Below are 230,686 nucleotides of genomic sequence, written 5' to 3'. Positions count from 1 at the left end.
GCAACCGGCTTGCAGATCGAGGCAGCCGTGACGCTCTTGTTGTAGTGGCGCCCGGCAGTGGGCATGAGGTGGGCGATGCTATGGGGTGGCTGGTCGCTGGGACGAGCGAAATGATAGCCCTGCAGGTAGGCCACCTGCATGCCCCACAGCGTATGATATTCCTCGCGGGTTTCGATGCCCTCGGCGATTAGCGTGCAGTTCAGGTTGCGAGCGACGTCGATGATCGAACGCAGGAACTGCTGCTTGGGGCTGTCCTGATCGATGCCTTCGATGAAGTGGCGATCAATCTTGACGAAATCCGGACGCAGCTCGGCCCAGTGGCGTAGCCCTGAATAACCGGCGCCAAGATCGTCAAGCGCCACTTTGAAGCCCATGTCCCGATAGTGGCCGACGGCCCGGCGCATCAAATCGTAGTCGTGGATCGGCGCGTGCTCGGTCAGTTCGATGACCACCCGTTGTGGTGAAAGGCCTAATCGTCTCAGGTACTCGATGGTGGCGCCTTCGCGGAAACCCCGTTCAAGGAGGGTCGCCGGCATCACATTGAGAAACAGGTGCGCTGGCAGGTCCAGTTCGACAAAGCGCTGGATGGCCAACCGTCGACAAAGGAGGTCGAGTTCAACCAGTCGTCCTTCTTTTTCGGCAACGCCGAATAGCATCAGAGGGGAATGTAGTGGGCAATCCGAAGGCCCACGCACCAGCGCCTCGTAGCCAAAAATCAACTGACTTTCGCCATCGACAATGGGTTGAAAGAGCACCGTCAGCGCCTCGGCCTCGATGATGTCATCAAGCCAGTGGGCGTCGCTTTGCTGCATCATGGGCTGCGTGGGTGGCGACATGCGAGGAAGTTGGGCCTCTCGTGAGTTTGGCGTCACAGCCTTTAGGTTGTATTAGTCTCATTGCAATGATGTGACATCATACCGTGGCATTGCCGCTCGGAATTGCCGGCCGCGTTGCTGCCGCAGAGCCGCTGTGATGATATGCGCCTCCTGTTTTTCATTTTTACTCTTGAGCCTCGAACAAGGATTTGACTATGCGCTCGTTGATGCGGCGGTTGGCACAGTGGCTGATGATCTCAAGCCTTGTCATGGCGCCATTCGCCATGGCCAATGAGGTGCCCCGCATCGCCGTGGCGTCGAGCCTGCAGTTTGCCCTGACCGAAATCGCCGATGACTTTCAAGGCGCCAGCGGCCGTCAGGTGATCCTCAATGTGGGATCGTCGGGCAACTTCCGCCGTCAGATCGCTCAGGGCGCGCCCTTCGAGCTTTTCCTGTCGGCCAACGAAGGCTATGTTCAGGCCCTTCATGAGGCCGGCAAGACCCGTGATGCCGGGGTGCGTTACGCCCGCGGTCGCCTGGTCTGGCTGCAACGCTCGGGTCGACAGGAGCAAGGGCAAGAAAGCGAGGGCCAGAAGAGCGAGCTGCCCCCCGAAGAGGCGCCGCTTGCTGCGGTGCAGGCAGCCGTTAAGACCTGGCAGGCTGACGGCACGCGCTCGCGTATCGCGCTGGCCAATCCCGAGCATGCCCCCTATGGCGTGGCGGCGCGTCAAGTCCTTGAACACGAGGGACTATGGGATGCCAGTCGGCCCTTGCAAGTGATGGGCGAGAACGTCGCTCAGGCGGCACGCTTCGCGCTGTCTGCGGACACCCGCGGCGGTCTGGTGGCCTATTCGCTGGCGCGCTCGCCGGCCCTGGCCAAACAAGGCGACTATGTGCTGATCCCCGAGGCCTGGCATTCTCCCCTGTATCAGCGTATGGCGCTTGTGCAGGGAGCCGGGGAAACCGCCGAGGCCTTTTATGCCTATCTCCAGAGTGACGCCGCCAGGCGTGTGTTGCGCGACTATGGCTTTGGCGTGCCGGACATGGGCGCGCCCTGATGGACTGGAGCGCTCTATCTGTTTCGTTGCGCTTGGCGTTGGGCACTTGCCTGATTTTGCTGCCGGTTGGGTTGTGGCTCGGGCGCCGCCTGGCTCGGATACAGCGTCGGCGAGCGTTGTTCGAAGCGCTAGTGGCGCTGCCGCTGGTGATGCCACCCACGGTACTCGGGTTCTATCTGATGCTGGCCTTTGCCGGCGATGGTCCCTTGGGCGGGCTCTGGCAGTCACTTGCCGGTACTAGCCTGAATTTCACCTTCACCGGCATCCTGCTGGCCTCGCTACTGGTCAACCTGCCCTTCGCCGTGCAGCCCATTCAGCGCGCCTTTGAGGCGGTGCCGGATACCTTGCGTGAGGCTGCCTGGTGTAGTGGCCTATCGCCACGCCAGACCTTCTGGCGCATCGAGTTGCCGCTGGTGCGCTCAGGGGTGGTATCGGCGCTGGCCCTGATGTTCGCCCACACGCTGGGTGAGTTCGGGGTGATCCTGATGGTGGGCGGCGCCATTGATGGCGAGACGCGCACCCTGTCGATTGCTATCTACGACCGCGTCCAGGCCTTCGATGAGGCCGGTGCCGCTCGTATGTCATTGCTGTTGCTGGGTATCTCGTTTCTGACCATCGGCATTGTCTATGGGCTTTCCCGGCGAGGAGGACGTCGCCATGGCTGAGCGCGGACACGGTGATCAGAAGACCGCTGGAGCCGGTCTCAATGAGGGCCATGGCGAGGGGCTCAATGTCTCGCTGCATCAGGCCGGCCCCATTCCGCTGGCGGCTGACTTTAGCTGCGCGCCGGGCGAACTTCTGGGGCTTGTCGGGCCATCCGGCAGCGGCAAGACCACGCTGCTTCGCGCGATCGCCGGCCTGACCCGGGTGAGTGGTGGCCATATTCACTGCGGTGGCGAGGCCTGGTTCGATGCCGAGCGTGGGCATTCGCTCAGCGTCCAGGCGCGACGCATCGGCTTCGTCTTTCAGGACTATGCCCTCTTTCCTCACCTGAGTGCCCGTGACAATGTCCTGCTGGCGGTGGAAGAGAGCGCTGAGGACGCGCGGTTAGCCACGGCTCATGCCTGGCTGTCCCGGGTGCGCCTCGAAGGACTCGAAGACCGCTTTCCTCACCAGCTCTCTGGTGGCCAGCGCCAGCGGGTGGCCGTGGCCCGCGCCCTTGCTCGCAAGCCGCGCGTGTTGCTGCTCGACGAACCCTTCTCGGCCGTGGACCAGGTGACTCGGCGACGCCTGCAGCGCGAACTGGCCCTGTTGCGTGAAACCCTGACCATTCCCATGGTGCTGGTCACCCATGACCTCGAGGAGGCCAGCTCCCTGGCCGACCGACTGTGCGTGCTGCACGGGGGCAAGACGCTGCAGAGTGGGCCGCCGGAAACCCTGTTTCGCGCTCCTGCATCACCGCAGATCGCCCGGCTGCTGGACCGCCATAACGTCTTCAGTGGCGAGGTGGTCGAGGTCGACGGTGCCCGTCGGCTGGCCTGGGGCTCCTATTGGCTGGAAGTCGATCAAGGCCTCGAGGAGGCAATGCTCGGGCAGACCCTGCGCTGGTACCTGCCTCCCTCGGATGTGGTGTTGCATCGGCGTGGCCGACCATCACGGGGCGAGCGAGAAAACCCGGTAGAAGGCCGTGTGCAGGAAATGGTGGTGCTTGGGGGGGTGACGCACATCACCCTGGCCTTCGGGCATGACGTAGAGACACTGCGTTTTGAAATCACCACTCATGCCGCCCGTCGCAATGGGCTGGCGAGAGGCGAAATCGTGCAGGTTTCGCTGCTAGCTAGCGGTATCCACCTGATGCAAGGAGCATCATCATGATGCGAGAGAGCCACGCATGAACGATTCCATCAGCACTGCCATCGGTATGAGCCGTCGTCGTTTTTTGACAGGGGCGGCCGCCGCCGGCGGCGTCCTTGGCGTAAGCGCGTTGCTGCCGCTGAGCGGCTGGTCAGACGGCCTGGCGCTTGCCGAGGAGATTCACTATGAGACGACGACCCTGGCCATTCACGGCGCTCATGGCCCGTCGCGCCTCAAGGTGGAGCTGGCCGAAAGCCCGCAGCAGCGGGCCAATGGCTTGATGGGACGCGAACACTTGGCGCCAGGGGCCGGCATGCTGTTTCTCTATTCGCGCCCCCAGTCGCCGGACAGCGGCTTCTGGATGTATCGCACCCTGATTCCCCTGGATATCGCCTTCATCGATAGCCAAGGGCGTATCGCCGCCATCCGCCAGATGACCCCCTGCGACGCTGATGCCTCCGGAGAGTGCCGTGCCTATCGCGCCGGTGTGAGATATCTGGCGGCACTGGAGGTCAATGCCGGCTACTTCGCCGAGCGTGGCATCAAGGTCGGCGACTGTGTCAGCCTGCCCGCTCAGGCAAAGCACCTGGCGGACGAGCATTTGCATGAGCAGTGCCGCCCCTGACGCTCAAGAGGTGGCTTTTTGGCGTGCCGGCTGGAGGATGATCAACGCCAGCCCGGCAAGCACCAGACCGCCGCCGGCTAGCTTGTTGATGCCCAGGCTATCGCCGAGCAGCCAGGCACCCAGCAGTACCGCCCCCACCGGCATCAACAGCGTCAGCGGCGTGACACGACTCACCGGGTGGCGTCGCAGCAGCCCGTACCAGATACCGTAGGCGACGATGGATGACATCACCGCGGTATAGCCCACCGCTCCCCAGCCGGCCCAGCCGGCGTTGCGCAGGGCGTCGAGGTGGCCGGTCTCGAACCACCAGGAACCAAGTGCCACCTGGGGAACCGCGAACAGGGCTATCCAGCCCGCCAGGGCCAGTGGTGGAATCTTGGGCCCGCGCTTGATCAACAGCTGCGAGATCGCCCAGCCCAGGGCGCTGAGCAGCAAGAGGGCCAGCGGCAGCGGCGAGGGCAGGGTAGGTCCGCCGGCCAGTACCACGACGCCAGCGAAGGACAGCAACAGGCCACCCAGCCGACGCGCGTCCAGATGCTCGCGCAGGAAGATCACCGCCAGCAGCGTGGCGAAGGGCGTACCCATTTGCACCAGCAGGGCACCGGTGCCGGCCTCGGCCTGACCCAGGCCGATGAACAGCAGGGCGAAGTGCAGGCTGCCAAAGGTCAGTGACAGTAGCATCAAGAAAGGGAGCTGGTGGCGCGGCACAGGATGAAAGGGCACCAGCAGCACTGCCACCAGCGCGAAGCGCAGAGTCGTCAGCAGCAGGGGCGGCAGGTCGGCCACCCCAAGCTTGATGACGATGATGTTCAGCGCCCAGATGGCGATGACGAAGAGGCCCAGTAGCAGGTCGCGGAGTGGCACGGCTCATCCTTAAGGTTGGTCGGCGGAAAAAGTTAGCAGCATAGCAGTTTACGGCCTGCGTTTGCCCAAGGTGGTATGTGCGGGAAAGACGCGTCATGGACGAGAGGTGTTCAGGCCATAGCGTCCGCCCAACAGGCGACAAGCAGGTGAGACATCTCGACGGGTTGCCTCATACCTTGGTTTGGCATCATTTCGTTCGGCTTCTATTTACACTGCACGTGGACTCGCTAATTGATTCATACCAATAACGAAGGCCCGCACCTCAGGCTTGGCCATCAGGTGTCATGGTGCCTCAATAAGGACACGACATGATGACGTTTCGCTTTTCTCGCCTGACCACGGCCCTGGCCGGTACTGCGCTACTGTGTACGGCACTGTCTGCTCAGGCTCGGGAACTGTCGGTTTCGACCGTGCTATCGGATGCTTTTCCCTGGGGCCAGGCGGCGGAGAAATGGGCAGAGCTGGTCGAGGAGCGCTCTGACGGTCGCCTGACACTGCGCGTCTACCCCAATGCCCAACTGGTGTCCGGCGATCAGACGCGGGAGTTCTCGGCCATGCGCTCGGGGCTGATCGATCTGGCAGTGGGCTCGACCATCAATTGGTCGCCGCAGGTGCCGGAGCTCAACCTGTTTTCGCTGCCGTTCTTCATGCCGGATAACGCCGCGGTCGATGCAGTGACCGGCGGTGAGGCCGGCGAGCAGGTCTTCGCGGCGATCGAAGAGGCTGGTGTGATACCGCTTGCCTGGGGCGAAAACGGCTTTCGCCAGCTTTCCAACTCACAGGGCCCCATCGATGAGCCGAGTGATCTCGAGGGCCTGAAGATTCGTGTGGTGGGCTCGCCGCTGTTTCAGGATACCTTCGAGGCACTGGGCGCCAACCCGACGCAGATGAGCTGGGCGGATGCCAAGCCGGCACTGACCACCGGTGCCGTCGACGGTCAGGAGAATCCGCTCTCGGTCTTCGACGTGGCACGCATCGATCAGGTCGGCCAGACGAACTTGACGCTGTGGAATTACATGAACGATCCGCTGGTGTTCGCGGCCAATCAGCGGGTCTGGGGCTCGCTTTCCGCCGAGGATCAGGCCCTGCTGCGCCAGGCCGCCGTTGACGCCGGCGAGTGGGAGATCGCCATGACGCGCGACGAAGAGAGCGAGCGGCGGGCGGCGATCGAGGAGCGTGGTGTCGAGATCGTGGAGCTCACCGACGCACAGCACGAGGCCTTCGTCGAGGCGACCCAGAGCGTTTATGCGACCTGGAAAGAGCAGATCGGCGAGGAACTGGTACAGGCTGCCCGCGACGACATGGCGGCCAACTGAAGATCAGTTCCCCTGTCGTTGTGAAGAGATGAAGGCGTGTCTCCGATTGACCGGCCCCCTTTGAGGGGGCCGTTGCTTTGATGTTCGAGGTCTCCATGAAACATTCTCCCGATGCCCGGCCCGAACGGGTGCTGGCCACGCTGTCGCTGGTGATCATCGCCCTGATCAGCCTGGCCAATGTCGTGGTGCGCTACGTGACGGATGCATCCTTCGCCTTTACCGAGGAGTTCTCGGTGTTCCTGCTGGTGGTGCTGACCTTTGCCGGTGCCTCGGTGGCGCTGCGGCGCAACGGTCATATCCGTATCAGCCTGCTCGAGCGTGCCTTGCCGGCGGGGCCGCGCAAGGCACTGATCGTCTTTCAGTGGCTATGTGGCGCCACGGTGCTTGGGCTGATCGTGTGGTTCGGTGGCAAGCTTGCCTGGGAGGAATACCACTGGCAGTCGCTGTCCCCGGGGCTTGGCTTGCCGCAATGGTGGTACATCATCTGGTTGCCGGTACTTGCTGCGTTGATGCTGTTACGCCTCAGTCAGCAGTGCCTGGATCGCTTGCGCGGAGGCATCCAAGATGAGTCCTGATGTCTGGATGATCCTGGCCTTCGTCGGTCTCCTGATCGCCGGCGTGCCGGTGGCCTTTTCGCTGGGTCTCTCCGGGGCGCTGGGTATCGTGATGGGGCTGCCGGCGACGATGCTGGCGACGCTTGGCACCAACACTTACAACAGCGTCGCCAAGTACCCGTTGATCGCCATACCGCTGTTTATCCTCACGGGCCTGATCTTCGAGCGTGCGGGAGTGGCCGCCCGTTTGGTGCGTTTCGCCCAGGCCTTGATAGGCCCGCGCCATGGCGGACTCGCTCTGGTGGCGGTGCTGGTGTGCATGATCATGGGCGGCATGAGTGGCTCGGGGCCTGCCGATGCGGCGGCCGTGGCCATGGTGATGCTGCCGAGCATGACCCGGGCGGGCTACCCCAAGCCGTTCTCGGCGACGCTGATTGCGGCATCCGCCTCAACGGCGATCCTGATTCCGCCCTCGGTGGCGCTGATCCTGTATTCGATCGTGGTGCCGGGTGTCGATCTGCGCGCGCTGTTCGCGGCCGGGCTTTTCCCGGGCATGCTGGCTGGCGCGGCGCTGTTGGTCCCGGCCTGGTGGTTGTCGCGGCGCTACCGCTGGGAAGCGCCTGAGAACGTGGCGCGCCCGGCGTTGGGTGAGAGCTTTCGCCAGGCCCTGCCGGCGCTGTTCGCGCCGGTGCTGATCCTTGGAGGGCTGCGCTCGGGCCTTTTTACACCCACCGAGGCGGCGGTGGCGGCGGTTACCTATGGTGTGATCGTGGGCGTCTTCCTGACCCGTGAACTTAACTGGCGGGAACTGTGGCGACTGTTCGGCGAGGCTGCGGTCATCACCGGGGTGGTGATGTTGATTATTGCGCTTGCAGGTATTTTCGCCTGGGCCGGTACCATGCTCGGTACCTTCCGGCATCTGGCCGAGTGGATCATTGGCCTTTCCGACAACGGCGTCTGGCTGCTGGTGCTGATCATGCTGGCGGTGTTGCTCGCCGGCATGGTGCTGGATGCGATCTCGATCTATCTGATCATGATGCCGATCCTGATCCCGGTAATGGAGCATTTCGGCTGGCACCCGGTGTGGTTCGGTATTCTGTTGGCGATGAATATCGCCATCGGTCAGTTCACACCCCCCGTCGCGGTGAATCTGATGGTGACCACGGAGGTAGCGAAGATTCGTCTCGAGCAGACCGTGGGCTGGGCGCTGGTATTCGTCGTGGCCATGGGCGCGGCGCTTGCGCTGGTCGCGATATTTCCGGCCATCGCCCTATGGCTGCCGGGAATTCTGGGCTATAACGTCTAGCCAGATGCCGAGAAGCCTCCCCACGGAATAGGGGAGCCCGCGTATCGGTGAAAAGCAGATCAGGAACCACAGGGAGGTGGAACCTATGAAAGTCGTGATGCGAGTGGCGCGAGCGCGCCATAGGCCAGTGGCATACCCGTGCCTGAGTCGGCTAGGGCTTTGCCTTGTGTTGACAGGCTGGGCGTTGGTTGCCCAGGCGCAGGTCTATTCCTGGCAGGATGACCAGGGCCAATGGCACTTCGCCGACCATGCCCCCGCCGCTGGGGCCGAGCGCCGCGCGCTTGATGATCTACCGGATCTCAACACCATGCGTCCCCCCGAAGACTCTCCCTATCGGCCGCTATCATCACCCAGGCCATCCGCTCAACGATCGCAACCCTCGGCAGGTGGGCAGGACGCTCACTGCGATAGCCTCGAGCGCCGTCTCGAGGCCGTTCAGCGCGAGCTGCGCGCCGGCTACCAGGAACCTCGCGGCAATCGGCTGCGGGCGCGTCGACGCGAGCTGACCGCCGCGTATCGACGTGAGTGTCGCGAGTCCCTGGTGGGGCCCTGATACACGATTCCTGTCTTTCCCGGTGACGCCTGAGCTGACCGTTTGGGCACAAGGCCTGGTTGCTTCACAGCAGGGTGCTGGCGGCGCGATGTAGCTGAGCGTGGCGATTGGCCAGCGCCTCCAGGTCGCGATCATAGCCCCCGCCGATAACCGCTGCTACCGGGATGTGGGCGTCTCGACAGGTCCCCAGCACGTAATGGTCTCGAGCGAACAGCCCGTCATCGCACAATGCCAGGTGCCCGAGGCGATCATCGGCATGCACGTCGACGCCAGCATCATATAGCACCAGGTCCGGGGCGAACTGAACGAGTAGTGGGGGCAGACTCGCCCTCAAGCGTGCCAGGTAGTCTAGATTACCTGTGCCACGAGGCAGGGCGATGTCCAGGTCGCTATGCTGCTTGCGGGCCGGAAAGTTCTCTGCCCCATGCATCGAGAAGGTGAAAACACGCTGATCGTTGCGGAAAAGCCGTGCGGTCCCGTCACCCTGGTGAACGTCCAGATCAACAATCAGGATGCGCTTCACCCATCTCCGGTCCAAGGCATGAGCCGCGGCGACCGCAAGGTCATTGATCAGGCAGTAGCCGCTGGCGGCATCGGCATGAGCATGGTGGGTACCGCCAGCGGTGTTGCAGGCAAGGCCGGTATCGAGAGCCGCTTCGACGCTTGCCTGGGTGCCGCCGACTTCAAGCAGCGTGCGGGCGACAAGTGACTCGGACCAGCGAAAACCGCTGCGACGTTGGGCCGACTCATTCAGGGTGCCGCCGAGGAAGGCATGCAGATAGTCGGCCGTATGCACGCGGGCCAGGCTGGCTTCACTTGCTGGCTGTGGGGTGATCCACTCGGCAAGATGCTCGAGCTTCTCGGCGGCTAATGTCTCGCGCAGCACCCGGAATTTAGCCATCGGGAAGGGGTGCCGCGGTGGCATCTCGATGGTGTAACCCGAGTGGTGAATCAGTGGCAGCAGCATGGCGGGTGTCAGGATGATTTGGCGAGTTCGAGGTCGCTACCACTCTACCCGCCACCCCGGGGCGAGGCCACTCAGGACGATCCGGCATCTTGAAGCATCGACAGTGTTTGCTGATAGAGCGACAAGCTTTCGCCGTCGTGCAGGATGAAACGCACGTGTCGAAGGTGATGGCAGTGCTGGGTCTCCTTCAAGACGGTAGTCAGCGCCACCCGGGTCGCTTCTTTCATGGGATAGCCGAACGCGCCAGTGGATAGGGCAGGGAAGGCGATCGAGATAAGTTCGTGTTCTTCGGCCAGTATGATGGCCTCCCGGTAGCAGGACGCTAATAGCGCATCCGAGGGCTCATCGCGCCCATAGACGGGCCCCAGGCAATGAATGACATGGCGGTTGGGCAAGTCATGGGCGCCGGTGATTACCGCCTGGCCGGGCCGGATCGGCGCCTTGGGTTGACACTCATGGGCGAGGCCCGGGCCAGCGGCTCGATGCAGAGCGCCGGCGACGCCGCCACCCGACATGAGCTGTGCATTGGCGGCATTAACCACTGCGTCCATGTCGGGTTGGTTGGCGATGTCACCCTGACGGCATTCAATCTCGACGGTGGGTGTCATGCTGACCTCCTTGATCCTCTTGGGTGCTATCAAGCCTAACCGCAATATTAAGGTCTATCCGACTATCGCGAATAAAGTTGACATAGTTTTACATGATTCAACGCGAGGGGTGACTAGGCTAATTGATGTAAACTTCTGAATCGCATGGTCGATTTGACCTAAAGTAGTGCATACTCATTTTCTTGTAAGCATTAACGGTACGAAACGCTGAAAAGCGCAACGTCGCCAGACCCGCGCAGGCAAGCTATAACTGATACAACGAATGCGATGATCGCCAAAAAGCAGAAAGATATCGCCATTCGGGTATGCCCGCTGACGAAAGGGCTGAGCGAAGATGTCGCAGAGATGGCATAGCCATCCAACGTCAACACTATCAAGAGGTGTCTGAATGAAACGCCATGCAATCACTGCTGCAGCCGTAACTGGCCTGCTGACGGGTGCTGCCATGTTCTCCTCGCCTGTTGTGGCCCAGGAGCGCTTCATCACCATCGGTACCGGCGGTCAGACCGGCGTCTACTATGTGGTCGGTCAGTCGATCTGTCGTCTCGTGAATCGTCTCGAAGACTCTGATATCAAGTGCAACGCACCGTCTACCGGCGGTTCCGTCGCTAACATCAACGGCATCAAGTCCGGCGAGCTCGACATGGGTGTTGCCCAGTCCGACGTGCAATATCAAGCCTATAACGGTACCGGCAACTTCGATGGCGATGCTTACCCCGAGCTGCGCGCGGTCTTCCGCGTACACGGTGAGCCGCTAACCCTGTTGGCTCGCGCCGACTCCGGCATCGAAACGCTTGATGACCTCGAGGGCAAGCGTGTCAACATCGGCAACCCGGGCTCAGGCCAGCGCAATACCATGGAAGAGGTCATGAATGCCAAGGGGTGGACCGAGGACACCTTCTCGTTGGCCTCTCAACTGGATGCCGCCGAGCAGGCTGCGGCGCTTGCCGATAACAACATCGATGCCATGGTCTATGTGGTCGGTCACCCGAACGGCTCCATTCAGGAAGCGACCACGACCGTCGATTCTAAGCTGATTCCGTTGGATGGCTCTGCCATCGAGGGTCTGGTCGAGGAGTATCCCTACTACTCCCAGGTGGTGATCCCGGGCGGCCTCTACAAGGGTAACGATGAAGATGTCACTACCTTCGGTGTGGCGGCTACCTTTGTCACCAAGGCCTCCGTGGACGAGGACATCATCTATCAAAGCGTCAAAGCGGTGTTCGATAACTTCGATCGCTTCAAGCGCCTACACCCCGCCTTCGCTAACCTGAAGGAAGAAGAGATGGTCACCCAAGGGTTGTCAGCTCCGCTGCACCCGGGTGCAGCGCGTTACTATCGTGAGCGTGGCTGGATCGAGTGATTCAGGCCTGACAGGAGCTTAAGCTGTTGACTCGATGCGCGGCCGTTCCATAAGGGAGGTCGCGCATCTTGGTATTAGACCCGTGGCATGGCCCGGGCGACTAGGCTTTTTCCGGTGATGATGGCAATCAGGATGATTTCATGAGCGAAGACAATACAAGAGCCTCGGCTTCGAGTGCCGATCTCGAGGATATGGTTGCGTCCTCGGACTCCGGTTCACGTAAGCCTCCCGGGATGCCCGGCAAAATTTTGGTGATAACAGCGGCGGTCTGGTCGCTCTTCCAGCTTTGGATCGCTTCACCACTACCCTTCATACTCGAATTTGGGGTGTTCAACGCCACAGAATCGCGCTCGATTCACCTGGCTTTCGCCCTCTTTCTGGCTTATATGGCCTATCCCGCCTCGAAGAATTCTCCGCGGGATCGTATTCCTATCCAAGACTGGGTACTCGGCCTGCTGGCGGCGCTCGCCGGGGCCTATATGTTTATTTTCTACGAGCAGCTGGCCCAGCGACCCGGTGCGCCAATCATGCAGGACGTGATTGTCGGCGTCATTGGTATCCTGCTGCTGCTTGAGGCCACACGCCGGGCGCTCGGCCCGCCGCTGATGATTGTGGCCATGGTATTTATCGGCTACTCGCTGGCAGGTCCCTACATGCCGGGAATCCTCTCGCATCGAGGCGTCAGCGTCTTCGGGCTGATCAACCACCAGTGGCTGACGACCCAAGGGGTATTCGGTATTGCGCTGGGGGTGTCGACCAGCTTTGTGTTCCTGTTCGTGTTGTTTGGTGCCTTGCTCGACAAGGCTGGCGCCGGTAACTATTTCATCAAGGTCGCTTTTTCGTTACTCGGCCACTATAAGGGTGGTCCAGCCAAGGCTGCGGTTGTCGCTTCGGGCATGACCGGCCTGATTTCGGGTTCTTCCATTGCCAACGTCGTCACCACCGGTACTTTCACGATTCCGATGATGAAGCGTGTCGGCTTTTCCTCCGAGAAAGCTGGGGCCGTCGAGGTCGCTTCTTCGGTGAATGGTCAGATCATGCCGCCAGTCATGGGGGCTGCGGCCTTCCTGATGGTCGAGTATGTGGGCATCTCGTATGTAGACGTCATCAAGCATGCCTTCCTGCCGGCGCTCATTTCCTATATCGCGCTGGTCTACATCGTTCACCTCGAGGCCCTCAAGGCCAACATGAAAGGACTTCAAAGCAGCAATCCGCCAAAGCCGCTGGTCCGCAAGGCTGTCGGTTTTCTGGCGGGACTGCTCTTGATGATGATTACCGCCCTGGTGGTTTATTACGGCTTAGGATGGCTAAAGCCAGTACTCGGCGGTGCGACACCCTGGGTGGTAGCGGCTGGCCTGACGGTAATATATATCGGTCTGCTCAAGGTGGGGGCCAACTATCCTGAGCTCGAGAATGACGATCCCAACGCGCCAGTGATCACGTTGCCCCAGACGCGGCCGACCGTGATGGTGGGGCTACAGTATATTCTGCCTGTCGTGGTGCTGGTCTGGTGCCTGATGGTCGAGCGTCTTTCGCCAGGGCTTTCGGCCTTCTGGGCCACGGTGTTCATGACCTTCATCATTGTGACCCAGCGCCCTATTTCGGGAATATTCCGGGGGCAGAGTGAGCTGGTCGAGGACATCAAGTCAGGCTTTCTGGACCTGTGGGATGGGTTAGTGACCGGTGCGCGCAACATGATCGGTATCGGTATCGCCACGGCTACCGCAGGCATTATCGTGGGTGCCGTGTCGCAGACCGGTGTGGGCCTTGTGCTCGCCGACGTGGTCGAGATCCTGTCGATGGGCAACCTGATGCTGATCTTGATGCTCACGGCAGTGCTCAGCTTGATCCTCGGCATGGGGTTGCCGACCACCGCCAACTATATTGTGGTGTCGGCGCTTCTGGCGCCGGTGATCGTGACGCTGGGTGAGCAGAATGGTTTGCTGGTGCCGCTGATCGCCGTGCACCTCTTCGTGTTCTATTTCGGCATCATGGCCGACGTTACCCCGCCGGTGGGGCTGGCATCCTTTGCCGCTGCTGCTGTATCGGGCGGTGATCCGCTGAGAACCGGCTTCCAGGCGTTCTACTACAGCCTGCGGACCGCAGCGCTGCCATTCCTCTTTATCTTCAATACTGACCTGCTGCTGATCGATGTGACCTTCCTGCAGGGCATTGTGGTGTTCGTTGTATCGACGCTTGCCATGTTGATCTTTGCGGCGGCGACACAGGGTTTCATGCTGACCCGTAACCGCTGGTATGAAAGCGTACTGCTGTTGCTGGTGGCCTTTTCCCTGTTCCGCCCGGGCTTCTGGATGGACATGATCCACGACCCTTACCAGTCGGTGCCGCCGAACCAGTTCGTGCAGCAGCTTGGCGAAATGGATGACGACAGCACACTGCGCCTACAGGTGTCAGGTGAAGATCCCTACGGTGATCCTTTGACCACCTATATGACATTGCCGGTACCCGAAGGCGAAACGGGCGAGGAGCGCTTGGCCAACTTCGGCCTGGAGCTGCTGATCGAGGATGAAACCGTCATCGTCGATATGGTCGCCTTCGGTAGCCAAGCCGAGAAGCTTGGCTTCGACTTCGATCAAAAAATTATCGAGGTGCTGGCGCCGGTGGATCGGTGGTCGAAAGAATGGATGTGGATTCCGGCGTTCGGACTTTTTGTTCTGATTGTGCTGCTTCAGCGGCGCCGTCGAGACGCCTCAGCCAAGCCGGCTACCGCGTAACGGAGGGCTAGACCATGTATCAGAAAATCCTGCTGCCGGTGGATATGAATGAAGAGGCGTCCTGGGAAAGGGCGCTGCCCACCGCCTTGGCACTGTGCCGTACTTTCGAGGCGTCGCTGCATATCGTGACGGTGCTGCCTGACTATCGCATGCCACTGGTGGGGTCCTATTTTCCCGCCGACTTCAGTGAGAAGGCGTATCAGGCCATCAGCGACGCTCAGCATAAGTTCATCAAGCAGCACGTACCTAGCGACGTCAGCGCAAAATGTGTTGTTGCCGAGGGCTCACCCTGGGAAGCCATCATCGATGTCGCCAAGCAACTGGAGATCGATCTGATAGTTATGGCATCGCACAACAAGCGCAAATTCGCCGACTACCTGCTGGGACCCAATGCGGAACATGTGGTGCACCACAGCAAGATGTCGGTGATGGTCGTGCGCTGATTCATCGACGCCACTGTGTTCCTGCATGCCGCCACCCCCCGACTGGTTTTGCTAGTCAGGGGGTGGTTGCGTTTCTGGTCTACTCACAAGAGAAGCGTGGTTTGAGCGTAGAAGCGGATAAGTCTTTGCAGGGGCAAGCTTTCTCCCTCTCGTCTACATTGAGAGACGAGTAACGGGAACAAGCATTAAGGCATCTTGCCGTACTGGCCAACGCGTTTAATTGATCTCGCAGGATGCGGAACAAGGCCAAGGCTCGATGGAGACCATTACCGCGAACGGTTAAGGGGAATGCCATGAATGCAGCGACAACGAAGGGCCCGAAGCCTTCAGACTACAACGTTAAAATCAGCATCAACCCGGTAGGTATGGACAAGCCCAGAACCTGGCTGATCGCTGGCTTTCAGGACTTTCGTGATGCCACGGCCGTCAGCCTGGCCTATGGCATGTTCTGGGTGGGGCTTAGCCTGGCGACAACGTTAGCGGCCTTCACGCTCGATCTCTGGCACTGGTTGCTGCCGCTGGTTGCCGGGTTCATGTTTTTAGGTCCCCTGGTGGCAGTTGGCTCCTACGGCATCAGCCGCGCCCTTGAGGAAAACCGGTCACCGACCATGGGGGATGCCTTCGGTGCCTGGAGCTCTCATACAGGCCAGTTGGCGATGATGGGCCTCATGATGATGATTTTCTTCCTCGCCTGGATTCGTCTGGCCACGTTATTGTTCGCCCTCTTCTTCGGCTTTGAAGTGCCAAACCCCGATATGCTTTATGCCTCTCTGCTGACGACCTCTGAAGGCCTGAGTATGCTGCTGGTGGGCACAGCGGTTGGTGCCGTGCTTGCCTTTGGTGCCTTTTCTATCAGCGTCGTGGCCATTCCCACGTTGATGGACCAAGACCTCACCTTCATGGAGGGGATCGAGGCGAGCGTGAAAGCCGTGGCGCAAAATTTCCGTCCCATGTTGCTGTGGGCGGCAATTCTAACGGGCAGCGTGCTGCTTGGCGTGGTGACCTTCTACATTGGCCTGGCAGTGATCCTGCCGGTACTGGGTCATGCCAGCTGGCATGCCTACGAAGATTTGGTCAATGTTGAGATCATTGAACAATCCAAGAACTGATTGCCCCGACCGCTGGTCCGCTATTGGCGATCTTCGGTAAGCTATGCAGGTGAATTACGCAAAACAAGTGGTGTAGCGAGAGGTTTTTAGCGCCTCTCGCTATGCCGACCATTGCCTGCACGGAACGCTGCCATGATCGCTACCCCCCCGCATGTATCTGCTCTTTATCGTTATCCCCTAAAGTCTTGTGCGGGAGAGTTTCTCGAACATGCTGATGTGCAACGGGAGGGCGTTGTCGGGGATCGGCGTATGATGATGTCCCGTCCAGATGGCCGCTTTATCACGGCCCGCACCCACCCAAGGCTGGAACTGATACAGGTGCAATTGGGTGTAGACACCGTGACACTGAGTTTTCCCGGCCAGCCGGATCTAGAACTCTCCAGGGGTGCTTATGACCTGGCGCCCTTTAGTACCGAGGTCTGGGGAGATCGCTTCGATGCCTTGACCACGACGCGAGAAGCCGATGCCTGGTGTACCGAGGTGCTGGGTGAATCGGCGCATTTGCTATGTATCGGCGATCATTCCCCGCGTTACCGGCAATCGATCGAGCAGTCGGTCGGGTTCGCCGACGGCTACCCGCTGCTGCTGATAGGTGAAGGGTCGCTTAATGATCTCAACGAGCGCATGGCCAAGTCCCAGGCCAGGCCCCATAGTATGGCGCAATTTCGGCCTAATCTGGTTGTAGCAGGCAGCGACGCTTTCGCCGAGGACAACTGGCAGCGCCTACGTATCGGTGAAGTAGAGCTTGCCGTAATGGAACCCTGCTCACGTTGCGCCATGATTACTGTTGATCCGCTTACCGGAACATTCCTGCCTGGTAAGGAACCGCTCAAGACACTGGCAACCTATCGGCGCGGTAATAACGGAAAGGTGCTGTTTGGACAGAACCTGATGGTAGTGAAAGAAGGCCGTTTATCTCTTGGTGATAAGGTCGAGATTCTGGCGTGATCTGGTTACTCAAAAGCACACAATAATCGCGCACGTCAGGATCATTCTTTTCGGAATAACTTAAGGCCTTTCATGAATTCGATTACCTATTCACTGGCGTGGTGCCTTTTTATCAGCCTCAGCGTCCTGCCTGCCCATGCCGGCTCGTTATCTTTACCGCAACCGAAAGGTGAGGTCCTGCTCGAGATCAGCGGTGACATTCGTTATACCAATACTGGCAACAAGGCTCGATTCGATCGGGAGATGCTGCGTAGCTTGCCGACCCATGTCCTGACGACTCACACTCCCTGGACGGATGGGAAACGACAATTCCGTGGCCCGCTGATTCGAGACGTACTGTCCCGGGTCGGTGCTGATGGCGACGAGCTGCGAGTTGAGGCGTTAAACCATTATTCTGGGCAGATCCCCATCAGTGATGTTGTGGATCACGATGTCGTTCTTGCCATGTCGATGGACGGTAAGCCCTTGGTGATCCGCAATTTCGGTCCGTTATTCGTGTTGTATCCATTCGACGAGAACCCTGAACTCAATACCGAGAATATCCGCTATCGCAGTGTCTGGCAGGTTGCCAAGATCCATGTCCATTGATACTGATTGCCACCGACTTCCCCAACGGCACTCGACGTGATGATGCATTATCTTCGCTACCCGTTGCGTCTGAAGCTCGGTGCCGCGGCTGTGTTTGGTTTCTTTATCGCCGCGCTGGTGGTAGCCAGTATGATCGTATGGCGTCAGGAGAGCCTGGCAGACAGTGTGGGGGGAGATGTCACCTGGGCGGCCTATAAACTGGATCGCGAAGCCATTCAGTTGCGTGATCAGCTCGACGAGGTTAATGACCTTGACGCATTACGCGTCAAGTTCGAGCTGCTTTACAGTCGACTCAATCTGTTGCAACGCGGGGAAATAGGAGAGCTTTTCCAGCGTATTGACGACCAGACACGGTTGATACCCGCCATTGACAGCCAGATGGATATTCTCGACCTGCAGTTCGGCGGACTCGAACGCCTGGATGAGGCCTCCCGGCGTTCTCTACAGGCAGCACTAGACCCCTTGATCGAGCTTAGCCAGCGGTTGGTGATCGCCACCAATACGCATTTGGGCAACGCCAAACAGCAGGAACGAGAGGCTCTTCAATGGCTGCACTCAATGCTGCTGACCCTGCTTGGGCTGATGAGTCTTTCGATTCTAATGGTAACTCGGTTCTTGTTCCGCGAGGCCCGGGAAAATGCCGAATCACGGCGTGCTCAGGAGGTGCTGAGGCGTCGCCTCGAAGAGTCTGCTCAAAAGGCACAGGATGCCAATGAGGCCAAATCCGAGTTTCTGGCGACCGTCAGTCACGAGATTCGTACTCCGCTGAACGGCGTCATTGGCATGAGTGAGATGCTGCGAGGTCGTCCGCTTGACCCCTCTTCTCGCCGCTATGCCGAGATCATCCATGACAGTGCCGACAAGCTTCTGGGGTTGATCAACGACATTCTCGATTTCTCGCGTATCGAGTCAGGTCATCTTGAGCTGGAGCATGTCGATTTTTCGTTACAGGAACTGATTGAAGCAGCTGTGCGACTTTTCGAGCCACGAGCCGCCTACAAGGGCATTACGCTGAGTACAGAACTGGCCGCTGACGTCCCCGACCGCTTGCAGGGGGATCCGGGCCGGCTTCGTCAGGTGCTTCTCAACCTGCTCTCCAACGCCATCAAGTTCACTGAACGCGGTGAGGTCTCGGTGCAAGTGAGCTACTCCGCCGATGAGCGGCTTCTGGTCTCGGTCAGAGACAGTGGTTCAGGTATTTCCGACGAGCAGCGTCATCGTCTATTCGAGCCTTTTCGGCAGGGTGATGCATCCACGGCACGCCGCTTTGGTGGTAGCGGTTTGGGGCTTGTGATCTGCAGGCGCCTGGTGAGTGCCATGGGCGGGGAAATCGATTTTATCAGTCGCCTGGGCGAGGGCAGCCGCTTTTGGTTCGAGGTGCCGTTGCGCTGTGCCACTCCGCCGGAGCAGACGAAGAATGCTGCTGAGCCGCACTTCTGGCCCGCCTTACCATCCGGTCAGCGGCTACTGGTCGTCGAGGATAATGCGATCAACCAGCAGGTGGCGCGCATCATGCTCACTCGCCTGGGCTGTCGAGTCGAGATTGCCTCGTCAGGCGAGGAGGCACTGAGGATCACTCAGGGCGATCCCTTTGCATTGATCTTCATGGATCTGCAGATGCCGCTGTTGGATGGATTTGAAGTGACTCGCCAGTTGCGAAGAAGGGCCGATTGGTGTGCCCGAGTACCGATCGTTGCCATGACGGCTGGCACCTTTGGCGATGAACACGCCCGTTGCCTGGCCGCTGGCATGAACGATTATCTGATCAAGCCACTCTCCAGTGCTCAGCTACAAGCAACGCTGCATCATCATATCGGCTGTATGGACGAGCCGATGAGCATACCCTCGGAGGATGGACGAGCCTGGGAGGGCGGTGCGTCAGAAGAAAGAGCATCCGAGCCTATCGAGGCCAGCACTGTTGACTCAGGGAGTGAGCCAAGACTTGCGCTGGATGTGCTGGATGAGTTGCATGAGCATCTGGCGCTTGAGGATGTTAGAAAACTAGTGAATGTTTATCGCCGCCAGATGCCGGGGCGTCTCGAAGCACTGTCACTCGCTATCAATAATGCACAAGTCGATCAGGTGATGCAGCTTGCTCATTTGATAAAAGGCGAATCGCTGAGTCTGGGGCTCTGTCAGGTGGGTGAGCGGGCCAGGGCGCTTGAGAGTGCGGCTCAGAGTGCACCTAACGATCACCTAACGATGCTGCTGGATGCGCTCGAAAACTGCCTGTCACCATCGCTCGATGCTCTCGAAGCTTGGCTTGATGCCACCAGCCTCCGCCCTATCGATATGCAAGACTCGCAGGAACGTAACGCTGAATGATCGATGTTTCGAGCATCGACGTTCCACTTTGGGTGCTTCTTGTCGCTTATCCACCGGGGGGGAGTCGCCGGTGCAGGGCACGTTCCACGACCACTTGGCCGGGTCGGTAGTCACCCTGGGCAGCAGCAATGGCGCGATCCAGCGTCAGTTCAGCAATCCGTTCGTGTTGCTGAGGCAGTGAGTTGACCGGCAGTGGCAGGAAATCCAACAGTCGGTCATCGCCGAACGTTGCCAGTCGCAGTGAGGGCGGCAGGCCGCCGCTCTCCAGTAGCTCGTCGAGCACCCCGTCGAGCAGCGTGTAGGATGCGGTGACTAGCGCATCGGGCATGCCTTGTGCTGCAAGCAGTTCCCGCATCAGACGAGCCCCTTCCCGTCTGTCATAGCGGACACCACTGAGTGTCACCGCATGGCAGTCATGACCCTTTATTGCCCTGTGAAAACCGGACAGTCGCTCGGTGCTAATCGATAGCTGAGGCACGGCATCCAGCCAGGCAATACACTTGAGGCTGGAGGTGAGCACCGATTCGGTCAGCGCCTGGGCAGCCGACTGATTATTGCTGACGATGCTGACGAAATGGTCCGGGTTCAGGGCTCGGTCCACGGCGATGACCGGAAGGCCTTTTGCCATCAGATCGACATAGAAGGCATCGTTCATCGGCAGACAGCTAGCCACGATCAGCACCTCGCAACGCTGGGCATGTAGTGCACGGGCCAGCTCGCGCTCGCTGTCCGGGTTATCCTCAGAGCCTGCGATCAGTAGCTGGTAACCGCGACGTCGCGCGCCTTGTTCTAGACGCTTGGCGAGCAGGGCGTAACTGGCATTCTCCAGATCGGGAATAATAAGCCCGATGGTGCGACTGGCGCCCCGTCTAAGCGCCGCTGCCTGGGCATCGATTCGGTAATGGTGTTGCTCGACAACCGCCATGACTCGGTCGACAGTTTCCTGACTGATGCGCCGTTCCTTGGCCTTGCCGTTGATGACATAGCTCGCCGTCGTCCTTGAGACGCCGGCTAGGCGGGCGATTTCTGCGAGTGTCATGATGACCCCTTGTGTGCGATGCGGTTCATTCTACCCGAGCCATTGGGGTTACCGGCTACACCCAAGGTCGTAGGTGATTGCGCTTGATAAATCAGCTGACTCGATCCAGCATTACACTAAACCCTAGGTGACACGATTCAGCCACGGGAAGACAAGGTTGGCAAGGCCAGGCTAAATGGCCCACCAGCCAGCGGTCGGCATCCCCGCTGCCCCGCTCCCAGGCACAGGAGGTTAGTATGTTGACACTCGGACAGGACGATATCCTGCTCGACCGCAAGGCCGATGACTGGCGTGCAGCTCTTGATCTGGCGGCCTCGGCCCTGGTTGATGCCGGCCTTGTCGCCGCGGCCTATCGCGATGGCTTGCATGCCCGAGAGGCGCAGTCCTCTACCTTCCTTGGTAATGCCATCGCCATTCCTCACGGCACGCCGGATAGCCGTACCCACGTCAAACGCACCGGTGTGCGGGTACTGCAGTTCCCCGAAGGCATCGACTGGCACGATGGCAACCGCGTTTACGTGCTGGTCACCATTGCGGCCCAGAACGATGAGCACCTGGATATCTTGCGCCAGCTGACCCATGTGCTGGACCGCGACGGTGTGGCCGAGCGCTTGGCGGCGGCAGAGTCGCGCGCCGAGGTGGCCGGGTTGCTGTCGAAAGCCGTCGTCGAGGCACGCCTGGATGCAGACACCCTGTGTCTCAACTTCCCCGCTCGGGACCGGCTCGAGCTTGCCCTGGCGGCGGCTGCTCGGCTGCGCCAGGCAGGCTGTGTCGGCCATGATTTCGTGTCCGACATCGCCTCGCAGTCGCCGCTAGCGCTGGGGCAGGGCCTGTGGCTCGCGACCAGCGCAAAGGGGGTGAATAACCCGGCGCTATCGCTTGCCACTCCCGAGGCGGTGATTGGCCAGGGGGCCAGCGCGGTCAGCGGTGTCTTCTGCCTGGCCGCTCAGGGCGATGCCCATCGGAGTCTGCTGGAGCGGCTGTCGACGCTGCTGGAGCGCGGAGAAGGCCATGATTTGCATCAGCTCTCCGCCGAGAACGTGCTGGCGCGACTGTCAGGGGAATCGGCCAGCGCTCAGACGGCTCGCGCTCGGGTGCTCAACGCTCATGGCCTGCATGCGCGCCCCGCCAAACAACTGATTCAGGTAGCGCGTCGTCAGAGCGTCCCGATCAAGGTTCGTCTGGTGGATGGCAGCGGCGAAGCCGTGTCCGCTGCCAGCTTGACCAAAGTGATCGGTCTCGGCGCTCGGCGTGGTCAGCAGCTGGTGTTTTCCGCAGAAGGCGAGGGCGCCAGCCAGGCGCTGGATGCCATGTGCGAGGCCATGCAGGGCGGCCTGGGTGAAGTCGTTCAGCCCTTCGAAGAAGGCCGTGAACACGTGGCCAGCACACCGCCCGAGGGCGCCAAAGCGCCGGAGCCGCTGCCGGCTGATACCCCCTATCCGGCGGTCGCCGCGTCTCCGGGCATGGCCATTGCCCCGGTGTTTGTGATGCGCACGCCGCGCTTCGAGTACCCCGAGCGGGCTGATGACGTCAGCGAACAGACGCGGCGTCTGGATGCCGCCATCCGCGAGGGCACTGAGCAACTCGAGGCCCTGGTACACAGCGCCCAGGGCGGCGAAGTTGCCGAAATATTGTCGATGCATGAGGAAATGCTCGACGACCCCGAGCTGCATGAAGCCGCCCGCGAGGGGATCCAGGAAGGCTATTCCGCCGAGGCTGCCTGGTGGAACGCCATCGAAACCGCCGCTCGGGCTCAGGAAATGCTCGCCGACCGCCTGCTCGCCGAGCGCGCGGCTGATCTACGCGACGTGGGGCGCCGGGTACTGGGTATCCTCTGCGACATCAGCCTGCCTACGCCGCCGGATCATCCCTATATCCTGGTGATGGATGATGTCGGCCCTTCCGATGTGGCCAAGCTCGATACCAGCCGCGTGCGTGGCCTATTGACCGCCCGCGGCGGGGCGACGGCTCACAGCGCCATCCTTGCGCGTGCCTTGGGTATTCCTGCCGTGGTGGGTGCCGGCGAGCGGGTGCTGACGCTTGAGAACGGCAGCGAGATGATTCTCGACGGTGAGCGGGGACGGGTCACGCCTGCCCCCTCTGCCGAGCGTCGCCAGCGCGCCGAGTTGAGCCTCAAGGAACATGAACGTCTGGAGCGCGAGGCCTGGGCCGCCCGCTTCGAGGAAGGGCGCACCCGGGACGGTCATCGCGTCGAGGTCGCTGCCAACCTGGGCAATACCGCGCATACGGCAGATGCCGTCGAGCGCGGCGCGGAAGGTGTGGGCCTGTTGCGTACCGAGTTCATCTTCATGGCGCATGCCGAAGCGCCGGACCTGGATGCCCAGGTTGTCGAATACAAGGAAGCCATGGACGCCCTCGGCGGTCGTCCGCTGGTTGCCCGCACCCTGGATGTCGGGGGCGACAAGCCGCTGCCTTACTGGCCGGTCCCCCAGGAAGACAACCCCTTCCTGGGCCTGCGCGGCATCCGCCTGGCCCTGACTCAGCCTGAGGTGCTGGAGACACAGCTGCGCGCCCTGTTGATGGCCGGCGCGGGGGGAGACCACAACTCGGGTCGCCCGCTGCGCATCATGCTGCCGATGGTCAAGGACATTGCCGAGTTCCGGGCGGCCAAGACCATCTTCGATCGTTTGCTCGAGGAGATCCCGGCCGAGGAGCGCGCCAGTGACGTACAGCTCGGTGTGATGATCGAGGTACCGTCCTGTGCGCTGCTGGCGCCGACGCTTGCGGCCGAGGTCGACTTCTTCTCGATCGGCACCAACGACCTGACCCAGTACACCCTGGCGATCGACCGCGGCCATCCGGCGCTGTCGGCCCAGTCCGATGGCATGCATCCGGCAGTGCTGCGCTTGATCCAGATGACTGTCGATGCCGCCCACGCCCACGGCAAGTGGGTCGGGGTGTGCGGTGAGCTGGCCTCGGACGCCCAGGCGGTACCGGTGCTGGTGGGACTTGGCGTCGATGAGCTCTCGGTGAGTGCCCGTCAGGTGCCGATGGTCAAGGCGCGGCTGCGCGATTTTGATCTCGCCGACGCCCAGGCCCAGGCCACGTTGGCGCTGGCCCAGGCGACCAGCGATGACGTGCGCAATGCCCTGGAGGTGCGCTGATGGCTCGCGTCCTGACGATCAGCCTCAATCCGGCGCTGGATCTGGCGATTGGCCTGCCGGCGCTGACGCTTGGCGAAGTGAACCGTACTGATACAACGCAGCTGAGTGCCGCCGGCAAGGGCGTCAACGTCGCTCGGGTGCTGGCATCATTGGGCCATGAGGTCATGGTCTCGGGGTTTCTGGGGGCCGATAACGATAGTCCCTTCCGACGCGCCTTCGCCGATATGGGCGTCGAGGATGCCTTCCTGCGCGTGCCGGGGGAGACGCGCATCAATGCCAAGGTTGCCGAGCACAGTGGCCGTGTGACCGACATCAATGGCCCCGGCGTGACCATCGATGCTGCGACCTTCGCCGCCTTCCTGGATGAGCTTGAGGCGTTGGCCGCCGACGCCAGCCGGCGACCCGAGGCGGTGGTCATCGCCGGTAGTTTGCCGCCGGGCATCGGTGTCGATGATCAGGCCGCGTTGGTTGCGCGTCTCAAGGCCCATGGCCTGGCGGTGTGGGTCGATACCAGCGGGCCTGCGTTGGCCGGCGCCATCGCATCCGCCCCCACGGCCGTCAAACCCAACGAGCTTGAGCTGGCCGAGTGGGCCGGTGAAGCCCTGGATAGCGATGCGCGTCGCTTGGCGGCTGGGCTGCGCCTTCATCAGGCCGGCATAGAAGAGGCACTTATCTCCGCCGGCGCCGAAGGCGTGCTATGGGTCAGCCAGCGCGGTGCCTGGCATGCCATACCGCCGAAGATGACGGTCGCCAGCACCGTGGGAGCCGGTGACACCCTGCTCGCCGCTATGCTGCACGGCGTCCTCGAGGGCCATGCCCCCGACGCGGCGCTTCGCTTCGCGACAGCCCTGTCCGCCGAAGCCGTTCGCCATGTCGGTGTGGGAGATGCCCACGCCGATGACTTCCCTAACCTTCAACAACAGACCCGCGTGCGTCGCCTGAACGACGTGGACGCAGGGGGAGCGCTCGCATGAATGTCATCCTGATTACGGCTTGCCCAAGCGGCATGGCCACTACCTTCCTTGCCGCGCGGCGGCTTGAGCAGGCGGCCAATCGCCTGGGCTGGACCACGACGGTGGAAATGCATGGCGAACTGGCGCCCGTCGAGCCGGCCTCCGCTGAGGCCATCGCCGCTGCCGATCTGGTGGTGGTGGCCGCCGATACGGTACCGGATCCGCAACGGTTCAAAGGCAAGGCGCTCTATCAGGCGCCGATCGCCCAGGCGCTGCCCGATCCCGCCCACTTCCTCGAGCGCGCTCAGGCCGAGGCGTCGACCTATACGCCGCCGGCCGAGAGTGCCCAGCCTGTGTCGGCGACTACGGCCGATGCCAAGCGTATCGTTGCCGTGACGGCCTGCCCGACCGGGGTGGCACACACCTTCATGGCCGCCGAGGCATTGAGTGAGGCAGGGCGTGCCCTGGGGCACGAAATCCGGGTCGAGACCCAGGGGTCGGTGGGTGCGCAAGATAAGCTCACCGATGAAGAAATCGCGGCGGCCGACGTCGTGCTGTTGGCCTGCGACATTGAGGTCGACCCGACCCGCTTCGCCGGCAAGCGGGTCTATCGCACGTCCACCGGCAATGCGCTGAAGAAGCCTCGTCCGGCTATCGAGGCCGCGCTGGCCGAGGCCCAGGTGGAATCTGCAGGCAGTGTGGCGAGTGGTGACGAGGCCAAGAAGAGCGTCAAGGACAAGGGTGTCTACAAGCACTTGCTGACCGGTGTGTCCTTCATGCTGCCCATGGTGGTGGCAGGGGGCCTTCTGATCGCATTGTCCTTCGTGTTCGGTATCGAAGCCTTCAAGGAGGAGGGTACCCTGGCCGCGGCCTTGATGCAGATCGGTGGCGGCACCGCCTTTGCGCTGATGGTGCCGGTGCTTGCTGGTTATATCGCCTATTCGATCGCCGACCGTCCGGGCATCGCACCAGGTATGATCGGCGGCATGCTGGCCTCCGAGATCGGCGCCGGTTTCATCGGCGGCATCCTTGCTGGCTTTTTGGCCGGTTATGTCGCCAAGGCGGTCGCCGAGCACGTCAAGCTGCCCGCGAGCATCGAATCGCTCAAGCCGATCCTGATCATTCCGCTCCTGGCAAGTTTGGTCACGGGGCTGACCATGATTTATGTGGTTGGTGAGCCAGTCGCCGCGGTGCTCTCGGCGATGACTAACTTCCTCGAGAACATGGGCTCGGCCAATGCCGTGCTGCTGGGCATCCTGCTCGGTTCCATGATGTGCTTCGATATGGGCGGGCCGGTCAACAAGGCCGCTTATACCTTTGGTGTGGGTCTGCTCGCGTCCGAGACCTATGCGCCGATGGCGGCCGTGATGGCGGCGGGCATGGTGCCGGCGATCGGCATGGGGATCGCGAGCTTCGTTGCCAAGGCGAAGTTCTCCGAGCCCGAACGGGAAGCCGGCAAGGCCTCCTTCGTGCTGGGCCTGTGCTTTATCAGTGAAGGCGCGATTCCCTTTGCGGCCAAAGACCCGCTGCGGGTGATTCCGGCTTGCATGGTCGGCGGGGCACTTACCGGTGCCATCTCGATGCTGGTAGGCGCCAAGCTGATGGCACCGCACGGTGGTGTCTTCGTGCTGCTGATCCCCAATGCGATCTCGCCGGTGTTCCTGTATCTCGGGGCCATCATCGTCGGCTCGCTGGTCACGGGCCTGGGTTACGCGTTGATCAAGCGCGGCAGCCAGGAAGTCGCGGTGTCCGCCAACGCCTGATCGGTCATCTATCGAGCCCTGCAAAAAGCCCCTGGCGTCCGCAAGGACACCAGGGGCTTTTGCATGAGGTGGTATAAACCCTAAGCATCCCGCTTTAGCGTTGGTTCATGCAGCAAGACTAGGGCGAAAGACACGCTGAAAGAAGCGGCCTGGGTTGCCTGGTCACGCCTATGACACGGGGCGTTCGGGTGCTTCCTCGCGTTGGTGCTGTGGGTCACTGATGGTGAAGACAGGGGCCTCGGAGGGCTTCAGCGGCTCTCGCCCGAGAATCCGGTCAGCCGCCTTCTCGGCGATCATGATGGTCGGGGCATTGATGTTGCCGTTGGTGACGGTGGGCATGATCGAGGAATCTACCACCCGCAGCTGCTCAATGCCGTGGACACGGCATTCGGCGTCGACGACGGCCATGTCATCGCTGCCCATGCGGCAGCTGCCACAGGGGTGGTAGGCGGTTTCGGCACTATTGGCGATCCATTCATCGACCTGCTCATCGCTGACTACATCCTTGCCGGGCGATAGCTCGTCACCACGATAGGCATCGAGGGCTGGCTGGGCGAAGATTTCTCGGGTCAGCCGCAGACCGTCACGGTAAGCCTGCTTGTCCTCTTCCTCGTGCAGATAGTTGAAGAAGATTCTGGGCGCTGCGGCAGGGTCCGCCGAAGAAAGTTTTACCCAGCCACGGCTCTTGGGCTTGTTGGCGCCCAGGTGGACCTGAAAGCCATGCCCCTCGGCGGCGCTTGAGCCATCATAGGCAATGGCGCCTGCCAGGAAATGGTATTGCAGGTCGGGCCACTTAAGGCCTGGGCGGCTGCGGATATAGCCGTTTGATTCGAAGTGGTTGGTGGCACCCAGTCCGGATTTGAAAGCAAGCCAACGCATGCCGATCAGCGCCTGGCCGATGGGGTTGAGCCATCCGTTGAGGGTGATCTTCTGTTTGCAGCTCTGCTGGACCCAGACCTCAAGATGATCCTGCAGGTTCTGGCCGACGCCGGGAAGGTCGTGGACGACCTCGATGCCGTGTTCCTTGAGGTGGTCAGCCGGGCCGATCCCCGAGAGCATCAGGAGCTTGGGGGAATTGAACGCGCTGGCAGAGAGGATGACCTCACGACGGGCCTGGACGCGATAGGTCTTGCCGCGCTGGGTGTATTCGACACCTACCGCTTTCTTCCCCTCCAGCAGGATTCGCTGGGTCAGGGCATGCATTTCCAGCTGTAGGTTATCGCGCCCGAGCGCGGGTTTCAGGTAGGCATTGGCGGTGGAGCAGCGCACTCCACCGCGTACCGTCATGTCCATGCGGCAGAACCCCTCCTGGCGATAGCCGTTGTAGTCCTGCGTTTCACCGTAGCCTGCCTGGCGACCCGCCTCGATAAAGGCCTTGTAGAGCGGGTTCTGCATGTTGTTGCCGTTGCATACCCCCAGTGGGCCGTCGCTGGAACGGTAGTCGTCGTCGCCATACAGGCAGCCCTCCGCTCGCTTGAAGTAGGGCAGCACGTCGGCATAGTCCCAGCCTTTGGCGCCAAGCTGTGACCATTCCTCGTAATCACCGGCACAGCCGCGCACATAGGCCATGCCATTGATCGAGGAGGAGCCACCGATCACCTTGCCCCGTGCCTGGTGGAGGCTGCGCCCATTGAGGCCTGGCTCGGGCTCGGTGTGAAGCCCCCAGTCGAAGCGCGGTTTGTTCAACGGGATCGAAAAGGCGGTCGGCATCTGGATGAAAATCGAGTTGTCCTTGCCACCGAATTCCAGCACCAGTACCTCTTGATCGCCTTCTTCACTCAGCCGGTTGGCGAGTACCGAGCCCGCGGAGCCTGCACCGATGATCACGTAGTCCACGCATCGGTCGAAAGAATGTTCGCTCATGTCATCGCTCCTTGACGCCTTGATCTCTAGAGACCCGACACCTACGTCGGGCCGTCAGAGAGGTGGCCATTAGCGGCCGGCGGTGGCCGGGTCATCGGGCATCTCGGTATTAGTGCCGGGTTGTTCCCGTTGAATGTGCAGGAACAGCAGATGGCGCTCGTACTGATCCAAGATATCGGCGATCAATTGCTCCTGTGTGTAGCCATAGACATCGTAGCCTTGACCCCCTTCGATGATGTGTACCTCCAGACGGTAGTAGTGGGTGCCGGCATGGGTGTCTCGAATCGAGAAGGATGGCATGGCGCACTGGCGCGGCCAGATCTGATAGGTAAAGTCCTGTTCGCCGCCAAGGCCCACATTCAGTGCCAGATGCTCATCCGGCTTTTCTCCTTCGACGATGTCCACGGGGTAGCCCTGTTCGCTCAAGACGCTGCGTATTTCCTCCATGGCAGGCTTGACCGTTTCGCCGAGGAACTGGTTCACCTGATCATGGCCTGGGAAGCTCACAGAACGCTTGAGACGCTGGCGCCAGTTGCGGCTTGCTCCCTCACCGGGCAGGGTACGACCCGACAGATGGCCCGCCATGCTGCGCTGCAGGCTGTCTTCCTTGAGTCCTTCCACCTTGAGCGCCTTGTAGAGCCCCGCCATCATCAGGAACAGCACGAAAGCGAAGGGCAGTCCCGTGATGACCACGGCGCTTTGCAGTGCCCCCAGGCCACCGGCCATCAGCAGTGCCAGAGTCAGTACACCGATGATCGCGGCCCACAGTACGCGCATCCAGGCCGGGGCATCATGGTTGGGGTCGCTCAGAACCGAGGTCAGGTTGGATAACACCAGCGAGCCCGAGTCCCCCGATGTCACGAAGAAGACGATCGCCAGCAGTGTTACGACCAGTGTGGTCAGGCCGACCCAGGGCACGTTCTGCAGGAACAGATAGATGGCTGAGCCTGGGTTGTTCATGGCCTGCTCGCCGAAGTTAGCCACGCCAGTGTCGTTCATCACCATGTCGATAGCGCTGTTACCCATGATCGACATCCACGCCATCATGAAAGCCAGTGGCAGGATCAGGGTGCCGGTGACGAACTGACGAATGGTGCGACCACGTGAAATGCGCGCAAGGAAAAGTCCCACGAAGGGTCCCCAGGCGATCCACCAGGCCCAGAAGAACACTGTCCAGCCGTTGAGCCAGTCGGTGGGCGGGTCGAAGGCATAGGTGTTCATCGACAGCGAGACGAAGTGGGTCAGGTAATCCCCCACGTTCATTACCAGCGCGTTGAGCAGGAACAGGGTCTTGCCGGTAAAGAGCACAAACAGCAGCAACATCAGCGCCAGCAGCATATTGAACTCTGAGAGCCGGCGGATGCCCTTGTCGACACCGGTCACGGCGGAGATGGCGGAGAAGACCACGATCAGCACGGCCAGTATCGCCTGTGTCATCGTGTTCTCCGGCAGATCGAACATATAATTCAAGCCGAAGTTGAGCTGGATAATGCCGATGCCCAGGCTCGTGGCGATGCCGAACAGGGTGCCAAGCACGGCCGCGATGTCCACGCTATGGCCAATGGGACCGTGGATACGCTTGCCAAATATCGGATAGAGCGCGCTGCGAATGGTCAGCGGCAGGCCATGGCGGTAACTGAAGAAGGCCAAGGACATGCCTACCAGCGTGTAGACGCCCCAACCGGAAAGCCCCCAGTGCAGAAACGTCAGTTCCATGGCGCGACGCGCCGCCGCCACTGTCTCGGGGTCGCCGTCGGGTGGCGCGAGAAACTGAGTGACCGGTTCGGCAATACAGAAAAATATCAGATCGATGCCGATCCCCGCCGAGAACAGCATGGCGGCCCAGGTCACGACGTTGAATTCCGGCCTCGAGTGCGCAGGACCGAGTCTGAGCTTGCCAAGCTTTGAGGTGGCGATGACGATCACAAACACGAGATAGGCCACGACGGCGACGAAATAGAACCAGCCGAAGGTGTCCGAGATCCAGCCCAGCAGGGCATTGATCGTCGCGCTGGCAGAGTCGGTGAAGATCATTGTCCACAGCGCGAAGGCCACGATACCGATGGCTGAGCCGTAGAAGACAGTAGGGTTGATGCGGTCTTTTTGTAGATTGCGCTGTGAGTCATCCGAGGCTGTCGCCATGTTCAACTCCTGGTCGATGAAGAAACATCTGTTGGCAACGTCGCCGGTTAAGCGTCGTTCCAGCTCAAGCGGCCTGCCGCGGAGAGGGGTGTCGATAAATGCTTGTTGGGCGGCATGGTGTCGATGCTGATCTGCGAAGTCCCAGTAGCAGCGTTTCAATACACCTAGGCAATATGAGGTATAGATGCCTTGCTGACTTCCTGTACAGATGCCGGCATACGTCATTTCAACGTTGCGGGAGAGGATCGGCAGTTAGTGCCTGTAGGTCAGTGCTGAGCGGTGAGTGTAGGAGAGCGCGAAAAGTCATGGCTTTTGCCATGACAGCATGACGCGGGCGTGTCTTATCATGAGTGCCTAGATCATCTGACCGACAAGGAAGGGGTATGTACGATCTGTTGCTCTTGGTAGGGATTACGCTGGTAGCGGGACTGGCCATACCGATGGGAGCCTTCTTGGCTCGCATCGAGCATATACACCCTCAGTGGTTGGAGCTGGAGTTTCGTCATGGCGTGATGGCGTTTGGTGGCGGCGCGCTGCTTTCTGCGGTTGCGTTAGTGCTGGTGCCGGATGGCATCGACATCACCTCGAAATCCCTGGCCGCGATGTATCTGATGATCGGCGGGGGGGTATTTATGCTCATTGACATGGCGATGGCGCGCTGGGCATTACCGGCTAGTCAACTGCTCGCCATGCTGCTGGACTTCATCCCCGAGTCCATCGTGGTAGGCGCCATTTTTGCCACCCGCCCCGAGGAGGCGATGCTGATCGCCGCCCTGATCGCCCTGCAAAATGTGCCCGAGGCCTTCAATGCCTATCGAGAGTTTCTCCAGTCGCAGCGTTTCGGTGCCCGACGCATCATCACGGTCTTCTCGGTGATGGCATTGCTGGGCCCGGTGGCCGGTATTTCCAGCCATGCCTGGCTGCGGGAGCAGGAAAGCATCGTCGCTGCCATCATGCTGGTGGCCTCGGGGGGCATCCTTTATTCCATCTTTCAGGATATAGCGCCCGAGGCAAGGCTGGAAAAGCACTGGGCACCGCCGATGGGGGCCGTACTGGGCTTCGTGTTCGGAGTGTTGGGGCTGATGGTGGTGGATTGACGTGGCGTCGTCAGCAGGAGTGAACCGATCAGACAAGGTAGGGGCGGCATTGTGAGCGTTGCCAATCGAGGCATACACTTGAGGCAACCTTGCCCGATGAGCGCCTTTTATGCCTGAACTGCCAAGCGTGACTGCTGCGGCAGGGCCCCGGTCCGCCGACGATGAGCCTTTGCGGGTCGCCTACAGTGAGGCCGATGACCCGCGTGCCGCCGCCAGGGAGCTGTCGGCGGCCCTCTGTCACCCGCAACTGGGCTGCGTGCTGTTCTTCTGCAGCGCCGAGTATGATCTCGGCGCGCTGGAGCAGGCGCTGGGCGAGGCCTTTGGCGCGGTGGCCCTGGCTGGCTGTACCACGGCCGGTGAGATCACGCCGCAAGGCTACGGCCGCGGCTGCATCGTGGCGATCGGCTTCGACCGGCGCCATTTTTCGGTGTCGCAGGCGCTGGTCAGCGACCTCGAAGGCTTCGACCTGATCGGCGCCCAGCGGTTGACCACTCAGCTCTTGGACGACTGCCGACGCCAGGCCTTGGCGCCGGTCGGCGGCCACAGCTTTGCCCTGACGCTGCTCGACGGGCTGTCCAGCAGCGAGGAGCAGGTGCTGGCGAGTCTGGACGCCGCGCTGGGCAGTATTCCGAGCTTTGGCGGCTCGGCCGGGGACGACAATCGCCTGGCGCATACCCACGTCTTTCATCAGGGGCGCTTCCATAGCCAGGCGGCGGTGGTGGTGATGATCAACACCCGGCTGCCGTTTGAAGTCTTCACCACCCACCATCTCCGGCCACGCCACGAGAAGCTCGTGGTAACCCGTGCCGATCACGAGCGTCGCCAGGTCATGGAGCTCAATGCCGCCCCCGCCGCCGAGGAATACGCGCGGCTGGTCGGGTGTGATGTCGAGGCCCTCGACGAGCAGGTCTTCGCCCGCGTGCCGTTGGCGGTGCGTATCGGCGATGCCCACTACGTGCGCTCGATCCAGCGGGTCAACGCCGACGGCAGCCTGACCTTCTACTGCGCGGTGGAACACGGCATCGTGCTCACCGCCATGCAGCCGGCGCCGATTCTCGAGGACCTGGATGCGGTGTTTGCCGCCTTGCAGGAGCGCCTGGGTGAGCCGCAGCTGATCATCGGCTGCGACTGCTTTCTGCGTCGCCTCGAGATCGAGATGCTCGAGCAGACCGCGGCGGCCTCGCAACGACTGCGAGAATTGCGGGTGATCGGCTTCAATACCTACGGGGAGCAGCACCATGGCATGCACATCAACCAGACCTTCACGGGGGTTGTCATTGGGCGACCCGGCGGGGGCAGAGGCGCCTGAAGCGGCCACGGAACGCGAGCGTGCGCTGGTCGAGGAGAATGCGCGCCTGCGCAAGGTCTGTGGCGCGCTGATCGAGCGGGTGGAGTCCAGCGGGGCGGCCGGCGGGGCGCCCTATGCCGCTTTCGAGCATGCGGTGCTGCTGGCCGAGCAGGTGCGTGAGCGCACCGAAACCCTGCACCGCACCCTCGACGAGCTGGGAGAGGTCAACCGCCAGCTGCGTGACGAGATCGCGGTGCGGGTCGAGGCCGAGCAACGCCTGCGCGAGTCCAAGCGCGAGGCCGAAGCGGCCAATCTTTCCAAGACCAAGTTCCTGGCAGCGGTCAGTCATGATCTGATGCAGCCGCTGAATGCCGCGCGTTTGTTCACCAGTGCCCTCGGTGAGGAGGCGGTACCCGCGAGCTCGCGCCGTCTGGTCGATAATATCGGCCGCTCCTTACAGGACGTCGAGGCCCTGCTGGGCACCCTGGTCGACATCTCACGGTTGGATGCCGGGGTGCTGAAGCCGGATGTCGCCGCCTTTCGTGCCGCCGATCTGCTCGATGTGATGGCCGAGGAGTACCGTCAGATCGCCGCGTCACGGGGGCTGACACTGCATTATGTCGGCTCAAGCGCGGTGATCGAGTCGGACCTGGCGCTGCTGGCACGGGTGGTGCGCAACTTCCTGACCAATGCGATTCGCTACACCCGCCACGGGCATCTGCTGCTGGGCTGCCGGCGGCGCGCGCAGGGGCTGGAGATCCTGGTGGGGGATACCGGGGCCGGTATCGCCGAGTCCCAGCGCGAGGCGATCTTCGTCGAATTCCAGCGTGCCGAGAACGGCCATGATGCTCAGGATCGCGGGCTGGGCCTAGGCTTGGCGATCGTCGACCGGATTGCCACCATGCTCGATCATCCGCTGCGACTGGCCTCTCAGCCGGGGTGTGGTTCGCTCTTCTCGGTGCAGGTGCCCTATGGGCGGCTGCCGGCATCACAGCCCCGCTCTGCGAGCCCGGCCTCGTCCTCGCAGGGGGAGGACGCGTTGGCGGGCATGCGGGTCTGGGTCATCGACAATGATCCGGGGATCTGCGAGGGGATGACGGCGCTGCTGGAAGGGTGGGGTTGCCGGGTACGGACCGCGACGTCCCTGGCCGGCCTGGAGGCCGAACTGGACACTCACGCGGCCGGGGAGACCCCAGATGTGCTGTTGGTCGACTATCACCTGGACGCCTCGAGCCCCGATGGACTAGCCGTGGCCGCCCACCTGCGCCGTCGCCATCCCGCGCTTCCCGTCGTGGTGATCACCGCCAATCATGACGCGGGGATCAAGAGCCTGGCCCGTCAGCTGGGCTACGGTTGCCTGCTCAAACCCCTCAAGCCGTTGCGGCTGCGCATGAAGCTGGTCGCTTTGCTGGACGGCAGCTCAGCGTGATGGAGCGTGTCGCTCGGCCAGCAGGGCCTCGAGGTCGGCCGAGCCGGCGGCGAGGATCGCCTGGACGCGTCCCGTCACACAGAGCTTGCGCAGAATCGCCGAGACATGCGTCTTCACCGTGGTCTCGGCGATATCCAGTTCGCGGGCGATCACCTTGTTGGAGGCGCCGTGGGTCAGGCGGATCAGCACTTCGAGCTGCTTGACGGTGAGCTCGGACAGGCGCCGCCTGACGGCGTCGTCGACAGGCGGTTGTCGCTGGGGCTCGGCCGGGGGACGCCGCATGATATCTGGGGGCAGGTAGAGCTGGCCCTCCAGGATGCGCGTCAGGGCGGCAAGCAGGTCTGGCCGCGGCGTCGACTTGGTGATGTAGCCCACCGCGCCCAGGTCCAGGGCATCGAGGATGGTGCGTCGGTCCTGATCGGCGGAGAGAATCGCCACCGGCAAGTCGGGGCGCCGCTCGCGTATTTGCCTCAGGCCCGAGAGCCCCTCGGCGTCAGGTAAGCCGAGATCCAGCAGCACCAGATCGACCTCCTCGTGTTCCTCTGCCTTTTTCAGGGCACTCTCCAGGCTATCGGCCTCCAGCAGCAGGCTGTCGGGTAGCCCGGCGGCGATCACTGCAGCGATGGCCTCGCGAAAGAGCGGATGGTCATCAGCGACCATCAGGGTATACATGGTCTTCGTCTCCTCGAATGGTCTCGCCTCCTACCGAAGGAGGAAGCTGTCTCCTGCCATCAGAGTATGTCGTAGAAGGCTCCACTGACCAAGACTGAGGAGTGAGCCGCTACCAAGACGTCATTCTCGCGGCCGGTAAAAAGGAGAGTCGAGATGGAAGCAACGATGAGAGCCGCTGTGGTGCGCCAGTTCGGCGAACCACTGACCATCGAAGAAGTCCAGACGCCCCGACCCAAGCGGGGAGAAATTCTGGTCAAGGTGGCGGCATCGGGTGTCTGCCATACCGATCTGCACGCCGCTCATGGTGATTGGCCGATCAAGCCCGAGCCCCCCTTCATTCCCGGCCACGAGGGCGTGGGCCATATCGCGGCGGTGGGTGAAGGGGTCACACACCTCAAGGAAGGGGATCGTGTCGGGGTGCCCTGGCTGTATTCCGCCTGCGGTTGTTGCGAGCACTGCCTGGGCGGCTGGGAGACGCTATGCGAGTCGCAGCAGAACACCGGTTACTCCGTCAACGGCGGGTTCGCCGACTACACCCTGGCGGATGCCGGCTATGTCGGGCGCCTGCCCGATAACGTTGGCTTCGTCGAGATCGCCCCGGTGCTGTGCGCTGGTGTCACGGTCTACAAGGGGCTGAAGATGACGGACACGCGCCCCGGGCAGTGGGTGGTGATCTCCGGAATCGGTGGCCTCGGTCACATGGCCGTTCAGTATGCCAAGGCCATGGGGCTCAACGTGGCGGCCGTCGAAGTCGATGACGGCAAGCTGGCGTTGGCCAAGCGGCTGGGCGCCACGGTGACGGTCAATGCCCTGCAGACCGATCCTGCTGCCTATCTCAAACGCGAGATTGGCGGTGCCCATGGGGCGCTGGTAACGGCGGTCTCACCCAAGGCCTTCGATCAGGCGCAGGGCATGCTACGGCGGGGTGGCACCCTGGTGCTCAATGGCCTGCCGCCTGGGGATTTCCCGCTGCCGATCTTCGACACCGTGCTCAACGGTATCACCGTGCGCGGCTCCATTGTCGGCAGCCGTCTGGACCTTCAGGAGTCGCTCGACTTCGCCGGTGACGGCAAGGTCAAGGCGACGGTGAGCACCGAGAAGCTGGAGAACATCAATGATGTCTTCCAGCGCATGATCGAGGGCCAGATTGAAGGGCGCGTGGTGCTCGACATGACGACGTGAGCTAACCGCTAACCGGCAGAAAGGCGCGATGTGAATCGCGCCTTTTTTAATGGGTAGCTGGTGTTATAGGCACTCGCTTTATTGGCACTAGTGTCTCGCCTCCTACCGAAGGAGGAGGGCGTCTCCTGCCATTGCAGTATGTCGCGCTCGGCACAACTGGCCAAGACTGAAGGGACGGGTATTAAGATCCGTCCATAACGACAATAGTCAGTTCAGGAGTCACGCCATGATCTATGCCAACCCCGGTAGCGCCGATGCACTGGTATCCTTTGCCGAGCGCTACGGCAACTTCATCGACGGCGAATTCGTTGCCCCTATCAAGGGGCAGTACTTCGATAATGTCAGCCCGGTGAACGGCAAGGTGTTCTGCCAGATTCCACGCTCCACCGCCGAAGATATCGACTTGGCGCTGGATGCCGCGCACCGCGCCGCGCCGGCCTGGGGGCGTAGCTCGGCGGCCGAGCGCAGCAATATCCTGCTCAAGATCGCCGATCGCATCGAGCAGAATATAGAAGCACTGGCCGTAGCCGAGACCTGGGACAACGGCAAGGCGGTGCGCGAGACCCTCAACGCCGACCTGCCGCTGGCGGTGGATCATTTTCGCTACTTCGCCGGCTGCATCCGCGCCCAGGAAGGCACCGCGGCGGATATCGACGCCAATACCGTTTCCTATCATTTCCATGAGCCGCTGGGGGTAGTGGGGCAGATCATCCCCTGGAACTTCCCGATCCTGATGGCTACCTGGAAACTGGCGCCGGCGTTGGCCGCGGGCAACTGCGTGGTCCTGAAGCCGGCCGAGCAGACGCCGGCCTCGATTCTCAAGGTGATGGAGCTGGTCGGCGATCTGCTGCCGCCAGGCGTGATCAACATCGTCAACGGCTACGGCGCCGAGGCCGGCCAGGCACTGGCCGAAAGCAAGCGCATCGCCAAGATCGCCTTCACCGGTTCCACCCCGGTCGGCTCGCACATCCTCAAGTGCGCCGCTGAAAACATCATTCCTTCGACCGTGGAGCTGGGTGGCAAGTCGCCAAATATCTATTTCGCCGACATCATGAACGCCGAGCCCGCCTTCATCGATAAGGCGGTGGAAGGCCTGGTGCTTGCCTTCTTCAATCAGGGCGAGGTCTGCACCTGCCCATCTCGGGCGCTGATTCAGGAGAGCATGTACGACGACTTCATGGCGCGGGTGATGGAGCGCACCCAGTCGATCAAGCGCGGCAATCCACTGGATACCGAGGTACAGGTGGGCGCCCAGGCCTCACAGGAGCAGTTCGACAAGATTCTTTCCTACATGGAGGTCGCCCGTGAGGAGGGAGCCGAGTTCCTGACCGGTGGCGGCAAGGAGCATCTCGAGGCCGAGTATGATGATGGCTTCTATATCCAGCCCACCCTGCTCAAGGGCAACAACAGTATGCGAGTCTTCCAGGAGGAAATCTTCGGCCCGGTGGTCGCGGTGACCACCTTCAAGGACGAGGAAGAGGCCCTGGCGATCGCCAATGACACCGAGTTCGGCCTTGGAGCCGGGGTCTGGAGCCGTGACATGAACGTGGCCTTCCGCATGGGCCGCGGCATTCAGGCCGGCCGGGTGTGGACCAACTGCTATCACCAGTATCCGGCGCATGCCGCCTTCGGTGGCTACAAGAAGTCGGGCGTCGGTCGCGAGACCCACAAGATGGCGCTCGAGCACTATCAGCAGACCAAGAACCTGCTGGTCAGCTACGATATCAACCCGCTCGGGTTCTTCTGAGGCCTATCTGAAAAAGGGCGCTCGTCGACCTCTCAGGCAAGGCTTGATCTGTCTTTGAGGGCGTTCTGCGGCGCCGGCCACCTGGCCGGCGCCGCATGCATTTCAGGCTGGCGCGCTTTGCGCCGGGCTCGATCCATCCTCGCTTTCATTGGGGCCCCAATGAGGCGCATCGCTTTCTTGCAGGGTCTCGCCGGCGAGGTCGAGTTCCATCTGCTCGGCCTCATTGGCGGCCTCTTCGGCCCAGGTCGTGCCGAGTGCCGCGCTGCCGGCCGGCATGGCGACATAGTGGCCGTGAGTGTCCGTGGCGTGACTCGGGAAGTACACCAGGCAGTAGATCCCGACGATGACGATCATGACGTGAATCGCCGCCATGTCCCACATGAAGCCGCTGGGGCCTAGCCACTCCATCAACAGACCGGTGCTGATCGGCCCCAGGGTGGCACCGATACCCAGGGCCAGCACCAGGCTGCTGCTGGCCGCGACCACCTGTCCCGGGGTCAGGTCGTCGTTGGCGCTTGCCAGGCACAGCGAGTAGAGGGTCAAGCTGGTGCCGCCTAGCGCCGCTCCCAGCGCGATCCTGACCAGTGGCGAGGCGATGTCGAGGGTCACGCCGACCAGCGCCAGCAGGGTGGCCACGGCGGCCACCACCACGATCACCTTCTGGCGGTCGGTGTTGTCCGAGAGCTTGCCCAGCGGCCACTGCAGCAGCGCCCCGCCGAGAATGAAGGCTCCCATGAAGGCGGCGACCTGATCCACTGCCATGCCTGAGCGAGTCGCATAGACCGCGCCCATGCCGAATACGGTGCCGTTGGCGATGCCGGTGATCAGGCAGCCGATGGTGCCCAGCGGTGAGAGGCGGCACAGGCGCAGCAGGCTCATGGTTTCGGGCTCGCTGGTGTCCGGTTGCGGGGTATGGCTCAAGAGAATCGGCACCAACGCCAGCGACACCAGGATCGACACCAGCAGGAAGAGGATTACGCCGCTGGGGTCGGCCAGGTTAAGCATCAGTTGGCCGCCGCCCATGCCCAGATAGCTGATCACCATATAGAAAGCCAGCAGGCGACCGCGCAACTGATTGGATGCATAGCCGTTGAGCCAGCTCTCGGTCACCACATAGAGGCCCGCATAGGCGAAGCCGGTGATCAGGCGCATGCCTGCCCAGACCCAGGGGTCGATGATCATCACATGCACCAGGATGGCGATCGAGGTGATTGAGGCCAGTGCTGCGAAGACCCGAATGTGCCCCACCTCGCGTAGCTTGCGGGGTGTCAGGGTCGAGCCCGTCAGGAAGCCCACAAAATAAGACGACATGATGAAGCCGGTGACGGTGTTGCCAAAGGCTTCTTCGGCGGCACGCATGCCCAGCAGACTGCCCATCAGGCCATTGCCGAGCATCAGCAAGCCGACACCCAGCAACAGAGCCCAGAGGCTCCAGGCGGCAGAGAAGGTGTTATTCCCGGAATAGGGGGCGGTGATCGTCATGAGCACTCCTGACGAAAGAAAAAGTGGGTCTTGTGCACTTGGCCCAGAAGCCGGTACAAGACGCGTAATGTAGGGTTATGCTGCTATGCTGACAAACGCGATTTGCTACTCAGATGAATAAGAAAAACTAAGGGTCATGGATGCGTCGATTACCTCCCCTCAATGGCTTGCGCGCCTTCGAGGCCGCTGCACGGCATGAGAGCTTCGCGGCCGCCGGCAGCGAACTCCATGTCACTGCCTCGGCGGTCAGCCAGCAGGTGCGCGCCCTGGAGGCCTGGTTGGAGGTCACGCTGTTCGCCCGGCATGCCCGCGGCCTTGAACTGACCGAGGCGGGTCTGCGCTACTTGCCCGAATTGAGCGAGACTTTCGATCGCGTGGAGCAGGCGACTCGTGCCTTGCAGAGCCGGGACGCCGGCCAGGTGCTGACGCTCAATGTCACGCCGTCGTTGGGGACGCAATGGCTGGTGCCCAGGCTCTGGGAGTTCAACGCCCGTCACCCGGATATCGATGTGCGCATCGGCGCCACCGAGCGCCAGGTCGATCTGCGTCGAGAAGATGTCGACCTGGCAGTGCGTCTTGGGCCGGCCCGCGAGACGGGAGTGGTCTCGGAGCTTTTGCTGCGCGAGACCCTGGCGCCGGTTTGCGCGCCAGCTCTGCTCGAGGGCGAAGCCCCGCTCGAGACGCCTTCCGACCTTGCTCGACAGCGGCTATTGCATATCTTCGATCCGCACCCGGGGCCTCGAGTGACCGGCTGGCGCGACTGGCTGGCGGTGGCCGGGGCGCCTCAGGTGGATGCCCGCCAGGGACCTCGCTTCAGCGTCTGGTACTTGGCGATCATGGAGGCAGTTGCCGGGCGCGGCGTGGCCCTGGGCCCCTTCAGCCTGGTCCGCGAAGAGCTCAAGGCTGGCCGGTTGGTCGCTCCCTTCGATCCCTGGCTGCCGGCGGGCGTCGACTACTATCTGGCCTACCGGGCGGACGCCCTGGGCAACCCCGCACTGGTCGCCTGTCGCGATTGGCTGCACGAGCTCTGCGTGCGGGAGTGACGTCAGCGCTCAGGTCGACCGAGCGTTATCCGCTCAACGTCGATATGTCCCTCATTTCGCCGGTCAGAATGGGCCTTATAAAAAAACGGCGACTCCATGGAGTCGCCGTTTGATGTTTCGGGGCCTCGCGTCATCACGCGAGGCCCCGGAGGATCATGCCGTTATTGCGTTAGCGCGTTATTGCGTTATTGCGTTAGTGCCTAGGTCGCGTTGGGCATGGTATCCATGTCACCGACCGAGCCCGGCATGGCGGGGACGGCACCGGCTTCCCTGGCTGTGCTCAGGAACTGCAGATGACGTTCGTACTCGGCAAGGACGTCATGCACCACCTGATTACGGGTACACCCGTTGAGGTCCTGCCCCAGCGCACCTTCGGCCAGGTAGACATCCAGGCGCAGGTAGTAGTCATCATCCGCCTGGAGGAAGCTTGGCGTGCGCATACGGTGCGAGCGTACCTCGTAGACGAAGCTTGGGGCTTCCTCAAGGTCGACCTGCAGCGTTATCCGCGGCAGCGGTTCATCCTCACTTTGTGTCTCACTGACGTAGGCGGCCTGGCCGCGGCTCTTGAGCTCTTCGGCGAGCTGGGTCAGTGCTGGGCGGATAGCGTGCTCGATGGTCGCCGCGGTGCCGGCTCGGCTAGAGGTGTCCAATGCCCGGTCGAGGCGCTCGCGCCAGTCACCCTGAACGGCGCCGCTGCTGACTTGCTGGCGGGCATCGGCCTTGCGGGTTTCCAGGCGCAGGGCACGGGTCAGGCCGGCCATGATGGCAAATATCACCAGCGAGAAGGGCAGGGCGGTGATCACAACGGCGCTCTGCAGGGCGTTGAGGCCGCCGGCCATCAGCAGGGCGATGGTGATCAGACCGATCACCGCGGACCAGAAAATGCGAAGCCGGATCGGCGCGTCATGGTTTACGTCCGACAGGATGGTGGTGAAGTTCGCCAGCACCAGGGCGCCGGAGTCGGCGGAGGTAACGAAGAACACCACACCCAGCACGGTGACCACCGAGGCGGTGATGCCGATGTAGGGATACTGCTCAAGGAAGGTGTAGATGGTGGTCTGCGGGCTGTTCAGCGCCTGCTGACCGAGCTCGACGAGCCCTTGGTTCGCCACCATATCGATGCCGCTATTACCGAAGATCGACATCCAGGCCATCATGAAGCCCAGCGGAATCAGCAGGGCGCCGGTGACGAATTCACGGATGGTGCGGCCTCTAGAGATGCGGGCCAGGAACAAGCCAACGAACGGCGTCCAGGCGATCCACCAGCCCCAGAAGAAAATCGTCCACCAGCCCATCCACTGCTGAGCATCGTCACCGGCGAAGGCGTAGGTATCAAAGCTCTTGGCGAGGAAGCCACTCAGGTAGTCGCCGGCATTCAGCACCAGAGCGTCGAGCAGGTGCAGGGTCTGACCCTGGAAGAGCACGAACAGCAGAAGCCCGGCGGCGAGCAGCATGTTGAATTCGGAGAGGCGGCGGATACCTTTCTCGACACCGGTCACCACCGAAATGGTCGCCAGGATCACCACCATCACGATCAGCACGACCTGGGTGGTCAGGCTCTCGGGCACATCAAACATGAAGTTGAGCCCGTAGTTAAGCTGGATAACCCCGATGCCCAGGCTGGTGGCAATACCGAAAACCGTGGAGATCACGGCGGTGATGTCGACCGCGTTACCGATCGGGCCATTGATACGGTTGCCGAGCAGCGGATAGAGGGCACTGCGGATGGCCAGCGGCAGACGATGACGGTAGCTGAAGTAGGCCAGCGCCATGCCCATGAGCACATACATGCCCCAGCCGGTCAGCCCCCAGTGGAAGAAGGTCTGAGGTACGGCATTGCGCAGGGCCGCTGCGCTTTCCGGTGGCATATCGGGCGGCGTCAGGAAGTGCGACAGCGGCTCCGCCACGCAGAAGAACAGCAGGTCGATGCCGATGCCCGCCGCGAACAGCATGGATGCCCAGGAGAGCAGCGAGAATTCCGGGCGTGAGTGGTCCGGTCCCAGGCGGATCGAGCCGGCTCGGGAGAAACCGATCACGACCACGAAGATCAGGTAGGCGACGGCGGCCAGCATGTAGTACCAGCCGAAGGTGTCGTTGATCCAGGCGAGGCCCGAGTCGAAGATGGCACCAGCCTTCTCGGTGAAGGACATGGTGAAGATGAGGAACAGCAGAATACCGGCTGCTGACCCGATGAAGACGACGGGATTAATGCGATCTCGTCGTTCGGTGGCTTTCATGTCTTGCGCCATGATGGGCAGACTCCCTTATGTCGTGGAAGAAGGTCGTTCTTTTTTATTAATTGAACGCCCAATTAATAAAATAGCGATAAACGCAATGCATCGCACACCGCTTATAAGGGCAGGTGCTACAAAACGTCTTGTCATGGCAATGGCGTCATCCCATGACAGCTTTTTATTGATTGACCGTCCAATTAAAGTACAGGCTTCTGGGAGAACCTTCAACCGTTGTGGCTGACGGGCCGCCTGAATGACATCGCGTTCACTGCCTTTCCTGCACAGAGGCAAGAGGCGGTTCGGGTAGGCAGGTGGGTGAACCCATGGGCGCCTTGGCCCGGGTCATGGGCGTCTCGAAGGGGAGGCGGGCTTTTTATGCACAACGCCTGGCACAAGGCCAGGCGCTGTTGCTCGAGGATTGGCAGGCCGCCATCAGGAGGATGACAAGGCCTGAAAGCACTCAGTTGTCGCGGTGGGCCTGGTCGTGCTGGTGCGAGTCGCCACGGTGATTGCCAGTCTTGTCACCATGATGACCGTGCGGGTGCTGGCCACGGTGCGGCATCATGACAAGCGAAAGGGCATGGCGCTGTTCCTCGGTGAGCACCTCGGCAAGCGCCGCGTCATGTTCTTGGCGAAGTGCCTCGATGGCGGCACGCTTATCGTCGCGACTGTCGAATGTCTCATCATGCAGGGCACGCCGCTTGTTGATCAGGGCCTGATGCGCCTCGTGCAGGGAGGTGCGTTCTTCATCGCTCAGTGACCAGCTGTCGAACAGTGCCTCAAGCTTTTCTTGCTGATGCTCCTGGCGCTGAGGATGGCGCATTTTATGCTGCCCGCCGTTGTGATGCGCTTCCCGGGCCGTTTCCAGACGAGTGCGCTGTTCCTCGGTGAGGATCTCATCGATGGCAGCACCTTGTTCTGCGCGAAGCGCCTGGCGCTCTTCCTGGAAGCGCTCATGCGCTTCCTTGAGGGCTTGACGCTGTTCTTCCGTAAGGTCGAGCTCTGCCATCATCTCCAGGCGCGGTCCCTGATGAGGGCCGCCTGACTGGCGAGCATCCGACTGCATGCCAGCCGCGGCGGTCATCGGAAGGATGAGGCTCGAGATCAGGCCGATGGCGGTCAGGTGACGTGTGAATCGGTTCATGCGAACACTCCTGTCTGGCTGCTTGGCAACCCGAGCCGCTGATCGACTCGGTATAGTCGGAGTATCCGCTGGCATTGTGGCGCCAATGTGCAGCGATTAGGGCAACAATCAGCACCTGCCGAGTTCTTGGCGGCTGCTCCCGCCTGGATGCCCCGATTTAGTCCACCGGTTCACTCCATCGGCTCTGGCTCGTACTTGTAGCCGACGCCATAGATGGAGCGGATCACCTCTCGTTCGGGCCAGACGCCGGCAATCTTCTTCCTGAGCTTCTTAACATGCGAGTCCACGGTACGCTCGGAAACGATACGATGGTCGCGATACATGTGATCCATCAGCTGGTCCCTCGAGAAGATGCGTCCCTGGGCATTCATCATCACCTTGAGCAATTTGTATTCGACTGCCGTCAGCGCCAGGTCATGACCATCGGCGAGTGCCTGCCAGCCATCCTCGTTGAGGACCAGTTCGCCGGGAGAGCCAGCCGCGCCCGGTCGCTCCTGAGGCAAGGCCTGGCTGCGCCGCAATACCGCCTTGATGCGAGCGACGACCTCACGCGGGCTGAAGGGCTTGCAGATATAGTCGTCGGCGCCGAGCTCAAGGCCCAGCAGGCGATCCACTTCCTCGACCCGTGCGGTCAGCATGATCACGGGTAACTGCGGCCAGCGATCACGGATCTGACGGCACAGCACTAGGCCGTCGGTGCCGGGTAGCATCAGGTCGAGCAGTACCAGCTCAGGCTGCTGATCGCTGAGCCAGGGCATCACGTCATCGCCATGGTCGAGATGAAAGGGCGTGTAGCCGCTGCCGTTGAGGTAGTCGCCGATCAGACGGGCGATCTTGGGTTCGTCCTCGACGATCAGGATGCGATCGGGGGAAGCCTGTGTCATGCCGATGTCTCCGCGTGTTCCATAGGTGTCAGTGAGGCCTGGTCAACAAGGGGAATTCGATCGTCCAGCGTAACCCGCCAAGCGAGGAAAGTGAGGCATGAAGGGTGCCGCCGTGGGCGCTGATCAGTGCCGCGGCAATCGAGAGCCCGAGACCCGAGCCGCCGCTCTTGCGGTTCCGGGAGCCCTCGACACGATACAGCCGCTGGGTGAGGCGATCGAGTTCGGCCTCGGGAACACCAGGGGCGCTGTCTTCCCAGATGAGTTGGGCCCTGTCAGCGTTTACCTGAAGATAAACGCGCAGTTCTCCCGGCGCCGTGGTGTAGGCCAGGGTGTTGTCGATCAGGTTACTCCACAGCTGACGCAGTCGTTGGGCATCGCCGCGAATCATCATCGACTTCGGAATATCGCTTGCAAGGCTGATGTCGTGTTCTTCGATCCAGCCCCTGGCATCGTCGAGGCGGCTCTCTAGGCTCTCGGCCAGATCCAGCGGGGCCAACGACACTTCCAGGGCCCCGGCATCGCTCTGGGCGAGTAAGCGCAGATCACCGACCAGGCGTTCGAGCTGACCGACCTCCTGGGACAGCGAGTCCAGGTTGTCCTGATCGAGGGGACGAATGCCATCTTGCATAGCCTCGATCTCGCCGCGCAGCACAGCAAGCGGGGTACGCAGTTCATGGGCAATATCCGTCACCCAGCGTTGGCGGGATTCACGGTTGGCCTCAAGGGTCGCGGCCAGCACATTGAAGTCCTGGGATAGCCGCGACAGCTCATCGCGTCCGCGCTCGGCGAGACGCGCGCCATAGTCTCCCTGGGTGAGTCGGCGGGTGGCCAGGGCCATGTTCTGGGTACGTCGCCCGAGCCACCAGGACAAGCCGCCAGCCAAAAGCAGCGATGCCAACACCAATGACGCGACGATGATGGCGAGGTTGCGCTGCTGTTGTTCGAGAAAGATCTTTTCCATGTGCTCCATCAGTTGATCTGGTGGCACATAGCCCAGGGTGCCGACCTTGCGGCCTTCGTGGCGAATCGGTATCCACTCGAGGTGAGCCGGCTGGCGGTCACGGCGCGGTGGCAGGCTGATGACCGGCAGGCCGTTGGCGTCATGCAGCACAAAATCACGGGCTTGGGTCATATCGCGCTGGATACCGACCGGCGGCGGATGCCCCTCCGGCCACAGTTGGCGCCGCACCAGTTCACGCCAGGCGCGCGGGTCGGTACGCAGCCACTGCCAGCTTTCCTGGCGGCTCCATTCCTCACTTAGGGTATCGGCCAGATTATTAACAAGTGCGGCCTGGGTGGTCTCCAGGTAGTCGATGAAACCGTCATTGATGCTGCGCGACACCCCAACGAAGACCAACCCGGAAATCGCCACGTTGACGATGAGGATGACCGCGAAGAGCTTAAGGCCCAGTACCGACAAGGCCGGGCGCGCCAGGCGGCGTTTGGCAGGCGGGGCATGGTCGGTCATGGGGTCTCCAGGCTTTGAATCTCAAGGGTGTTGGTGGTTCGCTCTGTATCATGCTCGCCGGGCTCATCGTCTCGGGTCAGCCCCAGCGCACGGCGGGCATCCTCGATCAGTAGGTACAGCGAAGGCACCAGCAGCAGCAGGATCAGGGTCGCAAAGAGGATCCCGAAGCCGATGGAAACCGCCATAGGGATCATGAAACGTGCCTGCCGCGAGGTCTCGAAGATCATCGGCGCCAGGCCGAAGAAGGTGGTAAGCGTCGTCAGCAGGATGGGACGCAGGCGTCGCAGGGCGGCGCCGATCACGGCACTGCGAGGATCGTCCCCGGCGCGGCGCCGCCGGTTCGCATTATCTATCAACACCAGGGCGTCATTGATGACGATGCCCGACAGCGCCAGCATGCCCAGTAGGCTGATCACCGACAGGCCGAAGCCCATCAGCTGATGACCGATGATCGCGCCGATCAGGCCGAAGGGAATCGCGGCCATGACCAGCAGCGGTTGAAGGTAGCTGCGAAAGGGAATGGCCATCAGCAGATAGAGGGCGGCCAGGGTAAAGAGCAACGAGGTCTGAAGGCTCTTCAGGTTGTCGCTGGCTTCCTGTTGGCGTCCTCCGTAGCCAATCGCAAGCCCTGGCAAGTCGCCGCGTAATGGGGGAAAGACTTCCTCTTCGAGGCTTGTGATGACGCGATTGACCGCCGATGGCGGGGTGACGTTGGCGGTGACGTCGATGATCCTACGCCCGTCAATTCGGGTAATGCTAGACGCGGCGGTGTCGGCAATGACGTTGGCGACCCGCGAGAGGGGCACCTCAATGCCATCCGGCGTCAGCACGCTAAGGCGCTCGAGCTGGGCGAGGCTGGTGCGGTCGCTCTCGGGTAGCAGTACCTTGACCTCGACCTCATTACGGCCCTGCTGTTGCTTGAGGGCAGTCGCGCCCTGCAGTGGGCCGCGTAGCTGGCTTGCGAGCTCGCTGCCGTCGAGCCCCAAGGCACGGCCAGTCGCGGTTAATGACAGACGCAGCTCGCGCTTGCCGTCTTCCAGACCGTTGTCGATATCGGAGAGTGACTGATAGTCGGCGAGGCGCTCGGCAAGACGCTTGGCGGCCTTTTCCAGCGAGGCGCTGTCATTGGCCGATAGGCGAACGGTTAGTCCGGCACCGCTGCCGGGGCCGCCCACATCGGACGCGAACCGCAATGACTCGGCGCCTGCCGGATGGCCGACTTCCTCCCGCCAGGCACGGCTTAGCCGGCCGGTGGACCAGTTATCGTCGACCTCGCTATCCAGAAAGGCCACGACGCTCAAACTGTCGGCATCGATGGTTGCGCTGCTGGCAGCCAGGACCGGGCCGTCATCCCGTGCTTCGAGCCGCTTAAGGGCGGCGAGCAGCTGGTTGCGCAAGGCCCTGTCCTCGCTGATCGGGCTACCGGCGGGCAGATTGGCCGTGACGCCAGCCTGATGCGATTCCACACGTGGCATGAGGGTGAACCCGAGCCGGCCACTGCTGAGCCACCCGAGCGCCAGAATCAACATCGCAAGGGCCAGCGCCACGGTCAGGCCGCGGTAGTCGAGGCTTCGCTCGAGCAGCGAACGAAAGGGCCCCTTGGTAAAGCGGTCGAGGCCACCCTGCACGCGCCGGCGGAGCCGGTCCAGCGGTGCCAGCAGGCGATTGGGTGCCGTGCTTTGATGGCTCAGGTGGGCGGGCAGGATGAAGACCGCTTCGATCCAGCTCAGGGCGAAGATACAGATCACCACCAGGGGGATGATGCCGAAGATCAGGCCGAGAAAGCCTGGCAGGAACAGCAGGGGAAGGAAGGCGACGATATTAGAGAGGATCGCGAAGGCCAGCGGAACCGCGATCTCCTTTGCCCCGAGAATGGCCGCCTGCCTGGGGCTGAACCCGCGCTCCCGGTAGGCATGAATGTTCTCGCCGACGATGATGGCGTCGTCGACCACAATGCCCAGCGCAATGATGAAGGCGAACATCGAGATCATGTTGATCGAGACGTCCACCAGCGGCAGGAATAGCAGTGCCCCCAAGAAAGCGGTGGGAATGCCCAGGGTGACCCAGAAGGCCAGACGCGCCTCCAGGAAGAGCCCGAGCAAGACCAGTACCAGGCCAAGTCCCAGCCAGGCGTTCTTGAGCAGCAGCTCGAGGCGGTCCTGATAGATATCGGAGTCGTCGTCGGCGACGCTCAGCGACAGGCCTTCGGGAAGGCTGGAACGCAGGGATGGCAGTAGCTCCCGGGTCGCGGCCGAGAGCTCGGTGGGTGTCTGATTGCCGACCTGATAGATATCCAGACCGATGGCGGATTGGCCGTTGTAGAGCACTTCGCTGTCACTGTCGGCAAAGCCGTCCTTGACGGTGGCGATGTCACCCAGGCGAACCACACTGCCATCCTGAGTCGACAGTATCGGCAGTCGAGCGAAGTCTTCGGCTCCTTCGCGACGGGCCTCGTAGCGCACCATATACTCGCCGTCACGGGTATCGAGGCTGCCACCGGCCAGGTTAAGCGCCTCGTTGGCGATGCGGGTCGCCAGGTCATCATGGTCGAGGCCGAAGCGGCGCAGTGCTGTCTGGTCGAGGGTCACCTGCACCTGTCGGTCCCGAATGCCTGACAGTTCGACCTTGGTGATGGCATCACCGGACAGCAGCTCGCTGCGCAGCCGCTCGCCCACATTGCGTAGGGTCAGGTCATCGCTGTCGCCATGTAGCATCAGCTCGATGACCTCTCGCGAGTAACCGCTCAGAGAATAACGGGGCGTCTCGGCTGCGTCAGGCAGGGTGGTCAGGGAATCGATGGCCTGCTGGATGTCCTGATAGGCGCGCATCGATTCGATGCCCTCCTGCAGCTCGATCGACAGCGAGCCACTGCCTTCTCTGGCGCTGGCGGTGATCTTGTCGATGCCATCGACCCCCTGCACCGCCGACTCCATGGCCAGCAGCAGGCTCTGTTCGACCTCTTCGGGCGTCGCGCCTGGATAGCTTACCGAGACATTGACGTTTTCCAGCGTGAAGCGCGGGAAAACCTCCTTGGTGATCAGGGTGGAGCTCCACAGGCCGCCGAGGATCAGGCATAGCATCAGGAGGTTGGCGGCCACGCCATGGTCGCGCATCCAGGCTATAGGGCCGCGAATGGGGCGGTCGTTGGAGGCATGGCTCATGCGCTGGCCTCCTGACGAGCGCTTGTGCTCTCCTCGCCTGGTGAGGGCGACGGCGTCGCGGAGCCCTCGTCAGTCGCTGCTCCAGCAGGTGGTGAAGCGTCGCGTGCTCGTGATGATATATCGGCTTCGGCCGGTGCATCAGCGGGCGACGTGGCATCATTGGCTGCGTCGTTTTTCGTATCGGCAAGATCTCGATCACTTGCCTTGAGAGCCATGCCGGCCTCGGCATTGGCCAGGTTGCCCAGCACCACGCGTTCGCCGTCGGCAAGCCCTGCCTCGATCAGTGCGGCTTCGTTGCCCCGATGGGAAATGTCGATGTCACGCATGCGTAGATGATCGTTCATATCGAGCACCCAGACCTGGCGATTGCCACGCAGGGCCGAGATCGGCAGACGGATCAGCTGGCGTGTCTGGCGCGGGTAGAGCCGGGCTTCCAGCAAATCTCCCAGGCGCAGCGCTGGAGCCCCCTCATGTTCAAGTGCCAGCGGATCGTCCACCGCTACCATGATCTGGGTCATCAAGCCGTTTTCCTCAAGGCCTGGCAGCACGCTCCAGACTTCCCCCTCACGGGTCTGGCCGTTCGGCCAGGCGGGACTCTCGAGCTCCACGCGGCTGCCTTCGCCGTCGGTATCGTGCGTGGCAAGCCAGCCAAGCGCCTCTTGAGGCAGGTTGAGGCGCACCCAGAAGCGATCAATGCCGACCAGGCTGAGGATATCGGCATAGGCGCCGAGTCCGGCGCCTTCGCCGACCAGCTTCTCCTGTATGACGGCATCAAAGGGTGCGGTGATCTCGGTGCGATCGAGATCGGCTTTCGCCCGGTCACGCTGAGCGCGAGCGGTCTCGACGGCGGCCCTGGCGGCCTTGAGCTGGGGCTCGCGCAACACCAGGGCGCGACGAGCAGGTGGCAGATCACGCCCAAATGTCTTGTACTCGGCGGCGGCGCGGATCTGCTCGCCCTGCTCGGAGGCAAGATCCGACTCGGCGCTTGCCAGTGAGGCCTCTGCCTCGCGCAGGGCCAGCTGGTAGTCGGTGGGCTCGAGACGCGCGAGCCACTGGCCCTTGGCGACACGGCGTCCGGGCTCGACCTCTGGCGCGAAGGCCTCCAGACGGCCGTTGATCGAGGTCGACAGGGTCGTCTCGCGCGCGGCCAGCACCCGGCCATGGGCACTCAGCACCGGTGCTTCTGCATGGTGCTCAACCGTCATCACCTCGACGCGGGGCACCGGGCGCTCGGTCGGCGCACGCTTGGGCGCTTGCGGCCGATGAGTAAGCCAGTAGCCGGCCACGGCGACGGCAAGCGCCAGAATGGCGATCGCAGACAGTCTCGCCAGCCATGGGTGGCGAGGAGGGTGAGATGGTGAGGCAGACATAAAGTCTCCAATCAGCCGCAAGCGAGCGAGCCATCCATGATGACATGCTCGCTGATGGGAAGCGGGGAAAGAACGTGCAACCCGAAGGAACCGCCGCTGCTGGCGCCATGCTCGCTCAGGCGCCGGTTAGCGTCTCAAGGGCAGGTCTCGCCAAGGATCAGTTCGGTGGGCAGTTGGCGGTCTTCTCTGGGCGCCAGCCCCAGGATCATGCGCGCGGCGATGCGTCCTTTCTCGACGCTGTCCTGGCGCACGGTGGTCAGGCGTGGGGACCGATACTGGCCCTCGGCGATGCCGTCGAAGCCGGTCAGGCGCAGGTCATCGGGAATGCGCAGGCCGCGCTGTTCGGCCAGGGTGAGCACGGTCAGGGCGATGCGGTCGGACATGCACAGTAAAAGATCCGGGCGCTCGTCATCCGGCAGATCAAGGATCGTCTCGATCACCGGGGCGCAGACCTCGAAGGTGTTCTCCTCGACGTTCCACATCGGCACGCTGGCTGGGTCGATGCCGTGTTCGGCGAAGGCGCGGTGGAAGCCGACAAGTCGCGAGCGGGTGATGGTACGGTCGGCGGGCAGCAGTTCCTGGTCCGGGCTGATCCGGGCGTTGCAGGGATGCTTGGTGAGCCGCAGGTTGATGACCCCGGGACGACGTGCCGACGTGCGCAGGGCATGGCTGGCGATCGCGTAACTGGCTGGCTCGTTGTCGATATGCACCGCTGGGTAGCCCTCGAGGTCGAAGTCTACCGCCACCAGTTGACGCTGGCCGAGTTGCGGCAGCTCATCGAGCATCATCAGGCTCGGCATCAGGCCGTAGACGATGTAGCCGTCGGCGATGCTCGACGAACCGGGAACCTGGGAAGCGTCCTGTCGACCCGACAGCAGCAGCAGGGTATGACCGTGGGCATCGAGGACCTCGGCGACCCCCGACAACAGCTCGCTGGCCACTGCGTCGTTGAGGCTGTAGGTCAGGCTCTCGGCCAGCACCACGGCGATGATGCGCGAGCGGCCGGTACGCAGGCTGCGTGCCTTAGCATCGGGGCCGCGATAGCCGAGCCGCTTGGCTTCGCTGAGGATGCGTTCGCGCAGCTTGGGTGAGAGCTGATCGGGGCGGTTGAAGGCGTTGGAGACGCTGGCGGTGGACACGCCCAGCTCAGCGGCCAGTTCCTTCAGGGTCATACGGGAAGGCGAAGACACGTGGGGATTCGGCTCTCGGGTCAGGGACAGTACTGTATCGATTTAGTTAGGGCCCTACTATAACCAGCGAAGCCGTCGATGAACAGGTTCCCCTACTCACGGGCCCTCCGTGCGGTGTGATCAAGGCGACCCATCCGCGCCGCGGGCGGATAGGTTGCCTTGTGTTCTCCCGATTCAGGGCTGCACCAGCCAGGCAGTGGTGCCGGGCATCAGGTACAGGGTGGTGCCCTGCCGGGTTGGCGCGGGCATGCCAGGCAGACTGATGGAGCGCGCGTCCTCAAGCCCCGGCGCCAGACCCTTCAGGGCGATTTCGGCTGGGGCATCGCCATGGCCGAGGTGCGCCAGGCACAACATATGCTGGTTGCCCAGCATACGGATCACGCCGAAGACGCCCTCGGGTAGCGCCTTAGGATCGATCAATTGCTGTTCGCCCTGGCGCAGCACCTCGCTTTCCCCGCGCAGCTTAAGCAGCTCGCGTACCCGATTCAGCAGGCTGTTGGGGTCGGCCTCTTGGCGATCGACGGCGAGTGGTCGATGGGGCGCGTAGACCGGCAGCCAGGGCTTGACGCCTTCGGTACAGAAGGCGCCGTTGTCGGCCGCGACCCATACCATCGGCGTGCGGCAGCCGTCGCGACCCTTGACCTCCGGCCAGAGGTTGATGCCGAAGGGATCCTGGAGGTCCTCATAGGCCAGCTCGGCCTCGGCCAGGCCCAGCTCCTCGCCCTGGTAGAGACACAGGCTGCCGCGCAGCGAGCACAGCACGGTCAGCGCCAGCAGGGCGCGCTCCTCGCCCCAACGGCTGGCGCTGCGGGCGACGTCGTGGTTGGACAGCGCCCAGCACGGCCAGGCGTCGTCACCGATGTCGGCGAAGCGTGACAGTACCCGGTACAGCGCGGCGGCCTCGCCGGTCGAGTCCAGCAGATCGAAGGTGTAGGCCATGTGCAATCGCGACTCACCCTGGGTGTAGGCGGCCATGATCGGCAGGGGGTTGCTGCCACCGATCTCGCCTACGCTGGTGGACCCCGGATACTCGTCGAGCAGGGCGCGGATGCGCTCGAGAAAGGCCAGGTTCTCGGGCTGGTCGGTGTTGTGGGTGAGAAGCTGATAGCTGCGCGGGTGACCCCGCCGTCGATACCCGTCCGGCGAGGGCGGGTTGTCGGTCAGCGCTCGGTCGTGGAAGTAGAAGTTGGCGGTGTCGAAGCGAAAGCCGTCGACGCCGAGTTCCAGCCAGAAACGCAGGTTGTCGAGCTGCGCCTGCTGCACCTCGGGGTGGTGGAAGTTGAGGTCCGGCTGGCTTGCCAGGAAGTTGTGCAGGTAGTACTGGCAGCGCCGCGCATCGAAGGTCCAGGCCGGCCCACCGAAGGCCGCCAGCCAGTTGTTGGGGGCAGAGCCGTCGGGTTTGGGATCGGCCCAGACATACCAGTCGGCCCTGGCATTGGCCCGGTCGCGGCGGCTCTCGGCGAACCAAGGGTGGCGGTCGGAGCTGTGCGACAGTACCTGGTCGATGATCACCTTGAGGCCCAGGGCGTGGGCGCGCTCGATCAGCGCACGGAAGTCGTCGAGGGTGCCGAACATGGGATCGACGTCGCAATAGTCGCTGACGTCGTAGCCGAAGTCGTCCATCGGCGAGGTGCAGATCGGTGACAGCCAGATGGCATCGACCCCCAGGCTCGCCACGTGGTCGAGTTTCTCGGTGATGCCAACCAGATCACCGATGCCGTCTCCATTGGCGTCCATGAAGCTGCGCGGGTAGATCTGATAGAGGGTGGCGCCACGCCACCAGTCGTGACGATCGCCGTGGTGCCAGGACGAAGGTGTCATGCATGCTCCTTGGGGGAAGGCCACGACGGCCCTCCGTTGGAGGACACGCCGTCGGTGGCCGAGGGCAGGCCTACGTGAAGGCGCTGTGAACCCTTCCTTGGGCGCTACATTCGCCATCCATGGCGAATGACCTTCACTGCGACCTGCCCTCGGCGTCTTCGCCGGGGAAGGTGAAAATAAGCGTTCTTAGGTTCGAATAAGCTTTCTTACCAGCCGCGCCGGCCCAGGCGTTCGAGCTCGCGGCTCAGCTGCTGGACGGCACCGGCCCCGTCGAGCTCGCCGGAAAGCACCTGGTGGGTGCGGTTGAAGAAGGCGTTGGAGACCCGGGCATAGGCATCGCCGGTCACCGAGGCGGGACGCGGCACGCCATTGGTCAGGGTCTCGTAGAGATCGTTCATCGACGGATTGCTGGCCAGCACGTCCTCGTCCTGGTAGAGCGATTCGATGGTCGGGTTACGGCCCATCTTGACGGCATGTGCCTTCTGCTGCGGCTCGGCGGTGATGTAGGCGGCCAGGTCGGCGGCCAGTGCCGGATGCTCGGAGTAGCGCGATACGGCGACGTTCCAGCCGCCCAGGGTGGCCTTGGCCTCGCCTTCCGGACCATGAGGCAGGCTCGCCATGCCGATCTTGCCGGCCACCTCGCTGCCCTCGCCGTTGGCCAGCGACCACACATAGGGCCAGTTGCGCAGGAAGAGGGCATTGCCGGACTGGAAGATCCCGCGAGTCTCCTCCTCGGTGTGGTTCAGCGCGCCTTCCGGCGCGATGGTGCCGACCCAGGAGGCGGCCAGGTCCAGCGCGGCGGCGGCTTGCGGATTGTCGATGGTCACCTCTCCCTCGCCATCGACAATGGTGCCGCCGCCGTGACTCGCCACCCACTCCAGGGCGTTGCAGGTCAGGCCCTCGTAGGCGCGGCCCTGGAAGCTGAAGCCCCAGAAGTCGTCGTTGCCGGCCTCGCGTTCGGCGGCCTGAATCTCAGTGGCGGTCTCTGTCAGCTCTCGCCAGGTCTTCGGGACCTCATGGCCGTATTTCTCGAGCAGGTCCTTGCGGTAGTAGAGCACGCCGGCATCGGTGTACCAGGGCATGGCCACCAGGCGGCCGTCGATGGTGTTGTTGTCGACCAGCGCCGGGAAGAATCCCTCGGTGGCATCCGCCGGCAGGTACTCGGAGAGGTCCACCAGGTGGTCGTCGAGCAGACCCGGCCAGACGATATCGACCAGCATCACGTCGATGTCGCTGGACTGGCTGCCCAGCAGCTGCTGGTAGAGCGACAGCTTCTCGGTGCCGTCGTTGGGTGTGGAGATGACCTTGACGCTGTTGCCGGTCTTGTCGGCCCACTGCTGGGCGAGCGCCGGGCAGTAATCTGAGGAGTCGCCGGCGCCGCAGGCGATGGCGATCTCCTCCGCCAGTACCTGGGGGGTGGCCAGGGCCGCACCGCCGAGCAGCAGGGCGCCGGCGCCCCCCTTCAGCAGGTGCATGGCGGGACGTGGCAAGGATATGACGAGGTTAGGCATTCCAAGAGTCTCCAGAGTTGTGGTTGTGGTCTGGTCAGGAGGACGCCGGTCGGGACAGCGTCCTCCTTGGGGAGAACCTGTCAGCGCAGCTCCAGCCAGGCGGCGGTGCCCGGCGCCAGCGTCAGGGCGCGGCCCTCCATGTCGGGGACCGCCATGCCCGGCAGCGCGAGGCTGCTCCAGCCGGCGATGCCGTCGACCAGGGAATCGGGGGCGATCGACGCCGGCGAGTCGCCGCGGCCCAGGTGGGCCAGGCACAGCAGGCGCCGGTCGCCGAGGGTGCGAATCACAGCGAAGACGTCGTCTGGCAGTGCTTCGGGGGCGATCAATTGCTGGTCCCCCTGGCGCAGCACCTCGCTTGTCCCGCGCAGCTTAAGCAGCTCGCGTACCCGATTCAGCAGGCTGTCGTGATCGGCCTCCTGGCGGTTCACCGCCAGCGGCACATGATGTCGGTACACCGGTAGCCAGGGGGCGACGCCCTCGGGGCAGAAGCCGCCGTTGAAGCTGTCGTCCCAGATCATTGGCGTGCGGCAGCCGTCGCGGCCCTTGATCTCGGGCCAGAGGTTGATGCCGAAGGGGTCCTGCAGGTCCTCATAGGCCAGCTCGGCCTCGGCCAGGCCGAGCTCCTCGCCCTGGTAGAGGCACAGGCTGCCGCGCAGCGAGCAGAGTACGGTCAGCGCCAGCAGGGCCCGCGCCTCGCCCCAACTGGTGGCGCTGCGCACCACGTCGTGGTTGGACAGCGCCCAGCACGGCCAGGTGTCCTCACCCAGCTCGGCGAAGCGCGCCAGCACGCCGTGCAGCTCGCCGGCGTCACCGGTCGAGTCCAGCAGGTCGAAGGTGTAGGCCATATGCAATCGCGACTCACCCTGGGTGTAGGCGGCCATGGTCGGCAGCTGGTCGTTGCCGGCGATCTCGCCCACGGTCGTGGACCCCGGGTACTCGTCGAGCAGGGCGCGGATGCGCTCGAGGTAGGCCAGGTTCTCGGGCTGCTCGATGTTGTGGCGCTGGAGCTGGTAGCTCTGGGGGTTGCCGGGGTTGACCCGCTCGCGGGGCATGGGCGGGTTGTCGGTGAGGGCCGGGTCGTGGAAGTAGTAGTTGACCACGTCGAAGCGGAAGCCGTCGACGCCGAGGTCGAGCCAGAAGCGCAGGTTGTCGAGATGGGCCTCGCGCACCTCGGGGTGGTGAAAGTTAAGGTCCGGCTGGCTGGGCAGGAAGTTGTGCAGGTAGTACTGGCGGCGCCGGGCGTCGAAGGTCCAGGCGCGGCCGCTGAAGGCCGCCATCCAGTTGTTGGGCGCCGTGCCGTCGGGCTTGGGGTCGGCCCAGACATACCAGTCGGCCTTGGGATTGGTGCGGTCCTGGCGGCTCTCCTGGAACCAGGCATGCTGGTCGGAGCTGTGCGACAGCACCTGGTCGATGATCACGCGCAGCCCGAGCCCATGGGCGCGGTCGACCAGCGCGCGGAAGTCGTCGAGGCTGCCGAACATCGGGTCGACATCGCAATAGTCGGCGATGTCATAGCCGAAGTCGTCCATTGGCGAGGTGAAGAAGGGCGACAGCCAGATGGCATCGACATTGAGGCTCGCCACATGACCGAGCTTTTCGGTGATGCCCTTGAGATCACCGATGCCGTCGCCGTTGGCGTCCATGAAGCTGCGTGGGTAGATCTGATAGAGGGTGGCGCCGCGCCACCAATCGTGGCGGTCGCCTTGTAGCAGGGATGAAAGGGTCATGCGGGCTCCTTTGAGAAGGCCATGACGGGCCTCCCTTGGTGAAAATACCGCCGGCGGGCTGGGCTTTCCCGAGGACAGGCCGCCGTGAAGGCGCAATGAACCCATCCCTGGGCGCTACATTCGCCATCCATGGCGAATGACCTTCACTGCGACCTGCCCCGGCGCCTTTTCCGGGGAAGGTTCAACTAAGCGTTCTTAGGTTCCAATAAGCGTTCTTACCAGCCGCGGCGGCCGAGGCGCTCGAGTTCGCGGCCCAGCTGCTGGACCGCGCTGGCGCCGTCGAGCTCGCCGGAGAGCACCTGGTGGGTGCGGTTGAAGAAGGCGTTGGACACCCGCGCATAGGCATCGCCGGTCGCCGTGGCGGGACGCGGCACGCCGTTGGTCAGGGTCTCGTAGAGCTCGCTCATGGAGGGGTTGCTGGCTAGCACCTCCTCGTCCTGGTAGAGCGCCTCGATGGTGGGGTTCATGCCCATCTGGATGGCATGGGCCTTCTGCTGCTCCCGGGAGGTGATGAAGGCGACCAGGTCGGCGGCCAGTGCCGGATGCTCGGAGTAGCGCGACACGGAGAAGTTCCAGCCGCCCAGAGTGGCCTTGGACTCGCCTTCGGGACCGTGGGGCAGCGCTGTCATGCCGATCTTGCCGGCCACCGCGCTGCCCTCGCCGTTGGCCAGCGACCACACATAGGGCCAGTTGCGCAGGAAGAGGGCATTGCCGGACTGGAAGATCCCGCGAGTCTCCTCCTCGGTGTGGTTCAGCGCGCCTTCCGGCGCGATGGTGCCGATCCAGCTGGCGGCCAGGTCCAGCGCCGCGGCGGCTTGCGGGTTGTCGATCGTCACCTCGCCTTCGCTATCGACGATGGTGCCGCCGCCGTAGCTGGCCACCCACTCCAGGGCGTTGCAGGTCAGGCCCTCGTAGGCACGCCCCTGGAAGCTGTAGCCCCAGAAGTCGTCGTTGCCGGCTTCGCGCTCGTCGGCCTGGATCTCGGTGGCGATCTCGGTCAGCTCTCGCCAGGTCTCGGGGACCTCATGGCCGTACTTCTCCAGCAGATCCTTGCGGTAGTAGAGCAGGCCGGCATCGGTGAACCAGGGCATGGCCACCAGGCGACCCTCGACGGTGTTGTTGTCGACCAACGCAGGGAAGAAGCCCTCGGTGGCGTCTGCCGGCAGGTACTCGGAGAGGTCCACCAGGTGGTCGTCGAGCATGCCCGGCCAGACGATATCGACCATCAGTACGTCGATGTCGCTTGACTGGCTGCCCAGCAGCTGTTGATAGAGCGACAGTTTCTCGGTGGCGCTGTTGGGGGTGGAGACGACCTGCACGCTGTGGCCGGTCTTCTCGGCCCACTCTTGGGCGGCGATCGGGCAGTAGTCGGCGGCGTCGCCGGCGCCGCAGGCGATGGCGATCTCCGCGGCCATGGCGTTCTGGGCAGCCAGCGCCGAGCCTCCCAGGATAAGGGAGCCGATCAGGGCGCGTTGATACGGTTTGGTGGTTTTGTGGCTCATGGAGTGGACTCCTGGTGTTGCCGTTAGTGTTGTCGTTGTATGGCGCGGGAGGCCGGAGATGATCTCCCGCTCCCTGCCTGCCCGACCCTCGGGCTCAGGGATGCCAGCTCGCTTGGCCCGGGTGGTCGTCAGGACAGCGGGCGATGGCGATGCCGAAAGGCGGAAGCGTGAGTCGGCCAGCCTGCCAGGCGCCGTTGACCATCGCCGGTGCGTCGTCGAGGGGGCGGGCGTCCTGAGGGGCGTTCAGCTCACGGGGCTCATCGGTGAAGTTCAGTGCCACCAGCAGGCGTTCGCCCCGATGATGGCGTTCGAGACAGATGACGTCGTCACGCAGCGGGTGATAGTGGACCTCGCCCTTGACCAGTGTCGGCTGGGTGCGGCGGAAGGCCAGGAAGGCGCGAGTGGCGTTGAGCAGCGAGTCCGGATCGGCGTCCTGCTGGTCCACGGCCAGGCCCAGATGCTCGCGGGGCACCGGCAGCCAGGGGGTTCCCGTGGAGAAGCCGCCGTGGTGGGCATCGGCCTGCCAGGGCATGGGGGTGCGGCAGCCGTCGCGGCCCTTGTAGGACGGCCAGAAGGTGATGCCGGCGGGGTCGACCAGCTGCTCGAAGGTAAGCTCGGTCTCGGTCAGGCCCAGCTCCTCGCCCTGATAGAGGCAGATGCTGCCGCGCTGGGTGAGCAGGAAGGCCAGATACAGGCGCAGCCTGGCGGCATCGCCCTCGGCACCCCAACGGCTGGCCAGTCGGGTGACGTCGTGGTTGCCAAGTGCCCAGCACGGCCAGCCGTCGCCGATGCGCGCCTCCATCTCGGTCAGCGGCGCCAGCAGGTCGGCAGGCGCGGCCTTGTCGGTCAAGAGGTTGAAGGAGTAGCACATGTGCAGGCGGTTACCGCCCTGGGTGTACTCGGCCATCACGCCCAGGGAGTCATCGTCGCCGACCTCGCCGACACTGGTGGTACCGGGGTATTCGTCGAGCAGCGCGCGCAGCCGCTCGAGGAAGGCCAGGTTCTCCGGCTGGGTCTTGTCATAGAGGTGGCGCTGGTAGCCGTAGGGATTGTCGGGGCGCACGCCGATAAAGCCTTCCTGGATGTCCCCTCTCGGCGGATTGTCCTTGAGCTCGCCGTGGGTGCAGAAGTTGACCGCATCCAGGCGGAAGCCGTCGACGCCGCGCTCGAGCCAGAAACGCACCTCGCCGAGGATGGCCTCGACCACCTCCGAATTGCGGAAGTTCAGATCTGGCTGCTCGACCAGGAAGTTGTGCAGGTAGTACTGGCAGCGGCGGGTGTCCCACTGCCAGGCGGAGCCGCCGAAGATCGCCTGCCAGTTGGTGGGCGGGGCGCCGTCGGGCTTGGGGTCGGCCCACACGTACCAGTCGGCCTTGGGATTGTCGCGGCTCTGTCGGCTTTCCTGGAACCAGGCATGCTGGTCTGAGGAGTGCGAGAGCACCTGGTCGATGGTGACCCTGAGGCCGCGAGCATGGGCGGCCTCCACCAGACGGTCGAAGTCCTCGAGGGTGCCGAACATCGGGTCGACGCCCCGGTAGTCGCTGACGTCGTAGCCGAAGTCCTTCATCGGCGAGGTGAAGAAGGGCGATAGCCAGATGGCGTCGACATTCAGCGAGGCGATGTAGTCGAGCTTGTCGATCACGCCCTGCAGATCGCCGATGCCATCGCCGTCGGTGTCCTGGAAGCTGCGCGGGTAGACTTGGTAGATCACCGCGCCTCGCCACCAGTCGTGATCGTCACCCTGAGGGGAGCGAGAGAATGTCATAGGGGCTCCTGGCGACGGGAGCCGGGGCTCCCGTCGGTGGTACGGATGGTGGTGGGGAGGGGCGTTCAGGCCACCTGACGCTGCGTGGCGAGACCCAGCGCCTGATCGTCGGTGTCAAACAGATGGACGTGCTCGGTGTCGGGCACCAGTGCCACCCGCTGGCCGATCTTCCACTGGCTGGGCGCCTCGCTGCGGTGGATCAGCAGGATGTCGCCGGCCTTGGGCTCGAGATAGACATAGACCTCGTTGCCCAGATACTCGACATTGACGATCTCGAAGCTGTTCTCGCCCTGAGCGTCGGTCAGGCGCAGGTGTTCGGGACGCACGCCCAGGGTCAATTCGGCAGCGCGGGTCTCGCCACTGGCATCCTGGGGCAGGGCCAGTTCGCCGAGCCCCGGTGTCGTGATCCGGCAGCCGTCGGCGTCGCCCTCGAGCAGCTTGGCTGGCATGAAGTTCATGGTCGGCGAGCCGATGAAGCCGGCGACGAACTTGGTGGCCGGTTGTTGATAGAGGGTCTGGGGGCTACCGACCTGCTCGATGCGGCCGTCGCGCAGCACCACGATCTTGTCGGCCAGCGTCATGGCCTCCACCTGATCGTGGGTGACGTAGACCATGGTGGAGCCCAGACGGTGGTGCAGGCGGGAGATCTCGTTGCGCATCTGCACGCGCAGAGAGGCATCCAGGTTGGATAGTGGCTCGTCGAACAGCAGGATGCGCGGCTCGCGGGCCATCGCCCGGCCCATCGCCACCCGCTGGCGCTGCCCGCCGGAGAGTTCCTTGGGCTTGCGGTGCAGGAGTTCCTCGAGTTGCAGGATGCGGGCGGTGGCCATAACGCGGTCGTCGACGGTTTCCTTGGCCATCTTGGCCAGCTTGAGGCCGAAGGCCATGTTCTCGTAAACCGTCATGTGCGGGTAAAGGGCATAGGACTGGAAGACCATGCCCACGCCACGCTCGCGGGGGGGCAGGTCGTTGACCACGCCGTCGGCGATCTTGAGATCGCCATCGGTGATCGACTCCAGCCCGGCGATCAGGCGCAGCAGGGTGGACTTGCCGCAGCCGGAGGGCCCGACGAAGACTACGAACTCGCCATCCGCGACCTCGAGGTCGACGTCCTTGATGATATGGGTGTGGCCGAAGACTTTGTTGATCTTTTCCAGGGTCACGCTTGCCATCTTACGACTCCTTGCCGGCCTCTCGGGCCGGCCTTCTTGTAGGTGGTTAACGGTCGAGCTTGAGGTAGGCAGCCTGGTAAGCGGGCAACGTCAGGGTGTCGCCGTCGAGCGCCGAGGCGAAGCCGTGGCCCTGGAGTGGAGTACCGGACCGCGGCAGCGTCGTGCTCAGGGTCTCGCCGCCAAGGTTGAAAACGCACAGCAGCGCCTCGCCGCCTTTCTCTCCATCTGCCTCGCGGATGAAACCGAGCAGGTTCTCGCCGACGTCGACCAGGCTGAGCTCGCCGTCGACCAGCGCCGGGTGGTCGCGGCGGAAGGCCAGCAGGGTACGGGTGGCGTTGAGCACCGAGCGGGCCTCGTCCTGTTGGTTCTCTACGGCGAGCGGCAAATGGCGGGGCTCGACCGGTAGCCAGGGCTCGACGGTAGAGAAAGCGCCTTGGGGGGCATTGCGCCAGGGCATCGGCGTGCGACAACCGTCCCGGCCCTTGAATTCCGGCCACAGCACCTTGCCATAGGGGTCCTGGATGCGTTCGAAGGGCACATCGGCCTCTGGCAGGCCCAACTCCTCGCCCTGGTAGAGACAGACGCTGCCGCGCAGCGACAGCACCATGGCCAGCGCCACCTTGGGGTAGGCGACGGGGTCTTCCTCGGCGCCCCAGCGGGTCGCGCTGCGCACCACATCGTGATTGGACAGCGCCCAGCAGGGCCAGGCATCGCCCGCCAGGCGCTGGAAGCGTTCGATCACCTCACGGATGTAGGCGGGCGAGTGCGGGTCGTTGAGCAGGTCGAAGCCGTAAGCCATATGCAGCTTGTCGCCGCCGGCGGTGTACTCGGCCATGCGCTCGAGCGGGTTATCGTCGCCGATCTCACCGACCGTGGTAGTGCCGGGGAACTCGTCCATCAGGGCACGCAGTTCCTTGAGGAAATCCAGGTTTTCCGGACGGCTGAGGTCATAGACGTGACGTTGCCAGGTATAGGGGTTGGTGTCCGGCGCCCCCAGGGTCTTGGCCTCGCCCGCCGGCACCGGCGGGTTGTCACGAAGCTCAAGGTCGTGAAAGTAGAAGTTGACAGTGTCGAGACGGAAGCCATCGACGCCGAGCTCGAGCCAGAAGCGCATGTTGTCGAGCTGGGCTTTTCTTGCCTGCGGATTGTGGAAGTTCACGTCCGGCTGACTTTCCAGGAAGTTGTGCAGGTAGTACTGGCGACGGCGCGAGTCGAAGGTCCAGGCCGAGCCACCGAAGATCGACAGCCAGTTATTGGGTGGCGTGCCATCGGGTTTGGGATCGGCCCACACGAACCAGTCGGCCTTATCGTTGGTGCGATCGGCACGGCTCTCCTGGAACCAGGGATGCTGATCCGAGGTGTGGCTGATCACCTGATCGATCATCACCTTCAGGCCCAGGGCGTGGGCACGTTCGAGCAGCGCCTTGAAGTCATCGAGGGTGCCGAACATCGGGTCGACGTCGCGGTAGTCGCTGATGTCGTAGCCGAAGTCGAGCATCGGTGAAGTGAAGAAGGGTGACAGCCAGATGCCATCGACATTGAGGCTCGCCACGTAGTCGAGTTTCTCGGTGATGCCCGGCAGGTCGCCGATGCCATCGCCGTTGCTGTCCAGGAAGCTGCGCGGATAGATCTGGTAGATGACGCCACCGCGCCACCAGAAGGTTGAGTCTTGCATCTTGGAGTCCATCGATGACATGAGGCTTATCCCTTGACGGCGCCGGCGGTGAGACCGGAGACGATGCGGCGCTGGAAAATCATTACCAGAATGACCAGCGGTACGGTGACGGTGACCGAGGCGGCCATGATCGGCCCCCAGGGCAGCTCGTGCTGGCTACCGCCGGAGATCAGGGCGATGGCCACCGGCACGGTGCGCTGGTCGTCGGTCAGGGTGAAGGTCAGGGCGAACAGGAATTCGTTCCAGGCGGCGATGAAGGCCAGCAGGCCGGTGGTCGCCATGGCCGGCCACATCAACGGCAGAAACACCTTGATGATGGTTTCCCAGGGCGTGGCGCCGTCCATGATGGCGGCCTCTTCGAGCTCCATGGGCAGCTGACGCATGAAGGTGGTCAGCACCCAGACGGTGAAGGGCAGGGTGAAGATGGTGTAGCTCAGTATCAGGCCGCCGGGATTGTTGTAGAGATTCAGGGTGCGAATGACCTCGAACAGCCCGGAAAGCACCGCCACCTGGGGGAACATCGACACGCCCAGCAGCGTGAGCATCACTGTGGTGCGGCCACGGAAGCGCACTCGGCCCAGGGCATATGAGGCGGTGATGCCCAGCAGCAGGGCGATGAACACCACCGAGAGAGAGATGAAGATGGAGTTGAAGATCGCACGCACGAAGCTTTTCTGAGTGAAGATCTGGATGTAGTTGCTGAAATCCACCGATGACAGCCAGAAATCCACCTGGAAGAGCTCGCTCGACGGTTTCAGCGAGGTGATCACGGCGTAGTAGAAGGGGAAGATGGCATAGACCATTACCACGGCGATCAGGGCCCACTTGCCGAGCTGCTTGGCGAGTTTGATGAGCTGGTACTGGTTCATTGGTCGACTCCCAGTTGACGGCGGCCCAGGTAGAGATAGATCACCACGGCCAGGGCGATGATCAGGAACAGCAGCGTCGAGGCGGCGCTGCCGTAGCCCACGTCCTGAAACTCGACCAGCTGCTGACGGGCGTAGATCGACATGGTCATGGTGCTGGTCGAATTCGAGGTCAACACGTAGATGACGTCGAACACGCGCAGGGCGTCGAGCAGGCGGAAGATCACCGCGACCAGCAGGGCGGGCGTGATCAGCGGCAGGGTGACGCGGAAGAACACCTTGACCGGATGGATGCCATCGACCTCGGCGGCTTCGTAGCAGTCCTTGGGCAGCATCTGCAGGGCGGCCAGCACCAGCAGAGCGACGAAGGGAATGGTCTTCCAGACGTCGACCATGATCACTGCCCACATGGAAAGGTCGGCATCGGCGGTCCAGGCCAGAGGCGCATCGATCAGGCCCAGGGTCATCAGCAGGTGATTGATGATCCCGAACTGGTCGTTGAGCATCCAGGCCCACATCTTGGCCGAGACGATGGTGGGAATGGCCCAGGGGATCAGCACCGCGGCCCGCACCAGCATGCGGCCCTTGAACTCGGCGTTGAGCAGCAGGGCGACGATGATGCCGAACACCACCTCCAGCGACACCGACACCAGGCTGAAGTAGACGGTGTTCCACACCGAGTTCCACCACACTGGGTCGGTGAGCAGGCCGTACCAGGCGCCATTGTCATAAACCAGGTAGTTTTCGAAGCCGATCCAGGCGGCGCCGGCAGTATCCGACAGCGAGGCATCGGTGAGGCTCAGGTAGAAGGTTCGCAGCAATGGCCAGCCGGCCACCAGGACCAGGGCGACCAGCATCGGTGTGAGAAAGGTCCAGGCGGCACGGACCCGCTGACGGCGGACCTTGGTACCACGATAGCCGGCCTTGGTTGAGCGCCCCGTTTGGGGGGCGCTTTCGGTTGCGGGTGTGGACATGATGACCTCCGGTTACCAGCGACGACGCTTGATGCGTGACAGTTCGCTGTCCAGCTGAGACACCGCCTCGGCACCGCTTTGGTCGCCGGACAGTACGCTATGCGCTGCATTGAAGAAGCTGTTGCTGACGCGGCCATAGTTGTCGCCAGTGGGAGCGGAAGGGCGGGCGACGGCATTGGTAAAGGTGTCGTAAAGCGTGCCGAAGAAGGGCACGGCCTCGAGGACTTCTTCATCGTCATAGAGGCTGGCGATGGTCGGGTTATAGGCGCCCTGGATAGCGCGACGCTTCTGCTCGGCCTCGCCGGTCAGGAAGGCCACCAGATCGGCGGCGACCTCGGGAGACTCGGTGTACTTGGAGACCGCCAGGTTCCAGCCGCCCAGGGTCGCGGCACTCTCGCCTTCAGGCCCATGGGGCAGCTTGACCACGCCGACCTTGCCGGCCACGTCGCTGTCTTCGCTCTGGGCCAGTGACCAGGCGTAGGGCCAGTTGCGCATGAACACCGCATTGCCGGACTGGAAGATGCCGCGAGCCTCTTCCTCGGTGTAGTTGAGCGCGCCTTTCGGCGAGATATCGCCGATCCAGCTCGCCGCCAGATCGAGTGCCTCGGCGGCTTTGGCGTTGTCGATGGTGATCTCGCCGTCGGCGTCGACGATGCTGCCGCCGCCGTGGCTCGCCACCCACTCGAGTGCGTTGCAGGTCAGGCCCTCATAGGCGCGGCCCTGGAAGACGTAGCCCCACAGCTTGTCGTTGCCGGCGGCCCGTTCGGCGTCCTGAATCTCCTCGGCGATGGCGGTCATCTCTTGCCAGGTTTCGGGCGCCTCATGGCCGTGCTGCTCGAGCAGGTCCTTGCGGTAGTAGAGGACGCCTGCGTCGGTGAACCAGGGCATGGCCACCAGGCGGTCGTCGACGGTGTTGTTGGTGACGATGGTCTCGAAGTGGCCCTCGGCGGCATCTGCGCCGAGCGCCTTGTTGAGGTCGAGCAGGTGGTTGGCCAGCAGGCCTGGCCAGACCACGTCGATCTGCATCACATCGATGTCGCTTGATTGGGCAGAGAGGATCTGCTGGTAGAGTGACAGCCGCTCGGTGGAGGAGTTGGGGGTCGAGACGATGTTGACGCTATGGCCGGTCTTGCTTTCCCAGGCCTTCACGCCTTCTTCACACAGGGTCAGCTCTGCACCGACGGCACCGCAGGAAATCGTCAGTTCAGCGGCCTGGGCTTGAGTGGCAGCGGTGCCGGTAATGCTGGCCAGGGCGATGGCAGGTATCAGCTTCTTGATCATCAGGCATTCCTCGTCGTGTTCTTGTTGTGGGTGGGCGAACGACCCTTGGTGAGTATCAAGGCCGGTTGAAGCATCAGGTCTAACTTAATCGTTTAAGTTAAGTGGTGAATGAACACTAGCCGTGGCACCTGCTGCCATCAACCTAGACTTTGGGTGCTTATACTTTGGTCTTGGTTTTCCATCCGGGCCTCGCTGGCCCGGCTCAGGCAGAAAATAGTCTAAGGAAGGTTAGATTAGAGCGATAACAGGAAGAGAATCAGCGGCGGGGAAAGCAGCGAGAGAATGAAGCCGCTGACCACGGCGATGGGCACGCAGGTCACGCCGCCATGCTGCTGGATCACCGGCAGGGTGAAGTCCATCGAGGTGGCTCCTCCATAGCCGATGGCCAGTGGCGTGGCGCGATGAATCACCAGGGGGATCAGAATAAAGGCCATCAATTCCCTTGCCAGATCGTTGAAGAAGGCGACACCGCCCATCAGCGGACCCAGCTGATCGCCGATCAGGATGCCGGACAGCGAGTACCAGCCAAAGCCGGCGGCCATGGCCAGTCCTTCATTCCATTCAAGCGACATCAGAGGCGCGGCGATCAAACCGGCGACCAGCGAGCTCGCCACTACCGTGGCGGCGATCGCCAGGCCGTGACGGTTGAGCAAGATCTGGCGTAGCGACATACCGGAGTTGCGAAGCTGGCAGCCGATCAGTGCCAGCAGCAGGTAGAGCACCCACTCGGCCAAGGTTTCGGCGCCGCTATGCAGGCCCTCTATGGCTAACGCCTTGCCGATCAAGCCCAGCAAAACGCCCGCCACTACCACCGTGACCAGCAGCAGTGAGCCGCCCATGGCAGCAAGCTTACTGGTCGGGGCGTTCTTTACGACTGGTGCGCCGCTTGTATGCAGGGCACTGCGCCGCGACAGCCACCATAAGGCGGGTAGATTGCAGGCAGCGGTGATCAGAAACAGCAGCAGGGTCTGACCGCCCAGGCGCGACAGCTGTCCACTCAAGTTATCCAGTCCGGCGAGGCCCATCCCCATCAGTAGCAGGATGATGTAGATGGCACCATTCACGGCGCGATTCACCCCCGCCAGCAGGCCTTTATGGGTCAACGGCACCAGATAGCCGAGGATAAGGGGCAGTAAAACGATCAGCAGGCCGGACAGCATCGAAACTCCATGCATGCGGGGTCGCCGACGCGGCGACCGGAAGGCGCCACTTTAACGAGACTCTTATATGAGGAGAAATGATTTTCACTGATAGGGAATCAGCAAACGTCATGACCAAGAGCGCTGCTTTATGCGCTTACTTCGTCTGCCGTCTGCCGTCTGCCGTCTGCCGTCTGCCGTCTGCCGTCGGGCAGTGCCGAGCTGGTCGCGCCCTGGTTGGCCCCCTAGTTTGCCTTGGCCAGGTCGTTAAATCGCAGGCGCCTCAGGCTCAGGCGGCTCGTGCGTTCACCGTCCTTGAAATAGTCGGCCGCCAGCAGTAGGCCCGGTACCTCAGGAGTGAAGGTCAGTCGAAGGTCGCGACCGGGGTGATCGCCACGCCAAAGCGAAATGGTAACCGCCGGGAAGCTGCCGGCCGGCAGGTCGAGGGTGGTGGTCTCGAGGCGGCGGTAGTGATAGCGCTTTGTCTCGCCCTTGTAGTTGGTATACGTCAGGGTGCATGGCGCCACCTGGGGGTGCCAGCAGGAGGCCTGGCTGGCTTGTCGAGACAGCTCGAATAGTGCCGCCTGGCGGTCGGGCCAAGCCTCGAGTTCGCCCTGGCCCATGTGGTAGTCCTCACCAATGCCTAGCAGCGAGTAGCCGCTTTCGTAGTCACTACTATTCACTCCGTTCTCATCGATCGTGAAGCGACTGCGCTCCCAGCCGTTCGCCACCGCCACGGCCGCACGCATTTCACTTATCCAGGCATCACCCCGGCGCTTGAGGGTGTGGTTGATGTTCGCATCTGGCCAGCCCTCTATTTCCAGTCGGTAGGTGGCGTCGAAGGCGCGCGGCGATGAGGACGTATCGGCCGCCCAGGCGCTGAGGGGCATGGCAGAGGTGGTGATAAGGGCAAGGACCAGGCTTGGCAGCAGGGCCGGCGGGTGTGGCTTGCGCCTGAGTGAGGCAAGTATCATCGGTATTGCTCCCGAGCCTGCGTGTCGAAGGGGTACGCCTATCACCATGCTTCTGATAAGTGGCAGGAGGAAAGGTTCCACGGCTATCGTTGCCAGGTATTGCGCGCTAACCTGCTAGAGCAACCGCTATGGCATCGCGATTCGTCGAGGTCGTGATGCTCAGTCACTTATGGACAAGAGGATGTTTCGATGGCCAAGCTATTGTTGATTGCCGGCGACTTCGTCGAGGACTACGAGATCATGGTGCCCTTCCAGGCCTTGCAGGCCATGGGCCATCAGGTGGATGCGGTGTGCCCGGACAGGCGTGAGGGCGATAGCGTCAAGACGGCCATTCACGATTTCGAGGGAGACCAGACCTACACCGAGAAGCCGGGGCATAACTTTGCGCTCAACGCGACCTTCTCAGAGGTCGACCTTGCCGACTACGACGGCCTGGTGGTACCCGGTGGTCGGGCGCCCGAGTATCTGCGCCTCGATGAGCGGGTACTTGATATCGTGCGTCACTTCTTCGATACCGATAAGCCGGTCGCAGCAATCTGCCACGGGGCGCAGCTGTTGGCGGCCGCGGTATCCCTGGACAAGCGCCGTGTCTCCGCTTATCCGGCATGTGCACCCGAGGTTCACCTGGCCGGTGGTGACTTCGCCGATATCGCGGTGACCGATGCCATTACCTGCGGCAAGCTGGTGACCGCACCCGCCTGGCCCGCGCACCCGGAATGGCTCAAACAGTTTAATGCCCTCTTGTAACAATAAGCGCAAGGGTAACAACAAGTGCAAAAACAGTCGGTCATGACCATACCTTGAGAGGAGCATGCCCGCTGATTAGGGTCAGGCGCCGCGAGGTGTCTGACCCGGTACCTTGAGCATTGAGCCCGTCATCATCGCCACTTTTCTGATCAAGTGTCAGGTCTTGCCGGTGCACCTCGCCGTTGCTTCGCACTCCCCGGTGCCTTGCGTATGATAGTGTTCATCAGCCTTTCAAGGCTGCCTGCTTCTGATGTTTCACCCCTTTTATGATGGTCCCGTCGATGACCACCAAGCATGCCTCCACCCGCGACACCTTGATTCAGGTCGGCGCCGAGCTGATTGCCGAGCAGGGCTACCATGCCACCGGCATCAATGCCGTCCTTAAGGCATCAGCGGTGCCCAAGGGGTCCTTCTATCACTATTTCGCCAGCAAGGAGGATTTCGGGCTGGCCGTGATCGAAGCCTTCGCCCAGGCCTATGAGCAGCGCCTCGACGCATTGCTTGAAGATGACGGTTTTCCATTGGACCGTCTGCTACGCTTCTTTGCCGCCGGCCGTGACGAGATGGCCGGCTGTGATCACAGCCGGGGTTGTTTGATCGGTAATCTCGGCCAGGAACTGTCGGCGCGCAACGCCCAGTTTCGCGAGCGGCTGGACGGCATCCTGCGCGAGTGGGAACGACGCTTCACGCGCTGTCTGGAGGATGCCCGTGCTTTAGGGGAGATCGCCCCGGATGCCGATACCGAGGCCCTGGCGAGTTTTATCCTGAGTGGCTGGCAGGGGGCCTTGTTGCGGGCGAAGACCCTCAAGTCGGTGACGCCGATGGAGCACTTCGAGGCCGTCCTATTTGACCGGGTGCTGCACTGAGCCTCAAGCCGTCATGCCCTTTCAGGCCTGTGCCGTTTGGCGGGCAATCAAGAGCACCTGTCTGGTGTTTCCTCACTCGTTGTTGCTTCTTTTCTCGATGCTGCTTCTTTTCTCGATGCTGCTTCTTTTCTCGATGCATGTGAGGCTGAAGCGCGCCGCGGATGGCTGTTCAGTGACGTTAGTATCCGGCGGCGGGGTCGACACTGGGTACGTGTTCGCCAGCCTGCCACGCTTTCAAGGTCTCGATGACCTGATCAAGGGCGGCATCGCGGGGCGTGGGGGCGGCCATGTGCGGTGTGATCAATACTCGCGGGTGCCCCCAAAGCGGGTTGTCTGCAGGCAGTGGTTCGGTGTCAAACGCGTCCAGCACCGCCCCACGCAGCCGCCCTACGCCTTCGCCGTTTGTCTTGTCGTCACTCTCTTCGCCTCCGGTTGGCCCCAGCGCCTCAAGTAACGCGACTTCATCGATCAAGCTGCCGCGTCCGGGATTGATCAGGCTGGCGCCGTCGGGTAGCGCCGCCAGTGTCTCTGCATTGATGATCTGTCGGGTTGCCTGTGTATTTGGCAACAGTGTCACCAGGCTCTTGACCTGGCCGAGCAGCGCGGTGAGCCCTGCCTCGCCGTGATGGCACGTGACGCCGTCCAATGTCTTGGAGCTGCGGCTCCAGCCGTGGACGGGGAAACCATCGTCTGACAGTGCTTGCGCCACGCGTGCGCCGATAGCGCCGAGCCCCAGTACGCCAATGCCCCACTCCGCCTTGGGTGTCAGCGGCTGCTCCTGCCATTGGAACCGTCTCTGCTGGCGAGCGTAGCAGTCAAAGTCTCGCTGGAAGTGCAGCACGCCGTAACGAACATAGTCGATCATAGGGCCGGCCATACCGGCATCTCGCAGCTTGACGATAGGGATTCCCGCCGGAAGGGAAGGGTTGTTGAGCAGGGAGTCGACGCCTGCGCCAAGGTTGATGATGCCCTTGAGCCCCGTCTGCTCCTCGAAAAGCCAGCTGGGTGGCTGCCAGACGACAAGGTAGTCGGCGTTCTGACGGTCTTCCAAGGCGGCGTCGCTGGTCATCACCTTGGCCGTTGGCAGGGCACTGGCGATGGCAGTTTGCCACTGCTTGGCATCGGCTGCGTGAATCAGGATCTGCATGGCAGTAGGCTCCCTTGGGATAGTTCTGGTGAGAGGAGAGGGTACTTTTAATAGTCGGCGAGAAAAGACCATAAAGCCTTTGACGGAGGGCTCGACGCCGGTGCTAGTATCAGCACTAGGTCAATGACCAAATATTGTCATAATTAAGTGTCGCGCAGTTTAAGGCAATCGCCGTTTATTCGAAGAAGCTGCATGTGGGTGGCGATGGCACGCCGTATGGTCCCGGGCTTGGACACCAAGGCCGGTTTTGGTGATTCTTTAATGGCGAATGGCCCATGATTCAGGTATCTCTGCCCTTCACCCGTGAAGAGTACGCGAGCAGGCTGTGGAAGGTGCGTGTCGAGATGGCCAGCCGTGGTATTGACGTAATAATCGTCAGTGATCCCTCTAATATGGCCTGGCTGACCGGCTACGATGGCTGGTCATTTTATGTGCACCAATGCGTTCTGGTAGGTCTCGAGGGCGAACCGGTCTGGTATGGGCGGCGCATGGACGCCAATGGGGCCCTGCGAACCTGCTGGATTGATCCCGAAAACATTACCTACTATCCGGATTACTATGTGCAGAATCCGGATATGCATCCCATGGACTATCTGGCCCAGACCATCTTGCCGCATTACGGCTGGCATCAGGGCGTGGTAGGCATGGAGATGGATAACTACTATTTCTCGGCCAAGGCCTATCAGAGTCTGCTGCGCGAGTTGCCTCACGCTCGCTTTATCGACGCCAATGCCCTGGTCAACTGGTGCCGGGCGATCAAATCGCCGCAAGAGGTCGAGTACATGCGCGTGGCGGCGAAGATCGTCGAGGGCATGCATACGCGTATCCTCGAGATGATTGAGCCAGGGTTGCCAAAGAGCAAGCTGGTGTCGGAGATCTACCGGGTCGGTATCGAAGGCTGGCGTGATGAACAGGGCAAGATTTTTGGCGGTGACTATCCGGCTATCGTGCCGATGCTTCCCACGGGCAGCGATGCTGCTGCACCGCATCTGACCTGGGACGATACTCCCTTCCGCACAGGCGAGGGCACCTTCTTCGAGATTGCCGGTGTCTTCAAGCGCTATCACGCGCCGATGTCGCGCACCATTTATCTGGGCACGCCGCCACGGGACTTTATCCGCGCCGAGTCGGCATTGCTCGAGGGCATTGAGAATGGCCTGGCGGTCGCCAAGCCTGGTAACCGCTGTGCGGACATCGCCATGGCCCTGGGCTCGGCCATGGATAAGTACGGCTTCGACCGCGGCGGCGCCCGTTGTGGCTATCCCATCGGCATCAGCTATCCACCTGACTGGGGGGAGCGCACCATGAGCCTGCGTCCCTCCGACGAAACCATTCTCGAGCCTGGGATGACCTTTCACTTCATGCCGGGTATGTGGGATGACGATTGGGGGCTGGAAATCACCGAAAGCATTCTGATCACTGACACAGGTTGCGAAACGCTGGCCGACTTCCCACGTCAGCTGTTCGTCAAATAAGGAGACCCTAATGAACATGTCTGCCAGCCGAGTTCGGCCGAGCCCCATTTCCGCGACGGTCGACTTCGACGCCGATGGCGTTCAGCACGGTTTTCTCAAGCTGCCGATCTCCAATGACGAGTCGGCCTGGGGGGCGGTGATGATACCGGTCACCGTGATCAAGAATGGCGAGGGCCCCACGGCACTGCTGACCGGCGGTAATCATGGTGATGAGTATGAGGGCATCACGGCGCTGATGAAGCTGGCCAATGACCTTTCCCCCGAACAGGTGCATGGCCGGGTGATCATCGTGCCGATGATGAATACGCCTGCCGCTCAGGCAGGCAGGCGGACGTCGCCGATGGATAGTGGCAACCTCAATCGCAGCTTTCCGGGTAATCCGGACGGCAGTGTGACCGAACAGATTGCCGATTACTTCACTCGCTATCTGGTGCCGGTGTGTGATGTGGTCTTGGACCTTCACTCGGGTGGGCGAACCCTGGATATTGTGCCCTTTGCGGCCTCTCACCAGCTCGAGGATTCGGACCTGCAGCACCGCGCACTGGAGGGGGCCAAGGCCTTTGGGGCACCCACCGCGATGATGATGTTCGAGCTTGATGCCGAGAAGCTCTTCGATACGGCCGTAGAGCGACAGGGCAAGGTCTTCGTGGCGACCGAGTTGGGCGGTGGCGGTACCACGACGCCCGAGCGTATGAGAATCGCCGAACGTGGGGTCAACAACTTCCTTATTCACTATGGCTTGATTGATGGCGAGCTCGAAGGCCCTGCCGAGCCACAGGTCTATGTCGATATGCCGGATGCGTCCTGCTATGTGCAGAGCGAACACCAGGGGTTGCTCGAGCTGACCGTAGCCTTGGGCGAAACGGTAGCCAAAGGCCAAGTGATGGCTAGGGTTTATGACATGAGCCGCACTGGCACGGCGCCTGTTGAGTACCGCGCCGGTCGCAGTGGCCTCCTGGTGGCGCGACGCTTCCCGGCTCAGGTGGGCATGGGCGATACCATCGCGGTCATCGCCGACGTTGTCGACGCTTTGGACGGATGAGCCCACGATGAAGCTCGATCGCTATGATCTGAAGATTCTCGAGATTCTGGCTGAGGATGGGCGCATTACCAAGTCGCGCCTGGCCGAGGCCATCAATCTCTCGGTCAGCCCCTGTTGGGAGCGTGTGCGGCGACTCGAGAAGGCCGGCATCATCGAAGGATATAGTGCGTGTATCAACTCCCGCATGGTGGTACACCGTACGCCAGTCTGGGTACAGATCGAACTCAACTCACATCACGCGGGAGATTTTCAGCGTTTCGAGTCTGAGATCATGGCCACGCCTGAAGTAACCGAGTGCGTGGCCGTGGGCGGGGGAGTCGATTACCTGATCAAGGTCGAAACACAGTCCATTGATGCCTATCAGCGACTGATCGACGGCTGGTTGATGTCGGAAATTGGTATCCAGCGCTATTTCACCTATATCGTCACCAAGACCGTCAAGCATGTCGCCCCGCCTATGGAGCTTGCGATAGATTAAATTGCGCCCGTGTAAATCTCGTGGATTCCACTCACAGCCAATCTGACATAAGCTGGCCTGGTAGCAAGCAGTTTGGCGATATCGCCTACTACGAGGGTGATTGGCGCATGAGGCAGCCAATCGTTTTTTAGGCTATCGCAGCGAAGAGGTTTACATGTCTTACTTCACGATTGCAGGTGTGCAGCTCCAGGCACATCACCACGGTGACAACACCGCAGCCATGCGTGCTCGCATCGAGACGTTGATGTCGCGTTTCCCCCATGTGCAAATGGTGGTTTTCAGCGAACTGATGGCTCATGGCGCTTCTACGCTTAATGCTCAGCCCATGCCCAGCGCTACTGAGGCCATGTTCTGTGAGCTTGCCGAGAAACATCGCCTGTGGCTGATTCCAGGCTCGATGTTCGAGCAAGCCGGTGAGAGCGTCTACAATACCCTTAGCGTGATCAACCCGCAGGGGCAGGTGGTCAATCGTTTCCGCAAGATGTTCCCCTTCCGCCCTTACGAGGTCGGCGTCGAAAGCGGTACCGAGTTTGTGGTCTTCGACGTGCCCAACATCGGACGTTTCGGCGTTTCGATTTGTTACGATATGTGGTTCCCGGAAACGACCCGGACGCTCGCCGCCATGGGTGCCGAGGTCATCCTGCATCCCACCATGACCGATACCATCGACCGTGATATCGAGTTGTCGATCGCGCGCACCAATGCAGCGGTCAATCAGTGCTATTTCTTCGATATCAACGGGGCGGGTGCACTAGGAAATGGCCGCTCTATCGTGGTCGGGCCGTCCGGGGATGTTATTCACCAGGCGGGTATCGGCGAAGAAATCATGCCGATTGAAATTGATGTCTCACGCGTGCGCCGTGAGCGCGAGGCGGGGCTTCGTGGGCTTGGCCAGCCACTCAAGAGTTTCCGCGATCGTCAGGTAGATTTTTCGCTGTATCGGAGCGAAGCCGGCTCCTTTCCCTTCTTCGACACCCTGGGCCCGCTCGTGAAGCCGGCGCGTCGGGATATCGAGCCCTATTGATCGCTGTCTGTTAACGGGCGGTGAGCACTGAAAAGGAGTTCATGGTGGTAACCCATCTCATGCAAGGTCTACGACGTCTGTTTTCTCGCCTGATGAGTCATAGCAGCGCCGCCCCGGATGGCGGCGCGTCTATCCCCGCCTCGAAAGCATCGCAGGAACGTCACTCAACTGGAGCCAATTCAATGACAAAAAAATTGACCAGCATCTCCGATGTCCGCCGTTTCTTTCATAACAACAAGGAGCCGGTCTACTTTATTTCGGCGACCAACTTCAACCTCCTGGGAATCGGCGATTGGGTGGGGAATTTCCGCCATATCAACTACATCAACTGCTTCGATGACAAACAGAAGAACGTCTTCGTGCCCAAGGAGAAGTTTCCGCGTGACTTCGAGAGTATCGAGGACATCAACAATTACCTGCTCGAACATAAGGAAGTCATTGACTATGTCCGCTCTCGAGGCGAGCAGGGGGTAGCTGCCTTCCTGATGTTCGACGAGCACACCGAAGAGATCTGTGAGCAGCTGGGGCTGAGGGTCGCCTTCCCGCCGGCCAAGTTGCGTTCACGTATGGATAACAAGATTGAAACGGTGCGCATCGGCAACAAGGCGGGTGTGCCCAGCGTGCCCAACGTGCTTGCCAAGGTCGACAGCTATCAGCACTTGATGGAAATCTGTGAGGAGCTGGGTACGACCGATCTGGTTATCCAGTCGGCATATGGTGACTCCGGTCACACGACCTTCTTCGTCTCGAATGAAGATGAATATTATCGCCACGCCGAAGAGATCGAGGCCGAAGAAGAGGTCAAGATCATGAAGCGCATCAACTGCCGTGGTTCGGCGATTGAGGCTTGCGCGACGCGTTGCGGTACGGTGGTGGGCCCGCTGATGACCGAACTGGTCGGCTTCAAGACCCTGACGCCTTACAAGGGTGGCTGGTGCGGCAACGAAATGTTCGCTGGCGCCTTCTCCCAGGAAGTGCGTGACAAGGCTCAGGAATACACCAACAAGTTTGGTGAGGCGCTGAGTGAAGAAGGCTATCGCGGCTACTTCGAGCTCGATTTCCTGATCGATATAGACACCAACGATGTCTATCTTGGCGAACTCAATCCGCGCGTCACCGGTGCCAGCTCGCTGACCAACGTGGCTGCCTTTGCTCATTCAGATGTGCCGCTTTTCCTGTTCCACCTGCTCGAGTTCTCGGATCAAGACTTCGATATCGATATCCAAGCTGTCAACGACCGTTGGGCACACCCGGACAGCATCGACAGCTGGAGCCAGCTGGTCATCAAGCACACCGATGAAACCGTGGACCTGCTTACCCAGGCACCGCAGTCTGGCGTATGGCGTATGGCCGAAGACGGTAACATCGCCTTCGATCACTATGATTCCCATCCACATGCTGCCGAGAGCGAGCAGGAAGCCTTCTTCATGCGTATCAGCGGCGTGGGCGATTTCCGCTACGAGGGAGCGGATCTCGGTATCCTGATTACCCGAGGACGCCTGATGGATGATGACTTCCAGCTGACCGAGCGAGCCAAGGCCTGGATCGACGGTATTCGCGGCCAGTATGCCGGCCAGTCACTGCAGGATCCTGTGGTAGAGCAGGTGGCTGTCAGCCATGCGGTCGGTGGCGGCAACTTCAAGATCCTTTGATGAAAAATACCGCAATGGGACGGTACGGACGCGAGTGGGGGGCTGACGAAGTCAAGCACCTGATCTTCCGCACCGTCCATGAGCCCGAGGCCGGCGAGAAGTGGCAATCGTTGTTCGAGCTGCACTGGTCGGCCTACGAGCGCTGGTTCCTGTCCGAAGGTGAGCGTGAGCGGCCCGGATACCTGGCCGGCTTCAATGCGCTACGTCGACACATGCCAGAGCTGCTACCGACCTATGAGCGCCTGTGTGCGCTGGCCGGTGGTGGTGACCTCGCGTCACGCATGTTGAGTCTCTACCGTCCACCGGCCTACATCACCGGATGCTCACAGGCGGTGCTGGCCAATGGCAACAGCAATGTGCTGGTGCGCAACTACGATTACCCGACCGAATTGTGTGAAGGCACTATCCTGTCTTCTTGCTGGAATGGTCGTCAGGTCATCGCCATGACAGATTGTCTATGGGGCGTGCTTGATGGCATGAATGACAGCGGTCTGGCGGTTTCCTTGGCCTTTGGTGGGCGAACCGTGGTCGGTGAAGGTTTTGGTGCGCCGATCATCCTGCGCTACATACTGGAGTTCTGCGATACCACGCCGGAAGCCGCCGAGGTGCTCGCCCGCGTGCCGACGCACATGGCTTACAACATTACCGTCAATGATGCCCAGGGACGTTATGTGACGGCGATGATTGCGCCAGATCGCAAGGCCAGCATCAAGCGTGTGCCGGTGGCGACCAATCATCAGAAGAAGATTGAGTGGTATGCCCATGCGCTGGCGTCGGAAACCCTGATTCGCGAGCGGCAACTGTCGATTCTGGTCGATGATGATGCCACCACCGAGGAACGTCTGATCTCGGCATTCTTCGCCCCGCCACTGTACCGTACTGATCATCGGCGTGGACTCGGTACCGTCTATACATCGGTCTACCGGCCCCTTCAGGGCCGCGTGCAGTTTCATTGGCCGGAGCACGAGGTCAATTTGAGCTTCGCGCATTTTCCCGAAACCAGTTTCACCATTCACTACGGGCTACGGCAACACGGCGCTGGCTAGCCCGTGGATTCGGCTGCATGCGGGCAGGATGCCCGTGGCGGTTGCAATAATGACAAGCAGCACTGCTGGGGAAGCACATGAGCGAGACTATTGGAACAGACACGCCTTATACGGCCCTGGGGTTCTACCACAAGATCTCTCAGTTGCGTGCCGATACCTGGAACGCACTCAAGCGAGATCTTGGCAAGCTGATTCATCTGAAGGACGATGCGCAAGCCCGTAACTTGATCAAGGCGATCGACATCAAGCTGACCCGGCTTGAGATCATCGAGGATTACCACGCTTTCCCCTCGAAAGAAGATTTCCGCCATCTCTGGCACTTGTTCAATCGGCAGGAATATTCGCTGCTCGAGAAGGTGGTCAAGCGTCTGGTACGCGCCTTGATCAGCGAGTCCTACCGCCGGCGCCAAGTCGACCTCAGCGAAACGGATGCCGATGCAGAGGATCTTGAGACAATGGATGCCCTGGCGCAGCTGCGCCGTGGTCACCCCACTTCGAACAGCTCCTCGCAGCCGTATTTCGAGGTGCTGATCGTCGATGCCATGTCGCTTCAGGAAGAGGAGGTGGTGCGTGAGGCGTTCCATAACCTGCGCCGCCCCGAGGACAAGTTTGTCTACGATGTCGTAACGGTTCGCAGCTTCGAGGATGCGCTGATCGCGATCCTGGTCAACCCGAACATCCAGGCTTGCCTGATTCGTTACGAATTCCCCTACAAGTCAAAGTATAACTTGAGCGCGCTGCGCAACTATCTCGAGGGACTCTCCGAGGTTGAACTCGAGAACAAGTCCGAGGCAGAGCGCAGCATCCTGCTTAGCTCGATGGTTCGCGAGATTCGTCCTGAGATCGATCAGTTCCTGGTGACCAGTGGTGATGTCGAGGTGACAGCGAGCAAGGATATCCGTCACTTCAACCGGATCTTTTATCGCGAAACGGATTACATCGAGCAGCATCACACCATCCTGCGTGCCATCGATAACCGCTTCCGCACACCCTTCTTCGACGCGCTGCGCGAGTATAGCCGCAAGCCGACCGGCGTTTTCCACGCCATGCCTATCTCCCGGGGCAAATCGATCACTCGCTCGCACTGGGCGGGGCAGATGATCGACTTCTACGGCATCAATATTTTCCTGGCCGAGACCTCGGCGACCTCAGGCGGTCTGGATTCTCTGCTGCAGCCTTATGGGCCGATCAAGAAGGCGCAGGAGTATGCGGCGCGCGCCTTCGGCTCTCGCCAGAGCTTCTTCGTCACCAACGGCACCTCAACGGCCAACAAGATTGTGGTTCAGGCGCTGATCAAGCCCCGAGATATCGTGCTGGTCGATCGTGACTGTCACAAATCTCACCATTACGGCATGGTATTAAGCGGCGCCCATGTGGCCTATCTGGATTCCTATCCGCTTAACGATTACTCAATGTATGGCGCCGTGCCGCTGCGCGAGATCAAGAAGACACTGTTGGAATACAAGCGTTCTGGCCAGCTTCACAAGGTCAAGATGCTGCTGTTGACCAACTGTACCTTCGATGGGGTGGTCTACAACGTTCGCCGGGTCATGGAGGAATGCCTGGCCATCAAGCCGGATCTGGTGTTCCTCTGGGATGAAGCCTGGTTTGCCTTTGCTACCTTCAACCCGACCTATCGGCCACGCACCGCGATGCATGCCGCGCGCCACCTTCGCGACCGCTACCAAAGCGAAGAGTACGCCGCAGAGTATGCCGCCTGGAAGGCCGACTTCGATCAACTCGATCCCGATGATGACGCCACCTGGCTAGAACGGCCGCTGATGCCGGACCCCGAGGTAGTGCGGGTTCGCACCTATGCCACCCACTCGACCCACAAGACCCTGACCTCATTGCGCCAGGGCTCGATGATTCATGTTTACGATCAGGATTTCCGCCAGAAGGTCGAGGCGCCGTTTCATGAAGCCTACATGACCCACACCTCGACATCGCCGAACTATCAGATTCTGGCATCGCTCGACGTGGGGCGGATGCAGGCCGAGATGGAAGGCTTCGAGCTGGTGCATTCGCAGGTCGAAGCGGCGCTCTCGCTCCGCGAGCAGCTTTATACCAATCCGCTCTTGAACAAGTACTTCGAGGTCCTCAAGAACAGTGATCTGGTGCCGGCAGAGTTTCGCCAATCAGGGGTGGAGACCTACTACGACCCCAATGCCGGCTGGAACAAGATGGAGGAAGCCTGGGCCCAGGACGAGTTCGTGGTGGACCCGACGCGTATCACCTTGTCGATTGGCAAGACCGGTATCGACGGTGATGCCTTCAAGAACGACTACCTGATGAACCAGTACGGTATTCAGATCAACAAGACCTCGCGCAATACGGTGCTGTTCATGACCAACATCGGTACCACGCGCGGCGCGATCGCCTACCTGCTGGACGTGCTGATCAAGCTGGCCAAGTCCTTCGATCGGCGCTGGGAAGAAAGCAGCCGTCCCGAACGCAAGATCATCGAGCATCAGGTCAAGTCGCTCCTGCATGATCTGCCGCCGCTGCCGGACTTCAGCCGTTTCCATGACGCCTTCAGGCCGCATGTGGACGATGGTACGCCTGACGGCGATATTCGCCGGGCCTACTTCCTCAGCTACGACGAGGAAAACACCGAGTACCTGCGCTTCGACAATGGCGAACTGCAGCAGGCCATCACGGAGGGGCGTGACGTTGTATCGGCCAGTTTCGTTATCCCCTATCCGCCTGGGTTCCCGGTTCTGGTGCCAGGTCAGGTGGTCAGCGAGGAAATCCTGTATTTCCTGCAGGCGCTAGATGTCACCGAGATACACGGCTATCGTCCTGAGCTGGGGCTGATCGTCTTTACCGAAGATGCTTTGCTGGCGACCTCCGAGGGGTCTGATTGACGTACGCTGCGGCCCTTTGTCGATAGCGGCTGGCACCAGTCCATAAACGTTAATACAAAAAGTATCGCCATCGCCCCGGCCATTCGGTCGGGGCGATGGCGTTTCTGGTCCATCGGCTGGGGCTTTCTGTTCCCTCGCCTGGCGACAGAAGATTCTGGTGCTTTTGGCCACAACACGAAAAAAAACGGGCAGCTGACAGCGGCTGAACAAAAAGTCTCATCTTCCGGAACGTTTTATCCTGTAAGCATCAAACGGCCACTGCCGTTCGAGCCTATTGCAAGCGTGAGCGCCGTTGGCGCTGCTTTTCCAGGAGGTGTTTCATGAAAGTGTCCAAGACGGTAACTCAGCGACTCGAGGATCCGCGTCTCTTTCGTCAGTATGCCTATGTCGACGGCAGATGGACCCATGGCGATGCTGGCCGTGAGGAAGCCGTGACCGACCCGGCCACTGGCGAAGTCTTGGGCCATATTCCCTGGCTGGAGGCGGATCAGATTCACAGCGCCGTGGATGCCGCCGACCGGGCTTTTGTTCAGTGGCGTGCGTTGCGGGCCGATGAGCGCGCCGAGCGGTTACTGGCCTGGTATGACCTTATCCAGGCACACCGCGAAGACCTGGCCATCCTGATGTCCCTGGAACAGGGCAAGCCGCTGCCGGATGCCCGCGGCGAGGTAGAGTACGGCGCCAGCTTCATCAAGTGGTTCGCCGAGCAGGGTAAGCGTACCTTTGGTGAGACCATCCCCAGCCACATCCCTAACGCGGCCCTGGGCACGCTCAAGGAACCGATCGGCATCGCGGCCCTGATTACGCCCTGGAATTTTCCGTTGGCAATGATCACTCGCAAGGCCGGCGCCGCCATGGCGGCCGGCTGTCCGGTGATTGTCAAACCCGCTGGCGAGACGCCATTCTCGGCACTGGCCCTCGCTGAACTGGCCGAGCGAGCCAGTATTCCGGCTGGCGTCTTCAATGTGGTGCTGGGCGAGCCTGCCGAAGTGTCCTCGATTCTTTGCAAGGAGGAGCGCGTCAAGGCACTGTCCTTCACTGGTTCCACACGGGTTGGGCGGCTGTTGCTTGAGCAGTGTGCCGGCACCGTCAAACGCGTTTCGCTGGAGCTGGGTGGCAACGCGCCCTTTATCGTCGGTCCGGACATGGATCCGCGGGAGGCGGCCCTGGCCGCGGTGGCGGCCAAGTTTCAGACCGCCGGTCAGGACTGTCTGGCCGCCAACCGCATCCTGGTGCACGAGTCGATCCATGACGCCTTCGTCGAGCACTTCGCCGAGCGCATGGCGGCGCTGACCGTGGGCAACGGTCTGCAGAGCGAGGTCGATCTCGGCCCGTTGATCCATGCCCAGGCGGTCGAAAAAGCCTCAAGCATTGTCGATGATGCCATCTCCCGGGGCGCGACGCTGGTGGCCGGCGATCAGTCGGCGGCGCCTGGCCCCAACTTCTTCATGCCGGTATTGCTGGCCGGGGTGACCCCGGAGATGAAAGTCTGGCGGGAGGAGAACTTCGCCCCGGTGGCCGGCATCACCGCTTATCGCGATGACGATGAAGTCATTGGCATGGCCAACGATACCGAATACGGCCTTGCCGCCTATGTCTATACCCACGACATCCGCCGTATCTGGAAACTGATGCGTGCACTGGAATTCGGCATGGTCTCGGTCAATTCGGTCAAGATGACCGGTCCGCCGATTCCCTTCGGTGGTGTCAAGCAGTCCGGCCTGGGCCGTGAAGGCGGCGTCAGCGGCATCGATGAGTATCTGGAGACCAAGTACTACTGCCTGGGCGCGCTGGGGTCTGTTTCCGGCAGCTAAGATCGCCCAGGCAGCGCGGCAAGGTGCCAAGCGAACCGTCTTTTTCAGGGATGAAAAAGCCGAGCCCCCAGGGATGGGTTCATGGCGTGTTCGCGGGCACCTTGCTCGCGTCATGCAGCACACCTAATCCAGCACACCTAATCCAGCCCCCTATTCCAGAACAACGCAACACTAAACCCCTCCCTTCATGCCGGGGAGTATCAGGAGAAAGACATGAGTCCCCATCAGGAGCTGATCGATCGCGACCGCAAGGTCACCTTCCATGCGTCCACCCACCTGCGTGACTTCGCGCATGGCGATGCGCCGGGCCGGGTCATTACCGGCGGCCAGGGCATCAATATCGTCGACATGGACGGTCGTGAATTCATCGACGGCTTTGCCGGCCTTTACTGCGTCAACATCGGTTATGGGCGTACCGAGGTGGCTGACGCCATCTACGAGCAGGCCCTGAAGATGTCCTACTACCACACCTATGTGGGGCACTCCAACGAGGCGCAGGTCGCGCTGTCCGAGAAGATTCTCGAACTGGCCGGCCCCGGCATGTCCAAGGTCTACTACGGCATGTCCGGTAGTGACGCCAACGAGACTCAGCTCAAGCTGGTGCGCTATTACAATAATGTGCTCGGCCGGCCGCAGAAGAAAAAAGTCATTTCACGGATGCGCGGTTATCACGGTTCCGGCATCGCGTCTGGGTCGCTGACGGGCCTTAAGGCGTTTCATGATCACTTTGACCTGCCGATCGACACCATCCGTCACACCGAAGCGCCGTACTATTACCACCGTGCTGCCGAGCAGGAAGGCATGACCGAGCGGGAATTCTCGGCCTACTGCGCGACCCGGCTCGAGGAGATGATTCTCGATGAAGGCCCTGACACCGTGGCCGCCTTTATCGGCGAGCCGGTGCTCGGCACCGGTGGCATCGTGCCGCCGCCGGAAGGCTACTGGGCGGCGATCCAGGCGGTACTCGACAAGTACGATGTGCTGCTGATCGCTGATGAAGTGGTATGCGGCTTCGGTCGTATTGGCAGCAACTTTGGCAGCCATCATTACGGCATCAAGCCGGACCTGATCACCGTGGCCAAGGGCCTGACCAGTGCCTATCAGCCGCTGTCCGGGGTGATCGTCGGTGATCGCGTATGGCAGGTGCTTGAGCAGGGGACCGGCGAGTACGGCCCGATCGGCCATGGCTGGACCTACTCCGGCCATGCGCTGGGCTGTGCGGCGGGCTTGGCCAACCTCGCGATCATCGAGCGCGAAGGCCTCACCGCCAACGCCGCCGAGACCGGTGCCTACCTTCAGCAGCAGATGCAGGCCACCTTCGGCGACCATCCGATCGTCGGGCAGGCTCGTGGTGTGGGCATGCTGGCCTCGCTTGAGTTTTCCGCCAATCCGGCCAAGCGTGCCCACTTCGACCCAAGCCTCAAGGTCGGCCCGCGCATCGCAGCAGCGGCGCTAGAAGAGAACCTTATCGCGCGGGCCATGCCGCAAGGGGACATCCTCGGTTTCGCGCCACCGCTGATCGCCAGCCGTGATCAGGTCGATGAGATCATCGCCCGTACCCAGCGTGCCGTGGACAAGGTGACCGATGAACTCACCAAGTCAGGCGACCTGCGCTGAGCGCTGCCGGCAGCGAGTGGTTCGCTTGCCATGACAGCTAAGCGCTGACAGCAAGCCAGACGCGCCGCCCAAAAGGGCGGCGCGTCTGGTTCTGGCCAGAGCGATCTGAGCTAGTGTTGGTGATGACACGGGTATTAGCTCTCGTGTTTGTCCCGGCGAAGGTCCCGTCACCCCACCTCGGAGAAAGCCCCATGTCTCGCTCCCTCCATGGCGTCACCCTGGCCGAGCTTTACCGAGCCCGTAAGCGCATTGCCGGCCAGGTGGTTCGTTCACCGTTGGTGCGCTCAGCGGCGCTTTCGCAACGCTTCGATGCCGAGGTGCTGCTCAAGCTCGAAACCTGTCAACCCACCGGGGCCTTCAAGCTGCGCGGCGCCACCAATATGATCGCCGCGCTGATCGAACGCCATGGCCGCGAGGCCCTGGCTCGCGGCGTTACCACCGCGTCTACCGGCAATCATGGCCGGGCGGTAGCGTTCGCCGCGGCGCGCCTGGGCGTGCCGGCGACCATCTGCCTATCGACCCTGGTGCCGTCCAACAAGGTCGCCGCCATCGAATCCCTAGGCGCCACCGCTATTCGCGCTGGGGTCAGTCAGGACCAGGCCTTCGAGGAGGTGGCACGCTTGGTCGCCGAGGAGGGCATGAACCTGATCCCGCCTTTCGACGATCCGCTGATTGCCGCTGGCCAGGGCACCATCGGTCTCGAGTTGATGGAAGATGCCCCCCACCTCGACCGGGTCTTCGTCGGGCTCTCCGGCGGTGGTTTACTTGGCGGCATCGGTGCGGCCATGAAGGCCATTCGTCCTGAGGTCCAGGTGACCGGGGTCAGCCTCAGCCGCGGGGCGGCGATGTGGAAGAGCCTCGAGGCCGGCCATCCGGTGGCGGTCGAGGAGGCCGAGAGCCTCGGCGATTCGCTGGGCGGCGGCATTGGGCTTAATAACCGCTGCAGCTTTGCCCTGGTCGACGAGGTGATGGACGATCACTATCAGGTCTCCGAGGCGGCCATCGCCCACGCCATGGTCGATATGCTCGAGAACGAAAAAATGCTGGTCGAAGGTGCCGCGGTGGTGGGGCTGGCGGCAATCGTGGAGCACAACATCGACATTCGAGGGCAGACGGTTGTGCTGATTGTCTCCGGCAATGGCGTGTCCCTCGAGACGCTTGATCATGCCCGGCGTCTCGTCGCACGCTGAATCATTTCACCGGCTCATCAGGAGGCAGGCAGGCATGCAGCTATTCGACCGGGCGGCGATCAGCGAGGCCGTGACGCTGGATCAGGATGCCCTGGCCGCCGTGGAGGCCGGCTTCGCGGCGCTAGGGCGTGGTGAGGCGGTACAGCCGCCGATTCTTTCCATGTCCATCGAGGAGGCCAATGGCGAAGTCGACGTCAAGACCGCGCATATTCGCGGCTTTTCCCGCTTTGCGATCAAGGTCAGCTCGGGCTTCTTTGATAATCCCAAACAAGGGCTCGCGAGCCTAAACGGCCTGATGATGGTGTTCTCGGCTCATACCGGCCTGGTCGAGGCGGTACTCTTCGATGAGGGGTACCTGACCATGCTGCGCACGGCCTTGGCTGGCGCTATAGCCGCCAAGCATCTGTCCCGTGAAGACAGCCGTCGCGTGACAGTGCTGGGGGCCGGCGAGCAGGCCGAACGCCAGATCGAGGCGCTGCGATTGGTGCGGGATATCGAGGCCGTCGATGTCTGGGCGCGTCGATCAGAGGCGGCGCAGGAATACGCCGAGCGGCTGCGTGCCAAGGGGCTTTCGGTGAGCGTTCATGACAGTGTCCGGGCGGCCTGCGCAAAGGCGGATATCATCGTGACCGCCACCTCGTCACATGAGCCGATTCTTACCGCGGCTGACCTGCCTGAGGGCGTGCATGTCACCGCCATGGGGGCTGATAGTCCGCACAAGCGTGAGCTGGAGGCTAGCGTGTTGACTCGTGCCGATGCGTTTGTCTGCGATAGCCGCCCCCAGAGTGTCAAAAACGGTGAGCTCAAGGCCTTCGCGGATGGCGGGGAAGGTGGCGAGCTGCCCTTCAAGGTCTTCGAACTGGGCTCGGTCGTGGCTCAGGGCCTGAGGCTGCGGCTGTCGCCTGCCACCATCACGGTTTGCGACCTTACCGGAACCGGGGTACAGGATACCGCCATCGCTGACTTCGCCCTGCGCCGGCTTGTCTGAGCGTATGACCTTTGACTTCTTGCCGCCACCCCTGATCACGACCACTATGCTCATTAGGACACCTCAGCCAATTGCCGAACGTTGTCGCTACCGTTCCCTAGACCGTTTTTAATATCGCTTTATAGAATCGTTTCATAGGATCGTCTCAAAGGACCCAGGACAAGGAGGCAACATGAGCAAACGCGTACTGGCTTTCGATGTCTACGGCACCCTGATTGATACCCACGGCGTGATTGCCGAACTGGAAGACACCCTGGGAGAGCGGGCTCAGGCCTTTTCCCAGCGTTGGCGCGATAAGCAGCTGGAATACAGCTTTCGGCGGGGCCTGATGGGCGCCTATGCGCCTTTCTCCGACTGCACTCGGCAGGCATTGGAATTTACCGACCGCGCCCTGAATACCGGCCTGAGCGAAGGCCAGATGGATCGCCTGATGGCGACCTACGCGAAGTTGCCGGCCTTTCCCGAGGTCGCCGAGGCGCTGGCGCGTTTCACCCGGGCCGGTGTCGCCTGCGTCGCCTTCTCCAACGGCACCCGTGATGCGGTCGAGGAATTACTTGGTCAGGCCGGACTGCGTGAGCACTTTGACGACATCATCAGCGTCGACGAGATCAAGCGCTTCAAGCCCGACCCCGCCGTGTATGCGCACCTGCGTGATCGCACGGAAAGCGAGGCTCAGGACACCTGGTTGATTTCGAGCAATCCCTTCGACGTAATCGGGGCACGCCATGCCGGCCTGCATGCCGCCTGGATACGTCGGAGCGCCGAGGCGCCCTTCGACGCCTGGGGGGGCGAGCCCGATATCACCGTGACGGATCTGTTCGCGCTTAGCGATCACATGGGGTAAAGCAATAAGGCGTACCCTATCGTCGGGGTTCCGCACTTCTCGGTGTCGGCCCTGTCCACAGGAAGGGTTCAAACCGAAAGGAATAGCACCATGACCACGTCAAGACTCGCGCTCGTCGCCGTGACCCTCTTCAGCCTGTCCGGTATCGCCTTGGCCGAGGAAAGGGCCGATGGCATCGAGGTTATGGACAGTTCGAAGGATATCCAGTCTGTCGATCAGGGATTGCGGGAGGCGCTGGACAGTAAGGGCCTGACCCTGTTTACGGTCATTGATCATGCGGCCAATGCCGAGCAGGCGGGTCTCGCGTTGCCGCCCACCCGTACCTTCGTATTCGGCAATCCCAAGGCCGGTACGCCGATGATGCAGTGTCAGGGCAGCATGGCGCTGGATCTGCCACAGAAGATGGTACTCCGCCAGCGTGATGCCGGTACGCGTCTTGAATGGAACTCCCCACATTACCTGGCCAAGCGACATCAGTTGACCGACTGTGAGTTGCCGCTGGATAAGGTGTCGAACCTTCTCGAATCCCTGGCAGAAGAAGCCGCCAGCCCCTGAGCGACGACGGCGACCCTCACGTCGTCCGGTGATCATCTGCCGGGCTGTCTTGGTAGTGCTGCCCCGCCTGGTGGAGTAGCTGGAACTGCTTGTCACACTCGCTGCAGGCATGGCACATGCTCAGGTGAACGCGCAAGACGAGGCGCTCCTTTAGGCTCAGGGGGGCGTCGAGGCGCTTGGACATCAGCTTGGTGACCTCCCTGCACATCATCATCTTGATCATTGGTCATGCTCCGAGAGGTCGTGCTGGGAAAGGTCGTGTTGGGAGAGAAAACCGCGTTCGATGCAGGCCCTCAGTCGAAGGCGAGCACGATGCAGGATCACCCAGCAGTTGTTTTCCTTCAGTCCGGTCTCCTTGCAGATATCCGCGGTAGAGAGCCCCATCAGCTCGCGCAGCGAGAAGACGCGGGCGATGTTGTCGGGCAGGGCGATCATGCAGGTGTCAAAGACCCGCCAGAAGTGCTCGTTGGCGAAGGTGGCTTCCGGGTCGCCCCAGTCCGAGGGGCGGGCGGCAACCTGCCAATGTCCGCTCTGTTGAAACTGCCGATCGATGGCATCGTCATCGCTCTCGTCGTCGAAGGGCTGCCACCTGCCCTGGCGTCGCTGGGCGCGTAGGGCATCGAGGATCTTGTACTTGAGGATGCCGAAGACCCAGGTCTCGTAGCCTGAACGCCCGGCGAAGTCGGCGTCCTTCTCGATGGCCGTGGCCAACGCCTCCTGCACCGCATCCTCGGCAAGCGCCGGCTCTCTCAGCTGCAGTCGGGCGAAGGACACCAGCCGTGGCCTTACCGCTGCCAGGCGCTGCATCCGTGCATGGGGGTCGTCCGTTGTTGCCGCCGTCATGGCATCACCTGTCGTCGATAGCTCTTCGTATCATGACCCGATGAGGAGAAAGATCAAGGCGATGCATGTTCGCTCTGCCAGACTAAGTGTGCTCAGTCGCGCAGATCTTACCGCCGGCCGGGTGCCCTGTTCGCGGTGTCGCCGTCGTGCTGTTCGCCGGTCATGGCCTGCCAGCGGACGACATCCTCGGGACGATCGATGTCCCAGACCTCGGCGGGCCGGGCGAGGCGCCAGCCCAGGGCTTTCGCTATGGCCAGTGTCTGGTCAAGCACCCGATCGCTGCCCCAGGCAATATCCTGAAAGAATGCCTTTTGCGGCGTCCGCAATCCCACCAGCGCATAGCCGCCGTCCTCCGCCGGCAGCAGCACACCGTCATGGCAGCCAAGGGCCGCCTGACAGTCGCGGAGCAAGGCCGGTGTCAGGGCCGGGCAGTCGCTGCCCACCAGTACCCCTGGTGTTTCCATGGCGGCGAGGGCGGTGAACATGCGCAGCCCCAGATCCCCCTCAGGCTGGGGGCGCAGATTAATGCCGTGATAGTCGGCTAATTCAAGAAACAGAGGATGATCATGCTTAAGGGCGGTCCATAGCACGATGCGGTGAGCGGGGGTCGCGGCGAGTGCCACCGACAGGGTCTGGCGCAGCAATTGCTCGTGCAGTCGGGCGGCGGCCTCGGCGCCAAGGGTCGGTATCAGCCGGGTCTTGACGCGCCCTGTGACCGGTGCTTTGGCGAGGATGGCCAGGGGAAAGCCATCGGGGGGCTGATCAGCGGGCATGACGGTACTCCTCGGCCAATTGATGGCAATCCTCGCCTCGCCAGTAGCGATAACGTAGCCGCCACATCAGCAGCATCGTGGGCCAAAGCCCGTCGTTCTCCCAGCGTCGCCCCGAGCTCACGACCTTCGCGCGCAGGCAGGCGGGTTGTGACAGCTGCTTCAGGCGCTTGCTGATCTCGATGTCTTCCATGAGGGGCTGGTCGGGATAGCCGTTCACGGCCTCGAAGGCGGCACGTGTCATGAACAGCGCCTGATCGCCGGTGGCGATACCGGTAAGTCGCGAGCGCCAGTTCATGCAGATGGCGATGACTCCCAGCATGCTTTGTTCGCCTGAAAGTTGAATGTCGAAGCGCCCCCAACACCGCGAACCCTCGAGGGCCTGGGCAATTTTCCGGTCGGCGCGGCACGGCAGGTGAGTGTCGGCATGCAAGAACAAGAGCTGTTCGCCACAGCTGGCGCGGGCGCCCAGGTTCATCTGTCGTGCCCGCCCCGGTTCGCTTGTGATCACTCGGCTGGCGTGGCGCTGGGCAAGCGCCACGGTAGCGTCCTGGCTGCCGCCATCGACGACGATGATCTCGACGCCGCATACCCACAGACCCAGCAGAGCGGTCAGCTGTCGCTCAATGCTCTCCGCCTCGTTCAGCGTGGGAATGATGATGCTCAGCCGTTTGCGATGATGCGTGGACACGGTTGTCGTCAAGAAGCGCCTCCTAGCTCGATGACGGGGCCGCCGGCGGACTTAGCGTCGGCGGCATCATGTGTAACCATCAACGTTGGCAGGCCCAGGCGATGGACCCGGGCGAAGACCAGCGAGCGCATCTCGTGGCGCAGCGAGGCATCAAGCTTCGAGAAGGGCTCATCCAACAGCATGGCACGGGGCCGCGAGAGCAGCACCCGCATCAGGGCCACTCGCGAACGTTGGCCACCGGAGAGCGTCTCTGGGTCGCGCTTGGCGAGGCCGGCCAGGCCAATTTCCTCGAGCGCCGCCTCGATCCTACGGCGTCTCTCCCGCCGGCTTCCCTCGCGTGGCATACCGAAGGCCAGGTTGCCGCCGACACTCAGGTGGGGAAACAGCAAGGGATCCTGGAACAGCAGTCCCAGGTGGCGCGTTTCCGGCGCCAGGCGGGTGAGGTCGGTGTCATCGAGCAGAACGCGGCCCCGGGCTCGGAAGGCGGGTGCAAGAAAACCGGCGATGTAGGCCAGCAGCGTTGACTTGCCGACGCCGGAGGGGCCCATCAGCGTCAAGACCTCGCCGGGGGCGATGCGCGCATCCAATGACACCAGCGGGCGGTCGCCCTGGTCGATGCGGATATCCTCGAGGATCAGTGCCGCATTGCTTGCCACCTCGGTATTGATTGGGCGCTCGGCACGAGGCTCGGTGGCCCTGGAAGAGGTAAAGGAATCGAGAAGGGTCACGGGTTGAGCACTCCACTTCGGCGATGCATCAGCAGGCGCGGCAGGGTCAGTGCCAGGGCGAAGGCCAGGGCGGGTAGCAGCAGCTGCATCAGCGCATAGACGGCAGCCAGCCGGCGATCGCCGCCGCTTGCCAGGCTGACCGCCTCGGTGGTCAGGGTCGTCAGGCGCCCGGCGCTCATCAGCAGGGTCGGCAGGTACTGGCCGACGCTCACCGCGAAACCGACGGCGGCGGCGGTCAGGATCGGTACCGTGAGCAGCGGCAGGCGCACTCGCATGAAACGGCTCGCCGGCGAGTGGCCGAGACCGGCCGCCACCTGCGCCCAGCGCGGGTCGATGCGCCGGTAGCTTTCCGACAGCGACAGGAACACATAGGGCAGTACGAAGAGGCTATGGGCCAGTATCACCGCCATTGCCCCCGGGGCCAGCCCTGCTTGGACCTGCAGCTGCACGAGACCGAACAGGAAGGCGACGGGCGGCACGACGAGGGGCAGATACAATACCAGTTCCGCCCAGGCGGCCATGCCACGGCCGCGCAGGTGCTCGGCCTCCAGAGCGCCGATCGCCAGCACCAGCGAAAGCCCGGTGGCCGCTAGGCCGATCACTGCCGTCTGGGCAAGCGGTTCTTTGAGACCCGGCATCGCCCCACGCCAGGCATGCAGACTCAAGGGGCTCGGCAGTGTGGCCGGGAACGGCCACCAGGCGGCCAGCGACCACAGCACCAGGCCCACGAGGCTGCCGCCAAGCAGCGCCACGGCCAGCAGGGTAGTGAGCCCGCCGGCACCAGCCCACAGGCGGTCGCCCGAGTGGCGGCGACCGTCGGTCAGGGCGGCTTGGGTGAGCCTTGCGACCAGTCGCTCGCCAAGCCACCAGAGCCCGAGGGCCGCAAGCGTCACGCCGAGCTGCAGCAGGGCCGCCGCCGAGGCCACGAAGCGCATCGTAAGGTCCGGGTCGTTGATCCAGCGCACCACCGCCACTGCCAGCGGGGGCGGGGTGGTGGGGCCGAGGATCATCGCGACCTCGACATTGGCGGAGGCGAAGGCGATCACCGCATAGACCGGTAGCCGAATCAGCGGATAGAGCCCCGGCAGCACCGCCTTGGCAAAGGCGGTGAGCGGCGCGTAGCCCAGCGAGCGTGCCAGCCGCAGGCGTGACTGCGCCTGGCACTGGGGCAGGGCAGCAAGGCTCATCAGCAAGAGGAAGGGCACCTCCTTGATGACCAGCCCAAGGATGAGCCCCAGACCCCAGGGGTCGCCGGGGAAGAGATAGTCCGGCGGTGTGTCAAGGCCGCTGGGCCAGGGCGAGATCAGCCGGCTGGCGAGTCCCGAGGGCGTCAGCAGGAAGGCGATGCCGATGGCGGCGGCGGCATGGGGGACCGCCAACAAGGGAGATAGCAGGCGGCGCACCAACGCCAGGGCGCGGGTTTCGGCGAAGGCGCCGATAAACAGCATCACGATGGCAAGCGAGATAAGCGCGCTTGCGAGCCCGGTGGTCAGGCTCAGACGCACCATGTCGGCAAGCCCAGGCGTTGCGGCGAGGGTCTGCCAGTGCTCGAGGGTCAGCTCGTGGCCGCCCAGCGCCGGTAACCAACCCAGTGCCGGGGCCAAGACCCCGGCCAGCCCGCCGGCCACCGGCAGGCTCAGCAGGGCAATGGCGACCCAGGGCAGGGCCCGGATGGTCGGTGAGAAGAACACCATTGCGTTACTGGCTGCCGTAACGCTCGAGCCAGGCCTCCTCGAGGCGCTCCATCCAGCTCGGGTGTGGCTCGGGGAGCGTCTTCGACAAGGCCTCGGCAGGCAGGGCGGCCGGATTGTCACGATCGTCGATGAAGGCCGCGCGAGCCTCTTCGTCGAGGGCATCCAGGTCGAGCACCGTGCGATCACCCCATACGGCGGGGTCCTGCTTGTGCGTCTGCGCTTGTGGCGAGAGCAGGAAGTTGGCGGTGACGAGTGCGCCTGCCTTGTGGCTTGCATTGAAGGGAATGGCGACGAAGTGCACGTTGCCCAGGGTGCCACCATCGAGCACGTAGCTGCGGGTGGTCGGCGGCAGCTGGAAATCGGCCACCGCCGCGGCCGGCTCAGAGGGGATGAAGGTGAAGGCCATGCTCAGCTCGCCGTCGCCCATCAGGCGTTTCATCTCCGGGCCGCTGGCCGGAAAATGGCGGCCATCACGCCACAGGTGCGGATGCAGGGCATCCAGGTAGTCCCACAGCGGGGCAGTGACGGCGGCGAAGTCGCTCTTCTCGACCGGCTTATAGAGCGGCGCGGTGTCATTGGTCAGTTCAATCAAGGCCTGCTTGAGGAAGGTGCTGCCGGTGAAGTCAGGCACCAGCGGATAGGTGAAACGGCCAGGGTTATCCTCGGCCCAGTCGAGCAGTTCAGCCATGTCGCCTGGTGGGGTCTCGAGTCGGGCGCTGTCGTAGTAGAAGGTCAACTGCGCCTTGCCCCAGGGGGCCTCGAAACCGCCAGTAGGTACCGTGAAGTCGACACGCACCTCGGGGTTACTCTGAGGGCGCGTCAGGGCGTAGTTGGGCAGGGCCTCGGCGAAGGGGCCGAACAGCAGGTCGTTGTCCTTCATGGCGGCGAAGTTCTCGCCGTTGATCCAGATCAGGTCGATGGCACCCTCGTCGAGGTTGCCGGCGGCCTTCTCGGCGATCACCCGCGAGACCGCGGTGCCGGTGTCGCTCAGCTTGACGTGGACAAGCTCGATATCGTGGCGTGCTTCGAGCTCGTCGGCGACCCAGGCCAGGTACTCATTGGTGCGGTTATCGCCTCCCCAGGCATTCCAATAGACCGTCTGTCCCTTGGCGGCCTCTTCGATAGCGGCCCAGCTCTTCAGGTTCGAGTCGCCGATGGTCGGTGTAGCGTCCTGGGCAAGACTCGGCAGGGCGGTGACGGCCAGGGCGATGGTGGCTAGCGAGCGGCTGAATGCACGCGTTCGGGGCCGCAGGCGGGCGAAGAGGGGGGCGATCCGGTTCATGGCGAGAGTCCTTTTTCATTTAGCGTACAGAGTAATAGGGCGTGGCGTCAGGCAAGGCCGCTATTGTCAGCAAGCGCCCGCCATTCATTGCGGACATGCGCAACGATGGATGGCGACAGGTAGTGCTCGACCCGGTCGGCGACATGGGCGATCAGCGCCGGATCGCTCAGTTCTGCCGACCAGTCTTCTCCTCGTGAGGCGGCGTCGCGAGCCCTTTGCTGCTCGACCTGCCATTTGGCGCACCATGTCACTGACCACAACCACATGGCCCGACGGGACTGCAGCAGCTCGTCGGCGTTGATGTGGGCACCGCGTTTGGCCATGGCGGCGGCCCAGTGACGGTGAAAGGCGCGGACGTCGGCAAGGGTCAGCTCGGCATGGCTCTGGGTATCCCAGGTGGTCGAGGTATAGAGGCTGGCATGGGCCAAATCGAAACCGGGGAGGCTGTAGCGGCACTTTTCCAGGTCGACGAGCATCGCTTTACCGTCATCCTGTATCAGGAAGTTGCCGGGATGGGCATCGAAACTGATCAGCGCGGGCTCGGACCGCGTGGCTTGCTCGCACCATTGTGTCAGTGCGGCCAGATCCTCAAGGAGTTGACGGCGCACGTCGGGCGCAACCTGTGCCTGGTCAAGATAGGCGGCCTGTTCGTGAAGCTCCGTGAGCATGGCTGACCAGGGGTCGGTCGGTGCCAGTAAGGGCGCTCGCTCTGCGGATGCCGGCAGTGGTTGGGCATGAAGGCTGGCCAGGGTCTCGGCAATCGCCGGCAGGTCTCCGGGTAGCCGCGCCGAGCGCCCGCGGATCGCCGAGACCAAAAGCCCGCCTCTTGGCAAGGCATCACTTGCAGGCAGTACCGCCTTTAGCGCTGGGGTATGCCCGCCGCGACTCGCTCGCGTGAAACAGGCGGCCTGATAGGCGAGATTGTCATCAACGGCGAGGCGCATCTGGCTCTGCTTGGGCAGTCGTGCGACCCAGTCCTCGCCATTCTGGCGGGAAAGCCATAGATGAGCGTGGGCCAGGCCCTTGTCGGCCATCGGGGTCAGCGACAGGAGATCATCGTCGAGGCGTGATGCTGCAAGGGCCTTTCGTAGCGGCTCCTTCAGGGCCGCGGTGGTCTGTGTCGCGGCGGCGGTGTCCGTCTCGAGCATAGTGGCCTCGGGTCAGAAAAAGGATGAGTATCCTGGTTTGGTCGTCTGTCGCCTGCAAACCTTACAGCAACGGTGTGTAAGGACCTTACCCCAGCGCCACGGCATGTATCAGTAGATGTTTGATAAGAGGTTTTGTTCTGTGCAGGAAAAAATATCGCCAGTCAGGTGTTAGCCGCGCCATGCATGAGCGACCAAGTTCTACGTATCGCGATCAAGCGCCAAGCATCCTTGTGCGGTGAAATGATTCGAGAAGTATACCCCGGGGTATCAGGAAGATGTCGACAATCCCGAGGCGCTGTTTGCCCTGGGTAGAGCGCTCTTCCAGAGCGCGGGTCTCAGTAACACTGGCGTGGCCTATAGCTGCCACGGGGTTGATCAAGATCGTGCCTATTAGGCCACCTTCGAGACGCCTTAATCCGCCAAGGGTGGCGATGGGCGAGAATCAAGCAGGCCTGTGTTCTATGCAGCGACTAGGGTGAAGATATCACCCCCGATTTCTGGACCTCGCCATGTCGCCTGTATCCTCCGTGTCCTCGCTTTCTCCCGCCGCCGATGACCGAGCGCTCTCCTTCAAGCGTTACGCCCGGCCGGAGCTGTTACGCATCGGCCTGGTCCTGCTCGATACCGACTACACACTGGAGCGAGACTGGCATCGACTGGTGGGTGATGACATGGAGCTCTTCTGCACGCGTATGCCGACCCGCGCTGAGGTGACACCCGAGGCACTCAAGGCTCTGGAAGCGGGCATTACCCCAGCCGCCGCGACCCTGGTGCCGGGATTGCCGTTGCATACGCTGGTCTTCGGCTGTACCTCGGGAGGACTCTTGATAGGAGACGTGCCGATCGCCGAGCGCCTGCATGCGGTGCGAGCGGAAGTCGCCGTCACGCATCCCTGGCTCGCCATACGCGCCGCCCTTCAAGCCCTCGAAGCGCGCCGCATTGCGGTACTCACGCCCTATGTGCGAGCAGTCGATGATGCGTTTTTCACTGCCTTCTCGGCGTTAGGCATTGAGGTGGCGGCGATTGGCGGCTTTCGCCTCGATCATGACCCGGATATACCGGCGATCGATCCCGCCTGCCTGGGGGATGCCGTGGCCACCTTGCTGGAGGTCGGGGGGCCGGTCGATGCAGTCGTACTGCCGTGCACCAACCTGCGTGCGTTGGATGTGCTCGGTGAGCTTGAGCAGCGCTTCGGCGTACCCTGTATCTCGAGTAATCAAGCGCTTTACTGGCATGCCCGCTGGATCGCTGGGCGGCCGACTTGCCAGGAGGGCTTTGGACGCTTGCTGACCGGCGTTTAAAAGAGGCGGGTTTTTCGTATTCCGGCCCTTGAGAGATCGGCCTCTAGCGATAGTGAACCGGATGAGGCCGATCTTGACTATGTTGTGAGACAGGTGGGGAGCAGGGTTAACGGTTTGGCCGGGGCCACGGGGCGATGTCGCCGGCAATACGCTTGATTGATGTCTGGCTAAACGAGACAGGGTAGATGCCATGAATGCCATCACATCCCATTGCACACGACGTTGGCGGCTGTGGGTAAGCCTCACGATCATGTTGCTGGGGTCATTGCTTGCCTGGATGGGGCCAACGCTCGCTCAACAGGAAAGCCGGGAGCCCAAGGGCCTGGTGATGACGCTTGATGGTGCGGTGGGTCCTGCTACCGCCGACTACTTTATCCGTGGCCTGCAACGGGCGCGGGATGCCCAGGCGGAACTCGCGATCCTGATCCTCGATACGCCAGGCGGGCTCGACGCCTCGATGCGTGACATGATCAGTGAAATGCTGTCGTCACCGGTGCCGGTCGTTGTCTATGTCGCCCCTGATGGCGCGCGTGCGGCCAGTGCCGGTACCTATCTCTTGTATGCCAGTCATGTGGCCGCCATGTCGCCCTCCACACATCTGGGCTCTGCCACGCCGGTGAGTCTGGGCGGCGGCGGCCTGCCTGGTTTGGGTGATGAGCGTCCTGAGGACGGTGAGGGAAGCCAAGGCGAGTCACCGGAGGGCAAGGCGCAGGAGGGCGAGCAGCGTCGCGATGAAGGCGCGTCTGGCGAAATGGCCCCGTCAACTGATGCCACCACGCCTCAAGCGGCGGAGGACCCAGCCGCCGATGCCCCGAAGCGGCGTGGCAGCACCGCCATGGAGCGCAAGGTGCTCGAGGATGCGGTGGCCTATATTCGTAGTCTCGCGGAGCGCCACGGGCGTAACGCCGACTGGGCCGAGCTTGCCGTGCGCGAGGCGCGCACCCTGATCGCCCGCGAGGCGCTGGAACAGGGTGTCATCGATGTTCGTGCATCCAATCTCGAGGACCTGCTGGACCAGATCGACGGCCGAACCGTGGTCATGGAAAGCGGCGAGCGGGTACTTAACACCACCGATGTGACCCTTGAACGCTTCGATCCGGACTGGCGAACAGAGCTCTTGTCGGTGATCACCGACCCCAATGTCGCCTACTTTCTGATGATCATCGGCTTCTACGGGTTGATCTTCGAACTCGCCAATCCCGGTAGCCTGGTGCCCGGCACTATTGGGGTGATTTCGCTCTTGCTGGCGCTGTTCGCCTTTCAGGCACTGCCGGTCAACTTTGCCGGCCTGGCGCTGATTCTGGTGGGGTTGGGGCTGATAGTCGCGGAAGCCCTGATGCCGAGTTTCGGCGTTCTCGGCATTGGCGGCATCGTGGCCTTCGTGTTTGGCTCGGTGATCTTGATGGATGCCGAGAATCTGCGCATCTCGTTGCCACTGATTGCTGGCGTGGCGGCGATCGCGGCGGGCTTGCTGATGTGGATGGTGATCCATTTCACCCGTCTGCGCCGACGGCCAGCGCGTACCGGGCCGGAAGAACTGCTGGGCTCAGAGGCCAGGGCCCTGGAGAGCTTCGACGGCAAGGGACACGTGTGGTTGCACAACGAGCGTTGGCGAGCGTGTGCCTCCGTGCCAGTGCATGAGGGGCAACGGCTTAAGGTGGTGAGTCTTCAGGGGCTGACCGTCGAGGTTGAACCGATTGACGTATCATCAGATGACACAGAGCCGGTGGGACCGAGTTCATCCAAGGAGGTGTGAGCCATGTGGATTTCCTATCTAGTGCCGGTGGTATTGCTGATCTTGCTGTTGGCAGCATCGATTCGCATCTTGCCGGAATACAAACGCGGCGTGGTGTTCTTTCTGGGGCGCTTCCAGCGCGTCATGGGACCGGGGCTCGTGATCATCATCCCTGGGATCCAGAAGATGCAGGTAGTCGATCTGCGAGTGATCACCATGGATGTGCCAGAACAGGACGTGATTTCTCAGGACAACGTCACCGTCAAGGTGAACGCGGTGCTGTACTTCCGGGTGGTCGACCCGGAAAAGGCGATCATTCAGGTAGAGAACTTCGTCAACGCCACCAGTCAGCTGGCTCAGACGACGCTGCGCTCGGTCCTCGGCAAGCACGACCTGGATGAGATGCTCTCCGAGCGTGACAAGCTTAATGATGACATCCAGGAGATCATCGACAGTTCCGCCGAGAGCTGGGGCATCAAGGTGGCCAACGTCGAGATCAAGCATGTCGACCTCGACGAGAGCATGATTCGCGCCATCGCGCGCCAGGCCGAGGCAGAGCGCGAGCGGCGTGCCAAGGTCATCCATGCGGAAGGTGAATTGCAGGCCTCGAAGAAACTGGTCGAAGCCGCCAATGTGATGTCTGAAAACTCGGCAGCATTGCAGCTGCGCTATCTGCAGACCATGAGTGACATGAGCAACAAGAATGCCTCGACCATCTTCTTCCCGCTGCCGATGGATGTCATGCAGGCGTTTCGAGATATGGGCGAGTACCGCAAGGCCACGCCGCCCCGCGAGGCTGAGTAACAAGGCCATCACATCGTGACGAAAGACACGAGCCTGCCACTAACGGGGGGGCGAGTCGCTTCCTTTCGCTCCCCTTACCTTGCTTGCCTGAAAGGGCTCGAGGGGTGCAGGTAATACCGTCAGCTGTTAGAATCCTGCGCTTGTCGAAAAAGACGTTGATACGATTAAGGTAGAGAGTTGCCGCAATGGCCTCTGCCTGTGAGTGACGGGATGAACCACTGTGAAAGTTGATATGACAGTAGAGACAACAGTTGATGCTCTGCATCCCCTGCCAGCCACTGGCAGCACCCCGCCCTAGCGTCCCCTTTCCCATCCTGTCGCTGCCTTCATGGCAGCGACATCGTTTGGCGTCATCCTGACGACAAACGTGCTGTGTCGCGACACGTTTCACTAGCCCCGGTGCCCCTCAGCGGGCAGGCCGTGGCCGGCGTCGCGTTTAGGCGGCCCCTGTATCTCGACGTTACCGCGCCACGCGCTTCGCGCCTTCGGGCATGACATGGACCCACGACTGGACCGCAGAATGATCCGATCAATCAAGCAAGACTGGTTTTCCAACATCAAGGGCGATTCGCTATCGGGAATCGTGGTGGCGCTGGCACTGATTCCGGAAGCTATCGCCTTTTCCATTATCGCCGGCGTCGATCCCAAGGTCGGCCTCTATGCCTCTTTCTGCATTGCGGTGATCATTGCCTTCACGGGCGGCCGGCCGGGCATGATCTCGGCGGCGACCGGTGCCATGGCACTGCTGATGGTCACGCTGGTCAAGGAACACGGCCTCGAATACCTGCTGGCGGCGACGCTGCTGACGGGTGTGCTGCAGATTGCGGCGGGCTATTTACGGCTCGCCGATCTGATGCGCTTCGTGTCGCGCTCGGTGGTGACCGGCTTCGTCAATGCCTTGGCGATCCTGATCTTCATGGCGCAGTTGCCTGAGCTCACCGATGTGACCTGGCACGTGTATGCCATGACGGCGGCGGGCCTGGTCATCATCTACGGCTTCCCCTATGTGCCGTTGATCGGCAAGACGCTGCCGTCGCCGCTGGTGTGCATTCTGGTACTGACCGCGGTGTATATCATTTCAGGCATGGATATCCGCACCGTCGGCGATATGGGTGAACTGCCGGATACCCTGCCGGTCTTCCTGTGGCCGGAAGTGCCGCTGAACCTCGAGACACTGTGGATTATCCTGCCTTACTCGGTGATGTTGACCGTGGTGGGCCTGCTCGAGTCGATGATGACCGCTACCATCGTCGATGATCTGACCGATACGCCCTCGAACAAGAACCGCGAGTGCAAGGGGCAGGGGGTCGCCAATATCGGGTCGGGCCTGCTTGGCGGTATGGCGGGCTGCGCGATGATTGGTCAGTCGGTGATCAACATTAAATCCGGCGGTCGCGGGCGCCTGTCGACGCTCGTGGCGGGCGTGGTGCTGCTGATGATGGTGGTCTTCCTCGCTGACTGGGTCTCGCAGATTCCCATGGCCGCGCTGGTGGCGGTGATGATCATGGTCTCCATCGGTACCTTCAGCTGGACCTCGATCCGTGACTTGAAGAAGCATCCTTTGAGCACCAATATCGTGATGCTGGCGACCGTGGTGGTGACGGTCAGCACCCACAACCTGGCCATCGGCGTCTTCGTCGGCGTGCTGCTGGCGGCGCTGTTCTTCGCCAACAAGGTCGGCAATATTCTCTACATTGGTTCTGAGGCCACCGAAGACGGCCACGGTCGTCGCTATGAGGTCGTTGGGCAGGTGTTCTTTGCCTCCGGCGAGCGCTTCATGGGCGCGTTCGACTTCAAGGAAAGCGTCGAACGGGTCGAAATCGATCTTTCCCGGGCGCACTTCTGGGATATCACGGCCGTCGAGGCGCTGGACAAGGCGGTGCTCAAGTTCCGTCGTGAAGGCACTGAGGTCGAGGTGATCGGCCTCAACGAAGCCAGCGCGACCATCGTCGACCGCTTCGCGGTCCATGATAAGCCCGATGCCGTGGATAAACTGATGGGCGGCCACTGAGCCCCAATCGCGCCGGTGCTGTTCAGCGCCGGCGCATTACGGTAGAAAGGCAAGATAGAGATGCTACTCACCTGCCAAGGACCAGCACCATGACCGATCAAGTGATGGCAGCCATCGACGGCTCTCACTTCTCTACCGGCGTATGTGATTACGCCGCCTGGGCGAGCCAGGCAATGGCGGCGCCACTGACCTTCCTGCATGTGGTCGACAACCATCCGCAGGTTGCTGAAGCTAACCTGACCGGCAACATTGGCCTGGGCTCTCGCGAACACCTGCTCGAGGAGTTATCGACGCTGGACGAGCAGCGCGCAAGGCTTGCCCAGGAGCACGGCCGGGTGACGCTTGATGCAGCGAAGGCGCGTGCTGTCGAAGACGGTGTGGAAACGCCCGCGTCTCGCCAGCGTAACGGCGAGCTGGTCGAGACCCTGACCGAACTCGAGGACGAGATTCGTCTATTGGTGATCGGTAAGCGTGGCGAGTCTGCCCACCAGGCGCCTGAACATCTGGGGTCCAATCTCGAGCGTGTCGTGCGCAGCCTGCATCGTCCCATTCTGATGGTGCCCGATGAGTTTCGTACGCCGCGCCACGTGATGATCGCCTTCGACGGCAGCAAGACGACCCGCAAGGGTGTCGAGATGATCGCGCAGAGCCCGCTATTCAAGGGCGTCGATTGTCATGTGGTGATGGTCGGGGCCGAAGTGGCCGATCTGCGCTCTCAGCTCGACTGGGCCTTGAAGACGCTGTCGGATGCCGGCTTTGAGGCCCATGGCGAAATCCGCGCCGGCGAAGTGGAATCAAGCCTGCGGGGCTACGCCGATGAGCACGACATCGACATGCTGGTGATGGGGGCCTACGGTCATTCACGAGTGCGTCACCTGCTGGTGGGTAGCACCACCACGACCATGCTGCGTCGGGCTAGCCTGCCGGTACTGCTGTTGAGATAGGCTGATCAGGCAGTACAGGCAACCAGTACAGGAGACCAGTACAGGAGACGAGTGCAGTGAGCCAGATTCTGGCGTCGTGATTGGCTCAGGAGCAACGTCGCACACTCGAAGGACCGGTGATGCGGTCCGTTAGGATAAGGCCCCGCCCCGGCGGGGCCTTTGACGTTCTGAACCGCTAACCGGAGGCTTCATGAGCTATCGCACCCTGCTGAGGGAGCATCGTGGACTGCTTGGCATTGCCTTTCTGGCGATGTTTTCGTCGAGTCTCGGCCAAAGCTTCTTCATTGGGCTATTCCAGGTGCCCATCAGTGAGCGATTGGGGCTGTCTACCGGTGAATTCGGCACCGCCTACGCGCTGGTCACCCTGGTCAGTGGCTTCGCCATGCTGTGGTTCGGCCCCAGCATAGACTGGGTGGCGCCACGTCGCTTCGCAGTGACCATTCTGTTGGCATTGCTCGTCGGTATAGCGCTGCTGACGCTATCGCCCTGGTGGCTGGTCGGGTTACTGGGACTGGGGCTGGTTCGCCTGTGCGGCCAGGGCATGATGAGCCACCTGGGCAATACGCTGGCGGGACGGGAGTTTACCGCCATGCGGGGTCGAGCCCTGGGGCTTGTGGGTATGGGGCTGATGCTGGGTGAGACATTACTGCCCCCTCTGGTCGCGGGTCTTCTGGTATGGCTTGGCTGGCGCGAGCTGTGGTGGAGTCTGGGCATGGTGATCGCCGTGGCATGGGGGCTTATGTTAGTTGGCGCACCCTGGCCGACAGCACCGCGCTCGCGGAAAGACCGGCGAGCGGTCGATGAGGGTCCACGCCCCTTTTGCGAGAGGCGCTTCTGGCGATTGCTGCCGTTGCTGATGCTGCTGCCGGTGACCATGACGGGGCTTTTTATCTATCAGGCCCAACTTACCGAGGCCATGGGGAGTTCGCTTGGCATTTATTCCCTGGCCCTGACGGGCATGGGACTCGCCAAGCTGCCCGGGGCGTTGCTCGGTGGGCATTGGGTCGACCGCTTAGGACCTGTGCGCCTGGCGCGTCTCTATCTACTGCCCTTCGCCCTGGCGCTGCTGCTTGCCATCACGCTTGGCGGGCATCTGGCGGTAATGGCCTTGATGATAGGGGGAGGGCTTGCCATGGGGGCCCAGGAGTCCATCGCTACCAGCCTGCTGGTCCGCCTGTGGGGTGCCGAGTACCTGGGATCCGTCCGCGCGACTCTCAGCGCGTGCATGGTGTTCTCCACGGGTATTGCCCCGGCAGTTCTTGGGGTGGCGCTTGATATGGGCGCCTCATTCTCGGCGGTGCTTGCGGGCATGCTGGCGTTACTGGTCGGCAGCTGGTTGCTGGCACAATCGGTGCTGGCAAGCCCTGAAGCACAGGGCGTTAAGCGCTAGCTTGAGAGGGACCTTTCGGCGCCTAGTGCTTTGGGATTGGCGAATAACCGGGCCATATCATCGGCTGGATCCACCCATGATGGGTTATCATCGGGTTCCTTTTTCTGTCAGGAGGTCTACCGATGACGATCGTTCGACACGATACCAAGGCACGCATGAGCCGTGCGGTAATCCACAATGGCGTGGCCTATCTGTGTGGCCAGGTCGCAGGTCCCGATGCCCGTCATGGTGATATCGCCGAACAGACCCGCAGCATGCTTGCGCGGGTCGAGGCGTTGCTCGATGAGGTAGGCTCAGACCGCAAGCACTTGCTTTCCGCGACGGTCTATTTGAAGGATGGCCACGACGTGGCGGCCATGAATGAGGTGTGGGATGCCTGGGTGCCTGAAGGGCACGCACCGGCGCGAACGTGCATCGTCGCCCCGATGCCTGCCGATGAGCTCAAGGTCGAAATTACCGTGACCTGCGCCATCATAAAGGGCTAAGCGGCTGAGCACTCTTCCGGGGAGCGCCTTTGGCGCTCTCCATACTGTCCTTCCTGCTACTGTCCTTCCTGCTACTGGTCTTCGCCCGGGACACCGTCAGTCGTTTACGAGCTGACATCTTCTTCGACGGTCGTTGACTCGTCTGTCAGCCAGCCTGCCAATCGGGACACCAGGCTCTCGTCGATGATTGCTTCGCCGTCACTCAGTCGGATACTGAGAGTATCGCCGTTGGCGATCGTCATCTTAAGGTGCTCAAGGCGTTCACTTCCTGTCAGCGTCATCGTCGCCAGCGGCATCTCAAGAGCCGAAAGCCGCGGGGTCATTGTCACCTGCCAGGCGTCGTTATCACCAGACAGCACCAGCCGGTAATCATCGGCAAGTGCCGAAAATTTTCCGCCCATGATATCGACCATGTGTCGCTGAAAGGTGCTGCGCTCAGGTAAAAGGGCCTGGATATCGGCCTTTTCATCGCTATCCGGCCCATAAGCTACCTGGCCTTTAGCAAAGGTCAGCACCTGTTGAGTGGGCGATCCGAAAAGCCAAATTAACTGGCGGTCGCGCTGGTAGAGGAAACGGCCCTGACTGTGCAGGCGGACTTCCTGGTCGGCCATCCAATGTCGTTGGCGGAAGTGACCTTGCAGCCATTCGGAAGCCGTCAGGCGTGTCTCAAGGTCATTGAGGTCGAAGGCCTGTGCTGGCAGGCATACCATTGCCAGAGGCAGCATGGCGAGCACTCTGATGTTCATGATCTCTTCCGGGTCGCGGCGTGGTTCATTGAGGTCTCTTGCGTCGGTCTACGGGAGGGCGACTAGTGTAACGCAGGACCGAGCCGGCATCCGCTCCTGGCGATGCCAGGCATGTCGTGTGATCTCATGAAGTGCCCGAGTCGGCCGGAAAGCGGGTCGGCTGCAAACTTTCTTTGATCTTTTTCAGGTGACCGAGGAAATCCTCGCCGCGGCGCAGGGTGACGCCTGTCGCCAGCACGTCGATCAGCGCCAAGTGAATCATTCGCGATGTCATTGGCATGTAGACATCGGTGTCTTCGGGCGTGGTGACTTCGAGGGTCTCGGTGCAATGCTTGGACAGCGGCGAGTCGGGTGCGGTAATGCCCAGCACCACGGCGCCATTGCCACGTGCCAAGTGGGCGATCTCGACCAGTTCGCGTGTGCGACCCGTGTAGGAAATGATCACCACCACGTCGCCGGTATGGCAGGATGCAGCGACCATTCGCTGCATTAATACGTCTTCATAGGCCATTACCGGCAGATTGAAGCGAAAGAACTTGTGCTGGGCATCCTGGGCCACGGGCCCCGAGGCCCCAAGACCGAAGAAATGGATCTGCTTGGCCTGAATCAAATAGTCCACGGCCTGCTCGACGCGCTTGGCATCCAACCCACGGCGCGCCTCGTCAAGAGCCGCGATGGTGGCACCGAAGATCTTGTCGCCGTAGTGAGCCGCATCGTCGCCCCGTTCGACGTTGCGGCTGACATAGGGTGTGCCGCCCGCGAGACTCTGGGCCAGCTTGATCTTGAAGTCCGGATAGCCCTTGGCCTCGAAGTTGCGACAAAAGCGGTTGACGGTCGGCTCACTGACGGAGGCCGACTGGGCCAGGGTGGCGATGCTCATGCCGGTGGCGGAGGCGGGATCCTGCAGGATGACGTCGGCCACCTTGCGCTCGGAACGGTTTAGCTCTTCCAGGCGGGCGCGGATACGTGCTATCAGGTCGTGACTGGCCATGCTGAGGGGGAGTCTCCGTGGCGACGAACATGACGAGGCGCCATGGTGGGCACGTATTGCGACACGCGATATTCACGGTGCAGTTTTCGTCATGTGGTGATTTAACTACATTATGGAGGTTATGCTAGCGTGAGTGACGGGGGCGCGCCAAATCGGCGGCATCACCGTGCTACATAAGTGGTAAAGTTACTGATAAATGTTGCCTATCGCTGCATTAATGCCGTATTTTGTATGTAAGTTAACCATATTTCAGGGGGCGAGGCATGACCCGCGATACCCGTTCTCAGGACACTAGCCGCCAGGATGTCGATCTGGCCTTGTTCGGCGCCTTGGGCGACCTGGCCCTGCGCAAGCTATTTCCGGCGCTTTATCAGCTCGATCGTGAAGGGCTGATGCCTGCCGATACCCGCCTGCTTGGTTTGGCGCGTCACGATCTGGGTATCAGTGACTTTCGCGACAAAGTGGCCGCTACGCTGAAGAAACGGGTCAAGCCAAAAGAGCAAGACGCAGAGAGTATTGCTCGCTTCCTCGAACGTATCGACTACGCCAAAGTGGATTTCGCCAAGCTTGATGATTATCAGGCCGTGCGTACTTGGCGGGAAGGGGCTACTCGGCCGATGGTGGTCTATCTGTCGGTACCGGCGAGTATCTATGGTGATATCTGCCGCAACCTTCAGGCAAGCGATAGTCTCGATGATGAGACTCGGGTAGTGGTCGAGAAGCCGATTGGTTATGACCTGACATCTTCCCAGGAAATCAATGATGTCATCGGTGAAGTATTCCCCGAGTCACGCATCTATCGCATTGATCATTACCTGGGCAAGGAGACCGTCCAGAACTTGATCGCGCTGCGTTTCGCCAATCCGCTGTTCGGTACCCAGTGGAACCAGAATCATATCTCCCATGTGGAAATCACCGTGTCCGAGCAGGTCGGTATCGAGGGGCGTTGGGGCTACTTCGATCAAGCGGGCCAGATGCGCGACATGGTGCAGAACCATCTGTTGCAGCTACTTTGCCTCACGGCCATGGATCCCCCTTCGAACCTTGATGCCGATGCCATCCGTGATGAGAAGGTCAAGGTGCTCAAGGCCCTGAAGCCCTTTACTCACGAGTCGCTTGAGCGCGATGTGGTGCGTGGCCAATACATTGCCGGTACCAGTGAAGGTCAGTCGGTGCCGGGCTATCTTGAGGAAGAAGGGGCCAACACCGATAGCCATACCGAGACCTTCGTGGCCATGAAAACCGAGGTCTCGAACTGGCGTTGGGCTGGGGTGCCGTTCTACCTGCGCACCGGCAAGCGCTTGCCCGATAAGCTGTCACAGATCGTCATCCACTTCCGTCAGCAGCCTCACTATATCTTTGATCCGGACCAACGCAGCCTGGCGGCCAATAAGCTGGTCATCCGCCTGCAGCCTGAAGAGGGTATTGCCCTGCAGGTGCTGACCAAGGATGCAGGACTCGACAAGGGTATGCGCCTGCGTACCGGGCCGTTGCACCTGGATTTCAACAGCGCTTTCCCCAAGACACGGATTCCCGATGCCTATGAGCGACTGTTGCTTGAGGTGATGAAGGGACAGCAGTACCTGTTCGTGCGTCGTGACGAAATCGAATACGCCTGGCGTTGGTGTGATCAATTGATTGCCGCCTGGAACGATCGCGATACGCCACCGCGGCGCTATCCTGCGGGTTCCTGGGGGCCAGTGGCATCGATTGCCATGATCACCCAGGATGGCCGAAGCTGGTACGAAGACTATTGATTAGGTGCCGCTATGGCGGCACCACGCTTACTTCACGAGGACGCAAGATGAACACCCGCGAACATTTGGCCCACCAGTTGGCGGAGGCCGTCGCCGAAGCGCTCAGATCCGACCTCGCTCACCAGGAAAGGGCCTTGCTGGTGGTCTCTGGCGGCTCCACGCCGGTACCGTTCTTCCAAGCCTTGGCCAACAAGGCGCTGCCCTGGGCACGCGTCGACGTGACACTCGCCGATGAGCGCTGGGTCGCTGAGTCGGCCTCCGACAGCAATGCGCGCCTGGTTCGCGAGCACCTGCTGACCGGCGAGGCGGCTGTCGCGACCTTCGTGCCGCTGACCACTGGCGACGAGACCCCGGAGCAGGGCACGGCGGTCGTCGGCGAGCGCCTGGCGTCGCTCGCCTGGCCGGCCAGCATGGTCATTCTCGGCATGGGCGGTGATGGCCATACGGCCTCGCTGTTCCCGGACAGCCAGGAGTTACCGCTGGCGCTTTCCACCGAGGAGCCGGTCGTTGCGGTGCGCACCCCGAGTCAGCCTCAGGCACGGATTACGCTGAGTGCCGATCGACTGCATCAGGCCAAGCGCCATGTGCTACATATCAACGGCGAAGACAAGCGCTCCAAGTTGGCCGCGGCGCTGGGTGGGGACGATGTGCAAGCCTTGCCGGTTCGCGCTTTCCTTGCCTGTCCGCTGGCGATCTACTGGGCGCCCTAGGAAACACTGAATGAATGCCTGCGCGTTTCAATCACTGCGTTGCGCGGTGCTCGGAATCCTCACATATACCGCATATGCGCCGGTTCCTGTGCGCCGTGCGCCTTGTGCTTGAACCGCTCGACGATTGATTCAGCGCTTCCTTGATTTTTTGGAGACCATCATGACCATCGACAAACAGCTGCCCTCCACTCGTACCACTGAACTCGACAGCATCTGTCTCAAGGCCGAGGTGATTCCGGTGATCACCATTGAGCGTATTGAAGATGCGGTGCCACTGGCTCGCGCCCTGGTCGAGGGCGGTCTGCCCGTTTTGGAAGTTACCCTGCGCACTGAATGCGCACTCGAGGCCATTCGTCGTATGCGTGAGGCACTACCCGGGGCGAGCATTGGTGTCGGCACCGTGCTGACACCGGCACAGTATCGTCAGGCCGAGCAGGTCGGTGCTGACTTCGTGGTGACACCGGGTGCTACCGAAGCGCTGTATCGCTATGGCGTCGAGAGTCCGGTGCCGATGCTGCCCGGTGTCTCCACCATCTCTGAGCTGATGGCTGGCTGGCAGTATGGCTATCGCCGTTTCAAGTTCTTCCCGGCGGAGTCCAGCGGAGGCGCACAGGCCATCAAGTCCTTCGGCGCACCGATCCCCGAAGCACGTTTCTGTCCGACGGGCGGTATCACCGTCGACAATGCAGACGATTATCTCAAGCTGGACAACGTGATGTGTGTGGGTGGCTCCTGGCTGACGCCCAAGGCACTCATCGAGGCCGAGGACTGGGACGGCATTCGTGAATTGGCACGTCAGGCCGCCGAGCGCTTCCACCATTGAATTTTCGCCCTGAACGTTAACAACTGAGTATTCACTTCTGGGCTTCTTCTACGAACCGCGCTACGACGGTGTATGCCGCCGGCAATCGCGGGTGACGCACGATGCTTGTGTGTCGTTCGACTGCTTCTCTCTCGACAGCTCTGCTGTTGTTCGACCCGCCGCTGGCGGGTCTTTTTTTGGCTGTCGTTATGCTCGCAGCTGCGCTTAAGAATGGGAGTGTTATCGCGTTAAGTCAGGCGACCGGGCTGACGCTCGCTGTCTGTTGGCGATACCAATGAGTAAAGTCTGAGGCGGGTAATGGGCGCGAGTAGTAGTAGCCCTGGGCTGTTTCGCAGCCAAGTTGGCAAAGCAGTGTGGCCTGGGCGGGCTCCTCGATCCCTTCGGCAACGACATCGCAGCCAAAGCTGTGCGCCATGGCGATGACGGTGGCTGCAAGGGTGCGGTCATCCTCGCTGTCGGGTAGGGGGCTTATGAAGGCGCGATCAATTTTCAGGGTACTGACTGGCAGAGTCTTGAGGTAGGCAAGTGATGAGTAGCCGGTGCCGAAATCGTCGATGGCAATACGGATGCCTTCGCGCGCCAAAATAGCCAACTGCTCACGAGCCTGATCGACATCTACCATTAGTCCGGACTCGGTGACTTCCAGCTCCAGGCTGGCACCGGGTAGCTCATGGCGGCGCAGCCGTTCGAGCAACCGTTCGGCGAAGTCCTGCCGGGACAGCTGGCGGGCCGCCACGTTGATGGCAAGGTGGAAGTCCTCATGGAAAAGCGGGTCCTGTCGCCAGGCGACGAGTCGCTCGAGCGCCGCGTCGATGACCCAGTCGCCGATAGCGAGGATGTCGCCACTGGCTTCCGCCAGCGGAATGAAATCTCCCGGTGATATCGCGCCGAAATCAGGGTGATGCCAACGAAGCAGCGCCTCTGCCCCGACCACCCAACCGCGGGAGAGGTCGACCTTGGGCTGGAAGGCCAGACTCATCTCTCCTCGGGCACCGGCAATGCGAAGTGCCTGTTGCAGTTGCAAGCGGTGGCGCTGCTCCTTCTCCAGCGCCTCTGAGTAATATTGAACGAGTGGCATATCGCCGTTGGGCAGGGCCAGTGCGGCCTGGTGTACCAGGCGTTCGGGTTCAAAAGTACTGGCCTTGCTAATGCCGACACGCGCCTTGAGGGGTAGCAGCAGATCGCCTACCTGATGATCCTGATGGATCAGCTGACACAGGTGTTCGGCCAAAGAAACGAGTGCATCGGCATCGGTGGGGCCAGGACAGATCACCAGCCATTCGTTACCGCCCCAAAGACCGACCACATGATCGGGGGGGATCGCCGTTTCGAGTTGCTGGCCAAGCTGATCGAGCAAGGCCTCAATAGTGCGATAGCCATGCAAGCGTACGATGTCTTCCATCCCGTCCAGCGTGATAAAGAGGATGCCGGTAGGGTCGCTCAGCGGGGCCAGGCGTTCGAGTGTCTGCGTCAGGCCGTAGCGGTTGGGCAAGCCGGTTGTCGGGTCTGTTCGTGACTGATGCTCGAGTGCCTGTGTGCGCTGTGCCACCAGGTCCTCGAGAGCATCTGCCTGTTGGTCGCGGACGTCGAAGCGGTGCTGTACCGCGAGCACATTGTGGATGCGCTGTAGCACTTCATCGTGGCGGAAGGGCTTGGTCAGGAAGTCGCGCGCGCCCAGTGACAGCGCCGTGTGTCGCGTCTCGTGATCGTGCTGAGCGGTGAGCACGATCACCGCTGGCGCCTGGTCACCAAAGTGTGTCGAGAGCGCGGCCATGACGCCATGACCGTCAAGGCCCGGCATGCGAATGTCGAGCAGAATCAGGTCCGTATGGTCGACCTCGCATAGTGCTACCACATCGCGACCATCGCTAGTGCTCGCCACATTGTCGAAACCATGCTCGTCGAGCAAATCGAGCAGCAGCTCGACGTTGGCAGGGTTATCGTCCACCACGAGCAGGCGCTTGTGGATCAGATGGGTGTCAGCGGTCAATGCGGCACTCCTTGTGAATCCGTCATCGTGTCCAGCGCTCAATCCAGCAGTCGCTCAAGGGTCTCACGCAAGGACGTGAGATCCAGTGGCTTGGTCAGATAAGCATCGAAGCCGGCCTTGTAGCCGCGCTCCCTATCACGTGCCATGGCGTTGGCCGATAAGGCAACCACGGGCAGGTCGGCATTCGCAGGGTTACGGCGCAGAGCGGCCAGTCCCTGGTAGCCGTCCATGCCCGGTAGGTGTAGATCCATCAACACCAGATCGGGTGAGCGGTGGCGTATCAACTCGATGCCGACTTCGGCGCTAGGCGCTAACTGCAGGTCGAAATCATCGAGCTCATCGATGATATCTTGCATCAGGCGCTGATTGGCCGGGTTATCCTCGATATAGAGCAGGCGGCGTCCCGGTATCTGGTGCTTGGTGTTGTTGCGGGACCTGGCTGTCTTTAAGTGAGTGACTGCATCGCCTTCGGCCAGCGGGAGCTCGAACCAGAAATCGCTCCCCTCGCCAGGAATACTGTCGACCCCGATGGCACCCTGCATGTGTTCCACGAGTTCTCGGGTGATGGAGAGCCCAATGCCGGTTCCTTCGATGGCACTTTTCGCAGCGTTCAATCGCTGGAAAGGCTCGAACAGTTCCGCCCGATATTCCTCGGCAATGCCGTGGCCGGTATCGCTGACAGTGACGCGTGCCCGCTGGTCAATGCGCGTGACATAAAGGTCCACGCGTCCGGCATCACGGTTGTATTTGATGGCGTTGGAAAGCAGGTTCAGCAGTACCTGCTTGGCGCGCGTGTAGTCGGCGATGACGGCCAGGTCTGGGTCAGGAGGTGTAGCATTCAGGGTGATGCCGGCATTCTCTGCGATGCCGGACATGGTGTCGCCGGCGTCCTCGATGAGAGCGCGTAGCGACAGGGATTCCAAAGAGAGTTGCAGGTGACCGGCCTCGATCTTGGCGAGATCCAGCACCTTGTTGATCAGGCCGAGCAGATGCTGGCCGCTTCTCTCGATCTGCCTGACCTGGCGCTGCTGCCGCTCGTTGAGGAGAGACTTGCGGCTGTTGGCGAGAAGCTGAGCGAAGCCGAGAATAGAATTGAGTGGTGTCCGCAGCTCATGACTCATTGAAGACAGGAAGTCACTCTTGGCCAAATTGGCCTTTTCGGCCTGATCCCGTGCACTGGCAAGCTCAGCGATGATGCTCTCGCGCTTGGCGTGTTGACGATAAAAATTGATCAAGAGTGCGCAAGTTGACGTGAAGGGTTCGATCCAATCAAGAAGCGCCTGGTCGAAGCGCTGCGGACTGTTGGCGATGGCATACATGCCGATCACTCCCTCGCCATCGCGAATCGGTACGCCCAGGTAGTTGTACAGGGCAGGATGGCCCGGCGGGAAACCGCCACGCCCGGGGTGAGTCGCCAGATCATCGGTCATCACCGTTTCACCGTGGGCGAACACTCGGCCAAGCAGGCTATCGGGATTATCGAGTGTCATGTCGCCACTGCGCAGCCGCAACATCAAGGCCTTGGATTCCTCGCTCCAGCTCAGGTCGGTAATGGCATGAATCTTCAGCGCGGGATGCCCTTCTACCTCAATGACTTCACCGATCAGCGCATAGTCGCTGCCGGTAAGTTCTTGCAGGCCTTTCATCAGGAACGTCCAGAGGTGTTCTCCTGACATCAGCGCCTGGTAGTCGGTGATCCCCTGGTGAAGCACCTTGAGCAATGCCGCCTGGCGCTGAGCCGCCGTGATGTCGTGGGCGACACCGACGGTGCCGCGAATGTCGCCCTGTGCATCGCGTAGGGGCGATACGGTCACATCGAACACGGTGCCGTTGAGCGGAGGCAGAATGAAGCGCTCGGGTTCACCGCGACGGATCACGGCGTTCTCTGCCTCTGCCAGGCGCTCGGCGATAGAAGAAGGAAGGCGTGCCTCGATCTCATCGGCCGCTGCCGGTGGAGAATCGAGTCCCAGGTGGTCGAGGCAGGCGCGATTGGCCGCCAGGTAGCGGCCACTGGTGCTGCGGGCGTAAATCGGGTCCTTGCTGCCATCGAGGATGGCGCGCAGCAAGGAGCGTTCGCGAACGATTTCCTGGCGGGCCGCATGAATCGCCGTCAGATCGGTCAGGATGCCCAGGAACTCGCTTACCTCTCCATGCTCGTCGTGTAAGGCGTTAACCGCCAGGTGCACGGGAATGGCATGGCCGTCACGATGTTGGGCATTGACCTCCCGGCCGATGCCAATGATACGTGGCGTGCCCCCGGCGAGGTAATTCGCCAGGAAATCGTCGTGCTGATGCCCAATCGACGCAGCCATCAGGCAGGTCACGTTTTGCCCTATTAATGCGTCTGCTTCATAGCCGAGCAGCGACAAGGCGAAGGGGTTGATCTCCTGGATAATCCCCTTGCGGTTAATGCGGACGATGCCGGTGGCTGCCTCTTTGACCAGTGCTTCATAGCGGAGCGCGGTATTCTTGAGGTCTGCTAGGCGCCGAGCCTCTATCTCGGAGGAATCGGACGGTGCTGACATAGGGTCTTTTTGATCGCTGGCCGAGACCAGGCGCCTCCTTGATTACATAGTCATATCCTATTATTTATCAATCGGCCTAAGGTCGGCTAGCTTTATGGCTGCCTGCTAAAACGCTGCCAAATCATCGCCTGTTGGCAGGGCGGCATAGGCACCCGGACGGGTAACGGCATGAGCACCACAGCGACACGCCACATCCACGGCGTGACGCAGCATGGCCTCGTCGTGCCACCAGTCATTGCCGGAGCCCTGGTGTGAAAGATCCTGCTTGGAAAGGGTCGCCAGCAGGCCGCCGATGAAGGCATCACCGCCGGCCGTGGTGTCGACAGCGGTCACCCTGGGCGGGCTGACCTGAAAGGCACTATTGACGGTACGTACGTCGACCGATCCGGGACCATCGGTGATCACAATCAGGCGCACGCCGGCGCTCAGGCGCTCCGCCAGCCAGTCTTCGGCGGGGTGGTCGCCGCGCAGGAAGTCGAGCTCATCGCGCGCCAGCTTGACCAGGTCGGCGCGATCGATCAGCTGCATCACCGGTCCGATCTCGGCCTGGCCGCTTGCCCACAGGTTATGGCGAAGGTTGGCGTCGACGCTTACCAGGCTGCCGCTCTTGGCGGCCATGTCGGCGAGGCTCATGGTGGTCTCGGCGATCGCCTCTTCGGTGAGGCTGTTACTGCACAGATGCAGGATCGCTGGCGATTCAAAGACGCCGGGCGGCAGATGTTCGAGGCGATACAGCAGGTCGGCCGCCGGCGGGCGGTAGAAATCGAAGGTGCGCTCGCCGGCCGCATCGCGGGAGACGAAGGCCAATGCCGTACGCGCCTCACGGGTGCGCACCACGCCCGAAGTATCGACCCCATGGGACTCGAGCTCAGCGGCCAGGAAGTCGCCGAAGTGATCGTCACCCAGCATACCCAGAAAGCGGCTGGGTACGCCCAGCCGCGCGCAGGCCACGGCGACATTGGCTGGTGCGCCGCCGGCATAGGGCGTGAAGGTTTCCGTGCCTTGGGTGTCGTCGCCCAGGCGGCTGGAAAGCATATCGACGAGGGCCTCGCCGAAGGCAATGATGGGCGTCATGTGGAAGTGTCCTGCTTGGCCGATGACGGCGTGGATTTGGCCTTGGCGGTGTGCTTCTTGTTGGTTGGGGTGGCCTTGGCCGTTGCGGTCTCGTTCTGCCTGTCGTTGAAGTGGTTGCGAACCAGCGCTAAAAGCCCCTGGGTAGAAGCATCGAAGTCCTGGCTGTTCTCGTCGATGCGCTCGCTGATTTCGCCGGCGATGCGCTTGCCAAGCTGCACGCCCCACTGGTCGAAGGAGTTGATGTTCCAGATGACACCCTGAACGAAGACCTTGTGTTCGTAGAGTGCAATCAGTGCCCCTAGGTTCCTGGGCGTCAGTTCATCGAGCAGCAGGGTGCTTGAGGGCCGGTTGCCCGGGCAGCTGTAGGGGTCTAGCTGGCTATCGTCCTGGCTACCTTCCATGAAGGCATTGGCCTGGGCGAGCATGTTGGTCAACAGCGCGAAGTGGTGATCCTCGAAGCCTGACTCCGGTTTCAGTGAGGCGATGAAATCAATCGGCACGAATCGCGTGCCCTGGTGCAGCAACTGGAAGAAGGCATGCTGGCCGTTGGAGCCGGTCTCGCCCCAGACGATCGGCCCGGTCTTGTAGTTGACTGGTTGGCCGAAGATGTCCACTGACTTGCCGTTGGACTCCATGTCGAGCTGCTGCAGGAAAGCCGGTAGCTGATGCAGGGCCTGGTCGTAGGGCACGATGGCTTGAGTTTCGGCGCCGTGGAAGTTGATGTACCAGATGCCGATCAGTGCCATCAGTACGGGCATGTTCTCGGCGAAAGGGGCCGAGATGAAGTGATGGTCCATCTCCTGAGCGCCCTCGAGCAACTCGATGAAGCCCTCGAAGCCGATCGACAGCGCAATGGGCAGGCCGATCGACGACCACATCGAGTAGCGCCCGCCGACCCAGGCCCAGAATTCGAAGACGTTTTCCTCGCGGATGCCGAACTCCATGGCGGCCTTGCGGTTGGTCGAGGCGGCAATGAAGTGAGCACCCACGTCGGCGTCTTCGCCGGCACTGTCGAGGAACCAGCGCCGCGCCGTCTTGGCGTTGAGCAGCGTCTCCTGGGTCGAGAAGGTCTTGGTCGAGACGATGAAAAGGGTGGTTGCCGGGTCGAGGCGCTTAAGCACCTTCTGGATATGGGTGCCGTCGACGTTGGAGACGAAGTGGAAATTGAGCTCGGGGTGGCGATGCTTGAGAAGCGCTCGGCAGGCCATGTTGGGGCCGAGGTCCGAGCCGCCGATGCCGATGTTGACCACATCTTTGATGCACTCGCCGCTGTAGCCTTTCCACTCGCCGCTGCGCACTTCTTCCGAGAAGCGCTTGATCTGCGCACGGGTCTGATGGATCTCCGGCATCACGTCTTTGCCATCGACATAGACGGGGTCATCGCTCAGATTGCGAAGGGCCGTGTGAAGCACCGGGCGGTCTTCGGTAACGTTGATGATGTCGCCAGAGAACATCTGGGCGCGGCGTTGCACCAGGGCGGAGTGATCGGCCAGTTCGAGCAGGGTCTTGAGCACTTCATCGGACACCTGATGCTTGGAGTAGTCGAGGAAGAGTCCCCCGACCCGCAGGCTCATCTTCTTGAAGCGCTCGGGGTCGGCCGTGAAGTAGTCACTGATGCGATCATTGGCGGTTTGCTGATGCAGGCGCTCGAGGGCCTGCCAGGTGACGCTGCGGGTCAGTTGAAACATGCCGTCCTCCAGAATGATGGTGGTGTTGTTGTTGTGATGATCGGTTTTAACAGACTTGCCTGTTGTCATGGTCGCCGCATAGATGAATCGAGTCACCTCGCGAGTGAGGTAATTTGTCAGCCGTAAGCTCGCTCAGGCGACACGATGGCTGCGAGCCTCCTCGAGCAGGGCGAACCAGGTGGGGCGCTCAAGGTTCAGGTTGGCGCCAGTCAGTAGTTCATCGATGCGCTCGGGCCTGAGGGTGCCGATAACCGGAACGGGCCGCTGGGGCAGGGCCCTCAGCCAGGCGAGGGCAAGGCCTGCGGAGCTGGTCTCGAGTTCCTCGGCGATCGTCGACAGTGATTCGCCCAGCACGTCCTCGAAGACGATGCCGCCGCCTAAGGGGGACCAGGCCATGGGATGAAGGTCGTCGGCGACCAGGGCGTCATAGCGGCCGTCAAACAGCGGGTCCGGGTAGGCAAGCGACAACTTGAGCTGATGGCCCATCAGCTTGTGCTGCATGGCGTGCTGCAGGCGACGCCATTGTTCGGGGAGGAAATTCGAAACCCCGACCGCCCCAATCTTGCCGTTATCGATCGCCGCGTCCAGCGCGCGTGCGGTGGCCTCGGCATTCATTAGCGGGTCGGGGCGGTGGAGCAGGAAGTGCTCGAGATGCTCGACGCCGAGCCTGCGCAGGGCGTCGTCGATGGCTTGTGTGATGTAGTCAGGTGAGCTGTTGTAATGCTTCACGCCCATCGGCGAGAGGTCGCGATTTGGGGTGACAATGCTTGCCTTGGTGACGATCTTGACCCGCTTGGCGAGCGCTGGCCGAGCGCGCAATGCCTGCCCGAACAAGGTTTCGCCCTGGCGGTCGCCATAGATATCGGCATGGTCGTACCAGCAAAGGCCCTGATCCAGGCGCGCCTCGATCCAGTCGGCCATGGCATCGGGACGATGCAGCGGCTCGTGCTCATGCAGCCGCATCATGCCGAGCAGAAAGGGGGCATTACGAAACAACTCGGTGCTCATCAGTCACTCTCCGCACGAGAAAGGGTCGTGCCCAGCAGGTGCTGGGCGCCGGGGACCAGCCAGACCGGGTCGAGGCGAGTGAACGCGGACTCAACGCACAGGAAATGGCGTCCGGCCTCGACGGAGGTGTCGGCGGGCAGGTCATTGCCCGGATGCCAGACCACTGTCGAGTCACTGCCTTGCTTGGCGATGGTCAGCCGGCGCTCGCCGTCATCCATTACCAACGGCCGGTTGGAGTGATAGATGCGATCCAAGGGGCCACGAATGCCAAGCTCGCCTTGTTGCTCACTTTCGGCAAAACCGGCGCGCTTGTCGAGGTAGCGAGCGCCGGCGAGGCCGGTCAGACGACAGCCCTGGACATCGGCCACGGCCAGGTAGCTGTGCAAAGCGGCGGTCAGCTTGAGGGGTGTTTCGCCGACATGCTCGCTGACAAGCTCCACGTGCAGGCGTTTCGCATTGGCCTGGACGACGGCGCGCACCAGCAATTGAGAATGCAGGCGCTCCGTGGGGGAAAGGTGCAGCTCGAGGCCTTCCTCATGCTCGTCGACGGCGTCCAGGTGCCAGTCGACCAGTCGGGCCGGACCATGCATCGGGCCGGAGCGGTCCGCCGACTCGTCAGCGGTGTGCTCGTCGGCGAACCAGGGCCAGCACAGCGGGATGCCGCCACGAATTGCCCCCGGTCGTTGCTGAGGTGTCGGCGTGACCCACAACCAGCCACCCGGCACCAGGCCGCTATCGTTTTCCTCCGCAACGCCGGTCGCTGAGGCAAGGTCAGACGCCTTTCGCGTGGCTTCGGACGCGTCTAAAGAGCGCGCGGCTTCGGGCGCGGGGAGAAAATGCAGCACTTGAGCGCCTTGCAGCGATACCACAAGCTCTCCCCAGGCTTCGCGGGCCAGCCACAGGGTGCGTCCTTGCCATTCGACCTGGCGTTGTCCGTCGGTGGCGTCCAGCAGTTCGCGCAGGGACCTTGGAATCATTCAACCTCCTCGTTATGCAATGCCTCGGCAGCGCCCAGCAGTCCTGTCCAGGGTGCCGTCACTACCCAGATCGGGATGTCGGCATTGTAAGCGCTCATGCGCCCCTTGTCGGCAAAGGCAGTACGAAAGCGGCTGTCAGGTAGCCAGTCGAGCAGGCGCGGGAGGATGCCGCCGCATAGGTAGACCCCGCCACGGGCACCGATGGTCAGTGCTGCATCGCCGCACACGTCGCCGAGTATCTTCAAGAAGCGTTGCACGCTATCCACGGCGATGGCATCGCCCTCGGCGGCACCGGAAGTGACCTCGGCGGGGCTCTGGAATCGAGGCGTGACACCCAGCAGGGAGGCGTGCGCGCAGTACAGGTCCAGTAGCCCCTGCCCACAAAGAATGCGCTCTACCGAGACACGGCCATAGCGCGAGTGGAAATAGCGAAGCAGGTTCTGCTCCTGCTCGTCGGTGGGCGCAAAGGTCACATGTCCGCCCTCGGTGGGCAGGGGTATCCAGGCGTGCTGGCCGGGAAAGACACCGGCCACACCAAGACCAGTGCCAGGGCCGATGACCAGGCGAATGCTGTGCGCCTGGGCAGAGCCGCCACCCACCGCGACCAGATCGTGTTCAGCAACGTGGGGCACGCCCAGTGCCTGGGCAGTGAAGTCGTTGATGATCTTGAACAGATCAAGGTTGAGTGATTGCTGAACCGCTGTCTTCGAGAAGGCCCAGGCGTTGTTGGTCATCTTCACCCAGTCGTCGTGTACCGGGCAGGCGAAGGCCAGGCAGGCCTCTCGTGGGGCGCGCTCTGTGGCGTGACCGACGCGCGCCAGGTAATCCTCGATCGCGTCCACCAGGTTCGGGTAGTCGGCGCAGGGCAGGCTCAGGATGTCGTGGGGCTCGAAGGTATCCGGCGTCACCAGCGCGAAGCGCGCGTTGGTGCCGCCGATGTCACCGATCAGGGCGGGTCGGGTCATGGACGAGTCTCCGGTTCACGAGAGCGGGTGCCGCCGCTCTCGATCAGGGCGCCAATCAGGGCGGGTCGGGTCATGGGCGAGTCTCCGATGCACGAGAGCGGTTGCCACCGCTCTCGATGAGGGCGCCAATCAGGACGGGTCGGGTCATGGTCGAGTCTCCGGTTCACGAGAGCGGGTGCCGCCGCTCTCGATGAGGGCGCCAATCAGGGCGGGTCGGGTCATGATCGAGTCTCCGATGCACGAGAGCGGGTGCCGCCGCTCTCGATGATGGCGCCAATCAGGGCAGGGCGGGCCACTAGGCGTCCTCTTCCTGGATCTGCTGCTGCTGGCGTGACAGGTCATCCGCCTCGAAGCCGCCGAAGACGCCAGCGCCCTCTTCGGCGCCCATGGCCAGGTGACGAAAGCCAGCAAACAGTTCGCGGCCAAGGCCGGAGTGGTAATGGTCCAGGTTGGCATCGGCCAGGACGCGCTTGCCCCACTCATCGGCATCGACGAGCACGCGGAGCTCGCCGCTATTGGCGTCCAGGTGCACCACGTCCCCTTCCTTGAGTTTGGCCAGCGGGCCGCCGTCGATGGCCTCGGGGGTCATGTGGATGGCGGCAGGCACTTTGCCAGAGGCACCGGACATGCGTCCGTCGGTGACGAGGGCTACCTTGAAGCCACGATCCTGCAGCACGCCAAGGAAAGGTGTGAGTTTATGCAGTTCGGGCATGCCGTTGGCCTTGGGCCCCTGGAAGCGCACCACGACCACGACGTCGCGGTCGAGCTCGCCTGCCTCGAAGGCGGCCTTGAGCTGGTTCTGGTCGTCAAAGATGCGAACTGGCGCTTCCACCACGCGATGTTGTGCTTCGACGGCCGAGATCTTGATCACGCCGCGGCCCAGGTTGCCGTCGAGCACGGTCAGGCCACCGGTCGGGGCGAAGGCCTCGGATACCGGACGCAGCACATCGCGGTCGAGGCTCTCGGTGGGGCCCTCGTGCCAGACCAGCTTGCCGTCCTCGAGGAAGGGTTCCTGTGTGTAGGCGCTCATGTCGGTGCCGAAGACGGTGGCGATGTCCTGGTGGATCAGCCCGGCACCGAGCAGTTCGCGAATCAGCAGGCTCATACCGCCGGCGGCCTGGAAGTGGTTGATGTCGGCCTGACCGTTGGGATAGATGCGCGTCATGCTTGGTACCACTGCGGAAAGGGCAGTGAAGTCGTCCCAGGTGATGGTCAGGCCCGCGGCGGCGGCCATCGCCACCAGGTGCAGGGTGTGGTTGGTAGAGCCGCCCGAAGCCAGCAAGCCGACCATGGCGTTGACAATCGCTTTTTCGTCGACCTGCTTATAGAAGGGGCGATAGTCACCACCGGCCTCGCTGTTGCGGATCGTCTGTTCCGCCGCATAGCGGGTCAGCGCTTCGCGAAGCGGTGTGCCCGGGTTGACGAAGGAGGCGCCGGGCAGGTGCAGGCCCATGATTTCCATCATCAACTGGTTGGAGTTGGCGGTGCCATAGAAGGTGCAGGTGCCCGGGCCATGGTAGGAATCGGACTCGGCCTGCAGCAGCTCCTCGCGGCCGACCTTGCCTTCGGCATACAACTGACGAATGCGGGCCTTTTCCTTGTTGGGCAGGCCGCTGGTCATCGGGCCGGCCGGCACGAAGGTCGACGGCAGGTGACCGAAGCGTGCGGCGCTGATGAACAGTCCAGGCACGATCTTGTCACATACCCCGAGGAAGATCGCACCGTCGAACATGTTATGCGATAGCCCCACCGCGGCGGCCATGGCAATCACTTCACGGGAATAGAGCGATAGCTCCATACCCGGTTGCCCCTGGGTGACACCGTCGCACATGGCCGGCACGCCGCCGGCAAATTGGGCGGTCGACCCCATCGCACGGGCCGCATCCTTGATGGTTTCTGGAAAGGTTTCCAGCGGCTGGTGGGCCGACAGCATGTCGTTATATGACGAAATAATGCCAAGGTTGGCACTGTTCATTAACTTAAGCCGACCCTTGTCGGTTTCGCCGCAGGCAGCAAAGCCGTGAGCCAGGTTGCCGCAGGATAGCTCACCGCGATGGACGCCGCGGCCATGCTGGTCCGCCATCCGGCGCTCATAGAGCGCCCGGCGTTCCTGAGACCGCTCGCGAATGCGCTCGGTGACTTGGCGGACGACGTCGTTTAGAGGAGTATCTTGAATGGCCATGGGCAGCCTCGCTAAGGGATGGTGGATGGCGATGTGTGTAAAGTTAGCAAAAAATTGCCTTGAATGTCGTCATGCTTTGGGCCAAATTAGGGCGCAAATGTAAGATTATTTCATTGAGGGGCAAGACGGCCTTTGATCGTCTTTCGCATGCTTCGGGCATTGTCCCCGTATCCCCCTCTTTTCAACCAAACGCCAGCAGACATCAGAGTGAGGATGCCAATATGACGTTACGCGTAGCCATCAACGGATTCGGTCGCATCGGGCGCAATGTGCTTCGAGCTCTTCACGAGAACGGTTACACCGACCGTATCGAGGTCGTGGCGATTAATGATCTCGGCGACTCCTCGCTCAACGCACACCTCCTCAAGCACGATAGCGTGCACGGGCACTTCCCGCATCGTGTTGAGCATGATGACGAGAGCATCAGCATCGATGGTCAGCGCATCAGCATCTACGCCCAGCGTGACCCGGCAAAGCTCCCATGGAAGTCCCTGAACATCGATCTGGTCATGGAATGTACCGGGCTATTCGTCAAGAAAGCGGATGCCGGCAAGCACCTCGAAGCGGGTGCCGGTCGCGTACTCATTTCCGCGCCGAGTCCGGATGCCGATGCCACCGTCGTGTTCGGCGTCAATGACGACGTGCTGACCGCCGACCACAAGGTCGTGTCCAACGCTTCTTGCACCACCAACTGTCTGGCACCGGTGGCCAAGGCACTCAATGATGCGGTGGGCATCGAGAACGGCCTGATGACTACCGTGCACGCCTATACCAACGATCAGAATCTCTCCGATGTTTACCACAAGGATCCATACCGGGCGCGTAGCGCGACCCAGTCGATGATCCCGACCAAGACCGGTGCCGCAGCAGCGGTCGGCCTAGTGTTGCCCGAGCTTGAAGGCAAGTTTGATGGTCTAGCGGTGCGTATACCGGTCATCAATGTGTCGCTGGTCGACCTGGTGTTCACGGCTGGCCGCGACACCACCAAGGAAGAGATCAACGAGATTGTCGCCAAGGCAGCTGAAGGCTCCGAGGTGCTGGCCGTCAATGCTCAGCCACTGGTGTCCATCGATTTCAATCACGACCCCAACTCCTCCACCTTTGATGCTAACCACACGCGGGTCAATGGTCGCCTGGTCAAGGTGATGGCCTGGTATGACAATGAGTGGGGCTTCTCCAATCGCATGCTGGACACTGCGCTGGCCATGCAGGCCGCTTCCTGAAGCGGTAAAGGGTACGGACATCGCGTCAATCTGCAGTTTCGGCGATCTCACGGCTCCGCTCATGCTCGCAGGCTGGCGGGATGTCCTACTTGCAACAAAGGGGTGCCGAAAGGCACCCTTTTTTCTTGCCTTTCTCTATGACTTCACATTATAGGGTCTCACCCCGGCGACTTAGCTGCTAAGCTTATTGCTTATATTGATCAGTCATCTTCCTCGGATTCTGGAAGTCAGCCATCATGAATAAGGCGGTAGCAGACACACATTGCCTCTTGGGCTCTCAATTGCGTGACCCTGATAGCGGTCGCCAAGGGCGTATTGTGGGCATCGACCAGGCACGTGAAACGCCGGCCCTGTTGGTCAATTGGGGGCAGGCGGGAGTCGAGCGGGTAACGTTGAGTGTTACCGAGCTATCTGACTTGGTGACGGCAAGCCTTGCCCATGAACGCAATACTCGCCGTGAGACCGCGTCCAATGCACGCCAATCTTCTGGCTCCGCATCGGGTGCTGCGCCGCAGTCCTCAGAGGACAAATCTGTTGACCGAGGTACCGCGCCCGCCTCGCAGCCAGCCGAGTACCCTCCCCGGGCAACCGGTAGCGACGGTCGGCGCTGAGCATTGCTGCGCATTGGCTCCGAGCACTGGGCATGGTGCATTGAGTACTCGCTGGTCGTTAATCCTCCCGGACAGCGTGCCAAGTCCTGCTGGCGCGTCATTTTCCCCGGCCTTTGACTGGCCCCCTTCTGATTTCTGAGGTCGCGATGACCGCTCCTTCCCGGCCCGACGAGACGGGTCTTTCGTTTACCTGTGTCGAGGCGATTGCCGCTTTACCCCGTAAGGCCTGGAATGCCCTGGTAGGGGATGATCACCCCTTCCTGCGGCATGAGTTTCTCGATGCGTTGGAAGCTAGCGGCGCGGTATCGCCAGGCACCGGATGGACGCCGAGGCATCTGGCGGTGTGGCGGGGCGATGCGCTAGTAGGTGTGCTGCCAAGCTATGACAAGGATCACTCCTACGGCGAGTATGTCTTCGACTGGGGTTGGGCGGATGCCTGGGAGCGTGCGGGAGGTGATTACTACCCCAAGGCGCTCTCGGCCATTCCCTTTACCCCGGCGCCAGGGCCGCGGCTGGCGCTGGCGCCGGGCGAGGACCGGCAGACCATCATGCGGCTGCTGGCCGACAGCTGGGAGACGCGCGATATCCTGAGTTGGCATCTGCTGTTTGCCGACGACGCCGAAGTCGATGACTGGCAAGCGGCTCGCCCCAACCTCATCGAGCGCAAGGGCGTGCAGTTTCAGTGGCAGGATGCAGGCTTTGGCGATTTCGATGGTTTTCTAGCGGCGATGACCTCACGTCGTCGCAAGGAGATTCGGCGTGAGCGCCGAATCGTCGCCGATCAGGGCCTCAGTCTGCACCGATTAGAGGGCGACGCCATCGACGACGAGGCCCTTGAACACTTCTATCGTTGCTATCAGGTCACCTACATGGAGCGCGGTCGCCAGGGCTATCTCAATTTCGCGTTTTTCAAGCACCTGCGAGACAGACTGCCCGAGGCTCTGTTGCTGATTCAAACGCGCTTACAGGGCAAGCCGGTGGCCGCCGCACTGTGTCTGCAGGGCCGTCACACCCTTTATGGTCGCTACTGGGGGAGTGAGGTAGTGGCCGACTGCCTGCACTTCGAGGCATGTTACTACCAAGGCATCGAGCACTGCCTGGAAAAGGGCCTACGTCATTTCGACCCCGGCACTCAGGGTGAACACAAGATAACCCGCGGCTTCGCGCCGCGCCTGTTGCGCTCGCTGCACTATATAGCCGACCCACGCCTGCATGACGCCGTGGCACGGTTCTGTCGTGAAGAAGGTGCACAGGTCGAGGCCTACCGTCAGCATGCTGAGGCATTGTTGCCCTTCAAGCGTTGAGGTCGCTGCCTACGTACCGAGCTATACCTACGTATCGACCTCGCGGGCGGCGGGCGCTGCTCGCCGCTGGTCAAAAGATGATGGCATAATGCGTGCCATCGAATTTCCCTGACAGGACCCTTCATGCTCAAGTGGTTGGCCATCGTACTGGTTGCTCTGACGTTACTGCTGCAGTACCGGCTGTGGTTTGGCGAGGGCGGTCTGCAGGAATATGCGCAGATACGGGCCCGAGCCGATGCCATGGAAAATGAGAACCAGCCGATGCGGGCGCGCAACGAGCGACTTGCCGCTGAAGTGGTCGATCTGAAAAATGGTCTCGATGCCATCGAGGAGCGGGCGCGTAGCGATATTGGCATGGTACGTCGTGACGAGCAGTTCTACTGGGTGCCGGATGTCGGCATCGACAAGGAAGCCCCATGAGCCGCTTGTGGTTGATTGTGCCGGCTGCCGGTCAGGGACGGCGTATGGGCGTCGATCGTCCCAAACAGTATCTGGAGCTCGCCGGCCGCCCGGTCTTGGCACATACCCTGGCTCGCTTGCATCAGGCTTTCCCCGAGGCCGGACTCTGCCTGTGCCTGGACGATGATGATCGCTGGTTCGACCCTGAGTGGGTGCCTTTTGCCGACTGGCGGCGCAGTTCGGGTGGTGCGGAGCGGGCCGATACCGTGGCCCGGGCACTGGCACTGCTGCGTGATCAGGCTAACGATAACGATCTGGTCCTGGTGCATGATGTGGCGCGCCCCTGTGTCGCGCTCGATGATCTGGTGCGGCTTCGAGCCGCCCTTAATGAAGACCCGGTAGGAGCGCTGCTGGCAACGCCTGTTGCCGATACCATGAAGCGTGCCGATGCCGCCGGGCGGGTCGCCGTCACCGAGCCACGCAGCGGTCTCTGGCATGCTCAGACGCCCCAGGGGTTTCGCATCGGGCTGCTGCGTGAAGCGCTCGAGAAGGCGTGCGCGCTGGGGGTGACCGTTACTGACGAGGCTTCCGCCGTCGAAGCGATGGGTCATGCGCCACGTCTGGTGGCAGGCCGACGCGATAATATCAAGATTACTCATCCCGAAGACCTGGCGCTGGCGGCGCATGTGCTCGCCGCTCAGGCTGCGTCTTCAACAGTTTGCGGGAATAGCACTACATGACGCTGCGAATAGGCCACGGTTTCGATGTCCATCGTTTCGGCGAGGGCGACCATCTGATGCTCGGCGGGGTGCATATTCCCTTCACGCAGGGCTTCGTTGCCCATTCTGACGGTGACGTGCTCTTGCATGCCGTGTGCGACGCTCTGTTGGGTGCTTGTGCGCTTGGCGACATTGGCCGCCACTTTCCCGATACCGATGCAGCCTGGGTAGGCGCTGACAGCCGTGCGTTGTTGCGCCATGTCATGAGCCTGGTGCAGGACCGAGGCTTTCGGGTCGGCAATCTGGATGTGACTCTCATCGCTCAGGCGCCGAAGATGGCTCCGCATTTATCGGACATGATTGCCCATTTGGCTGCAGATCTCGGCGTGACGGCCGATGTGGTAAACGTCAAAGCCACTACCACCGAAAAGCTGGGTTTCACGGGGCGCAGTGAGGGTATCGCCGCCGAGGCGTTGGTGTTGCTTGAAGCGGTGACCACGGGAGTTCGGCATGACGGTTGATATGGCCTCTTGGCCACCCGCCTGGCCGCGAGCCTTGGGTCGAATGCCAGGGGACACATCACCATCAGAGGAAGGTGCGGCGCTTCCGGCCGGTGACTATCGGGCCGTCCCCGAAGATTTCGTGGTCGAAGAATGCTTAGGGTTTAGCCCAGAAGGCGAGGGCGAGCATCTCTGGCTGTGGGTCGAGAAGCGAGCGCTAACAACGCATGAGTTAGCCCGAATGCTTGCTCAGGTGTGTGGCGTGGGTGAGCGCGATATCGGCTATGCCGGTATGAAGGATCGCCAGGCGGTGACGCGGCAGTGGTTTTCTGTCCACTTGCCGGGGCGCGAGGCTCCGCAAGATATTCAGGCTGCACTCGATGCACGCCTCAACAGTGATGATGCCTGTGTGGTGCGTCTGCTCGAGCAGGCCCGTCATCCCCGTAAGCTCAAGCGCGGCGTACACCGCGGCAATCGCTTCCAGCTGCGATTGAGTGGGGATGTCGTCGATGCCCCGGCCCTTGGCGCTCGCTGGCAGCGATTGATCGAAGGCGGTGTACCCAATTATTTCGGCCCCCAGCGCTTCGGTCCCGAGGGGCGCAACCTTGCACGGGCACGATCGCTGTTGGCGAGAGGTTGGCGCAAGCGGGATGATCGTCAGGGCATGTTGTTGTCGGCGGCGCGCAGTTATCTGTTCAACCAGCTACTGGCTGCGCGTATAGCCGATGGTAGCTGGGCGACGCCGTTGCCGGGCGAGATGGTCATGCTTGAAGGAAGTGCCAGCCAGTTTCTGGCCGATAACGTTGATGATGCCCTGAGGGCGCGTGCCGCGGGGTTGGATGTCCATCCCACCGGTGTGTTGTGGGGCAGCGGGCGCCTTGGGAGTCAAGGTCAGGCAGCGGAGCGGGAGCGGGCGGTGATCGCCACCGAGCCCAGCCTGGCCGCGGGTCTTGAGGCGGCCGACGTGCGCATGTCACGCCGTCCGCTGCGCTTTCGCCTCGAGGCGCCGTGCCTGTCCCGCGAGGGGCATGCGCTTTGGCTGACTTTTGGGCTACCGCGAGGCGCTTTTGCCACCGCGGTGCTACGCGAGTTGATGACACACCCGACCCTCTAGGTCGGGCCTGGAGAGGGATGGCCGCAGGGTGGCTGTCCGCTTGTTGGCGATCGCCGGCAAGATGATGGAAGGCAAGGAGACCGGATGCACCGTTTACTGCTGTCCAATGATGATGGTGTTCATGCCCCGGGGCTTCGAGCCCTGCATGACGCCCTGTGCGACCATGCTCGCCTGAGGGTTGTGGCACCTGATCGCGACAAGAGCGGCGCCAGCAATTCGTTGACCCTGAGCCGCCCCTTGGCCCTGTCGGCGCTGGAGAACGGCTTCTACAGCGTCGATGGCACGCCGGCCGACTGTGTCTATCTGGGCGTTAACGGTGTCTGGGAGGAGCGACCGGATCTGGTCATCTCGGGCATCAATCATGGTGCCAACCTGGGCGATGACGTGCTCTATTCCGGCACTGTGGCCGCCGCCATGGAGGGGCGCAACCTGGGGATGACGGCGATCGCCATGTCACTGGTGGGTACGCATCATTTCGATACGGCGGGGCGCGTAGCGGCGACGCTGATCGGCGCCGCATCGTCGCTGTCACTGCCCCCCCGCAGTCTGCTCAACGTCAACGTGCCGGACCTTCCCTGGGAAGAGATCCGCGGCTTCAGAGTCACCCGGCTTGGCTATCGTGGCCCTGCTGCCAGGCCGATGAAAGTGCTCGATCCACGTGGCCGCGAGCGCTACTGGATCGCCGCCGTCGGTGATAATGCCGATGATGGCGCGGACACCGACTTTGCGGCGATAGACGCCGGGTTCGTGTCGATCACGCCGTTGCAGACGGACCTGACGCGCCAGGCCGCGCTTCATGACGTACAGGGGTGGCTGGATGCCTTTGCGTGAGCTGAATGACCCCGCGCTGATCGGCGTGGGCATGACGTCTCAGCGCACCCGGGACCGCCTGGTCGGCCGCCTGAAGGAGGCCGGCATCGTCGATGAGCGGGTGCTTGAGACCCTGCGCCAAGAACCTCGCCATCTGTTTCTGGATGAGGCCTTGTCACATCGGGCCTACGAGGACAGTTCCCTGCCCATTGGCCACGGCCAGACCCTGTCTCAGCCGTGGATGGTGGCCCGCATGACCGAACTGGTGCTGGCGGAGGCCCCGGAACGGGTGCTCGAGATCGGCACGGGCTCCGGCTACCAGACGCTGATCCTCTCGCGCCTGGTGCCCCGCGTGTTTTCGCTCGAGCGTATTGCCGCGCTCAAGGAGCGGGCCGCCGAGCGGCTTCGTCGCCTGTCGGCGTATAATGTCACGCTGCGCCTGGCGGACGGCGGCCATGGCTGGCGAGATGCCGAATCCTTCGATGTGATTCTGCTTACCGCCTGTGCCAGTGAACTGCCGTCGGCGCTACTGGGCCAATTGGCAGAAGGTGGGGTCCTGATTGCACCGCTTGAAGACGATAGCGGTCAGCAATGGCTCACCCGCGTGCACCGGCAGGGCCAGCATTTTGAATACAAGCGGCTGGAGCCTGTGCACTTTGTGCCGCTATTACAGGGAGTCATACGTTGAAGCGGTCCTATTCAGTATTCCTCAAGGGCGCCGGCATGGGCGCCGCCGACGCGGTTCCCGGCGTGTCCGGTGGCACCATCGCCTTCATCACCGGCATCTATGAGGAGTTGATCCATTCCATCAAGTGCTTCGGGCCTAGCGCCTGGGCCGCCTGGCGCCGTGGTGGGCTCAAGGGCCTTGCGCTGCACCTCAATCTCGCGTTCGTTATCCCGCTGATACTGGGCATCGGTATCAGCCTGGTGAGCGTCGCGCACATTGTCACCTACCTGCTGGAGAATCATCGGTTGCTTCTCGATGCCTTCTTCTTCGGCCTGGTAGCGGCCTCGGCCTGGTTGGTGAGCCGTCGGTTGACCGACTGGCGTCTCTGGCATGTACTCCCGCTGATAGCGGGACTGTTGTTGGCCGATGGTTTGCCGGCGCTGATGCCGCTGGTCAGTGGGCTTGGCAGTGAAAGTCTGATGTTGGTCGTTGCCGGCGCGATCGCGATCAGCGCTATGCTGCTGCCGGGTATTTCGGGCAGTTTCTTGCTGCTTACCATGGGGCTCTATGGCAGTGTGATGGAAGGCATCAAGACCTTCGATATGGTGCTGATGGCACAATTTGGTCTGGGCTGTCTGGTAGGGTTGGCCGCCTTCTCGCGTCTGCTGTCCTGGTTGCTTGTGCGTTTTCATACCGCGACCCTGCAGCTGTTGATCGGCTTCATTCTCGGGGCGTTGCCCCTGTTATGGCCCTGGCGGGAGTTGGTGAGCTACCGTCTGGGCCCCGATGAGCAAATGATACCCATGGAATATCGGAATCTATTCCCTGATGATTATGCCCAGCTGACCGGCGATCCGTCGGGCTTGGTGCCCGCTGTGGCCCTGATGCTGGGTGGACTGATGGTGGTGCTGGCGGTGGGACGTTATGTGTCGCCGAACGGCAGCCAACGACAAGGAGGAAGTTTGTGATGCGTAAGGCTATGTTGGCCTCTGTCGTGACGTTGTCTCTGGCCGCCTGTGCGGCCCAACCCCCGGGAGGGGCAAGTGGTATCCAGGTACAGGATTTGTCATCGGCACGCGGTGAGGCGACTAGCGGCAGCTATACGGTCGAACCGGGCGATACGCTTTACGGTATCGCTTGGCGTTACGAAATGGATTTTCGTGACCTGGCCCAGCTCAACGGCATTACTCCACCCTACCGTATTCAACCAGGGCAACAGTTGCGCCTGGCAAGTGCTCAGGGTGGTGGGCGCCAGGAGACCGCTATTGCCAATGCCGAGGCATCGGGTGGGCAATCCCAGCCGAGTGCTGATCGCAGCAGTGCCTCGGGTGGCGGAGAGAGCCCAGGCTGGCTTGAGCCGAATACCGCCGCTATTGAGCGCAACCGCAGATTGACCTCCGCGCCACTTCCTGACGGTGCCGGTGAGCAAGCCGACGACCCGTCAAATGCGACAGCCACCAACAGTAACCAGACCCCTGACCCAGGTGCCCTTCAAGGCGCTGTGACAGTGGCGGGGGGCGAGCAGGCGCCCGGTCCAGTCTATAACTATGAAAGCCCTGGTGCTGATGGCGAGTTGAGCACTGCCGACCGAGCCGAGCGAGAGGCGCGCGAGAAGGCCGAGGCGGCTGAGCAGCAACAGCAGAACACGACGGAGACTGCATCAGCCAGCTCTCCCACGTCTTCCGACGAGCAGCCCAAGACCGCATCACAGCCGTCCAAGAGCGAATCACAGCCATCCAAGAGCGAATCCCAACAGGCCGATGCCGGCGCGGCAGTGGCCGGAGAAGGCGATTCGACGACCGAGCGACGCACTTATCAACCGGTTGACGAGGTACCCTGGGAGTGGCCTGCCGACGGCGATGTGGTCAATGGTTTCGGCGAAGGATCAAGCATCACCGCAGGCATTGATATCGGTGGCCGAAAGGGTCAGTCTGTCAGAGCGGCAGGCCCTGGCGTGGTCGTTTATGCAGGAGATGGCGTCCGGGGTTACGGCAACCTGATTCTGCTTAAACACAACAATCAGTTCCTGAGTGCTTATGCCCATAATGACAGCCTGCAGGTTCAGGAGAACGATGTGGTTGAAGCCGGTGAGGTGATTGCAACCATGGGTGACACGGATGCCGACGCCGTTAAGCTGCACTTTGAGGTCCGCAAGGATGGTCAGCCCCAGGATCCCCTGACGTTTCTTCCCAAGCGTTGACTCGCCGCTTGCTTCTCAAGCGTATGCTTACGACACAAGCCTAATGGCCAGCTCTTCGCTATCGCAGTATAAGCACAGGTGGGAACTGGCCATGGCTAAGCAGAGAGTGGGGTAGCGACATGAGCATGCTTGAACAGGATATCCAGGATATCCAGGATGTCGAGATAGAGGACGTCGAGGCGACAGACGCTGAAGAGGCCGATGAAGTACTTGAAAAGGATGAGAAGGCGTTCGAGAAAGCTCTTAACCGGGAAGAGAACACCTATCATCATAGCCTCGATGCCACCCAGATCTATCTCAACGAAATCGGTTTCTCGCCTCTGCTGAGCCCGGAGGAGGAGGTTCACTTCGGCCGACTCGCTCAAGCCGGCGACCCGGCTGGGCGTTCCCGGATGATCGAGTCCAATCTTCGCCTGGTGGTCAAGATTGCTCGGCGTTATCTGAACCGGGGCTTGTCGCTGCTCGATCTGATCGAGGAGGGCAATCTCGGTCTCATTCGAGCTGTGGAAAAGTTCGACCCGGAGCGTGGGTTCCGTTTTTCGACTTACGCCACCTGGTGGATCCGTCAGACCATTGAACGAGCACTGATGAACCAGACTCGGACCATTCGCCTGCCGATTCATGTGGTCAAGGAACTCAATATCTATCTGCGGGCGGCCCGTGAGCTGACCCAGAAACTCGATCATGAAGCGACTGCCGAGGAAATCGCCGACTTTCTCGACAAGCCGGTGGCCACCGTCAAGAAGATGATGGGGCTCAATGAGCGGGTATCGTCGGTGGACTATCCGATGGGCGGGGAAAGCGACAAGCCGCTGATCGAGACTCTTGCTGATGATAACGACCATGGCCCGGAATCTTCGTTGGTTGATGGTGATGTCAAGCAGCATGTGGACGATTGGTTGGCCGAGCTAACCGAAAAGCAGATGGAGGTGGTGGTCAGGCGCTTTGGTCTGCGCGGCCATGAAGCCGCCACCCTCGAAGAGGTTGGCGAAGAGATCGGCTTGACCCGTGAGCGGGTCCGCCAGATTCAGGTCGAAGCGCTAAAGAAGTTGCGCCGTGTCCTCGAGAAACAGGGGCTTTCGCTGGACGCCATCTTCGAGTAATCCTCCCCGTGACGCCGCGATGTTCCCATCGCGGCGTTTCTGTGTCTGTCAGTTGTTCGAGTGCCGAGCCATCTCTTCGTCTCCGGGGAGTGGCGCCTGGCAGGAAAGGTTCTGGTTGCTAGTTATTCTGTTATTTTATTTAAATGCAGTATTTTCTCTCGTTTATGGGGTGTAAAACGGGTTCTTTGTCCATGCAAAAACCTTCCAGATAGCTAATAATCCTAGGTCTTTCTTTCTCGTATCTGGCCGGAGACTCCATGGCTCGCCCTCTGACAGCTGACATCAATCTCAATGCACTGCGCCAGAACTATTGCCTGGCAAGAGATCTGGCGCCACACAGCCAGTCCGTGGCGGTGCTCAAGGCCGATGCCTATGGGCACGGTGCAGTGGCATGCGCCCGGGCGCTCGAGGATCTGGCACCAGCCTTTGCGGTGGCATGTATTGAAGAGGCTGAAACCCTGCGTATGGCGGGCATCGAGGTGCCGATCGTGTTGCTCGAGGGCATCTTTGAGGCAGAGGAGCTTGCGCGAGTGGATGCGCTCGGTTTATGGATTGCCGTGCATAGCGAATGGCAGGTCGAGGCGCTGCTGGCCTTCATGCCTCATCAGCCGATTCCCGTCTGGCTAAAGGTCGATTCCGGCATGCATCGCCTCGGCTTTTCCCCGGCTCGGGCGGCTGATGTTTGGGCGCGTCTTCAGGCGGTGCCCGAGCGGGTGACCGACCTGCATCTGATGAGTCATTTCGCCACTGCCGATGCCATCGAACCTGGCTATTTTCGTCGCCAGCTGGCACTGCTCAATGAGTTGTCGGCGAGGCTCGACGCGCCGACGTGTCTTGCCAACTCGCCGGCTACCCTGGCCTGGCCCGAGGCCCATGGCGCCTGGAATCGCCCCGGTGTCATGCTCTACGGCAGTGATCCGCTCGAGGGGGCCAATGATGCCAGTCGCTCCTTGGTGCCGGTGATGACGCTGCGTTCGGCGATCATCGCCGTGCGCGAGATTGCAACAGGCGAACCGGTGGGCTATGGCGGGCGTTTCAAGGCCCCGTACCCGGCGCGTGTCGGGGTCGTGGCCTGTGGCTATGGCGATGGCTATGACCGCCACGCGGTGGATGGCACGCCACTGCTGGTGGACGGCCAGCGGGCGGGGCTTGCCGGCAAGGTCTCGATGGACATGTTGACCGTGGACATCACCCATCTTCCTGATGCCGGCATCGGCAGCGAGGTGGTGCTGTGGGGGCAGGCCGTCAGCGGTGAGGTGCTGTCGATAGACGAGGTGGCCCGCTATTGCGATACCATCAGTTATACGCTCCTCACCGGGGTGCTGCCGAGGGCCCCAAGGCGGTATCATGGTGGCTGACTCGCCCCTGAATTAGAGAGCCGCATGTCAAAGGACGACGACACCTCGACCTCCTTCGCCCATCCCCGCTACTGGCCGACATGGTTGGCGATCGGCCTGATGTATCTGGTCGCTTGGCTGCCCTGGCGCCTCAAGCTTGGCATCGGTCGCCTGATCGGCCTGCTGGCCTGGCGTTTTGCCAAGCGGCGCCGACATATCACCGACACCAACATTCGGCTGTGTTTTCCCGAACGCGATGCCAAGGCCCAGAACCGGCTGGTTCGCGAGACCTTCATCGCCAATGGCATTGGCCTTGTCGAGACCGCTACCGGCTGGTGTCGGGATCACGAGCACTTGCGCCACCGTGTGGTCTTTCGCGGCCAGGAGCATATGACACGGCTACAGGCGCAGGGCCGGGGCGCGCTGATTCTGGGGGTTCATTTCTCGACCCTTGATCTGGGGGCCGCCCTGCATGCGCTCTACTTTCGCGCTGATGCCGTGCAGCGTCCTCACGACAACCCGCTCTTCGACCGCTTCATGGCGCGTGCCCGGGCCCCGTATTTCGACGCGATCCTCGACCGCCACGACCTGCGCGGCGTGGTGCGTCGGATCAAGGCCGGCCATGCGGTCTGGTACTCGCCGGATCAGGACTTTGGGCGCGCTGCCAGCGTTTTCGCACCTTTCTTCGGCATCGAAGCGGCCACGGTGCGCATGACCGGGCGTATCGCGCGCATGACCGGGGCGCCGGTGATACCGCTGATTTTTCACCGCAACCCGGATGATCGCACCTACACCCTGGAGTATCTGCCGCCGCTCGAGGACTTCCCCAGTGGCGACGAGGCGACCGATGCCGCTCGCGTCAACGCGGTGATCGAAGCGGCGATCCGTCGCCACCCCGAGCAGTACTTGTGGCTGCATCGCCGTTTTAAGACGCGCCCCAAGGGCGAAGCAGGCTTTTACTGAGCAACAGCTGCTTGAGGCGTCAATGACTAGTGGTCGGCAGCCGTGACCGGCGATGCTGGCGGTGTCGGCAGTTTAATGGGAAGTGTCAGGCGGTGCTCCCCACTGGCGAGTCGCTCGCCGATGAACTGTCGATCCAGGGGGTGGGTGTCGCGTTGTGCAAGGGTGTCGATCACTCGCTCGGCATGGCGCTGGATGGTTTGGAGCTCGGCTTCTTCGGCAAACAATGAAAGTGTCTTCAGCGCCTTGAGCAGCGCCAAGCCAATGCTCACGTCATCCTTGCCGTAGTGCAGGATCGGATTGACCAGCCGGTAGAGCAGGCTATCGAAGCGTTCCGTCTGCCAGCTCACCCGCCGATGTCCGTCGTCATCGGTCAGGGTATTGGAGGGATGAAACTGTAGTCGCCTGCATAGCAATTCAGTCAACTGATGCACGCAGAGGCGAGCAGTACCCGGGTCATTGATACCGGGTGAAAGTGCCTTGACGGCCACCTCCATTAGCTGAGTCATCCCATTGACGTAGAGGTCTTCCGCCACTTCTCCCTCCACGTATACCAGAAGGTCAAGTGCTGACTCACTGAAGTGCTCGCCTGGTGCCTCGTCTGCCTCGACCGTGAACAACGGAAAGCCTTCTACCGTGAAGTCGCCGAAGCTGAAATTCAGATGCACCACTACGCCAGCGTTAGTCGCCAGTCGGCCCAGCGCCTCAATATCGGCGTTCTGGATGTAGCCGCTGCGACGCGCATTGATCTGTGGCCACTGGGTGTCCATCGATGGTGTTGGCTGATGACACCATCCGTTGCGTTGCTGTCGCGCTTCGAGTTTCGCAAGCGATTTGCGGGTCGCCTGATGAAGCCCGCGATTGACCGCATTGATCTGCACCGACTGGGAGGCGTTGTGAATGAAATAGACGAACAGCGCCAGGCAGTGAATGACCATTCCCGCGCCGAGATAGGTGCTCAGTGAGCGCCAGGTGCTCGGTGTTTCGCCGCCCACCGGTACCATCAGCAAGATGAGAATGAAGAGTATGGTGCCCAGGTAGTGACCGAGGACCCGTTGATGATGGCGTTCGGTAATCAGGCCGAAAACCAGTTTGTGGGAAAAATTGCCGCCGGCCTGGGTCAGCACCGACATCTTTTTTTTCCCGCGATCAAGGTCGACAGCAGCGTGCGCGGCGTCTCGACTTCGGTGAAGCGCACCCCTGAAAGGAAGGTTGGCAGAGGTAGGTGCTCTCCGAGCGGCAGCACAGCCAGTAGCCCTAGCGCAAGGTAGAGCAAGGCCAGCAGACTTGGCAGGAAGCCGATGCTCTGGCGAAAGTGCAGTATGCTATGGAAGATTTGTGTCAGCGGATTGGTCATGAGCACATCCTGGCAATGATCCTTCCTGCTTTATCACGGTTGAGGCTTCGCTATGCAAGCACGACCGCGCGATGGAGTCGGCGAAGCAGAGGGGTGATCGGGTAGCCATGAAAAACGGGCGGTGTCGCCACCGCCCGTCGGGTCATCGCTCAAGCACCATCGCCTTCAGGCGTCGATGCGCTTGTACTTCATGCGATGCGGTGTGTCGTTACCGACACGCTTCTTATGATCGGCCTCGTACTCGGTGTAGTTGCCTTCGAAGAACACCACATTCGAATCGCCCTCGTAGGCGAGAATGTGGGTGGCAATACGATCGAGGAACCAGCGGTCGTGAGAGATCACCATGGCACAGCCGGGGAAGGCCAGCAGGGCATCTTCCAAGGCACGCAGGGTCTCGATGTCCAGGTCGTTAGAGGGCTCATCGAGGAGCAGCACATTGGCGCCCTGCTTCAGGGTCTGCGCCAGCTGCAGGCGGCCGCGTTCGCCACCGGAGAGGTCCGCAAGGCGTTTTTGCTGGTCGTTGCCCTTGAAGTTGAAACGCCCCACATAGGCCCGCGAGGACACTTCGTAGCCGTTGATGTTGAGCATGTCCTGGCCATCGGACACCGCTTCCCACACCGTCTGCTTGTCGTCCAGGGCATCACGCAGCTGTTCCACGTAGGCGATATCAACGGTCTCGCCGAGCACCACTTCACCGGCGTCAGGCTGTTCCTTGCCGGTGATCAGCTTGAACAGCGTCGACTTGCCGGCCCCGTTGCCGCCGACGATACCAACGATCGCGCCCTTGGGGACGCTGAAGGTCAGGTCCTCATAGAGCAAGCGACCATCGAAGGCCTTGGCCACGTTGTGGAACTCGATGACCTTGTCACCCAGGCGTGGGCCGGGCGGAATGTAAATCTCGTTGGTTTCGTTACGCTTCTGGAAGTCGCCCGACTGCATTTCCTCGAAGCGGTTGAGGCGCGCCTTGCTCTTGGCCTGGCGGCCCTTGGCGTTGCTGCGCACCCACTCGAGCTCTTGCTTGATGGCCTTGTTCTTCGAGGCCTCCTGCTTCGACTCCTGCTCGAGACGCTTTTCCTTGGCTTCGAGCCAGCCAGAGTAGTTGCCTTCGAAGGGAATGCCCTGGCCGCGGTCGAGTTCGAGAATCCAGCCGGCCACGTTATCCAGGAAGTAGCGATCGTGGGTGATCGCCACGACCGTGCCGTTGTAGTCGTGAAGGAAGCGTTCCAGCCAGGCTACGGACTCGGCGTCCAGGTGGTTGGTGGGCTCGTCGAGCAGCAGCATGTCCGGGCTAGACAGCAGCAGACGGCACAGCGCGACGCGGCGACGCTCACCACCGGACAGGTGGCCGACGCGGGCCTCCCAGGCCGGTAGGCGCAGTGCCTCGGCAGCGACTTCCAGCTTGCGTTCGATGTTATGGGCGTCGGAGGCCTCGATGATATTTTCAAGCCGCGCTTGCTCACTTGCCAGGGCGTCGAAGTCGGCATCCGGATCGGCATAGGCGACATAGACAGCCTCAAGCTGCTCCTGGGCTTCCTTGATCTCGGACAGCGCTTCCTCGACGGTTTCGCGAACGTTCTTGTCGTCGTCGAGTTCGGGCTCCTGGGGGAGGTAGCCGACATTGATGCCCGGCATGGGGCGCGCTTCGCCTTCGAACTCGGTGTCGACCCCGGCCATGATGCGCAGCAGCGATGATTTGCCGGCGCCGTTCAGGCCGAGCACGCCGATCTTGGCGCCCGGAAAGAAGGAAAGCGAAATATCCTTGAGGATCTGACGCTTGGGAGGGACGATTTTGCCCACCCGGTTCATGGTGTAGACGTATTGCGCCATGGATATCCATTGGGTTGAGGGTTTCGGCACGATGATAGTGGCCGCACCCCTGAAAGGCCAGCACTGGACGGTGATCGGGCTATTGGCGTGGCGATGTAGAGAACGGGCGTGAGCTATGACGGGGGCGGCCTCATACGCATGCACGGGCGCTCTGGCCCGCGTCATGATGTCAGCAGGGCAACCTACTCATCTTCCTCGTCATCGAGATTCCAGTCGTCCTCAATGGCGCGTTGGAGACGACGTTCCTCCAGCAGGCTCTCGAGGCGGCGTCGTGCCTGCAGGGTCTCGGCCCGGGACGAGCGGCTTGGTGCGTACTGGCTGTCGTTCACGGCGTCCATGAACGCATCCATCTCGTCGTTTGCATCATCGGATGCGTCGTGGATTTGGTGCTTTTGGCTCATGCGATGTCCTCCCATGACCCCATGTGGAAATGGCGACGGATGCTCGCCTCTGGCGAGCATCGGGCAACGCGAGTGCGTTACTGGCTATATAACGCCAGTGGCGGGGAAGGACAAGTAGGTAGGAGAAAAAACTCAGTCTTTTGGGGTGCTCTTGACGCGCTCAAGCTCTGCGATGGCCTCGACGCGTTCGGTAACGTCCTTTTGAACGCCGAGATAGTAGGTAATGTTTTCCTCCTCGTCGTACATCGGCGTGATCGACAATTCATTGTAGAAAAGCGTGCCGTCCTTCTTGTAGTTGCGCAGGATCTCTCGACAGGGACGGTCTTCGATCAGGGCGTCGCGGATACGGGCAAGCCCGGGCTGATCGCGATCATCGTTTTGCAGGAAACGGCAGTCGCGATAGAGGATCTCGTCGGTGCTGTAACCGGTCAGGCGTTCAAAGCCTTGATTGACGTAGATCAGGATGTGTTCCTCACCCTCGCGTTCGGCAACGACGATACCGTCCTCCGAGGCGTCGATAATGCGTTCCAGAAGCTCGGGGCTGATCATGGGCGGTCTTTTCATGCGCTGCGTTCCTGTCGCGACCCTATGGGCGTGGGTAGACGTTGCCTGCCCACGGCGTATATCGCTCTATCATGGCTAGGCGGTTGCGATATTTCAATGTGTTGCGCTCACTCCTCGACTTCGGGCAGGCCCTGAGCGGTCATCGCGGCGGCAAGTGCGCAGGCGGCGAGCAGGCCAAGCAGGGTGGCGGTGCCAAACCACTGGGCGAGAACGCCAACCAGGCCACCGACCAGCAGCATCAGAACCCCTGTTAGTGTATTGGAAAGCGCCACATAGAGGGCGCGTTGATCCGTATCGGCGAGATCCACCACGTAGGTTTTGCGGCCCAGCCTGACACCCGCGTGAGCGATCACCAGCAGTCCATAGAGTAGGGCATAAGGCCAGGGGCTGGTCGTCCAGGCACCGGGGAGGCCTCCCGCCAGCGCGGCAAGCGCACAGCAAACGGCGGCGGCGAGGCCAGCATCACGCATTACTCGACGGCTCGAGGCATCGGCCCGCTTACCCCAGACCGGGCTTGATAACATGCCAGCGAGCCCTGAGACGATGATCAGTAGGCCAAGGTCTCCCAGGTTTGAGCCAGTGCGCTGCTGGGCCAGCAGAGCGATATAGGGAAGCGCCAGGGCGCTGGAGAGCAGTAGGGCGCGCGCCAGGTTGAAGCGCATGAAGGCAGGATCTTCGCGCAGCAGGTGCAACCCTTGGCGCACACTGTCCCAGGCATTTTCGCCGCCCTCTACCGCTCCCGGCGTCTCTTCGATCAAAGCTGCGCAGAGGGCATTCAGCCCCCAGCCCAGTGCGGCGATCCCCATCAACACCGCCAGAGCCAGATCACTGGGCCGGTCATTGAAGAGCATCAGCATGATACCGGCGGCCAGCGTCACACCTCCGGCCACGCTACCGCTCCACCCCATCAGGGTGCCGCGCTGCTGTTTGGCAATGGTCTTGCCCAGGACATCCTTGGTCGCGATCGACGACAGGCCTCGCGCCAACGACAGTGCCACCAGGGCCATGAGTACCAGGCTGCCCCCCAGGCCGCCCTGACCCAGCAGGGCCAGGATGACCAGCAGCAGGGCGGCAAACATCTGAATCACGCCGCCCGCGACCCAGGTCCATTTGCGCTGCGCCTTCTGTCGAATGAAGCCTGCCACGAAGACCTGGGGCAGCAAGGCCCCTGCCTCACGGATTGGGACCAGAAGCCCCACCATCCACAGCGGTGCACCGATCGCGCCCATTAGCCAGGGCAGCACCAGTCGGGCACTGGACAGCTCGTCTGCCAGCTTGTTGCCAAGCGAGGCCATCAGGTGTCGAAGGAAATTTTGCGGTTGTACCTGGCAGGCGGAGTCGGGAATATCCTTACACATCCGGCTGTCATCATCACCGGTCAGTCGCTCGTAAAGAGCGGTCTGTGAGGTCTGGGGGGGTGGCATGGCATGGCTCCCTGTGCGCGCATTCCAGCCGCCATGATGCCTCAGTTATGATAGCCGGCAAATGACCCGCAAGGAGAGAAGGCTTCATGGCAAACGTGCGTATCCATTTCTGTACTCAGTGCCACTGGCTGTTACGTGCCGGCTGGTATGCGCAGGAATTGCTCTCGACCTTCGGAGAGGAGCTTGAGGAAGTGGCCTTGGCGCCCAGCCACGGCGGACATTTCGAGATCACCTTCGATGGTGATTCACTCTGGGAGCGCAAGCGCGATGGTGGCTTCCCCGACATCAAGGTACTCAAGCAACGGGTGCGTGACCGGCTCGATCCCACACGGGATCTGGGCCATCTGGATCGCTGAAGCATCGCCTTGGTGTCCATCATCCGGCACGATCATGGCATCATGGATCGTTTCGCCTGCCTCACTGCAGCGCGTCAGCTGAGGGTATTGCAACAATGCGTGGCCGTGCCTCACGGTCAAGCTGCCCCAAGGGGCACATCACACCAAGGGAGAGTGCATGACACAGGATCGTCACGCCATGCTGTGCGGGCTGGGAGCGGTGGGCTTATGGTCTACGGTGGCCACGGCCTTCAAGGTCGCACTCGGCGAAATGTCACCGCTGGAGCTGATGTGGATCGCCGCGCTTGTCTCCTGGATGCTGATGGGGATTCTGGTATGGCGAGAGGGCCTGCTGCGTCAGGCGCTTGGCAAGGGCTGGCGGACCGCTCTCTGGGCCGGGCTGATGAACCCGGTGGCCTATTACCTGGTGTTATTCGCCGCCTATGATCGCCTGCCGGGGCAGGAGGCGATGGCGCTGAATTATACCTGGGCGCTGGCCATGGCCTTTCTTGCCGTGCCGATCCTTGGCCAGCGATTGACCCGCGTCGATATTCTTGCCGGACTGATCGCCTACGCCGGTGTCTGGACCATCGCCACCCGTGGCGCGGTGCTGGACGTGGCCTTTGCCGATCCGCTGGGCGTGGGCCTGGCGCTGGCCTCGACCCTGCTCTGGGCGCTCTATTGGCTGCTCAATGCGCGCGATAGTCGCCCCCCGCTTGTCGCACAATGGCAAAACTTCAGCGTTGGTCTGCCGGTGTTCACCCTGCTGATCGCGGCAGGGCCGGGCTTCGAGTGGTACGGCTGGAAAGGCGTAGGCGCGGGTGTCTATGTGGGGCTCTTCGAAATGGGTATCGCCTTCGTACTTTGGCAGCTGGCCGTGCGCGGCATCTCGCGCACGGCCAAGGTGGCCAACCTGATTTTCCTGTCGCCACCGATTTCCCTGTTGCTGCTGCACCTGGTGGTCGGCGAGCCGATTCTCATCTCGACCCTGGCTGGCCTGGTATTGATCCTTGGCGGGCTCGGCCTTCAGCAATGGCAGAAGACCGTCGAGCCATCGCCTCAGCCATGATCGGCCATGGCAGCTTCAGCTTGAGTCGCCTTGGCCTGCTCGCTTGCTTCCTTATGGCCGTTACCGCCCTAGCGGGCCGTTGCCTGCTCGATCAGCGGTTCAAGGGTCGGCCAGACGTTTTCAAGGATCATGGGTTGAGCCTTCGCCGTAGGATGGAGGCCGTCGTCCTGCATCAGGGTCTTGTCGAGGGCAACGCCCTCCAGCAGGAAGGGCACCAGCGGCAGGTCGTAGCGTTTAGCCAGGCTGTCGTAGACGTTGGTGAAAGCCGTCCGATAGGCGTCGCCATAGTTGGGCGGAATGTCGATGCCCAGCATCACCACGCGGGCGCCGCTGGCCTGGCTTTGCTTGATCATCGATTCAAGGTTTTGGCGCATCTGGCTGGGCGCCAGGCCGCGCAGGCCATCGTTGGCCCCCAGTTCCAATAGCACGATATCGGGGGAATGCTGTCGTAACAGCTCAGGCAGTCGTGTCGCGCCACCCGCGGAGGTCTCACCGCTGATGCTTGCGTTTACCACGCGTGCTTCGCCCTCGAGCCGTTCCTGCAGCAGGTTGACCCAGCCGTCCTCCGGCTGCTCGAGGCCATAGGCGGCGCTCAGGCTATCGCCCATCATCAGAAGCGTAAGGCGTTCGGTATCTTCAGCTAGCGCAGCGGTCGTCACGAGAAGCGTGGCAAGGCCAATGCCAACACCGACACCCAGGCGCCTGCCAAGGCCGCACCTTGGCAGGCGCGGAAGTGGAACTGACATACGCTGGCGCCATGCGTCACAGCGGCCGAGCCAGGCGGAGCGCTTGGCAACCCACCTCGACATCTTCAGGCCAACAGGGAATCCCGTCACCATGTCCATCTCCTCGAATCATGATCTTCCCCCCATCCTACAGGCAAGCCGGCTTTGCAAGCAGGTCAGAAGTGGCGATCGGTCGTTGACCATTCTGAGTGATCTTTCGCTTACGGTGTTCCCTGGAGAAACGGTGGCGATACTCGGCGAGAGCGGTGCCGGCAAGTCGACGCTGCTTGGATTGCTGGCCGGGCTTGATGCGCCGAGCAGCGGAGAGCTCAACCTGTTTGGCGCCTCGCTTGCCGCCCTCGATGAGGATGGACGCGCCCAGTTGCGCTCGGGGCGGGTGGGCTTCGTATTCCAGAACTTCCAGTTACTGCCCACGCTTACCGCGCTTGAGAATGTGCTCTTGCCGCTGGAGCTGGCGCCTGCTTCCGACAATGATGCCCGTGCCCGCGACTGGCTGAGCCGGGTCGGCCTCGGCGAGCGTCTCGACCACTTGCCCAAGCAACTGTCCGGCGGCGAGCAGCAGCGTGTGGCGCTTGCCCGCGCCTTCGTGACCGGTGCCGAGCTGGTGTTCGCCGACGAACCGACTGGCAATCTGGATCCCGCCACCGGTGAGCGCATTATCGGCCGCTTGTTCGCCCTCAATCGCGAGGCCGGCACCACCTTGATTCTGGTGACCCACGACCATGCCGTGGCGCGGCGCTGCGATCGCTGCCTGCGGCTCACCGACGGCCAGCTGGTGGACATGGGCCACGAGGAGGTGAGCGCATGATGGCAAGCGGAGACTCAAGACGTGAACCCCGCCAGAAGCACAATGGCCTGCACTGGCTGGGCCTCGCGGCCCGTGGTCTCAAACGTGACCTGCGGGCCGCCGACGTGCGCGCCCTGTTCGTGGCGCTGGCGCTGGCAGTGGCGGCCTCGACGATGATCGGCTTCTTTCTCGATCGTCTTGAGCGTGGTCTGACGCGTCAGGCCGGGCAGATGCTGGGCGGTGATCTGGTGCTCGAACAGGGTGAACCCTTTTCCAATGAGTTGAAGAGCACCCTGCGCGAAGCCGGCATGACCCTCTCGGATCAGGTCGATCTGGTCTCGATGATCAGTCGTGGCGAGCGTTTCCAGCCGGCCAGCCTGAAGGTGGTCGATAGCGCCTACCCGCTATATGGCGCCTCACAGGTCGATGTGGGCAACGGCGTCGAGCCGCTGGCCCGCGGGCCGGCGCCGGGTGAGGCCTGGGTTGACCCCAGGCTCGAATCGCTGATTGAGCTGGAGCTGGGTGACGACGTGCAGGTCGGGCGCGCCACCCTGACCGTGAGCGGCATCATCGAGCGTGAGGCCGATCAATCCGGCGGCTTCTCGAGCTTTAATCCGCGGCTGATGATGCACGTGGACGACCTATCCGCCACCGGCCTGGTGCAGCCGGGCTCACGGGTCGAGTACGAGATCCTCGCGGCGGGGCCGCCGGAAGCGGTGTCGAGCCTCGATGCGCGCCTCGAGACCCTCAAGCGTGAAGGGGTCGAGGTGCGCGATGTGCGGGTGGATAGGCCTGGACTGGGTAGCGCGCTCGAGCGTGCCGAGAAGTACCTGGCACTGGCCGGCCTCGCTGCCGTGTTGCTGGCCGGTGTCGCGGTGGCGATGGCGACCCGGCGCTATGTGGATCGCCACCTGGATACCGCCGCACTGCTGCGCTGCTTTGGCGCCTCACAGCGACAACTCACTCAGCTATTCGCCCTGCAACTGGGCTGGCTGGCGCTGGCCGCTTCCGTGTGCGGGGCGCTGCTGGGGCTTGCCGGTCAGGCCGGACTCTTGGCCCTGCTCACCGCGTTTCTGCCGCTCGAGTTGCCGCCGCCGGGACCGCTTCCCTTGGCGCTAGGGGTACTGACGGCGCTGGCGGTACTCGTCGGCTTCGCCGGTCCCACGCTATTGCGTCTCAAGCGTGTCAGCGCTCTTAAGGTGCTGCGCCGCGAACTCGACCCGCTGCCGGCTTCGGCCTGGCTGGTGGTCGCCATGGCAAGCCTGGTGTTTGGCGGCCTGATGTGGCTTTACTCGGGTGATCTGGGCTTGTCCGCCGCGTTGCTCGCTGGTGGCCTGGTGATGCTGGTGATTCTGGGCGGCGTCGGTTCAGTGATGCTGAGTGCTGTGCTGCGTCTGGCCGCGCTGCTTCCTCAAGGGTCGCATTCCGCCTCGCCGACACGCGCCTTGCGGCTCGGGGCTCGCCAGCTGGGTCGTCGCCGCCAGGCGAGTCTCGGGCAACTGCTGGCGTTTTCCATCACCTTTGCGGCGATGGCGATGATCGCCCTGGTACGCGGCGATCTGCTCACCGCCTGGCAGGACCAGTTGCCCGAAGATACCCCCAACTACTTCGCCATCAATATTCAGCCCCAGGAGCGTGATGCCTTTGTCGAGACCCTGGCCGGCGCGGTCGATGAACGCTCTTCACTCTACCCCATGGTGCGGGGTCGTATTACCGCGCTCAATGGCCAGCCCCCTCAGGAAGCCGTGCCCGAGAGCGGCCGGGGCGACAACGCCTTGCGGCGTGAGCTCAACCTGACCTGGCGCGACAGCCTGCCAGAGGGCAACCGGCTCGTGGCGGGGGAGTGGTTCGAGCAGGGCGCCGCTGAGTCGGGTGTTGCATCATCGAGTGCCTCTGCATCGGGTGTCGAGTCGTCGGTATCGAAAAGCGAGTCGGCAAGCGACACGGTACCGATCTCGCTCGAGGATGAGCTGGCCGGTCGCCTCGGTCTGTCGCTTGGCGATACCATGAGTTTCACCATCGGCGCCGCCACCGTGACGGGGCGAATTACTAGCCTGCGCGATCTGGACTGGGACAGCTTTCGGCCTAACTTCTACGTGATTTTCCCCCCAGGAGTGCTTGAGCGTTTCGGCCATACCTATATCACTGCCTTCCATCTGGGGGATGACCAGAGCCCGCTGCCCGGCCAGATCGTCGAGAACTTTCCGGCAGTGTCGCTGCTCAATGTCGAGGCGATTCTTGGGCAGGTGCGCGACCTTCTGACCCAGGTCACTCGCTCCGTGGAGCTGGTACTTGGCTTCGTGCTGTTGGCCGGCATCAGCGTGCTCTATGCGGCGCTGATCGCCAGTCGCCCACTGCGCGCCCATGAGAGCGGGTTGTTACGGGTGTTCGGCGCCGGCGACCGGTTGATCTCGCGCGTGCAGGGCGCAGAGTTTGCCATTCTGGGACTGGCGAGCGGGCTGATGGGCGCGCTGTTGGCCGAGCTTGCCGCTGCGGGTATCTATGCCGGTTGGCTGGATCTCGCCCCACGTCTTCACCCCTGGTTGTGGCTAGGGCTGCCGCTGGGCGGTGCCTTGCTGGTCGGGTTGATCGGCCATGGCCTGTCTCGTGACCTGCGCCGACAGACGCCGATGGCAAGTCTCGGCCTGCTCGGCGAGGCCTGAAACAGGACGCCTTGATGGTCACCTCTTACTATCAGCATCGCAGGTTGGAACAAAAGGGCAGCCAAGGGAAACAGGACAAGGCGTGCAAAGGATAGTTAGCCAGACGGCAAGAGGGAAAATGGATGAAGAAAACGGCATGAAAAGCGAGCACCTGCGCTATCAGTTACTGGCAGCTCAGCTTGAGATGGCAAAGAGCGAGAATCGGGCAGTGGTACTGCTGATCAGTGGTCAGACGGCAAGTTATATGCATCCCTTGCTTAACATGCTTAATCACTGGCTGGAGAATCGCCGCACCGAGGTCCATGCGCTGGAGTACAGCAGCGAGGAGGCCAAGCGGCCACTATTGTGGCGTTACTGGCGGCGCATTCCGGCTCGCGGCACCATTGGTGTCTTCGTCCATGGCTGGTATGGCGATGCGCTCTTCGCCCGCGCCGAGCGCCGCATCGGCGCGGGCGCCTTCGATGATCGCCTGGCGATGATCCGTGACTTCGAGGCCGAGCTCGCCGCCGAAAATGTGGCCCTGGTCAAAATCTGGCTGGATATCGACCGCCAGACCCAGGGCCAGCGCCTGGCCGCCATGCAGAAGGATCCGAATCGCGCCTGGCAGCTCGAGCCCAGCGACTGGCAGCGCCATCTTCAGCATCCGCTGATAGCGGCGCTGGGCAAGCCGCTTCGCCAGGCAACCGGCACGGACGATGCTCCTTGGCATTGCATCACCGGAGATGATCCGCAAGACCTGATCCATCAGCTGGCCACGCAATTGCTCGACACCGCGACTCAGCCGTCGGTCGACCCCGAGGCGCCACGGGCGAGCTGTAAGCTGGCACCGGACGCCGGGGATGCGCCGTCGGTTCGTGCCTCTCATCCCGAGAGAGATGCCACCGACAGGCCTGACAAGGCCGAGTACAAACGGCGGCTGGTCGAGCAACAGGCCAGGCTGTCGCGCAATAGTCGCGAAGCGGCAAGGCGCGGGATTCCGGTGGTGCTGGTCTTCGAGGGCCATGATGCCGCGGGCAAGGGGGGCAGCATCCACCGGGTCACCTCGGCACTGGATGCGAGGCGCTATCGGGTGCACAGCATCGCTGCGCCAAGCGATGAGGAACTTTCTCACCCATGGATGTGGCGTTTCTGGCGGCGTCTGCCGATGGATGGGCGCTTTGCGATCTTCGATCGCTCCTGGTATGGGAGGGTACTGGTCGAGCGGGTGGAAGGCCTTGCGGCGCCAGCGCAATGGCGTCGCGCCTACGGCGAGATTCGCCATGTCGAGCAGCGTCTGCTGGAACACGGCGCCGTGCTCGGCAAGTTCTTTCTGTCGATCAGCAAGGATGAACAGCTCAAGCGGTTCCAGGCGCGTGCCAATACGCCCCACAAGCAGCACAAGCTGACCGAAGAGGACTGGCGCAATCGTGCCCGTTGGGATGACTATGAAAAGGCCATCGATGACATGTTTGCCCAGACGCACCGGCCACATGCGCCCTGGTCGCTGATCGCCTGCGATGATAAGCGAAAGGCCCGTCTCGAGGTGATCGAGCGCCTCAACGCGCTGCTGGAGCATCGCCTGGCAAGCGAGCCCTGATCGCGGGGACCGCGAATCGAATGACGATCCCGGTCACGGCGATGGATAGGCCTTGGCTTTAGTGTGACTAAAGCCAAGGTGAGAAATTATCGAGCACGGGATGACCGGCTTTCATGTGAAAGCCGCCCTTGGCTGCGCTATTATGCCCAGATCGTTTCACTCCCACCCTAGCTCGAGGATCAACAACGATGTTCAGCCGTGACATGCAGATTGCCGGATTCGATGATGCCCTGCTTGAGGCGATGCAGAAAGAAACTGCTCGCCAGGAAGCCCATATCGAGCTGATCGCTTCTGAAAACTACGCCAGCCCGCGTGTGATGGAAGCGCAGGGCTCACAGCTGACCAACAAGTACGCGGAAGGCTATCCGGGCAAGCGTTACTATGGTGGCTGTGAGTACGTCGATGTCGTCGAGCAGCTGGCCATCGATTACGCCAAGGAGCTATTCGGGGCGAGCTATGCCAACGTTCAGCCGCACTCCGGTTCCCAGGCCAATGGCGCTGTTTTCCAGGCGCTGGTCAAGCCGGGCGACACCGTGCTGGGCATGAGCCTCGACGCTGGCGGCCACCTGACTCACGGCGCCAAGCCGAACTTCTCCGGCAAGCACTACAACGCAGTGCAGTACGGCATCGACGAAAGCGGCCGCATTGACTACGACCAGGTTGCCGGGCTGGCTCGCCAGCACCAGCCGAAAATGATCATTGCCGGCTTCTCTGCTTACTCGCAGATCATCGACTGGGCCAAGTTCCGCGAGATCGCCGACGAAGTGGGTGCCTACCTGCTGGTCGACATGGCCCACGTGGCCGGTCTGGTCGCCGCTGGTGTCTACCCGAGCCCGCTGCCCCACGCCCATGTGGTCACCACGACCACCCACAAGACCCTGCGCGGTCCGCGTGGTGGCCTGATCCTCTCCAGCGCCGGTGACGAAGCGGTCGAGAAGAAGCTGCAGGCCGCGGTCTTCCCGGGTATCCAGGGTGGTCCGCTGGAGCATGTCATCGCCGCCAAGGCGATCTGCTTCAAGGAAGCCATGGAGCCCGAGTTCAAGGCCTACCAGCAGCAGGTGGTCAAGAACGCTAAGGCCATGGCCAGCGTGTTCATCGAGCGTGGGTTCGATATCGTTTCCGGTGGCACCGAAGATCACCTCTTCCTGCTGTCTCTGGTCAAGCAGGGCGTGACGGGCAAGGACGCGGATGCCGCCTTGGGCCGTGCCCACATCACCGTTAACAAGAACGCTGTGCCGAACGATCCGCAGAGCCCGTTCGTGACCTCTGGTCTGCGCATCGGCTCCCCGGCTGTGACCACCCGTGGCTTCGGCGAAACCGAGTGCGGCGATCTGGCCGGCTGGATCTGCGACATTCTCGACGTGCTGGCCGAGGGCGCTGACACTGCGGCCATCGAAGCCGACGTCAAGTCCAAGGTCGAGACGGTTTGCGCGAACTTCCCGGTTTATCGTGACTAAACCTTAGTGTGATCGCCCCATCAGGGGCGGTACATGAAAACGCCCCGGTCAATGACCGGGGCGTTTTTTTATGTCTGTGTTTCGCCCTGTCTGTGGACCGCTAGCCATACTTTATGGCTGAGGTTCCGGGGATGATGTCGAAAATTCCGACCATGGTCTAAAGGCATTATGTCCGTTGTTAGTTGATGCTATGTCTGACATAGCCAATCAATAAACACTACGTCGGGCAGGTTCGCCATGGGCCAAGCACCCTCCACCACAAGCAGTCGTGCCTCGCGGCCGGATATCGCCGAACAACTGGCCGAGGCCATCTTCGGTGGCGTCTATGCGCCGGGCGACTTTGTGCCCAAGGAACTCGACCTTTGCGCCACCTATGGCGTGAGCCGCAGCACCGTGCGCAGTGCTCTCCAGTCACTGGTAGCCGCTGGCATGATCAAGCGCATTTCCGGGCAGGGCAGTCGCGTTCAGGAATTAGCGCAATGGCATCTGCTCGACCCCCGGGTCAGTGACTGGATGGCACGCTTTGCCCAGCCGAATCCGCGCATTCGTCGAGAAATTTTCGCTTTCCGCGTGTCGGTAGAGCCCTTTGTGGCCCGCCTGGCGGCGGAGCATGCCACGGCTGCCGATCTGAACGAGATCGAGACAGCGTACCTGGGCATGGTCAAGGCGCTGGAGTCGCCTGACCACTGCCATCAGGGCATCAGCCATGATGATCATGACGTGGCCTTTCACGAGGCGATTTTCTCGGCCACCCACAATCTGCTGTGGGCGCAGATCAGTCACGTGCTCAAACCAGCGATCGCGTTGTTGGTCGAGACCTCCAACCACAGCGCCGGTGAGCTGCAGGACAGCATGGAGCGCCATCGCCTGCTGATGGAGGCCATTCGTCTGCGCCGCCCCGAAGAAGCCGAACAGGCAGCTCTGCGCGTGCTCGAACGTACTGGGCTGGATTTGGGGATCAAGAGCATCTTCGACGCTCCGCTTCCACACTTGCGCCTTCCCGGTGCATTGCCGCCCGCCTCATGATCATATGATCGGGCCTTTCGCGGTACCTTTGCGTACCGACAACAACAACTTCACTCTCAATCGATGACGAGGAAACGCACCATGAACAACGTCACGTCTACCCCTTCTTTCGCCCGTAAGTCCTTCGCTCTCAAGGCCCTGACGGCGGCCGTACTCGGTTCTATGGCCTTCGGTGCTCAGGCGGCAGAATACGAGTGGACCTTCCAGACCTCGGAGACCTCCGGCGAGCCGCAGTTTGAGCTCAAGAAGGCCTGGGCCGAGAAGGTCAACACCATGTCCGATGGCCGCATCGAGATCGAAATCCTGCCGGTCAACTCGGTAGTGGGGGCGACTGAAACGCTGCAGGCGGTTAGCGCCAATATCCTCCAAGGCCACATGACCGACCCGAGCTACTTTTCCGGCCAGAACCCGGCCTTCGGCATGATGGGTAATCTGGTGGGGGCCTGGGGTGACCCGGTCGAGTTCCTGGACTACATGAATTACGCCGGCGGTGAGGAGATCTACAATGAGTTGGCCGAGCCTTATGGCGTACACCTGATTGGTGCGGCTGCGACCGGCCTCGAGGCATTGCCTTCCAAGCGTCCGATCCGCAGTGTCGAAGACCTTGAAGGCCTCAAGCTGCGTGCCCCACAGGGTATGGTGTACAACATCTTCGAGAAGGCAGGCGCTACGCCGGTCAATCTGCCGGGTTCCGAGGTCTACACGGCTCTCGAAAAGGGCGTGATCGATGCGGCCGACTACACGGTCTTTGCCACCAACTATGACCAGGGCCTCTACGAATTCGCCCCCTACCCGAACTATCCGGGCTTCCACTCGCTGCCAATGGTCTCGGTCTCGCTCAACAAGGAGATCTGGGATGGCTTGCCGGCTGACTTGAAGGCCATCCTCGAGACCTCCGTCGACAGCATGTCTTACGAGATGGTGGCCATGCTCAAGGCGCGCGATCTCGCGGCGGTGAAGGAAGTGAACCAGGACCCGGATATCGAAATCATCGACATGCCGGCCGAAGAGCGTGCCAAGTTCCGCAATATCGCTAAGGAAGAGTGGGCCGTCTGGGCCGAGAAGAATGAGATCACCCAGAAGTACTATGACTCCGTGGTGACCTATCTGCAGGATCATAATCTGATGTGATTAGCCGGGGCTGGCGCTAGATACCGGCCCCATATCGACAGCATCGCCATCACATGCCCGGCGGTGCTGTCGTCCTTTTTCAGTTGAGAGGAAACGTCATGTCTCGACAATCCCAACGCCATGAGGCGGCCGGCGTGACGCAAGCCGACGAGCTGGTGGCCGCCACTGGGGGGGAGCCCGAGCCCAGTGATCCGACGCGCAGTGTCTTCGATCGCGGCGTGACTTGGTGTGCCCGAGGGGCCGCCTGGCTGGTCTTTATCGCCATGGGGATCAGCGTATTCGAGGTGATCATGCGCTATGGCTTCGGTTCGCCGACCTCCTGGGTGCACGAGAGCGTGGTCATGCTGGTGGCCGTGAGTTTCGCCCTCGGCGGCCCAGCGGCGCTTGCCGGCAATCAGCACATTCGTGTGCGGGTGCTCTATGATTTTGCCGGTCCGCGACTGAAGCTTTGGCTGGATCGCTTTAATGATCTGGTGACGCTGGGGTTCTGTGTGGCGATGAGCTACGCCGCCTTCGTGATGTTCTGGGACGCCTCCCACAACCCCTTTGGTGAATGGTCGCTGGAGCGTTCGGGTACCTCCTGGAACCCGCCGTTTCCGGCGCTGATAAAGGGCGTCATCATGGCCGCCTTGATTGTCATGAGCGTCCAGGCGCTGATTCATAGCGTGCAGTCGTTGCGCGCCAAGCCGACCACACCTGCTGACGGGAGCCGGTAATGGATATCGCTGACGGAACGCTGTTACTGGTCACCGCCATCTTTGCGCTGCTGGTGACGGGCCTGCCACTGGCCTTCATCACCGGCCTGGTAGCGCTCGTTTTTACCTTCGGTTGGTTCGGACCCAACGCTCTGCCGCTGGTCACCAGCCGGGTGTTTGGCTTCGTCACCGAGTACTCCTTGGTGGCGGTGCCCATGTTCGTATTGATGGCCTCGTTGCTCGACCGATCGGGCATTGCCAAGGATCTTTTCAATGCCATGCGCGTCTTTGCCGGTCGTCTGCCCGGCGGTGTTGCCGTGCAGACCATTGTAGTGGCCTTCTTTCTAGCTGCTCTTTCTGGAATCATCGGTGGCGAGATCGTGTTGCTGGGCATCCTGGCACTGCCGCAGATGCTGCGACTGGGCTATGACAAGCACCTGTCGATCGGTGTGGTCTGCGCCGGCGGGGCGCTGGGCACCATGATGCCGCCCTCGATCGTGTTGATCATCTATGGTCTGATCGCCAGCGTCTCGATTGCCGACCTGTTCACCGCCGCCATCACCCCCGCGGTTATCCTGATGGGCTCCTATATCGCCTATGTGTTGGTGCGCTGTATGCGCAATCCGAGTATGGGCCCGCCGATGACCGAGGCCGATCGTGATGAGGGCTTTTCCAATCGTTGGCAGGCCCTCAAGGCCATCATCGTGCCGGGGCTGATCGCCTTCATGGTGCTGGGCTCGATCTACGGAGGTGTGGCCTCGGTGACCGAAGCGGCGGCGATGGGGGTGTTTGGCGTGCTGCTGGCGATCCTGCTGCGTGGCGAGTTTTCCTTCAAGACCCTGCATGGCAGTCTCGGCCAAACCATGACCACCTGCGGCATGATCATCTGGATTGGCATCGGCGCCGCGGCGCTGGTCGGGGTCTATAACCTGATGGGCGGTAACCGCTTCATCTCGCAGATGATTCTTGGCATGGACGTTGAACCCATCGTGATCCTGCTGGTGATGATGGCGATTCTGTTGGTGCTGGGCATGTTCCTCGACTGGATTGGCGTTGCCATGCTTGCCTTGCCGATCTTCGTGCCCATCGTGGTGGAGCTGGGCTATAGCCCGATCTGGTTTGGTATCCTGTTCGCGGTCAACATGCAGGTTTCCTTCCTGTCACCACCCTTCGGGCCGGCCGCCTTCTACCTGAAAGGGGTGGCACCTCCCGAGGTCAGCCTCAAGGACATCTTCGTATCACTGGTGCCGTTCATCGCGATTCAGCTGTGCGTTCTGTTCCTGCTGCTGTTCTTCCCGGAGCTTTCCATGTGGCTGGTCTGATGCAATAGCCTCCAGGCTGTCGTCACATGCGCCCCGATCATGCAAATGGTCGGGGCGTTTTGTTATCAGGGGATCGGCAGGGATCGCTGCTTTTTCTTTAACTTCGCTTACCGTACGGCGTTATTTGAATCGGAATGCCTCTGCAATAGCACGACCTAATGCTGCATTGCCGCCGATACGCCATGGCGTTATATGAAGATAAGAAAGTAGAGGTATGAGGCGAGGGAAATATCTATCTTGAGAGAAGGGTTATGCTGAAAGCGACGTGGCGGAGGGAGAAAGCCATGGTAACGTTGGCGATAAATGAGCACCATATTCAGGTCTCTTTTTAGCTTTCTCCAACACCTTGTATCGTGCCTTTTTGCGATTCGTTTCGTTGGTTGCTGTCAGGGGTGAATGCCTTCTTTAGACAAGAAACTGGCGACGATATCGTCGGGTGATTGACGAATATCCATGCGGGTGGCTTCGTCTTCCTCGGGGATCTCTAGATCGGCGAGCTGGCTTGCGAGCATGTGCTCGCCGGTAAAGAAATGGTTGCCACGAGCGCCCAGGCGCTCAAGCAAAACCTCTCGAGAACCATGGAGATAGAGGATCTTCAGTTCAGGAGCGCCTTGCCGCAGCAAGTCACGGTAGCGGTGCTTGAGTGCCGAGCAGCCGATGACCACATCCTGGCCCTGTTCGCGGTATTCGCGATAAAGATCGGCAAGCGTTAGTAACCAACCTTGGCGGTCGCTATCATTCAGCGGCTCCCCCCTCGCCATCTTGGCGATGCTGGTCTGACTATGGTGATCATCGGCATCGATGAAGTTGGCGTTGATGGTGTCGGCAAGACGGCGTCCGATATGAGATTTACCCGAACCGGAAACGCCCATGACGAGCAGAGCTAGTGGCGACGTTTTCATTCGTATTTCTCGATAAATATGAGGATTAACTCCGACTATAATAGCGAAAATAAGCCCGGAATGGCCAGTAATATTGCGGAAGGATCAGCTGGTAAGTGGCGATATCTTGATGCCCATTAGTGGAGCCGTTTATACGATTTTCATCGCGAACCGGCGTCTGGTTATGTATTGAACTAAAATGGTGCAACCATCAATGAGGTTGCATAAAAACTGCTTTGTGGTGGTGCTTGGGGGCAGCAGCGATTGCCGTGACGCTGCTCACTGAGCCTGGTGCCGCGCGGAATGCAGCAGCCTGGCATGCTGCGTGCTAGTGTTTTCTCTAATCGGCAAGATCATGCCAGCCAGCAGGTATCGCCCATGTCCTCCGACTCGTCCTCTCTTCCTCGCCTGGTCTTCACCGATCTTGACGGCACGTTGCTCGATCACGACAGCTATAGATGGCAGCCAGCCGCTCCCTGGTTAGAGCGCTTGCGCCTTTCCAATGTGATGGTGATTCCTGTGACCAGTAAGACGCGAGCCGAGCTGATGCCGCTGCGTCGTGAGCTGGGTCTTCATGATAGCCCCTTCATCGCCGAGAACGGGGCCGTTATAGGCTTGCCTCCCGCCTGGCAACACGCCCGCCTGGATCGCAACCCCGTTCATGTTGATGGCCTGGCGATCAAGACGCCGGGCATCGACATCAGTTTTCTGCGTACTCGACTTGGCGTGCTTCGCGAACGTCTGGACGTACGTTTTCGTGGCATGTGGGAACTCAGTGTTGAAGAGATCATGTCACTGACCGGCCTGTCAGAACCTCAGGCACGACTGGCTCGGGTGAGAGAAGGCTGTGAACCCTTGGTGTGGGACGACAGTGACATGGCGCTTGCAGGCTTTCGTCACGCATTAGAAGCCGATGGACTATGTCTGCTACGAGGGGGGCGCTTCTGGCATGCCATGGGGCAGCTTAACAAGGGCGACGGAGTGCGCTGGCTGGTCGAGCGTTACCGGTCGCTACGCGGGCGGCTACCCCAGACACTCGGGCTCGGCGATGGCCCCAATGATGTGCCCCTGCTTGAGGCCGTGGATCGTGCCGTGCTGATCCCGGGACAGCATGGCCAGGTCGTGAGCCTTGGCAACGCATATCAGTATCACTCGCAGCATCCTGGGCCCAGGGGCTGGGCCGAAGGGCTCGATCATTGGTGGGGAAGTGAGCTCCCCACGCCACCCGCCATGGCGCTGAAAAACAAGGATAATGATGAGGAGAGTCTTGGATGAGTGATTTTTACCAGAACGGCATCATCACCAATTTTCACAACCTGATGCAGCGACCGGTGGAGGCCATTGAAGCCGATCTGGTCGACTTTTCTCGGCGACGGCCGATGGGCCTGATTCTGCCTTCTCTCTTCTCTGAGCTCGAAGGGCCGGCGCTCAGCCATATCGTTGATGAATTGGCCAAGGTGCCCTATCTCTCGGAGATAGTGATCGGTCTGGATCGGGCCGACCGGGAGCAGTTCCTGTATGCCCGGGAGTTTTTCTCGCGACTGCCTCAGCACCATCGCATCCTGTGGAACGATGGCCCGCGGCTCAAGGCACTGGATGCAGAGTTGGCCGAGAAGGGTATATCGCCTCAGGAACCCGGAAAAGGGCGCAACGTATGGTTCTGCGGGGGCTATGTCCAGGCCTCACGACGCACCGAAGCGATTGCTCTGCATGATTGCGACATCGTCACCTATGACCGAGGCCTGCTGGCGCGGCTTATCTACCCGGTGGCCCATCCCCAGTTCAACTACGAGTTCTGCAAGGGGTACTATTCGCGTATTGCCGAGGGCAAACTCAATGGCCGAGTAGCGCGGTTGATGGTTACGCCCTTGATCCGGGCGCTCAAGAAAATCTATGGCCCGCTGCCTTATCTGGACTATCTGGACAGCTATCGTTATCCACTGTCTGGGGAGTTTTCCATGCGCACCGACGTACTCAACGGCATTCGTATCCCCAGCGATTGGGGGTTGGAGATCGGTGTGCTGTCAGAAGTTCACCGCAACTACTCCACCAAGCAGCTGTGCCAGGTCGATATCGCCGATGTTTACGACCACAAGCATCAGGCAGTCTCCGCTGAAGATGCCACTACCGGGCTCAATCGCATGAGCCTGGACATCGCCAAGGCGCTATACCGCAAGTTGGCGACCCTGGGTATCGAGATTCACGCCGAGACGTTTCGCACCATCAAGGCGACCTACTACCGAATCGCCTTGGATCTGATCGAAGCCTACGACAATGATGCCACCATGAATGGCCTGAAGCTCGACCGGCACAGCGAGGAGCAGGCGGTGGAGCTTTTTGCCTCCAATATCATGGAGGCAGGGACGGCCTTCCTCGACAATCCCCGTGACAAGCCCTTTATCCCCAGCTGGAATCGGGCGCAGGCAGCGATTCCGGACCTTCTCGAGCGCATGCACACGGCCGTGGAGCTGGACAACCAGGGTAAGGTGTGACCTTTGCTTTCTTAGGTGGGTAATGGCCTACGCATGATGCCTCACTTGAGCATCGTCATAGGCCTGTTCTATGTCGACACTTACCTTCGAATACTCTCTTCCCGCTCGGCCGCTTGATGCAGGTCAAGTGGCGTATTCTATTGCCTGATGACACCGCTACTGACACCTATGCTGACGAAATAGCCGGCCGGTCGGCCCTAAGCACAATGAATCGATGCTGTGGCAGTCCTTCTTGGTTATTCAAATAAAATATAACGTTAGAATAATTTTTGCAGTATGCTGAGGCGATACGCGTTATCCATCCTCTTTCGTTTCAGGAGACTCCCGTGATGGCACGTCCGATCGTCACCTCATTTCTCGACGAGCCTACCAATACCTTCAGCTATGTTGTTCAGGATCCGGGCAGTCATGCCTGTGCGATCCTCGATTCGGTGCTGGACTTCGATTACGCCGCTGGACGCACGGACGTCAGGAGTGCCGAGGAGATTATCGCCTTCATTCGAAAGCACGACCTGCAGGTCGACTGGATTCTAGAGACCCATGTTCATGCCGATCACCTCTCGGCGGCCCCTTACCTGCGCGAAAAGCTAGGCGGCCAGACGGGCATCGGTGCCCGTATCACCGAGGTTCAGGAGATCTTCGCTGAGGCCTTCAACGCCGGTAACGATTTTGCCCGGGATGGCAGTCAGTTTGACCACCTCTTCGAAGAGGGGGACACCTTTGCCATCGGTGGCCTTGAGGTGCGAGTGCTGCACACACCGGGGCATACGCCTGCTTGTCTGACCTACCTGATCGGTGATGCCGCCTTCGTAGGCGATACCCTTTTTATGCCTGATTACGGTACCGCCCGCTGCGATTTTCCCGGCGGCGATGCCGCCACCCTGTTTCGTTCTATCCAGAAGGTGTTAGCCCTGCCTGAAGACACACGGTTGTTCCTTTGTCACGACTACCTGAGTCCGGATCGCGAAACCTATCATCACGAAACGTCAGTAGCCGAGCAGCGCGCCGACAATATTCATGTTCATGAGGGCGTGAGCGAGGAGGACTTCGTCAAGCTGCGCACCGAACGCGATGCCACCTTGGGTATGCCGCGCCTGATCCTGCCGTCAGTACAGGTCAATATGCGCGCCGGCGAGATGCCGCCGGCCGAGCAGAATGGCCAGGTTTACCTCAAGGTGCCGCTCAATCTGTTCTGATGCGGTTGATCAACGGTCTGCTGGGCACCTCGCTCGTGCAACCGCGTGCGTGGCCGCCAAGCGCAACGGCGTTGAGCACCGAAACGGCGTAATGGCTCAGGTAAAGCGGTGACGGGAACCACGGAGGATACGATGTTGGATTGGAGTTCGAGTCTGTATGGCCTGGCCGGCGGTGTGATGATCGGCCTCTCGGCCGTGTGGCTGATGGCTACCCTTGGACGCATCGCGGGCATCAGCGGGATTCTGTCGGCCCTGGTTCTGGAGAGACCTGAAGGCGACACCGCCTGGCGCCTGACCTTCCTGTTGGGGCTGATCAGCGGTCCTCTGGTGTTGATGGTGCTGGGCGGAAGCCTTGGCAACGTTGCCGGTGAGCCGGGGGCCGTGATCGGTGCCCCCATCGCCGGGGCCGGTCTGATGCTTATCGCCGGGCTGCTGGTCGGGTTGGGGACGGGTATCGGCAGCGGTTGCACCAGCGGCCATGGCGTCTGCGGCTTGTCGCGGCTCTCGCCACGTTCAATGGCGGCGACCCTGACCTTCCTAAGTGCCGGTGTCGTGACGGTCTATATGATGCGTCATCTGTGGGGAGGTGGGGCATGAAGGCTGCGTTTTTGAAGCCCGTTGCGGGCTACTTCGCCGGTCTGCTGTTTGGCCTGGGGCTGGCAGTTGGCGGTATGACCGATCCTGCCCGCGTGATCGGCTTTCTCGACGTTGCCGGGGCCTGGGACCCGACGCTGATGTTCGTGCTTGGCGGGGCCGTGGTCACCACCTTCATCGGGTATCGGCTGGTGTTTCACCGCGCCGCGCCGCTCCTGGCGGGTGCCTTTCAGTTGCCGACGCGCCGTGATCTTGATGCCCGATTGCTCGGCGGGGCGGCCCTGTTCGGCATCGGATGGGGGCTCTCCGGCTACTGCCCGGGTCCTGCAGTGGCATCGCTTTCGGGCGCAAGCCTGCCGCTTGTGGCGATGTTAGTGGCGATGGCCACCGGCTGGTGGTTGGCCCGGCGCCTCGCAAGCCGAGCCAGCGATCAGCGCTGAGGCGTCTCGGAGCGCGACTCAGGCCGGGCCCGGCTGCACCAGCCACAGGCTGCGGTAGGGGCGCAGCACGTCGCGCTCCTCAGGCATCCAGGGAGCACCGTCGGCGAGCACATCGAGCCATTGTCCCTGTTCCAGCTCGGGTATGTTCAGGGGTTGGCGCTGGTCGCTGATGTTGTAGATCGCCAGCAAGCGCCGGCCGTCCGGCAGCGGGCCGCGTTCGATCGCGAAGACGCCTGGTGGTGTTTCGAGTACCCGCTGTGGCGCTTCGGGGTGGAAGCAGGGCTCGGCAGCGCGCAGCTTGAGGCGCTGCTTCAGGGAGCCAAACGCTTCCCGGGTCGGCGTACTGCGGCTATCGATCAGTTCGTTAAGTTCGCAAAGCTGCCAGCGCCGACGGTTGATGGTCCGAAGCTGGCCCTTGCGCTCGACGCCCTCGTGGTCGTTGAGGGTCGCGGTCAACGAATGCAGGTAGATACCCGGAATGCCCTGCAGGGCCAGCAGCAGGTTCTGGCTCATCAGGAACCGCTCGACTTGCCAGGCATCGGCGCCACGCCGGGTGCCTTTCATGGCGTCGAAGTAGGTGATATTGATCTCGTAGGGCGAGTCCTTGCCGTCTGAATCGGTCTTCATGCTGACGAAGCCGCCGAAGCGGTGCATGAGATCCAGCATGACGTCGATTTCATGCTGCGGCAGCAAGCCTTCCAGGGCGCGCACCCCGATGCCATCGTGGCTGGCCGTAAAGTTGAAATAGCTGCAGCCAGAGGGCAGCGCCGGCAGGCTTTGCGCCCACTGCGTCAGTGCGGTGGCATCACCGCTGGTCAGGGTGTGCACCAACAGGGGCGGCAGGGTGAACTGATAGATCAGGTGCGCTTCGTCCGGGGGCGTACCTTCCTGCGCCGCACGCTCGAGCCCCAGGTAACTCATGTTTTCGCGATGCGGCACGTTGGTCTCGGTGATCAGGCGCGTGCCTGGCGCAACGAAGTCGACAACCGCTCTCAGCAACCGCACGATGGCATGCGTCTGGGGAAGGTGGATGCAGGAGGTGCCGACCTCTTTCCATAGATAGGCGATGGCATCCAGGCGAATGGTGCGAGCGCCTTGCTGCAGGTAGAAAAGCAGGATGGCAACGAACTCAATCAGGACATCTGGATTGTCGAAGTTGAGATCTATCTGATCTTCCGAGAAGGTGGCCCACAGGTGGCGGGTGCCACGGCGGGTGCTGATGGGCACCAGCAGCGGCGAGCTGCGCGGCCGGGTGACCTGAGATAAGTCGGTCTCCGGGTCCATCTCGATGAAATAGTCGCGACCGGGTTGGCTGTCGGTCAGGTAGTCGACGAACCACAGCGAGTCCCTCGACACGTGGTTGATCACCAGATCGACCATCAGGTCACGATGCTCGGATAATGAGCGGATGTGCGACCAGTCGCCCAGCGCCGGATTGACCTCCCGGTAGTGCACCACCGAAAAGCCATCGTCGCTGCTCCAGGGAAAGAAGGGCAGCACATGCACCCCACTGAAGGTGTCTTCCATACGCTCATCGAGAAAGTGCTGCAGCACCTCAAGCGGCGCACGATCACCATCGAGCAGACTATCACCGTAGGTGATCAGCCACTGATCGCCTTCGCTCCATAATGGGCGTGGCGTGGCATCGATGGCACCACGCTGGTGCGATATCAGGGTGACTAGCCGGCGCAGGATGGCCTCGCTGCGCGGGCCATAGACCTCCTCCAGCCGGGCCCGGGCGACGTTGACGAAGCCGGTTTCGTCCAGCTGTCGTGGGAGGGTAGGGGGCAGGGGTGAACTCATGATCAACTCCTTGAGGGGCCAGGTCGCGAGCCTGGCAGGCCATCGGACGCATCCTTGTCATTATGCAGGGGGCGTGCCAAGGGTGAAGGTGGCTGGGCGCCTTGCGGCCAAATCGTTACAATAGAGGAATAGTTGTTGTGTCGAACAGGCCGGAACCCAGCCGATGCATTGTCCTTTCTGCGGTACCCATGACACCAAGGTCACCGATTCGCGGTTGGTCGTCGAGGGCGATCAGGTGCGTCGCCGACGTCAATGTGCGGCCTGCGGTGAGCGTTTCACGACCTACGAGACGGCCGAGCTTGTCATGCCGCGCGTCGTCAAGGCCGATGGTTCGCGGGAGACGTTCGATGAAGCCAAGCTGCGCGCCGGCATGCTCAGAGCGCTGGAAAAACGCCCGGTCAGCATCGAGTCGATCGAAGCCGCCGTCGAACGTATTCGTCAGCGGCTGCGTGCCCGAGGCGAGCGCGAAATTGAGGCCATCGAGGTCGGCCAGGAGGTGATGGATGCCTTGAAGCGCCTCGATCAGATTGCCTACATCCGCTTTGCGTCGGTCTATCGCCGCTTTCAGGATATCGACGAGTTTCGTGCCGAAATTGATCGCCTGGCCCAGGAGCCGAGCTTCCCCCCTCAGGACGATCACTGACTTGGACACTTCCCCGATACAGGATACCCATGTCTACTGCGACGCCTGAAGCCTTTATGGCCCGTGCCCTGACGCTGGCACGCCGCGGCCTTTACACCACCGACCCGAACCCGCGGGTTGGCTGTGTGCTGGTCAGGCGTGGACGCATTGTCGGTGAGGGCTATCATGCTCGGGCCGGTGAGCCCCATGCCGAGGTACATGCGCTGGCTGATGCCGGCGATGCCGCTCAAGGTGCCACCGCCTATGTGACGCTCGAGCCCTGTGCGCATCATGGCCGCACTGGCCCCTGTGCCGAGGCCTTGATCAAGGCCGGGGTGAAAAAGGTCGTGGCCGCGATGCAGGACCCTCATGAAGCGGTTGCCGGGCAGGGCTTTGCCATGCTGCGCGAGGCCGGTATCGAGGTGGAATGCGGGCTGCTCGAGGAAGAGGCGAAGGCGTTGAATCCGGGCTTTCTCTCGCGCATGACACGGGGGCGGCCGTTTGTACGCATGAAGATGGCGATGAGCCTTGATGGGCGAACGGCAATGCAATCCGGCGAGTCGCAATGGATCACAGGCCCACGCGCGCGGACTGAGGTGCAGCGTTTGCGTGCTCGCTCCAGTGCCGTAATCAGCGGCGTCGATTCGATCATTTTCGATAACTCTCGGCTCACGGTGCGGGCCTCCCAGCTCGATCTGGAGGACGGTGAGGCCATCGCTCGCCGCCAGCCACTGCGGGTGATCGTCGATTCCCAGTTACGTCTTCCTCTGGCGGCGGCCTGCCTGAGTGAGCCTGGACGCACCCTGGTGGCGACATGCAGTCGAGATGGCGAGCGTCGGGCGCGTCTCGAGGCGGCGGGCGCCGAGGTGCTACATCTGCCATCGACCGACGAGGGTCGCGTCGATCTGGCCGCGTTGCTTGGCCACCTGGCACGCGAGGAACAGGCCAACGAAGTGTTGCTCGAAACCGGCGCGACCCTTGCCGGGGGCATGCTGGATGCCGAGCTTGTCGACGAGATGCAGCTGTTCGTGGCGCCGACCCTGCTCGGTGGCGAGGCGCGTCCGCTATTCGCCTTGCCCGGGCTCGAGCGCATGGTGCAACAGCGGCCGCTGGAGATACTCGATATGCGTGCCGTTGGGCGGGACTGGCGAATCACTGCCCGTCCATTGCGTCAGTCGCCCTGAGGTCGGCTTGCGGCGGCCCAATGCTGGCGCCGCACGGCTTGCCAAGGTACCCTGAGCGCCGATCTTATTCTGGCACCATTTATCGGCAGCCCTCAGGCGGCAGCTTTTCAATGGCGCCCCGCTAGTCGGCGCCTCCCGTTGACGCCAGTACGCACAGTAATTCGGAGACCTCATGGCGCTTTCCAAGGACCTGTCTTCTCAGGACGCGGCTTCTCAGACCGCGAACGATCAGAGCTCGCATGATCAAGCCGAGACAGCCCCGGCTGCCGGCGATCTGGCGCGTATCGAGGACCTGATCGAGGACATCCGTCAGGGCAAGATGGTGATCCTCATGGACGATGAGGATCGCGAGAACGAAGGCGATGTCATCATGGCCGCCGAAAAGGTCGAGGCCTCGCACATCAACTTCATGGCGCGACATGCCCGTGGCCTGATTTGTCTGCCGATGACTCGCGAGCGCTGCGAGCGCCTCAAACTGCCGTTGATGGTGCATGACAATGGTTCGGGCTTTGGCACCAAGTTCACCCTCTCCATCGAAGCCGCCGAGGGGGTCTCGACCGGCATCTCCGCTGCTGATCGGGCGCGTACCGTACGCGCGGCTTCGGCGCGCGATGCCAAGGCCGCCGATATCGTCCAGCCGGGTCACATCTTCCCGCTGATGGCAGAACCGGGTGGCGTGTTGCGTCGCGCGGGCCACACCGAGGCAGCATGCGATCTGGCCGCGATCGCTGGGCTCGATCCCAGCGGTGTGATCTGTGAGGTGATGAACGATGATGGCAGCATGGCGCGTCGCCCCGAGCTCGAGCGTTTCGCCGCCGAACATGATTTGAAGATGGGCACCATCGCGGATCTGATCCACTACCGCATCCACACCGAGCAGACCGTGGATCATCTGGAAGCGACACCCGTGGAAACCGACCATGGTGAGTTGACCCTGCATGTCTTCCGCGACAGCATTCAGGGCGCCCATCATATGGCGTTGGTCAAAGGAACGCCCTGTCCCGATGAGTTGACCACGGTGCGTGTCCACCTGGCCGACACACTGCGCGACATCTTGACCTTGACCCGCCCCGGCAACCAGAGCTGGACCGCCCATCAGGCACTGGCCGAGATCGCCCAGGCCGACAGTGGCGTCTTCGTGCTGCTCGATGACGCCCGCCAGAGCACTGACTTGAAGGATCAGCTTGATGTCTTGCTCGAGCGCAAGCGTGCACCGCGCTCAAGTGACTCCGATGGTGCCGGCAATTACCTGACCATCGGCACCGGTTCGCAGATCCTCAGGCACCTGGGGGTCGGCAAGATGCGCCTTTTGAGCTCGCCCTGGAAGTTTTCGGCGCTCTCTGGCTTCGACCTGGAAGTGGTCGAGCGACTGAGTCCCTGAGCCCTGATACCGTACTGCCTGTGGCACCGCTCAGAGAGCGTCATGCCACGGCGCTAGACGCAACACCCGAGAAGCGCCCCGCGGGGCGCCGTAAAGATTCAAGCAGGATGACAAGCATGCAACCGATCTCCCAAGTCGAAGGTAACTTCACCGACGTTGATGGCCGCTATGTAATCGTGGTCGGCCGCTTCAACCACCATGTGGTCGATAGCCTGGTCGAAGGTGCCGTGGACAGCCTGGTTCGCCATGGTGTGGACTCCGAACACATCGACATCGTCCATGTGCCGGGTGCCTGGGAGCTGCCGCTAGCGGTCAAGCGTGCCCTTCAGGTCGCGAGCCCGGATGCGGTTATCGCCCTCGGCGCGGTCATTCGCGGCGGGACACCGCATTTCGAGCATGTCGCCGGTAGCTGCAACAGCGCGCTGAGTAACCTGCAGCTGCAGTTCGATACCCCGATCGCCAATGGCGTGCTGACCGTTAATTCGATCGAGCAGGCCATCGAGCGTGCCGGTACCAAGGCCGGTAACAAGGGCTCGGAAGCTGCCATGGCCGCCATGGAGATGGTCTCGTTGCTTAATCACTTTGGGGGTGATGAATGAGCCGTTCCTCGGATAACGAGCGCCGCTCGCCTTCGAAGAGCCAACTTGCCCGCCATGCCGCCCGCGAATTGGCGGTGCAGGCCATCTATACGTGGCAGATGACCGGCAAGCCGGTGAGTACCATTGAGGCCGAGTTTCGCAGCCAGACAGCCGATGAAGATCTCGAGGATCACGAGAACTGGCATAAGGTCATGGAAATCGCCGATCTGGCGCTCTTCCATGAACTGGTGCACAACGTGGTGCGCTTCCAGACCGATCTGGATGCGTCGATCGCGCCGCTGCTGGATCGTCAACTCGCTGACCTCGATGGTGTTGAGCTGGCGATTCTTCGTCTGGGCACGTACGAGCTGTCTCGTCGTCTCGAGGTGCCCTATCGGGCGGTGATCAACGAAGGCGTGGAGCTTGCCAAGTCGTTTGGTGCCACTGACGGTCACAAGTACATCAACGGGCTACTCGACAAGCTCGCGGCGCGCCTGCGCTATTCTGAGGTCAGCGCCCGCCGCTGACATGTCATCCGTGATGCAGACGCCATCCCCCGATTCGGGTGCTTCGCCGAGCGAGTTCGATATGATCGCTCGCCACTTCACGCGACCAGCACGCAGCGCCGGCGTGGTGCTGGGCGTCGGCGATGACTGCACCGTGCTTGCGCCCACGCCGGGCCAGCAGCTAGCGGTCAGTGTCGATACTTCGGTGGCCGAGGTTCACTTTCCTGGCGAGGCCCCTGCCTCGGCGATTGGCCACCGGGCGCTGGCGGTCAGCCTGAGCGATCTGGCGGCGATGGGCGCCAGGCCCCGCTGGTGTCTGATGGCGCTTACCCTCGATCACGCCGACGATGCCTGGCTAGCGCCCTTCGCCCAAGGTTTCGATCAGCTTTGTGCCCGCACCGGCACCGATCTGGTGGGTGGCGATGTGACGCGCGGCGCACTGTCGGTGAGCGTCACCGTGCACGGAGAGGTGCCCCCCGGCGAGGCGCTGACCCGTCATGGCGCCCAGGAGGGTGACCTGCTGGCCGTTACCGGTACCTTAGGCGGCGGCGCCGGTGGGCTCGCCGCCTGGCAGGCCGGCGAGCGCTCGCTCGACGACCCGTTGCTTGCCGCCTATCTTCTGCCTGAGCCGCGCCTCGATGCCGGGCAGGCGCTACGCGGGCTTGCCAGTGCCGCGATCGATGTATCAGACGGCCTGCTCGCTGATCTCAAGCATCTTTGCGATGCATCAGGCGTTGGCGCCGAGCTCGATATCGAGGCACTCCCGCTGGCCAGCGGGCTGGTCGAGCGGTTGGGTGAGGGCGCACAACGGGCGGCACTCAGCGGCGGTGATGACTACGAGCTGCTGATCGGCCTGCCACCTGAAGCCCTTGAGACGGCCCGCCAGGCGCTGGATGATCTCGGCGTGCCACTGACGATCATCGGACGCTTCACTGCCGCGCCCGGCATCCACGGTGTGGAAGCGACCGGCCCTGGCGGCTGGCAACACTTTTCAGGAGTCACGTCATGAATCGTGCACCGGGCAGCGTTTGGCGACGCCCCAGCCACTTTCTGGCCTTCGGTCTGGGCAGCGGTGTGGTTCCCTTTGCTCCGGGAACCTTCGGCACCCTGGCCGCCATTCCCTTCTACTGGCTGATGACCGACTTGCCGCTGTCCTGGTACCTCGGGGTGGTGGTGGTGGCCTACTTTCTGGGCATTTGGCTGTGCGACCGCACCTCCCGTGATCTTGGCGTTCACGACCATTCGGGGATCGTCTGGGACGAATTTGTCGGCTACTGGATTACCATGGCGGCGGTGCCTTTTTCGTGGGAGGCGGCGCTCTGGGGCTTTGCCATCTTCCGTGTCTTCGACATCTACAAGCCCTGGCCGATCCGTTGGGCTGACCGGCGCGTAGCCGGCGGCTTCGGCATCATGATCGATGACGTGCTGGCGGGTATCTATGCCTGGAGCACGATTCACCTCTGGCTGTGGCTGCACTGAGCAACGCCGCCAGGCCACGGCTTTCTGCCGCCAAGCCAAGGCGGAGTCTCGACAGGGTGTCTGCAAGTCCAGGATGCGGATACCTTCATTCACCATCGCCAAGCGATGATCATTGCCAGTGAGGGAACACGATGCGCAAGGGATTCATGGCCGTAACCGCGGTCGTCGTACTGGGGGGCGGGTATCTTGCCGCTCAGGCCTACTCGAGTGAGCGATTCGATGAGGAGCTGACGCGCAGCCTTAAGTCGCTGAACGAGAGCGACGATGTCACGATCGAGCGTCAGCAAACCGAGCAGGGCTGGTTCACCTCGCGTGGCGAGATCGTTGTCACGCCAAGGCCCGATGAAGGCTGGCGTTTGCACCTGCCCTACAGCGCTCGACACGGTATTACCAACACCCGCCTGTCGGGTGAACTTGAAATGGCCTTGGGATCTGATGACGAGGCTCTGTTCGCCGACAAACTCGAGGCGGCACCGCCGCGCTGGCATGCTGAACTCGAGACCCTGAGCGGTGAATTTACCGGGCGGCTTGAGCTTGCCACCTTCGAGAGCCAGATCGATGGCACTACTTTAGCGATGAATGGTGGCTTCCTGACGCTTGAAGGAAAGCCGGGTGACGTGCGTCTGTCGGGCGAGATCGCGCCCTTTAATATTCGCGAGCATCAGGAGAGTCTCGAAGTGGGTCGCCTGACCCTATCCTCGCACTATCGTCAGGACGACGCAGCGGCGGAGCGGGCACAGCAGGCGAGTGTCACCCTTGAGAGCCTGAAGTTGGCTCGCGATAACAATCCCACCGTAGCGCTCGACGCGCTGAGCTATCAGGGCGACCTGAGTCTCGGTGCCGAGGAATTGCAGCTTGGCGGCACCCTCAAGCTTGACGAGGCGCGTGTCGATGATCAGTCGCTGCTTTCTGGTGAACTTGCCTTCTCGCTATCGCGTATCAATGCCGACGCCGTGCGTGCGCTCGAGACCGCCATCGATACTGAGACCGAAGCGGGCAAACCGGTCGATGCGCTCGACGAGACTGAGCTTGAGGCATTGATCGAGCGCCTTGAGCCGCACCTGCTGGCGTTGCTCGATGATTCCCCCCAATTGACGCTCAAGCACCTCACCGTTCAGAGCGACATGCTGAATGTGGACACGCGCCTAAGCGGCGAGCTGACCTTCGATGGCGAGGATGCTGAGCGTCTTTCGCTTGAGCGTCTCGACCAGCGCAAGCAGCAGCTGCGTTGGGCACAGCGATTCAATGGTCAGTTCGAATGGCAGGGCGTGCCGCCAATGGCGCTGATGCAATTGGGACTGCCCAGGACCACCGAGCGCCTGGACATCCTTATCGAAAGCGGACAGCCAAGCATCAACGGTCGCCCCCTACCGCCCCTGTTCTGAGGTGATTGGGCCCAGCGCAGCCTGGGCCCGGCTTGCCCGCAATGTGGGCATGACTTGAAGTTCGCGTTCTCCGCCCGCATTCCTTGGCCATGGGTCAAATGACCAGTTGGATCACAGGATGGATCATGAGCGAGCACGACGACGATCTGCAGCAAGTCTTTTATGAACGCGATGACCGGGCCTCCAGCGAGGAAGCCCCGGATGAAAACACCCATATCGAAAGCGGTGCCGTAGTGCCGACCCGGGACTATCTCCCCGAGCGCATCTACCTTTTGCCCATCCATAACCGTCCCTTCTTCCCGGCGCAGGTGCAGCCGCTGGTGATTCACCGCCCGCGCTGGGAAGAGACCATCAAGCGGGTCGGCAATACCACGCACCATACCGTTGGTCTGGCCTATGTAGGCGATACCGAAATCGATGAGCTGGATCATGGCCATTTTCCGGTCACCGGTACCGCTGTGCGCATGCACAAGGTGCAGGGTGAGGATGACCAGATTCAGTTCATTGCTCAGGGCGTAAGGCGTTTTCGCATTCAGCGCTGGTTGTCGAAAAAGCCACCTTACCTGGTCGAAGTCAGCTATCCCAAGGAGCCGGTCGACGCCGAAGAGGACGAGACGCGCGCCTACGCGATGGCGATGATCAACGGCATCAAGGAGCTGCTGCCGATCAACCCGCTCTACGGCGAAGAACTCAAGCACTACCTCAATCGCTTCAGTCCCCATGAGCCGGGGCCGCTGACCGATTTTGCCGCCGCGATGACCTCTGCCAAGGGCTCGGAGCTGCAGGCCATTCTCGAGACCTGGCCGGTGATGGAGCGCATGCAGAAGGTGCTACCGCTGCTGCGCAAGGAGATCGAGGTCGCTCAGCTGCAAAGCGAGATCAGCGATCAGGTCAATGCCCAGATGCAGGATCGTCAGCGCGAATTTTTCCTTCGCGAGCAGCTGAAGGTCATTCAGCGCGAGTTGGGCATCTCCAAGGACGACCGTGAAAACGACGTCGACACCTTCCGGGCCCGGTTGGAGAATCTCACGGTGCCTGAGCGGGTGATGAGTCGTATCAACGACGAGCTCGATAAGCTCTCGGTGCTCGAGACCGGCTCGCCGGAGTACGGCACCACCCGTAATTATCTCGACTGGCTGACCTCGCTGCCCTGGGGCGTGACCAGTGATGATCAACTAGACCTCAAGCACGCGCGGAAGGTTTTGGACCGCGACCATGACGGCCTTTCCGATGTTAAGGAGCGCATCGTTGAGTTCCTCGCCGAAGGGACCTTCAAGGGCGACGTGGGCGGCTCGATTCTGATGCTGGTCGGCCCCCCGGGGGTTGGAAAGACCTCGGTGGGTCGCTCGATCGCCGAGGCACTGGGTCGCGAGTTCTACCGTTTCTCAGTAGGCGGCATGCGCGACGAGGCCGAGATCAAGGGCCACCGGCGCACCTATGTCGGCGCCATGCCCGGCAAGCTGGTTCAGGCCATCAAGGAAGTGGAAGTCGAGAACCCGGTGATCATGCTCGATGAAATCGACAAGATGGGTCAGTCCTTCCAGGGTGATCCGGCCTCGGCGCTGCTCGAGGTGCTCGACCCCGAGCAGAACGTCGACTTCCTCGATCACTATCTCGATGTACGGCTGGACCTGTCGAAGGTGCTCTTTGTGTGCACCGCCAACACCCTCGACTCGATCCCCGGTGCGTTGCTTGACCGCATGGAACAGATTCGTCTCTCTGGCTATATCGCCGAGGAGAAGGTAGCGATCGCCAAGCATCATCTGTGGCCGAAGCTGCTCAAGCGCGACAAGATTCCCAAGAAGCGTATCAACCTGACCGATGCGGCGCTTCGCCAGGTGATCGAAGGCTATGCCCGCGAGGCTGGCGTGCGCCAACTCGAGAAGCAGCTGCACCGCATCGTGCGCAAGGCGGCGGTCAAGCTGCTCGAGCACGATCAGCAGACGGTCAAGATCTCGGTCAACAACCTCGAAACGTTCCTCGGCGCGCCGCCGTTCCGCAAGGAAGAGGTACTCAAGGGCGAAGGTGTGGTCACCGGGCTTGCCTGGACCTCGATGGGCGGCGCGACCCTGCCGGTGGAGGCCGGCAAGGTGCATGCCCTGGATCGCGGCTTTAAACTGACCGGCCAGCTTGGCGATGTCATGAAGGAATCGGCCAATATTGCCTATAGCTATGTGCAGGGCCACTTGGGCGAGTTCGGCGCCGACGCCGATTTCTTCAACGATGCCTTCATCCACCTGCACGTGCCCGAAGGCTCGACGCCCAAGGATGGTCCCTCGGCGGGAGTCACCATGACTACGGCACTGCTCTCGCTGGCGCGCCATCAGTCCATCGACCGCTCGCTTGCCATGACCGGAGAGCTGACCCTGACCGGCCAGGTGTTGCCGGTAGGCGGCATCCGCGAGAAGATCATCGCTGCCCGGCGCAGCGATATCTTCGAGGTCATCATGCCCGAGGCCAATCGCCGTGATTACGATGAGCTACCGGACTACTTGCGCAAGGGCATGACGGTGCACTTTGCCAAGCATTACAGCGATGTCGCCAAACGGGTCTTCTAGTCCTGTTGGCTAGCCGACACCAATTGCGCTTAATGTTGCGCAGCAGGGCCCCATATGGGGCCCTGTTCATGAAAGGACACCACCATGAACGCCAAGGCGACCTGTACCTTGCTGAGCCTCGCGGCAGGGATGAGTAGCGCTTGTGTGATGGCCGATGAGCCGCGCACCCTGACGGTCTACACCTATGATTCCTTCGTCGCCGAATGGGGCCCGGGCCCCGGCATCAAGGAAGCGTTCGAGGCGCGCTGTGGCGACTGCCGGCTTGAGTTCGTGGCCCTGTCCGGCGGGGTCGACCTGCTGCAGCGGCTGCGTCTGGAAGGCGGGAGCAGTGCCGCCGATGTGGTGCTGGGCCTCGACATGAACCTGATGGCCGAGGCCCGAGCCCTGGACCTGCTCGCCCCGCATCAGGTGGACCTTTCGCCTCTGACGCTGCCCGTTGATTGGGAAGATCCCATCTTCCTGCCCTACGACTGGGGGCAGTTCGCCTTCGTCTACGACAGCGAGGTTCTGCCAGACCCACCGGGAAGCTTTGCCGAGCTGCTCGACGCACCGGACGATCTAAAGGTGATCATTCAGGACCCGCGCACCAGCGTCACCGGGCTTGGCTTGTTGCTGTGGATGAAGCGGGTCTACGGCGATGAGGCCCCGGCGGCCTGGGAGAAGCTCAACGATCACGTGCTCACCGTCACCGGCGGCTGGAGCCAGGCCTACTTCTCCTTGTTCATGAACGGTGAGGCGCCGATGGTGCTCTCCTACAGCACCTCGCCGGCCTACCACATGGCCGTCGAGGAGACCGAGCGTTACCAGGCCGCCGAGTTCGGTGAGGGGCATTACCTGCAGGTAGAGACCGCGGCGATGCTCGAGAGCAGCGAACACCCTGCGCTCGCCCGCGACTTTCTCGACTTCGTGCTGACCCCGGGGTTTCAGCGCCATATTCCGCTGGGCAATGTCATGTATCCGGCCATTGATATCGGCGAGGAGCGCCCCGCGGTCTTCGACCGCTTGATCGAGCCCGAAAGCGTTACTTTCACGCCGGAGGAGGTGCAGGCGAATCGTCGCGAGTGGATCCGTGAATGGCTCAATGCCAGTACTCGATGATGCGGTTGAAAACTAGGCTCCTTCAGGTCTTGGCCGCGTGCCATGGCATCTGAGGCGCTAACAGCAGGCAAGGCGTCGCCTCACGGCCGGCGGCGGCTGACCCAACTGCCGCTGTGGGCGGGGCTCACGGCGCTGGCGGCTCTGGTCGGGCTGGGCCTTGGCAGTCTGGGGGCGCTGCTTGTTCAGGCGCCCGGCATCTCGATGGCGAGCCTCTGGCAGGAGCCTTACCTGGCTGGAGTTCTGCGCTTCAGCCTCTGGCAGGCCAGTTTGTCGACGCTTGTCTCGCTTGGCTTGGCTATTCCGGTGGCCGTGGCGCTCGCCCGGCGGCGGCGCTTTGCCGGGCGCCGCCTGCTGCTTCGTGCGATGGAACTGTCGCTGGTGGTTCCCAGCCTGATCGCATTGTTCGGCCTGGTGGCGGTGCATGGCCGCCAGGGCTGGGCGGCGCCGCTCTGGGAAGCGTTGACCGGATCACAGGAGGGCTATTTGTATGGGCTTTCCGGTATTGTGCTGGCGCACGTCTTCTACAACCTGCCGCTGGCGGCTCGACTGTTATTGCAGGAGCTCGAACGCGCGCCCGCCGCTCACTGGCGTCTCGCGGCCCAGCTTGGCCTAAAACGCCGCGGCATCTGGAGAACGCTTGAATGGCCGGCGCTCAAGCGGCTCTTGCCGCGGCTCGCCGCCTTAGTCTTTACGCTCTGTTTTACCAGCTTCGCCATCGTCATGACCCTGGGCGGCGGGCCGGCCTCGACGACGCTTGAGGTGGCGCTCTATCAGGCCCTCAAGTTTGATAACGATCTGGCGCTGGCGGCTCTCTTGGCCTTGACTCAGCTGACGATCTGTCTCGGGCTCTGGGGGCTGGCACTGAGTCAGGGTGGGGCCCCCTCATTAGCCGTCGGCGACGGCTCGGCGCCACTTGGCGGTCGCTGGCAGCGGCGCGATGCCTTGGGGATATCGCGGTTGACCGATACCTTCTGGCTCCTTGGATTAGCCTTGTTGTTGCTGCCGCCCTTGGTGGCGGTGGTGGTGGCCGGTCTCGGCGGGCTGGCCGATCTCGCGCATCAGGCGAGTCTGTGGCCGGCCCTCTGGCGCAGTCTCGTCATGGCCGCCGGGGCAGGCGGCCTGGCGCTGACGCTGGGCATTGCGCTGATCGCCGGCCATGGCTGGTTGGCAGCGCGTGGCAAGCGGTTGGCGGCGGGGCTGATGGAGGGCAGCGGCCAGCTGATCCTGGTGTTACCGGCGTTGGTGCTCGGCACCGGGCTTTTTCTGTTACTGCGCCCCCGGTTGGGTGGTGGCTGGCAGGGATATGGTCTGGTGGTGCTGGTCAACGGTTTCATGGCACTGCCCTTTGTGATGCAGGTGCTGCGGGGGGCACTGCTCGGCTTGCCGATGGCGCAGCGGCGCCTCGCCGATCAACTCGACATACAGGGCGTAACACGCTTTCGCTGGCTCTTGTGGCCACGCCTGCGGCGTCCGGCGGCGTTGGCCATGGCTTATGCCATGACCCTATCGCTTGGCGACTTCAGCGTCATTGCCCTGTTTGGCAGCCCCTCGGCGCCGACGCTGCCGATGCTCCTGTATCAGCAGCTTGGCAGTTACCGTTGGCAGACTGCAGCGGCTACCGCCCTGATATTGCTGGCAACGGTAGCGGCGCTCTTCGTGCTGCTTGGCTGGCTGACGCGTCGATTACCGCGCTATCCATTGCGCTAACCATTGCGTTATCCCTCCCGAATGATCGTCCGGATCCCTGATGCTTGATGCCAATAATCTGAGTTTTCATTACACACGCTGCGATCCGGGGGAGACCCCGGATTTTGCCTTCTCCTTTCGCCTGGCGCCGGGAGAATGCCTGGCGGTGTCGGGGCCCTCGGGGGCGGGCAAGAGCACGCTACTGAACCTCCTGGCGGGCTTTCTCAGCCCAAGTGGTGGCCGGCTCACCTGGCTTGGCGAGGACCTTACCGATCAACCGCCGTGGGCGCGCGGCATGACCACCGTTTTTCAGGACCACAACCTCTTCGAGCATCTGCCGGTCTGGATCAATGTCGGCCTTGGGCTGTCACCTGACCTGAGGCTCTCCGACGATCAACGCTCGGATATTCTCGACGGTCTTGCCGAGGTTGGGCTGGGTGGCCTGCATGACCGGCTACCCGGTGAGCTTTCAGGTGGCCAGCAGCAGCGGGTGGCGCTGCTGCGCTCGCTCGTGCGCGAGACACGCGTGTTGCTGCTCGATGAGCCTTTCAGCGGGCTTGATCGGGGGAATCGCGAGGCGCTCTGGGGGCTGGTGCGCCGCCAGCAGGCCGCCGGCGTGGCGGTACTGCTGGTCAGCCATGATCCGGAAGATGTCGAGGCCCTGGCGCAGCGACGACTGCGGCTTGTGGAGGGGCGCCTGGTGTCCCCCTAGGCTTGGCAGATGCGTCAGTCAGTACAACCCGCCAAGTGCACTTCCCTGGCGGGCGGGGGCGTGTAAAAATCTGCGGCTTGCTGGACACCAGGCGCCCGGCAGCGATGATGGCGCCAATATAATACCAATGTCTCGGAACACGAGACGCGCATGAAGACACGAGGATCGCATGCCCGAATATCGCTCTCGCACTACCACCGCTGGTCGTAATATGGCCGGTGCCCGGGCCCTGTGGCGCGCCACAGGCATGAAGGATGACGACTTTCACAAGCCGATCATCGCCGTCGCCAACTCCTTCACCCAGTTCGTGCCGGGCCATGTGCACCTGAAGGACATGGGGCAGCTGGTGGCGCGCGAGATCGAGAAGGCCGGCGGGGTGGCAAAGGAGTTCAATACCATCGCCGTGGATGACGGCATCGCCATGGGCCATGACGGCATGCTTTATTCGCTGCCCAGTCGCGACATCATCGCCGACAGCGTCGAGTACATGGTCAATGCCCACTGTGCCGATGCCCTGGTGTGTATCTCCAACTGCGACAAGATCACCCCGGGCATGTTGATGGCCGCCATGCGCCTCAACGTGCCGGTGATATTTGTGTCCGGCGGACCCATGGAGGCCGGCAAGACCAAACTGCTGGATCATGGTCTCGACCTGGTCGATGCCATGGTCATGGCCGCCGATGACAGCGTCGATGACGAGACGCTGAGCGAAGTCGAGCGTAGCGCCTGCCCGACCTGTGGCAGCTGCTCGGGCATGTTCACCGCCAACTCGATGAACTGCCTGACCGAGGCGCTGGGCCTGGCACTGCCCGGCAACGGCACGGTGCTCGCCACCCACGCCGATCGCCGTCGGCTGTTCGAGACCGCCGGGCATCGCATCGTCGAGTTGGCCAAGCGCTACTACGAGGGCGATGAGGCGCACCTGCTGCCCCGCGCCATCGGTAACAAGGCGGCCTTCAAGAACGCCATGACCCTGGATATCGCCATGGGCGGTTCCACCAATACCATCCTGCACCTGGTGGCCGCCGCCCGGGAGGCCGAGGTTGACTTCACCATGGCCGATATCGACCGGCTGTCGCTTGAAGTCCCGCAGCTGTGCAAGGTCGCGCCCAATACCCAGAAGTATCATATCGAGGATGTGCATCGGGCCGGCGGCATCATGGCGATTCTCGGCGAGCTCGATCGGGCCGGCGTGCTGGATACGCGCGTGCCCACCGTCTATGGCGATAGCCTGGCCGAGGCGCTCGATGAGTGGGACATCATGCGCTCGCCGAGCCCCGAGGTGGTGGAGTTCTTCCGCGCCGGCCCCGGCGGCATTCCGACCCAGACTGCATTTTCCCAGAGTGCGCGTTGGCCGAGCCTGGATGGCGATCGAGCCACCGGCTGCATCCGCGATCTCGCCCATGCCTTCTCGACCCAGGGCGGACTTGCCGTGCTCAAGGGCAATATCGCCGCCGATGGTTGTGTGGTGAAGACCGCCGGGGTCGATGATTCCATCCTGGTCTTCGAGGGCCGTGCCCATGTGGTGGAGTCCCAGGACCAGGCAGTCGAGCATATTCTTGCTGACAAGGTCAGCGAGGGCGACGTGGTGGTGATTCGCTACGAAGGCCCGAAGGGCGGTCCGGGCATGCAGGAAATGCTCTACCCGACCAGCTATCTCAAGTCCAAGGGGCTCGGCAAGGCCTGTGCGCTGTTGACCGACGGGCGCTTTTCGGGCGGCACCTCGGGGCTTTCCATCGGCCATGTCTCACCGGAGGCGGCGGCCGGTGGCGCCATTGGCTTGGTCGAACAGGGCGATATTATCCGCATCGATATCCCCAATCGCCGCATCGACGTGCTGCTAGATGACGCCACACTGACGTCACGTCGCGAAGCCATGGAAGCGCGTGGCAAAAAGGCCTGGAAGCCTGCCATCGAGCGGACCCGCAAGGTGTCGGCGGCCCTCAAGGCCTATGCGCTGCTGGCGACCTCCGCCGACAAGGGTGCGGTGCGCGATCTCGACAAGCTCGACTGAGCCCCTTCTTGCCTGAGCCGCCAATGACAAGGCCCGCGCCCAAGGCGCGGGCCTCTATGCAGATCGGCTCGCCTCTGTTGGATGGGGCTACGCCGCCCGAGGCAGCGTCTCTTCTCCGTCTTGTAGGGCCTGTCGTTCTAATTCCAATGCAGATGCCAGCTCAGATTCCAGCTCATACCACAGGCGCATGAGTGAAAGACTTTCCTCGCTATAACACATCACAGCAACCTCCCGAGTAATGAATGGCCACCAGGGTGGAAAAGGACGGTCATTGTTGAGTATGGTTGATTCGACCAAGGTCGATATGACGTTTTTCTGACCGTTTTTTGATATGCATGAGCGCCGCGGCTCTATATCGTCGCGGCGTTTCCGGCCCAGGGGCCATTACTCTTCAACATGCCTCAAGGACCCCAGATGAAACAGAAGTTTTCGGTCGGCGTGGTGGGCTTCGGCTTCGCCAGCCAGACCTTTCACGTTCCGTTAATTCAGGCCACACCCAATCTTGAGTTGGTGGCGATCTCCTCGAGCGACGCCGACAAGGTGCACGCAAGCCTTCCCCAGGTGGCGGTAGAGGCCAAACCCCAGGCGTTATTTGCGCGCGACGATATCGATCTGGTGGTGATTCCCACCCCCAATCAGACCCATTTTCCGCTGGCCAAGGCGGCACTCGCCGCTGGCAAGCATGTGGTCGTCGACAAGCCCTTCACCGTGACGGTCTCAGAGGCGAAGACACTGCGTGGGCTGGCTGAAGAAGCCAACCGGCTGCTCTCGGTCTTTCATAACCGCCGCTGGGACAGTGACTACCTGACCCTCAAGGCGTTGCTGGCGTCCGGTGAGCTTGGGCGTCTGGTATCGTTTGAGTCGCGCTTCGATCGCTTCCGCCCCGAGGTGCGCGATCGCTGGCGCGAACAGCCACAGCCCGGTGGCGGTATCTGGTATGACCTGGGGCCGCACTTGCTTGACCAGGCGCTGGAGCTGTTCGGGATGCCGCGGGGGATACTTCTCGACCTGGCCGTCAGCCGTGATGGCGCCAAGACCGATGACGACTTCGTGGCGCTGCTCGACTATGAAGAGCGGCGTGTAACGCTCAAGGCGAGCGCACTGATTGCCGAACCGACACCGCGATTTGCCGCCCATGGCACACAGGGCAGCTACGTGAAGTATGGCCTCGACCCCCAGGAGGATCGGCTCAAGGCCGGCGAGACACCGGGGCCTGAGTGGGGCGTCGATACGGACCATGGCACCCTGCGCACCTGGGATGAGAATGCTCAGTCGCTGGTGGCCCGTGAACATCCGACGCTGCCAGGCGATTATCTCGCCTACTACCAAGGCATCGCGGATGCGATGGCTGGCCAGGCGGAGAACCCGGTCGAGGTCGGCTCGGCGCTCAAGGTCATGACGCTGCTGGAAGCGGGTCTGGACAGCTATCGCCAGCAGCGCTGGGTCAAGTTGAGTGAGGGGCAGGGCATGCGAAAGCGCTAGCCGCCCAGAGCCCCCGTCAGTGACGAGGGCCTGCGTTTGGCTACCAAAGACTCGTCGGCGGGTTGGCTTCGCGCAGACGATCTCTTGCGATATAGAGGGCGGCGATGGCGCGAGCCTCGTGAAAGTCTTCCCGGGCGAGAAGGGCAGGCAGTGAGGCGATGGCGTGGGTCTCGACGATCAACGGCTCCGGCTCGTCGCCTTCCAGTCGGTGGGGGTAAAGATCGCTTGCCAGCATGACCTGCATGCGGTGATGCATGTAGTTGGGCGCAAGCGACAGTTCCACCAGTGGTTCAATGCGGTGAGCGCCGAAGCCGCATTCTTCCATCAGTTCGCGGTTGGCCGCGCTGACGATGTCCTCCCCGGGATCGACGACGCCCTTGGGCAGCGTCAGTACGTAGTCGTCAAAGCCAGCGGCGTATTCGCGAATCAGCAGCACATGCTCCGGGTCCGGCATCGCCACCATCATCACCGCGCCAGTGCCGTTGCCGCTTGGCATCAGGCGCTCGAACGTGCGCTCGGCCCCATTGCTGAACCGCAGTTGCATTTCTTCAATGGCGAACAGTCGGCTTCTGGTGACTTCGCGGCGGGCTAGGGTGCGAGGTTTTTGCGGCCAATCGGCGTCTTGTGGCATAGGGGCTCCGTGGGCAGCGGTGGCATGAAGGGGTACAATATCACTCTATTCATTGCTGCGGAGCCCTTGGCCGATGATCGACTGGCGAGCCATTGATACCGTGTTGCTGGACATGGACGGTACCCTGCTGGATCTGCATTTCGACAGTCACTTCTGGCTGGAACATCTGCCTCGGCGTTATGTTGAGCTGCATCGTCTGGATGATGCCAGTCAGGAGTCTATCCGCACACGCATCATATCGGAGCAGGGCACCCTCAACTGGTATAGCTTGGCCTACTGGAGTCGCGAACTGGGCGTCGATATTGCTGAGCTGAAGCGTGAAGTGCAGCATCTGATCGGCCTGCGTAGCGACGCCCTGGACTTCCTTAAGTGGCTCAAGCAAGCCCATCCACGAGTGGTGCTCGCCACCAATGCCGACCGTGAAAGCCTGGCGCTCAAGCTGCCGCTGACCGGACTCGAGGATTTTCTCGATGCGATCGTGTCATCGGCGGATGTCGGCGTGGCCAAGGAGGCCCAGGAGTTCTGGTTCGCCCTCCAGGAAATCGAGCCCTTCGATCCATCCCGTACGCTTTTCATCGACGATAACCCGGCGGTGCTCGAGAGCGCCCGTGAGTTTGGCATCCGCCACCTGCTGGGTATCAAGCAGCCCGACAGCCGTCGACCCGAACGGGACCTCGAGGAGTTCATCGCCCTCGATCGTTTCTCAAGCATCCTGCCAAGTGAGCGGCCAGTCATCAGTCATCACCAAGCGGAGGACTGAGCATGTCCGAGGTACGACTCGACAAGTGGCTATGGGCGGCGCGCTTCTTCAAGACGCGGCAACTCGCCAAGAAAGCGATCGAAGGCGGCAAGGTGCACTATAACGGTGGTCGCGCCAAGACCAGCAAGACCGTGGAGGTCGGCGCCCTGATCCGTGTGCCTCAGGGCTTCGATACCTATGAGGTTGAGGTGCTGGCGCTTTCAGGGCAGCGTCGGGGCGCCCCCGAAGCGCGCACCCTTTACCGTGAGACCGAAGAGAGTGCTGCACGCCGTGCCAAGGAGAGCGAGCAGCGCCGGCTGGCCAACCAGGCGATGCAGCATCCCTATAAGCGGCCCGATCGACGCGACCGGCGTGAGATCAAGCGTTTCATGCGCGACTCAGGCGACTAGGCGCCGTCCGAGACCGTCGGAGTTGCGCTCCTACCAGATTCGATGTTACCGGAATTCTTCATATGACCGACCAGATTCAACGCTTCCTGCTCGACGATACCAACGTTCGCGGCGAGCTGATGACCCTCGATGCGGCCTACGCGGCGGTACTCGATACCCAGACCTACCCGGCACCGGTGGCCAAGCTTTTGGGTGAGCTGCTCAGTGCTGCGGCGCTGCTCACCGAAACCGTCAAGCTCGACGGTACCCTGAGCCTTGAGGTGCGTGGCGATGGGCCTTTGGGCCTGCTGATGGCCGAATCCAATCCCGGTGGCGAGCTGCGTGGCATTGCGCGGCTCGACGAAGAGCAGTCATTACCTGCTGAAGGTGCCGGTTTTCGCGAGCTGCTGGGCGATGGCCGTATCGTGATCAGCCTTGATCCGCGTGAGGGCAATCGCTACCAGGGCATCGTCGAGCTCAGCGAAGACAGCCTGGCGGGATGTTTGGAAGATTACTTCACGCGCTCCGAACAGTTACCCACCCGGCTCTGGCTATCGGCGGATGCTGAACAGCATCGAGCCGGTGGTCTGCTGCTGCAGCGTCTTCCCGATGAGAGCCAGAACCAGGATCAGGATGCGTGGGAGCGTGCCGTGTATCTGGCCGGCACCTTGAAGGATGAAGAGCTTCTGGGTCTCGAGCAGCATGAATTGCTGAACCGGCTGTATCATGAGGAAACCGTCCGGGTGTTTGATCCCAAGCCCTTGTACTTCGCCTGCAGCTGTTCGCGGGAACGTATCGCCCGGGCACTGCATAATCTGGGCGAGCAGGAGCTTCGCAGCATTCTCGAGGAACAGCAGGCCGTTGATACCCAGTGCCATTTCTGTCATACCCACTATCATTTCGGTGCGGCAGAAATCGAGGCGCTGATCCAGTCGCCTGATGCCTCCTCGCCGACGTTGCACTGAGCGATTCACGCCATCGTCGGATAAGTGCTTCTATGTTGTAGGAAAACTACACAAACGATGGCGAAACGGGGCGTTTTCCCGGACGGTCCTTTTTGCCATAATGCTTGTCCATTCGAGCTGCCCGGCGTCGTTCCTTAAAAGAACAGGCCCACCTGTCATTGGCGTCGGCGCGAATCCAGAAGGCGCGTCTTTGCGCGCCGGATAACGAGAGAGAAGTGCCTTCGGGCCCAGGACACCTACATGACCACGAACCAAGCCGTCTCCCGCGTTGACGCGACTGCCAGTCAGCAGCCATTCACCAACCTGAGCAGTGCAGAGCTTATCGAACATGCCCTACTGCGTGGTGAGGGGCACCTGGCTGACAATGGTGCGCTGGTGGTGAACACCGGAGCACGCACGGGGCGTTCACCGGCGGATCGCTTTATTGTCGATGAGCCCTCGACTAGCTCACAGATCGACTGGGGCAGCGTCAATCGACCCTTCGATGCAGCTGCCTTCGAGGCACTATGGGAGCGGGTTGAGACTTATCTGGGGGAGTGCGACAGTTTCTTTTCCGAGCTGCACGTAGGGGCTGATCCGCAGTATTACCAGCCAGTAAGAATGACCACCGAGACAGCCTGGCAGAACCTGTTCGGTCGAACCATGTTCGTGCGTCCCGAGGCCTACAATCCGGCCACCAAGGATGAGTGGACCATTCTTAATGCCGCCAATTTCGCCTGTGACCCGGCACGAGACGGCACCAATTCCGAAGCGGCGGTGATTCTTGATTTTGCGGGTCGCCGGGTGCTGATTGCCGGCATGCACTATGCCGGAGAAATGAAGAAAGCCATGTTCTCGGTACAGAACTTCCTGCTGCCGGCACATGACGTCTTGCCGATGCACTGCAGTGCCAATGTCGGGGAAGATGGCGAGACCACCCTGTTCTTCGGTCTCTCCGGTACCGGCAAGACCACCCTGTCTGCCGACCCGGCCCGTTACCTGATCGGTGACGATGAGCATGGCTGGGGCAAGGGCACGGTGTTCAATATCGAGGGCGGTTGCTACGCCAAGTGCATCGATCTTTCCGAGAAGAATGAGCCGGTGATCTGGAAGGCCATTCAATTTGGTGCCGTGCTCGAGAACGTGGTGCTCGACGACCGTCGAAGCCCGGACTTTACCGACGGGAGTCTGACTCAGAACTCCCGCGCGGCGTATCCGCTCGAACACATCGAGAAACGAGTACCAGAGAACCGTGCCGGCGAGCCCAATGCCATCATCTTCCTGACCTGTGACATGTCCGGCGTGCTACCGCCAGTGTCATTGTTGTCCAAGGAAGCGGCGGCCTACCACTTCCTTTCCGGTTACACCGCCAAGGTCGGCTCTACCGAGATGGGCTCCTCTGCAGGTCTCGAAGCCACCTTCTCGACCTGTTTCGGTGCGCCTTTCTTCCCGCGCCCGGCCCGCGAGTATGCTGACCTGCTGATCAAGCGCGTCGAAGAAAACGACGCCCGTGTCTATCTGGTCAACACCGGCTGGACCGGTGGCGCCTATGGTGAGGGCGGTTCGCGCTTCGCGATCCCTACTACCCGGGGCATCATCAGTGCCATTCAGTCCGGGGTGCTGCGTGATATCGAGACCCGCACCGTCGAAGGCCTGAACCTCGAGGTCCCGCTGGCTGTCCCGGGCGTCGACTCGCGCCTGCTCGACCCGCGCGAGACCTGGGAAGATCGCGCCGCCTATGAGCGTCACATGCAGGACCTGGTCGCCAAATTCGTCGACAACTTCAAGAAATTTGCCGGCGTCGATGAGGCAATCGTCAAGGCCGGTCCGCGCTTGGCGTAAGTACGACCTGTGTAAGTGCGATCTGTCGAAGGGGGTGGCGCCAGGACGAACCCTGGCGGCAATCCGGAGTCGAACAAGGGAAGCCGCGGCTTCCCTTTTTTGTGGGTGTCGCCTTTACGGCAGCCGTATCCAGGCATCGCGGTGCGTTCAAGCAAGCAGTCGCGTCAGCGCACCAAGTGGTGCCCCAGTGGAGGTTACAATGCAACGTCGACATTTTCTCGGTCTGCTCGCGACCGGCAGTATGGCGAGTCTGTTTCCCGCTATTGCCAGTGCTCGCCCCAAGCCCGACCTCGAACGTGCCGCGGGGATCGAGGTGCTGGAGCTCAGTGAAGCGCAATGGCGTGAACGGCTGAGCGAGGCAGAGTTCCATGTGTTGCGTGAGGCGGGCACTGAGCCGGCTCACTCGAGCCCGCTGGACAAGGAAACCCGCGAGGGTGAGTTCCGCTGTGCGGGTTGTGACCTCGTGCTGTTCAAGAGCGACATGAAGTACGATTCTGGCACCGGCTGGCCGAGTTTCTTCACTCACGTAGAAGGCCACCTGCTGGCGCAGGTCGATTACAAGGCGATCTGGCCGCGCACCGAGTATCACTGTGCACGTTGCGGTGGTCATCAGGGACATGTGTTCGACGATGGGCCACAGCCCACCGGCCTTCGCTGGTGCAACAACGGTCTGGCATTGAGTTTCGTGGCGGCCTGAACCGGTGGTGCAGCGTTGACCAAAAGCAAGACGGCCAGGGCAAATGCCCTGGCCGTCTTTATTTTGGTTGCGCTCTGGTTTGAGTACTTGCTTTGAGTACTTGCTTTGGGTGCTTGGTTAGCGTGCTTGACTAGAACTCCTCCCACTCATCGACCGGCCTGCTGACGGGCTTGGGTGATGGCTTTGGTGTGGCTCGGGTGAGAGACGCCGAGGAGAGTGAACGCATTGCGTTTGAATCGGCTGTCGAGGAGGAGGACCGGGCCTCGCTCACGTCATTGCCCAACCGGAACGAGGCGATCAGCACGTTGAGACGCTCAGCCTGCTCTTGCATGGCAGCCGCGGCGGCATTGGTCTGTTCGACCATGGATGCATTCTGTTGGGTCATGGCGTCGAGTTCGCTCACCGCTGTATTGACCTGACTAATGCCTTGGCTTTGCTCCTTCGCGCCGGCGCTGATGTCGCCGATAACGTCAGTGACGCGACCGATGCTTTCGACGATCTCCTCCATGGTCTTTCCGGTACTCTTGACCAGTTCGGCACCAGACTGGGTGCGCGTCACCGAGGTGTCGATCAGCTCGCGGATGCTCTGCGACGCATCGCTGGAGCGGCCAGCCAGCGTGCGGACTTCCTGCGCCACAACAGCGAAACCACGGCCGTGCTCGCCGGCGCGTGCCGCCTCGACGGAAGCGTTGAGTGCCAGGATATTGGTCTGGAAGGCGATGCCGTCGATCAGGGTGATGATGTCCTTGATCTGGGCGGCTGAGGCGCTGATCTCGTCCATGGTCTTCTCGACCTGAGTCATCGCCCGCTGGCCTTCGCGCGCGACATTTGATGTCGATTGCACCAGTTGATCGGCCTGCTGCGCCGCTTCGGCGGTGTTACTCACGGTAGAGGTGATCTCTTCCATGGAGGCCGAGGTCTCCTGCAGGCTGGATGCCGCCTGTTCACTACGCGAGGCCAGATCCTGGCTGCTCTTGGTGATCTCGTCTGAGGCATTGTGTACGCCATGAGTGCTGGCGCGAACGGATTGCAGGGTTCGGTCGATGCGCGCGACGAATACATCGAATTGAGAGGCTAGTTCACCGATCTCATCACGGCGATTGGACGTGATGCGTGCGGTCAGATCGCCATCGCCCTCGGCGATCTCTTTGATGCGATGGGTGATCTGGCGAATCGCACGAGACATCATCAGCGGACCGCCCAGTGCGATGGCGACGGCGACGATGGCGACCAGCAGCGTAAAGAACATGACCGTGTATTGCTGCGCCTTGACCTTCTCCAGGGTGGCGGCTTCAAGTGTCTCGATCTTGGCAGCGACGGCCTCACCCCCGACGTCGTAGACGTCGCGCAGCGTGCCAAAGGCCTCGCTCATGGGGCCTTCGAAGTGAGCTTCTGCATCGTCGACGCGGCCACTGTCGTACAGAGAGAAGACCTGATCGGCCTGACGGCGCCAGGCCGAGTAGAGGGGCTCGAATTCATCCAGCTTGGCGATGATGTCAGGATAGTTGGCAAGCAGTCTCTGGAAGGTCTGCATCCGGTCATAGGCTTGCTGTGCGTTTTCACGGTAATCGTCGAGCTGGGTCTGGGCGCCCGTCGTCTCTGGCTCCTCACTCAGGTATTCAAGGGTGGCGACATGCGCCTGGTAGAGATCACGGTCGGCGTTGAGCACATTGGATGTGGCTTTGTTGAAGGTGTTGCTGAATTCTGTCATGCGCTCCTTGACGGTATTGACCAGTAAGAAGTCGACCGTCACGACCGCAATCAACGACAGCGCCACGCCGATGAAGGCGATCGCATATTTCACGCTTATCTTATTCAAATGCTTGAGCATGTGCCTTGGTATCCTGAGCCGCCAGAGGTAGGGATATGTGGAATGAAGGCCACATGATGTTGCTATCGGCCGCTGACACGCTCGCTTGAGGGTAAGGCATCGATTGGCGCCCCATGGGCGACTGGCCGTTCGGGGCGCCGCTGCGATGGCAGCGGCGCCCCGGTGATTATGATACCTTGTCGCGATCTTTCGTCGGTCGAACGTCAAGGACTCCATGGACGCACAAGCCAAGATCAATGCTCGCCTAGCCGAAGAACTCGCCGTTCGCCCTCAGCAAGTGGCGGCCACGGTAGAAATGCTCGACGCAGGGGCCAGCGTTCCCTTCATCTCCCGCTACCGCAAGGAAGTCACCGGCGGGCTTGATGACACTCAGCTACGCCAGCTCGATGAGCGTTTGCGTTATTGTCGCGAACTCGAAGAGCGCCGCGAGTCGGTGCTTGCCGCCATTGACGAACAGGGCAGGCTCGACCCCGCGCTTGCCACCTTGATTCGCGACGCTGACACCAAGCAGCGTCTCGAAGACCTCTACATGCCGTATCGCAAGAAGCGGCGTACCAAGGCGCAGATTGCCCGTGAAGCGGGCCTCGAACCGCTGGCGGATGCGCTGCTCGCCGATCCATCTCTCGACCCGCAGCAGGAAGCTCAAGGCTACCTGCGCCCCGCTGATGGGGAGGTTCCGGCCATTGAGGACGCCAAGGCGGCGCTCGACGGCGCCAAGCAGATCCTCATGGAGCGCTTCGCCGAGGATGCTGAACTGGTCGGACGGCTGCGCGAGCGTTTCTGGGACGAAGGACAGCTCAGCGCTCGCCTGATAGAAGGCAAGGCTGAAGAGGGCGCCAAGTTCTCGGATTACTTCGAGCATGATGAGGCGCTTGCCAAGGCACCCTCACACCGGGCCCTGGCGATGTTCCGCGGTCGTAACGAGGGGGTGCTGGCGCTGTCGCTCAAGCTACCCGGGGAGGATGAGGCGCCGGTGCATCCGGCCGAGGTGGCCATCGCCCGCCAGGCCGGCATCGCTCTTTCCGGCGAGCAACCCGGTCGTCCGGCTGACCGCTGGTTGCGTGAAGTGGTGCGCTGGACCTGGCGGGTCAAACTCTACACTCACCTTGAAACCGAACTGATGGGTAGGCTTCGCGAACGCGCCGAGCTCGAGGCCATCAATGTCTTCGCTGCCAACCTGAAGGATCTGCTGCTGGCGGCACCGGCGGGCCCCAAGGCCACGCTGGCCATTGACCCGGGCCTGCGCACCGGCTGTAAGGTCGCGGTGGTCGATGCTACCGGTCAGTTTATCGAGCATGCCACCATCTATCCTCATGCGCCCCAGAAGCGCTGGGACGAGTCGCTGGCGGTGCTTGGCAAACTGGTCGATAAGCACGGCGTGGCGCTAATTGCGGTAGGCAATGGCACGGCGAGTCGCGAGACCGACAAGTTGGCCGGCGAGCTGATCACCCAGCTGGGTGGTCAAGGGAAGCGCCAACTCAGCAAGGTAATGGTCAGCGAAGCCGGTGCGTCGGTGTACTCCGCCTCTGAGTATGCGGCACGCGAGTTCCCGGATCTCGACGTCACCATCCGGGGAGCGGTGTCCATCGCCCGTCGCCTGCAGGACCCGCTGGCGGAACTGGTCAAGATCGAGCCCAAGTCGATAGGTGTTGGCCAGTATCAGCACGACGTCTCTCAGGTTCAGCTCTCCAGAAGCCTCGAGGCGGTCATCGAGGACTGCGTCAATGCGGTAGGGGTAGATCTTAATATGGCCTCCAGCGCGCTGCTCTCTCGCGTCTCGGGTCTCAATCCGGGGCTTGCCGAGAACATCGTGGCCCGCCGGAATGCCGAGGGGGCCTTCTCGAACCGCAAGGCGTTACTCGAGGTGAGCCGTCTGGGACCCAAGACCTTCGAGCAGTGCGCCGGCTTTCTGCGCATCATGCAAGGCGATAATCCGCTGGACGCCAGTGCCGTTCACCCCGAGGCCTACCCGCTGGTCGAGCGTATTGCCAAGGCCGGTCGCTGCGACGTGGCGAGCCTGATCGGCGACAGCGCCACCCTCAAGGCGATCAAGCCCGCCGATTATGCCGACGAGCGCTTCGGGGTGCCGACGATTACCGATATCCTCAAGGAGCTCGACAAGCCGGGCCGAGATCCGCGCCCTGAATTCAAGGCCGCCGAGTTTCGCGAAGGCGTCGAGACCCTCAAGGATCTCGAGCCTGGCATGGTGCTTGAGGGCAGTGTCACCAATGTGACGCACTTTGGTGCCTTCGTTGACATTGGCGTCCATCAGGACGGTCTGGTACACATCTCGGCGCTATCGCACAGTTTCGTCGAAGACCCGCGCAGTGTGGTCAAGGCCGGCGATATTGTGCGGGTCAAGGTGATGGCGGTGGACATTCCGCGCAAGCGCATCGGCCTGTCGATGCGCCTGGATGACGACACCCACAAGGCCGAGGCCGAGAGCGGCGGCGAGTCGCGGCGCAGTGCTTCCACAGAACGCAAGTCGCGTCGGCAGGGCAGTGAACCGGCCCGCAGCAATGCGTCGGTGGGCGCTCTTGGCGAGGCCCTTTTGCAGGCCAAGCGCAAGACGCATTCACAAGGCTGATTCGTCATCGCAAGTGATGCCTCGCTGATGGCGGCTTGAAAGCCGTCGGCGAGGCCGCATAATCACCTATTTGAGAGCCGGGCTTTCGGGGTCCGGCTTCGTGCGAACGCCAGCGTTTGGCGTTCGCTCCGTTTTCAAGAGCGAAGAGAGGGGCGCGGCCCCACCCTTCCACGACATGGGGTGTTCACCTTGTCCGAGCAACTCGCCAACGTCCTCTCCCGTCTCAAGGGGCCGGCCCGCCAGGGGCTGATCGGCCGACTGCGCCGGGGGATCGAGAAGGAAGGCCTGCGCGCCGATCCCCACGGTATGATCGCCGCGACACCACATCCGCGGCATCTGGGATCGAAGCTGACGCATCCGTATATCACCACCGATTACTCCGAGGCGCTGCTCGAGTACATCACGCCGGTCTACTGCCGACCCTCGGATGCGCTGGCGTTTCTTGGTGACCTTCATCGCTACAGTTATCGCTATCTGGGCGATGAGCTGATCTGGCCGGCCAGCATGCCGACCAAGCTCGAAGGCAATGACAGCGTGACGATCGCCGATTACGGTGATTCCAACGTCGGCACCATGAAGCATGTCTACCGCAAGGGATTGGACGTTCGTTACGGGCGCATCATGCAGGCCATTGCCGGGCTGCATTACAACGTCTCGTTGCCGGAAAATCTCTGGCCGCTGCTCAAGGAGATCGATCGTCAAGCGGGACACGATATCGAGGGAGATTATCGTTCCCTGCGCTATTTCGGCCTGATTCGGCATTTTCGTCGCAATAGCTGGCTGCTGATGTATCTATTCGGTGCATCACCCGCCATCGACGAGAGCTTCCTGGAGGGCAAGTCAGTACCTGAAAAACTCCATCAGCATGGCCGACATACGCTGTTGTCCGACTATGCGACCACGCTTCGCATGTCGGATCTGGGTTATCAGAACAAGGTGCAGGAGCAGCTCAAGATCTGCTTCAACTCCCTGTCCAACTATGTGGGCACTCTGCGGCACGCTATCTCTACCCCTTGGCCGGCCTATGAAGAGAAGGGCGTCAGGGTGGGTGGCGAATGGCAACAGCTCAATGCCAATATCCTGCAGATCGAGAACGAGTATTACAGCGATATTCGCCCCAAGCGGGTGGCGCGCCATGACGAGACGCCGACCCAGGCCCTCGAGGCGCGTGGCGTCGAATACATTGAGGTGCGCTGTCTCGATCTCAATCCCTTCCTGGGGCTCGGGATCGACGAAACCCAGATGCGTTTCCTGGATACCTTCCTGATGTGGTGTCTGCTGGCCGACAGCCCCTGGATTTCCGATGAGGAGTGCGACCGGCTCGACGATAACCGTCGGCTTGTCGTCGAGCGTGGCCGAGACCCCGATCTGCATCTGACGGTCGATGGCAAGGCGCAGCGCCTGTCCGAACGCGGTCATGTGATCTTTTCAGAACTCTCAAGCGTGGCTGAACTGTTGGATATCATTGAAGGCGGAGAGGCTCACAAGCAGGCGCTCAGTGATCTGGCGCCACGCCTCGATGATCCGGGTCTGACACCTTCCGGCCAACTGACGGCTCGGCTCAAGGAAAACGATGAGGACTTTGTCGAGGCAACGCTTGCACTGGCAAGGGAGCAGGCAGAAGCCTGGCGCGCCAAGCCCATGGACCGCGCCCGCGAGGCCCTACTTGAGGAGCTTCGTGAAACCTCCCTGCAGCAGCAGGGTGAGATTGAGGCCGCTGACGTGGAAATCTTCGGCGATTTTCTGATGCAGTACTTTGCACGTGCTCAGGAACCTCGTCCGCTAAGCGAAACCTAAATGCCTTTTCGGGCCTCGCTCAATTGGGCGAGGTCCATGCCCTCTGATTCTTTCCAAGGATGTTTCCTGCATGATGCAATCTGTCCAGGCGTGGACACCGCGCCGCTGGGCCCTGCTGGGGCTTGGTTTCTGTGTGTTGATGATGGGCGTGGCCCTGTTTCTGGAACACGTCATGGGTCTCGAACCCTGTCCGTTATGCATCTTTCAGCGAGTGGCGGTGCTGGCCACTGCCTTGGTGCTGGGTCTGGCGGCGTTACACGGCCCGCGAGGATCGGTAGGTGCCGTCTATGGGGTCCTGGGGCTGGTGACGGTAGGGGCTGGCGTGGGGCTTGCCTGGCGGCATCTGTGGCTTCAGTCGCTGCCGCCAAGCGAAGTGCCCAGCTGCGGTCCCGGGCTCGATTACATGCTGGAGATCCTGCCGCTCAGGGAGGTGCTGAACACGGTCCTGATGGGGTCAGGTGAATGCGCAGAAGTGGGCGGTCGGCTGTTGGGCCTGTCGCTGCCGGGCTGGACGCTGATTGGCTTTATGGTACTGGCGCTGGTCCCACTCGGCATGCTGTTTGCGGCTCTGCGTGATCGTCGCGGCCAGGCACCTGCCTGAAGCCTCCCTTCGTTGAATCAGGGTTGTCCTGGATCAAGGGGATCACGATCTTGGCATTGACAGGCCCCCCCTGGAAGCGGAATCTTGCTCTCAACGGAAGTCCACGTGAGGGCTTAGAGCCGAGGCTTGGGAGGGCACCATGCTTGAAGATTGTAAAAGCGCATTGGAACGCTGGGGCGGTGTTCACCGGCTGATCGATCGCTGGCTTGGAGAACGCCAGGTAATGCTCAATAGTTTCGTCGCACTCAGGAAAGACTGCGACGAAGCTCTTGAGTCAGTCGACAAGGCTCAGATAGATAGTTTCAGTGAGCTATTGATGGATTATATCAGCGCCGGTCATTTCGAGATCTATCCCCAGTTGCGTGAAGAGGCCAAGGCCTTTAGTGACGATGGAGCGCTGACCATTGCCGATCAGTTGCTCGAGCGTCTGGAAATGTCCACCGAATTGGTACTTTCCTTCGATGCCGACTACGCGACTCCCAGCCGCTGCGAGTTCTATCTCAGTCGCTTGCCGGCCTGGCTTGATCGTCTGGCACGTGGCCTGGAAACGCGTTTTGATCTCGAAGATCAGTTAATCGGGCGCTTGCATGCTGCCCATTCCCCGCCGCCAGGGGCCCAGAAAGCGATCGGCATGACCAGTACCTGAGGCTGTGGTATTGATCACGCCTTGAAGACAAGTAATCGCCTCGAACCGTGTCTCACCATTACCAACCAAAACGCCCCGGCATGGCCGGGGCGTTTTGCGTTCAGGGATGTGATAGGGAATGCGGCATCACATCAGTGAGGAGGCCTCGGGGCGCTCCAGGTCGGTCAGCGGTACCTCGCCGGTCAGCAGGTCTTGCTCGAACGCCTCGGTATCGATGTTGAAACCAAGGAACTGCTGCGCCAGGAACATGTCCTTCTCGGCATTGCCAAGGCAACTGGTGCCGCCGGGAGAGGGCGTCATATTGAAGACGATACCCGTGCCCGGGTTGATCTTGGCCTCACCCATGACCAGCTTCTTCTTGTCCTTGTCGATCAGCTGCGGGCGAACGCCGCCGAAGCCCTTGGCGAAGCTGACGTCACTGACGGACAGGCTCGGCACGATCTTCTTGACGTCCTTGAGGAACAGGCGCTCTCGCAACCACGGCACCTCGAACATGAAGTTCTTGAAGATGTAGTGGCGGATGTCGCGCACTTTGAGCAGGTCCCAGAGTGCCTTGACCACGTTTTGATCCAGGCGCAGCACCTTCAGGAACTCGATGAAGGTCTTGCCGTTGTAGCGTTCGAGCAGCGGCAGCATCAGGGCCGTGGGGCCAAAGCGGGTCTTGTCCTCGACCAGCACGTCCGGGTCGCCGTGGACGGCGGCGAACGGCAGGTTCTCATTCTGGACAGTATAGACCTTGCCGTTGAGCACCTTCGGTGTGAAGTAGAAGGAACCGGCCATCGGCAAGCAGGATTTGTCGAGGCCATAGCCCATTTGGTGAGCGAAGAGCAATGAGTGGCCGCCGGCGCTGACCACTACGTAGCGCGCGGTCAGGGTGCCCTTGTTCGGTGTCTCGACCTTGAACAGGTCGCCTTCCTGATGGATCTTTTTGACGGCGGTAGACAGATGCACATCGTAGTCCATGCCCTTCTCGTCGGCCGCTTTCTGGCCTTCCTCGACAAAGGCTTCCGAGAGGGTCGTGTAGTTGACCGCGGTGTACTCCCCGGTTGAGCCCATGGCAACGATAGGTTCTTCCGGGCGACGTCCCTCGACAAGCTTAGGCTCGAGCTCGGCGATATCATCACGCTCAAGCAGTTTCATGTTGGGAAACAGTTCTGAAAACCGCGTAAATCGATTGCGCAGGAAGTCGACCTCACGTTCGCCAACGCCAAGTACCATCTTGGGGTACTTATAAACCACCTTGTCGCGCTTGGCCGGGGTCAACTTGGTAGAAAAGTTAATCACCATGCCGGCGGTGCGTTTGGTGACCTTGGCTTTTTCGAGCGTGTAGTTGGTCTCGATATCGCCGCAGTGGATCGTCTGGCTATTGTTGCGACCGTGAGAGTTGACGATCGCCACATGATCGTACTTCTCGACCAGACCGATAGCCTTGAGGTCAGTGTAACGGGCCAGTTCATACAGCAGGGCGGTGCCAGAAACGCCGCCTCCGACAATCAGCACATCGTAGGTCGGGGTAGTCATGGGGTCTCTCGCTTGTCTTTTGGCGGGACATACCCTCCGAGAAAGTTTCGGAGGCCCTGAACCTGCTGGCGAGGCGCTGCCGCCGGCAGGGTCGACGTGAAGCATGGAAAGCATTATAGCGACTTCGCCGACAAATAAAATCCATCCCAAAGCTCGACTTTATGCTGAAGAGGAACCCTATAAGGAATACCTTGGGTATGTGGAATGCGATTTTATCAATAAAAAACATGGGGTTATGTTTTTTCTGTCGTGCCTTGAACATGCTGCGTTGCATCAATGGATAATATTTATCATAGCCATGAATCACCGAAACGTCATGCATGGCCAACGCCGCAGAGAGCGAATGAGGCTTGGAAAGGAGGGCAACAGGTGGGGGCGGAGGGCCAATAAGGGGCTTAGCCCTCTCTGCTAGCCTCACCCTGTGGTGAGGCGCTACTCGCCCAGGCCTTCAGCGCAGGCTGATGACGCGCCAGCCGTTGTCCAGCGCATGCTGGCGCAGGGTAGGATCTGGATCCACCGCGACGGGATGATCGACCTGCTCCAGCAAAGGGAGGTCATTGTGAGAGTCGCTATAGAACCAGGCGCCATCCAGCGTCATTCCACGTGCCTCTAGCCATTGCTCGAGACGCGTGACCTTGCCTTCTTTATAGCTTGGGGTGCCGGTCACTTGGCCGGTATAGCGTCCATTGTGAATTTCTGGCTCGACCGCAATCAGGTGGTCGATACCCAGTCGCTCGGCGATGGGCCCGGTGATAAAGCGATTGGTGGCCGTGATGATCATCAGGGTGTCGCCGCGGGTGCGATGGCGTGCTACCAACTCTTCACCACGGGCCAGGATGGCGGGCTCGATCTTTGAGGCCATGAACTGCTGGTGCCAGGCGGCCAACTGTTCGGGGGTGTTCTCTGCCAATGGCTTGAGAGCGACTTCGAGGAAGGCGTGCATGTCGAGTGTGCCGTTCTCATAGTCGCGCATGAAGCGCTCATTGGCCTCTCGATAGGCAATCGGGTCGACTGCGCCCTGTTCGAGCAGAAACTCTCCCCACGCATGATCGCTGTCGATGCCGATCAGGGTGTTGTCGAGATCGAAGATGGCCAGGCTCAAGGCACACTCCTTCTTGTGTTTGCGGCGGACGACAGGCTGCGCGTTGAGTGGGGATGCATCTGTCGCCGGTAGGCGGATGAATAAGGGGCGAATTATTGCAGAGTGGTTAGGCGTTGAACACCGCCGCGAGCGGCTACTGTGAAGTGTATTGATGCCCTTTCCAGCTTTGTGGAAGAATGGCTTTAATATTGGATTCATAAGGTGATGTCCGTGATCGACGCTGACGGCTTCCGCCCCAATGTTGGCATCATCATTGCCAACCACGCGGGCCAGCTGCTTTGGGCGCGTCGGGTAGGACAGAATGCGTGGCAGTTTCCCCAGGGAGGCATCCAGGCCAACGAGACACCGCAACAGGCCCTGTACCGGGAGTTGGAAGAGGAAATAGGCCTCACCGAGGCCGACGTCGAACTGCTCGCCTGTACCCGAGGGTGGCTGCGCTACCGTCTGCCACGACGCATGATACGAACCCATTCACGGCCGATATGCATCGGCCAGAAACAGAAATGGTTTTTGCTGAGGATTCGCTGTACCGACAGTCGGGTCTGCATGGATACCACGCCCAAGCCTGAGTTTGATGGCTGGCGCTGGGTCAGTTATTGGTATCCTCTGGGGCAGGTGGTGCCCTTCAAGCGGGAAGTCTATCGCCGCGCGTTGCGCGAGTTGGCCCCGCGAGCGCAGCGACTGGCCCTGGGAGGGGACTGAGCTCCCGAGTCGGCGTGTACATTCAAGCCGGTCGATATTTCAACCGACAATGACAAGAAGAACGCTCATGCTCGACGTGTTACGTCGTATCGTCCAGGAGGTCAACGAGGCGCGCAATCTGGATGCCGCGCTCTCGACCATGGTTCGTCGCATCCGCAAGGCCATGCGTACTGATGTCTGCTCCTTTTATCTTTACGACGTAGAGCTTGAGCGCTTGGTGCTGATGGAAACCATCGGTCTCTACGCGCGGGCCGTGAAGCATGTCAGATTGCCCCTTGGCGAAGGCCTGGTGGGTCTTGTGGGTCAGCGCGAGGAGCCCCTTAATCTCGAAGATGCCCCGGCACACCCGCATTTTCGCTACTTCGAGGAAACCGGCGAAGAGCGGTTCTCGAGTTTCCTTGGCGTACCGATCATCCATCAGCGACGCATGCTGGGCGTCTTGGTCGTGCAGCAGCAGGACAAGCGACGCTATGACGAGGGTGATGAAGCGTTTCTGGTGACGATGGCCGCCCAGCTCGGCGGCGTGCTGGCGCATGCATTGGCCACCGGAGCCTTGACGCGGCCTGTTAGCGCGGATGGTCAGGCCGTTTTCATCGGGGTGGCCGCATCGCCCGGCATGGTGATCGGCGATGCCGTGGTGATTGCTCCTCCCGCTGATCTGGACAGCGTGCCCGACCTGATTCCCACCGATATCGACTTTGAAATCGCCAGGCTGAAAGAGGCGATTCTCAAGGTTCGCGATGAACTTAGATCGACCGGCGAGCGGCTTGCTAGCCGCATCAGTGCACAGGAGCTGGCGCTGTTCGAGGTTTATCAGCAGATGTTGAGCGAGGCGGCTCTTGGTCAGGAGGTCGAAAAGCGCATCCGCGAAGGGCAATGGGCGCCCGGGGCGCTAGCCGATGTGGTGCGCCGCCACGTGCAGTACCTGGAGCGGGTTGATGACAATTACCTGCGCGAGCGTGCCGCCGATGTGCGTGACCTGGGGCGCCGCGTACTGGCGCACCTTCAGGAGGAAAGCGCTGAAACTCCCACGACCTATCCTGATCGTACCATCCTGGTCGGTGACGAAATTAGCGTGGCCACCCTCGGAGAGGTACCTCGCGGCAAACTTGCCGGTTTGGTGTCGATTCGTGGCTCCAGTACATCGCATGTGGCCATCCTGGCGCGCGCGATGGGAGTGCCGACAGTACTGGGCATGGTCGATTTGCCATTAACGCGTCTAAACGGCGCTAGAGTAATCCTTGATGGACATCGTGGGCGCCTGTTTGTGCGCCCCACAGAGGAACTTGGTCAGCACTACCAGAGCCTGATTGCCGAGGAAGATGCACTGTCCGAAGTGCTCGAGCACGAGCAGGATCTGCCCAGCGAGACGCCGGATGGCCATGTCATGCCGTTGATGGTCAATACGGGGCTTGCCGTGGATGCGGTGGCGTCACTCAAGACGCGTGTCAGCGGGGTGGGGCTATATCGTACCGAAGTGCCCTTCATGATCACCGAGCGGTTCCCCGGCGAGCAGGAACAGACGCGCCTCTATCGCGATCAGCTAGAAAGCTTTGCGCCGCTGCCGGTGGTGATGCGCACCCTCGATATCGGCGGTGATAAGGATCTGCCCTATTTCCCTATTGAGGAAGCCAACCCTTTCCTCGGTTGGCGCGGTATCCGCGTGACGTTGGATCACCCTGAGGTGCTGATGGTGCAGTTGCGCGCCATGCTGCGTGCCTCTCATGGCCTTGATAATCTGCAGATACTGCTGCCGATGATCACCAACGTGGAAGAAGTCGATAGCGCCTTGCGATTGATCGACCGTGCGCAGGCCGAGCTCGCAGAAGAAGGGTTTGAGGTCGGGCGTCCTCGCATCGGCGTGATGATCGAAGTGCCGGCGACGCTTTTCCAGCTTGGGGCCCTGGCCGAGCGCGTGGATTTCTTCTCGGTGGGCAGCAATGACCTGACGCAGTACCTGTTGGCAGTAGACCGCAACAACCCGCGAGTGGCCGAGCTGTACAATCCCTGCCATCCAGGCGTCTTGTCCGCGCTTGCGCGCCTTGCCGAAGAAACCTCTGCGCTTAGCGTGCCGACGTCGGTATGCGGTGAACTCGCGGGGGATCCGGCCGGTGCTTTGCTACTGATGGGCATGGGGTTCGATACGCTATCGATGAACGCCCCGAGCTTGCCGCGTGTGCGAGCCGCCATTCGGCGGGTGTCGTTGCCGGCAGCCCAGGAACTGGTCAAGGAAACGCTGTCGCTGGATACACCCACGAAGGTGCGTGCCCATCTCGTTGCCCGCTTGACTGAGTGGCAGCTGGCCCACCTGCTACCACCCACAGACTAGGTGATGGCAGAAACGAGGTGATAACAGGAACAAGGCAGAGCCCGAGCTCTTGCAGAGACTGGGCACCTGAGCAGCGCCAAGCGCTCACGCTTGATGCGGCGTGTACCAGGATTCTTGCGATAGCGAGAGATGTGTCTCGCCGAGCGGGTGCGCGCTTGGGCCAAAGCGACGCTCGCTGAGCGCCAGATGGCCGTTCTGGCACCATTCCAGCCAGGTGGTCGCGCGGGTGCCATAGGTCTCGCCCGTGATGAAGGGGGGCGCCAGCTGGCGCTCCACCGCTAGGCCGACACCGGTGTCCGGCAGTGCCTGATCATTAATATCGAGCCACTGCTGATGCATCACCCTAAGTGCGCTTTGTGGCCAGGTGCTGGTACTGAGGCTCTCTGCAAGCCCCTGTCGTGCCAGCTTGAGCTTGGGCCAGGGTGTGTCCAGGTCTGCATTGGAGAGCCCGTAAAGACCGGCGGGTAGGCGGTGGAGCTTGAGGGCATCGCGGCCGCGATGCAGATGCCACAATCCCGCGCGATCGCCAACGAGCAAGTTAAACCCCGCGTAGCTCCATGCTTCCCCGCTAACCAGGTCTTCGAGCCAGGCGGGCAAGTCATCGGCGTTGAGCGCCTTGGGCACCAAGTGGCCGCGGCTGGGGCCATCGGGTGGAGAAACCAGTGCCGTATCGCGGACATTGGTGATCGCGGCAAACCGCCCCCGGCGGTGCAGTGCAAGCCAGCTGCCGCCGGCAACCAGGTCGCGACCGCCGATGATATCTGGGTCTTCGGTCCATGCCTCCAGGGATGCAGTAGGGCGCGCAAAGAACTCATCCCGGTTGGCAAGCAGGCGCAACCAGACCGGGCTGTCGGGGCGGTAGTCAAAAGTGATCAGGCACATGGGGCTACTGTACCCCGCAGTGATAAAGTCGCAAAGCTCGGTGATCGTGTGGCGATATCAGTGTTTTTTACGGCATGGTTGCTGTCTGAAGTCTAAGCTTGATCATGGCTAGTTAATTAAGGTGGGTATGATGAGCATGAGGGGGTGCCAGTGATGGAGGGACGCATTTTGTATGTAGGCGATTGCCTACAAAGTCCGTCGGTTTCATGACAGGGTTAACGCGTCCACGTACACTCCTATCTATCTTCGATCGATGAACCAAAAGGCAGTCAATGCGAGTGGAAACCCGCCCGGATAGCCTATGGCAACGACTGATCTGGCCGGTGTTGTGGCCACTGTTGTTGGCTGAAGCGTGTCTGGTCACATTGTGTGGTGTCGCCTGGATCATGATCTGGCGGGCATCGCTTTCAGCGCAGAGTGCGTCTCTTGCGTTGGCCTTGCTGATGCTGGTGATGCTTGTCGGTACAGGATTGATTGTCAGCATTTTTCTGGTCATGGTTCGACATCGTCTTCAGCGCTGGGAAACCCATCTCGGCGTCCCCTACGAACGTCTCGAAAGGCTGCTGCGCGAAGTTCAAAAAGAACTGCCCAGTTGGTTAAAGCCGAAGCGCGTTCAACTCGGCCGTGCCCAGACGGGAAGCCCAGTAACGCGACTGGAAACCCTGCTCGACAGCCTCGATACGCTATTGAGCCGACTGACCGAACGCCCTCAGCTCGAGCAGATGTTGGTCGGCTTGCCAATGCCAGCCTTCATCATGCGAAATGATGTGTTGGTCGATGCCAACACGGCCTTTGAGAAACTGATGGGCTGCACCAAGGCGGATCTCAAGGGGTTGGGTACTCAGTGCATGCTTCGCTGCGAAGAGCCTGGTGCCGAATGGACCAGGGTAAGGTTGCATGATAGTCAGGGAGGCTGGCACGGCTTGCGTATGTTGTCGTTGCGCGACCGTCACGATCATGAGCTGGGTATCCTCGACACGCAGGAGAATGCCCCGGATTATTCTGGCCAGTTAGTCCAGGCGCGTGATCGCGCACGCGAGGACTCGCGGCTCAAGTCCACTTACATGCGGTTGTTGCAGCGCGAGCTCGAACCTGTTGTGGAAGAACTCCGCGATTACTTTACCGATAATGGCACCCCCTCTGGGCAGGATAGCCCCAGGCAGGGTAGCCCCGGGCAGGATAGTCCCGGGCAGGAACGCCTGCGCGAGCGGTTGGCCGATATTGCCGCCCTGGTCACCAACCTTTCTGAGCCGACGCCCGAGCTGCTAGGCAAATCCGATACTGCTACTCAGCCTGCCAATGCGCCGTACTGGCCTAGCGTCTTGGTGGTCGACGATGGGCCGGTGAATAGCATGCTGGCGCGTAATGTCCTTGAGTCCGAAGGGTTTAATGTCGATGTGGCCGAGAGCGGCGAGCAGGCGCTGTCGCTGATGGCAGACCGGCTCTATGACCTGGTATTCATGGATATTTACATGCCGACGCTTGATGGTCTGGAGACCAGTCGTCGCTGGCGAGCCCTCGAAGCTGAAAACGGCAGGGACGAGCGCAGCGTGCTGATCGCCTTGACCGCCAATGCAAGCGAAGCCGACCGCGACAATTTCAAGGCGGCGGGTATGGACGATCATCTGGCCAAACCTTATCGGCCGCAGGCCCTGGTCAAGATGGTCAGGCGTTGGCTGCCGGGGTTCGAGATGCCCTCTGATTGAGGCCGGCGCCTGCGATCAACGCTTTACCGGTTTCTCTTGTGGTCACGACTTTCTTCGCTCTTTTCTTCACTCTTTTCTTCTCTACGTTTGGATGCAAGATGCTGAATTACCCCGCGATCGACCCGGTGGCCATTGCCCTAGGCCCCTTCAAGGTGCATTGGTATGGCTTGATGTACGTGATTGGTTTCATCGCTGCCTGGTGGCTGGGCCGGCGTCGTGCCAGCCGGGTTGGGCTTGCCGGTGATGATGTGGGGGACCTGATTTTTTATGCCGCTGTCGGTGTCATTGTCGGTGGCAGGCTGGGTTATGCCCTTTTTTATGGGCTCGAGCGCTTGCTTGCGGACCCGCTATGGCTGTTTCAGGTCTGGGATGGCGGCATGAGCTTTCACGGTGGCTTGATTGGCGTGCTGGTGGCTGCCCTGTTGTTTGCGCGTAAGCATCGCTTGGCCTTCTTGCAGCTGACGGATTTCGTGGCACCGCTGGTTCCTATCGGCCTGGGGGCAGGGCGCATGGGTAACTTTATCAATGCCGAGCTCCCCGGTCGGGTGACTGACCTGCCCTGGGGCATGCCGTTTCCGGGCATGGGGCCTGCCCCCCGTCATCCCTCTTCGCTTTACGAGGCGTTGCTCGAAGGCGTGGTGCTCTTCGTGATTCTCTGGTGGGTTTCCGCGACGCCGCGACGCCGCGGCCTGGTGTCAGGGCTTTTTCTCACGTGTTACGGCAGTTTCCGCTTTCTGGTCGAGTTCGTTCGGTTGCCGGACCCGCAGCTTGGCTTTATCGCCTGGAACTGGCTGACCATGGGCATGCTGCTGTCACTGCCGATGATCCTTGGTGGCCTACTGCTGATGCTCTGGTCTCGCCATCGCGGGGTAGACGATATGCGCAGCTCCGGTCCGGCGAGTGCCTGATCCGTGGTGGGGCGGCACCTTCAACATCAAGAGGTTTTCCTGAAGCATTGGCCGCCGATTCGCTGACTCAGTACACTACGCCTTTTTGCCACAACCTTCGGCGATACCCTGATGTCCGACGACCCGCATGAGACAGCCTCTGGTGCCGCTATGGCGCTCGAGCAACCCTATCTCGACCTGATGCGCCATGTGCTTGAGCATGGCGCGTTGAAACATGACCGCACAGGTGTTGGCACCCAGAGTGTGTTTGGCCACCAGATGCGCTTCGATCTTGCCCGTGGCTTTCCGTTGCTGACCACCAAGAAGCTGCACCTGCGCTCGATCATTCATGAGTTGCTGTGGTTCTTGGCCGGCGATACCAATATCGCTTACCTGAAAGAGCACGGTGTGCGGATTTGGGACGAATGGGCCGATGAAAACGGCGATCTGGGGCCGGTATACGGGTATCAATGGCGTAGCTGGCCGCATCCCGGCGGTGGGCATGTCGACCAGATCGCCAAAGTGATCGAACAGATCAAGCACAACCCAAATTCGCGTCGTCTGATCGTTTCTGCCTGGAACCCGGCTCTGGTCGATGAGATGGCGCTGCCGCCATGTCATGCGCTATTCCAGTTTTATGTCAACGATGGCCGTTTGTCCTGCCAGCTCTATCAGCGCAGTGCCGATATTTTCCTGGGCGTGCCCTTCAACATAGCCAGCTACGCACTGCTGACCCAGATGATCGCGCAGGTCTGCGGCCTTGCGCCGGGGGAGTTCATTCATACCCTGGGGGATGCCCATCTCTACACGAATCATCTGGAACAGGCAGAGTTGCAGCTCTCCCGTACGCCGCTGGCCACTCCTTCGCTGTGGCTGAACCCGGACATCGACGACTTGTTCGCTTTCCGTTTCGATGACATTCGCATCGACGGCTACGAGGCACATCCTCCTATCAAGGCCAAGGTGGCGGTATGAGTGAGACCCCTATGAATGACGCCCTGGAAACCTTCGAAACCGTCGTGCCGGTGGCGATGATTGCTGCCATGTCGCGTAATCGGGTGATCGGGGTAGATAATCAGCTGCCCTGGTATCTTCCCGAAGATCTCAAGTTTTTCAAAGTCATGACGCAGGGCAAGCCGCTTGTCATGGGTCGCAAGACCTTCGAATCGATCGGCCGCCCATTGCCTGGACGACGCAATATCGTCGTCACCCGCGACCCTGACTTCGAGCATCCGGGGGTGAGTGTCTGTCATGATCTGGTCAGTGCGCTTGACCTCGCAGACCAGCAGGCGATCATCGATGGCGTCGAGGAAATCATGGTGATGGGCGGTGCTCAGATCTATGCTCAGGCCTTGCCTTATGCCAGTCGACTCTATCTTACCGAAGTCGATATCACCCTTGAGGGTGACGCCTTCTTTCCCGAGCTCGAAAAGGCATCTTGGCGCCAAGAGCAGGTCGTTGACGGTGAGCCAGCAGAGGGGCAGCCGGCTTATGCCTTCTGTCAGTATCAGCGTATCTAGCGTCGTTGATCAGCGCTAGCGGTTGTCGAAAGAGCCTGGCGGGTGTTGTTGGCCAGTGGTGGTGTTGCCCGACCAGGGTTTGTCAGGAATGCCGGGTTGGCACACACTTGCCGAGAGCCGTTCAAATTGACGGGCCTCGTCCGAAAGGCATTCGAGCGGTCAATCTTCGGTCGAACCGGCCTGGATGACCCAGGCTAAACGAATCAGTCCGAGCGGCTTGGCCTAGCAACCCGGCCTGAGTCACTCGGTTTGAGAGACTCGTGGTGGTTGGCTTGCTCCAGTTGATCTGGATTCGCCGACTATTGTGAGACGCGCATGGAGGGGCATGCCTTGAATAATGAACGGACCGCGACCTTGCTGGCGACGCTTGAAGCCTGCGCCAACGAGCATCTTGATGCGTTAGTCAGAGCGCGGGATCAGGTCGTGGCGTTGCAAGCGCAGAAGCATCAGCTGGAAGTCCGCAATCGCGAGCTTGAACAGCACAGCCTTGAGCTTGAGCGACGTAGCCATGAGCTTAAGCAGCAACACCATGAACTTGCCCTCAAGCACCAGGCGCTTGAAGAGAAGTGCCGTGAGCTTGAGGAAAAGTTCGCGCGGGCACCGCATACCGCTGATGGCCATGCCCATCCGCGCAGTCAGGGGCTTAAAGCGTTGCTGTCGCACCGGGCTCGGCCAGGCAATCAGCAGGCGCCAGCGGTAAGCTTGAGTGAGACGCCGGGTGATGATTCATTGCCAGACAGCGGGCATTCACCGTCGAAAAGCACGTCAGAAAGCACTCCAGGTGGCGAGCCATCGGGGGCGTCGCTTCCTGAGCCGCATGCCAATCAAGCAGCACCGCAGGCATCGCTTCCAGAAGGTGAGCTACCATCCCCCCAGGCGCTCCTGAATCAATGGTATCGCCGTTATCCCGATGCCTTCTTCAAGGGACATACTCGCCCTCTGCGGGTCGGAATCCATGAAGACTTGCTAAGCCGTGAGCCCTGGCCCGAAAAGCTGGTGCGCCGGGCGCTTGCCTGTTATGTCCACTTGCCGCGTTATTTGAAGGCGGTACGCGAGCTCGCCGAGCGGGTCGGGCTTGATGGCGAAGCCGCTGGACCGGTTACCGAAGGCGAGGCTCGTTATGCACGCAAGAAGCTCGACGAGCTGCGTGCCCAGCAGCAGAGCGAGCGCTCAGGCGCAAGGCGCGGTGCTGAAAAGACGGCTGATAAGGTGAAGGGAGATAAGCGGGAGTCCAGGCAGCGTCATGGTCAGAACAGCCAAGCGGCTGGCAAGCCGTCGAAGAAAACCGGCCGGCCAAAGGGTGCTGAGCGGGGCAGAGCGCCTGCCCAAGACACCGAGCATGATAACGCCCATGATACCCAGCCTACGGTGCCTGCGGCTGAACCCTCAGAGGCTTCAGCCTCTGATGCCCCCGCTGATCGCCTGGAGCGCAAGCTCGGGGCGCTGCTCGCCAAGCACTCCCCCCGCTGACACCAGAAAGCGTTGATACAAAAGGCTTGGTGTCGACGCTTCCCCTATGGATCATGTGATGCCGCTGGCCGTCATAGTGGTGTCATTCGTGCGTGCCATGCTCAGGCTGCTGAATGATCGGCACTTCGACAGGCTTGCGAAGGATGGGTTCCATATACGCAGTGCATCGAGATTAAAAACAGTGTTTTTTCTTGTTGCACTCCGCAAAATCCCGGTATATGGTTTGCCTGCGAGCATTGGATTATAACAAGGCCACAATCGGATAGACGTTTGGGCTCTGAGCAATCTGCCCTGGCGGGAAAAGCCGAAAGGCCGGCTGCTTCAAGCAGCAAGTACGATCGAAACCTTAAGCTAGTTACATAATTAGTCACATAAAGGACTTATCGCGATGAAAAAGACACTCCTAGCGACTGCTATCGCCGGTGCCATGGTAGTTTCCGCCTCCGCTTCCGCTGCTACCGTCTATAACCAGGATGGCACCAAGCTCGACATCTACGGCAACATCCAGATTGCCTACAAAAACGTTAATGACGCTGCTGGCGATTCTCAGGATGCCATCGCCGATAACGGCACCACCTTCGGCTTCGCCGCAGAGCACGCGATCGCAAGCGATCTGACCGGTTACCTGAAGCTTGAGTTCGACGACATTAAAGCCGACGAAATGGCCACCGACATCGATAACGATGATGCTGGCGACACTGCCTATGTAGGCCTGAAAGGCTCCTTCGGTGATGTTCGTCTCGGCTCTTACGACCAGCTGATCGACGACTGGATCCAGGACCCGGTCACCAACAACGAATACTTCGATGTTTCCGACTCCACTAGTGCTCACGGTTCCGGCGCTGACCAGCAGACCGATAAGGTGACCTACACCTCACCGTCCTTCGGTGGCCTGCAGTTCGCTCTGGGTACCCAGTACAAGGGTGATGATGACTCCGCCGATAGCGGTGTTGACTCAGGTGACAGCAACGCCTCCTTCTTCGGTGGCGCCAAGTACACTGCGGGTGCCTTCTCCCTCGCGGCCGTCTACGACAACCTGGATAACGTCAACTACGTTGATCCCAATGGTGATGTCGACAGCATTGGCGACCAGTACGGTATTACCGCTCAGTACACCATGAACGCCACGCGTTTCGCTCTGAAAGTCGAGCGTTTCGAGTCTGACGCTGATGATGGCCAGCCGCAAAACGCGAATGGTAACTTCAAAGAAGATACCAACTTCTACGGCGTATCGGTTCGTCACGGCTACGGCATGGGCGATGTCTACGGCGCCTACCAGTACGTCGATGTGGGTGGCAGCGACTTCTCTGACACCATCGATGAAGCCGCCAGCGGCGACTACCCGAACGATTCTGGCGAGAGCTACAACGAAGTGATCGTCGGTGCCACTTACAACATCTCCAGCGCTATGTACACCTGGGCAGAAGTGGCTATGCTTGATCGCACCAACGATCAAGGTGATGGTTTCGCCACCGGTATCACCTACCTCTTCTAAGCCTATCGTGCGCGGGGTTTGACCCCGCAGCCTCAGGCTTATATAACGAAAGCCGGCCCTTGGGCCGGCTTTTTTCGTCTTGATGTGAGGTTCCATGAAACAGCCTATTGTCACCGGGGCGCTCGTTGCCCTAGGCCTCTCAATTGCCAGCGCCACGGCCTTGGCTAGCACCACCGAAGAGCGTTTTCGCGAGGAAGGGCGCGGCATGGATCTGACCGGCTTCTTCAAGTCGGAAAACGATGCCCGCAGCCAAAACTTCAATTATAACGGCACCCATGAGCATGCCTTCAGCGTCGATTCAGCCGGCGAGTATCTGCTTGAAAGCAGGGTGCCTGGAGGTCAGTCCGACGATTATCGCGTCGAGGCGACGTTGCTCGATGACGAGGGTGCCGTGATCGCCCGTGGTGAGGGCCTTGGCCAGAGTGGTGGCCTTGCCATGCGTCAGCGCCTTGAACCCGGTGACTATGTGTTGCGGGTCGAGGGCCAGAAATATGGCTCAAAGGGCAAGCAGGGTAACAGCTACTTCATCACCGTAGCGGGCATCGATACCCAGGGTAATCGCACCAATGCCGTGAGTGATGGCGAGGGACTCTTTGTCAGAGAAAGCGCGGAAGGTGAGCGCAGTGCCTTCATCCGCAACAACGATACCGTGGCTGCCCTGTCGGCGCCCTCAGCGGCAGAAACGCCGAATGCGCCAGAGCCAGCAACGGCCACTGAGAATCCGTCAGCCCCCTCAGCGCCTGAGCCCGCCGCCGAGCCGGCAGAGCCCACAAACGCCGCGCAGACGGCGAGTCAGGATCAGGCGTTCCAGGAGATCGTGACCGATGTGAAGATTCGCGCCCGGGGAGAAGTGCTTTCCTTTGCGGTACAGGAGGCCGGAACTGTCGCCATCACGACCTCTACCTATCCGAGTGGCTATGAAGATACCTACCGGATCGAACTTGAAGTGCGGGATGATGCCGGTCGCGTCGTAACGCGCGATGCCGGTGAAGGCTTCGATGGCGATGTAGATCTCGAAGCGAATCTGGAACCGGGGCAGTATCGTGTCTGGGTCAACGGTCAGAAATTTGGCTCCGCGATGAGCGGTGTCAATAATTATGAGTTACGGATCCGCCAGCTCGACTAATGATCACTCCGACTCCCAGGCGCATTTAGGGTATGCGCGCTTGCGGCAGTGAATCAGAGGGTGATCAATGCGGGGTAGAGAAGGGGCTGTCCGTCTTGGCAGCCCCTTCTTTATGAGGAGAAGTTGGCCTGTTTATAAGGCCATGAGCGGTGCCTGAGTGCCTTAGTTGTCGTTGCCTTCTTCCAGCATCATGCGGATCAATGCTTCCAGTTCCTCTACCTGGGTCTCCAGGGCTTCGACGCGTGATTTGTCTGATGTGCTGGTCTGTTCGCTAATTTCCGCCATGCGTTCTTCCACGACAACAGAATCCATCGCCAGCGCCGTACCGGCCATCAAGAGAGAAGCCAGCACGCCTGCGGTCATGGTCTTAAGGTTTACAAGCGTCTTCATATTACACCTCACGTTGTTGCCACCCCTGCGTTGCAATCGCTGTAGGATGGTTGGGATCATCGAGCCTTGCCGTGCCGATATCGCGAGGCTCTACGTTCAAGGCCTTGTCATGGGCCTTGAGTCTTGGTGTCGGCAATGGCGGGGACCTTACACATATTGTGATGAAAAACGGTGTCGCGGGGTTTTCTTCCCGAATCCTCGTAAGTGGCTGACAGCAAGTTGCGCTTAGCGCTATTTGGGCGATGGCTATTGGGCGACCCCCGCAGCTAGGCTATGTCTGAAAAGTACTGCGCTCGTCCATACGGCGTTAAAAATCGGCTCAAGATGCTCATTTACACCCCGTAAACTCCGCTCTTTCGCCAATTTTTGCCTTGTCTGGCCTTCGCTCGTCGACTTTTCAGACACAGCCTAAGTCGCTCGCAGTGAGTAGTAGAATCAGAAAAAGGGGTAGTGGCAGAAGTAGTATTCCACGACTTCTTTCGTGATAAAGTGGCAGTCATATTCACGAGTGATTGGTTGCCAAGAGTATGCTGCGGATCTTCGGTACGCTTCATTCCCGTCTTATGTTGTGGATTGGCATCGGCTGGAGTGTGCTGGTCGTTTCGACGTTGGCTTTTACTTATCTGACGGGTAGTGAGTTGATCCGCCAGGCCAATATCAGTCACTTGAATTATGAAGCCAGCCTGATTGCTCGCCAGGTGGATCGGTCCATCGATCAGCGTGTCACTATGCTCGAGTATCTTGCCGAGCAAGTGGCTCCACAGATGCCGAGCGCCCCTGGCCAGTCGCTGATCGACACCCCGTCAATGTTGGCAAAGTTTGACCGTCTGGCTCTGGTCTCCTCCGAGGGCCGCGTGGTGGAAAGTTATCCTCATTTGGAAAGCTTGCAGGGCGTCGACGTCAGTGATCGTGAATATTTTCGCTTTGGCCGGGCCGTGGGCAGACCTCACGTCAGCGAACCTCTCATTAGCCGAGGGTTGGGAGTGCCGATTATCTCCATCGCTGTGCCTCTTACTGATAACGAGGGAGATTTTGTTGGCCAGTTGCTCGGTGCTGTCAGTGTAGATTCCAGCAGTTTCTTCGATAGTTTGAATAGTATTCGTATCGGTCATGATGGCTTTGCCTCGCTGATCAGTTCCTCTGGCGTCGTGATTTCTCATCCTGACGATGGCTTGGTCATGGAGACGCTTCGCGATAGCAGTGACGACATATTGTTAGATCTCGCGTTGCTCGGCTGGCATGGCGCTGGAGAAGGAGCACTTGCCGATGGCGAGAGGGCGTTGCATGCCTATGCTCAGGCCTGGACCCCGGGATGGGTCGTCAAGGTGACTCAGCCGATCCATCAGGTGCAGGCGCCGATAAGCCTCCTAGTCAACAAGCTGTGGTGGGTAGGTCTGGTAACCATCGTGTTGTTGATGCCGCTAATCTGGTGGCTGTTGAAGTTGGCGTTAGCATCGCTGCATCGTCTTGAATATCAGATAGGCCAGGTGACCGCCGGTGAGCGTCGACGCGTCGACATAACCAGTAAGTTGAGGGAGTTGAGCCAGTTGGCAACCACCTTCAATCGTCTTCAGCGTCAGCGCGAAGAGGCCACCGCAAGCCTTAATGAGCGCCAGGCCTTTCTCGATGCGGTGTTGGCTTCTTCTCCGGTAGGCATGTTTGTCGCATCACCAAAGGGGCAGGTGGAATACGTTAATCCGGCGCTTGCTGAGCTCACGGGACATCAGCGTGACGATCAGCAGAGCGTTAATTGGATGTTGTATATTCACCCCGACGATCATGATGATTTTGTCGATCTGTGGCGCGACGCTGTACATCGAGGGCGTGACTTTATAAGGCAGTTCCGGTACTTGCTAACGACTGGGGATGTACTTTGGCTCGAGATACATGCAGGCCAGGTGCGCAAGGGAGCTGCGGTGCTTGGGCATGTGGGTACCGTCAAGGATATTACGCGGCGTCGTGAACAAGATGCTTTGCAGCGCTGGGAGGCCGAGCACGACCCGCTGACCGGCTTGCTCAATCGTCGCGGTTTCGAGCGCCGCCTTGAAGAGGCTTTTCTAGAGTGGCAGCAGCGACATCAGCAGTCGGTCTTGATGATGTTTGATCTCGATCATTTCAAACCCATCAATGACGAAGGCGGGCACGCTCTGGGTGATGAGATGCTGCGCGTCATTGCCGAGGCCATTACGCCGCTGGTACGCAAGAATGACTATGTGGCCCGGCAAGGGGGCGATGAGTTCGCGGTGCTGATGCCAAGCTGTACGCTTGAGCAGGCGCGAACCGTATCGAAGCGGTTGCTGGATACGGTGTCGGACCTGCGCGTGTCAGCTGAGAACAAGGACTATAGCGTGACCTTGAGCTTGGGAGCTGCCTGCTTCTTTTCGTCTGACAAGGCCATCGACGATATCGTGGGCCGCGCCGATGATGCCAGCTATCAGGCCAAACGGCAGGGGCGTAACCGGATTATAGAAAGTGCCTTGTCAGTCTGATGACTCGCCCGTGGCGGGGAAGTGCTGAAAGCACTGGCGGTTTAGCTGACGCATTTTAATGTGTACCACTGCATTGAGCGCGTGGTATTTGCGGCGTAACACCGCTTGGTGGCCTTTGCCGTCTTGCGGGTAGCTCGCCAGCCTGAAGATGTCATAATCTGCGTTATGCTCAAGAAAAAGCCCCGACCAAATGGCCGGGGCTTTTTCCATGGTATCCACTTTATTTTTGCTTCTCTTTCCATCGGAGCGGTGTCCGGGGAGTCCAGAGAATGTGGCTACCATGAGGCTGTATGGCGCCCCCTGAAGGATTCGAACCTTCGACCTATCCCTTAGGAGGGGATTGCTCTATCCAGCTGAGCTAAGGGGGCGCGGGAGGGGTGCATTATAAGCATCTGATGGCGCCAGATAAACCCGTATCTTGCTGTTTACACCCGTCTCAATGGATAGCGGGGCGAGGCCGAGGGTGCCACGTAGCGTTGATGCAGCTGGTCGTAGGGCATCGGCTTGTCGATCCAATAGCCCTGCGCCATATCGCATCCCAGCGCCTTTACGCTATTCAGTTGTTCTTCGGTCTCGATGCCCTCGGCGAGCACCTGGCGCTGCATGGCATGTCCCATGGCGGTGATGCCGCGGATAAACAGACGCTGATCCTTTCGAACATCTACATGCATGATCGCGCTGCGGTCGATCTTGATCGTGTTCAGAGGAAGTTGGCTTGCGTAGGTAATTGAGGAAATGCCAGAGCCGAAGTCATCCAGAGCGATGAGTGCGCCCAGCTGTCGGGCTTCGCTGAGGAGGCTGCACGCCAAGTCCAGGTCATGGAAGTGCGTGGACTCGAGCACTTCGGCGACCAGAAAGGGGGTATTGAGATCATAGCGGTGACGTGTGGCAGATAGTGCTTCGATGAAGGCGCCCGTCTCGATCTGGTCTTGGCTCAGGTTGACGTTGACCATGACATCATAACCCAGTTGACGCAGTCGGTTTGCCACCTGACCGGCTTGATCGATCAGCCAGCGCCCATAAGGCAGGCTCAGCGAAGAATGCAGAAGGGTATCGATGAAATGGTGGGGGCCCAGAACACCCTTGTCGGGATGCCGCCAACGAACCAGCGCTTCAAGACTGACGATTTCACCGCTCGCCATGGACAGGATAGGTTGGAAATACAGTTCGAGCTCGCCTCGCTCAAAGGCCGCCTTGATACCCACATAGGCATCATCGGCCATTGACTCGGTCAGCTGCGTATCCGCTACGGCAATGCGATTCTTGCCTTTCTGCTTGGCGTCGTACATGGCGGCATCGGCGGCGTCCAGCAGGGCGGAGCTACCGGTCTCGTGTGTGGTTGTAAAGGCGATGCCGATCGAGGCCGATACCGTGACCTTTTCACCGTTGTCGAGGGCGTAGGGCTGGATGATGTCATCGAGCACCTTCTGTGCGACCTTGGCTGCCTTGTCGACCGTGCCGAGGCCGCTCAGCGCGATCACGAATTCATCGCCACCGAATCGAGCCGTCAGGTCATTGGCACGCATGAGCCTTTTGAGTCGTCGGCTAATCTCGACCAGCAATTCGTCGCCTGTGGAATGGCCGAAACTGTCGTTAATCGGCTTGAAGTCATCTAGGTCCAGAAACAGAACGGCAATCCCGCTTTGCGTAAACTCTAAACTCTCTAACTGACGCTCGAGCAGGACGTTGAAGTGACTGCGATTGAAAAGACCGGTCAGCATGTCGTAACTGGCCATGCGTTCAAGCCGCGCCTGATTCATACGGCGCTGCGTTATGTCGCGGAATACACCGATATAGTGGATGATCACGCCATTCTCGTCGCGGATGGCCGAGATGGTCGTGTTTTCGATCAGTTGACTACCGTCTTTACGCGTATTCCATATATCGCCGGTCCAGAAGCCGCGTGCCTCGACCGCAGCGAACATGCTCTGGTAGAACCCTGAGTCATGCTTGCCGGAAGACAGCAGGTTGGGCTTTTTGCCCAACACTTCTTCGCGCGAATAGCCGGTCAGTCGGGTGAACGCCGGGTTGGTATCAACGATCCGTTTCTGGGCATCGGTGACCAGAATGCCGTCATGCGTATTGTGGAATACGGCCTGGTTCAACTTCATTTGTTGCCAGGCTCGCTCGCGTTCGGAGACATCTCGCTGTAGCCCGACCAGGTAGCGTCGTCCCGAGTCGCCATAGAGTGTCGAAAGGCTCAATTCATTCCAGAAATCGGTACCATCCCTGCGCCGGTTTTTCAGCGTCAGGGTGATTGGCGTGCTCTGTCGAATGGCCGTGCGCAGTTGCTGAATGGCCGATGGGTCGGTGTCCTCGTTTTGAAGAAAACGGCAGGAACGACCAATGACGTCTTCACGGCGATACCCGGTGAGCGTCTCGAAGGCCTCGTTGACGTAAATCAGAGGAGTGTCTTGAATATCGGCGTCGGCCACTGAAATTGCCTGGCCGGGAGTATCAAGCAGTTTGGTTAGTTGGTCGGGCAGGGTGGCAAGGTGAGTCAATGGTGGTTTCCCGGCGTGAACACATTATCGAGCGTCTATTCTCTCGTGAACATAGACGGCCATTAATGGTTTCTGGCTAATCAAATTATTAGAATTTTCATTATTTTGCATTAGTCTTCTAATTATAGTGTATCGCCGTCAAGTCGGCTATGTGTGTCACTTAATACGATGAGCTCATTGTCGTTTTCGTCTAGAATATGCGCCTTTTCCTCTGCCAGGAATCGATATGGCTGCAAGCTACCCCTCTCACCTTCCGGCGGCGTATCTGTCCGGGCATGGTGATCGCCAATTTGATGGTTTGGCCAACAAGTTTGCTGCGGGGCTCTATGGCAGTGTGCGAGGCGATATCCGCCTAGCCGTTCTGGATCATCTGTTGCCTAGGCTTCTTGCTCTGTCTGGCCAGCCCATGCTGGATGTGGGAGGAGGACTCGGCCAGATGGCGCGCTGGTTCGCTGAACGGGGGCATCCGGTGACGCTGCTCGAGCCCTCGGGCGAGATGCTGGCTCGGGGGCGAGAAATGCTTGCTGCCCATGATGTGAAGGTGGTTCAGGCCCCGTTGCAGGATCTGGCGGAGCAGGCGCCGGGGCCCTGGCCGCTAATTGTCTGCCACGCGGTGCTTGAGTGGCTGGCCGATCCGCGAAGTGCGCTGATGCGGATGGCGGATGCGTTGGCGCCCGGCGGCCAACTGTCGCTGATGGTTTTCAACCGTGATGCCCTGCGTCTGTCTAATATGGTCAAAGGCAATTTTGACAAAGTGCTTGATGACCGGCTCGCGGGCACCGGCCAGCGTCAGCGGCTAACGCCCATCTCGCCGCTGACGCATGGCCAGATTGAGACCTGGGCCAGTGAAGCAGGGCTGACTCTCAAGGCCTGCGCTGGCGTACGTGTCTTCCATGATTATCTCAAGGCGCGCGAGCTCGAGCCTGGGGCGCTCGACAAGCTGGTGGAGCTTGAGCGACGCTACTGCGATGTCGAGCCTCACTGGCGCCTGGGGCGCTACCTGCTTTACACCCTGACGCGGCCGGTCGATACCGCCGAGGTGTCTTCCTCTTTTTCTTCATCGCCCACCGGAGCCTGACTGATGTCTGCCGAGACGCCCACGTGCCAGCTGTTGGAACGCCAATCCATGGACTACCGTGACTGGCTTTGGGTGGCACCACCTGAGGATACGTGGCTCACGAAGGGCGACGGGCGATTGCTGTCTGCCGATCACGGCGTCGTAGAAACTTGGAAAACACAGGGCAAGGTGGCTTTCTCGGCCTTGGAAACAACGCTGCCAGCACCGGCGGGTGCGGTCTTGTTCTGGCCTAAAGCCCATGCCCTGGGGGAGTGGTGGTTGCTCAGACTCTGCCAGGCGCTTCCTGCCGGCACACCGCTACAGGTAGTGGGGGAGAACAAGGGCGGTATCAAGCGTGTCCTCAAGGTATTGGCGGCGCTGGGGCTTGGCTGTCGCCAGCGAGATAGTGCCCGTCGTTGCACTCTGTTCGAGACCTGCCTCGAGCCCGTGAATCTCGATCCCGATCTTGCCTGGACGCAGTTCGACGCAGAAGGCTTGACGCTCAAGAGCCACCCCGGCGTATTTGGTCACGGCAAGCTTGATGATGGGACTCGGCTGCTGCTCGAGACGCTGTCGGAGGCATTGCCTGATCTTGATGCCGGCGCCAAGAGCGAGGGCCAGACTGGCGCTTCCGTACTCGATGTGGGCTGCGGCGACGGCATTCTCTCAGCCTGGCTGGCCCGCCGCGGTGCCTCGGTAACGGCGGTGGATGTCAATGCCTTCGCGGTAGAAGCGACCCGTCGCACCCTAGCGGCCAATCACTTGCAAGGTGAGGTCCTGGAAAGCGATGTCTATTCTCGGCTCGAAGGGCGCCGCTTCGACACCATCGTCAGCAATCCGCCTTTCCATCAGGAGCGAGCGATCGACTACGGCCCAGCCGCCCGCTTGATTCGTGAGGCACCCGCCCATCTGGCTCCTGGCGGTAAGCTGGTGCTGGTGGCTAATGCCTTCCTGCCCTATCCCGACCTGCTCGAGGCCGCTTTCGGCAACTTCAAGATCCTCGCCGATGACCGACGGTTTCGGGTTTATCTGGCGAAAAAAGCCAACGGGTAGCATGCTTAGGCGATCTGTTTATCGTGCAAGGAGTGCTCGTCATGACTATGGGTCGGATCATGGGGGCCCTGATTCTAGGCGGCCTGTTGATGCTGGGGCTGGTGTGGGGTGGCAGTTATATTCGCGCCGCCGCTCAGGTGTGGAAACAGGCTGATCGCGTAGTGACGGTCAAGGGGCTGGCCGAGCGGGAGGTGCCCGCCGATCTCGCCTTGTGGCCACTGCACTTCAGTGTAACGGGTGATCGGTTGGGGCCCTTGCAAGCGGAAATGGCGGCCTCTGAGGAGCGCATCCGCGACTTTCTGATCGCCCAAGGCTTTGATGCCGGCAACATCAGTGTCACGCCGCCCAACGTCCGCGACCTGCAGGCCGAGAGCTACGGTCAGCCGCCTCCCGAGGAGCGCTATCGCGGCGAGGCCACCGTGCTGCTGCGCACGCCCAAGGTAGCGAGGGTCAAGGCTGCCATGCCCAAGACCGGCACTCTGGTAGGCAACGGCGTGTTGTTGTCACCCAACTATGAGTACCGCATCGAATTTCTGTTCACCGGACTTGAAGCCATCAAGCCCGAGATGATCGCCGATGCTACCCAGGATGCACGTCGTGCCGCCGAGCAGTTCGCCAACGATGCTGGCAGCGCCGTGGGGCATATTCGAAGTGCAAGCCAGGGATATTTCTCCATCAACGACCTGGACAGCTATACCCCGGATATCAAGCGGGTCCGGGTGGTCACGACGATCGATTACGCCTTGGACGACTGACGCATCCGATCAAGTCGTTAATACGACCCGCAAAGCAAGTTTGAACGCTTCAAGGAGCGCCTCATGTCGGTGGTAGAGAACATCGTCTCGCTGGGGCCCTAGCTCGACTTGGGCGTGCGGTACTGAATCGCGGTGATCACATAGGTGGTCTGGCCAGCGGGGGCGGCTACCGTCGCTTCTTCGTCCAGTGCCTTGCCGAGCAGGGCCTTGGCCAGGGGCGCATCGACGCTGATCCAATGCTGGTCACTGCGGGTTTCGTCGTGGCCGACGATGCGGATCTCGAGTTCATCACCATTCTCGTCCTCCAGGGTGACGAAGGCCCCGAAATAGACCTTGCTGGTGTCTGCCGGCAAGCGATCCACCACCTGCAATTCGTCCAGCCGATTGGTCAGGTAGCGAATGCGCGCGATGACACGGTTCAGCTCTTTCTTGTTGTAGGTATAGTCGGCGTTCTCGCTGCGATCGCCGAGCGCCGCTGCCTCGCCAACCTTGGTCGAAAGTTCAGGGCGCTTTACCCGTGACAGGTGATCGAGTATGCCCTTGAGCCGGGCATGGCCCTCGGCGGTGATCAGACGGCTCTTGGGCTCCTGACGCGGATCCTTAGCGGGATCTCGCCAGCGTGTCATGTTACGACCTTTCATGGCATGGCCCTCTTGGCAGTGTTGCTGGGCACCTTACGCAAGCCGTGTCGGTGCGCCAAGCCCTGGCTGTGCTTGGCAAGGTCTACGACACAAGTCGCGCAGGCAAGCAATCAAACGTTCGTTAGAGTGTGATGATCATCACACCTATCCTGTCATAGAGGACGTTTGCCATGTCACTACCTATCACTTTTCTTGCTGCCTTAGCCCTCGGGGGCTGCCTGGTGACGTCGGGACTCGCTCAGGCCGATGATGCGGTCCAGAGTCAGTCGGCGTCTCTCAAGGCGTCAAACACGAGTGTTCAGGGCGATTCGCAGACATCCACCGCTCCCTGGCGGTCGCAGTTGAACGCGCTTATCGCGCGGTTTGAGCGTATTAGCACCACCCTCTCAGAGGATGAGCAGGCAGAAGCCCTCGAGGCGCTAGCTGCCGAGGCTCGCGGCCTTGGGGAGCGCTACCCCAGCCAGCCGGACGTTCTGGTATGGCAGGGCATCATCTTCGCTTCCGAAGCACGTGCCAAAGGCGGCGTCAGTGCGCTGGGGCTCGCCAAGGAAGCCAGAGAGGTGCTGGAGCGCGCCGTGGAACTCGACCCCGCAGGGCTTCGGGGCTCGGCCTATGTGACCCTGGGAGCATTGTACGACCGGGCGCCGGGCTGGCCGCTGGCCTTTGGCGATGAAGCGACGGCCGAGCGCATGTTCGAGCGGGCGCTGGAAATTCGCCCCACGGGTATCGACGTGCATTTCTACTTTGCCGCCTTCCTTGAGGAAGAGGGGCGACTGGATGAAGCTCGGGCGCATCTTAAACGCGCCATCGACGGCCAGTCGCGGTCAGCTCGCGTGGCGACCGACGAGGCCTTGCGTGAAGAGGCCATCCGCCGGCTCGCCAAACTCGGATGATGAACGCCACAAGCGCTCAAACGCCGGTGATCGCAATAGTGTCGACTGTGTAGCGAAACCTTCCGGCAGGGCGCTATTGAATGGGGCAGAACTAGGCAAGAAGCTAGGCAAGAAAGTAGGCAAGAAGGTGCAGACGCCAATGCATGCAAGACGCGGTGCCAGTGGCTGCGATACGCTTGGTGCCCATGATGCCGACTGATGACGTTACCTCTCTGCCCGATGTGCTCGCGGGCCCGCTGTTGCGCCGCTCGGGTACTGAGCGGCTGGTGCTGTGGCTGGTGGGCACTCGCGAACTGTCCCTTGAGCTTGTGCTGACGCCCGCGGATGGTAGCGAACGTTGGCACCGGACTCTGAATGAATCGCAGTGTCGCTGCCTGCCGGTTGGGCGCCATGCGGTCGTCCACCTGATCGACGTCACGCTGGAGACGCCGCTCCCCGAAGATGTACGCATCGATTATGACCTGGTGATCCGCGACGCACCTGCCGGCGAGCGCAGCATCGCCGAATGGGCGCCCCATCTGTGTTATGAGGATGCCGCACTGCCGGGTTTCGTGATCGCCTCGCGTATCGGCCAGTTGCTGCACGGCTCCTGCCGTAAACCGCATCATCCCGGCGGCGATGGCTTGGTGCGTGCCGATGAGTGGCTTAGCGAGCGCGTCACAGAAGCCAGTGAGCGGCCGGCCTGGCTGTTGATGACCGGTGATCAGATCTATGCTGACGACGTCGCCGGGCCGATGCTTGCCGCCATTCATGCACTGATCGCACGTCTTGGACTGGTTGATGAGGCGCTCGAGGGCGCCGACGTGAAAGATAGCCCTGAGCTTTATGCCTCGGCCAAGAGCTACTATGCCCGGGAAACGCTGTTGCCCGATGTTTACACCTCCGAGGCGCTACGCGAACGCTTCTTCGGCGGGGTGCGCAAGCCGGTCTTCACCACCGCAAATGCACACAATCACTTGATTACCTTCGCCGAAATGCTGGCCATGTACCTTTTGGTCTGGTCACCGGTGCCTTGGCGGCTGGTTACACCGGCGATGCCATCCCTCGCTGCCAACTACCGCGAGCAGTACGAGGATGAAGCCGCGGTGATCGAGGATTTTGTGGCCGGCCTGCCGGCCGCGGCACGGGTGATGGCCAATGTGCCGACCCTGATGATTTTCGATGATCATGACGTGACCGATGACTGGAACCTCACCGCCGCCTGGGAAGAAACCGCCTACGGCCATCCTTTCTCGCGGCGAATCATCGGCAATGCGCTGCTGACTTACCTGCTCTGCCAGGGCTGGGGAAACGACCCGGATCGGCTCGCCGAGCCTGTCGAGGACCTGGCCGGCCTGCTGGACGGTGCGGTGATGCTGTGCGAAGAAGGGGAGCCCTACGCGAGCGCGAGCAGCGGGTGGCTTGACGCCGAGGCCCAGGATACGGTGATCGCCGACCTTTTGCGTTTCGAGGGCTGGGAGGTTGTGGTGCCGGGTACGCCCAAGCTTGTGATGCTCGATACCCGTACCCGGCGCTGGCGCAGCGAAGTACGTCGTCATCGTCCATCCGGGCTGATGGACTGGGAGGCTCTGTGCGAGTTCCAGCAGGAGCTACTCGGCGAATCCTCGGTGTTGATCGTGTCGCCGGCCCCGATGTTCGGCGTCAAGCTGATTGAAGCCGTACAGAAGCTCTTCGCCCTGGCCGGCAAGCCGTTGCTGGTCGATGCCGAGAACTGGATGGCCCATCGCGGGGCGGCCAGTGTGATGCTCAATATCTTTCGCCATTCTCGTACGCCGGGTAACTACGTGATCCTCTCCGGCGACGTGCATTATTCTTTTGTCTACGACATCAAGGTACGCCACCGCCAACAGGGGCCAACACTTTGGCAGATCACCTCGAGCGGTTTGAAGAACACCTTCCCCGATACCTTGCTCGACTGGTTCGACCGGCTGAACCGTTGGCTCTATGCGCCGCGCTCGCCGCTCAATTGGCTCACCAAACGCCGGGATTTGCGGATTCGCCCGCGCGACCCGGATCGGGCCAAGGCCGGTGAGCGGCTTTGGAATGGCGCCGGTATCGGCCTGGTGCGTCTGGATGAGCAAGGCCGACCCCAAGAGGTGCGCCAACTCGACGCCCGTGGCTTTGACGTGCGTTTCCCGCCCCGCGACGAGCGCTGACGCATGGTAGGGACCTCATGTCCAAGGTTGGCAGGGGGCGTTCGGGCCGGGATAATGACTCTTTTTTGATTGTGACCCGGAGGCCCGATGGGCAAGCATCACGACCCGACTCCCGATCTTGCTAAGCCGCGCTTCGGTCAGGCTGATGTCGAGCGTCTGGAAGATGAGTGTCTGCAGCAGGGCTTCTTTCGTCTCGAGCGTCGACATCTGCGCCACCGTCGCTTCGAGGGAGGATGGAGCCCCGAGATTGCACGCGAAGTGCATGTTCGCTTCGATGCCGTGGGCGTGTTGCTCTATGACGTCGAGCGCGACACCGTGGTGCTTGTCGAACAGATCCGCGCCGGTGCCCTGGGCGATGCCGTCAGCCCCTGGAAGCTGGAGCCAGTGGCTGGGCTGATCAAGCCGGGCGAGTCGCCAGCCGAGGTGGCCAGACGTGAAGCCATCGAAGAGGCCAACTGTCCGATCGATGAGCTGATCGAGCTGCACCGCTATTACCCGAGCCCCGGCGCCTGCAATGAGCGGGTCACCCTGTTCTGTGGCCTGGTCGACAGTGCTCCGCTCGGCGGGGTGCATGGGCTCGATGAGGAACACGAAGACATTCAGGTTCATGTGCTACCGTATCTGAAGGCTTGGGAGTTGCTCGACGCCGGTCGACTCGACAATGCCATGTGCCTGATCGCCTTCCACTGGTTGGCGCGCGAGCGGGCCTCACTGCGCGCACGGAGGTAACCCTGTGGCCAGAACCGCCTACGTCACCGATTTGAAGACCTTGCAGGGCGAATGCAGCGCCAACTACCTGCGGCTCAGCCGTTTGTTGGGCGAGCTTGGGGCCGGCGAGCAGCGCGATGTCGCCCTGTCGGGGCGCGATCAGCGCTTCGGCACGCTGCACCTTGAGGTGCTTGAGCATGCCCCCTACACGACCATCGTGCGTGTCAGTCAGTCTGGGGTGCTCGATGCCGTTATCGACCCGCCCTGCATGCGGGTGCACCTCTACCATGATGTACGCATGGCCGAGGTCACCGATTTCCAGCGTCAGCGTCACTTCCGCGGCCGCTACCGTTATCCCAACGCGCGCATGCACCAGCCCGACGAGAAGCTTCAGCTCAATCGCTTCCTGGGCGAATGGCTCGAGCACGGCATGGCGCATGGTCACTCCTTTGATGTCCCGGTGCTGCGCTGATGCGTCTGATTCAAGTCACTGATACACACCTGCATGCCGATCCCAAGGCACGTTCGCGTAATGGCTTTCCGCTGCGCCAGCTCCATGCCGTTCTCGAGCATGCGAAGCGACAGCGGCCCGACATACTGATGGTGACCGGTGATGTCAGTCAGGACGAGACCTTGGCCTCTTATGATCACGCTCAGGAGGCCTTCACTTCCATTGGCTGCCCCTGGTTCTGGTTGCCCGGCAACCATGACCAGCCGGAACTGATGGAAGAATATCGCCAGCTCAATAGTGAGGTCGATCTGGGCCACTGGCGGCTGCTGCTGCTCGATACCCGTGTCCATGGCCAGCCTCATGGTGAGCTGGGTCAAGCCAAGCTGCAGGCGTTGGCCGATCAGCTCGAAGGCGATGACCGCCCGACCATGCTGGTGATGCACCATCCGCCGGTGCTCATCGGCTCGCAGTGGATGGATGAGATCGGCCTTCTTGATCGCGAGGCGTTATGGCAAACACTCGCAGCCTATGGCCAGGTGCGGGCCATCCTCTGTGGCCATATCCACCAGGCCTTCGCCAGTCGTGAGTCGCTTGCCGAGGGCGAAGTGGCCGTCTTTGGCTGCCCGGCCACCACGGATCAGTTCCTGAGTGGCTCGGCGGACTTCGCCGTCGACGAGGCCTCGCGGCCCGGTTACCGGGTAGTCGATTTTAATGAGGATGAACTGACCACCTGGATAGAACGTGTCGATCTATGACGGCCGCTATCTCACCGCCTGAAGCCAACGCCTCCCTAAGCGCCCCAAGCGTCATCGCTGGGCGCCTGGTTTTCAGTCCCTTCACATTCCAGTCCTCTCACATGGCGTGTGACCGCATTGGCCATGGCTGGAAGGGGTGATCCGGTATCTTTATAGCTTTTGAAGCTTAAAAGATAGTTCTTCATTCTTTGACGTTATCAGCGCCTCCTCGTTACCCTAGGCTCATTACACTGCCGCGAGTCCGCAACAGCGGGGATTTTCGGCTGGTCGTGTCCCATCAATAGAGCCCGAAACGCCGATGACCGAGTTAACCCCAGAACGCCAGACCCATCTGAAGCAACTCGAAGCCGAGTCCATTCATATCATTCGTGAGGTGGCCGCCGAGTTCGCCAACCCGGTGATGCTCTACTCGATCGGCAAGGACTCCTCGGTGATGCTGCACCTGGCTCGCAAGGCCTTCTATCCGGGCACGCCGCCGTTCCCGTTGATGCACGTCAACACCACCTGGAAGTTCCGCGAGATGATCCAGTTCCGTGACCGCATGGCCAAAGAGGCCGGCATGGAACTGATCGAGCACATCAACGAGGAAGGCCGGGCAGCGGGCATCAATCCGTTCGACCACGGCAGCTCCAAGTACACCGACATCATGAAGACCGCCTCGCTCAAGCAGGCGCTCGACAAGCATGGTTTCGATGCCGCCTTCGGTGGCGCACGGCGTGACGAGGAAGCCAGCCGCGCCAAGGAGCGTGTCTACTCCTTCCGTGACAAGTTCCACCGCTGGGATCCCAAGAAGCAGCGCCCGGAGCTGTGGAGCATTTACAACGCCAAGGTCAACAAGGGCGAGTCGATCCGTGTCTTCCCGCTGTCCAACTGGACCGAGCTCGACATCTGGCAGTACATCTATCTGGAATCGATCCCTATCGTGCCGCTGTACTTCTCCGCGCCGCGCCCGGTGGTGAATCGCGATGGCATGGACATCATGGTCGACGATGAGCGGATGCCGCTTGCCGAAGGCGAGGTGCCCGAAGAGAAGTGGGTGCGCTTCCGTACCCTGGGGTGCTACCCGCTGACCGGGGCCGTTGAATCCACGGCCACCACGCTGCCCGAGATCATTCAGGAGATGCTCTTGACCCGTACCTCTGAGCGCAGCGGTCGTGCCATCGACCACGACCAGGCCGGTTCAATGGAGAGGAAGAAGCGCGAGGGCTACTTCTAGGCTCGCGCCACCGCCTTTTTCGTTCGCCTTTTTCCGCCGGCCGGCGCCCGCGCTTGATCACTGCGCGTCTCGCCCGTCGGCCAGACTCTTCCGGGATATGTCATGGCTCATCAATCAAACCTGATCGCCGACAACATCGAGCAGTACCTGCACGAGCACGAGAACAAGGACCTGCTGCGTTTCATTACCTGCGGCAGCGTCGATGACGGCAAGTCGACCCTGATCGGACGACTGCTGCACGACTCCAAGATGATCTACGAGGATCAGCTCGCCGCTATCACTCAGGCCTCCAAGACCAGTGGCACCACCGGCGACCAGGTCGACCTGGCGCTGCTGGTCGACGGCCTGCAGTCCGAGCGAGAGCAGGGCATCACCATCGATGTCGCCTATCGCTTCTTCTCCACCGACAAGCGCAAGTTCATCATCGCCGACACCCCGGGGCACGAGCAGTACACCCGCAACATGGCGACCGGGGCCTCTACCGCGAGTCTGGCAGTGATTCTGATCGATGCGCGCTATGGCGTGCAGACCCAGACGCGCCGCCACAGCTATATCGCCGACCTGCTGGGCATCCAGCATCTGGTGATTGCGGTCAACAAGATGGATCTGGTCGACTTCAGTGAAGCGCGCTTCAACGAGATCGTCGCCGAGTATCAGGCCTTCGCCGGTAACCTCAACGCCCCGGACATCCGCTTCGTGCCGTTGTCCGCGCTGACCGGCGACAACGTGGTCAACGGCAGTGAGCAGATGGACTGGTATGAAGGACAGCCGCTGCTCTCGCTGCTGGAGACCGTCGAGATCGCCCACGACAGCAATCTCACCGATCTGCGCATGCCGGTGCAGTACGTCAACCGCCCGAACCTCGACTTCCGCGGCTACTGTGGCACCCTGGCCGCCGGCGTCTTGCGTCCCGGTCACCCCATCAAGGCTCTGCCGTCCAACAAGACGAGCAAGGTCGAGCGCATTGTCACCTTCGATGGCGATCTGGATGAGGCCTACCCCGGCCAGGCGATTACGGTGACGCTTGAGGACGAGATCGATATCTCCCGCGGCGACTGGCTGGTTGGTGTGGATGACGAGGTACCGATGTCCAACGCCTTCGAGGCCGATATCGTCTGGATGCATGAAACCGCGTTGGAGCCCGGTCGGCCGTATGATCTTAAGCTTGCCACTCGCGACCTGACCGGCCAGGTGAGTCGTCTCGACTACCAGGTCGACGTCAACAGCCTCGAGCACAAACCGGCCGAGCGCCTCGAGCTCAACGCCATCGGCCGCTGTCACGTGGAGCTGACCACCGAGGTACCGGTGGATGACTACCGCCGTAGCCCGGGGACCGGCAGCTTCATTGTCGTCGACCGCCTGACCAACGTCACCGTCGGCGCCGGCATGATCCGTGGTACGTCCAAGGGCAGTGGTCAGGTCAACGGTGAGGTCGACTGGCAGGCCTTCGAGGTCGAGCTCAACGCCCTGGTGCGCAAGTACTTTCCGCATTGGGAAGCCAAGGATGTGAGCCAATTACTGGGGCGCTGATACCCCGCTTGGCTGATGCCGTATGACGAAACGCCCCGCCACCTTGAGTAGCGGGGCTTTTTTATGCCCCGCAAGCGAGTCCTGTGCTGTCGGGACCTCGGGGCTAGTCTTTCAATCCCAGGCGCCTGGCCACGCGGTGCAGGTTACCGGGATCAATGTTAAGCCCCCTGGCGGTAGCGGCCCAGTTGTCGGCGTTGGCCGCTAAATGGGCCTGAATCAGGCGTCGCTGGAAGTTGTCGGTCGCTTCGCGCAGCGGCAGGTTGAGCGCCTCACTGGTCGTGGCGTCTGGCGGTGTGCTGGCGGTTTCGCCGAAGACGGGCATCGCCTCGGTTGGCTGATTGGGCAACGCCAGATGGTGTGGCGACAGGCGCAGGATCGTCTGGTGTCGCGCTGCGGAATGGATAGCTCGCTGCTCACCGAGAGCCCTCAGCGCCGCCCGGGCCAAGGTGTGCTCGAGCTCACGCACGTTGCCCGGCCACTGCCAGGCGGTCAGCGCGGCCATGGCGTGGGCGTCGAGGCGTAGGTTGGCAACGCCGAGGCGTATCCGGTTGTCCTCGAGGAAATGGCCAGCCAGCAGAGAAATGTCCTCGGGCCGTTCGCGAAGTGGCGGAACGGTGAGCGGGAACGCATTCAGACGGTGGTAAAGATCCTCACGGAAACGGCCGGCGTCGACTTCGCTTGCCAGGTCACGATTGGTGACGGCGATGATGCGCACATCAACGCGTATCGTACGCTCGCTGCCCAGTGGCTGAATTTCGCCTTCCTGCAGTACCCGCAGCAGCTTGGGCTGTAGGGCAAGAGGCAGTTCTCCCACCTCATCGAGCATCAGGGTGCCGCCATCGGCCATGGCGAAGTGTCCGCGGCGCTCCGACATGGCGCCAGAGAATGCACCGCGGCGGTGGCCGAACAGCTCGCTTTCGATCAGGTGCTCGGGAAGTGCCGCGCAGTTGACCTGTACAAGAGGGCCGTGATGGCGCTGGGAGCGGGCATGCAGGGCCCGCGCCACTGCTTCCTTGCCGACCCCGGTCTCACCATGCAGCAGTACGTTCATGTCGGTCGGCGCCACCAACGACAGGGCATTCATGAGGCGGCTCATGGGCGGGCTGTGCCAGTGTTGCAGGGGGGCTTTGCCCTGATCGTCTTCCAGCGCCTCGCTGAGCTGGCGACGTGTGGTGCTGAGCTGCTCCGCGACGCGCAGACAGGTGCCAAGCAGGCGTGCGGCAGCCAGCAGCTGGTCTTCATCCAGGCTGGACAGCCCCTGGACGGTCAGGGCATCGAGTGTCAGCAGGCCAAGCAGCCGGTCACCGTCTCTGAGGGCGACGCCCAGGCAGTCATGCACCTGGCTCAAGTCTTCGTCGAGCAGGCCATCGAAGGGGTCGGGCAGGTCGCTGTCGGGGGGAAAGCGGCAAATGCTGGGGTGAGCGGCAATGGCGGCCAGGCGCGGGTGCTCCTGCAATCGGAAGGGGCGGCCCCGCACATCGTCGGGCAGTCCCAGAACCGCCACCGGACGCAGAGCGTCCTGATCCATCACCATCAGGGTACTGGCATCGGCGCGGGTCTCGCCGACCAGCGTATTCAGCAGTCGGGTCCAGTCATCGTGGAAGGTATCGTCGGTGTCGCCTTCGGAAAGACGAGCGAGCAGATCGCGCAGGGCATCCAGAAAAGTCGTCATGTAGATGTCTTAATGACAATGATTTGTCTTAATGACACCAGCATGGCTGTCATATTGTCAATTATCACTGCTGAGATCCATTCATCGAACCACCGGTGAGTCGGGGAGTGTATCGGCACAGGCCCCATATCCCGTGGCCTGTCAGCATTTTTTGATGAAGTGGGCATTATTGGCATGGCGGTTGCAAAAAGGGTGCTGTGAAGCGGGCATGAGAGGCGATGTCTCTACTCCCCTTTAGCGTTGCAACAATAGCTGTTGCGCCAAGCGACTTGACCCAGAGTGAGAACCTGCATGTTGACCAATGAACAGGAACGCCTGATTGATGCGACTGCCCCTGTGGTGGCCGAGCACCTTGATGCCATTACCCAGCGCTTCTACCCGCTGATGTTCGAGCGTTATCCAGAGGTCGCGCCACTGTTCAACCAGGCCCACCAGGTCGATGGGGCTCAGCCCAAGGCGCTTGCTGGGGCGGTGCTTGCGTATGTGCAGTTGCGTCGTGATCCCGCCGAGGCGCGCCGGGTACTGGCCACGGTGGTCAGCAAGCATGTGTCGCTGGACATCCGCCCCGAGCAATACCCGATCGTCGGTGAGTGCCTGATGGCGGCGATCGGCGAGGTGTTGGGCGATGCCGTGACCCCCGAGATTGCCGATGCCTGGAGCGCGCTCTACGAGGAACTGGCCGGGCTGCTGATTGAGCTTGAAGCGCATCGCTATCATGAATTCGCTCAGCGTGAGGGCGGCTGGCACAGCATGCGGACCTTCCGCATCGCCGCGACCCACCAGGAAAGCTCGGTCATCCGCTCCTTCGTGTTGGTCCCTGAGGATGGCGGACCGGTGGCCGACTTCTCGCCGGGCCAATACATCGGGGTGCGACTCACGATTGATGGAGAGCCGGTCTATCGTCATTACAGCCTCTCGGCCTCACCCAACGGGCGCAGCTACCGGCTGTCGATCAAGCGCGAGGCCGAGGGACGGGTTAGCCGGCATTTCCATGATGTGCTGGGGGTTGGCGACACGCTGTCGCTGTTACCGCCAGCCGGGGATCTGACGCTTGCCGAAGGCGATGAGCCACTGATGCTCGCCAGCGGCGGTGTGGGGCAGACGCCAATGTTGCCGCTGGCAACGCAAGCGCTGGAGCAGGGTCGCCACGTCGTCTATCTCCATGCGGCACTGGATCGAGAGCATCATGCCTTCGCCGAGGAACTCGCGGCGCTGGTGGCGGCCTATCCCCAGCAGCTCAAGAGCGTGACGCTTTATGAGAACGCAGTGGACGAGACGCCCGTCGATCATGTGGGCCGCCTCGATCGTGAGCTGATCGCACGTTATCTACCGGCGGGCGAGCCGCGCTGCTATTTCGTCGGCCCTCAGGGCTTCATGGCCGCGGTTGATAGTGCCCTGGAGTCCTTGGGTGTTGCCGAAGATCATCGCCACTTCGAGCATTTCGGGCCCTCGCGCTCGCTTCATGCCGCCTGAGGAGTAACATCATGGCCGCAGAGAGCCACCAGCCGCGATTATCGGCGCTGAGTCGGGTCATGCCGTTGTGGCGGCTGGCCTTTCGCCCCTTCTTCCTGTTCGGGGCGCTGTTCAGCCTGCTTTCGATGGTGGTCTGGGGCGCCTTCTGGCACGGTAGCCTGTTGCTTGCGCCTCAGGGCGGCATGGTCTGGTGGCACCAGCATGAAATGCTGTTCGGCTTCGTCGCGGCGATTGTGGCGGGCTTCCTGCTGACCGCCGTCCAGAACTGGACAGGCCAGCGCAGCCTGCACGGCTGGCCGCTGCTCGCCGTCGTGCTGGTGTGGCTGGCAGGGCGCCTCGTGATCGCTTTCCCTGGCCTGATGGCTCCGTTCAGCGGGCCGAGCGGGCTCCCGGTTGCGCTGGTTGACCTGGCCTTCCTGCCGCTGGTGGCGGGGGCGATGGCGCGGCGAGTCATCGGGGTGAAACAGTGGCGTAACCTGATCTTCGTGCCGGTGCTGGCGCTGCTGGTGGTGGCCAATGTCCTGATGCACGGGGGCCTGGCTCAGGGTGATGGCGCCCTGGTGCGCACGGGGGCGCACCTTGCGGTACTGCTAATCACCCTATTGATGGTCGTTATCGGTGGCCGGGTGATTCCCTTCTTCACCTCGCGTCATCTGAATCGGCCCAAGGCCGAGCCCTGTGCCAGGCTGGAGTGGCTGGCCATCGGCGGCGTGGCGTCGCTGGTGCTGATTGGGCTTTCGAGGGCGGTGGGGATCGAAGCGCCGGCCATTCTGACCGCGGTGCTTGCCATCGTGGCCGGCGTCGCCAACCTGCTGCGTCTGGCGCGCTGGGACGGCTGGCGTACGCGTCATGAACCGCTGCTGTGGGGGCTTCATGCGAGCTATGCCTTCGTTGGCCTGGGGCTTGTCATGTTTGGTCTGGCTAGCCTTGAGGTGCTGTCGCTATCCTTGGCGATCCATGCCCTGACCGTGGGCGGCATGGCGACCATGATCCTGTCGATGCTGTCGCGGGTCTCGCTTGGGCATACCGGCCGCACCATCAAGGCCCTACCTGGGATCGGCATGGCCTTGGGCATGATGCTGCTTGCGGCGGCGCTTCGGGCGCTGGTGCCGGCACTATGGCCACAGATTACCCACTGGACGCTGAGCCTGAGCATTCTGCTGTGGTGCCTCGCCTATACGGTCTTCGTCCTGCATTACGCCTGGCCGCTGTTATCGGCGCGACCCGATGGAGGGGAGGGGTGAGGGGCGCTTTTCTGCCCCTCTTCTGTCCCTGTCTTGCCTTAGCCTGGTTTGGTCGCGATCAGTACGGCACGCCGCGGTGCCGGGTGGCCTTCGATGGTGCGATGAGAGTCCTCAGGGTCGAGGAAGTCGGCCAGTGACTGGAAGCTCATCCATTCGGTCGAGCGCTGTTCATCGAGGCTGGTCTCGGCCTCGTCGACCACCCGCACGTTTTCGAAACCGCAGCGCTCGAGCCAGTGAGCGAGGGCCGCGGAGGAGGGCAGGAAATAGACGTTGGGCATCGCGGCGTAGCGCTCGCCGGGCATGAAGACTGTCGTGACATCCCCCTCCACCACCAGGGTTTCCAGCACCAGCTCACCGCCGGGGCGCAGGGCGTCCTTGAGCTGATGGAGGTGCTCGAGCGGAGAAGGGCGATGATAGAGCACCCCCATCGAGAACACGCTGTCGAAGGCCTCGAGCCGCTCGGGCACGTCCTCGATGCCCACCGGTAGGAAGTGGGTGCGGCCCTCGTCGGCGTCGCCCACGAAGTGGCGCACCGCCTGGAACTGGTAGAAGAAACGCGGCGACGGGTCGATCACCAGTACGAAGGTGGCCCCGGCGCCGGCCATCCGCCAGGCGTGATAGCCGCTGCCGCCGCCCACGTCGAGCACCCGGCGACCCGCGAGCGGCGAGAGGTGCGGGGCCACTCTTTGCCACTTCCAGTCCGAGCGCCACTCGGTATCGATATGAATGCCGCCGAGCGTGTAGGGTCCCTTGCGCCAGGGCGCTAGCTTCTTCAGAAGGTTATGGCACTGGCGGCTCTGAGGCTCGGTCAGGGCCACCTCGACGCTGACCGTATCCTGGTCGAGTATGACGTGTCGCTCATCGGGGAGTGCTGGCAGCTTGGCCACCGCCTTCTCCCAGGCGGGCAGGTCGCCGTGGCGCTTGCGATCGAGGCCGCGGGCCAGCTGGTCGGGAAGGCGGGCCAGCCATGACTCGAGGCCTTGGTCGATAAAGGCATGATAGAGGCGGCGATGGGAATCCGGTGACAACACTCAGGCGTCCTTGAAGGCAATGATCGAGGCGAAGTTCAGGTACTGGAACCAGGTCTGGCTGCGCGGAAAGCCGGCACGGGAGAGGCGCGCATGGTGGGCGGCGAGAGTGTCCGGCACCAGCACGTTCTCGAGCGCGGTGCGCTTCTGGCTGATTTCCATGTCGCTATAACCGTTGGCGCGCTTGAAGTCGTGGTAGCGCTCGACCAGCCAGGCGTTCTCCTGCTCGTCCTCGGCGACGATCTTCTCGGAGAGCACCAGCACGCCACCGGGCTCCAGGGCATCGTAGAGCGCCTTTATCACCGCCTCGCGATCCGCGGGGGGCAGGAACTGCAGGGTGAAGTTGAGCACGATCATGCCCGAGGGCCGGTAGTCCATGGTGCGGATATCGCCCTCGACGACCTCGATGGTGTGCTCGGGGCATTCGGCCGCGAAGGTCTCGCGCGCGCGGCTGACCATCGCCGGCGACAGGTCGACCCCGGTCAGGCGAAAGGCGTCCGCCGAGAGGCGGCCGGCGAGTGCCAGGCTCACGGCGCCGAGCGAGCAGCCAAGGTCGTAGACGTGGGCGCCGTGGCGCAGGTGGCGCTCGGCAATCACCCCGAGCATACCGAGTATCTGGCCATACCCCGGCACCGAGCGACGGATCATGTCGGGGAAACAGGCTACCACCTGCTCGTCGAAGGAAAAGCGCGCCACCCGGTCTAGGGGTGTCGAAAAGATCGCGTCACGGTAAGATGCATCACTCATGGCGTTGTGTCAGGGTCGTCAAGAATTTCGGGCATTCTACGCCCCGCGCCGTCAAGCTGCACGATTCGCCACTGCCTGCGTATTCACCGTGCTCGTCAAGGAGAGATACCATGAGCCGCCGACCGTCTATTGATCAGCAACCCGCTTGGCAGGCACTGGAGGCCCACGCCCGTGAAATGCGTGATGTTCACCTCAAAACGCTATTCGAGGATGCCACCGCTGCAGGCCGTGAGCGTTATGCCCTTTACAGCCGGAGCGCTGCGGGGCTGACGCTTGATCTCTCCAAACAGCGCTTTAGCGAAGAGACCTTCGAGGGGCTGATGGCACTCGCTCGTGAGGCTGGAGTGCCCGAGGCCATTTCTCGGTTGCTGGCCGGTGAGCGGGTCAACCAATCGGAGGATCGCCCGGCGCTGCACACCGCGCTGCGCCTGCCGGCTGATGCCCATCTTGAGGTCGAGGGCCATGACCTGGTGCCCGCGGTGCATGAAACCCTCGACCGCATGGAGGCGATGGTCGACAAGTTCCTCGCCGGCCAGTGGCGCGGGGCTACCGGCAAGGCGATCAGTGACGTGGTCAACCTGGGGGTCGGGGGGTCGGATCTTGGCCCGCTGATGGTGACGCATGCGCTCGCTGACTATCGCCCCGATGGTGTTCATGACATCAATGTGCACTTCGCCTCGACCATGGATGGCTCTCAGCTCGCCGATTACCTCGCACGGCTTAATCCTGAGACCACGCTGTTCGTGCTGTCCTCGAAGTCCTTCACTACCATCGATACCCTGTCGAACGCCCGTACGGCGCGGGACTGGTTGTTGGGTCGGTTGGTCCATGATGATCACGAAGAGCCCCACGCCATCGACCGGGCCCTGGTGATGCGCCAGCACTTCATTGGTGTTTCGGCGAGTCCCGAGAAGATGGCGGAATGGGGCATCGCGCCGGCCAATCAGCTCGAGTTCTGGGAGTGGGTCGGTGGGCGCTACTCACTGTGGGGCGCCATCGGGTTGCCCATCGCCTTGATGGTGGGGATGCCCAACTTCCGCGCACTGCTGGGTGGGGCCCATGCCATGGACCGTCACTTCCAGGAGGCGCCGCTAGAGGACAATCTGCCTGTTCTGTTGGGGCTCGCCGGCATCTGGAACGTCAACTTCCTGGATATTCGCGCGCACTCCATCCTGCCCTACGATGGGCGGCTCGAGTATTTCGCAAGCTATCTCGAGCAGCTCGAGATGGAATCCAACGGCAAGTCGGTGACCAATGAAGGCGAGATGACCGCTTACTCCACCTGTCCGGTGCTGTGGGGCCAGCTGGGTCCCAATGCGCAGCATGCCTTCTATCAGCTGCTGCACCAGGGTACCCAGTCCGTGGAGTGCGACTTCATTGCCCCACTGCGCCGCTATGACCGTGTCGAGAACGATGACACCCGCGCGCACCTGAAGGCACAGCATCGCCTGACACTGGCCAACTGCTTCGCCCAATCGCGCCTGCTGATGCTGGGGGACGATGCCATCGAGGATGATGGCCCACGGCCGAGCCATAAGCGCTATCGTGGTAACCAGCCTTCAAGCACCGTGCTGCTTGACCGCCTGACGCCACACACCCTCGGGGCGCTGATCGCGCTTTACGAGCATAAGGTGTTCGTCCAAGCCACGATCTGGGACATCAATCCCTTCGATCAGTGGGGCGTGGAGCTCGGCAAGCAGATCGCCGGTGAGACCGAGCGCATCCTCGGATCCCGTGAGGGCCTGGAGACGATGGACGACTCCAGTCGCGGACTGATCGAGGCCTTGTGGGGCGCCGAAGATCAGGCCAGCAAGGAAGCCGCAACGTCGAGCGCCGGTCAGTCTTGATGCTGGATGTGCATACAGGATGTGCGGTATGCTGAGCCCAGCCATCGATCGTGAGACGGTACCGGTCAGTGGCGTACTCTATCTACACGGTTTCAACAGCGGGATCAGTTCGCCCAAGTCGCGGCTGATGCGTGCCGCCTGTGACGCTGTCGAGGGGGAGCCCTTGCCCTGTGCGGCGCCGCAGCTACCGCATCGCCCCGACCAGGCCCTGGCTGTCGCCGAGGCGGCACTTAATACGCTGGGGTCGCGCCCGCTGCTGGTGGGCAGTTCCATGGGCGGTTTTCTGGTCAGCTGCCTTGCTGAGCGACGGGGCCTGCCGGCGGTAGTTATCAACCCGGCGGTGCGACCGGCGCAGTTGGTGCGGGGCTGGATCGGTGAGGCCTTCGCCAATGCGGATACCGGCGAGCACTTCGTGATCGACCATCATCATCATGAGGCGCTCGAAGCCCTGACACCGCCGCGGTTGACGCCTGCGCATTATTTGCTACTGCTGGGCACCGCTGATGAGACCCTGGACTGTCGCGAGGCCTTCACGGCCTATGCCGGATGTTCCACCATCCTGCATCCCGGCGGCGATCATGGCTTCAGCGCGCTCGCCGACTATCTGCCGGCGATACTGGCGCACGGTGGACGTCGCCTGAGACCGGGCCGCATCACCACGATCTAATAACCCGCATGACGATAGGCTTCGCTTGAAGAGCCGTCGAGCGCAGACGCTTTTCAGGCATAGCCCGGCGGCGTGCCGTCCGCCTCGTTCATTGCCACACACCTGGACAACGCATGACGCAATACAGTGCTAGTTCCATCGAGGTTCTTTCCGGACTCGAACCGGTGCGTAAACGCCCCGGCATGTACACGGATACCTCGCGCCCCAATCATCTGGTTCAGGAAGTCATCGACAACAGCGTCGATGAGGCCCTGGCCGAGCATGCCCGTCATATCCAGCTGCGCCTGCTTGACGATGGCGGCATTGAAGTCGCCGATGATGGCCGCGGCATGCCCATCGACATCCATCCCGAACACGGCGTCTCGGGGATCGAGCTGATCCTTACCAAGCTGCATGCCGGTGGCAAGTTCTCGCAGTCGAGCTACCGCTTCTCGGGTGGTCTGCATGGGGTTGGCGTGTCGGTGGTCAACGCCTTGTCGCGGCGTCTCGAGGTCGAGGTCTGCCGCGATGGTAATCGCCACGCCATCGCATTTGAGCACGGCGAGAAGGTCTCGGACCTGGCCGTCATCGGCAGCTGCGCCAAGCGTGCCACTGGCACCCTGGTGCGATTCTGGCCCGACGAGAGCTACTTCGATAGCCCCAGGCTTGCCCTGCCGCGACTGAAGCACCTGTTGCGCGCCAAGGCGGTGCTCTGCCCGGGCCTCAAGGTGACCCTCACCGAGGCCGATGGCAGCCAGAGCGATTGGCAGTACGAGGATGGCCTGCGCGACTACCTGGCCCAGGCTACCGATGGCTTCGAGGTACTGCCTGCCTCGCCGTTCATTGGCCACTTTGCCGATGATGAACAAGGGGTCGACTGGGCGGTGCAGTGGTTGCCGGAAGGCGGTGAGCCGCTGATGGAATCCTACGTTAACCTGATCCCCACGCCGCTCGGCGGCACCCACGTCAATGGCCTGCGCTCGGGGCTCCTCGAAGCGCTGCGTGAGTTCTGTGAATACCGCAGCATTCTGCCGCGAGGCGTAAAGCTGACCGCTGATGACCTCTGGGAGCGCGTCTCCTACGTGTTCTCGGTGAAGATGCTCGATCCGCAGTTCGCTGGCCAGACCAAGGAGCGGCTGTCTTCTCGGGTCGTAGCAGGCTTCGTCTCCGGCGTGGTCAAGGATGCGTTCTCGCTGTGGCTCAATCACCACGTCGACCAGGCCGAGGCGCTGGCGGAACTGGTGATCAGCGCCGCCCAGCGTCGCCAGAAGAGCGCCAAGAAGGTGGCTCGCAAGAAGGTG

Annotated in this window: 194 protein-coding genes and 1 tRNA gene (2 of these 195 cut by a window edge); 126 read left to right on the top strand and 69 right to left on the bottom strand. The window is 61.5% G+C overall.

All coding sequences use genetic code 11. From position 1 onward, the window contains the following. Positions 1-836, bottom strand: partial view of a bifunctional diguanylate cyclase/phosphodiesterase gene (locus tag ETC27_RS01965; protein WP_240724760.1) — the 5' portion only. Its footprint begins 916 nt before the window's first position; 836 of the gene's 1,752 nt are visible here — the first part of the coding sequence; it begins with the start codon at positions 834-836; its stop codon lies off the left edge, out of view. 194 nt (positions 837-1,030) lie between these two features. On the opposite strand from ETC27_RS01965, the gene modA reads away from it, so the two are divergent. From modA to ETC27_RS01945, 4 genes are read left to right on the top strand one after another with little or no spacing between them, the layout of a single operon-like run. Beyond that, positions 1,031-1,873, top strand: coding sequence for a molybdate ABC transporter substrate-binding protein (gene modA, locus ETC27_RS01960; protein ID WP_136253291.1), 843 nt, complete (start codon positions 1,031-1,033; stop codon positions 1,871-1,873). Continuing rightward, complete coding sequence (modB, locus tag ETC27_RS01955) at positions 1,873-2,538, top strand: molybdate ABC transporter permease subunit (protein ID WP_136253290.1); 666 nt, start codon at positions 1,873-1,875, stop codon at positions 2,536-2,538. Before modA ends, modB begins: the two co-directional genes overlap by 1 nt. Continuing rightward, the gene (locus ETC27_RS01950; protein ID WP_136253289.1) at positions 2,531-3,688 is read left to right on the top strand and encodes an ABC transporter ATP-binding protein; all 1,158 of its coding nucleotides are present in this window, start codon (positions 2,531-2,533) and stop codon (positions 3,686-3,688) included. Before modB ends, ETC27_RS01950 begins: the two co-directional genes overlap by 8 nt. A gap of 16 nt (positions 3,689-3,704) precedes the next feature. Beyond that, positions 3,705-4,292, top strand: coding sequence for a DUF192 domain-containing protein (locus ETC27_RS01945; RefSeq protein ID WP_240724759.1), 588 nt, complete (start codon positions 3,705-3,707; stop codon positions 4,290-4,292). Positions 4,293-4,295: 3 nt separating this feature from the next. On the opposite strand, the gene ETC27_RS01940 is transcribed toward ETC27_RS01945, so the two are convergent. Further along, positions 4,296-5,156, bottom strand: coding sequence for a DMT family transporter (locus ETC27_RS01940; protein WP_136253288.1), 861 nt, complete (start codon positions 5,154-5,156; stop codon positions 4,296-4,298). Between the two features lie 308 nt (positions 5,157-5,464). Here ETC27_RS01940 and ETC27_RS01935 point away from each other — a divergent pair, with 308 nt between their 5' ends. From ETC27_RS01935 to ETC27_RS01920, 4 genes are all read left to right on the top strand, one after another. Next, on the top strand, positions 5,465-6,472 hold the full coding sequence (locus tag ETC27_RS01935; RefSeq protein ID WP_136253287.1) for a DctP family TRAP transporter solute-binding subunit: 1,008 nt from the start codon (positions 5,465-5,467) through the stop codon (positions 6,470-6,472). A 95-nt stretch (positions 6,473-6,567) separates the two neighbouring features. Beyond that, positions 6,568-7,047, top strand: a complete 480-nt coding sequence (locus ETC27_RS01930) for a TRAP transporter small permease (RefSeq protein ID WP_136253286.1) — start codon at positions 6,568-6,570, stop codon at positions 7,045-7,047. After that, a complete protein-coding gene (locus tag ETC27_RS01925) occupies positions 7,037-8,332 on the top strand; it encodes a TRAP transporter large permease (protein WP_136253285.1) in 1,296 nt (431 codons plus the stop codon). The genes ETC27_RS01930 and ETC27_RS01925 overlap by 11 nt, the downstream gene beginning before the upstream one ends. A 166-nt stretch (positions 8,333-8,498) precedes the next feature. Continuing rightward, positions 8,499-8,885: a DUF4124 domain-containing protein gene (locus tag ETC27_RS01920; protein WP_168709007.1), complete on the top strand. Its 387-nt coding sequence runs from the start codon at positions 8,499-8,501 to the stop codon at positions 8,883-8,885. Positions 8,886-8,949: 64 nt separating this feature from the next. Here the strand turns inward: ETC27_RS01920 and ETC27_RS01915 are convergent, their stop codons facing one another. Further along, positions 8,950-9,852 (bottom strand): histone deacetylase family protein, encoded by a 903-nt coding sequence (locus ETC27_RS01915; protein ID WP_136253283.1) that lies wholly within the window; start codon positions 9,850-9,852, stop codon positions 8,950-8,952. Between the two features lie 71 nt (positions 9,853-9,923). Beyond that, positions 9,924-10,460 carry a macro domain-containing protein gene (locus tag ETC27_RS01910; protein WP_136253282.1) on the bottom strand — a complete coding sequence of 179 codons (537 nt, stop codon included), beginning with the start codon at positions 10,458-10,460 and terminating at the stop codon, positions 9,924-9,926. Between the two features lie 388 nt (positions 10,461-10,848). Between ETC27_RS01910 and ETC27_RS01905 the strand changes: the two genes are divergently transcribed. The 7 genes from ETC27_RS01905 to ETC27_RS01875 all read left to right on the top strand — a co-directional run bounded on the left by ETC27_RS01905 (position 10,849) and on the right by ETC27_RS01875 (position 19,971). After that, positions 10,849-11,823, top strand: coding sequence for a TAXI family TRAP transporter solute-binding subunit (locus tag ETC27_RS01905; protein WP_136253281.1), 975 nt, complete (start codon positions 10,849-10,851; stop codon positions 11,821-11,823). Positions 11,824-11,963: 140 nt separating this feature from the next. Beyond that, complete coding sequence (locus tag ETC27_RS01900) at positions 11,964-14,558, top strand: TRAP transporter permease (RefSeq protein WP_136253280.1); 2,595 nt, start codon at positions 11,964-11,966, stop codon at positions 14,556-14,558. 14 nt (positions 14,559-14,572) lie between these two features. Next, entirely contained in the window at positions 14,573-15,001 is a 429-nt protein-coding gene (locus ETC27_RS01895) for a universal stress protein (protein ID WP_136253279.1), read from the top strand. A gap of 293 nt (positions 15,002-15,294) precedes the next feature. Continuing rightward, positions 15,295-16,110, top strand: a complete 816-nt coding sequence (locus ETC27_RS01890) for a DUF2189 domain-containing protein (RefSeq protein ID WP_136253728.1) — start codon at positions 15,295-15,297, stop codon at positions 16,108-16,110. 132 nt (positions 16,111-16,242) lie between these two features. Continuing rightward, positions 16,243-17,058, top strand: a complete 816-nt coding sequence (locus tag ETC27_RS01885; protein ID WP_136253278.1) for an MOSC domain-containing protein — start codon at positions 16,243-16,245, stop codon at positions 17,056-17,058. Positions 17,059-17,130: 72 nt separating this feature from the next. After that, on the top strand, positions 17,131-17,646 hold the full coding sequence (locus ETC27_RS01880; RefSeq protein WP_136253277.1) for a putative pterin-binding protein: 516 nt from the start codon (positions 17,131-17,133) through the stop codon (positions 17,644-17,646). A 39-nt stretch (positions 17,647-17,685) separates the two neighbouring features. Then, complete coding sequence (locus tag ETC27_RS01875; protein WP_240724758.1) at positions 17,686-19,971, top strand: ATP-binding protein; 2,286 nt, start codon at positions 17,686-17,688, stop codon at positions 19,969-19,971. Between the two features lie 46 nt (positions 19,972-20,017). Here the strand turns inward: ETC27_RS01875 and cra are convergent, their stop codons facing one another. Beyond that, on the bottom strand, positions 20,018-21,010 hold the full coding sequence (gene cra / locus ETC27_RS01870; RefSeq protein WP_136253276.1) for a catabolite repressor/activator: 993 nt from the start codon (positions 21,008-21,010) through the stop codon (positions 20,018-20,020). Positions 21,011-21,246: 236 nt separating this feature from the next. On the opposite strand from cra, the gene ptsP (ETC27_RS01865) reads away from it, so the two are divergent. The 3 genes from ptsP (ETC27_RS01865) to ETC27_RS01855 are packed head-to-tail and all read left to right on the top strand — an operon-like array spanning position 21,247 to position 26,851. Next, positions 21,247-24,135: a phosphoenolpyruvate--protein phosphotransferase gene (gene ptsP, locus ETC27_RS01865; protein WP_136253275.1), complete on the top strand. Its 2,889-nt coding sequence runs from the start codon at positions 21,247-21,249 to the stop codon at positions 24,133-24,135. After that, positions 24,135-25,109, top strand: coding sequence for a 1-phosphofructokinase (gene pfkB, locus ETC27_RS01860; RefSeq protein ID WP_136253274.1), 975 nt, complete (start codon positions 24,135-24,137; stop codon positions 25,107-25,109). The genes ptsP (ETC27_RS01865) and pfkB overlap by 1 nt, the downstream gene beginning before the upstream one ends. Beyond that, positions 25,106-26,851, top strand: a complete 1,746-nt coding sequence (locus ETC27_RS01855; protein ID WP_136253273.1) for a PTS fructose-like transporter subunit IIB — start codon at positions 25,106-25,108, stop codon at positions 26,849-26,851. Before pfkB ends, ETC27_RS01855 begins: the two co-directional genes overlap by 4 nt. Before the next feature lie 168 nt (positions 26,852-27,019). Here ETC27_RS01855 and betA read toward each other — a convergent pair whose 3' ends face one another. After that, entirely contained in the window at positions 27,020-28,714 is a 1,695-nt protein-coding gene (betA, locus tag ETC27_RS01850) for a choline dehydrogenase (RefSeq protein WP_136253272.1), read from the bottom strand. Positions 28,715-28,783: 69 nt separating this feature from the next. Next, positions 28,784-30,856: a choline BCCT transporter BetT gene (betT, locus tag ETC27_RS01845; protein ID WP_136253271.1), complete on the bottom strand. Its 2,073-nt coding sequence runs from the start codon at positions 30,854-30,856 to the stop codon at positions 28,784-28,786. Positions 30,857-31,239: 383 nt separating this feature from the next. On the opposite strand from betT (ETC27_RS01845), the gene ETC27_RS01840 reads away from it, so the two are divergent. The 3 genes from ETC27_RS01840 (at position 31,240) to ETC27_RS01830 (ending at position 34,670) form a co-directional block, all read left to right on the top strand. After that, positions 31,240-31,953 carry a ZIP family metal transporter gene (locus tag ETC27_RS01840; RefSeq protein WP_136253270.1) on the top strand — a complete coding sequence of 238 codons (714 nt, stop codon included), beginning with the start codon at positions 31,240-31,242 and terminating at the stop codon, positions 31,951-31,953. Positions 31,954-32,062: 109 nt separating this feature from the next. Continuing rightward, positions 32,063-33,262, top strand: a complete 1,200-nt coding sequence (gene nosP / locus ETC27_RS01835; protein ID WP_136253269.1) for a nitric oxide-sensing protein NosP — start codon at positions 32,063-32,065, stop codon at positions 33,260-33,262. Continuing rightward, positions 33,192-34,670, top strand: a complete 1,479-nt coding sequence (locus tag ETC27_RS01830; protein WP_136253268.1) for a hybrid sensor histidine kinase/response regulator — start codon at positions 33,192-33,194, stop codon at positions 34,668-34,670. Before nosP ends, ETC27_RS01830 begins: the two co-directional genes overlap by 71 nt. Here ETC27_RS01830 and ETC27_RS01825 read toward each other — a convergent pair. Then, on the bottom strand, positions 34,662-35,342 hold the full coding sequence (locus tag ETC27_RS01825; RefSeq protein WP_136253267.1) for a response regulator: 681 nt from the start codon (positions 35,340-35,342) through the stop codon (positions 34,662-34,664). The two genes, ETC27_RS01830 and ETC27_RS01825, sit on opposite strands and share 9 nt — an antisense overlap. A gap of 153 nt (positions 35,343-35,495) precedes the next feature. Here ETC27_RS01825 and adhP point away from each other — a divergent pair, with 153 nt between their 5' ends. Both adhP and exaC read left to right on the top strand, forming a co-directional pair. Continuing rightward, the gene (gene adhP, locus ETC27_RS01820; protein WP_205742663.1) at positions 35,496-36,524 is read left to right on the top strand and encodes an alcohol dehydrogenase AdhP; all 1,029 of its coding nucleotides are present in this window, start codon (positions 35,496-35,498) and stop codon (positions 36,522-36,524) included. Positions 36,525-36,750: 226 nt separating this feature from the next. Beyond that, the gene (gene exaC, locus ETC27_RS01815) at positions 36,751-38,271 is read left to right on the top strand and encodes an acetaldehyde dehydrogenase ExaC (protein WP_136253266.1); all 1,521 of its coding nucleotides are present in this window, start codon (positions 36,751-36,753) and stop codon (positions 38,269-38,271) included. A 102-nt stretch (positions 38,272-38,373) separates the two neighbouring features. On the opposite strand, the gene ETC27_RS01810 is transcribed toward exaC, so the two are convergent. Further along, positions 38,374-39,753: an MFS transporter gene (locus ETC27_RS01810; RefSeq protein ID WP_168709006.1), complete on the bottom strand. Its 1,380-nt coding sequence runs from the start codon at positions 39,751-39,753 to the stop codon at positions 38,374-38,376. A gap of 140 nt (positions 39,754-39,893) precedes the next feature. Here ETC27_RS01810 and gcvA point away from each other — a divergent pair, with 140 nt between their 5' ends. Next, a complete protein-coding gene (gene gcvA / locus ETC27_RS01805) occupies positions 39,894-40,796 on the top strand; it encodes a transcriptional regulator GcvA (protein ID WP_136253265.1) in 903 nt (300 codons plus the stop codon). Positions 40,797-40,996: 200 nt separating this feature from the next. Here gcvA and betT (ETC27_RS01800) read toward each other — a convergent pair whose 3' ends face one another. Continuing rightward, positions 40,997-43,033, bottom strand: coding sequence for a choline BCCT transporter BetT (gene betT, locus ETC27_RS01800; RefSeq protein WP_205742662.1), 2,037 nt, complete (start codon positions 43,031-43,033; stop codon positions 40,997-40,999). Between betT (ETC27_RS01800) and ETC27_RS01795 the strand changes: the two genes are divergently transcribed. Further along, a complete protein-coding gene (locus tag ETC27_RS01795) occupies positions 43,032-43,271 on the top strand; it encodes a hypothetical protein (RefSeq protein ID WP_136253263.1) in 240 nt (79 codons plus the stop codon). The two genes, betT (ETC27_RS01800) and ETC27_RS01795, sit on opposite strands and share 2 nt — an antisense overlap. A 219-nt stretch (positions 43,272-43,490) precedes the next feature. Here ETC27_RS01795 and ETC27_RS01790 read toward each other — a convergent pair whose 3' ends face one another. The 18 genes from ETC27_RS01790 to ETC27_RS01705 all read right to left on the bottom strand — a co-directional run bounded on the left by ETC27_RS01790 (position 43,491) and on the right by ETC27_RS01705 (position 68,654). Further along, positions 43,491-44,174, bottom strand: a complete 684-nt coding sequence (locus tag ETC27_RS01790; RefSeq protein ID WP_136253262.1) for a hypothetical protein — start codon at positions 44,172-44,174, stop codon at positions 43,491-43,493. A 170-nt stretch (positions 44,175-44,344) separates the two neighbouring features. After that, complete coding sequence (locus ETC27_RS01785; protein ID WP_136253261.1) at positions 44,345-45,058, bottom strand: response regulator; 714 nt, start codon at positions 45,056-45,058, stop codon at positions 44,345-44,347. Positions 45,059-45,086: 28 nt separating this feature from the next. Then, positions 45,087-46,526: an ATP-binding protein gene (locus ETC27_RS01780; RefSeq protein ID WP_136253260.1), complete on the bottom strand. Its 1,440-nt coding sequence runs from the start codon at positions 46,524-46,526 to the stop codon at positions 45,087-45,089. Next, positions 46,523-49,687, bottom strand: a complete 3,165-nt coding sequence (locus ETC27_RS01775) for an efflux RND transporter permease subunit (protein WP_136253259.1) — start codon at positions 49,685-49,687, stop codon at positions 46,523-46,525. Before ETC27_RS01775 ends, ETC27_RS01780 begins: the two co-directional genes overlap by 4 nt. Beyond that, positions 49,684-51,057 (bottom strand): efflux RND transporter periplasmic adaptor subunit, encoded by a 1,374-nt coding sequence (locus tag ETC27_RS01770; protein ID WP_136253258.1) that lies wholly within the window; start codon positions 51,055-51,057, stop codon positions 49,684-49,686. Before ETC27_RS01770 ends, ETC27_RS01775 begins: the two co-directional genes overlap by 4 nt. A gap of 134 nt (positions 51,058-51,191) precedes the next feature. After that, positions 51,192-52,247, bottom strand: coding sequence for a LacI family DNA-binding transcriptional regulator (locus ETC27_RS01765; RefSeq protein ID WP_205742661.1), 1,056 nt, complete (start codon positions 52,245-52,247; stop codon positions 51,192-51,194). Positions 52,248-52,421: 174 nt separating this feature from the next. Further along, the gene (locus tag ETC27_RS01760; protein WP_136253257.1) at positions 52,422-54,068 is read right to left on the bottom strand and encodes an alpha-amylase family glycosyl hydrolase; all 1,647 of its coding nucleotides are present in this window, start codon (positions 54,066-54,068) and stop codon (positions 52,422-52,424) included. 206 nt (positions 54,069-54,274) lie between these two features. Further along, positions 54,275-55,579 (bottom strand): ABC transporter substrate-binding protein, encoded by a 1,305-nt coding sequence (locus tag ETC27_RS01755; protein WP_439331783.1) that lies wholly within the window; start codon positions 55,577-55,579, stop codon positions 54,275-54,277. An 80-nt stretch (positions 55,580-55,659) separates the two neighbouring features. Further along, the gene (locus ETC27_RS01750; protein WP_136253256.1) at positions 55,660-57,306 is read right to left on the bottom strand and encodes an alpha-glucosidase; all 1,647 of its coding nucleotides are present in this window, start codon (positions 57,304-57,306) and stop codon (positions 55,660-55,662) included. A gap of 215 nt (positions 57,307-57,521) precedes the next feature. Then, the gene (locus ETC27_RS01745) at positions 57,522-58,808 is read right to left on the bottom strand and encodes an ABC transporter substrate-binding protein (RefSeq protein ID WP_136253255.1); all 1,287 of its coding nucleotides are present in this window, start codon (positions 58,806-58,808) and stop codon (positions 57,522-57,524) included. 94 nt (positions 58,809-58,902) lie between these two features. Further along, positions 58,903-60,573 carry an alpha-amylase family glycosyl hydrolase gene (locus ETC27_RS01740; protein WP_136253254.1) on the bottom strand — a complete coding sequence of 557 codons (1,671 nt, stop codon included), beginning with the start codon at positions 60,571-60,573 and terminating at the stop codon, positions 58,903-58,905. A 65-nt stretch (positions 60,574-60,638) separates the two neighbouring features. Next, positions 60,639-61,745: an ABC transporter ATP-binding protein gene (locus ETC27_RS01735; protein WP_136253253.1), complete on the bottom strand. Its 1,107-nt coding sequence runs from the start codon at positions 61,743-61,745 to the stop codon at positions 60,639-60,641. A 46-nt stretch (positions 61,746-61,791) separates the two neighbouring features. Then, a complete protein-coding gene (locus tag ETC27_RS01730) occupies positions 61,792-63,420 on the bottom strand; it encodes an alpha-amylase family glycosyl hydrolase (protein ID WP_136253252.1) in 1,629 nt (542 codons plus the stop codon). Positions 63,421-63,446: 26 nt separating this feature from the next. Next, positions 63,447-64,289: a carbohydrate ABC transporter permease gene (locus tag ETC27_RS01725; protein WP_136253251.1), complete on the bottom strand. Its 843-nt coding sequence runs from the start codon at positions 64,287-64,289 to the stop codon at positions 63,447-63,449. Next, positions 64,286-65,260: a carbohydrate ABC transporter permease gene (locus ETC27_RS01720; RefSeq protein WP_136253250.1), complete on the bottom strand. Its 975-nt coding sequence runs from the start codon at positions 65,258-65,260 to the stop codon at positions 64,286-64,288. Before ETC27_RS01720 ends, ETC27_RS01725 begins: the two co-directional genes overlap by 4 nt. 12 nt (positions 65,261-65,272) lie before the next feature. Further along, positions 65,273-66,538, bottom strand: coding sequence for an ABC transporter substrate-binding protein (locus ETC27_RS01715; protein WP_136253722.1), 1,266 nt, complete (start codon positions 66,536-66,538; stop codon positions 65,273-65,275). 236 nt (positions 66,539-66,774) lie between these two features. Beyond that, entirely contained in the window at positions 66,775-67,701 is a 927-nt protein-coding gene (locus ETC27_RS01710; protein ID WP_136253721.1) for a LysO family transporter, read from the bottom strand. 224 nt (positions 67,702-67,925) lie between these two features. Beyond that, positions 67,926-68,654 (bottom strand): hypothetical protein, encoded by a 729-nt coding sequence (locus ETC27_RS01705; protein WP_136253249.1) that lies wholly within the window; start codon positions 68,652-68,654, stop codon positions 67,926-67,928. A 189-nt stretch (positions 68,655-68,843) separates the two neighbouring features. On the opposite strand from ETC27_RS01705, the gene ETC27_RS01700 reads away from it, so the two are divergent. Beyond that, entirely contained in the window at positions 68,844-69,401 is a 558-nt protein-coding gene (locus ETC27_RS01700) for a DJ-1/PfpI family protein (protein ID WP_136253248.1), read from the top strand. Positions 69,402-69,682: 281 nt separating this feature from the next. After that, positions 69,683-70,267 (top strand): TetR/AcrR family transcriptional regulator, encoded by a 585-nt coding sequence (locus ETC27_RS01695; protein WP_136253247.1) that lies wholly within the window; start codon positions 69,683-69,685, stop codon positions 70,265-70,267. A 178-nt stretch (positions 70,268-70,445) separates the two neighbouring features. On the opposite strand, the gene ETC27_RS01690 is transcribed toward ETC27_RS01695, so the two are convergent. Continuing rightward, complete coding sequence (locus ETC27_RS01690) at positions 70,446-71,414, bottom strand: 2-hydroxyacid dehydrogenase (RefSeq protein WP_136253246.1); 969 nt, start codon at positions 71,412-71,414, stop codon at positions 70,446-70,448. Positions 71,415-71,689: 275 nt separating this feature from the next. On the opposite strand from ETC27_RS01690, the gene doeA reads away from it, so the two are divergent. From doeA to ETC27_RS01625, 13 genes are all read left to right on the top strand, one after another. Beyond that, positions 71,690-72,889 carry an ectoine hydrolase DoeA gene (gene doeA / locus ETC27_RS01685; protein ID WP_136253245.1) on the top strand — a complete coding sequence of 400 codons (1,200 nt, stop codon included), beginning with the start codon at positions 71,690-71,692 and terminating at the stop codon, positions 72,887-72,889. Positions 72,890-72,899: 10 nt separating this feature from the next. Beyond that, positions 72,900-73,931 (top strand): N(2)-acetyl-L-2,4-diaminobutanoate deacetylase DoeB, encoded by a 1,032-nt coding sequence (gene doeB / locus ETC27_RS01680; protein WP_136253244.1) that lies wholly within the window; start codon positions 72,900-72,902, stop codon positions 73,929-73,931. Positions 73,932-73,938: 7 nt separating this feature from the next. Then, entirely contained in the window at positions 73,939-74,409 is a 471-nt protein-coding gene (locus tag ETC27_RS01675; protein ID WP_136253243.1) for an Lrp/AsnC family transcriptional regulator, read from the top strand. A gap of 154 nt (positions 74,410-74,563) precedes the next feature. Continuing rightward, the gene (locus ETC27_RS01670; protein WP_136253242.1) at positions 74,564-75,433 is read left to right on the top strand and encodes a carbon-nitrogen hydrolase family protein; all 870 of its coding nucleotides are present in this window, start codon (positions 74,564-74,566) and stop codon (positions 75,431-75,433) included. A 41-nt stretch (positions 75,434-75,474) separates the two neighbouring features. After that, positions 75,475-77,085, top strand: a complete 1,611-nt coding sequence (locus tag ETC27_RS01665) for a biotin carboxylase (RefSeq protein WP_276605682.1) — start codon at positions 75,475-75,477, stop codon at positions 77,083-77,085. After that, complete coding sequence (locus ETC27_RS01660; protein WP_240724756.1) at positions 77,085-78,131, top strand: C45 family autoproteolytic acyltransferase/hydrolase; 1,047 nt, start codon at positions 77,085-77,087, stop codon at positions 78,129-78,131. Before ETC27_RS01665 ends, ETC27_RS01660 begins: the two co-directional genes overlap by 1 nt. 77 nt (positions 78,132-78,208) lie before the next feature. Next, on the top strand, positions 78,209-80,998 hold the full coding sequence (locus ETC27_RS01655; RefSeq protein WP_136253241.1) for an aminotransferase class I/II-fold pyridoxal phosphate-dependent enzyme: 2,790 nt from the start codon (positions 78,209-78,211) through the stop codon (positions 80,996-80,998). A 320-nt stretch (positions 80,999-81,318) separates the two neighbouring features. Beyond that, positions 81,319-82,812 carry an NAD-dependent succinate-semialdehyde dehydrogenase gene (locus ETC27_RS01650; protein WP_136253240.1) on the top strand — a complete coding sequence of 498 codons (1,494 nt, stop codon included), beginning with the start codon at positions 81,319-81,321 and terminating at the stop codon, positions 82,810-82,812. 213 nt (positions 82,813-83,025) lie between these two features. Beyond that, on the top strand, positions 83,026-84,429 hold the full coding sequence (locus ETC27_RS01645) for an aspartate aminotransferase family protein (protein ID WP_136253239.1): 1,404 nt from the start codon (positions 83,026-83,028) through the stop codon (positions 84,427-84,429). 191 nt (positions 84,430-84,620) lie between these two features. Continuing rightward, positions 84,621-85,619: a hydroxyectoine utilization dehydratase EutB gene (gene eutB, locus ETC27_RS01640; protein WP_136253238.1), complete on the top strand. Its 999-nt coding sequence runs from the start codon at positions 84,621-84,623 to the stop codon at positions 85,617-85,619. 34 nt (positions 85,620-85,653) lie between these two features. Beyond that, complete coding sequence (locus ETC27_RS01635) at positions 85,654-86,607, top strand: cyclodeaminase (protein ID WP_136253237.1); 954 nt, start codon at positions 85,654-85,656, stop codon at positions 86,605-86,607. Between the two features lie 172 nt (positions 86,608-86,779). Further along, positions 86,780-87,451: a haloacid dehalogenase type II gene (locus ETC27_RS01630; protein ID WP_136253236.1), complete on the top strand. Its 672-nt coding sequence runs from the start codon at positions 86,780-86,782 to the stop codon at positions 87,449-87,451. A gap of 90 nt (positions 87,452-87,541) precedes the next feature. Beyond that, complete coding sequence (locus tag ETC27_RS01625; RefSeq protein ID WP_168709005.1) at positions 87,542-88,006, top strand: DUF302 domain-containing protein; 465 nt, start codon at positions 87,542-87,544, stop codon at positions 88,004-88,006. A gap of 16 nt (positions 88,007-88,022) precedes the next feature. Here ETC27_RS01625 and ETC27_RS01620 read toward each other — a convergent pair whose 3' ends face one another. The 8 genes from ETC27_RS01620 to ETC27_RS01585 form a co-directional block, all read right to left on the bottom strand. Beyond that, positions 88,023-88,229, bottom strand: a complete 207-nt coding sequence (locus ETC27_RS01620; RefSeq protein ID WP_240724755.1) for a zf-HC2 domain-containing protein — start codon at positions 88,227-88,229, stop codon at positions 88,023-88,025. After that, a complete protein-coding gene (locus ETC27_RS01615) occupies positions 88,226-88,849 on the bottom strand; it encodes a sigma-70 family RNA polymerase sigma factor (protein WP_136253235.1) in 624 nt (207 codons plus the stop codon). The genes ETC27_RS01620 and ETC27_RS01615 overlap by 4 nt, the downstream gene beginning before the upstream one ends. Positions 88,850-88,956: 107 nt before the next feature. After that, a complete protein-coding gene (locus tag ETC27_RS01610; RefSeq protein WP_136253234.1) occupies positions 88,957-89,622 on the bottom strand; it encodes a TIGR04282 family arsenosugar biosynthesis glycosyltransferase in 666 nt (221 codons plus the stop codon). Beyond that, on the bottom strand, positions 89,612-90,322 hold the full coding sequence (locus ETC27_RS01605) for a TIGR04283 family arsenosugar biosynthesis glycosyltransferase (RefSeq protein ID WP_240724754.1): 711 nt from the start codon (positions 90,320-90,322) through the stop codon (positions 89,612-89,614). The genes ETC27_RS01610 and ETC27_RS01605 overlap by 11 nt, the downstream gene beginning before the upstream one ends. Continuing rightward, a complete protein-coding gene (locus tag ETC27_RS01600) occupies positions 90,319-90,966 on the bottom strand; it encodes an ATP-binding cassette domain-containing protein (protein WP_136253715.1) in 648 nt (215 codons plus the stop codon). The genes ETC27_RS01605 and ETC27_RS01600 overlap by 4 nt, the downstream gene beginning before the upstream one ends. A 68-nt stretch (positions 90,967-91,034) precedes the next feature. After that, positions 91,035-92,732, bottom strand: coding sequence for an ABC transporter permease (locus ETC27_RS01595; protein WP_136253233.1), 1,698 nt, complete (start codon positions 92,730-92,732; stop codon positions 91,035-91,037). Between the two features lie 4 nt (positions 92,733-92,736). Continuing rightward, the gene (locus tag ETC27_RS01590) at positions 92,737-94,014 is read right to left on the bottom strand and encodes an ABC transporter substrate-binding protein (RefSeq protein ID WP_136253232.1); all 1,278 of its coding nucleotides are present in this window, start codon (positions 94,012-94,014) and stop codon (positions 92,737-92,739) included. 47 nt (positions 94,015-94,061) lie between these two features. Continuing rightward, entirely contained in the window at positions 94,062-95,162 is a 1,101-nt protein-coding gene (locus ETC27_RS01585; RefSeq protein WP_136253231.1) for a protein kinase family protein, read from the bottom strand. A 509-nt stretch (positions 95,163-95,671) separates the two neighbouring features. On the opposite strand from ETC27_RS01585, the gene ETC27_RS01580 reads away from it, so the two are divergent. The 7 genes from ETC27_RS01580 (at position 95,672) to ETC27_RS01550 (ending at position 103,832) form a co-directional block, all read left to right on the top strand. Further along, the gene (locus tag ETC27_RS01580) at positions 95,672-96,463 is read left to right on the top strand and encodes a maleate cis-trans isomerase family protein (protein ID WP_136253230.1); all 792 of its coding nucleotides are present in this window, start codon (positions 95,672-95,674) and stop codon (positions 96,461-96,463) included. Between the two features lie 190 nt (positions 96,464-96,653). Next, entirely contained in the window at positions 96,654-98,219 is a 1,566-nt protein-coding gene (locus ETC27_RS01575) for an NfeD family protein (RefSeq protein ID WP_136253229.1), read from the top strand. A 3-nt stretch (positions 98,220-98,222) separates the two neighbouring features. Then, on the top strand, positions 98,223-99,002 hold the full coding sequence (locus ETC27_RS01570) for a slipin family protein (RefSeq protein ID WP_136253228.1): 780 nt from the start codon (positions 98,223-98,225) through the stop codon (positions 99,000-99,002). 520 nt (positions 99,003-99,522) lie between these two features. Then, complete coding sequence (locus ETC27_RS01565; protein WP_136253227.1) at positions 99,523-101,013, top strand: SulP family inorganic anion transporter; 1,491 nt, start codon at positions 99,523-99,525, stop codon at positions 101,011-101,013. 89 nt (positions 101,014-101,102) lie between these two features. Beyond that, positions 101,103-101,957 carry a universal stress protein gene (locus ETC27_RS01560; RefSeq protein ID WP_136253226.1) on the top strand — a complete coding sequence of 285 codons (855 nt, stop codon included), beginning with the start codon at positions 101,103-101,105 and terminating at the stop codon, positions 101,955-101,957. 190 nt (positions 101,958-102,147) lie between these two features. Next, entirely contained in the window at positions 102,148-103,347 is a 1,200-nt protein-coding gene (locus ETC27_RS01555) for an MFS transporter (protein ID WP_136253225.1), read from the top strand. Between the two features lie 122 nt (positions 103,348-103,469). Next, entirely contained in the window at positions 103,470-103,832 is a 363-nt protein-coding gene (locus tag ETC27_RS01550; protein WP_136253224.1) for a RidA family protein, read from the top strand. 104 nt (positions 103,833-103,936) lie between these two features. On the opposite strand, the gene ETC27_RS01545 is transcribed toward ETC27_RS01550, so the two are convergent. Continuing rightward, on the bottom strand, positions 103,937-104,578 hold the full coding sequence (locus ETC27_RS01545; RefSeq protein WP_136253223.1) for a LolA family protein: 642 nt from the start codon (positions 104,576-104,578) through the stop codon (positions 103,937-103,939). 124 nt (positions 104,579-104,702) lie between these two features. Further along, positions 104,703-105,569: a MurR/RpiR family transcriptional regulator gene (locus tag ETC27_RS01540; RefSeq protein WP_136253222.1), complete on the bottom strand. Its 867-nt coding sequence runs from the start codon at positions 105,567-105,569 to the stop codon at positions 104,703-104,705. 263 nt (positions 105,570-105,832) lie between these two features. Here ETC27_RS01540 and zwf point away from each other — a divergent pair, with 263 nt between their 5' ends. From zwf to ETC27_RS01525, 3 genes are all read left to right on the top strand, one after another. Next, complete coding sequence (gene zwf / locus ETC27_RS01535) at positions 105,833-107,326, top strand: glucose-6-phosphate dehydrogenase (RefSeq protein ID WP_136253221.1); 1,494 nt, start codon at positions 105,833-105,835, stop codon at positions 107,324-107,326. Positions 107,327-107,373: 47 nt separating this feature from the next. Next, positions 107,374-108,036: a 6-phosphogluconolactonase gene (pgl, locus tag ETC27_RS01530; protein WP_136253220.1), complete on the top strand. Its 663-nt coding sequence runs from the start codon at positions 107,374-107,376 to the stop codon at positions 108,034-108,036. A gap of 160 nt (positions 108,037-108,196) precedes the next feature. Then, positions 108,197-108,859: a bifunctional 4-hydroxy-2-oxoglutarate aldolase/2-dehydro-3-deoxy-phosphogluconate aldolase gene (locus tag ETC27_RS01525; protein WP_136253219.1), complete on the top strand. Its 663-nt coding sequence runs from the start codon at positions 108,197-108,199 to the stop codon at positions 108,857-108,859. 232 nt (positions 108,860-109,091) lie between these two features. Here the strand turns inward: ETC27_RS01525 and ETC27_RS01520 are convergent, their stop codons facing one another. From ETC27_RS01520 to edd, 8 genes are all read right to left on the bottom strand, one after another. Further along, positions 109,092-110,849: a putative bifunctional diguanylate cyclase/phosphodiesterase gene (locus ETC27_RS01520; protein ID WP_240724753.1), complete on the bottom strand. Its 1,758-nt coding sequence runs from the start codon at positions 110,847-110,849 to the stop codon at positions 109,092-109,094. Positions 110,850-110,887: 38 nt separating this feature from the next. After that, a complete protein-coding gene (locus tag ETC27_RS01515; RefSeq protein WP_136253218.1) occupies positions 110,888-113,374 on the bottom strand; it encodes an ATP-binding protein in 2,487 nt (828 codons plus the stop codon). A gap of 105 nt (positions 113,375-113,479) precedes the next feature. Next, a complete protein-coding gene (locus tag ETC27_RS01510) occupies positions 113,480-114,448 on the bottom strand; it encodes a carbohydrate kinase family protein (RefSeq protein WP_136253217.1) in 969 nt (322 codons plus the stop codon). Continuing rightward, positions 114,445-116,136 (bottom strand): glucose-6-phosphate isomerase, encoded by a 1,692-nt coding sequence (gene pgi, locus ETC27_RS01505; RefSeq protein WP_240724792.1) that lies wholly within the window; start codon positions 116,134-116,136, stop codon positions 114,445-114,447. The genes ETC27_RS01510 and pgi (ETC27_RS01505) overlap by 4 nt, the downstream gene beginning before the upstream one ends. A gap of 132 nt (positions 116,137-116,268) precedes the next feature. Beyond that, complete coding sequence (locus tag ETC27_RS01500) at positions 116,269-117,144, bottom strand: aldo/keto reductase (RefSeq protein WP_136253216.1); 876 nt, start codon at positions 117,142-117,144, stop codon at positions 116,269-116,271. Continuing rightward, positions 117,144-118,121: an aldose epimerase family protein gene (locus tag ETC27_RS01495; protein WP_136253215.1), complete on the bottom strand. Its 978-nt coding sequence runs from the start codon at positions 118,119-118,121 to the stop codon at positions 117,144-117,146. Before ETC27_RS01495 ends, ETC27_RS01500 begins: the two co-directional genes overlap by 1 nt. Further along, positions 118,118-119,086: a glucokinase gene (glk, locus tag ETC27_RS01490; protein ID WP_136253214.1), complete on the bottom strand. Its 969-nt coding sequence runs from the start codon at positions 119,084-119,086 to the stop codon at positions 118,118-118,120. Before glk ends, ETC27_RS01495 begins: the two co-directional genes overlap by 4 nt. A gap of 295 nt (positions 119,087-119,381) precedes the next feature. Continuing rightward, on the bottom strand, positions 119,382-121,268 hold the full coding sequence (gene edd / locus ETC27_RS01485; RefSeq protein ID WP_136253213.1) for a phosphogluconate dehydratase: 1,887 nt from the start codon (positions 121,266-121,268) through the stop codon (positions 119,382-119,384). Positions 121,269-121,489: 221 nt separating this feature from the next. Between edd and gap the strand changes: the two genes are divergently transcribed. The 13 genes from gap to lpxL all read left to right on the top strand — a co-directional run bounded on the left by gap (position 121,490) and on the right by lpxL (position 134,218). Beyond that, positions 121,490-122,491, top strand: a complete 1,002-nt coding sequence (gene gap / locus ETC27_RS01480; RefSeq protein ID WP_136253212.1) for a type I glyceraldehyde-3-phosphate dehydrogenase — start codon at positions 121,490-121,492, stop codon at positions 122,489-122,491. 757 nt (positions 122,492-123,248) lie between these two features. After that, positions 123,249-124,406 carry a GNAT family N-acetyltransferase gene (locus tag ETC27_RS01475; RefSeq protein WP_136253211.1) on the top strand — a complete coding sequence of 386 codons (1,158 nt, stop codon included), beginning with the start codon at positions 123,249-123,251 and terminating at the stop codon, positions 124,404-124,406. Positions 124,407-124,529: 123 nt separating this feature from the next. Beyond that, complete coding sequence (gene ftsB, locus ETC27_RS01470) at positions 124,530-124,826, top strand: cell division protein FtsB (RefSeq protein WP_136253210.1); 297 nt, start codon at positions 124,530-124,532, stop codon at positions 124,824-124,826. Further along, positions 124,823-125,545 carry a 2-C-methyl-D-erythritol 4-phosphate cytidylyltransferase gene (gene ispD, locus ETC27_RS01465; RefSeq protein WP_136253209.1) on the top strand — a complete coding sequence of 241 codons (723 nt, stop codon included), beginning with the start codon at positions 124,823-124,825 and terminating at the stop codon, positions 125,543-125,545. The genes ftsB and ispD overlap by 4 nt, the downstream gene beginning before the upstream one ends. 2 nt (positions 125,546-125,547) lie before the next feature. Then, positions 125,548-126,045 carry a 2-C-methyl-D-erythritol 2,4-cyclodiphosphate synthase gene (ispF, locus tag ETC27_RS01460; RefSeq protein ID WP_136253713.1) on the top strand — a complete coding sequence of 166 codons (498 nt, stop codon included), beginning with the start codon at positions 125,548-125,550 and terminating at the stop codon, positions 126,043-126,045. Next, positions 126,035-127,138, top strand: coding sequence for a tRNA pseudouridine(13) synthase TruD (truD, locus tag ETC27_RS01455; protein WP_439331781.1), 1,104 nt, complete (start codon positions 126,035-126,037; stop codon positions 127,136-127,138). The genes ispF and truD overlap by 11 nt, the downstream gene beginning before the upstream one ends. An 84-nt stretch (positions 127,139-127,222) precedes the next feature. Further along, complete coding sequence (gene surE / locus ETC27_RS01450) at positions 127,223-127,969, top strand: 5'/3'-nucleotidase SurE (protein ID WP_136253208.1); 747 nt, start codon at positions 127,223-127,225, stop codon at positions 127,967-127,969. Beyond that, on the top strand, positions 127,956-128,636 hold the full coding sequence (locus ETC27_RS01445) for a protein-L-isoaspartate(D-aspartate) O-methyltransferase (RefSeq protein ID WP_136253207.1): 681 nt from the start codon (positions 127,956-127,958) through the stop codon (positions 128,634-128,636). The genes surE and ETC27_RS01445 overlap by 14 nt, the downstream gene beginning before the upstream one ends. Continuing rightward, positions 128,633-129,583, top strand: coding sequence for a DUF368 domain-containing protein (locus tag ETC27_RS01440; protein WP_240724752.1), 951 nt, complete (start codon positions 128,633-128,635; stop codon positions 129,581-129,583). Before ETC27_RS01445 ends, ETC27_RS01440 begins: the two co-directional genes overlap by 4 nt. Next, the gene (locus ETC27_RS01435; protein ID WP_136253206.1) at positions 129,583-130,815 is read left to right on the top strand and encodes a peptidoglycan DD-metalloendopeptidase family protein; all 1,233 of its coding nucleotides are present in this window, start codon (positions 129,583-129,585) and stop codon (positions 130,813-130,815) included. The genes ETC27_RS01440 and ETC27_RS01435 overlap by 1 nt, the downstream gene beginning before the upstream one ends. Before the next feature lie 119 nt (positions 130,816-130,934). Continuing rightward, entirely contained in the window at positions 130,935-131,918 is a 984-nt protein-coding gene (rpoS, locus tag ETC27_RS01430) for an RNA polymerase sigma factor RpoS (RefSeq protein WP_136253205.1), read from the top strand. A 257-nt stretch (positions 131,919-132,175) separates the two neighbouring features. Next, positions 132,176-133,276, top strand: coding sequence for an alanine racemase (gene alr / locus ETC27_RS01425; protein WP_136253204.1), 1,101 nt, complete (start codon positions 132,176-132,178; stop codon positions 133,274-133,276). Positions 133,277-133,300: 24 nt separating this feature from the next. Further along, complete coding sequence (lpxL, locus tag ETC27_RS01420) at positions 133,301-134,218, top strand: LpxL/LpxP family Kdo(2)-lipid IV(A) lauroyl/palmitoleoyl acyltransferase (protein ID WP_136253203.1); 918 nt, start codon at positions 133,301-133,303, stop codon at positions 134,216-134,218. Positions 134,219-134,244: 26 nt separating this feature from the next. Here lpxL and ETC27_RS01415 read toward each other — a convergent pair whose 3' ends face one another. The 6 genes from ETC27_RS01415 to ETC27_RS01390 form a co-directional block, all read right to left on the bottom strand. After that, a complete protein-coding gene (locus ETC27_RS01415; RefSeq protein WP_136253202.1) occupies positions 134,245-135,348 on the bottom strand; it encodes a DUF2254 domain-containing protein in 1,104 nt (367 codons plus the stop codon). Further along, the gene (locus tag ETC27_RS01410) at positions 135,336-135,572 is read right to left on the bottom strand and encodes a hypothetical protein (protein ID WP_136253201.1); all 237 of its coding nucleotides are present in this window, start codon (positions 135,570-135,572) and stop codon (positions 135,336-135,338) included. Before ETC27_RS01410 ends, ETC27_RS01415 begins: the two co-directional genes overlap by 13 nt. Positions 135,573-135,737: 165 nt before the next feature. Further along, on the bottom strand, positions 135,738-137,399 hold the full coding sequence (gene ettA, locus ETC27_RS01405; RefSeq protein ID WP_136253200.1) for an energy-dependent translational throttle protein EttA: 1,662 nt from the start codon (positions 137,397-137,399) through the stop codon (positions 135,738-135,740). Between the two features lie 182 nt (positions 137,400-137,581). Continuing rightward, entirely contained in the window at positions 137,582-137,800 is a 219-nt protein-coding gene (locus tag ETC27_RS01400) for a PA3496 family putative envelope integrity protein (RefSeq protein ID WP_136253199.1), read from the bottom strand. A 132-nt stretch (positions 137,801-137,932) separates the two neighbouring features. Further along, complete coding sequence (locus ETC27_RS01395; protein ID WP_136253198.1) at positions 137,933-138,364, bottom strand: PAS domain S-box protein; 432 nt, start codon at positions 138,362-138,364, stop codon at positions 137,933-137,935. Between the two features lie 107 nt (positions 138,365-138,471). Further along, positions 138,472-139,788 (bottom strand): MFS transporter, encoded by a 1,317-nt coding sequence (locus ETC27_RS01390; RefSeq protein ID WP_136253197.1) that lies wholly within the window; start codon positions 139,786-139,788, stop codon positions 138,472-138,474. A gap of 86 nt (positions 139,789-139,874) precedes the next feature. On the opposite strand from ETC27_RS01390, the gene ETC27_RS01385 reads away from it, so the two are divergent. Both ETC27_RS01385 and ETC27_RS01380 read left to right on the top strand, forming a co-directional pair. After that, positions 139,875-140,144: an Rdx family protein gene (locus tag ETC27_RS01385; protein WP_136253196.1), complete on the top strand. Its 270-nt coding sequence runs from the start codon at positions 139,875-139,877 to the stop codon at positions 140,142-140,144. Positions 140,145-140,301: 157 nt separating this feature from the next. Continuing rightward, positions 140,302-141,192 (top strand): DMT family transporter, encoded by an 891-nt coding sequence (locus ETC27_RS01380; RefSeq protein WP_136253195.1) that lies wholly within the window; start codon positions 140,302-140,304, stop codon positions 141,190-141,192. 68 nt (positions 141,193-141,260) lie between these two features. Here the strand turns inward: ETC27_RS01380 and ETC27_RS01375 are convergent, their stop codons facing one another. After that, a complete protein-coding gene (locus tag ETC27_RS01375) occupies positions 141,261-141,938 on the bottom strand; it encodes an arylesterase (protein WP_136253194.1) in 678 nt (225 codons plus the stop codon). A 91-nt stretch (positions 141,939-142,029) separates the two neighbouring features. On the opposite strand from ETC27_RS01375, the gene ETC27_RS01370 reads away from it, so the two are divergent. From ETC27_RS01370 to ETC27_RS01335, 8 genes are all read left to right on the top strand, one after another. Then, positions 142,030-142,746: an ABC transporter ATP-binding protein gene (locus tag ETC27_RS01370; protein ID WP_136253193.1), complete on the top strand. Its 717-nt coding sequence runs from the start codon at positions 142,030-142,032 to the stop codon at positions 142,744-142,746. Further along, positions 142,743-145,388 carry an ABC transporter permease gene (locus ETC27_RS01365; protein WP_240724751.1) on the top strand — a complete coding sequence of 882 codons (2,646 nt, stop codon included), beginning with the start codon at positions 142,743-142,745 and terminating at the stop codon, positions 145,386-145,388. The genes ETC27_RS01370 and ETC27_RS01365 overlap by 4 nt, the downstream gene beginning before the upstream one ends. A 118-nt stretch (positions 145,389-145,506) precedes the next feature. After that, positions 145,507-146,964 (top strand): polyphosphate:AMP phosphotransferase, encoded by a 1,458-nt coding sequence (locus ETC27_RS01360; protein ID WP_168709004.1) that lies wholly within the window; start codon positions 145,507-145,509, stop codon positions 146,962-146,964. A gap of 188 nt (positions 146,965-147,152) precedes the next feature. After that, positions 147,153-148,421: a serine hydroxymethyltransferase gene (glyA, locus tag ETC27_RS01355; protein WP_136253191.1), complete on the top strand. Its 1,269-nt coding sequence runs from the start codon at positions 147,153-147,155 to the stop codon at positions 148,419-148,421. A gap of 237 nt (positions 148,422-148,658) precedes the next feature. Continuing rightward, a complete protein-coding gene (locus ETC27_RS01350; RefSeq protein WP_136253190.1) occupies positions 148,659-149,447 on the top strand; it encodes a FadR/GntR family transcriptional regulator in 789 nt (262 codons plus the stop codon). Between the two features lie 81 nt (positions 149,448-149,528). Next, positions 149,529-150,578 carry a TRAP transporter substrate-binding protein gene (locus ETC27_RS01345; protein ID WP_136253189.1) on the top strand — a complete coding sequence of 350 codons (1,050 nt, stop codon included), beginning with the start codon at positions 149,529-149,531 and terminating at the stop codon, positions 150,576-150,578. Between the two features lie 98 nt (positions 150,579-150,676). Further along, positions 150,677-151,294 (top strand): TRAP transporter small permease subunit, encoded by a 618-nt coding sequence (locus tag ETC27_RS01340; protein WP_136253188.1) that lies wholly within the window; start codon positions 150,677-150,679, stop codon positions 151,292-151,294. Next, positions 151,294-152,595 carry a TRAP transporter large permease gene (locus tag ETC27_RS01335; protein ID WP_136253187.1) on the top strand — a complete coding sequence of 434 codons (1,302 nt, stop codon included), beginning with the start codon at positions 151,294-151,296 and terminating at the stop codon, positions 152,593-152,595. Before ETC27_RS01340 ends, ETC27_RS01335 begins: the two co-directional genes overlap by 1 nt. A 386-nt stretch (positions 152,596-152,981) precedes the next feature. Here the strand turns inward: ETC27_RS01335 and ETC27_RS01330 are convergent, their stop codons facing one another. Continuing rightward, positions 152,982-153,497 carry a gluconokinase gene (locus ETC27_RS01330; protein WP_136253186.1) on the bottom strand — a complete coding sequence of 172 codons (516 nt, stop codon included), beginning with the start codon at positions 153,495-153,497 and terminating at the stop codon, positions 152,982-152,984. A 357-nt stretch (positions 153,498-153,854) separates the two neighbouring features. On the opposite strand from ETC27_RS01330, the gene ETC27_RS01325 reads away from it, so the two are divergent. From ETC27_RS01325 to ETC27_RS01305, 5 genes are all read left to right on the top strand, one after another. Then, positions 153,855-154,751, top strand: coding sequence for an HAD-IIB family hydrolase (locus ETC27_RS01325; RefSeq protein WP_136253185.1), 897 nt, complete (start codon positions 153,855-153,857; stop codon positions 154,749-154,751). Continuing rightward, positions 154,748-155,968 (top strand): glycosyltransferase family protein, encoded by a 1,221-nt coding sequence (locus ETC27_RS01320; protein ID WP_136253184.1) that lies wholly within the window; start codon positions 154,748-154,750, stop codon positions 155,966-155,968. Before ETC27_RS01325 ends, ETC27_RS01320 begins: the two co-directional genes overlap by 4 nt. Positions 155,969-156,297: 329 nt before the next feature. Next, the gene (locus ETC27_RS01315; protein WP_136253183.1) at positions 156,298-157,164 is read left to right on the top strand and encodes an MBL fold metallo-hydrolase; all 867 of its coding nucleotides are present in this window, start codon (positions 156,298-156,300) and stop codon (positions 157,162-157,164) included. Between the two features lie 135 nt (positions 157,165-157,299). Beyond that, positions 157,300-157,761 (top strand): YeeE/YedE family protein, encoded by a 462-nt coding sequence (locus ETC27_RS01310; RefSeq protein ID WP_136253709.1) that lies wholly within the window; start codon positions 157,300-157,302, stop codon positions 157,759-157,761. Further along, complete coding sequence (locus ETC27_RS01305; RefSeq protein ID WP_136253182.1) at positions 157,758-158,198, top strand: DUF6691 family protein; 441 nt, start codon at positions 157,758-157,760, stop codon at positions 158,196-158,198. Before ETC27_RS01310 ends, ETC27_RS01305 begins: the two co-directional genes overlap by 4 nt. A gap of 18 nt (positions 158,199-158,216) precedes the next feature. Here the strand turns inward: ETC27_RS01305 and ETC27_RS01300 are convergent, their stop codons facing one another. Then, entirely contained in the window at positions 158,217-160,001 is a 1,785-nt protein-coding gene (locus ETC27_RS01300; protein ID WP_136253181.1) for a sugar phosphorylase, read from the bottom strand. A gap of 163 nt (positions 160,002-160,164) precedes the next feature. Here ETC27_RS01300 and nrdR point away from each other — a divergent pair, with 163 nt between their 5' ends. From nrdR to ETC27_RS01230, 14 genes are all read left to right on the top strand, one after another. Then, positions 160,165-160,644: a transcriptional regulator NrdR gene (gene nrdR, locus ETC27_RS01295; protein WP_136253180.1), complete on the top strand. Its 480-nt coding sequence runs from the start codon at positions 160,165-160,167 to the stop codon at positions 160,642-160,644. 29 nt (positions 160,645-160,673) lie between these two features. Further along, on the top strand, positions 160,674-161,807 hold the full coding sequence (ribD, locus tag ETC27_RS01290; protein WP_136253179.1) for a bifunctional diaminohydroxyphosphoribosylaminopyrimidine deaminase/5-amino-6-(5-phosphoribosylamino)uracil reductase RibD: 1,134 nt from the start codon (positions 160,674-160,676) through the stop codon (positions 161,805-161,807). A 172-nt stretch (positions 161,808-161,979) separates the two neighbouring features. Beyond that, on the top strand, positions 161,980-163,188 hold the full coding sequence (gene ribBA, locus ETC27_RS01285; RefSeq protein WP_136253178.1) for a bifunctional 3,4-dihydroxy-2-butanone-4-phosphate synthase/GTP cyclohydrolase II: 1,209 nt from the start codon (positions 161,980-161,982) through the stop codon (positions 163,186-163,188). Positions 163,189-163,304: 116 nt separating this feature from the next. After that, positions 163,305-163,787, top strand: a complete 483-nt coding sequence (gene ribH, locus ETC27_RS01280; protein WP_136253177.1) for a 6,7-dimethyl-8-ribityllumazine synthase — start codon at positions 163,305-163,307, stop codon at positions 163,785-163,787. Then, complete coding sequence (gene nusB, locus ETC27_RS01275) at positions 163,784-164,293, top strand: transcription antitermination factor NusB (protein ID WP_136253176.1); 510 nt, start codon at positions 163,784-163,786, stop codon at positions 164,291-164,293. Before ribH ends, nusB begins: the two co-directional genes overlap by 4 nt. A 13-nt stretch (positions 164,294-164,306) precedes the next feature. After that, on the top strand, positions 164,307-165,281 hold the full coding sequence (gene thiL / locus ETC27_RS01270; RefSeq protein WP_136253175.1) for a thiamine-phosphate kinase: 975 nt from the start codon (positions 164,307-164,309) through the stop codon (positions 165,279-165,281). Next, positions 165,278-165,751 carry a phosphatidylglycerophosphatase A family protein gene (locus tag ETC27_RS01265; RefSeq protein ID WP_112054714.1) on the top strand — a complete coding sequence of 158 codons (474 nt, stop codon included), beginning with the start codon at positions 165,278-165,280 and terminating at the stop codon, positions 165,749-165,751. Before thiL ends, ETC27_RS01265 begins: the two co-directional genes overlap by 4 nt. A 131-nt stretch (positions 165,752-165,882) precedes the next feature. Continuing rightward, positions 165,883-167,136 (top strand): DUF945 family protein, encoded by a 1,254-nt coding sequence (locus ETC27_RS01260; protein ID WP_136253174.1) that lies wholly within the window; start codon positions 165,883-165,885, stop codon positions 167,134-167,136. Between the two features lie 125 nt (positions 167,137-167,261). Beyond that, entirely contained in the window at positions 167,262-169,694 is a 2,433-nt protein-coding gene (gene lon / locus ETC27_RS01255) for an endopeptidase La (RefSeq protein WP_136253173.1), read from the top strand. 84 nt (positions 169,695-169,778) lie between these two features. After that, positions 169,779-170,792 (top strand): thiamine ABC transporter substrate binding subunit, encoded by a 1,014-nt coding sequence (gene thiB / locus ETC27_RS01250; protein ID WP_136253172.1) that lies wholly within the window; start codon positions 169,779-169,781, stop codon positions 170,790-170,792. 42 nt (positions 170,793-170,834) lie between these two features. Beyond that, positions 170,835-172,499 carry a thiamine/thiamine pyrophosphate ABC transporter permease gene (gene thiP, locus ETC27_RS01245; protein WP_136253171.1) on the top strand — a complete coding sequence of 555 codons (1,665 nt, stop codon included), beginning with the start codon at positions 170,835-170,837 and terminating at the stop codon, positions 172,497-172,499. 40 nt (positions 172,500-172,539) lie between these two features. After that, a complete protein-coding gene (locus ETC27_RS01240; protein WP_136253170.1) occupies positions 172,540-173,190 on the top strand; it encodes a thiamine ABC transporter ATP-binding protein in 651 nt (216 codons plus the stop codon). 169 nt (positions 173,191-173,359) lie between these two features. Continuing rightward, entirely contained in the window at positions 173,360-175,204 is a 1,845-nt protein-coding gene (gene ilvD, locus ETC27_RS01235) for a dihydroxy-acid dehydratase (RefSeq protein WP_136253169.1), read from the top strand. 414 nt (positions 175,205-175,618) lie between these two features. Then, positions 175,619-176,686 (top strand): oxidoreductase, encoded by a 1,068-nt coding sequence (locus ETC27_RS01230; RefSeq protein WP_136253168.1) that lies wholly within the window; start codon positions 175,619-175,621, stop codon positions 176,684-176,686. A gap of 40 nt (positions 176,687-176,726) precedes the next feature. Here ETC27_RS01230 and nudE read toward each other — a convergent pair whose 3' ends face one another. After that, the gene (gene nudE / locus ETC27_RS01225) at positions 176,727-177,317 is read right to left on the bottom strand and encodes an ADP compounds hydrolase NudE (protein WP_136253167.1); all 591 of its coding nucleotides are present in this window, start codon (positions 177,315-177,317) and stop codon (positions 176,727-176,729) included. A gap of 73 nt (positions 177,318-177,390) precedes the next feature. Between nudE and yrfG the strand changes: the two genes are divergently transcribed. From yrfG to msrB, 5 genes are all read left to right on the top strand, one after another. Then, positions 177,391-178,077, top strand: a complete 687-nt coding sequence (gene yrfG / locus ETC27_RS01220; protein ID WP_136253166.1) for a GMP/IMP nucleotidase — start codon at positions 177,391-177,393, stop codon at positions 178,075-178,077. 2 nt (positions 178,078-178,079) lie between these two features. Next, entirely contained in the window at positions 178,080-178,466 is a 387-nt protein-coding gene (locus ETC27_RS01215; protein WP_136253165.1) for an RNA-binding S4 domain-containing protein, read from the top strand. A 62-nt stretch (positions 178,467-178,528) separates the two neighbouring features. Beyond that, complete coding sequence (gene hslO / locus ETC27_RS01210) at positions 178,529-179,410, top strand: Hsp33 family molecular chaperone HslO (RefSeq protein ID WP_136253164.1); 882 nt, start codon at positions 178,529-178,531, stop codon at positions 179,408-179,410. A 240-nt stretch (positions 179,411-179,650) separates the two neighbouring features. Next, a complete protein-coding gene (locus ETC27_RS01205; RefSeq protein ID WP_136253163.1) occupies positions 179,651-181,231 on the top strand; it encodes a phosphoenolpyruvate carboxykinase in 1,581 nt (526 codons plus the stop codon). A 199-nt stretch (positions 181,232-181,430) separates the two neighbouring features. Then, a complete protein-coding gene (msrB, locus tag ETC27_RS01200) occupies positions 181,431-181,928 on the top strand; it encodes a peptide-methionine (R)-S-oxide reductase MsrB (RefSeq protein ID WP_136253162.1) in 498 nt (165 codons plus the stop codon). Between the two features lie 130 nt (positions 181,929-182,058). Here msrB and ETC27_RS01195 read toward each other — a convergent pair whose 3' ends face one another. After that, complete coding sequence (locus ETC27_RS01195; protein WP_306462150.1) at positions 182,059-183,732, bottom strand: methyl-accepting chemotaxis protein; 1,674 nt, start codon at positions 183,730-183,732, stop codon at positions 182,059-182,061. 241 nt (positions 183,733-183,973) lie between these two features. Between ETC27_RS01195 and ETC27_RS01190 the strand changes: the two genes are divergently transcribed. The 4 genes from ETC27_RS01190 (at position 183,974) to rsd (ending at position 189,390) form a co-directional block, all read left to right on the top strand. Continuing rightward, complete coding sequence (locus tag ETC27_RS01190; protein WP_136253160.1) at positions 183,974-186,346, top strand: Tex family protein; 2,373 nt, start codon at positions 183,974-183,976, stop codon at positions 186,344-186,346. 180 nt (positions 186,347-186,526) lie between these two features. Next, positions 186,527-188,143: a glutamate--cysteine ligase gene (gene gshA, locus ETC27_RS01185; RefSeq protein ID WP_439331780.1), complete on the top strand. Its 1,617-nt coding sequence runs from the start codon at positions 186,527-186,529 to the stop codon at positions 188,141-188,143. A gap of 70 nt (positions 188,144-188,213) precedes the next feature. Continuing rightward, complete coding sequence (locus tag ETC27_RS01180) at positions 188,214-188,744, top strand: disulfide bond formation protein B (RefSeq protein ID WP_136253158.1); 531 nt, start codon at positions 188,214-188,216, stop codon at positions 188,742-188,744. A 139-nt stretch (positions 188,745-188,883) separates the two neighbouring features. Then, complete coding sequence (rsd, locus tag ETC27_RS01175) at positions 188,884-189,390, top strand: sigma D regulator (protein ID WP_136253157.1); 507 nt, start codon at positions 188,884-188,886, stop codon at positions 189,388-189,390. Positions 189,391-189,516: 126 nt separating this feature from the next. Here the strand turns inward: rsd and ETC27_RS01170 are convergent, their stop codons facing one another. Both ETC27_RS01170 and ETC27_RS01165 read right to left on the bottom strand, forming a co-directional pair. Then, positions 189,517-190,911, bottom strand: coding sequence for an FAD-dependent oxidoreductase (locus ETC27_RS01170; protein ID WP_136253156.1), 1,395 nt, complete (start codon positions 190,909-190,911; stop codon positions 189,517-189,519). Positions 190,912-191,359: 448 nt separating this feature from the next. Beyond that, complete coding sequence (locus tag ETC27_RS01165; RefSeq protein WP_136253155.1) at positions 191,360-192,013, bottom strand: histidinol-phosphatase; 654 nt, start codon at positions 192,011-192,013, stop codon at positions 191,360-191,362. A gap of 210 nt (positions 192,014-192,223) precedes the next feature. Between ETC27_RS01165 and ETC27_RS01160 the strand changes: the two genes are divergently transcribed. Next, positions 192,224-192,715 carry an RNA pyrophosphohydrolase gene (locus ETC27_RS01160; RefSeq protein WP_136253154.1) on the top strand — a complete coding sequence of 164 codons (492 nt, stop codon included), beginning with the start codon at positions 192,224-192,226 and terminating at the stop codon, positions 192,713-192,715. 67 nt (positions 192,716-192,782) lie between these two features. After that, entirely contained in the window at positions 192,783-195,044 is a 2,262-nt protein-coding gene (gene ptsP, locus ETC27_RS01155; protein WP_136253153.1) for a phosphoenolpyruvate--protein phosphotransferase, read from the top strand. 84 nt (positions 195,045-195,128) lie between these two features. Here the strand turns inward: ptsP (ETC27_RS01155) and ETC27_RS01150 are convergent, their stop codons facing one another. Continuing rightward, positions 195,129-195,926, bottom strand: coding sequence for an NRDE family protein (locus ETC27_RS01150; protein ID WP_136253152.1), 798 nt, complete (start codon positions 195,924-195,926; stop codon positions 195,129-195,131). Positions 195,927-196,198: 272 nt separating this feature from the next. On the opposite strand from ETC27_RS01150, the gene ETC27_RS01145 reads away from it, so the two are divergent. The 7 genes from ETC27_RS01145 to ETC27_RS01115 all read left to right on the top strand — a co-directional run bounded on the left by ETC27_RS01145 (position 196,199) and on the right by ETC27_RS01115 (position 204,130). Further along, positions 196,199-197,632 (top strand): response regulator, encoded by a 1,434-nt coding sequence (locus tag ETC27_RS01145; RefSeq protein WP_240724750.1) that lies wholly within the window; start codon positions 196,199-196,201, stop codon positions 197,630-197,632. 98 nt (positions 197,633-197,730) lie between these two features. Then, complete coding sequence (gene lgt, locus ETC27_RS01140) at positions 197,731-198,540, top strand: prolipoprotein diacylglyceryl transferase (protein WP_136253151.1); 810 nt, start codon at positions 197,731-197,733, stop codon at positions 198,538-198,540. Positions 198,541-198,651: 111 nt separating this feature from the next. Further along, a complete protein-coding gene (locus tag ETC27_RS01135; RefSeq protein WP_276605681.1) occupies positions 198,652-199,494 on the top strand; it encodes a thymidylate synthase in 843 nt (280 codons plus the stop codon). After that, entirely contained in the window at positions 199,491-200,039 is a 549-nt protein-coding gene (locus tag ETC27_RS01130) for a dihydrofolate reductase (protein ID WP_240724749.1), read from the top strand. The genes ETC27_RS01135 and ETC27_RS01130 overlap by 4 nt, the downstream gene beginning before the upstream one ends. Positions 200,040-200,369: 330 nt before the next feature. Next, complete coding sequence (locus ETC27_RS01125) at positions 200,370-201,509, top strand: ProQ/FINO family protein (RefSeq protein ID WP_240724748.1); 1,140 nt, start codon at positions 200,370-200,372, stop codon at positions 201,507-201,509. Positions 201,510-201,897: 388 nt separating this feature from the next. Further along, positions 201,898-203,004, top strand: a complete 1,107-nt coding sequence (locus ETC27_RS01120; RefSeq protein ID WP_136253149.1) for a porin — start codon at positions 201,898-201,900, stop codon at positions 203,002-203,004. Positions 203,005-203,098: 94 nt separating this feature from the next. Next, complete coding sequence (locus ETC27_RS01115; protein WP_136253148.1) at positions 203,099-204,130, top strand: hypothetical protein; 1,032 nt, start codon at positions 203,099-203,101, stop codon at positions 204,128-204,130. 162 nt (positions 204,131-204,292) lie between these two features. Here the strand turns inward: ETC27_RS01115 and ETC27_RS01110 are convergent, their stop codons facing one another. Then, positions 204,293-204,520, bottom strand: coding sequence for a hypothetical protein (locus ETC27_RS01110; RefSeq protein ID WP_136253147.1), 228 nt, complete (start codon positions 204,518-204,520; stop codon positions 204,293-204,295). A 527-nt stretch (positions 204,521-205,047) separates the two neighbouring features. Between ETC27_RS01110 and ETC27_RS01105 the strand changes: the two genes are divergently transcribed. Continuing rightward, the gene (locus ETC27_RS01105; protein WP_136253146.1) at positions 205,048-207,009 is read left to right on the top strand and encodes a sensor domain-containing diguanylate cyclase; all 1,962 of its coding nucleotides are present in this window, start codon (positions 205,048-205,050) and stop codon (positions 207,007-207,009) included. On the opposite strand, the gene ETC27_RS01100 is transcribed toward ETC27_RS01105, so the two are convergent. The 3 genes from ETC27_RS01100 to ETC27_RS01090 all read right to left on the bottom strand — a co-directional run bounded on the left by ETC27_RS01100 (position 207,001) and on the right by ETC27_RS01090 (position 209,513). After that, positions 207,001-207,219 carry a hypothetical protein gene (locus ETC27_RS01100; protein WP_136253145.1) on the bottom strand — a complete coding sequence of 73 codons (219 nt, stop codon included), beginning with the start codon at positions 207,217-207,219 and terminating at the stop codon, positions 207,001-207,003. The genes ETC27_RS01105 and ETC27_RS01100 overlap by 9 nt on opposite strands. 81 nt (positions 207,220-207,300) lie before the next feature. Then, positions 207,301-207,377 (bottom strand) — tRNA-Arg (locus ETC27_RS01095). Positions 207,378-207,434: 57 nt separating this feature from the next. Next, a complete protein-coding gene (locus tag ETC27_RS01090; protein WP_136253144.1) occupies positions 207,435-209,513 on the bottom strand; it encodes a putative bifunctional diguanylate cyclase/phosphodiesterase in 2,079 nt (692 codons plus the stop codon). Between the two features lie 226 nt (positions 209,514-209,739). Between ETC27_RS01090 and ETC27_RS01085 the strand changes: the two genes are divergently transcribed. The 3 genes from ETC27_RS01085 to ETC27_RS01075 are packed head-to-tail and all read left to right on the top strand — an operon-like array spanning position 209,740 to position 212,378. Next, positions 209,740-210,591, top strand: coding sequence for a methyltransferase domain-containing protein (locus tag ETC27_RS01085; RefSeq protein WP_136253143.1), 852 nt, complete (start codon positions 209,740-209,742; stop codon positions 210,589-210,591). A 3-nt stretch (positions 210,592-210,594) separates the two neighbouring features. Beyond that, complete coding sequence (locus ETC27_RS01080; protein WP_136253142.1) at positions 210,595-211,623, top strand: methyltransferase; 1,029 nt, start codon at positions 210,595-210,597, stop codon at positions 211,621-211,623. Positions 211,624-211,664: 41 nt separating this feature from the next. Continuing rightward, a complete protein-coding gene (locus ETC27_RS01075) occupies positions 211,665-212,378 on the top strand; it encodes an SIMPL domain-containing protein (RefSeq protein WP_205742658.1) in 714 nt (237 codons plus the stop codon). 98 nt (positions 212,379-212,476) lie between these two features. On the opposite strand, the gene greB is transcribed toward ETC27_RS01075, so the two are convergent. Continuing rightward, positions 212,477-213,019, bottom strand: a complete 543-nt coding sequence (greB, locus tag ETC27_RS01070) for a transcription elongation factor GreB (protein ID WP_136253141.1) — start codon at positions 213,017-213,019, stop codon at positions 212,477-212,479. 170 nt (positions 213,020-213,189) lie between these two features. Between greB and ETC27_RS01065 the strand changes: the two genes are divergently transcribed. The 7 genes from ETC27_RS01065 to cysN all read left to right on the top strand — a co-directional run bounded on the left by ETC27_RS01065 (position 213,190) and on the right by cysN (position 220,728). Then, the gene (locus tag ETC27_RS01065) at positions 213,190-213,912 is read left to right on the top strand and encodes a tetratricopeptide repeat protein (protein WP_136253140.1); all 723 of its coding nucleotides are present in this window, start codon (positions 213,190-213,192) and stop codon (positions 213,910-213,912) included. Positions 213,913-214,100: 188 nt separating this feature from the next. Beyond that, positions 214,101-216,068, top strand: coding sequence for a metallophosphoesterase family protein (locus ETC27_RS01055; protein ID WP_439331779.1), 1,968 nt, complete (start codon positions 214,101-214,103; stop codon positions 216,066-216,068). Between the two features lie 87 nt (positions 216,069-216,155). Continuing rightward, positions 216,156-216,797, top strand: a complete 642-nt coding sequence (locus tag ETC27_RS01050) for an NUDIX domain-containing protein (RefSeq protein ID WP_136253137.1) — start codon at positions 216,156-216,158, stop codon at positions 216,795-216,797. Positions 216,798-216,801: 4 nt separating this feature from the next. Further along, on the top strand, positions 216,802-217,248 hold the full coding sequence (locus tag ETC27_RS01045) for a DUF1249 domain-containing protein (RefSeq protein WP_136253136.1): 447 nt from the start codon (positions 216,802-216,804) through the stop codon (positions 217,246-217,248). Continuing rightward, positions 217,248-217,982, top strand: a complete 735-nt coding sequence (locus ETC27_RS01040; RefSeq protein ID WP_136253135.1) for a metallophosphoesterase — start codon at positions 217,248-217,250, stop codon at positions 217,980-217,982. Before ETC27_RS01045 ends, ETC27_RS01040 begins: the two co-directional genes overlap by 1 nt. Positions 217,983-218,280: 298 nt before the next feature. Beyond that, complete coding sequence (gene cysD / locus ETC27_RS01035; protein WP_136253134.1) at positions 218,281-219,198, top strand: sulfate adenylyltransferase subunit CysD; 918 nt, start codon at positions 218,281-218,283, stop codon at positions 219,196-219,198. 102 nt (positions 219,199-219,300) lie between these two features. Continuing rightward, positions 219,301-220,728, top strand: coding sequence for a sulfate adenylyltransferase subunit CysN (gene cysN, locus ETC27_RS01030; RefSeq protein ID WP_136253133.1), 1,428 nt, complete (start codon positions 219,301-219,303; stop codon positions 220,726-220,728). A gap of 103 nt (positions 220,729-220,831) precedes the next feature. On the opposite strand, the gene norR is transcribed toward cysN, so the two are convergent. Next, on the bottom strand, positions 220,832-222,400 hold the full coding sequence (gene norR / locus ETC27_RS01025; RefSeq protein WP_136253132.1) for a nitric oxide reductase transcriptional regulator NorR: 1,569 nt from the start codon (positions 222,398-222,400) through the stop codon (positions 220,832-220,834). 291 nt (positions 222,401-222,691) lie between these two features. Between norR and hmpA the strand changes: the two genes are divergently transcribed. Then, positions 222,692-223,873 carry an NO-inducible flavohemoprotein gene (gene hmpA, locus ETC27_RS01020; protein ID WP_136253131.1) on the top strand — a complete coding sequence of 394 codons (1,182 nt, stop codon included), beginning with the start codon at positions 222,692-222,694 and terminating at the stop codon, positions 223,871-223,873. Between the two features lie 11 nt (positions 223,874-223,884). After that, on the top strand, positions 223,885-225,117 hold the full coding sequence (locus tag ETC27_RS01015) for an NnrS family protein (RefSeq protein WP_205742657.1): 1,233 nt from the start codon (positions 223,885-223,887) through the stop codon (positions 225,115-225,117). A 38-nt stretch (positions 225,118-225,155) separates the two neighbouring features. Here ETC27_RS01015 and cmoB read toward each other — a convergent pair whose 3' ends face one another. Then, the gene (gene cmoB / locus ETC27_RS01010) at positions 225,156-226,148 is read right to left on the bottom strand and encodes a tRNA 5-methoxyuridine(34)/uridine 5-oxyacetic acid(34) synthase CmoB (RefSeq protein WP_136253130.1); all 993 of its coding nucleotides are present in this window, start codon (positions 226,146-226,148) and stop codon (positions 225,156-225,158) included. Next, positions 226,149-226,892, bottom strand: a complete 744-nt coding sequence (gene cmoA / locus ETC27_RS01005; protein ID WP_136253129.1) for a carboxy-S-adenosyl-L-methionine synthase CmoA — start codon at positions 226,890-226,892, stop codon at positions 226,149-226,151. A gap of 110 nt (positions 226,893-227,002) precedes the next feature. On the opposite strand from cmoA, the gene pgi (ETC27_RS01000) reads away from it, so the two are divergent. The 3 genes from pgi (ETC27_RS01000) to parE all read left to right on the top strand — a co-directional run. Next, positions 227,003-228,739 (top strand): glucose-6-phosphate isomerase, encoded by a 1,737-nt coding sequence (gene pgi / locus ETC27_RS01000; RefSeq protein WP_136253128.1) that lies wholly within the window; start codon positions 227,003-227,005, stop codon positions 228,737-228,739. Positions 228,740-228,767: 28 nt separating this feature from the next. After that, positions 228,768-229,406, top strand: a complete 639-nt coding sequence (locus tag ETC27_RS00995; RefSeq protein WP_136253127.1) for a YqiA/YcfP family alpha/beta fold hydrolase — start codon at positions 228,768-228,770, stop codon at positions 229,404-229,406. Positions 229,407-229,519: 113 nt separating this feature from the next. Continuing rightward, positions 229,520-230,686: the 5' portion of a DNA topoisomerase IV subunit B gene (gene parE / locus ETC27_RS00990; protein WP_136253126.1), read on the top strand. 714 nt of this gene lie beyond the right edge of the window; the window shows 1,167 of its 1,881 coding nt (coding positions 1-1,167); its start codon is at positions 229,520-229,522; its stop codon lies off the right edge, out of view.

The sequence above is a fragment of the Onishia niordana genome, assembly GCF_004798965.1.
GTDB classification, from domain to species: Bacteria; Pseudomonadota; Gammaproteobacteria; order Pseudomonadales; family Halomonadaceae; genus Onishia; species Onishia niordana.
This window is presented reverse-complemented; position numbering and strand designations above follow the sequence as displayed.

Bases quoted from the DNA above. Each gene is read 5' to 3' on its own strand.
- modA (WP_136253291.1), top strand. From the start codon at position 1,031: ATGCGCTCGTTGATGCGGCGGTTGGCACAGTGGCTGATGATCTCAAGC.
- modB (WP_136253290.1), top strand. From the start codon at position 1,873: ATGGACTGGAGCGCTCTATCTGTTTCGTTGCGCTTGGCGTTGGGCACT.
- ETC27_RS01950 (WP_136253289.1), top strand. From the start codon at position 2,531: ATGGCTGAGCGCGGACACGGTGATCAGAAGACCGCTGGAGCCGGTCTC.
- ETC27_RS01945 (WP_240724759.1), top strand. From the start codon at position 3,705: ATGAACGATTCCATCAGCACTGCCATCGGTATGAGCCGTCGTCGTTTT.
- ETC27_RS01935 (WP_136253287.1), top strand. From the start codon at position 5,465: ATGATGACGTTTCGCTTTTCTCGCCTGACCACGGCCCTGGCCGGTACT.
- ETC27_RS01930 (WP_136253286.1), top strand. From the start codon at position 6,568: ATGAAACATTCTCCCGATGCCCGGCCCGAACGGGTGCTGGCCACGCTG.
- ETC27_RS01925 (WP_136253285.1), top strand. From the start codon at position 7,037: ATGAGTCCTGATGTCTGGATGATCCTGGCCTTCGTCGGTCTCCTGATC.
- ETC27_RS01915 (WP_136253283.1), bottom strand. From the start codon at position 9,852: ATGCTGCTGCCACTGATTCACCACTCGGGTTACACCATCGAGATGCCA.
- ETC27_RS01910 (WP_136253282.1), bottom strand. From the start codon at position 10,460: ATGACACCCACCGTCGAGATTGAATGCCGTCAGGGTGACATCGCCAAC.
- ETC27_RS01905 (WP_136253281.1), top strand. From the start codon at position 10,849: ATGAAACGCCATGCAATCACTGCTGCAGCCGTAACTGGCCTGCTGACG.
- ETC27_RS01900 (WP_136253280.1), top strand. From the start codon at position 11,964: ATGAGCGAAGACAATACAAGAGCCTCGGCTTCGAGTGCCGATCTCGAG.
- ETC27_RS01895 (WP_136253279.1), top strand. From the start codon at position 14,573: ATGTATCAGAAAATCCTGCTGCCGGTGGATATGAATGAAGAGGCGTCC.
- ETC27_RS01890 (WP_136253728.1), top strand. From the start codon at position 15,295: ATGAATGCAGCGACAACGAAGGGCCCGAAGCCTTCAGACTACAACGTT.
- ETC27_RS01885 (WP_136253278.1), top strand. From the start codon at position 16,243: ATGATCGCTACCCCCCCGCATGTATCTGCTCTTTATCGTTATCCCCTA.
- ETC27_RS01880 (WP_136253277.1), top strand. From the start codon at position 17,131: ATGAATTCGATTACCTATTCACTGGCGTGGTGCCTTTTTATCAGCCTC.
- ETC27_RS01875 (WP_240724758.1), top strand. From the start codon at position 17,686: ATGATGCATTATCTTCGCTACCCGTTGCGTCTGAAGCTCGGTGCCGCG.
- cra (WP_136253276.1), bottom strand. From the start codon at position 21,010: ATGACACTCGCAGAAATCGCCCGCCTAGCCGGCGTCTCAAGGACGACG.
- ptsP (WP_136253275.1), top strand. From the start codon at position 21,247: ATGTTGACACTCGGACAGGACGATATCCTGCTCGACCGCAAGGCCGAT.
- pfkB (WP_136253274.1), top strand. From the start codon at position 24,135: ATGGCTCGCGTCCTGACGATCAGCCTCAATCCGGCGCTGGATCTGGCG.
- ETC27_RS01855 (WP_136253273.1), top strand. From the start codon at position 25,106: ATGAATGTCATCCTGATTACGGCTTGCCCAAGCGGCATGGCCACTACC.
- betA (WP_136253272.1), bottom strand. From the start codon at position 28,714: ATGAGCGAACATTCTTTCGACCGATGCGTGGACTACGTGATCATCGGT.
- betT (WP_136253271.1), bottom strand. From the start codon at position 30,856: ATGGCGACAGCCTCGGATGACTCACAGCGCAATCTACAAAAAGACCGC.
- ETC27_RS01840 (WP_136253270.1), top strand. From the start codon at position 31,240: ATGTACGATCTGTTGCTCTTGGTAGGGATTACGCTGGTAGCGGGACTG.
- nosP (WP_136253269.1), top strand. From the start codon at position 32,063: ATGCCTGAACTGCCAAGCGTGACTGCTGCGGCAGGGCCCCGGTCCGCC.
- ETC27_RS01830 (WP_136253268.1), top strand. From the start codon at position 33,192: ATGGCATGCACATCAACCAGACCTTCACGGGGGTTGTCATTGGGCGAC.
- ETC27_RS01825 (WP_136253267.1), bottom strand. From the start codon at position 35,342: ATGTATACCCTGATGGTCGCTGATGACCATCCGCTCTTTCGCGAGGCC.
- adhP (WP_205742663.1), top strand. From the start codon at position 35,496: ATGGAAGCAACGATGAGAGCCGCTGTGGTGCGCCAGTTCGGCGAACCA.
- exaC (WP_136253266.1), top strand. From the start codon at position 36,751: ATGATCTATGCCAACCCCGGTAGCGCCGATGCACTGGTATCCTTTGCC.
- ETC27_RS01810 (WP_168709006.1), bottom strand. From the start codon at position 39,753: ATGACGATCACCGCCCCCTATTCCGGGAATAACACCTTCTCTGCCGCC.
- gcvA (WP_136253265.1), top strand. From the start codon at position 39,894: ATGCGTCGATTACCTCCCCTCAATGGCTTGCGCGCCTTCGAGGCCGCT.
- ETC27_RS01795 (WP_136253263.1), top strand. From the start codon at position 43,032: ATGTCTTGCGCCATGATGGGCAGACTCCCTTATGTCGTGGAAGAAGGT.
- betT (WP_205742662.1), bottom strand. From the start codon at position 43,033: ATGAAAGCCACCGAACGACGAGATCGCATTAATCCCGTCGTCTTCATC.
- ETC27_RS01790 (WP_136253262.1), bottom strand. From the start codon at position 44,174: ATGAACCGATTCACACGTCACCTGACCGCCATCGGCCTGATCTCGAGC.
- ETC27_RS01785 (WP_136253261.1), bottom strand. From the start codon at position 45,058: ATGACACAGGCTTCCCCCGATCGCATCCTGATCGTCGAGGACGAACCC.
- ETC27_RS01780 (WP_136253260.1), bottom strand. From the start codon at position 46,526: ATGACCGACCATGCCCCGCCTGCCAAACGCCGCCTGGCGCGCCCGGCC.
- ETC27_RS01775 (WP_136253259.1), bottom strand. From the start codon at position 49,687: ATGAGCCATGCCTCCAACGACCGCCCCATTCGCGGCCCTATAGCCTGG.
- ETC27_RS01770 (WP_136253258.1), bottom strand. From the start codon at position 51,057: ATGTCTGCCTCACCATCTCACCCTCCTCGCCACCCATGGCTGGCGAGA.
- ETC27_RS01760 (WP_136253257.1), bottom strand. From the start codon at position 54,068: ATGACACCTTCGTCCTGGCACCACGGCGATCGTCACGACTGGTGGCGT.
- ETC27_RS01755 (WP_439331783.1), bottom strand. From the start codon at position 55,579: ATGCCTAACCTCGTCATATCCTTGCCACGTCCCGCCATGCACCTGCTG.
- ETC27_RS01750 (WP_136253256.1), bottom strand. From the start codon at position 57,306: ATGACCCTTTCATCCCTGCTACAAGGCGACCGCCACGATTGGTGGCGC.
- ETC27_RS01745 (WP_136253255.1), bottom strand. From the start codon at position 58,808: ATGAGCCACAAAACCACCAAACCGTATCAACGCGCCCTGATCGGCTCC.
- ETC27_RS01740 (WP_136253254.1), bottom strand. From the start codon at position 60,573: ATGACATTCTCTCGCTCCCCTCAGGGTGACGATCACGACTGGTGGCGA.
- ETC27_RS01735 (WP_136253253.1), bottom strand. From the start codon at position 61,745: ATGGCAAGCGTGACCCTGGAAAAGATCAACAAAGTCTTCGGCCACACC.
- ETC27_RS01730 (WP_136253252.1), bottom strand. From the start codon at position 63,420: ATGCAAGACTCAACCTTCTGGTGGCGCGGTGGCGTCATCTACCAGATC.
- ETC27_RS01725 (WP_136253251.1), bottom strand. From the start codon at position 64,289: ATGAACCAGTACCAGCTCATCAAACTCGCCAAGCAGCTCGGCAAGTGG.
- ETC27_RS01720 (WP_136253250.1), bottom strand. From the start codon at position 65,260: ATGTCCACACCCGCAACCGAAAGCGCCCCCCAAACGGGGCGCTCAACC.
- ETC27_RS01710 (WP_136253721.1), bottom strand. From the start codon at position 67,701: ATGCTGTCCGGCCTGCTGATCGTTTTACTGCCCCTTATCCTCGGCTAT.
- ETC27_RS01705 (WP_136253249.1), bottom strand. From the start codon at position 68,654: ATGATACTTGCCTCACTCAGGCGCAAGCCACACCCGCCGGCCCTGCTG.
- ETC27_RS01700 (WP_136253248.1), top strand. From the start codon at position 68,844: ATGGCCAAGCTATTGTTGATTGCCGGCGACTTCGTCGAGGACTACGAG.
- ETC27_RS01695 (WP_136253247.1), top strand. From the start codon at position 69,683: ATGACCACCAAGCATGCCTCCACCCGCGACACCTTGATTCAGGTCGGC.
- ETC27_RS01690 (WP_136253246.1), bottom strand. From the start codon at position 71,414: ATGCAGATCCTGATTCACGCAGCCGATGCCAAGCAGTGGCAAACTGCC.
- doeA (WP_136253245.1), top strand. From the start codon at position 71,690: ATGATTCAGGTATCTCTGCCCTTCACCCGTGAAGAGTACGCGAGCAGG.
- doeB (WP_136253244.1), top strand. From the start codon at position 72,900: ATGAACATGTCTGCCAGCCGAGTTCGGCCGAGCCCCATTTCCGCGACG.
- ETC27_RS01675 (WP_136253243.1), top strand. From the start codon at position 73,939: ATGAAGCTCGATCGCTATGATCTGAAGATTCTCGAGATTCTGGCTGAG.
- ETC27_RS01670 (WP_136253242.1), top strand. From the start codon at position 74,564: ATGTCTTACTTCACGATTGCAGGTGTGCAGCTCCAGGCACATCACCAC.
- ETC27_RS01665 (WP_276605682.1), top strand. From the start codon at position 75,475: ATGGTGGTAACCCATCTCATGCAAGGTCTACGACGTCTGTTTTCTCGC.
- ETC27_RS01660 (WP_240724756.1), top strand. From the start codon at position 77,085: ATGAAAAATACCGCAATGGGACGGTACGGACGCGAGTGGGGGGCTGAC.
- ETC27_RS01655 (WP_136253241.1), top strand. From the start codon at position 78,209: ATGAGCGAGACTATTGGAACAGACACGCCTTATACGGCCCTGGGGTTC.
- ETC27_RS01650 (WP_136253240.1), top strand. From the start codon at position 81,319: ATGAAAGTGTCCAAGACGGTAACTCAGCGACTCGAGGATCCGCGTCTC.
- ETC27_RS01645 (WP_136253239.1), top strand. From the start codon at position 83,026: ATGAGTCCCCATCAGGAGCTGATCGATCGCGACCGCAAGGTCACCTTC.
- eutB (WP_136253238.1), top strand. From the start codon at position 84,621: ATGTCTCGCTCCCTCCATGGCGTCACCCTGGCCGAGCTTTACCGAGCC.
- ETC27_RS01635 (WP_136253237.1), top strand. From the start codon at position 85,654: ATGCAGCTATTCGACCGGGCGGCGATCAGCGAGGCCGTGACGCTGGAT.
- ETC27_RS01630 (WP_136253236.1), top strand. From the start codon at position 86,780: ATGAGCAAACGCGTACTGGCTTTCGATGTCTACGGCACCCTGATTGAT.
- ETC27_RS01625 (WP_168709005.1), top strand. From the start codon at position 87,542: ATGACCACGTCAAGACTCGCGCTCGTCGCCGTGACCCTCTTCAGCCTG.
- ETC27_RS01620 (WP_240724755.1), bottom strand. From the start codon at position 88,229: ATGATCAAGATGATGATGTGCAGGGAGGTCACCAAGCTGATGTCCAAG.
- ETC27_RS01615 (WP_136253235.1), bottom strand. From the start codon at position 88,849: ATGACGGCGGCAACAACGGACGACCCCCATGCACGGATGCAGCGCCTG.
- ETC27_RS01610 (WP_136253234.1), bottom strand. From the start codon at position 89,622: ATGCCCGCTGATCAGCCCCCCGATGGCTTTCCCCTGGCCATCCTCGCC.
- ETC27_RS01595 (WP_136253233.1), bottom strand. From the start codon at position 92,732: ATGGTGTTCTTCTCACCGACCATCCGGGCCCTGCCCTGGGTCGCCATT.
- ETC27_RS01590 (WP_136253232.1), bottom strand. From the start codon at position 94,014: ATGAACCGGATCGCCCCCCTCTTCGCCCGCCTGCGGCCCCGAACGCGT.
- ETC27_RS01585 (WP_136253231.1), bottom strand. From the start codon at position 95,162: ATGCTCGAGACGGACACCGCCGCCGCGACACAGACCACCGCGGCCCTG.
- ETC27_RS01580 (WP_136253230.1), top strand. From the start codon at position 95,672: ATGTCGCCTGTATCCTCCGTGTCCTCGCTTTCTCCCGCCGCCGATGAC.
- ETC27_RS01575 (WP_136253229.1), top strand. From the start codon at position 96,654: ATGAATGCCATCACATCCCATTGCACACGACGTTGGCGGCTGTGGGTA.
- ETC27_RS01570 (WP_136253228.1), top strand. From the start codon at position 98,223: ATGTGGATTTCCTATCTAGTGCCGGTGGTATTGCTGATCTTGCTGTTG.
- ETC27_RS01565 (WP_136253227.1), top strand. From the start codon at position 99,523: ATGATCCGATCAATCAAGCAAGACTGGTTTTCCAACATCAAGGGCGAT.
- ETC27_RS01560 (WP_136253226.1), top strand. From the start codon at position 101,103: ATGACCGATCAAGTGATGGCAGCCATCGACGGCTCTCACTTCTCTACC.
- ETC27_RS01555 (WP_136253225.1), top strand. From the start codon at position 102,148: ATGAGCTATCGCACCCTGCTGAGGGAGCATCGTGGACTGCTTGGCATT.
- ETC27_RS01550 (WP_136253224.1), top strand. From the start codon at position 103,470: ATGACGATCGTTCGACACGATACCAAGGCACGCATGAGCCGTGCGGTA.
- ETC27_RS01545 (WP_136253223.1), bottom strand. From the start codon at position 104,578: ATGAACATCAGAGTGCTCGCCATGCTGCCTCTGGCAATGGTATGCCTG.
- ETC27_RS01540 (WP_136253222.1), bottom strand. From the start codon at position 105,569: ATGGCCAGTCACGACCTGATAGCACGTATCCGCGCCCGCCTGGAAGAG.
- zwf (WP_136253221.1), top strand. From the start codon at position 105,833: ATGACCCGCGATACCCGTTCTCAGGACACTAGCCGCCAGGATGTCGAT.
- pgl (WP_136253220.1), top strand. From the start codon at position 107,374: ATGAACACCCGCGAACATTTGGCCCACCAGTTGGCGGAGGCCGTCGCC.
- ETC27_RS01525 (WP_136253219.1), top strand. From the start codon at position 108,197: ATGACCATCGACAAACAGCTGCCCTCCACTCGTACCACTGAACTCGAC.
- ETC27_RS01515 (WP_136253218.1), bottom strand. From the start codon at position 113,374: ATGTCAGCACCGTCCGATTCCTCCGAGATAGAGGCTCGGCGCCTAGCA.
- ETC27_RS01510 (WP_136253217.1), bottom strand. From the start codon at position 114,448: ATGACGCCCATCATTGCCTTCGGCGAGGCCCTCGTCGATATGCTTTCC.
- pgi (WP_240724792.1), bottom strand. From the start codon at position 116,136: ATGTTTCAACTGACCCGCAGCGTCACCTGGCAGGCCCTCGAGCGCCTG.
- ETC27_RS01500 (WP_136253216.1), bottom strand. From the start codon at position 117,144: ATGAGCACCGAGTTGTTTCGTAATGCCCCCTTTCTGCTCGGCATGATG.
- ETC27_RS01495 (WP_136253215.1), bottom strand. From the start codon at position 118,121: ATGATTCCAAGGTCCCTGCGCGAACTGCTGGACGCCACCGACGGACAA.
- glk (WP_136253214.1), bottom strand. From the start codon at position 119,086: ATGACCCGACCCGCCCTGATCGGTGACATCGGCGGCACCAACGCGCGC.
- edd (WP_136253213.1), bottom strand. From the start codon at position 121,268: ATGGCCATTCAAGATACTCCTCTAAACGACGTCGTCCGCCAAGTCACC.
- gap (WP_136253212.1), top strand. From the start codon at position 121,490: ATGACGTTACGCGTAGCCATCAACGGATTCGGTCGCATCGGGCGCAAT.
- ETC27_RS01475 (WP_136253211.1), top strand. From the start codon at position 123,249: ATGACCGCTCCTTCCCGGCCCGACGAGACGGGTCTTTCGTTTACCTGT.
- ftsB (WP_136253210.1), top strand. From the start codon at position 124,530: ATGCTCAAGTGGTTGGCCATCGTACTGGTTGCTCTGACGTTACTGCTG.
- ispD (WP_136253209.1), top strand. From the start codon at position 124,823: ATGAGCCGCTTGTGGTTGATTGTGCCGGCTGCCGGTCAGGGACGGCGT.
- truD (WP_439331781.1), top strand. From the start codon at position 126,035: ATGACGGTTGATATGGCCTCTTGGCCACCCGCCTGGCCGCGAGCCTTG.
- surE (WP_136253208.1), top strand. From the start codon at position 127,223: ATGCACCGTTTACTGCTGTCCAATGATGATGGTGTTCATGCCCCGGGG.
- ETC27_RS01445 (WP_136253207.1), top strand. From the start codon at position 127,956: ATGCCTTTGCGTGAGCTGAATGACCCCGCGCTGATCGGCGTGGGCATG.
- ETC27_RS01435 (WP_136253206.1), top strand. From the start codon at position 129,583: ATGCGTAAGGCTATGTTGGCCTCTGTCGTGACGTTGTCTCTGGCCGCC.
- rpoS (WP_136253205.1), top strand. From the start codon at position 130,935: ATGAGCATGCTTGAACAGGATATCCAGGATATCCAGGATGTCGAGATA.
- alr (WP_136253204.1), top strand. From the start codon at position 132,176: ATGGCTCGCCCTCTGACAGCTGACATCAATCTCAATGCACTGCGCCAG.
- lpxL (WP_136253203.1), top strand. From the start codon at position 133,301: ATGTCAAAGGACGACGACACCTCGACCTCCTTCGCCCATCCCCGCTAC.
- ETC27_RS01415 (WP_136253202.1), bottom strand. From the start codon at position 135,348: ATGTCGGTGCTGACCCAGGCCGGCGGCAATTTTTCCCACAAACTGGTT.
- ETC27_RS01410 (WP_136253201.1), bottom strand. From the start codon at position 135,572: ATGACCAATCCGCTGACACAAATCTTCCATAGCATACTGCACTTTCGC.
- ettA (WP_136253200.1), bottom strand. From the start codon at position 137,399: ATGGCGCAATACGTCTACACCATGAACCGGGTGGGCAAAATCGTCCCT.
- ETC27_RS01400 (WP_136253199.1), bottom strand. From the start codon at position 137,800: ATGAGCCAAAAGCACCAAATCCACGACGCATCCGATGATGCAAACGAC.
- ETC27_RS01395 (WP_136253198.1), bottom strand. From the start codon at position 138,364: ATGAAAAGACCGCCCATGATCAGCCCCGAGCTTCTGGAACGCATTATC.
- ETC27_RS01390 (WP_136253197.1), bottom strand. From the start codon at position 139,788: ATGCCACCCCCCCAGACCTCACAGACCGCTCTTTACGAGCGACTGACC.
- ETC27_RS01385 (WP_136253196.1), top strand. From the start codon at position 139,875: ATGGCAAACGTGCGTATCCATTTCTGTACTCAGTGCCACTGGCTGTTA.
- ETC27_RS01380 (WP_136253195.1), top strand. From the start codon at position 140,302: ATGACACAGGATCGTCACGCCATGCTGTGCGGGCTGGGAGCGGTGGGC.
- ETC27_RS01375 (WP_136253194.1), bottom strand. From the start codon at position 141,938: ATGTCAGTTCCACTTCCGCGCCTGCCAAGGTGCGGCCTTGGCAGGCGC.
- ETC27_RS01370 (WP_136253193.1), top strand. From the start codon at position 142,030: ATGTCCATCTCCTCGAATCATGATCTTCCCCCCATCCTACAGGCAAGC.
- ETC27_RS01365 (WP_240724751.1), top strand. From the start codon at position 142,743: ATGATGGCAAGCGGAGACTCAAGACGTGAACCCCGCCAGAAGCACAAT.
- ETC27_RS01360 (WP_168709004.1), top strand. From the start codon at position 145,507: ATGGATGAAGAAAACGGCATGAAAAGCGAGCACCTGCGCTATCAGTTA.
- glyA (WP_136253191.1), top strand. From the start codon at position 147,153: ATGTTCAGCCGTGACATGCAGATTGCCGGATTCGATGATGCCCTGCTT.
- ETC27_RS01350 (WP_136253190.1), top strand. From the start codon at position 148,659: ATGGGCCAAGCACCCTCCACCACAAGCAGTCGTGCCTCGCGGCCGGAT.
- ETC27_RS01345 (WP_136253189.1), top strand. From the start codon at position 149,529: ATGAACAACGTCACGTCTACCCCTTCTTTCGCCCGTAAGTCCTTCGCT.
- ETC27_RS01340 (WP_136253188.1), top strand. From the start codon at position 150,677: ATGTCTCGACAATCCCAACGCCATGAGGCGGCCGGCGTGACGCAAGCC.
- ETC27_RS01335 (WP_136253187.1), top strand. From the start codon at position 151,294: ATGGATATCGCTGACGGAACGCTGTTACTGGTCACCGCCATCTTTGCG.
- ETC27_RS01330 (WP_136253186.1), bottom strand. From the start codon at position 153,497: ATGAAAACGTCGCCACTAGCTCTGCTCGTCATGGGCGTTTCCGGTTCG.
- ETC27_RS01325 (WP_136253185.1), top strand. From the start codon at position 153,855: ATGTCCTCCGACTCGTCCTCTCTTCCTCGCCTGGTCTTCACCGATCTT.
- ETC27_RS01320 (WP_136253184.1), top strand. From the start codon at position 154,748: ATGAGTGATTTTTACCAGAACGGCATCATCACCAATTTTCACAACCTG.
- ETC27_RS01315 (WP_136253183.1), top strand. From the start codon at position 156,298: ATGGCACGTCCGATCGTCACCTCATTTCTCGACGAGCCTACCAATACC.
- ETC27_RS01305 (WP_136253182.1), top strand. From the start codon at position 157,758: ATGAAGGCTGCGTTTTTGAAGCCCGTTGCGGGCTACTTCGCCGGTCTG.
- ETC27_RS01300 (WP_136253181.1), bottom strand. From the start codon at position 160,001: ATGAGTTCACCCCTGCCCCCTACCCTCCCACGACAGCTGGACGAAACC.
- nrdR (WP_136253180.1), top strand. From the start codon at position 160,165: ATGCATTGTCCTTTCTGCGGTACCCATGACACCAAGGTCACCGATTCG.
- ribD (WP_136253179.1), top strand. From the start codon at position 160,674: ATGTCTACTGCGACGCCTGAAGCCTTTATGGCCCGTGCCCTGACGCTG.
- ribBA (WP_136253178.1), top strand. From the start codon at position 161,980: ATGGCGCTTTCCAAGGACCTGTCTTCTCAGGACGCGGCTTCTCAGACC.
- ribH (WP_136253177.1), top strand. From the start codon at position 163,305: ATGCAACCGATCTCCCAAGTCGAAGGTAACTTCACCGACGTTGATGGC.
- nusB (WP_136253176.1), top strand. From the start codon at position 163,784: ATGAGCCGTTCCTCGGATAACGAGCGCCGCTCGCCTTCGAAGAGCCAA.
- thiL (WP_136253175.1), top strand. From the start codon at position 164,307: ATGCAGACGCCATCCCCCGATTCGGGTGCTTCGCCGAGCGAGTTCGAT.
- ETC27_RS01265 (WP_112054714.1), top strand. From the start codon at position 165,278: ATGAATCGTGCACCGGGCAGCGTTTGGCGACGCCCCAGCCACTTTCTG.
- ETC27_RS01260 (WP_136253174.1), top strand. From the start codon at position 165,883: ATGCGCAAGGGATTCATGGCCGTAACCGCGGTCGTCGTACTGGGGGGC.
- lon (WP_136253173.1), top strand. From the start codon at position 167,262: ATGAGCGAGCACGACGACGATCTGCAGCAAGTCTTTTATGAACGCGAT.
- thiB (WP_136253172.1), top strand. From the start codon at position 169,779: ATGAACGCCAAGGCGACCTGTACCTTGCTGAGCCTCGCGGCAGGGATG.
- thiP (WP_136253171.1), top strand. From the start codon at position 170,835: ATGGCATCTGAGGCGCTAACAGCAGGCAAGGCGTCGCCTCACGGCCGG.
- ETC27_RS01240 (WP_136253170.1), top strand. From the start codon at position 172,540: ATGCTTGATGCCAATAATCTGAGTTTTCATTACACACGCTGCGATCCG.
- ilvD (WP_136253169.1), top strand. From the start codon at position 173,360: ATGCCCGAATATCGCTCTCGCACTACCACCGCTGGTCGTAATATGGCC.
- ETC27_RS01230 (WP_136253168.1), top strand. From the start codon at position 175,619: ATGAAACAGAAGTTTTCGGTCGGCGTGGTGGGCTTCGGCTTCGCCAGC.
- nudE (WP_136253167.1), bottom strand. From the start codon at position 177,317: ATGCCACAAGACGCCGATTGGCCGCAAAAACCTCGCACCCTAGCCCGC.
- yrfG (WP_136253166.1), top strand. From the start codon at position 177,391: ATGATCGACTGGCGAGCCATTGATACCGTGTTGCTGGACATGGACGGT.
- ETC27_RS01215 (WP_136253165.1), top strand. From the start codon at position 178,080: ATGTCCGAGGTACGACTCGACAAGTGGCTATGGGCGGCGCGCTTCTTC.
- hslO (WP_136253164.1), top strand. From the start codon at position 178,529: ATGACCGACCAGATTCAACGCTTCCTGCTCGACGATACCAACGTTCGC.
- ETC27_RS01205 (WP_136253163.1), top strand. From the start codon at position 179,651: ATGACCACGAACCAAGCCGTCTCCCGCGTTGACGCGACTGCCAGTCAG.
- msrB (WP_136253162.1), top strand. From the start codon at position 181,431: ATGCAACGTCGACATTTTCTCGGTCTGCTCGCGACCGGCAGTATGGCG.
- ETC27_RS01190 (WP_136253160.1), top strand. From the start codon at position 183,974: ATGGACGCACAAGCCAAGATCAATGCTCGCCTAGCCGAAGAACTCGCC.
- ETC27_RS01180 (WP_136253158.1), top strand. From the start codon at position 188,214: ATGATGCAATCTGTCCAGGCGTGGACACCGCGCCGCTGGGCCCTGCTG.
- rsd (WP_136253157.1), top strand. From the start codon at position 188,884: ATGCTTGAAGATTGTAAAAGCGCATTGGAACGCTGGGGCGGTGTTCAC.
- ETC27_RS01170 (WP_136253156.1), bottom strand. From the start codon at position 190,911: ATGACTACCCCGACCTACGATGTGCTGATTGTCGGAGGCGGCGTTTCT.
- ptsP (WP_136253153.1), top strand. From the start codon at position 192,783: ATGCTCGACGTGTTACGTCGTATCGTCCAGGAGGTCAACGAGGCGCGC.
- ETC27_RS01150 (WP_136253152.1), bottom strand. From the start codon at position 195,926: ATGTGCCTGATCACTTTTGACTACCGCCCCGACAGCCCGGTCTGGTTG.
- ETC27_RS01145 (WP_240724750.1), top strand. From the start codon at position 196,199: ATGCGAGTGGAAACCCGCCCGGATAGCCTATGGCAACGACTGATCTGG.
- lgt (WP_136253151.1), top strand. From the start codon at position 197,731: ATGCTGAATTACCCCGCGATCGACCCGGTGGCCATTGCCCTAGGCCCC.
- ETC27_RS01135 (WP_276605681.1), top strand. From the start codon at position 198,652: ATGTCCGACGACCCGCATGAGACAGCCTCTGGTGCCGCTATGGCGCTC.
- ETC27_RS01130 (WP_240724749.1), top strand. From the start codon at position 199,491: ATGAGTGAGACCCCTATGAATGACGCCCTGGAAACCTTCGAAACCGTC.
- ETC27_RS01120 (WP_136253149.1), top strand. From the start codon at position 201,898: ATGAAAAAGACACTCCTAGCGACTGCTATCGCCGGTGCCATGGTAGTT.
- ETC27_RS01115 (WP_136253148.1), top strand. From the start codon at position 203,099: ATGAAACAGCCTATTGTCACCGGGGCGCTCGTTGCCCTAGGCCTCTCA.
- ETC27_RS01110 (WP_136253147.1), bottom strand. From the start codon at position 204,520: ATGAAGACGCTTGTAAACCTTAAGACCATGACCGCAGGCGTGCTGGCT.
- ETC27_RS01105 (WP_136253146.1), top strand. From the start codon at position 205,048: ATGCTGCGGATCTTCGGTACGCTTCATTCCCGTCTTATGTTGTGGATT.
- ETC27_RS01100 (WP_136253145.1), bottom strand. From the start codon at position 207,219: ATGGAAAAAGCCCCGGCCATTTGGTCGGGGCTTTTTCTTGAGCATAAC.
- ETC27_RS01085 (WP_136253143.1), top strand. From the start codon at position 209,740: ATGGCTGCAAGCTACCCCTCTCACCTTCCGGCGGCGTATCTGTCCGGG.
- ETC27_RS01080 (WP_136253142.1), top strand. From the start codon at position 210,595: ATGTCTGCCGAGACGCCCACGTGCCAGCTGTTGGAACGCCAATCCATG.
- ETC27_RS01075 (WP_205742658.1), top strand. From the start codon at position 211,665: ATGACTATGGGTCGGATCATGGGGGCCCTGATTCTAGGCGGCCTGTTG.
- greB (WP_136253141.1), bottom strand. From the start codon at position 213,019: ATGAAAGGTCGTAACATGACACGCTGGCGAGATCCCGCTAAGGATCCG.
- ETC27_RS01065 (WP_136253140.1), top strand. From the start codon at position 213,190: ATGTCACTACCTATCACTTTTCTTGCTGCCTTAGCCCTCGGGGGCTGC.
- ETC27_RS01055 (WP_439331779.1), top strand. From the start codon at position 214,101: ATGCCGACTGATGACGTTACCTCTCTGCCCGATGTGCTCGCGGGCCCG.
- ETC27_RS01050 (WP_136253137.1), top strand. From the start codon at position 216,156: ATGGGCAAGCATCACGACCCGACTCCCGATCTTGCTAAGCCGCGCTTC.
- ETC27_RS01040 (WP_136253135.1), top strand. From the start codon at position 217,248: ATGCGTCTGATTCAAGTCACTGATACACACCTGCATGCCGATCCCAAG.
- cysD (WP_136253134.1), top strand. From the start codon at position 218,281: ATGACCGAGTTAACCCCAGAACGCCAGACCCATCTGAAGCAACTCGAA.
- cysN (WP_136253133.1), top strand. From the start codon at position 219,301: ATGGCTCATCAATCAAACCTGATCGCCGACAACATCGAGCAGTACCTG.
- norR (WP_136253132.1), bottom strand. From the start codon at position 222,400: ATGACGACTTTTCTGGATGCCCTGCGCGATCTGCTCGCTCGTCTTTCC.
- hmpA (WP_136253131.1), top strand. From the start codon at position 222,692: ATGTTGACCAATGAACAGGAACGCCTGATTGATGCGACTGCCCCTGTG.
- ETC27_RS01015 (WP_205742657.1), top strand. From the start codon at position 223,885: ATGGCCGCAGAGAGCCACCAGCCGCGATTATCGGCGCTGAGTCGGGTC.
- cmoA (WP_136253129.1), bottom strand. From the start codon at position 226,892: ATGAGTGATGCATCTTACCGTGACGCGATCTTTTCGACACCCCTAGAC.
- pgi (WP_136253128.1), top strand. From the start codon at position 227,003: ATGAGCCGCCGACCGTCTATTGATCAGCAACCCGCTTGGCAGGCACTG.
- ETC27_RS00995 (WP_136253127.1), top strand. From the start codon at position 228,768: ATGCTGAGCCCAGCCATCGATCGTGAGACGGTACCGGTCAGTGGCGTA.